188 protein-coding genes and 1 tRNA gene (2 of these 189 running past the window's edge) are annotated in these 230,686 nt (G+C 32.5%); 85 read left to right on the plus strand and 104 right to left on the minus strand.

What is annotated here, in order from left to right; translation table 11 throughout:
- The 3 genes from RF683_RS08580 to RF683_RS08590 form a co-directional block, all read right to left on the minus strand.
- Nucleotides 1-113, minus strand: partial view of a bifunctional nuclease family protein gene (locus RF683_RS08580; protein WP_309531887.1) — the 5' end (the start) only. 529 nt of this gene lie to the left of the window's left edge; the window shows 113 of its 642 coding nt (coding positions 1-113); it begins with the start codon at nt 111-113; the stop codon falls past the left edge of the window.
- 127 nt (nt 114-240) lie between these two features.
- The gene (locus RF683_RS08585; RefSeq protein WP_309531888.1) at nt 241-1,209 is read right to left on the minus strand and encodes an electron transfer flavoprotein subunit alpha/FixB family protein; all 969 of its coding nucleotides are present in this window, start codon (nt 1,207-1,209) and stop codon (nt 241-243) included.
- A gap of 70 nt (nt 1,210-1,279) precedes the next feature.
- Entirely contained in the window at nt 1,280-2,026 is a 747-nt protein-coding gene (locus tag RF683_RS08590; RefSeq protein WP_309531889.1) for an electron transfer flavoprotein subunit beta/FixA family protein, read from the minus strand.
- A gap of 263 nt (nt 2,027-2,289) precedes the next feature.
- Between RF683_RS08590 and RF683_RS08595 the strand changes: the two genes are divergently transcribed.
- The 10 genes from RF683_RS08595 (at nt 2,290) to RF683_RS08640 (ending at nt 16,336) form a co-directional block, all read left to right on the plus strand.
- On the plus strand, nt 2,290-3,267 hold the full coding sequence (locus RF683_RS08595; RefSeq protein WP_309531890.1) for a pyruvate dehydrogenase complex E1 component subunit beta: 978 nt from the start codon (nt 2,290-2,292) through the stop codon (nt 3,265-3,267).
- 96 nt (nt 3,268-3,363) lie between these two features.
- Complete coding sequence (locus RF683_RS08600; RefSeq protein ID WP_309533165.1) at nt 3,364-5,820, plus strand: DUF5686 family protein; 2,457 nt, start codon at nt 3,364-3,366, stop codon at nt 5,818-5,820.
- A 50-nt stretch (nt 5,821-5,870) separates the two neighbouring features.
- On the plus strand, nt 5,871-6,461 hold the full coding sequence (locus tag RF683_RS08605) for a DNA-3-methyladenine glycosylase family protein (RefSeq protein ID WP_309531891.1): 591 nt from the start codon (nt 5,871-5,873) through the stop codon (nt 6,459-6,461).
- Nucleotides 6,462-6,615: 154 nt separating this feature from the next.
- Nucleotides 6,616-7,146 (plus strand): inorganic diphosphatase, encoded by a 531-nt coding sequence (locus RF683_RS08610; protein ID WP_309531892.1) that lies wholly within the window; start codon nt 6,616-6,618, stop codon nt 7,144-7,146.
- A 98-nt stretch (nt 7,147-7,244) separates the two neighbouring features.
- Nucleotides 7,245-9,830 carry a sodium-translocating pyrophosphatase gene (locus RF683_RS08615; protein WP_309531893.1) on the plus strand — a complete coding sequence of 862 codons (2,586 nt, stop codon included), beginning with the start codon at nt 7,245-7,247 and terminating at the stop codon, nt 9,828-9,830.
- A gap of 92 nt (nt 9,831-9,922) precedes the next feature.
- Nucleotides 9,923-11,503: a beta-N-acetylhexosaminidase gene (locus RF683_RS08620; protein WP_309531894.1), complete on the plus strand. Its 1,581-nt coding sequence runs from the start codon at nt 9,923-9,925 to the stop codon at nt 11,501-11,503.
- 6 nt (nt 11,504-11,509) lie between these two features.
- Nucleotides 11,510-12,508, plus strand: coding sequence for an isoaspartyl peptidase/L-asparaginase family protein (locus tag RF683_RS08625; RefSeq protein WP_309531895.1), 999 nt, complete (start codon nt 11,510-11,512; stop codon nt 12,506-12,508).
- A gap of 3 nt (nt 12,509-12,511) precedes the next feature.
- Nucleotides 12,512-13,039 (plus strand): hypothetical protein, encoded by a 528-nt coding sequence (locus RF683_RS08630; RefSeq protein ID WP_309531896.1) that lies wholly within the window; start codon nt 12,512-12,514, stop codon nt 13,037-13,039.
- A 2-nt stretch (nt 13,040-13,041) separates the two neighbouring features.
- Nucleotides 13,042-13,713: a copper homeostasis protein CutC gene (locus RF683_RS08635; RefSeq protein WP_309531897.1), complete on the plus strand. Its 672-nt coding sequence runs from the start codon at nt 13,042-13,044 to the stop codon at nt 13,711-13,713.
- A gap of 151 nt (nt 13,714-13,864) precedes the next feature.
- On the plus strand, nt 13,865-16,336 hold the full coding sequence (locus RF683_RS08640) for a beta-mannosidase (protein WP_309531898.1): 2,472 nt from the start codon (nt 13,865-13,867) through the stop codon (nt 16,334-16,336).
- A gap of 37 nt (nt 16,337-16,373) precedes the next feature.
- On the opposite strand, the gene RF683_RS08645 is transcribed toward RF683_RS08640, so the two are convergent.
- Both RF683_RS08645 and RF683_RS08650 read right to left on the minus strand, forming a co-directional pair.
- Complete coding sequence (locus RF683_RS08645) at nt 16,374-16,988, minus strand: deoxynucleoside kinase (RefSeq protein WP_309531899.1); 615 nt, start codon at nt 16,986-16,988, stop codon at nt 16,374-16,376.
- The gene (locus RF683_RS08650; protein ID WP_309531900.1) at nt 16,989-17,756 is read right to left on the minus strand and encodes a hypothetical protein; all 768 of its coding nucleotides are present in this window, start codon (nt 17,754-17,756) and stop codon (nt 16,989-16,991) included.
- Nucleotides 17,757-17,842: 86 nt separating this feature from the next.
- Here RF683_RS08650 and RF683_RS08655 point away from each other — a divergent pair, with 86 nt between their 5' ends.
- A complete protein-coding gene (locus tag RF683_RS08655) occupies nt 17,843-18,763 on the plus strand; it encodes a GLPGLI family protein (RefSeq protein ID WP_309531901.1) in 921 nt (306 codons plus the stop codon).
- 46 nt (nt 18,764-18,809) lie between these two features.
- Nucleotides 18,810-21,569: a carboxypeptidase regulatory-like domain-containing protein gene (locus tag RF683_RS08660; protein ID WP_309531902.1), complete on the plus strand. Its 2,760-nt coding sequence runs from the start codon at nt 18,810-18,812 to the stop codon at nt 21,567-21,569.
- A gap of 37 nt (nt 21,570-21,606) precedes the next feature.
- On the opposite strand, the gene RF683_RS08665 is transcribed toward RF683_RS08660, so the two are convergent.
- Nucleotides 21,607-22,857 (minus strand): ABC transporter permease, encoded by a 1,251-nt coding sequence (locus tag RF683_RS08665; protein ID WP_309531903.1) that lies wholly within the window; start codon nt 22,855-22,857, stop codon nt 21,607-21,609.
- Between the two features lie 179 nt (nt 22,858-23,036).
- On the opposite strand from RF683_RS08665, the gene purH reads away from it, so the two are divergent.
- The 6 genes from purH to rodA all read left to right on the plus strand — a co-directional run bounded on the left by purH (nt 23,037) and on the right by rodA (nt 30,283).
- Nucleotides 23,037-24,563 (plus strand): bifunctional phosphoribosylaminoimidazolecarboxamide formyltransferase/IMP cyclohydrolase, encoded by a 1,527-nt coding sequence (gene purH / locus RF683_RS08670; RefSeq protein ID WP_309531904.1) that lies wholly within the window; start codon nt 23,037-23,039, stop codon nt 24,561-24,563.
- Nucleotides 24,564-24,705: 142 nt separating this feature from the next.
- Nucleotides 24,706-25,734, plus strand: a complete 1,029-nt coding sequence (locus RF683_RS08675; protein WP_298660670.1) for a rod shape-determining protein — start codon at nt 24,706-24,708, stop codon at nt 25,732-25,734.
- A gap of 10 nt (nt 25,735-25,744) precedes the next feature.
- On the plus strand, nt 25,745-26,578 hold the full coding sequence (gene mreC / locus RF683_RS08680; protein ID WP_298660672.1) for a rod shape-determining protein MreC: 834 nt from the start codon (nt 25,745-25,747) through the stop codon (nt 26,576-26,578).
- Between the two features lie 2 nt (nt 26,579-26,580).
- Nucleotides 26,581-27,087, plus strand: a complete 507-nt coding sequence (locus RF683_RS08685) for a rod shape-determining protein MreD (protein ID WP_309531905.1) — start codon at nt 26,581-26,583, stop codon at nt 27,085-27,087.
- A 1-nt stretch (nt 27,088) separates the two neighbouring features.
- A complete protein-coding gene (mrdA, locus tag RF683_RS08690; RefSeq protein WP_309531906.1) occupies nt 27,089-29,023 on the plus strand; it encodes a penicillin-binding protein 2 in 1,935 nt (644 codons plus the stop codon).
- Nucleotides 29,024-29,026: 3 nt separating this feature from the next.
- Nucleotides 29,027-30,283 (plus strand): rod shape-determining protein RodA, encoded by a 1,257-nt coding sequence (gene rodA / locus RF683_RS08695; protein ID WP_309531907.1) that lies wholly within the window; start codon nt 29,027-29,029, stop codon nt 30,281-30,283.
- A 79-nt stretch (nt 30,284-30,362) separates the two neighbouring features.
- On the opposite strand, the gene RF683_RS08700 is transcribed toward rodA, so the two are convergent.
- Nucleotides 30,363-32,537: a carboxy terminal-processing peptidase gene (locus RF683_RS08700; protein ID WP_309531908.1), complete on the minus strand. Its 2,175-nt coding sequence runs from the start codon at nt 32,535-32,537 to the stop codon at nt 30,363-30,365.
- A 132-nt stretch (nt 32,538-32,669) separates the two neighbouring features.
- Between RF683_RS08700 and surE the strand changes: the two genes are divergently transcribed.
- On the plus strand, nt 32,670-33,431 hold the full coding sequence (gene surE / locus RF683_RS08705; protein ID WP_309531909.1) for a 5'/3'-nucleotidase SurE: 762 nt from the start codon (nt 32,670-32,672) through the stop codon (nt 33,429-33,431).
- Here surE and RF683_RS08710 read toward each other — a convergent pair.
- Nucleotides 33,426-34,460 (minus strand): LacI family DNA-binding transcriptional regulator, encoded by a 1,035-nt coding sequence (locus tag RF683_RS08710; RefSeq protein ID WP_309531910.1) that lies wholly within the window; start codon nt 34,458-34,460, stop codon nt 33,426-33,428. The two genes, surE and RF683_RS08710, sit on opposite strands and share 6 nt — an antisense overlap.
- 149 nt (nt 34,461-34,609) lie before the next feature.
- Here RF683_RS08710 and rplM point away from each other — a divergent pair, with 149 nt between their 5' ends.
- The 5 genes from rplM (at nt 34,610) to RF683_RS08735 (ending at nt 38,269) form a co-directional block, all read left to right on the plus strand.
- Nucleotides 34,610-35,065, plus strand: a complete 456-nt coding sequence (gene rplM / locus RF683_RS08715; RefSeq protein WP_309531911.1) for a 50S ribosomal protein L13 — start codon at nt 34,610-34,612, stop codon at nt 35,063-35,065.
- Nucleotides 35,065-35,451 carry a 30S ribosomal protein S9 gene (gene rpsI / locus RF683_RS08720; RefSeq protein ID WP_298658998.1) on the plus strand — a complete coding sequence of 129 codons (387 nt, stop codon included), beginning with the start codon at nt 35,065-35,067 and terminating at the stop codon, nt 35,449-35,451. The genes rplM and rpsI overlap by 1 nt, the downstream gene beginning before the upstream one ends.
- Nucleotides 35,452-35,581: 130 nt before the next feature.
- Complete coding sequence (gene rpsB, locus RF683_RS08725) at nt 35,582-36,340, plus strand: 30S ribosomal protein S2 (protein WP_298659001.1); 759 nt, start codon at nt 35,582-35,584, stop codon at nt 36,338-36,340.
- A 148-nt stretch (nt 36,341-36,488) separates the two neighbouring features.
- Nucleotides 36,489-37,310 (plus strand): translation elongation factor Ts, encoded by an 822-nt coding sequence (gene tsf, locus RF683_RS08730; RefSeq protein ID WP_309531912.1) that lies wholly within the window; start codon nt 36,489-36,491, stop codon nt 37,308-37,310.
- Between the two features lie 62 nt (nt 37,311-37,372).
- Nucleotides 37,373-38,269 (plus strand): DMT family transporter, encoded by an 897-nt coding sequence (locus RF683_RS08735; protein ID WP_309531913.1) that lies wholly within the window; start codon nt 37,373-37,375, stop codon nt 38,267-38,269.
- Between the two features lie 49 nt (nt 38,270-38,318).
- On the opposite strand, the gene RF683_RS08740 is transcribed toward RF683_RS08735, so the two are convergent.
- Nucleotides 38,319-40,379: an insulinase family protein gene (locus RF683_RS08740; protein WP_309531914.1), complete on the minus strand. Its 2,061-nt coding sequence runs from the start codon at nt 40,377-40,379 to the stop codon at nt 38,319-38,321.
- A 10-nt stretch (nt 40,380-40,389) separates the two neighbouring features.
- On the minus strand, nt 40,390-41,715 hold the full coding sequence (locus RF683_RS08745; protein WP_309531915.1) for a M16 family metallopeptidase: 1,326 nt from the start codon (nt 41,713-41,715) through the stop codon (nt 40,390-40,392).
- Nucleotides 41,716-41,892: 177 nt separating this feature from the next.
- Between RF683_RS08745 and rplU the strand changes: the two genes are divergently transcribed.
- Both rplU and rpmA read left to right on the plus strand, forming a co-directional pair.
- Complete coding sequence (gene rplU, locus RF683_RS08750) at nt 41,893-42,312, plus strand: 50S ribosomal protein L21 (RefSeq protein WP_309531916.1); 420 nt, start codon at nt 41,893-41,895, stop codon at nt 42,310-42,312.
- 18 nt (nt 42,313-42,330) lie between these two features.
- On the plus strand, nt 42,331-42,591 hold the full coding sequence (gene rpmA, locus RF683_RS08755) for a 50S ribosomal protein L27 (protein WP_023573269.1): 261 nt from the start codon (nt 42,331-42,333) through the stop codon (nt 42,589-42,591).
- Between the two features lie 192 nt (nt 42,592-42,783).
- Here rpmA and ahcY read toward each other — a convergent pair whose 3' ends face one another.
- The gene (gene ahcY / locus RF683_RS08760) at nt 42,784-44,100 is read right to left on the minus strand and encodes an adenosylhomocysteinase (protein ID WP_309531917.1); all 1,317 of its coding nucleotides are present in this window, start codon (nt 44,098-44,100) and stop codon (nt 42,784-42,786) included.
- 160 nt (nt 44,101-44,260) lie between these two features.
- Here ahcY and RF683_RS08765 point away from each other — a divergent pair, with 160 nt between their 5' ends.
- The 5 genes from RF683_RS08765 to RF683_RS08785 all read left to right on the plus strand — a co-directional run bounded on the left by RF683_RS08765 (nt 44,261) and on the right by RF683_RS08785 (nt 49,892).
- Nucleotides 44,261-44,929, plus strand: coding sequence for a 4'-phosphopantetheinyl transferase family protein (locus RF683_RS08765; RefSeq protein WP_309531918.1), 669 nt, complete (start codon nt 44,261-44,263; stop codon nt 44,927-44,929).
- 4 nt (nt 44,930-44,933) lie between these two features.
- Complete coding sequence (gene pnuC, locus RF683_RS08770) at nt 44,934-45,545, plus strand: nicotinamide riboside transporter PnuC (RefSeq protein WP_309531919.1); 612 nt, start codon at nt 44,934-44,936, stop codon at nt 45,543-45,545.
- Complete coding sequence (locus tag RF683_RS08775; RefSeq protein WP_309531920.1) at nt 45,515-47,053, plus strand: DUF4301 family protein; 1,539 nt, start codon at nt 45,515-45,517, stop codon at nt 47,051-47,053. Before pnuC ends, RF683_RS08775 begins: the two co-directional genes overlap by 31 nt.
- A 2-nt stretch (nt 47,054-47,055) precedes the next feature.
- Complete coding sequence (arfB, locus tag RF683_RS08780) at nt 47,056-47,457, plus strand: alternative ribosome rescue aminoacyl-tRNA hydrolase ArfB (protein WP_309531921.1); 402 nt, start codon at nt 47,056-47,058, stop codon at nt 47,455-47,457.
- Between the two features lie 245 nt (nt 47,458-47,702).
- Nucleotides 47,703-49,892: a TonB-dependent receptor gene (locus RF683_RS08785; RefSeq protein ID WP_309531922.1), complete on the plus strand. Its 2,190-nt coding sequence runs from the start codon at nt 47,703-47,705 to the stop codon at nt 49,890-49,892.
- A 6-nt stretch (nt 49,893-49,898) separates the two neighbouring features.
- Here RF683_RS08785 and RF683_RS08790 read toward each other — a convergent pair whose 3' ends face one another.
- Nucleotides 49,899-50,327: a Rieske (2Fe-2S) protein gene (locus tag RF683_RS08790; RefSeq protein ID WP_309531923.1), complete on the minus strand. Its 429-nt coding sequence runs from the start codon at nt 50,325-50,327 to the stop codon at nt 49,899-49,901.
- A gap of 150 nt (nt 50,328-50,477) precedes the next feature.
- On the opposite strand from RF683_RS08790, the gene greA reads away from it, so the two are divergent.
- The 3 genes from greA to RF683_RS08805 are packed head-to-tail and all read left to right on the plus strand — an operon-like array spanning nt 50,478 to nt 52,289.
- Complete coding sequence (greA, locus tag RF683_RS08795; RefSeq protein ID WP_288983240.1) at nt 50,478-50,954, plus strand: transcription elongation factor GreA; 477 nt, start codon at nt 50,478-50,480, stop codon at nt 50,952-50,954.
- Between the two features lie 3 nt (nt 50,955-50,957).
- Complete coding sequence (locus tag RF683_RS08800) at nt 50,958-51,347, plus strand: HIT family protein (protein WP_309531924.1); 390 nt, start codon at nt 50,958-50,960, stop codon at nt 51,345-51,347.
- 42 nt (nt 51,348-51,389) lie between these two features.
- Nucleotides 51,390-52,289 (plus strand): hypothetical protein, encoded by a 900-nt coding sequence (locus RF683_RS08805; protein WP_309531925.1) that lies wholly within the window; start codon nt 51,390-51,392, stop codon nt 52,287-52,289.
- A gap of 1 nt (nt 52,290) precedes the next feature.
- Here RF683_RS08805 and RF683_RS08810 read toward each other — a convergent pair whose 3' ends face one another.
- Complete coding sequence (locus RF683_RS08810; protein WP_309531926.1) at nt 52,291-53,439, minus strand: sensor histidine kinase; 1,149 nt, start codon at nt 53,437-53,439, stop codon at nt 52,291-52,293.
- Between the two features lie 125 nt (nt 53,440-53,564).
- Here RF683_RS08810 and RF683_RS08815 point away from each other — a divergent pair, with 125 nt between their 5' ends.
- The 4 genes from RF683_RS08815 to RF683_RS08830 all read left to right on the plus strand — a co-directional run bounded on the left by RF683_RS08815 (nt 53,565) and on the right by RF683_RS08830 (nt 56,298).
- Nucleotides 53,565-54,440 carry a flavin reductase family protein gene (locus RF683_RS08815; protein WP_309531927.1) on the plus strand — a complete coding sequence of 292 codons (876 nt, stop codon included), beginning with the start codon at nt 53,565-53,567 and terminating at the stop codon, nt 54,438-54,440.
- 11 nt (nt 54,441-54,451) lie between these two features.
- On the plus strand, nt 54,452-54,841 hold the full coding sequence (locus RF683_RS08820; RefSeq protein WP_309531928.1) for a DUF3127 domain-containing protein: 390 nt from the start codon (nt 54,452-54,454) through the stop codon (nt 54,839-54,841).
- A gap of 93 nt (nt 54,842-54,934) precedes the next feature.
- Nucleotides 54,935-55,570, plus strand: coding sequence for a leucyl/phenylalanyl-tRNA--protein transferase (gene aat, locus RF683_RS08825; RefSeq protein ID WP_309531929.1), 636 nt, complete (start codon nt 54,935-54,937; stop codon nt 55,568-55,570).
- 11 nt (nt 55,571-55,581) lie between these two features.
- Nucleotides 55,582-56,298 carry a DUF2490 domain-containing protein gene (locus RF683_RS08830; protein ID WP_309531930.1) on the plus strand — a complete coding sequence of 239 codons (717 nt, stop codon included), beginning with the start codon at nt 55,582-55,584 and terminating at the stop codon, nt 56,296-56,298.
- 1 nt (nt 56,299) lies between these two features.
- Here the strand turns inward: RF683_RS08830 and RF683_RS08835 are convergent, their stop codons facing one another.
- From RF683_RS08835 to mutY, 7 genes are all read right to left on the minus strand, one after another.
- Nucleotides 56,300-56,512, minus strand: a complete 213-nt coding sequence (locus RF683_RS08835) for a VF530 family protein (protein WP_309531931.1) — start codon at nt 56,510-56,512, stop codon at nt 56,300-56,302.
- Between the two features lie 26 nt (nt 56,513-56,538).
- Nucleotides 56,539-57,096 (minus strand): DNA-3-methyladenine glycosylase I, encoded by a 558-nt coding sequence (locus tag RF683_RS08840; protein WP_309531932.1) that lies wholly within the window; start codon nt 57,094-57,096, stop codon nt 56,539-56,541.
- A complete protein-coding gene (locus RF683_RS08845; protein ID WP_309531933.1) occupies nt 57,089-57,739 on the minus strand; it encodes a queuosine precursor transporter in 651 nt (216 codons plus the stop codon). The genes RF683_RS08840 and RF683_RS08845 overlap by 8 nt, the downstream gene beginning before the upstream one ends.
- A 4-nt stretch (nt 57,740-57,743) precedes the next feature.
- Nucleotides 57,744-61,502: a TraB/GumN family protein gene (locus tag RF683_RS08850; protein WP_309531934.1), complete on the minus strand. Its 3,759-nt coding sequence runs from the start codon at nt 61,500-61,502 to the stop codon at nt 57,744-57,746.
- A 101-nt stretch (nt 61,503-61,603) separates the two neighbouring features.
- Nucleotides 61,604-62,155, minus strand: a complete 552-nt coding sequence (gldD, locus tag RF683_RS08855; protein ID WP_309531935.1) for a gliding motility lipoprotein GldD — start codon at nt 62,153-62,155, stop codon at nt 61,604-61,606.
- Between the two features lie 106 nt (nt 62,156-62,261).
- Nucleotides 62,262-62,699, minus strand: a complete 438-nt coding sequence (locus RF683_RS08860; protein ID WP_309531936.1) for a single-stranded DNA-binding protein — start codon at nt 62,697-62,699, stop codon at nt 62,262-62,264.
- Nucleotides 62,700-62,735: 36 nt separating this feature from the next.
- Nucleotides 62,736-63,773 carry an A/G-specific adenine glycosylase gene (gene mutY / locus RF683_RS08865; RefSeq protein ID WP_309531937.1) on the minus strand — a complete coding sequence of 346 codons (1,038 nt, stop codon included), beginning with the start codon at nt 63,771-63,773 and terminating at the stop codon, nt 62,736-62,738.
- A 134-nt stretch (nt 63,774-63,907) separates the two neighbouring features.
- Between mutY and RF683_RS08870 the strand changes: the two genes are divergently transcribed.
- Entirely contained in the window at nt 63,908-64,201 is a 294-nt protein-coding gene (locus RF683_RS08870) for an HU family DNA-binding protein (RefSeq protein ID WP_250582214.1), read from the plus strand.
- 302 nt (nt 64,202-64,503) lie between these two features.
- Entirely contained in the window at nt 64,504-66,054 is a 1,551-nt protein-coding gene (locus RF683_RS08875) for an Rne/Rng family ribonuclease (protein ID WP_309531938.1), read from the plus strand.
- Between the two features lie 36 nt (nt 66,055-66,090).
- On the opposite strand, the gene RF683_RS08880 is transcribed toward RF683_RS08875, so the two are convergent.
- The 3 genes from RF683_RS08880 to RF683_RS08890 form a co-directional block, all read right to left on the minus strand.
- A complete protein-coding gene (locus tag RF683_RS08880) occupies nt 66,091-66,843 on the minus strand; it encodes a hypothetical protein (protein ID WP_309531939.1) in 753 nt (250 codons plus the stop codon).
- 138 nt (nt 66,844-66,981) lie between these two features.
- Entirely contained in the window at nt 66,982-67,743 is a 762-nt protein-coding gene (locus RF683_RS08885) for an SIMPL domain-containing protein (protein ID WP_298658644.1), read from the minus strand.
- A 59-nt stretch (nt 67,744-67,802) separates the two neighbouring features.
- Nucleotides 67,803-68,243, minus strand: coding sequence for a nucleoside deaminase (locus RF683_RS08890; protein ID WP_309531940.1), 441 nt, complete (start codon nt 68,241-68,243; stop codon nt 67,803-67,805).
- A 57-nt stretch (nt 68,244-68,300) separates the two neighbouring features.
- Between RF683_RS08890 and RF683_RS08895 the strand changes: the two genes are divergently transcribed.
- Nucleotides 68,301-70,076, plus strand: a complete 1,776-nt coding sequence (locus RF683_RS08895) for a 1-deoxy-D-xylulose-5-phosphate synthase (RefSeq protein WP_309531941.1) — start codon at nt 68,301-68,303, stop codon at nt 70,074-70,076.
- A complete protein-coding gene (locus tag RF683_RS08900) occupies nt 70,069-71,016 on the plus strand; it encodes a DUF3078 domain-containing protein (RefSeq protein ID WP_309531942.1) in 948 nt (315 codons plus the stop codon). The genes RF683_RS08895 and RF683_RS08900 overlap by 8 nt, the downstream gene beginning before the upstream one ends.
- Nucleotides 71,017-71,018: 2 nt before the next feature.
- Here RF683_RS08900 and RF683_RS08905 read toward each other — a convergent pair whose 3' ends face one another.
- Nucleotides 71,019-71,813 carry a DUF2797 domain-containing protein gene (locus RF683_RS08905; RefSeq protein ID WP_309531943.1) on the minus strand — a complete coding sequence of 265 codons (795 nt, stop codon included), beginning with the start codon at nt 71,811-71,813 and terminating at the stop codon, nt 71,019-71,021.
- Between the two features lie 61 nt (nt 71,814-71,874).
- Here RF683_RS08905 and RF683_RS08910 point away from each other — a divergent pair, with 61 nt between their 5' ends.
- A complete protein-coding gene (locus RF683_RS08910) occupies nt 71,875-73,386 on the plus strand; it encodes a GH3 auxin-responsive promoter family protein (RefSeq protein ID WP_309531944.1) in 1,512 nt (503 codons plus the stop codon).
- A gap of 80 nt (nt 73,387-73,466) precedes the next feature.
- Here RF683_RS08910 and clpX read toward each other — a convergent pair whose 3' ends face one another.
- From clpX to RF683_RS08950, 8 genes are all read right to left on the minus strand, one after another.
- Nucleotides 73,467-74,699, minus strand: a complete 1,233-nt coding sequence (gene clpX / locus RF683_RS08915; protein ID WP_309531945.1) for an ATP-dependent Clp protease ATP-binding subunit ClpX — start codon at nt 74,697-74,699, stop codon at nt 73,467-73,469.
- 82 nt (nt 74,700-74,781) lie between these two features.
- Nucleotides 74,782-75,483 (minus strand): ATP-dependent Clp endopeptidase proteolytic subunit ClpP, encoded by a 702-nt coding sequence (gene clpP / locus RF683_RS08920; protein ID WP_309531946.1) that lies wholly within the window; start codon nt 75,481-75,483, stop codon nt 74,782-74,784.
- 166 nt (nt 75,484-75,649) lie between these two features.
- Nucleotides 75,650-76,981 carry a trigger factor gene (gene tig / locus RF683_RS08925; RefSeq protein WP_309531947.1) on the minus strand — a complete coding sequence of 444 codons (1,332 nt, stop codon included), beginning with the start codon at nt 76,979-76,981 and terminating at the stop codon, nt 75,650-75,652.
- Between the two features lie 246 nt (nt 76,982-77,227).
- Entirely contained in the window at nt 77,228-77,566 is a 339-nt protein-coding gene (locus RF683_RS08930) for a phage holin family protein (protein WP_309531948.1), read from the minus strand.
- A gap of 136 nt (nt 77,567-77,702) precedes the next feature.
- Nucleotides 77,703-79,283, minus strand: coding sequence for a G-D-S-L family lipolytic protein (locus RF683_RS08935; RefSeq protein ID WP_309531949.1), 1,581 nt, complete (start codon nt 79,281-79,283; stop codon nt 77,703-77,705).
- A 17-nt stretch (nt 79,284-79,300) separates the two neighbouring features.
- Nucleotides 79,301-80,545, minus strand: a complete 1,245-nt coding sequence (locus RF683_RS08940) for an OmpP1/FadL family transporter (RefSeq protein ID WP_298658615.1) — start codon at nt 80,543-80,545, stop codon at nt 79,301-79,303.
- A gap of 105 nt (nt 80,546-80,650) precedes the next feature.
- Complete coding sequence (locus RF683_RS08945) at nt 80,651-81,415, minus strand: alpha/beta fold hydrolase (RefSeq protein ID WP_309531950.1); 765 nt, start codon at nt 81,413-81,415, stop codon at nt 80,651-80,653.
- A 5-nt stretch (nt 81,416-81,420) separates the two neighbouring features.
- Nucleotides 81,421-82,134 (minus strand): pyridoxine 5'-phosphate synthase, encoded by a 714-nt coding sequence (locus tag RF683_RS08950; protein ID WP_309531951.1) that lies wholly within the window; start codon nt 82,132-82,134, stop codon nt 81,421-81,423.
- 91 nt (nt 82,135-82,225) lie between these two features.
- On the opposite strand from RF683_RS08950, the gene RF683_RS08955 reads away from it, so the two are divergent.
- From RF683_RS08955 to murI, 8 genes are all read left to right on the plus strand, one after another.
- Nucleotides 82,226-82,885 carry a CBS domain-containing protein gene (locus RF683_RS08955; protein ID WP_309531952.1) on the plus strand — a complete coding sequence of 220 codons (660 nt, stop codon included), beginning with the start codon at nt 82,226-82,228 and terminating at the stop codon, nt 82,883-82,885.
- 18 nt (nt 82,886-82,903) lie between these two features.
- Nucleotides 82,904-83,788: an NAD kinase gene (locus RF683_RS08960; protein WP_309531953.1), complete on the plus strand. Its 885-nt coding sequence runs from the start codon at nt 82,904-82,906 to the stop codon at nt 83,786-83,788.
- Between the two features lie 109 nt (nt 83,789-83,897).
- Nucleotides 83,898-84,581, plus strand: a complete 684-nt coding sequence (gene porG, locus RF683_RS08965) for a type IX secretion system protein PorG (protein ID WP_309531954.1) — start codon at nt 83,898-83,900, stop codon at nt 84,579-84,581.
- Nucleotides 84,582-84,585: 4 nt separating this feature from the next.
- Nucleotides 84,586-85,326 carry an isoprenyl transferase gene (locus tag RF683_RS08970; protein ID WP_309531955.1) on the plus strand — a complete coding sequence of 247 codons (741 nt, stop codon included), beginning with the start codon at nt 84,586-84,588 and terminating at the stop codon, nt 85,324-85,326.
- Between the two features lie 5 nt (nt 85,327-85,331).
- The gene (gene bamA / locus RF683_RS08975) at nt 85,332-87,956 is read left to right on the plus strand and encodes an outer membrane protein assembly factor BamA (RefSeq protein WP_309531956.1); all 2,625 of its coding nucleotides are present in this window, start codon (nt 85,332-85,334) and stop codon (nt 87,954-87,956) included.
- A 36-nt stretch (nt 87,957-87,992) separates the two neighbouring features.
- Nucleotides 87,993-89,024 (plus strand): OmpH/Skp family outer membrane protein, encoded by a 1,032-nt coding sequence (locus RF683_RS08980; RefSeq protein ID WP_309531957.1) that lies wholly within the window; start codon nt 87,993-87,995, stop codon nt 89,022-89,024.
- A gap of 25 nt (nt 89,025-89,049) precedes the next feature.
- Nucleotides 89,050-89,562 (plus strand): OmpH/Skp family outer membrane protein, encoded by a 513-nt coding sequence (locus tag RF683_RS08985; RefSeq protein WP_298655428.1) that lies wholly within the window; start codon nt 89,050-89,052, stop codon nt 89,560-89,562.
- A 72-nt stretch (nt 89,563-89,634) separates the two neighbouring features.
- Entirely contained in the window at nt 89,635-90,417 is a 783-nt protein-coding gene (murI, locus tag RF683_RS08990) for a glutamate racemase (RefSeq protein ID WP_309531958.1), read from the plus strand.
- A gap of 113 nt (nt 90,418-90,530) precedes the next feature.
- Here murI and RF683_RS08995 read toward each other — a convergent pair whose 3' ends face one another.
- The 3 genes from RF683_RS08995 to RF683_RS09005 are packed head-to-tail and all read right to left on the minus strand — an operon-like array spanning nt 90,531 to nt 100,094.
- Nucleotides 90,531-91,046: a gamma carbonic anhydrase family protein gene (locus tag RF683_RS08995; RefSeq protein ID WP_309531959.1), complete on the minus strand. Its 516-nt coding sequence runs from the start codon at nt 91,044-91,046 to the stop codon at nt 90,531-90,533.
- Nucleotides 91,047-91,092: 46 nt separating this feature from the next.
- The gene (locus tag RF683_RS09000) at nt 91,093-92,088 is read right to left on the minus strand and encodes a PorP/SprF family type IX secretion system membrane protein (protein WP_309531960.1); all 996 of its coding nucleotides are present in this window, start codon (nt 92,086-92,088) and stop codon (nt 91,093-91,095) included.
- A 17-nt stretch (nt 92,089-92,105) separates the two neighbouring features.
- Complete coding sequence (locus RF683_RS09005; RefSeq protein ID WP_309531961.1) at nt 92,106-100,094, minus strand: choice-of-anchor L domain-containing protein; 7,989 nt, start codon at nt 100,092-100,094, stop codon at nt 92,106-92,108.
- A gap of 92 nt (nt 100,095-100,186) precedes the next feature.
- Here RF683_RS09005 and RF683_RS09010 point away from each other — a divergent pair, with 92 nt between their 5' ends.
- Nucleotides 100,187-101,083: a NifU family protein gene (locus RF683_RS09010; protein WP_309531962.1), complete on the plus strand. Its 897-nt coding sequence runs from the start codon at nt 100,187-100,189 to the stop codon at nt 101,081-101,083.
- A gap of 4 nt (nt 101,084-101,087) precedes the next feature.
- Nucleotides 101,088-101,858 (plus strand): mechanosensitive ion channel family protein, encoded by a 771-nt coding sequence (locus RF683_RS09015; RefSeq protein WP_309531963.1) that lies wholly within the window; start codon nt 101,088-101,090, stop codon nt 101,856-101,858.
- Nucleotide 101,859: 1 nt separating this feature from the next.
- Here the strand turns inward: RF683_RS09015 and tsaB are convergent, their stop codons facing one another.
- From tsaB to RF683_RS09030, 3 genes are all read right to left on the minus strand, one after another.
- Nucleotides 101,860-102,519 (minus strand): tRNA (adenosine(37)-N6)-threonylcarbamoyltransferase complex dimerization subunit type 1 TsaB, encoded by a 660-nt coding sequence (tsaB, locus tag RF683_RS09020; protein WP_309531964.1) that lies wholly within the window; start codon nt 102,517-102,519, stop codon nt 101,860-101,862.
- Nucleotides 102,520-102,639: 120 nt separating this feature from the next.
- Nucleotides 102,640-103,956 (minus strand): efflux RND transporter periplasmic adaptor subunit, encoded by a 1,317-nt coding sequence (locus RF683_RS09025; RefSeq protein WP_309531965.1) that lies wholly within the window; start codon nt 103,954-103,956, stop codon nt 102,640-102,642.
- 3 nt (nt 103,957-103,959) lie between these two features.
- The gene (locus tag RF683_RS09030; protein WP_309531966.1) at nt 103,960-105,327 is read right to left on the minus strand and encodes a TolC family protein; all 1,368 of its coding nucleotides are present in this window, start codon (nt 105,325-105,327) and stop codon (nt 103,960-103,962) included.
- A gap of 121 nt (nt 105,328-105,448) precedes the next feature.
- Between RF683_RS09030 and RF683_RS09035 the strand changes: the two genes are divergently transcribed.
- Entirely contained in the window at nt 105,449-106,843 is a 1,395-nt protein-coding gene (locus RF683_RS09035) for a DUF4403 family protein (RefSeq protein WP_309531967.1), read from the plus strand.
- A gap of 1 nt (nt 106,844) precedes the next feature.
- Here the strand turns inward: RF683_RS09035 and RF683_RS09040 are convergent, their stop codons facing one another.
- The 19 genes from RF683_RS09040 to RF683_RS09130 all read right to left on the minus strand — a co-directional run bounded on the left by RF683_RS09040 (nt 106,845) and on the right by RF683_RS09130 (nt 130,308).
- The gene (locus RF683_RS09040; RefSeq protein ID WP_309531968.1) at nt 106,845-106,997 is read right to left on the minus strand and encodes a hypothetical protein; all 153 of its coding nucleotides are present in this window, start codon (nt 106,995-106,997) and stop codon (nt 106,845-106,847) included.
- 109 nt (nt 106,998-107,106) lie between these two features.
- Nucleotides 107,107-107,688, minus strand: coding sequence for a DUF420 domain-containing protein (locus RF683_RS09045; protein WP_309531969.1), 582 nt, complete (start codon nt 107,686-107,688; stop codon nt 107,107-107,109).
- Nucleotides 107,689-107,691: 3 nt separating this feature from the next.
- Nucleotides 107,692-108,321: an SCO family protein gene (locus RF683_RS09050; RefSeq protein WP_309531970.1), complete on the minus strand. Its 630-nt coding sequence runs from the start codon at nt 108,319-108,321 to the stop codon at nt 107,692-107,694.
- Between the two features lie 12 nt (nt 108,322-108,333).
- Nucleotides 108,334-109,035, minus strand: a complete 702-nt coding sequence (locus RF683_RS09055) for a hypothetical protein (RefSeq protein WP_309531971.1) — start codon at nt 109,033-109,035, stop codon at nt 108,334-108,336.
- A 76-nt stretch (nt 109,036-109,111) separates the two neighbouring features.
- Nucleotides 109,112-109,462, minus strand: coding sequence for a cytochrome C oxidase subunit IV family protein (locus tag RF683_RS09060; RefSeq protein WP_298657029.1), 351 nt, complete (start codon nt 109,460-109,462; stop codon nt 109,112-109,114).
- A 21-nt stretch (nt 109,463-109,483) separates the two neighbouring features.
- Nucleotides 109,484-110,455 (minus strand): cytochrome c oxidase subunit 3, encoded by a 972-nt coding sequence (locus RF683_RS09065; protein WP_309531972.1) that lies wholly within the window; start codon nt 110,453-110,455, stop codon nt 109,484-109,486.
- A 44-nt stretch (nt 110,456-110,499) separates the two neighbouring features.
- A complete protein-coding gene (locus tag RF683_RS09070) occupies nt 110,500-111,081 on the minus strand; it encodes a cytochrome c oxidase subunit 3 (RefSeq protein ID WP_298657033.1) in 582 nt (193 codons plus the stop codon).
- A gap of 1 nt (nt 111,082) precedes the next feature.
- Nucleotides 111,083-111,973 carry a heme o synthase gene (cyoE, locus tag RF683_RS09075; RefSeq protein ID WP_309531973.1) on the minus strand — a complete coding sequence of 297 codons (891 nt, stop codon included), beginning with the start codon at nt 111,971-111,973 and terminating at the stop codon, nt 111,083-111,085.
- A gap of 69 nt (nt 111,974-112,042) precedes the next feature.
- Complete coding sequence (gene deoC, locus RF683_RS09080) at nt 112,043-112,786, minus strand: deoxyribose-phosphate aldolase (RefSeq protein ID WP_309531974.1); 744 nt, start codon at nt 112,784-112,786, stop codon at nt 112,043-112,045.
- A gap of 68 nt (nt 112,787-112,854) precedes the next feature.
- Complete coding sequence (locus RF683_RS09085) at nt 112,855-113,250, minus strand: VanZ family protein (RefSeq protein WP_309531975.1); 396 nt, start codon at nt 113,248-113,250, stop codon at nt 112,855-112,857.
- Nucleotides 113,219-113,599: a glycine cleavage system protein GcvH gene (gcvH, locus tag RF683_RS09090; RefSeq protein ID WP_309531976.1), complete on the minus strand. Its 381-nt coding sequence runs from the start codon at nt 113,597-113,599 to the stop codon at nt 113,219-113,221. The genes RF683_RS09085 and gcvH overlap by 32 nt, the downstream gene beginning before the upstream one ends.
- Before the next feature lie 102 nt (nt 113,600-113,701).
- Nucleotides 113,702-120,838 carry a T9SS outer membrane translocon Sov/SprA gene (gene sov, locus RF683_RS09095; protein ID WP_456305791.1) on the minus strand — a complete coding sequence of 2,379 codons (7,137 nt, stop codon included), beginning with the start codon at nt 120,836-120,838 and terminating at the stop codon, nt 113,702-113,704.
- Nucleotides 120,839-120,861: 23 nt separating this feature from the next.
- Nucleotides 120,862-121,443, minus strand: coding sequence for a Holliday junction branch migration protein RuvA (gene ruvA / locus RF683_RS09100; protein WP_309531977.1), 582 nt, complete (start codon nt 121,441-121,443; stop codon nt 120,862-120,864).
- Between the two features lie 5 nt (nt 121,444-121,448).
- Entirely contained in the window at nt 121,449-123,737 is a 2,289-nt protein-coding gene (locus tag RF683_RS09105) for an NADP-dependent malic enzyme (protein WP_309531978.1), read from the minus strand.
- Between the two features lie 81 nt (nt 123,738-123,818).
- The gene (locus RF683_RS09110; RefSeq protein ID WP_309531979.1) at nt 123,819-124,745 is read right to left on the minus strand and encodes a carbohydrate kinase family protein; all 927 of its coding nucleotides are present in this window, start codon (nt 124,743-124,745) and stop codon (nt 123,819-123,821) included.
- A 15-nt stretch (nt 124,746-124,760) separates the two neighbouring features.
- Nucleotides 124,761-125,933 carry a glucosidase family protein gene (locus RF683_RS09115; protein WP_309531980.1) on the minus strand — a complete coding sequence of 391 codons (1,173 nt, stop codon included), beginning with the start codon at nt 125,931-125,933 and terminating at the stop codon, nt 124,761-124,763.
- Nucleotides 125,911-127,242, minus strand: coding sequence for an MFS transporter (locus tag RF683_RS09120; RefSeq protein ID WP_309531981.1), 1,332 nt, complete (start codon nt 127,240-127,242; stop codon nt 125,911-125,913). The genes RF683_RS09115 and RF683_RS09120 overlap by 23 nt, the downstream gene beginning before the upstream one ends.
- On the minus strand, nt 127,226-127,588 hold the full coding sequence (locus RF683_RS09125) for a glutaredoxin family protein (protein WP_309531982.1): 363 nt from the start codon (nt 127,586-127,588) through the stop codon (nt 127,226-127,228). Before RF683_RS09125 ends, RF683_RS09120 begins: the two co-directional genes overlap by 17 nt.
- Before the next feature lie 80 nt (nt 127,589-127,668).
- Nucleotides 127,669-130,308 carry a TonB-dependent receptor gene (locus tag RF683_RS09130; protein ID WP_309531983.1) on the minus strand — a complete coding sequence of 880 codons (2,640 nt, stop codon included), beginning with the start codon at nt 130,306-130,308 and terminating at the stop codon, nt 127,669-127,671.
- Nucleotides 130,309-130,462: 154 nt separating this feature from the next.
- Here RF683_RS09130 and RF683_RS09135 point away from each other — a divergent pair, with 154 nt between their 5' ends.
- A complete protein-coding gene (locus RF683_RS09135) occupies nt 130,463-131,479 on the plus strand; it encodes a LacI family DNA-binding transcriptional regulator (RefSeq protein WP_309531984.1) in 1,017 nt (338 codons plus the stop codon).
- On the opposite strand, the gene queG is transcribed toward RF683_RS09135, so the two are convergent.
- The 3 genes from queG to ruvB all read right to left on the minus strand — a co-directional run bounded on the left by queG (nt 131,472) and on the right by ruvB (nt 133,902).
- A complete protein-coding gene (gene queG / locus RF683_RS09140; RefSeq protein WP_408733700.1) occupies nt 131,472-132,401 on the minus strand; it encodes a tRNA epoxyqueuosine(34) reductase QueG in 930 nt (309 codons plus the stop codon). The genes RF683_RS09135 and queG overlap by 8 nt on opposite strands.
- A gap of 48 nt (nt 132,402-132,449) precedes the next feature.
- Nucleotides 132,450-132,809 carry a four helix bundle protein gene (locus RF683_RS09145; protein ID WP_309531985.1) on the minus strand — a complete coding sequence of 120 codons (360 nt, stop codon included), beginning with the start codon at nt 132,807-132,809 and terminating at the stop codon, nt 132,450-132,452.
- Nucleotides 132,810-132,879: 70 nt separating this feature from the next.
- Entirely contained in the window at nt 132,880-133,902 is a 1,023-nt protein-coding gene (ruvB, locus tag RF683_RS09150) for a Holliday junction branch migration DNA helicase RuvB (protein ID WP_309531986.1), read from the minus strand.
- A 240-nt stretch (nt 133,903-134,142) separates the two neighbouring features.
- Here ruvB and RF683_RS09155 point away from each other — a divergent pair, with 240 nt between their 5' ends.
- The 3 genes from RF683_RS09155 to mgtE are packed head-to-tail and all read left to right on the plus strand — an operon-like array spanning nt 134,143 to nt 136,603.
- Complete coding sequence (locus RF683_RS09155; RefSeq protein WP_309531987.1) at nt 134,143-134,469, plus strand: DUF4286 family protein; 327 nt, start codon at nt 134,143-134,145, stop codon at nt 134,467-134,469.
- Between the two features lie 15 nt (nt 134,470-134,484).
- Nucleotides 134,485-135,261, plus strand: coding sequence for a 16S rRNA (adenine(1518)-N(6)/adenine(1519)-N(6))-dimethyltransferase RsmA (gene rsmA, locus RF683_RS09160; protein WP_309531988.1), 777 nt, complete (start codon nt 134,485-134,487; stop codon nt 135,259-135,261).
- Nucleotides 135,251-136,603 carry a magnesium transporter gene (mgtE, locus tag RF683_RS09165; protein ID WP_309531989.1) on the plus strand — a complete coding sequence of 451 codons (1,353 nt, stop codon included), beginning with the start codon at nt 135,251-135,253 and terminating at the stop codon, nt 136,601-136,603. The genes rsmA and mgtE overlap by 11 nt, the downstream gene beginning before the upstream one ends.
- Before the next feature lie 319 nt (nt 136,604-136,922).
- On the opposite strand, the gene RF683_RS09170 is transcribed toward mgtE, so the two are convergent.
- The 8 genes from RF683_RS09170 to RF683_RS09205 are packed head-to-tail and all read right to left on the minus strand — an operon-like array spanning nt 136,923 to nt 148,379.
- On the minus strand, nt 136,923-138,689 hold the full coding sequence (locus tag RF683_RS09170; RefSeq protein ID WP_309531990.1) for a cytochrome c oxidase subunit I: 1,767 nt from the start codon (nt 138,687-138,689) through the stop codon (nt 136,923-136,925).
- Nucleotides 138,690-138,720: 31 nt separating this feature from the next.
- Nucleotides 138,721-139,869, minus strand: a complete 1,149-nt coding sequence (locus RF683_RS09175) for a cytochrome c oxidase subunit II (RefSeq protein ID WP_309531991.1) — start codon at nt 139,867-139,869, stop codon at nt 138,721-138,723.
- Between the two features lie 20 nt (nt 139,870-139,889).
- Nucleotides 139,890-141,395 (minus strand): quinol:cytochrome C oxidoreductase, encoded by a 1,506-nt coding sequence (locus tag RF683_RS09180; protein ID WP_309533168.1) that lies wholly within the window; start codon nt 141,393-141,395, stop codon nt 139,890-139,892.
- Nucleotides 141,396-141,420: 25 nt separating this feature from the next.
- Nucleotides 141,421-141,969, minus strand: coding sequence for a c-type cytochrome (locus tag RF683_RS09185; RefSeq protein WP_298659668.1), 549 nt, complete (start codon nt 141,967-141,969; stop codon nt 141,421-141,423).
- 7 nt (nt 141,970-141,976) lie between these two features.
- A complete protein-coding gene (locus tag RF683_RS09190; protein ID WP_309531992.1) occupies nt 141,977-142,498 on the minus strand; it encodes a DUF3341 domain-containing protein in 522 nt (173 codons plus the stop codon).
- An 11-nt stretch (nt 142,499-142,509) separates the two neighbouring features.
- Nucleotides 142,510-143,916: an NrfD/PsrC family molybdoenzyme membrane anchor subunit gene (nrfD, locus tag RF683_RS09195; protein WP_298659708.1), complete on the minus strand. Its 1,407-nt coding sequence runs from the start codon at nt 143,914-143,916 to the stop codon at nt 142,510-142,512.
- Nucleotides 143,917-143,938: 22 nt separating this feature from the next.
- Nucleotides 143,939-147,010: a TAT-variant-translocated molybdopterin oxidoreductase gene (locus RF683_RS09200; protein WP_309531993.1), complete on the minus strand. Its 3,072-nt coding sequence runs from the start codon at nt 147,008-147,010 to the stop codon at nt 143,939-143,941.
- A gap of 31 nt (nt 147,011-147,041) precedes the next feature.
- Nucleotides 147,042-148,379 (minus strand): c-type cytochrome, encoded by a 1,338-nt coding sequence (locus RF683_RS09205; protein ID WP_309531994.1) that lies wholly within the window; start codon nt 148,377-148,379, stop codon nt 147,042-147,044.
- Between the two features lie 218 nt (nt 148,380-148,597).
- Between RF683_RS09205 and RF683_RS09210 the strand changes: the two genes are divergently transcribed.
- Both RF683_RS09210 and RF683_RS09215 read left to right on the plus strand, forming a co-directional pair.
- Nucleotides 148,598-148,990, plus strand: coding sequence for an SPOR domain-containing protein (locus RF683_RS09210; RefSeq protein ID WP_309531995.1), 393 nt, complete (start codon nt 148,598-148,600; stop codon nt 148,988-148,990).
- A gap of 31 nt (nt 148,991-149,021) precedes the next feature.
- Complete coding sequence (locus tag RF683_RS09215; RefSeq protein WP_309531996.1) at nt 149,022-151,217, plus strand: TonB-dependent receptor plug domain-containing protein; 2,196 nt, start codon at nt 149,022-149,024, stop codon at nt 151,215-151,217.
- 70 nt (nt 151,218-151,287) lie between these two features.
- Here RF683_RS09215 and RF683_RS09220 read toward each other — a convergent pair whose 3' ends face one another.
- The 12 genes from RF683_RS09220 to rimP all read right to left on the minus strand — a co-directional run bounded on the left by RF683_RS09220 (nt 151,288) and on the right by rimP (nt 165,807).
- Nucleotides 151,288-152,034 carry a maleate cis-trans isomerase family protein gene (locus tag RF683_RS09220; RefSeq protein ID WP_309531997.1) on the minus strand — a complete coding sequence of 249 codons (747 nt, stop codon included), beginning with the start codon at nt 152,032-152,034 and terminating at the stop codon, nt 151,288-151,290.
- 54 nt (nt 152,035-152,088) lie between these two features.
- On the minus strand, nt 152,089-152,673 hold the full coding sequence (locus RF683_RS09225) for a hypothetical protein (protein WP_309531998.1): 585 nt from the start codon (nt 152,671-152,673) through the stop codon (nt 152,089-152,091).
- Nucleotides 152,674-152,887: 214 nt separating this feature from the next.
- Nucleotides 152,888-153,796, minus strand: coding sequence for a fumarylacetoacetate hydrolase family protein (locus tag RF683_RS09230; RefSeq protein ID WP_309531999.1), 909 nt, complete (start codon nt 153,794-153,796; stop codon nt 152,888-152,890).
- A gap of 72 nt (nt 153,797-153,868) precedes the next feature.
- Entirely contained in the window at nt 153,869-154,981 is a 1,113-nt protein-coding gene (locus RF683_RS09235) for a cupin domain-containing protein (RefSeq protein WP_309532000.1), read from the minus strand.
- Between the two features lie 50 nt (nt 154,982-155,031).
- A complete protein-coding gene (locus tag RF683_RS09240; protein ID WP_309532001.1) occupies nt 155,032-156,012 on the minus strand; it encodes a carbon-nitrogen hydrolase family protein in 981 nt (326 codons plus the stop codon).
- A 61-nt stretch (nt 156,013-156,073) separates the two neighbouring features.
- Entirely contained in the window at nt 156,074-156,490 is a 417-nt protein-coding gene (locus RF683_RS09245; RefSeq protein WP_309532003.1) for an acyl-CoA thioesterase, read from the minus strand.
- A 41-nt stretch (nt 156,491-156,531) separates the two neighbouring features.
- Nucleotides 156,532-158,112 carry an AMP-binding protein gene (locus RF683_RS09250; protein WP_309532004.1) on the minus strand — a complete coding sequence of 527 codons (1,581 nt, stop codon included), beginning with the start codon at nt 158,110-158,112 and terminating at the stop codon, nt 156,532-156,534.
- A gap of 6 nt (nt 158,113-158,118) precedes the next feature.
- A complete protein-coding gene (locus tag RF683_RS09255; protein WP_309532005.1) occupies nt 158,119-160,410 on the minus strand; it encodes an oxidoreductase in 2,292 nt (763 codons plus the stop codon).
- Nucleotides 160,411-160,450: 40 nt separating this feature from the next.
- Nucleotides 160,451-161,053: a flavin reductase family protein gene (locus RF683_RS09260; RefSeq protein ID WP_309532006.1), complete on the minus strand. Its 603-nt coding sequence runs from the start codon at nt 161,051-161,053 to the stop codon at nt 160,451-160,453.
- 152 nt (nt 161,054-161,205) lie between these two features.
- On the minus strand, nt 161,206-164,004 hold the full coding sequence (gene infB, locus RF683_RS09265; protein ID WP_309532007.1) for a translation initiation factor IF-2: 2,799 nt from the start codon (nt 164,002-164,004) through the stop codon (nt 161,206-161,208).
- A gap of 82 nt (nt 164,005-164,086) precedes the next feature.
- Nucleotides 164,087-165,328, minus strand: coding sequence for a transcription termination factor NusA (gene nusA / locus RF683_RS09270; RefSeq protein WP_298659634.1), 1,242 nt, complete (start codon nt 165,326-165,328; stop codon nt 164,087-164,089).
- An 11-nt stretch (nt 165,329-165,339) separates the two neighbouring features.
- Nucleotides 165,340-165,807, minus strand: coding sequence for a ribosome assembly cofactor RimP (gene rimP / locus RF683_RS09275; RefSeq protein WP_309533169.1), 468 nt, complete (start codon nt 165,805-165,807; stop codon nt 165,340-165,342).
- Between the two features lie 183 nt (nt 165,808-165,990).
- Between rimP and RF683_RS09280 the strand changes: the two genes are divergently transcribed.
- Nucleotides 165,991-166,815 carry a universal stress protein gene (locus RF683_RS09280; RefSeq protein ID WP_309532008.1) on the plus strand — a complete coding sequence of 275 codons (825 nt, stop codon included), beginning with the start codon at nt 165,991-165,993 and terminating at the stop codon, nt 166,813-166,815.
- 47 nt (nt 166,816-166,862) lie between these two features.
- Here the strand turns inward: RF683_RS09280 and RF683_RS09285 are convergent.
- Nucleotides 166,863-166,933: transfer RNA gene (locus RF683_RS09285), tRNA-Gln, on the minus strand.
- Nucleotides 166,934-167,072: 139 nt separating this feature from the next.
- Between RF683_RS09285 and RF683_RS09290 the strand changes: the two genes are divergently transcribed.
- A complete protein-coding gene (locus RF683_RS09290) occupies nt 167,073-170,300 on the plus strand; it encodes a glycosyltransferase family 117 protein (RefSeq protein WP_309532009.1) in 3,228 nt (1,075 codons plus the stop codon).
- A 108-nt stretch (nt 170,301-170,408) separates the two neighbouring features.
- On the opposite strand, the gene RF683_RS09295 is transcribed toward RF683_RS09290, so the two are convergent.
- Both RF683_RS09295 and RF683_RS09300 read right to left on the minus strand, forming a co-directional pair.
- The gene (locus RF683_RS09295) at nt 170,409-170,708 is read right to left on the minus strand and encodes a thioredoxin family protein (protein WP_298659628.1); all 300 of its coding nucleotides are present in this window, start codon (nt 170,706-170,708) and stop codon (nt 170,409-170,411) included.
- Nucleotides 170,709-170,783: 75 nt separating this feature from the next.
- Nucleotides 170,784-172,010 carry a metallophosphoesterase gene (locus RF683_RS09300; protein ID WP_309532010.1) on the minus strand — a complete coding sequence of 409 codons (1,227 nt, stop codon included), beginning with the start codon at nt 172,008-172,010 and terminating at the stop codon, nt 170,784-170,786.
- 118 nt (nt 172,011-172,128) lie between these two features.
- On the opposite strand from RF683_RS09300, the gene RF683_RS09305 reads away from it, so the two are divergent.
- The 6 genes from RF683_RS09305 to RF683_RS09330 all read left to right on the plus strand — a co-directional run bounded on the left by RF683_RS09305 (nt 172,129) and on the right by RF683_RS09330 (nt 181,212).
- Nucleotides 172,129-172,647: a hypothetical protein gene (locus tag RF683_RS09305; RefSeq protein WP_309532011.1), complete on the plus strand. Its 519-nt coding sequence runs from the start codon at nt 172,129-172,131 to the stop codon at nt 172,645-172,647.
- Nucleotides 172,648-172,812: 165 nt separating this feature from the next.
- Nucleotides 172,813-175,671, plus strand: coding sequence for a DNA polymerase I (gene polA, locus RF683_RS09310; RefSeq protein WP_309532012.1), 2,859 nt, complete (start codon nt 172,813-172,815; stop codon nt 175,669-175,671).
- 90 nt (nt 175,672-175,761) lie between these two features.
- Nucleotides 175,762-176,496: a nicotinamide mononucleotide transporter family protein gene (locus RF683_RS09315; RefSeq protein ID WP_309532013.1), complete on the plus strand. Its 735-nt coding sequence runs from the start codon at nt 175,762-175,764 to the stop codon at nt 176,494-176,496.
- 17 nt (nt 176,497-176,513) lie between these two features.
- Complete coding sequence (locus tag RF683_RS09320; RefSeq protein WP_309532014.1) at nt 176,514-177,827, plus strand: serine hydrolase domain-containing protein; 1,314 nt, start codon at nt 176,514-176,516, stop codon at nt 177,825-177,827.
- 3 nt (nt 177,828-177,830) lie between these two features.
- Nucleotides 177,831-178,946 carry a lipid-A-disaccharide synthase gene (gene lpxB, locus RF683_RS09325; RefSeq protein ID WP_309532015.1) on the plus strand — a complete coding sequence of 372 codons (1,116 nt, stop codon included), beginning with the start codon at nt 177,831-177,833 and terminating at the stop codon, nt 178,944-178,946.
- Nucleotides 178,947-179,199: 253 nt separating this feature from the next.
- A complete protein-coding gene (locus RF683_RS09330) occupies nt 179,200-181,212 on the plus strand; it encodes a ComEC/Rec2 family competence protein (RefSeq protein ID WP_309532016.1) in 2,013 nt (670 codons plus the stop codon).
- A gap of 2 nt (nt 181,213-181,214) precedes the next feature.
- Here RF683_RS09330 and RF683_RS09335 read toward each other — a convergent pair whose 3' ends face one another.
- The 5 genes from RF683_RS09335 to RF683_RS09355 all read right to left on the minus strand — a co-directional run bounded on the left by RF683_RS09335 (nt 181,215) and on the right by RF683_RS09355 (nt 188,889).
- Nucleotides 181,215-181,682, minus strand: coding sequence for a thioredoxin family protein (locus RF683_RS09335; RefSeq protein WP_309532017.1), 468 nt, complete (start codon nt 181,680-181,682; stop codon nt 181,215-181,217).
- Between the two features lie 40 nt (nt 181,683-181,722).
- The gene (locus tag RF683_RS09340; RefSeq protein WP_309532018.1) at nt 181,723-183,234 is read right to left on the minus strand and encodes a peptide MFS transporter; all 1,512 of its coding nucleotides are present in this window, start codon (nt 183,232-183,234) and stop codon (nt 181,723-181,725) included.
- Entirely contained in the window at nt 183,234-184,892 is a 1,659-nt protein-coding gene (locus tag RF683_RS09345) for a peptide MFS transporter (RefSeq protein WP_309532019.1), read from the minus strand. Before RF683_RS09345 ends, RF683_RS09340 begins: the two co-directional genes overlap by 1 nt.
- An 80-nt stretch (nt 184,893-184,972) precedes the next feature.
- Nucleotides 184,973-186,688, minus strand: coding sequence for a peptide MFS transporter (locus RF683_RS09350; protein WP_309532020.1), 1,716 nt, complete (start codon nt 186,686-186,688; stop codon nt 184,973-184,975).
- Between the two features lie 29 nt (nt 186,689-186,717).
- Nucleotides 186,718-188,889, minus strand: a complete 2,172-nt coding sequence (locus tag RF683_RS09355) for a S9 family peptidase (RefSeq protein ID WP_309532021.1) — start codon at nt 188,887-188,889, stop codon at nt 186,718-186,720.
- A gap of 150 nt (nt 188,890-189,039) precedes the next feature.
- On the opposite strand from RF683_RS09355, the gene RF683_RS09360 reads away from it, so the two are divergent.
- Both RF683_RS09360 and RF683_RS09365 read left to right on the plus strand, forming a co-directional pair.
- Complete coding sequence (locus RF683_RS09360) at nt 189,040-190,359, plus strand: hydroxymethylglutaryl-CoA reductase, degradative (protein ID WP_309532022.1); 1,320 nt, start codon at nt 189,040-189,042, stop codon at nt 190,357-190,359.
- Nucleotides 190,360-191,310 carry a GYDIA family GHMP kinase gene (locus RF683_RS09365; protein ID WP_309532023.1) on the plus strand — a complete coding sequence of 317 codons (951 nt, stop codon included), beginning with the start codon at nt 190,360-190,362 and terminating at the stop codon, nt 191,308-191,310.
- 7 nt (nt 191,311-191,317) lie between these two features.
- Here the strand turns inward: RF683_RS09365 and RF683_RS09370 are convergent, their stop codons facing one another.
- Both RF683_RS09370 and RF683_RS09375 read right to left on the minus strand, forming a co-directional pair.
- A complete protein-coding gene (locus tag RF683_RS09370) occupies nt 191,318-191,698 on the minus strand; it encodes a DUF1573 domain-containing protein (protein ID WP_309532024.1) in 381 nt (126 codons plus the stop codon).
- Nucleotides 191,688-192,233, minus strand: a complete 546-nt coding sequence (locus RF683_RS09375; protein ID WP_309532025.1) for a TlpA family protein disulfide reductase — start codon at nt 192,231-192,233, stop codon at nt 191,688-191,690. Before RF683_RS09375 ends, RF683_RS09370 begins: the two co-directional genes overlap by 11 nt.
- 420 nt (nt 192,234-192,653) lie before the next feature.
- Between RF683_RS09375 and RF683_RS09380 the strand changes: the two genes are divergently transcribed.
- Nucleotides 192,654-196,064, plus strand: a complete 3,411-nt coding sequence (locus RF683_RS09380) for a hypothetical protein (RefSeq protein ID WP_309532026.1) — start codon at nt 192,654-192,656, stop codon at nt 196,062-196,064.
- Here RF683_RS09380 and RF683_RS09385 read toward each other — a convergent pair.
- Together RF683_RS09385 and RF683_RS09390 are read right to left on the minus strand one after the other, a co-directional pair.
- The gene (locus RF683_RS09385) at nt 196,061-197,800 is read right to left on the minus strand and encodes a DUF6029 family protein (RefSeq protein ID WP_309532027.1); all 1,740 of its coding nucleotides are present in this window, start codon (nt 197,798-197,800) and stop codon (nt 196,061-196,063) included. The two genes, RF683_RS09380 and RF683_RS09385, sit on opposite strands and share 4 nt — an antisense overlap.
- Before the next feature lie 108 nt (nt 197,801-197,908).
- Entirely contained in the window at nt 197,909-198,391 is a 483-nt protein-coding gene (locus RF683_RS09390) for a TlpA family protein disulfide reductase (RefSeq protein ID WP_309532028.1), read from the minus strand.
- A 101-nt stretch (nt 198,392-198,492) separates the two neighbouring features.
- Between RF683_RS09390 and RF683_RS09395 the strand changes: the two genes are divergently transcribed.
- The 3 genes from RF683_RS09395 to RF683_RS09405 all read left to right on the plus strand — a co-directional run bounded on the left by RF683_RS09395 (nt 198,493) and on the right by RF683_RS09405 (nt 203,621).
- Nucleotides 198,493-199,323: an Omp28-related outer membrane protein gene (locus tag RF683_RS09395; protein ID WP_309532029.1), complete on the plus strand. Its 831-nt coding sequence runs from the start codon at nt 198,493-198,495 to the stop codon at nt 199,321-199,323.
- An 88-nt stretch (nt 199,324-199,411) separates the two neighbouring features.
- A complete protein-coding gene (locus tag RF683_RS09400) occupies nt 199,412-202,873 on the plus strand; it encodes a T9SS type B sorting domain-containing protein (protein ID WP_309532030.1) in 3,462 nt (1,153 codons plus the stop codon).
- A 1-nt stretch (nt 202,874) separates the two neighbouring features.
- A complete protein-coding gene (locus RF683_RS09405; protein WP_309532031.1) occupies nt 202,875-203,621 on the plus strand; it encodes an enoyl-CoA hydratase/isomerase family protein in 747 nt (248 codons plus the stop codon).
- A gap of 3 nt (nt 203,622-203,624) precedes the next feature.
- On the opposite strand, the gene RF683_RS09410 is transcribed toward RF683_RS09405, so the two are convergent.
- Nucleotides 203,625-204,227, minus strand: coding sequence for a 2OG-Fe(II) oxygenase (locus RF683_RS09410; RefSeq protein WP_309532032.1), 603 nt, complete (start codon nt 204,225-204,227; stop codon nt 203,625-203,627).
- 76 nt (nt 204,228-204,303) lie between these two features.
- Between RF683_RS09410 and RF683_RS09415 the strand changes: the two genes are divergently transcribed.
- Together RF683_RS09415 and RF683_RS09420 are read left to right on the plus strand one after the other, a co-directional pair.
- On the plus strand, nt 204,304-204,756 hold the full coding sequence (locus tag RF683_RS09415) for a 6-pyruvoyl trahydropterin synthase family protein (RefSeq protein WP_309532033.1): 453 nt from the start codon (nt 204,304-204,306) through the stop codon (nt 204,754-204,756).
- A 22-nt stretch (nt 204,757-204,778) separates the two neighbouring features.
- The gene (locus tag RF683_RS09420) at nt 204,779-205,528 is read left to right on the plus strand and encodes a UDP-2,3-diacylglucosamine diphosphatase (RefSeq protein ID WP_408733701.1); all 750 of its coding nucleotides are present in this window, start codon (nt 204,779-204,781) and stop codon (nt 205,526-205,528) included.
- A gap of 137 nt (nt 205,529-205,665) precedes the next feature.
- On the opposite strand, the gene RF683_RS09425 is transcribed toward RF683_RS09420, so the two are convergent.
- The 5 genes from RF683_RS09425 to RF683_RS09445 form a co-directional block, all read right to left on the minus strand.
- A complete protein-coding gene (locus RF683_RS09425; protein ID WP_309532035.1) occupies nt 205,666-206,907 on the minus strand; it encodes an MFS transporter in 1,242 nt (413 codons plus the stop codon).
- Between the two features lie 348 nt (nt 206,908-207,255).
- A complete protein-coding gene (gene recJ, locus RF683_RS09430; protein WP_309532036.1) occupies nt 207,256-208,950 on the minus strand; it encodes a single-stranded-DNA-specific exonuclease RecJ in 1,695 nt (564 codons plus the stop codon).
- Between the two features lie 198 nt (nt 208,951-209,148).
- Nucleotides 209,149-209,463, minus strand: a complete 315-nt coding sequence (locus tag RF683_RS09435) for a HopJ type III effector protein (protein WP_309532037.1) — start codon at nt 209,461-209,463, stop codon at nt 209,149-209,151.
- A gap of 11 nt (nt 209,464-209,474) precedes the next feature.
- Nucleotides 209,475-210,152, minus strand: coding sequence for a 16S rRNA (cytidine(1402)-2'-O)-methyltransferase (gene rsmI, locus RF683_RS09440; protein WP_309532038.1), 678 nt, complete (start codon nt 210,150-210,152; stop codon nt 209,475-209,477).
- Between the two features lie 49 nt (nt 210,153-210,201).
- The gene (locus RF683_RS09445) at nt 210,202-211,116 is read right to left on the minus strand and encodes a hypothetical protein (RefSeq protein ID WP_309532039.1); all 915 of its coding nucleotides are present in this window, start codon (nt 211,114-211,116) and stop codon (nt 210,202-210,204) included.
- 195 nt (nt 211,117-211,311) lie between these two features.
- On the opposite strand from RF683_RS09445, the gene RF683_RS09450 reads away from it, so the two are divergent.
- From RF683_RS09450 to mscL, 3 genes are read left to right on the plus strand one after another with little or no spacing between them, the layout of a single operon-like run.
- On the plus strand, nt 211,312-211,905 hold the full coding sequence (locus tag RF683_RS09450) for a thymidine kinase (RefSeq protein ID WP_309532040.1): 594 nt from the start codon (nt 211,312-211,314) through the stop codon (nt 211,903-211,905).
- The gene (locus RF683_RS09455; RefSeq protein ID WP_309532041.1) at nt 211,905-214,346 is read left to right on the plus strand and encodes a bifunctional UDP-N-acetylmuramoyl-tripeptide:D-alanyl-D-alanine ligase/alanine racemase; all 2,442 of its coding nucleotides are present in this window, start codon (nt 211,905-211,907) and stop codon (nt 214,344-214,346) included. Before RF683_RS09450 ends, RF683_RS09455 begins: the two co-directional genes overlap by 1 nt.
- 44 nt (nt 214,347-214,390) lie before the next feature.
- Complete coding sequence (gene mscL / locus RF683_RS09460) at nt 214,391-214,762, plus strand: large conductance mechanosensitive channel protein MscL (protein ID WP_309532043.1); 372 nt, start codon at nt 214,391-214,393, stop codon at nt 214,760-214,762.
- A 56-nt stretch (nt 214,763-214,818) separates the two neighbouring features.
- On the opposite strand, the gene RF683_RS09465 is transcribed toward mscL, so the two are convergent.
- The 4 genes from RF683_RS09465 to RF683_RS09480 all read right to left on the minus strand — a co-directional run bounded on the left by RF683_RS09465 (nt 214,819) and on the right by RF683_RS09480 (nt 221,456).
- Entirely contained in the window at nt 214,819-218,280 is a 3,462-nt protein-coding gene (locus RF683_RS09465) for an efflux RND transporter permease subunit (protein ID WP_309532044.1), read from the minus strand.
- A gap of 81 nt (nt 218,281-218,361) precedes the next feature.
- Nucleotides 218,362-219,486 (minus strand): efflux RND transporter periplasmic adaptor subunit, encoded by a 1,125-nt coding sequence (locus RF683_RS09470; RefSeq protein WP_309532046.1) that lies wholly within the window; start codon nt 219,484-219,486, stop codon nt 218,362-218,364.
- Between the two features lie 18 nt (nt 219,487-219,504).
- Nucleotides 219,505-220,845, minus strand: a complete 1,341-nt coding sequence (locus RF683_RS09475; protein ID WP_309532047.1) for a TolC family protein — start codon at nt 220,843-220,845, stop codon at nt 219,505-219,507.
- Nucleotides 220,846-220,853: 8 nt separating this feature from the next.
- Nucleotides 220,854-221,456 (minus strand): TetR/AcrR family transcriptional regulator, encoded by a 603-nt coding sequence (locus tag RF683_RS09480; RefSeq protein ID WP_309532048.1) that lies wholly within the window; start codon nt 221,454-221,456, stop codon nt 220,854-220,856.
- A gap of 141 nt (nt 221,457-221,597) precedes the next feature.
- Between RF683_RS09480 and RF683_RS09485 the strand changes: the two genes are divergently transcribed.
- Together RF683_RS09485 and RF683_RS09490 are read left to right on the plus strand one after the other, a co-directional pair.
- Entirely contained in the window at nt 221,598-222,572 is a 975-nt protein-coding gene (locus tag RF683_RS09485) for a polyprenyl synthetase family protein (RefSeq protein WP_309532049.1), read from the plus strand.
- Nucleotides 222,573-222,633: 61 nt separating this feature from the next.
- A complete protein-coding gene (locus tag RF683_RS09490; RefSeq protein ID WP_309532050.1) occupies nt 222,634-222,987 on the plus strand; it encodes a hypothetical protein in 354 nt (117 codons plus the stop codon).
- Here RF683_RS09490 and RF683_RS09495 read toward each other — a convergent pair.
- On the minus strand, nt 222,984-223,520 hold the full coding sequence (locus tag RF683_RS09495; protein ID WP_309532051.1) for a hypothetical protein: 537 nt from the start codon (nt 223,518-223,520) through the stop codon (nt 222,984-222,986). The genes RF683_RS09490 and RF683_RS09495 overlap by 4 nt on opposite strands.
- A 119-nt stretch (nt 223,521-223,639) precedes the next feature.
- Here RF683_RS09495 and RF683_RS09500 point away from each other — a divergent pair, with 119 nt between their 5' ends.
- From RF683_RS09500 to RF683_RS09515, 4 genes are all read left to right on the plus strand, one after another.
- On the plus strand, nt 223,640-226,387 hold the full coding sequence (locus RF683_RS09500; RefSeq protein WP_309532052.1) for a 2-oxoglutarate dehydrogenase E1 component: 2,748 nt from the start codon (nt 223,640-223,642) through the stop codon (nt 226,385-226,387).
- A gap of 57 nt (nt 226,388-226,444) precedes the next feature.
- Nucleotides 226,445-227,662, plus strand: a complete 1,218-nt coding sequence (odhB, locus tag RF683_RS09505) for a 2-oxoglutarate dehydrogenase complex dihydrolipoyllysine-residue succinyltransferase (RefSeq protein ID WP_309532053.1) — start codon at nt 226,445-226,447, stop codon at nt 227,660-227,662.
- A 68-nt stretch (nt 227,663-227,730) separates the two neighbouring features.
- The gene (locus tag RF683_RS09510; RefSeq protein WP_309532054.1) at nt 227,731-228,102 is read left to right on the plus strand and encodes a DUF983 domain-containing protein; all 372 of its coding nucleotides are present in this window, start codon (nt 227,731-227,733) and stop codon (nt 228,100-228,102) included.
- A 168-nt stretch (nt 228,103-228,270) separates the two neighbouring features.
- Nucleotides 228,271-229,494, plus strand: coding sequence for a TCR/Tet family MFS transporter (locus tag RF683_RS09515; protein WP_309532055.1), 1,224 nt, complete (start codon nt 228,271-228,273; stop codon nt 229,492-229,494).
- A gap of 37 nt (nt 229,495-229,531) precedes the next feature.
- Here RF683_RS09515 and RF683_RS09520 read toward each other — a convergent pair whose 3' ends face one another.
- On the minus strand, nt 229,532-230,686 hold the 3' portion of the coding sequence (locus RF683_RS09520; RefSeq protein WP_309532056.1) for an alpha-amylase family glycosyl hydrolase. Its footprint extends 240 nt past the window's final position; 1,155 of the gene's 1,395 nt are visible here — the last part of the coding sequence; its start codon lies beyond the right edge, outside the window; the stop codon is at nt 229,532-229,534.

The following is a 230,686-nucleotide window of genomic DNA, read 5'->3' on the forward strand; positions in this document are numbered from 1 at the left end:
ATAACAATGGGTAATTTTCTATCGCCATCTACTTCATTAAGCAGTAAAGCATAGGCACCATTTTGGGTTTGGCTATACGATATTCCTTTAATTGTTAGCTTAACTAAACTCATTTTATCTTAAATCATTATTCAAAAAAGTGTACTAATGTACAAAAAATGCACTAAAAAAAGGGCTATCTAAACAAAGCTATTACTAACTTAATTTAGATAGCCCTTTGTGGGCACAATATATAAAAAATTATGCGTTGTTTGCTTTGAATATTTTTAATTTTTCAATCAATTTTGGCACAACATCAAAAGCATCGCCTACTACCCCATAATCAGCCACTTTAAAGAAAGGTGCTTCTGGATCAGTGTTAATAACTACTTTCACTTTCGATGAATTAATCCCAGCAATATGTTGAATGGCTCCCGAAATTCCTACTGCAATATATAAGTTTGCAGCTACTGGTTTTCCTGTTTGACCTACGTGTTCGCTATGTGGTCTCCAACCAATATCTGAAACTGGTTTTGAACATGCAGTTGCTGCACCTAAAACAGAAGCTAATTCTTCTATCATTCCCCAATTTTCTGGGCCTTTTAATCCTCTACCTGCAGAAACAACTATTTCGGCATCGGCAATGGTTACTTTTCCTGTTGATTTTTCAGCATTTGTCACTTTTACACCAAAATCTGCATCAGAAAATGTTGGTGTGAAAGCTTCTTCTGTTAACGAAACCGGAACTTCTACTAATCCAAACGAATTTTTGGAAAGACCTAATACTTTTACATCTGTAGTCATTTCAGTAATTGAAAAGGCTTTATTTGAAAAAGCATTTCTTTTTACTTGGAAAGGTGAAGTGTTTTCTGGTAATGCAATCACGTTTGAAGCAAAACCTGCATCTAAACCTACAGCTACTAAAGGAGCAATATGTAAACTATCTGTAGTTGAAGCAAAAACGATAACTTTTGCGTTTTCCTTTGTTGCTATTTGTTTTATAACATCTGCATAGGCTCTTGCATGAAAAGTATTCAAGTCTGAATTTGTAACATTCACCACTTTACTAACACCAAAAGTTGCTAATGAAGAAACATCTGAAGCGTTTATTGTAACAGCCGTAACAGTTGTTTCTAGTGAGTCTGCTACTTTTTTTGCATAAGAAGCAATTTCAAAAGATGTTTTTTTGAATTTTCCTTCGTTTGATTCTGTATATATTAAAACTGACATGTTTTTATAAGTTTATGTGTTGAAAAATTTTATCGTTATGTGTTTAGAAACTGAAACTTAAAGCTGAATACTAAATAACCTTCGCTTCGTTGTGCAACAAGTTTACTAATTCGTCTAAATTATCTGCGCTAACTAATTTCACAGCAGATTTTGCCGCTGGTTTTTCAAATTTAACTGATTTTGTAGCTGCACTTGTAGCTACAGGTTCTACAATTTGTAAAACTTTAGTTCTTGCAGTCATGATTCCTCTCATATTTGGAATGCGTAAATCTTTCTCTTCTACTAAGCCTTTTTTTCCAGCAATAACTAGCGGAAATGCCACAGAAGCTGTTTCTTTTCCACCGTCAATTTCTCTAATTGTTGTAGCGGAACTTCCAGCAACTTCTAAACCGATACATGCATTCACAAAATTACATCCAAGTAATCCTGCTAACATCCCTGGTACCATTCCACCATTATAATCAATAGATTCTGTTCCTGCAATGATTAAGTCATATCCGCCTTGTTTCACTACATTTTCTAATTCTTTAGCCACTTGTAAACCATCTATCGCTGTTGCATTTACTCGGATAGCTTCATCAGCGCCAATAGCTAATGCTTTTCTTAATGTAGCTTCAGCATCTGTTCCTCCTACATTAACAACAGTTACATGTGCACCTTGTTGTTCTTTTAAAAGTACGGCTTTAGTTAATCCAAATTCGTCATTTGGATTGATTACATATTGAACGCCATTCGTATCAAATTCTGTGTCATTATTCACAAAATTAATCTTTGAAGTAGTATCAGGTACGTGACTGATGCAAACTAATATTTTCATTATTCTATCTATTTTTTATTGATGCTACGAAATTACAAAAAAATGTTTTAACTAAAACTATGCGTGCATAATAAATATGAATTTTATAAAAATAAGCTCTTAATTCTGATTAAAATCAAAAAAGTATAGCGTAAAAAATAGATTTACTAAAAAGTTATCAAAGAAAACGTTTTAGTAAAAATACCACAAAAAAACTATCGGAACTTCATTTACTCATTAAAAAATTATTATTTTTGCCTTTGATTAATAGGAAAAACATCAAAATGAGAACAATACAATTTAGAGAAGCAGTTTGTGAAGCGATGAGCGAAGAAATGCGTCGTGACGAATCGGTATATTTAATGGGTGAAGAAGTTGCTGAATATAATGGTGCTTACAAAGCATCAAAAGGGATGTTAGACGAATTTGGACCAAAGAGAGTTATTGATACGCCTATTGCCGAATTAGGTTTTGCAGGTATTGCAGTGGGTTCTGCCATGAATGGTTGCCGACCAATTGTAGAGTTTATGACGTTTAACTTTTCGCTGGTAGGTATTGACCAAATTATCAATAATGCCGCTAAAATGAGACAAATGTCTGCAGGGCAGTTTCCTATGCCAATGGTATTTAGAGGCCCTACAGCTTCTGCAGGACAATTAGGCGCAACACATTCGCAAGCATTTGAAAATTGGTTTGCTAATACCCCTGGATTAAAAGTAGTTGTTCCTTCAACACCTTATGATGCAAAAGGCCTATTGAAAGCTGCTATTAGAGATAATGATCCTGTAATTTTTATGGAATCAGAACAAATGTATGGAGACAAAGGAGAAGTGCCAGATGGAGAATACATTATTCCACTAGGAGTTGCAGATATTAAACGTGAAGGTACAGACGTTACTATTGTTTCTTTTGGTAAAATCATAAAAGAAGCATTAACTGCTGCTGAAACTTTAGCAACAGAAGGAATCTCTTGCGAAATTATTGATTTACGCACAGTTAGACCTATGGACTACGATTGTATTATTAACTCCGTTAAAAAAACAAATAGATTAGTCGTTTTAGAAGAAGCTTGGCCATTTGCCTCTGTAGCTTCAGAAATTACGTATATGGTTCAAGAAAGAGCATTTGATTATTTAGACGCTCCTGTACAACGAATTACTACAGCGGACACACCTGCGCCTTATTCACCAACATTATTAAAAGAATGGTTACCAAATAGTGAAGATGTAATCAAAGCTGTTAAAAAAGTTTTATACAAATAAAAAAAATAATTTTTAGTATACCTTTGAAACTTCATCTATCTAGGTGAAGTTTTTTTTTAAAACCCAATAACTGTGAATAAAATACTTGCCCTACTAATGTTATTCTCAACCCTAACCTTTTCCCAAACCAAGGTTAGCGGAGTTGTAATTGACGAAAAAAACAATCCTATTTCCTATTCAACTATTGCCTTTAAAAATTCAGCCGAAGGGGTAATGACTGATGAAAATGGTAAATTTTATTTAGAATCAAAGAAAAATTATTCCATTATTGTAATTTCAAATTTAGGATACAAATCCAAAGAAATCACATTGACAGGCATTCATAATTATGATTTAAAAATTACACTTGCTACAGATAACGAAATAGAAGAAGTGAAAATCTATTCTGGCAAAACATCAAAGAAAAATAATCCGGCAATTGATATACTGCGAAAAATTTGGGAACGAAAAAAGAAAAATGGGTTGCGTCAATTTGACCAATACCATTATGAAAAATATGAAAAAATAGAGTTTGACATCAATTCTATTGACAGTACATTTATGAAAAATAAAGTATTTAAAGGTATGGAATTTATCTTTAAACACGTGGATACGTCTGGAATAACAGGAAAAAACTATTTGCCTATTTTTATTAATGAAACCATTAGTGAAGTGTATAGCGATAATGTTAACAAAAAAGATAAAGAAATTTTAAAAGCGAATAAATATTCCGGTTTTGGTAACGCAAATAATGATGGTGTAAATGCCTTTTTAAAAGATTTATATGCAGAATATGATATTTACAATAATTACTTAAAATTCTTTGATAAAGATTTTGTGAGTCCCTTGTCGCGGACTGGTATTCAAGTATACAACTATGTATTAGCAGATAGTACTTTTATAGATAAAAAATGGTGCTACAATATTGTATATTATCCTAGACGAAAAAACGAACTTACTTTTAAAGGTGATTTTTGGGTAAATGATTCCACCTTTGCTATTAAAAGCATCAACTTAGAAGCAAGTAAAAGTGCAAATATTAACTGGGTTAGAGATATTTATATTGAGCAAGAATTTGATGTTTTAAATGATTCGGTATTTTTATTAAAACGGGACCACATGATGACTGATTTTGCTTTGACAAAAAAAGAAAAATCCAGTGGTATGTATGGTAAACGAACTACTCTCTTTAAAAATCATGACTTCAATACTAAAAAGGATGAAAAATTTTATAGAGAAACGGTAAATGAATTTGATAAAGAAGTATATACTAAATCCGAAGAGTATTGGAACGAAAATAGATTTGAAAGCCTCAATTCGAACGAAAAAGGCATTTACCAGATGCTCGACACTTTAAAAACGGTACCCAAATTTAAGCGTTTTTATAATTTAGTATCTATTTTAGGAAGTGGCTATGTTCAAGTAAAGAATTTTGATATTGGTCCGCTTTTTTCAACTATTGGTTTTAATGATGTGGAAGGTTATCGCATTCGATTAGGCGGTCGAACTTATTTTGGACCAAATGATCAATGGCGTGTACAAGGTTACACCGCCTATGGATTTAAAGACCAAAAATTTAAATATGGAATTCTTGGAAAATACATGTTTAATAAAAAAAATAGATTTATCGTTTCTCTCGGAAACCGAAGAGATGTAGAGCAAATGGGCGTAAGTTTAACCACTTCTAATGATGTTTTAGGAAGAAGTTTTGCTTCATCTTCTTATTTTTCTTCTGGTATTAACGACAAATTAACGCATGTGAATTTAACAACGCTTGGATTTGAAATTGAACCTGTTAAGAATTTAGTTTTCCAAAGTACTTTATCCTACCGCACACTAGAATCTGCATCGTCAACTTTTAAATTAGACTATTTTGCCGATGCCAATCGAACAATTACCGCTAACAAAGTGCGTCAATCTGAGATTAATTTCATGATTGACTATACACCTAATCGAAAAATGGTAGGCTATGGTGTAGATAGAATTGAAGTAGATTTAAATTATCCGCGCTTTTTTGTTAACTATTCACAAGGGCTAAAAGGCGTTCTAGATAGTGATTTTAGCTATTCTAAACTACAATTATTTTATCGTCAACCTTTATTAATTGGAGGTTTTGGAAGATTATTTACCACAATAGAGGTAGGAAAAACATTTGGCACTGTTCCATTAGGATTGATGGGAATCATTCCTGGAAATCAATCCTATTTTATTATTGATAACACGTATAACCTACTCAATTATTACGACTTTGTTGCAGATCAATACTCTTCATTACATATTGAACATAATTTTAATGGTCGTTTATTTTCAAGAGTTCCCATGTTGCGAAAATTAAATTGGAGAGAAATAATAGGTTTCAAAGCTGTTTATGGGTCAATTTCATCCGAAAACAAAGCTATTAACGCTTCAGGGTTAAATTACATTGCTCCTGTTGATGGGTATTTCGAATACCATGCGGGAATAGGAAATATTTTTAAAGTAGCTCGAATTGATTGCGCATGGCGAGGAAGTTATTTTGACTTACCGGATGCTAGAAAATTTACTATCCGCCTAGGTTTTGGATTCTATTTTTAATTTTAAAACTTCATAATTCAAAATTCGTTAATCGAAATTCTTTGTTTTTTATGATTCATGATTTATCAAAAATACTCCAACTCGAACCTAAGTTTCAAGAAATAATTGACACCTACGGAAATCCAACAATAACTATTCGTGCATCGGGTTTTATTGCGCTTTCTCAATTAATATTGGAACAACAAGTTTCCATTGCTTCTGCAAAAGCTTGTTATGACAAAATTGAAAATTATTTAAATGGTTTCACACCACAATTAATACTCCAAACTTCTGATGAAGAACTGAAAGCATGTGGCGTATCCCGTCAAAAAATAAGTTATATCAAAAATTTAGCCCGTTCTATAGAAAAAAATAAAATTGACTTAGAAAGTTTCCATTCTAAAACTGAAACAGAAGTTTATAATGAATTAATTCAATTGAAAGGAATTGGAAAATGGACCGCTCAAGTGTATTTAATGTTCTGTTTACAAAAGAAAGACGTTTTTCCAATTGGAGATATCGCCGTACAACACACCATGCGAGAACTATTTCAAACCGAATCTTTAGAAGAAATGGAACTTCATGCTACTAATTGGAAACCTTATCGTTCCTTAGCAACCTATTTGTTATGGCATCATTATTTAAAGAAACGCAATCGTTAACTTTTCGACATTCCAAATTTCATAATTTTTATGCAATTTTTTTATCGTTAATGTATTTTTTTATGTACTAAATCAAGAATATAGAAAAACTTCAAACTCCCAACTTTCAACTCCTAACTTTTCCCTAAATTTGCACCTGAAAAAACAAATAATAATGACAGCAGATAAAGTAGAAACATTTGATGTTTTGGTAGAAATTTCTAGAGGAAGCCGAAACAAATATGAATATGATTTTGATTTAAAAAGAATGCGTTTTGACAGAATGTTATTTTCGTCAATGATGTATCCAGCAGATTATGGATTTATTCCTGAAACGTTAGCGCTAGATGGCGACCCACTAGATGTTTTGGTTTTAGTAACTAAACCTACATTTCCAGGATGTGTAATTGAAGTAAAACCAATTGGGGTATTTCACATGGCAGATGATAAAGGACCAGATGAAAAGGTAATTTGTGTGCCTGTTTCAGATCCTATTTGGAACAAATTAAATGACTTATCAGACGTAAATCCTCATTTGTTAAAAGAAATTGAACATTTTTTTGAAGTATATAAAGACTTAGAAAACAAACAAGTTGATGTACACGGTTGGGGTGACGTAAAAGAAGCAAGAGAAATTTTAAGACAATGTGTTGAACGTTTTAACAACATAGAAAACAAACCTGAAGGACTATTTAGTATAAAATAAATTTCAAATAAATTCACTAAAAAAGGCAATTATCTTTAGGATAATTGCCTTTTTTATTTAAATTTGTTCAAATTAAAAACTAAATTAACTATTTAATTATGAATACAATTATGATTTATGTGCCAATAATTATGGCAGTTCTTGGACTTTTGTTCATGGCAATTAAAAGATCTTGGGTGCTAAAACAAGACGCCGGAGACGGTAAAATGAAAGAGATTTCAGATTACATTTATGAAGGTGCTTTAGCATTCTTAAAAGCAGAATACAAATTATTAACTTTCTTCGTAATTGGAGCAAGTTTAATACTAGCAGGAATTTCTTTTGTAGTTCCTACTACACATATTTTAATTGTTGTTGCATTCATTTTTGGTGCTATTTTTTCTGCTTATGCAGGAAATATTGGAATGAAAATCGCTACTAAAACCAACGTAAGAACAACACAAGCTGCACGTTCTAGTTTGCCACAAGCCTTAAAAGTTTCTTTTGGCGGTGGAACGGTAATGGGGCTTGGAGTTGCTGGTTTAGCAGTTTTAGGATTAACCGCATTTTTCATTATCTTTTTCCATTATTTTATGAATGGAGTATGGGAATCTACAATGATAAATGGTGTAGAAAAATCTCCTACTGAGTTAATGACCATAGTTCTTGAAACATTAGCAGGTTTCTCTCTAGGAGCTGAATCTATTGCATTATTTGCTCGTGTGGGTGGTGGTATTTATACCAAAGCTGCCGATGTAGGTGCTGATTTAGTTGGTAAAGTAGAAGCAGGAATCCCAGAAGACGATCCTCGCAATCCAGCTACTATTGCTGATAATGTGGGAGATAACGTAGGTGACGTAGCAGGTATGGGAGCGGATTTATTCGGTTCGTATGTAGCAACGGTTTTAGCGGCTATGGTGTTAGGAAATTATGTAATTAAAGATATGGGAGGTAAAATTGATGATGCTTTTGGTGGTATCGGACCAATTTTATTACCAATGGCCATTGCAGGTTTTGGAATTTTATTCTCTATCATTGGAACCATGTTGGTAAAAATTTCAAGTGATGATGCTAAAGAAGCACAAGTTCAAGGTGCGTTAAACAAAGGAAATTGGGTTTCAATTATATTAACAGCTATTTCTTGTTATTTCTTAGTTGACTATTTACTACCAGCCAAAATGCAAATGGAATTTTATGGAGAAGGCTTAATTGCTGTTTCTTCTATGCGTGTTTTCTTTGCAACACTAGTTGGTTTAGTAGTTGGTGGAGTTATTTCATCAGTAACAGAATATTATACAGGATTAGGAACAAAACCAGTATTGGCAATTGTACAAAAATCATCTACAGGTGCGGGAACTAACGTAATCGCTGGTTTAGCTACAGGTATGATATCTACTTTCCCAACCGTTTTATTATTCGCAGCAGCAATTTGGGCTTCGTATGCTTTTGCAGGTTTTTATGGTGTAGCTTTAGCCGCTTCTGCAATGATGGCAACAACAGCTATGCAATTAGCAATCGATGCATTCGGACCTATTTCTGATAACGCAGGAGGAATTGCTGAAATGAGTGAATTACCAAAAGAAGTTCGTACTCGTACAGATATTTTAGATTCAGTTGGAAATACAACAGCTGCAACAGGTAAAGGTTTTGCAATCGCTTCTGCTGCGTTAACATCGTTAGCTTTATTTGCTGCTTATGTTACGTTTACAGGTATTGATGGTATTAATATCTTCAAAGCGCCAGTATTAGCAATGTTATTCGTTGGAGGTATGATTCCAGTAGTGTTCTCTGCATTAGCAATGAATTCTGTTGGAAAAGCTGCAATGGATATGGTATATGAAGTACGTCGTCAGTTCAAAGAAATTCCAGGAATTATGGAAGGAACGGGCAAACCAGAATATGGTAAATGTGTGGAAATTTCAACTAAAGCTGCGTTACGCGAAATGATGTTACCAGGTATTTTAACGATTGGTTTCCCAATTGCAATTGTTCTTTTAGGAAAATTAGTATATGCTGATGATAATCAATTAATCGCTGAAATGTTAGGTGGTTATATGGCTGGAGTTACGGTTTCAGGTGTACTGTGGGCGGTATTCCAAAACAATGCTGGTGGAGCTTGGGACAACGCTAAAAAATCATTCGAAGCAGGTGTTGAAATCAATGGAGAAATGACATACAAAGGGTCTGATGCGCATAAAGCAGCTGTAACTGGAGATACTGTTGGAGATCCATTCAAAGATACTTCTGGTCCATCAATGAATATTTTAATCAAATTAACGTGTTTAATTGGATTGGTAATCGCACCTATATTAGGAGGTCATGCTGAAGGAACCAAAAAAGAAATAAAATGTACCGTTATTGAAATGCATGGAAAATGTACTTCAGACATGGGAAAATGCGACATGACAAAATGCGCTACAATGACAAAAGATGAATGTGCAAAAATGTGTGATTCATTAGGCTGTTCTGCTGAAGAAAAAGCAATGTGTATGGCTCATTATGATGCGAATGGTAAATTCATTGGAAAAGAAGAAGAAAAATCATGTTGTTCAAAAGATTCAGACAAAAATGTAAAAGTTGAAATTAAAAATGTAAACGGAAAAGCAAAAGCCACAGTAACTACATCTGAAAAAGGCAATGTAAATGTTCAAATTTTTGAAGGATCACTAGACGAAGTAAAAGCTAAAGTAGAAGGATTGAAATAGTTTTCTACATCAATTATAATAAAAGCCTCAGAAATGAGGCTTTTTTTTATGTAATTTATTTGTATATTTATCCTGTACATAAATAAATACACATGAAAATAATCTATTCGTTTCTATTATTTTTTCTATTCTCATTGAGCTTTTCTCAAACAGATATTGCAATTATTCCAAAACCGCAAGACGTATTTTTAAAAAAATCTAGTTTTTATATTACTCCCAAAACATGCATTCAAGCTGATGCAAATTCCTTTGAAGCAAGTTATCTTAAAGAAGCTATAAAAACACAAACCGAATTAAATTTAAACATCAATTCAACAAATAGCTCAAAATCCATTCAGCTAGTATTAGAAGTGCCCAATTCTAGTAATTTCAATAAAGAACACTATGAATTAGTTGTTTCCAATTCAAAAATTACCATTTCGGCTTTTACTAATCAAGGTCTTTTTTATGGCATTCAAACGCTATTGCAACTTATTCCATTTGAAAAAAAGAACAAAATTGCCGTTCCAGGTTTAAAAATAATCGATACACCCATGTATGCTTGGCGTGGCATGCATCTTGATGTTTGCAGACACTACTTCCCTATCACGTTTATCAAAAAATACATTGATTATTTAGCGCATTATAAAATGAATACCTTTCATTGGCATTTAACCGAAGATCAAGGTTGGCGCATCGAAATTAAAAAATATCCCAAGCTAACAGAGATTGGCGCATGGCGAAATGGCTCCATGACAGGAAAATACAGCGACCAAAAATTTGATGACATAAAATATGGAGGCTATTACACCCAAGAAGAAATTAAAGAAGTAGTCGCTTACGCATCACAACGACACATAACAATTATTCCTGAAATTGAGATGCCTGGACATTCACTTGCTGCATTGGCTGCTTATCCCGAATTATCTTGTACGGGTGGAACCTTTGAAGTAGGAAAAAAATGGGGCGTTTTCGATGATGTATATTGCCCTAAAGAAGAAACTTTTACGTTTTTAGAAAATGTGCTGTCCGAAGTAATGGCTTTATTTCCTTCTGAATACATTCATATTGGTGGTGATGAATGCCCAAAAACAAGATGGAAATCCTGTTCGCATTGTCAAAAACTAATGCAAGAAAAAGGATTGAAAGACGAGCATGAATTACAGAGTTATTTTATCCAACGAATCGAAAAATTTGTAAATAGTAAAGGTCGAAAAATTATTGGTTGGGATGAGATTCTAGAAGGCGGATTAGCACCAAATGCAGCTGTTATGAGCTGGCGCGGAACCGAAGGTGGAATTGCAGCTGCCAAACAAAAACATTTTGTAGTGATGACACCCGGCTCACATTGTTACTTTGATCATTACCAAGGAAAAGCAGAAAACGAACCATTAGCCATTGGTGGATTTACATCTTTGGAAAAAGTATATAATTTTAATCCTATGCCTGACGAACTCAATGCAGAAGAAAGAAAGTATATTTTAGGTGCACAAGCAAATGTTTGGACAGAATACATTATTACTACAGAACAAGTTGAATATATGATTATGCCAAGAATGTCCGCGCTGGCTGAAGTTTTATGGGGAACCGCAAAACCAGAAAATTATCTTGATTTTAAAACCCGTTTACAAGCACAAGAAAATTGGCTAAAAAACAACAACATCAATTATAGAAAAACTTCTTTCACAGAATAAAATAACATGACTAATAGACGAAATTTTTTAAAGAAAACCGCTTTAGCCACGGCTGGATTGGCGCTTGCAAGTTTCAAAAACGCGACTGAAACGGCTGAAAATAAAATTGAATTAAAACCTTCACAAAAACCAATTGTTCTTTCTACATGGAATTTTGGAATTAAAGCAAACGAAGCCGCATGGGAAATTTTAAGCAAAAATGGACGTGCTTTAGATGCCGTAGAAGCGGGTGTAAAAATTCCAGAAGGCGATCCAAATGAACGCAGCGTAGGTTATGGCGGCCGTCCTGATAGAGATGGTAAGGTAACACTTGATGCTTGTATTATGGACGAATTTTCAAATATTGGCTCAGTAGCTTGTTTGGAACACATCAAACACCCTATTTCTGTCGCCCGTGCGGTTATGGAAAAAACACCACACGTGATGCTGGTCGGAAAAGGAGCATTACAATTTGCCCTTTTACAAGGATTTAAAAAAGAAAATTTATTAATTGAAGAATCCGAAAAAGAATGGAAAGATTGGTTAAAAACCAGCCAATACAAACCCATTGCAAATATCGAAAACCACGACACCATCGGAATGATTGCTTTAGATGCAAATGGAAATTTATCAGGTGCGTGTACAACCAGCGGCATGGCATTTAAAATGCACGGTCGTGTAGGCGATTCTCCAATTATTGGTGCGGGGTTATACGTAGATAATGAAATTGGTGCTGCAACTGCAACAGGGCACGGCGAGGAAGTCATTCGAATTACAGGATGCCATTTGGTGGTAGAATTAATGCGACAAGGTTTGTCTCCTCAAAAAGCTTGTGAAGAAGCGGTAATGCGAATTGTAAAACTAACTAAAAATCGAGGCAAAGAATTAAAAGACATTCAAGTTGGATTTATTGCTTTGAATAAAAAAGGAGAATATGGCTCCTATTGTATACAAGGCGGTTTCAATTATGCCGTTCATGATGCAACTGGAAATAAATTAATAGATGCTAATTACTTTTTGAAATAATTTATGAAACTACTTTTTTTAATGTTTGGCTTGATTTTTTTTAGTTGTGAAATTAAAAACAAAGAGATTATTACTGAAACTAATAAGTTAGAAGAAACGTCAGAAGAGAAACAGAGTTTCTATGTAGGTGATATTAATAACGATAAAGTTCAAGATACGGCATTCGTAAATTTCAATCAACAAAACGAATATAGTGATATGATAATTAGTTTTTCAAATAGTATTCCTGAAATAGAATTGGGACAAAGTTTTGGTGTATTTATCAAAAAAACTGAAGATTTGAATTTTGATGGAGCCAATGAAATCATTATTTTTTCAAGAACACACGAAGGTTGGTGGAATTATATTTCCGTTTGGTCTTTTCATAATAATAAATGGAAAGAACTTAAAAAAACAATGGGATTTGTTTCAGATCATAAGGATTTTGAAAATAGAATTGTAAAAGATAAAAATCAATATTATTTAATTGGTGAGGATAAATGGAATGAAGATGAAAATGGTAATTTTAAAAAAGTGAAAATAAAAATCTAGTAATGAAGCATATAGAAATCGCTTGTTTCAATCTCGAATCTGCATTACTAGCTCAAAAAGCGGGTGCCGATAGAGTCGAATTGTGTGCTAATATTTCAGATGATGGAACTACACCGTCAACCGAAATTATTCAACAAGCTCGAAAAAATCTAACTATCGATTTATATATAATGATTCGTCCTAGAGGCGGGAATTTCGTTTACTCAAAAGCAGAATTAGAGCATATGAAATTGGAAATCGAAACTATCAAGAAACTTGGCATTAACGGATTTGTTTTTGGGATTTTGAATAAAGATAAAACTATTAATATCGAACAAAATAAAGCTTTAGTTGAATTGGCAAAACCATTTCCATGTACTTTTCACAGAGCTTTTGATGCTGTTGCTAAGTATGAACAAGCTTTGGAAGATGTTATTACTTGCGGATTTTCAACACTATTAACTTCAGGTACATTTTCTAATGTTATGGAAGGAAAAGAAGTCTTGAAAAAATTAGTTAAACAAGCAAAAAATCGCATCGAAATTATGCCAGGTGGCGGCTTGCGTTCAACCAATATTTCAGAATTGAATCAAACCGTCAATGCAAATTGGTATCATTCATCTGCTATAACCGATGGAACAGAAATTGCAAATTCGAATGAAATTATCGAACTGAAGAATAAACTGCAATCTTAAATTAACTTATGTGCCTTATATGTTTAAAAAATAAAATTCAAAAATCGTTCATTAAAAGAGATTCCTAGCGGAATGACAAATTTAGGGGTAAAAAAACTTTTATTAACTTCTTTAATTTGACGCTTTCAATTTCATAACTTATATGACTTTTATGTTTAAAAAAATATTCTTGTTTTTGATTATAGTTTGTTGTTCGGTTTCAGCACAGACTTCCTATCGCAATTTGTCGACTGAAAACTGGACATTCAATAAGCAAAACGAAACAAAAAAACATAAGGCAACTATTCCCGGTACCGTTCACACCGATTTATATGAAAATCAATTAATTCCTGATCCATTTTACGGAGCCAATGAAAAACAATTGCAATGGATTGAAAATGAAAATTGGGAATACGAATCCACTTTTTCATTATCTGAAAAAGAAATTTCCAATGAAAATATCGAATTAGAATTTGATGGTTTAGACACTTATGCTACTATTTATATTAATGGGAAACTGATTTTAGAAGCGAATAATATGTTTCGAAAATGGACAATTTCAGCGAAAAATCATCTTAAAAAAGGAAAAAATCATTTAAAAATTGTATTTCTATCAGCCGTTCAAAAAGGAAAAGTAGAAGCTTCAAAACTACCTTATACGTTACCTGAAAAAGAACGTGTTTTTGTAAGAAAAGCACAATATCAATTTGGATGGGATTGGGGTCCACGATTTGTAACCGCTGGCATTTGGAAAAAAGTACAATTGAAATTTTGGAATTCAGCCAAAATTGAAAATATAAAATACCGCCAGGTTGAGCTGAATAACCAAAATGCCCTTTTAGAATTTACAACTGAAATTTGTGTTTCGGAAGTAAAAACAATTCAACTAAAAATTAATGAAAAATTAGAAACATTTCATCTTAAAAAAGGAACGAATAAAGTAAAAATGCATTATGAAATTTCGAACCCAAAACGCTGGTGGTGTAATGGTTTAGGGTTTCCACATCAATATGAATTTCATTTTTCATTGGAACAAAGTCGAAAAATCATAGATAACAAAGAACTTAAAATAGGTTTACGAACCATTGAATTAGTGCAAGATAAAGATGAATTTGGCACAAGCTTTTATTTCAAATTAAACGGCAAACCAGTTTTTATGAAAGGGGCAAATTATATTCCGCCAGACAGTTTTTTGCCAAACCAAACATCAACAAATTATCAGCAACTCATTCAAAACGCGAGAAAAGCCAATATGAATATGATTCGTGTTTGGGGCGGTGGCGTGTATGCCGATGACGAATTTTACGATGCTTGTGATGCCAATGGAATTTTAGTTTGGCAAGATTTTATGTTTGCTTGCGCGATGTATCCGGGTGATGAAAAATTTATAGAAAACATAAAACAAGAAGTCATAGACAATGTAAATCGTTTACAAAACCATCCAAGTATTGCACTTTGGTGCGGCAATAATGAGAATGATGAAGGGTGGCACAATTGGGGTTGGCAAAAACAATTTAATTATTCAAAAGCCGATTCGACTCAAATTTGGAACGATTACAAAAAAGTATTTCATGAAATGATTCCACAAACATTAGATAGTCTTTTATCCAAAGAAAAAAATCTGTATTGGCCTTCTTCACCTTCAATTGGTTGGGGTAGAAAAGAAAGTTTAACACAAGGCGATTCGCATTATTGGGGCGTTTGGTGGGGCAAAGAACCGTTTGAAATGTATGAGAAAAAAGTAGGACGATTTATGAGCGAATATGGATTTCAAAGTATGCCAAATTTAGAAACGTTTCAAAAAGTAATTGCTAAAGAAGATTTTAATTTTACTTCAAAAGCGTTTAAAAATCATCAAAAACATCCTACTGGTTTTGAAACAATTACAGAATACATGACCCGAGATTTTCCTGTGCCAACTTCTATGGAAAAATACAATTATGTTTCGCAATTACTACAAGCTCATGGAATGAAAATCGCAATTGAAGCGCACCGATTAGCGAAACCCTATTGCATGGGATCTTTATATTGGCAATTAAACGATTGTTGGCCTGTGACTTCATGGAGTACTTTGGATTATTACGGCAATTGGAAAGCGGCGCATTACCAAGTCAAAGAAAGTTTTGCTCCGATATTTTTAGCGGTAACAGAAAATGAGAATGGATTTTCCATAATAGGAAGTAACGATAATCTAGAAGCAATATCTGGAACTTTAGCTGCTAAATTGATTGATTTTTCTGGAAAAGAACTTTGGACTGCTTCAAAAGAATGTACTTTGGACGTAGAAAAAAATACAACTTGTATGCAGATTTCGAATGTTGATTTGCCAAAATTCAAAAAAGAAAAAACGGTATTAGCTTTAGCATTTACGAGTAATCATAAAAAAACCGTTGCGTATCATTATTTTGTAAAACCTAAAGAGTTACAACTTGAAAAACCAACTATTGAAATTAATATTGTAGGCGAAACACTTATCGAACTTAAAACAAATACACTTGCAAAAAATGTGTATTTAGAAGCAAATAGTGCTTTTTTTGAAGAAAACTATTTTGATTTAGTGCCCGGAATTCCAAAAATCATTAAGACGCAAAAACCAACTCAAGAAACTAAGATATTTTCTTTATTTGATGCCATGAATGAATAAAGCATAAAAAACGCCTCAATTGAGGCGTTTAAATTTTTTAAAATAATCCGTGTATTTCAGCGTCAATTTTTTGAATAATAGTCCCCAAATCTTCGGGATTATTTAAATAATCCATATTATCTACATCAATTATGACTAATTTTCCTTTGTCATACGTTTGAATCCACGCTTCATATCTTTCATTCAATCGACTCAAATAATCAATAGAAATAGAGTTTTCATAATCTCTACCTCGTTTATGTATTTGATTGACCAAATTTGGAATTGAACTTCGTAAGTAAATCAATAAATCTGGTGGCCCTACTAAATCTTCCATTAAATCAAATAAAGATTTATAGTTTGTATAATCTCTATTTGTCATGAGTCCCATAGCGTGAAGATTGGGTGCAAAAATAAAAGCATCTTCATAAATGGTTCTATCTTGAATAGTATTTTTTCCTGATTTTCTCATATCTAAAATTTGTCTAAATCGACTATTCAAGAAAAATATTTGTAAGTTGAAACTCCATCGTTCCATTTGGTGATAAAAATCATCTAAATACGGATTATCTTCCACATCTTCAAAATGAGCTTCCCATTTAAAATGTTTAGATAATAATTTTGTTAAAGTCGTTTTTCCGGCACCAATGTTTCCTGCAATCGCTATATGCATTTATTGAGTTTTTAATTTATAGTTTGTTAGTAATGAGTTTGTAAAAATAGCTAAAATTCCATTTTGATAGAAAATTTTTTTAATCATTTTTTTCGTACTACCTAAAGCAAATACTTGTCCCTTCTTTGCAAGTAACACATATAACTGCTCATTTTTGGTAAAAAACAGCTCTTTTTCTGTGATAAAAATAGTAGCAGCAGCATCTTCTACTTCTCCTAAATAAATTATTTTTCCAAATTTATCTATTTGAAACCATTCATTATTTTGATTTACCCAAACTAAAAAATTATAATTTGAATAGATATATTTAATGGGCGATGTCATTACGGGAGAAATCCACCGTATGGTAGCTGTTGAAAAATTATAGAGTCCCATTTTTTGCGTTAGACTATCTAAAAACCAACATTCGTTTTGAGAAGCAGGCTTAACAAAATCAACCACTATATCTTTAAATAGTATTGTTTGGATTTCATTAAATTGATTGTCTAACACAACAATTTTGTTTGTGTTTTTAAAAAATAAAAGGGTATGTAATGCATTAAAACATTCTACTTGTGAAAGCTTACCTCCTAAGTTTGAAGTATATAAAAATGTATTTGTTGGGGTTACTTTATAAATCGTATTTTGAGTTGAAAAATACTTATTTTGCACTGCATCTTGCCCCCAATATTCATCAAAATCTACCGTAACACTATCTTGCAAAATTAGCTGAAAAGATTGCGCTTGAAGCATCAGAGAAAAACAACAAAAAATTAAATATTTAATCATATAAACAATATTAACACAAAAATAACAAAAATGAGTGTAACTATTTCATTATTTTATAGTCTAACAAGCAAAAAACACCATTTAGTATGAAAAAAATAGTTTTCGTTATTTTAAGCTTAACAGGTTTTACCGCCTTAGCACAAAAAGACTTTCAAGGTATGGCAGTGTATGAATCTAAAACTTCAACCGCTGAATTTGCTAAAAACTTTGAAGGAAATAAAGATATTACTCCAGAAATGAAAACTCAAATTATGGAAAGAATGAAAAAAGCATTCGAAAAAACGTTCATTTTAAATTTTGATAAATCGGCGTCTATTTATAAAGAAGAAGAAAAATTAGATGCTCCAGGCCAAGGAGGGGGTATGCGCATGATGACCTCTATGATGGGTGGCGGTGGCACGTATTACAAAAATGTAAAAGAAAAAACATATACGGTAGACAAAGAAGTTTTTGGAAAAGAGTTTTTAATTAAAGATTCTTTGCCAAAATATGAATGGGTATTGTCTCAAGAAACAAAAAAAATTGGTGATTATACTTGTTTTAAAGCAACGGCAATAACACAACCTAGCAAAACTGATTTCAGAAACTTTAGAAGAAAAGAAGAAAAAAAAGACGAAGAAAAAACTGAAACTACTAGTAAAGAAGGTGAAACAAAAACAGATACTGAAAAAGTTAAAAAAACAAATTTTTTAGACGAAGTTAATTTACCAAAAGAAATTACTATTACGGCTTGGTATTGTCCTGAAATCCCAATTAATCAAGGACCTGAAGGCTATTGGGGGTTACCTGGATTAATTATGGAAGTAAATGATGGAAAAACGAATATTCTTTGCTCTAAACTAGCACTTAACATCAAAGAAAAAGTAGAAATTAAAGCCCCAACAAGTGGCGATAAAGTAACTCAAAAAGAATTTGACGACACCATACTAAAAAAAATGGAAGAGTTTAGAGAAATGGGTGGCGGTCCTGGTGGAAGAGGTAGTATGCAATTTAGAATGGGGAGATAAATTAAATAATAAAAGTCGCTTTAGGGCGACTTAAATTTGAAGTAACATGAAAAAACTTATACTGATATTTGCCTTTATCTTTTCAGGAGTAGTAAGCGCACAAAATATTAAACTAGAAGGAACAGTAAAAGATGCGTCTGGTGCTGTAATAGAAACAGCAAACGTAATGGCTATCAATCAAACTACAAAAGCCATGGACGCCTATAACATTACAAATGACAAAGGTAAATTTTCATTAAATCTAAAGCCAAATACCGAATATCTTATAAAAGCAGGATACATTGGTTATGCTCCTTTTGAGAAAAAAATTACAACGGCAAACCAAAACATTTCACTTGAAATAGCTTTGAAAGAAAACAATGAAATTGAAGCTGTTGAAATTGTAAAAGAAATGCCTGTAACCATTAAAGGTGATACCATAATTTATAATTCAGATTCGTTCACTAATGGAACAGAAAAAAAATTAGAAGACGTTTTAAAGAAGCTGCCGGGTGTTGAAGTTAACAAAGACGGAGAAATTGAAGTTGAGGGCAAAAAAGTACAGAAAGTCATGGTTGAAGGAAAAGACTTTTTCGATGGAGACACTAAAATTGCCACAAAAAATATCCCTGCAGATGCTTTAGATAAAATTCAAGTACTTAGGAATTATAATGAAGTTTCTAATTTGAAAGGTCTTGAAAATAATGAAGAAAATGTAGCGATAAATATTAAACTAAAAGCGGGTAAAAAGAATTTTTGGTTTGGAGATGTAACTGCTGGCGGAGGTTTTAGCAACAAATTAGATCGTCATATATTTAACCCCAAATTATTCTTTTATAGCCCAAAATACAGTGTAAACGTTATTGGTAACCTTAATAATATTGGAGAATTACCTTTAACCATGCAAGATTATTTCAAATTTACTGGCGGGTTTAAAAATATGACTCGTAAAAGCGGAAGTACTTTTAATGTTTCTTCAAATGATTTAGGGATCATGGGAATGCGAAATAATCGTGCTAAAGAAATAGATGCAAAGTTTGGCGCTGCTAACTTCAGTTATAATCCTTCAAAAGCATGGACAATTAGTGGATTTGGAATTTATTCCTACAACAAAACAAATTTGCTTACTGAAAACATTTACAATCGTGTAGATCAATTCAATGGCACACCCACTACAGTTACTGAAAACAAAACAGATAAATCCTTACAAAGCACCGATTTAGGTTTGTTCAAAATAAGTTCTAGTTATGTCCCTTCAACAAAAGTTCATTTTGATTATGATGCTTTGATAAAAACTTCTAATCAACTGGAAAATCAAAGTACAGTTTCAAGTTTACAAGGCGATATTTATACGGTGAAAAAACAAAAACCGTTAGCAATAAATCAAAATTTGAATTACTATTACACACTTAATGATAAAAATGTTTTCTCTTTTGAAATGCAAAATTTATTTCAAGAAGAAGACCCACTTTATCAGGCTAATCTAGCAAAGTTGAATGGACAAGGAATTCCCGTTTTTTCTATTTTTCAACAATTAAATGGATACAATACAAGCCAAACACGAAATGATGGCAATCAAAACAGACTTGTTAAAACAAATAAAACAGATACTAAATTAGATTATTATTACATGGTTACCCCAAAAAGCAACATTAATGTGACTTTAGGAAACACCTATTCGTATCAAAATTTTAATTCTTCAATTTATCAAATTTTAGATAACGGAACAACCAATAATCTTACTGCTCCGGAAAACAACAACCAAGTTACGTATAAATTTAATGATGTATTTTTAGGCTTACACTATAAATTTATGACCGGAAAATTTACATTTAATCCTGGTTTTACTATTCATCAATTTAACACAGCTGACACTCAACTTAACTCATCTCACAAAATGAGTTTCAATAGATTTTTACCAGATGTATATGCACTTTGGCAAATTAAAAAATCACAAACACTTACATACAACTATTCCATGAGTAATAGTTTTACAGATATTAATAAATTAGCTCAAGGCTATGTGTTTTCTAATTATAATAGCTTGTTTAGTGGAAATAGATTTTTAGAAAATTCATTATCTCACGTGCATTCTTTACGTTTCTTTAAATATAGTATGTTTAATTTTGAAAATATTTTCGCCAATTTAACCTATACTAAACAAGTTAATACAATAACCAATAAAGCATTATTAACTGGTGTAAATCAAGTATCTTCTTCTGTGAATATGCCTTCAAATTTTCCAAATGAATCTTTATCTGGTTTTGGAAGTTATGGGCGTTCATTTTTAAGATATTTCAAAGCAGATGTTAATGCGCAACTTTCTTGGGCAAAAAATAACAATATTCGTATCTTACCAGATAATGATACTGATCCAACTAACAATCCTGCTCAATATCAAACAACAAAATCTTTTACACAAAATTATGGTTTCAGTTTTTCTACAAATCTTAAAAACTTACCTAATTTAGAATTCAATTATGACTATACTATTAATGATTTTCAAAGTCAAGTTTATTATGTAGATAATCCTTCTATTACCTTAGAGTATTATTTTTTAGATGCTTTCTCTTTTACATCTGAATATAGTTTTTACCATAATAGAAATAAAGCAAAAACAGTTAATACAGAATATGATTTTCTTACCGCTTCGTTAAGCTATAAAAAGAAAGACAGTAAATTTGAATATAAAATCAATGCTACAAATTTATTAAATACAACAAGTATTAATGACAGTAGTTTCAATGCTCTGGGGGGTTCTACAAACTTCTCGAGTTATTACGTACAGCCACGTTATTTAATATTTAGTCTAAAATATAATTTATAAAAAAAGCGGGGTTTTAAAACTCCGCTTTTTTATTATTTTACATTCCCGTTCGTATAGCTTCTACCGGGTCTAATCTTGAGGCAGAAATAGCGGGAATAATTCCAGCAATTAACCCAATAAAGATTGCTAATCCTGACCCAATTAATACATTAGTAAAACTAAGTACAAAATCAAAATCGACGGCATACGTAAGCACTATTGCAATAAGCCAAACTAGAAACATGCCTATAATACCTCCAAATAGAGATAAAATAACAGCTTCAAACAAAAACTGAAACAATATAAATTTATTTTTTGCACCAAGTGCTTTTTGAATACCAATTAAATTTGTGCGTTCCTTTACAGAGACAAACATAATATTAGCAATTCCAAAACCTCCTACTAATAACGAAAAACCACTCAATACCCATCCCGCAACATTCATTTGTCCTGTAATATTTTCAATAAAATCAGTAAATCCAGACAACACATTAATGAAAAAATTATTAATATCATCTGGTTTCAAGCCTCTATATGAACGAAGTTTTTGTGTTAATTCAGCCTTCAATTCTTCAATATCTATCCCTTTTTCAGGTTTTATTAAAATAGCAGGCGTAAACGATTTATTGTTATCTCCATACATTTTTCGTAAAAAGTTTACCGGAAAAAACACCGCAATATCATTACTATCTCCAAAAGTGTCTTGGCCTTGTTTTTTTAATACCCCAATAACCTTAAAACGCTGTCCATATAAACGAATCTGCTTACCTATTGGATCATTTGTTTCAAACAATCCTTCGGCAACATCACTTCCAATAACAATAACCGGAACCCCCGAATTAGATTCTGATTCATTAAACAAACGTCCTTTTTCTATTGTAAAAGGTTCAATATCAAAAAATTCGTTAGTTGATGGTTTTACTCGTATTGACGTTACTATATTATCTCCATATTTAATACTTTCATTTCGAGTAAACATATTATAAGACATTTGATCAACGCCAGATAAATTTCTTTTTAAATATTGGTACTCTTCATATTTAACTTGTGGAAATTGATCTCTTTTCCATTGCTCTACATCTGTTGGGCCAAAAGAATATTTAAACAAATAAATGGTATTTTTATCCATACCGCTTATACTGCTTTCAATATTTTTTTTCATAGAATCTACCGCAGCTAAAACAGCAATAATAGAAAAAATACCTATTGTGACACCTAATAAAGACAATAAGGTTCGCAATTTATTGTTACGTAATGCATTCAATGCAAAACTCAAACTTTCTTTTAGTAATCTAATATATAATAACATAATTCATTTGGCTTACTCTATAAGTAGCTATTGTTTAAAAGTTGTTACAACTTTATAATAACTTATTCTTTGTACATTTGACTGTTTAAAATTGTATAATTACTTTTGCAGTGTAATAAACAAAACTTAACTACTAAAAAAGCAGAAACAACTAACTTTTTGCTGAAAACAACAACACAATGACAAATTTAAAAAAAATTAATGCCGCTTTAATCTCTGTATTTGACAAAACAGGATTAGAACCAATTGTAAAAGCACTTCATCAAAACAACGTAACACTTTATTCTACAGGCGGAACAGAAATTTTTATCAAAGAATTAGGTATTCCTGTTGTAGCCGTTGAAGACATTACCTCCTACCCATCTATACTAGGAGGAAGAGTGAAAACGTTGCATCCAAAAATTTTCGGTGGTATTTTAAACAGACAAGATCACGAAGGTGATGTAGCACAAATGCAAGAATTTGACATTCCTCAAATAGACTTAGTTATTGTAGATTTATATCCATTTGAAAAAACAGTGGCTTCTCAAGCTAGTGAACCCGAAATTATTGAAAAAATAGATATTGGAGGTATTTCACTAATTAGAGCTGCTGCAAAAAATTTCAAAGACACAGTTATTGTGGCTTCTGTTCAAGAATATGCTGAATTTTTGAATTTTTATACTGAAAACAATGGATTTACTTCTATAGAACAAAGACGTTTACTTGCTACAAAAGCATTTCATATTTCTTCAAATTATGACAGTGCCATTTTTACTTATTTCAATGAAGATGCAACGTATTTAAAAGTAAGCGAATCAAATGGTCAAGTTTTGCGTTATGGTGAAAACCCTCATCAAAAAGGGTTTTTCTTTGGAAACTTTGAAGCTATGTTTACCAAAATTAATGGTAAAGAACTGTCTTACAATAATTTATTAGACGTGGATGCCGCCGTAAATCTTATTAATGAATTTAAAAATGATGCGCCTACATTTGCCATTCTTAAGCACAATAATGCGTGTGGAATAGCAACACGTCAAACAATGAAAGAAGCTTATTTAGAAGCCCTAGCAGGCGATCCCACTTCAGCTTTTGGAGGCGTATTAATTGCTAATAGCAAAATTGATTACGATACGGCCGAAGAAATTAACAAGCTATTTTGTGAAGTTGTTATTGCTCCTGCTTATGATGAAGATGCAATAGAAGTATTAGAAGAAAAGAAAAACAGAATTATTTTAATACTAAACGACGTTAACTTACCAGAAAAACAAATTAGAACTTGCTTAAATGGTTTACTTGTTCAAGATAAAGACAACGTTACCGATTCGGCAGAAATTTTAAAAACCGCAACAAAAGTTGGTCCTACCGAAGAAGAGATTGAAGATTTGTTATTTGCTTCAAAAATATGCAAACACACCAAATCAAACACAATTGTTCTCGCAAAAAACAAACAGCTTTGTGCATCAGGTACAGGTCAAACTTCAAGAGTTGACGCATTGAAACAAGCCATTGAAAAAGCACAATCATTTGAATTTGATTTAACAGGCGCTGTAATGGCAAGCGATGCGTTTTTTCCATTTCCAGATTGTGTAGAAATAGCAAAAAATGCTGGAATTACAGCAGTTATTCAACCAGGAGGTTCTATCAAAGACGAATTAAGCATCAATTATTGCGATGCAAATAACATGTCAATGGTATTCACTGGAATTAGACATTTCAAGCATTAATAAACGAACAAAACAACCTGTTTTTACAAATGCATTAAGACTTTTTGTTTTAATGCATTTTTATTTTAAAATATCCCAAATAATTTTCCTATTTTTGTCTGTTGAATAATTCAATTATACACTAACCCTATTTATAAAGCATATGGGATTTTTTGATTTCATGACTGAGGACATTGCAATTGACCTTGGAACCGCAAATACGTTAATCATTCACAATGATAAAGTTGTTGTTGACAGCCCTTCTATAGTAGCTCGAGACAGAATTTCTGGTAAAATTATAGCCTTCGGAAAAGAAGCTAATTTGATGCAAGGGAAAACACACGAAAACATCAAAACAATTAGACCTTTGAAAGATGGTGTAATTGCTGATTTTGATGCATCTGAAAAAATGATTAGCATGTTTATCAAAAGTATTCCTGCTTTAAAGAAAAAATTATTTACACCAGCTTTACGAATGGTAATTTGTATTCCTTCAGGAATTACTGAAGTGGAAATGCGTGCCGTAAAAGAATCTGCTGAACGTGTAAATGGTAAGGAAGTTTATCTAATACACGAACCAATGGCAGCTGCTATCGGTATTGGGGTAGATATTATGCAACCAAAAGGAAATATGATTGTGGACATAGGTGGTGGTACTTCAGAAATTGCTGTTATTGCTTTAGGTGGTATTGTATGTGATAAATCAGTAAAAGTAGCAGGTGACGTATTTACAGATGACATTATCTACTATATGAGAACACAACACAACTTGTTTGTGGGTGAAACAACAGCTGAAAAAGTTAAAATTCAAATTGGAGCCGCTATAGAAGATTTAGACACCCCGCCAGACGATATGTCTGTTGAAGGACGTGACTTACTTACTGGTAAACCAAAACAAGTAGAAGTGTCTTATAGAGAAATCGCAAAAGCACTTGATAAATCTATCCAACGTATCGAAGATGCAATTATGGAAACGTTATCACAAACTCCTCCAGAATTAGCAGCAGATATTTACAATACTGGAATTTACTTAGCAGGCGGTGGTTCTATGCTAAGAGGCTTAGACAAACGTATTTCTCTTAAAACAGATTTACCGGTTTACATTGCTGAAGACCCGCTAAGAGCGGTAGTAAGAGGAACAGGAATGGCCTTAAAAAACCTAAACATGTATAGAAACATTTTAATTAAATAATCTTTAATTAATGCAGCAAATTATTTATTTCTTGATAAAAAACAGCTATAGATTGCTGTTTTTGCTGCTTCTAAGCATTTCATTAGTGCTTACTATACAATCGCATTCTTATCATAGAAGTGAATATATCAATTCTGCTAATTCTTTGTCCGGGTATACCTATACTCAAATTAGCAACATTAAGGAATATTTTGGACTACGTGCTAAAAACGAAGAATTAGCTCAAGAAAATGCTCGCTTAAAACAAATTCTATTCAATAAAAAGGATACGGTTTTAAATGGAAAAATTAAAGTCCCAAATATTCTTTCAGATTTCACAGTATTACAAGCGCGTGTGATTAAAAACTCTTATGATAAACAAGAAAATTTTTTAACACTTGATCGTGGTAGTTTAAAAGGTATTCATAGTGACATGGCAGTAATCAATGATCGAGGAGTTGTGGGAATTGTAGATAAGACTACAAAAAACTTTGCTACGGTAATTAGCATTTTGCACACCAACAATCCTATGAATGGAAAAATTAAAAATTCTAATCATTTTGGTTCAATCACGTGGGATGGAAAAAATGCGGGGTATGTACAACTTATCGATGTACCAAAACTAGCAACACTTAAAAAAGGGGATAGTATTGTTACGGGCGCACAATCTTATATTTTTCCAGAAAATATTCCGATTGGCAAAATTGACAAAATTTTTATAGATAAAAACACCAATAAATTTGTAATCAATGTACGTTTATTTAACGATATGACAAATCTTGGTTATGTGTACATTGTTGAGAATAAAAAGAAAAGAGAAAAAGAAATAGTAGAAGCTGCTTCTGAAAAAGGCACAACTAAATAATAATGAACAGTAATTTTATACTAAATATCATTCGTTTTTTTGTTTTGATTACACTTCAAGTAGTTGTGTTAAATCAAATCAATTTTGGTGGATGGATTAATCCGTATTTGTATGTGCTTTTTATTATTTTATACCCTATTAATTCGAATAAATTTGGTTTTATCGCTGCAAGTTTTGCCCTAGGTCTTTTGGTCGATATTTTTTCTGATAGTGGCGGTATACATGCTACAGCTTGTTTAATGCTCGCATACTTTAGACCTGTTTTTTTACGATTTGCATTTGGACTAAGTTATGAATATCAAACCATTAGAATTGCTGATAAACTAACCGTCGATCGTTTTACATTTATCATGACTTCTATTCTTTTTCACCATATTATATTGTTCACATTAGAACTATACAGATTAAGTTTATTTTTTAATATTATTTTACACACTATAGTAAGTACCCTATTTACATTTTTGATTTGTATTATTAGCATTTATTTAATTAAGTCAAATAAAAAATAAAATGAGAAAAACGTTTTTACCTACCTTAATCATTGTAGCTTCTGTTATACTCATTTTACGTCTTTTTTATTTACAAGTTATTGATGATACACTAAAAATAAAATCTGAAAATAATGCCATTAAAATAAAATATGATTTTCCTGAAAGAGGCTATATCTACGATCGTTACGGAAAATTATTAGTAGCTAATCAACCTTCTTATGATATCATGGTTGTTCCTAATGAAATTAAGCGTATAGATACGCTTGAGTTCTGTTCTATACTTGATATAACTAAGAAAGAATTTATAGAAAAAATTGAGAAAGCAAAAATCTATAGCCCCCGATTACCTTCATTATTTTTGGCACAATTGAATAAAATGGAATTTGCTGCTTTCCAAGAAAAAATTAGAAAGTATAACGGATTTTATATTCAAAAACGTTCATTACGTGAATATCAAGGAAAATTTGGCGCTAACGTCTTTGGATTTATTACACAAGTAAACGACAAAATTATTGACAAAAACCCTTATTATAAAAGTGGTGATTTAATTGGACGTCAAGGCGTAGAAGAAGCATATGAAGAAATTTTAAGAGGTCGAAAAGGGGTAAAATACATTCTAAAAGATAAACACAATAAAGAAATAGGTTCGTATAAGGAAGGTAAATTTGACACTATTTCACAACAAGGAAGTGACATCACGTTATCTATTGACGGCGCCTTACAACAATATGGCGAAGAATTAATGGTAAACAAACGAGGAGGTATTGTTGCAATAGAACCAAAAACTGGGGAAATACTAGCACTAGTAACCGCTCCTTCTTATGACCCAGCAGTATTAGTGGGAAGACAAAGGTCAAAAAATTATACTAAATTATACAATGATTCAATAGCTAAACCTTTGTTTGACAGAGGCCTATTAGCAGAATACCCACCAGGCTCACCATTTAAAATATTAACCGGATTAGTGGGGCTACAAGAAAATGTAGTTACACCAGAAACTTCATTTATGTGTCACCATGGTTTTTCATATGGTAGAGGAGCTTTTATGAAATGTCACTGCCCTGGGGGTGTAATAAAACTACACAATGGTATTTATAAGTCATGTAATGCCTATTTTGCTAATGTATATAAAAGAACTATAGAAAAATATAACAAACCAAAAGATGGTGTAGATCAATGGTATAAGCATATGAAGAGTTTTGGCTTGGGTCAATTTTTAGGTTATGATTTACCTCCAGGTAGAAAAGGACACATTCCGAGTTCAAAATTTTATGATCATTATTATCCAAATGGTGGATGGCGCTCATCTACTATTATTTCAAATTCTATTGGTCAAGGTGAAGTATTAATGACACCCATTCAATTGGCTAACATGATGGCTATCGTAGCAAATAAAGGCTATTATTACACTCCTCATGTAATTAAAAAAATCAAAGGCCACCAAATTGATTCTAAATACACCACTCGCCATTATACAACAGTAAATAGCAGACATTTTGAGCCTGTAATAAACGGATTATTCGACGTGTATAATATGGGAACAGCTGCTGGCCTGGGTGTTGAAGGACTTGAAATTTGTGGAAAAACAGGTACTGCTGAAAATTTTACCAAACTAAATGGAAAACGTGTTAAATTACAAGACCATTCTATTTTTGTTGCTTTTGCGCCCCGACATAATCCAAAAATTGCCATTGCTGTATTTGTAGAAAACGGATATTGGGGAAATCGATGGGCGGGACCTATTGCAACCCTAATGATTGAAAAATATATCAATAAAAAAATTACGCGAACTGATTTAGAAAAAAGAATGCTGGAAGGAAATTTGAATGGCGAATATGCTAAACTCTATCCAAAAAAAGGTGATTCATTTTTACCCCTATTAACGTATTCAAAACAAGATTCGCTTCGATTAAATTTGACAAAACCAAAAGATTCTGTAAAGAAAAACAAGTAGTTCATGAAAAATCAAAGTTTAAGCAATTCAATAGATTGGGTTACCCTGCTTATTTATGGCATACTAGTTATTTTTGGTTGGATGACCATTTATTCTGTTACCGTTCCAATTGATCAAGAATACACCTTTGATTTTAGTCAACATTATGGCAGACAAATGTTATTTATATTAATTGCCATACCCATCATTTTTACCATACTTTTTATTGATTCAAAACTTTTTGAACGGTTTTCATTAGTGTTTTATGGATTGGGAATTGCTTTGCTCATGGGGCTATTTGTTTTTGGTGTGACCAAAAAAGGACAAACTAACTGGTATCAATTTGGAGGATTTGGTTTTCAGCCTTCAGAATTTGTTAAAACAGCGGTAGCACTCTTATTAGCAAAATACTTAAGTGATGCACAAGTAAATTTAAGCAAAACAAAATTTCAATATATTGCATTTGCAATTATAGGCTTTCCCGTATTTTTAATTCTTTTACAACCCGATGCGGGTAGCGCCATGATTTTTTTATCCCTCATTTTTGTATTATATAGAGAAGGATTACCATCTTGGTATTTATGGAGTGCTGCAATAGCCATTATAACTTTCATTTTAGCATTACTGATAAAACCTGCTTTTCTTATTGGCTTTATTTTATTATTCATGATTATACACTATGGATTGAACAGAAAGATTACCCGTAATCCAGTTGTTTACTTACTAATTTTTATAAGTATATCTATTTTTGCTTTTTCTGTAAGTTATATGTTTGATAATGTTTTGGAACCCCATCAAAAAGATCGTATCAATGTCCTTTTAGGCAAAGAAGTAAACATGAAAAAGGAAGGATATAACCTCAACCAATCTATGATTGCTATTGGATCGGGCGGTTTTTTTGGCAAAGGTTACTTAGAAGGTACACAAACTAAAGGTGGTTTTGTACCTGAACAACATACTGATTATATTTTTACAACCGTTGGAGAAGAATGGGGTTTTTTTGGAAATATAATTGTTATTGGCTTATTTGTTGGTTTATTTCTTCGTATTTTATATTTAGCAGAACGGCAAAAAACAAAATTTAGTAGAATATACGGGTATTGTGTTGCCACATATTTGTTTACCCATTTTTTTGTGAATATAGCAATGCTCATTAGATTGTTCCCAACAGTAGGTGTTCCTCTTCCCTTTTTCTCGTATGGAGGTTCCTCATTATGGGCATTCACAATTATGCTTTTTATTTTTATAAAGCTTGATGCCAATAAAGTAAATGAATGGTAAAAGAAAATAACTTAATTAAAAAAACAAACCAAAACCCCTAACAAATTGTTAGGGGTTTTGGTTTAAATACTCACTCATCTTAATGTGAGGCAGCTATTTGTTTTGTTTTTTTCTTTTTAGTAGTTTTAACCAAAGCTTTAACATCCTTTATTGTTAAATCACTTGCTACGTGCAGTGCTTCTTCAACATAAACATCTTTAGCTAGTTCTTCATGCCATCTTTCTCTTTTTTGTTTAAGTAAATCATCTGCTTTAAAAAGTTCTTGTTCATAAGGTAATGAAGCAAAGGTTAAATTATTTTTATAATTCTGTAAGGCTTTAAATTTTTTGGTTTGTTGTTCTATATCGGCAAACTCCTTTTTGAAATCATTATAATTTAAATGGACAACATAATCTTCTTTTCTATCGTTTATCCATTTTGCATTTTCTTCTATTAACTGAAATTGAGCGTTTGCCAAAATTCTTTGTTTACTTCTTTCTATTTGAGGCGCAAATCCAGATGAAACCAATTCATATTTAGCAGGATCAATTTTATCCCAAGGCATGGCACTTTTCTCATCTTTTTCGCCTGTTTCCATAAAACTGAATCGATCTGGTAATACAATATCGCTTTTTACACCTTCTAATTGAGTAGAACCACCATTAATTCTATAGAATTTTTGCGTTGTTGCTTTTAATGCTCCTAAATCACCAAATTGATTCCCGCGAACAAATTGATTCAATTCAAACACATTTTGAACCGTACCTTTACCGTACGTTTGTTTACTTCCAATAATAATTCCCCTTCTATAATCCTGAATGGCAGCAGCGAAAATTTCTGAAGCAGAAGCTGAATAATTGTTAACCATTACAACAAGCGGACCAGACCATTGTACTTTTGGATCATTATCTGGTAATACATCTGGTGTTCTACCCGCTCCTTTAACTTGAACAACAGGACCTTTTTCAATAAACAAACCTGTCATTTTCACCACAGTTTCTAACGACCCTCCGCCATTATCTCTTAAATCCATTACAATCCCCTGAACATTCGCCTCTTTTAATCGTTCTACTTCTAAGGCTACATCTTTGAAAGCATCTCTATTTTGCTTATTTTCAAAAGAAATATAAAATTTTGGTAAATAAATAATTCCGAATTTTTTACCATCCTTCTCTACAACTGCTGATTTAGCGAAAGTTTCTTCGGTTTCCACTTCATCTCGTGTAATGGTAACTACTTTTATGCCTCCGTCTACTTTTTTAACGGTAAGTTTTACAACTGTTCCTTTCGGTCCTTTTATTTTTTTGATTACATCATCTAAACGCATACCCGAAATTTCTACAGGCTCCTCATTTCCTTGACCTACTTTTATAATTACATCACCTTGCTCTAATTGTTTACCACGCCATGCAGGTCCGCCGCTAATTAATTCAACTACTTCCACAGCATCATTTTTCTTTGATAAACGCGCTCCAATACCCTCAAATTTTCCACTCATGCTCACATCAAATTTATCTTTATCTTCTGGAGAAAAATAATAGGTATGCGGGTCAAACTGCGTAACTATAGCGTTTAAAAACACTGAAAACCAATCTTCCCTTGTTAATTCTGCAATAAAACTAAAATTATTATCTAAATTTTCTTTTGTCGTTTTTCTTGCTTCTGTTTCTAATGTTTCAAAAGATTTTGGTACATACGTAGTCTCTTTTTCTTTCTTTTCTTTTTCTAAATCTTCTTTATCTGTTATGGTAGACAACAAAGCGTACTTCAGTTGTTTTTTCCATCTTACTTCTAATTCAGCAGGCGATGCTGCAAAAGGAATTTTTTCATAATTTACGTCAAGTGTTTCGTTTTCATTAAAATTCAACGGTTTAGAAAGAATAGCAGCATACAATTTCTTAGATTCATCCATTCTTTTTAGCAAACGCGAATAGGTTAAATTGAAAAAAGTTAAATCCTTTTCTTCTAACATATCATCGATTGAAGTTTCATAGGCTTGAAATTCCTCAATATCAGCTTGTAAAAAGAAACGCTTTGTTGGGTCTAAAGACTCAATATAAGATGCATATGCTTTTTTAGAAAAATCATCATCTAGTTTAATAGGCGCATAGTGTCCTTTATCTAATACAAATGTTAATAATTCCATCAACATTTTGTCTTTATCACCATCAACCTGTTTTTTGAATGGGATAAAACCCCACAATAGTGCAGATAATACAGCAACTACTACTAAACTTTTATAATTTCTTTTCATAAATTCAATAAACTTTTCCATTAATATTTTTATAATATCGTACTAAATTAGTCAATTATTGTTCCAAAAAGTTACAACAAAACAAATTTATTATTTTTGAAGTTAATAATGAATAAAAAATAATATTTTAGCAACTAATTTAACACCTACCCTATGAAAGCAAATACAATATTAATTACAAATGATGATGGAATAGCAGCACCAGGCTTAAAAGCACTTGCTGAAGTAATGAAAGAATTGGGAGAAATTACTATTGTTGCACCCGATAGCCCACAAAGCGGAATGGGTCATGCCATTACAATTAACAACACGCTACATGTAGAACATATTACTGGATTTTTAAACACAAATCAAGCCTATACTTGTTCAGGAACACCAGTTGATTGTGTAAAAATGGCTGTACATGAAATTATGAAAAAAAAGCCAAGCATTTGTGTGTCTGGAATTAATCATGGTTCAAATTCCTCCATAAACGTTATTTATTCGGGTACTATGAGTGCAGCAGTAGAAGCGGGAATTGAAGGTGTTCCTGCGATTGGATTTTCTTTTTGTAATTATAGTTGGGAAGCTAATTTTGAACCCTTAAAAAAATATGTCAAAAAAATTACATCCGAAGTATTAAAAAACGGTTTACCTGAAGGTGTAGTATTAAATGTTAACTTTCCAAACACAGAAAAAATAAAAGGAATAAAAATTTGCCGTCAAGCGAAAGCAATTTGGGAAGAAGAATTTGACAAGCGCACTAATCCTATGGGTAAAGAATATTATTGGCTTACGGGCAAATTTGTTAATCACGACAAGGGAGAAGATACAGACGAATGGGCGCTGGCGAACGGTTATATTTCAATAGTGCCGGTGCATTTTGACTTAACCGCTTACCATGCAGTACAACAACTTAATAGTTGGGACTTATAATTTTTTCACAGAATCTCGCTTACGCAATTCCGTTTTAATTACTTCCGTAACATAAATACGTTGTGTTTCAGGATCAAATTCTTCTTCAATTCTTTTAATAAGAAGGGCTGCGGCTTTTTGACCTATTTCAGGTGCGTGTTGACTCACAGTTGATAAGGTTGGGGTTAATCTCCTTGACCATAAACCATCTGCAAAACCAATAAGCGCGACATCATTTGGCACTTGCCATCCTCTTTTAAGTACAGCCTTCATTGCTGCCACAGAGGCATGTTCATCAAGAGCAAAAATAGCATCTGGTTTTTCTTGCAATACATTTTCAAGAGACGCATCAAAATCAGATTCATTCTCGGTAAGCAACATTAAATGAGTATCTAAAATAAATCCTTTATTCATTAATGCATCCTCATAACCTTTTTCTCTTAATTTGCCTACGCTCAAGTTATGTATTGTAGAACATAAAGCTATTTTTTTTGCTCCTGTTTCAAGAAGATAATTAGTAGCATTTAAAGCCGAATCATAATCGTCAACGATAACTTTATCACATTTTAATTCGTTTGAGATACGGTCAAAAAGAACTATAGGCGTGCCTCCTCTTAGCACATCCTTTAAATGATTAATATTGTTTTCTTTTTGCGTTTCTTGTGCCAATGCTAATATAAAACCATCAATAGCACCATTGTCTAACATTTCTAGCATTTGCTTTTCCTTTTGCAAAGATTCATTAGACGTACAAGTAATTAAATTGTATCCTTTTTCATTGGCATACTGTTCAATACCTGAAAATACTTTAGCAAAAAAAGGATTTAGAATATTAGGCAAAATTACTCCTATGGTATAGGAACGTTGATTTTTTAAATTCTTAGCAATACTATTAGGCTTATAATTTTTTAATTGGGCAAATTCTTTAATTTTTCGTTTTGTTTGTTCACTAATTTCAGGGCTGTCACTCAATGCTTTAGAAACTGTTGAGGTAGAAACACCTAATGCTATGGCTAATTCTTTTAAAGTAGCTTTTGACTTCATATTCATTAATTAAGAGTTCAAAAATATAAAAAAATAGTAAACCTTTAACAATCAAGGAAAAAGAATTTTAAATAGTATTTGTAATTTTGATAAATAATTGTACTTTTGCACTCCCTTAATTGGGAATGGAATGTTTAATTAAAATTATTAGCAAAGTGAACACATTAAGCTACAAGACAATTTCAGCTAACAAAGCTACTGCAGACAAGCAGTGGATTGTTGTGGATGCTGAAGGTCATAACTTAGGTCGTTTTGCTTCAAAAGTAGCTATGCTACTTAGAGGTAAATACAAACCAAGTTATTCGCCACATGTTGACTGTGGAGATAATGTAATCGTTATCAACGCAGAAAAAATCAACCTAACTGGTAACAAGTTAGATGACAAAACGTACATCAGACACACAGGTTATCCAGGAGGACAAAGAACTTTAACAGCTAGAGTTCAACAGCAAAAAAATCCTGCTATTTTAGTAGAGAAAGCTGTAAAAGGAATGTTGCCTAAAAACAAATTAGGAGCACAATTATTCCGTAATTTAAATGTATATGTAGGTACAGAGCACAAACACGCAGCTCAAACACCTAAAACCGTTAACCTAAACGATCTTAAGTAATGGGAGTTATTCACAAAATCGGTAGAAGAAAATGTGCCGTAGCACGTGTTTATGTTACAGAAGGATCTGGAAACATTACAGTTAACAAAAGAGAATTTGCAACTTACTTCCCTACTGCAACATTACAGTATAAAGTAATGCAACCGTTAACAATGACAAACAACGAATCTAATTTCGATGTTAAAATCAATGTATATGGTGGTGGTGCAACTGGTCAAGCAGAAGCCGTGAGAATGGCTATTGCAAGAGCAATGTGCGAAGTAGAGGCTGAAAACAGAAGCATCTTAAAACCAGAAGGATTACTTACAAGAGATCCAAGAATGGTAGAGCGTAAAAAATTCGGTCAGAAGAAAGCTCGTAAGAGATTCCAATTCTCTAAACGTTAATATTTATTATTTATTAAAATTGTTGTTATTATCTCTGCAAAAAGAGGTTAGTTTAGCATCTAAATGGTTAAGACCGAAACATTCGCTACTTAATCATTGCTAAGTCAACAGAACGTAAACTATTACAAAAATGGCAAACAAAGTAGAAGTAAAAGAATTATTAGAAGCAGGTGTTCATTTTGGACACATGACTCGTAAATGGGATCCAAACATGGCTCCTTACATTTATATGGAGCGTAATGGAATTCACATTATCAATCTTTATAAAACTGCAGCAAAAATCGAAGAGGCTAACGAAGCTTTAAAGAAAATCGCTGCTTCAGGTAGAAAAGTATTATTCGTTGCTACAAAAAAACAAGCTAAAGACATCGTGGCTGAAAAAGCTGCCGCTTGTAACATGCCTTACATCACTGAAAGATGGCCAGGTGGCATGTTAACAAACTTCGTTACTATCAGAAAAGCAATTAAAAAAATGTCTTCGATTGATAGAATGAAAAAAGACGGTACTTTCAACACGTTATCTAAAAAAGAGAAATTACAAATTGAGCGTTTAAGAGCTAAGTTAGAAAAAAACTTAGGTTCAATTGCTGATATGACAAGATTACCAGCTGCGCTATTTGTAGTAGATATTAAAGCAGAACACATTGCGATTAAAGAAGCAAAGAAATTAAACATTCCAGTTTTTGCTATGGTAGATACAAACTCTGACCCACGTCAAGTAGAATTTGTTATCCCAGCTAATGACGATGCTTCAAAATCAATCGACAAAGTTTTATCTTTAGTAACTGCTTCAATTGTTGAAGGTTTATCTGATAGAAAAGCTGAAAAAGATGAGCAACCAGTAGAAGCTCCAGCTGTACAAGCTGAAGCAGCTGCTAGTGAAGAATAAAAAATATAAAAGTTCCAAAAAATAAATTCCAAATTCCAAGCACTAAATATAAACATATTAGTACATCATTTGGAATTTGGGATTTACTGATTGGAACTTCTTTTTTTACAAAACACAATACAATTATTAACTTATAAAAATAAATAAAATGTCAATCACTGCTGCTGACGTAAATAAATTAAGAACCATCACCGGTGCTGGTATGATGGATTGTAAAAAAGCACTTGTTGAAGCTGAAGGAGATTTTGATAAAGCTATCGAAATTTTAAGAAAAAAAGGTCAAAAAGTAGCTGCTAACCGTTCTGATAGAGAATCTTCTGAAGGTGCAGTTATTGCTGCTGTAAATGCTGACAGCACTGTAGGTGTTGTTGTTTCATTAAACTGCGAAACTGATTTCGTTGGTAAAAATGAAGGGTTTATTAAACTAGCAACTGATTTAGCACAACAAGCCTTAAATTATGCTGATAAAGATGCTTTCTTAGCTTCTGACTTTGGTGGAATCACTGTTAATGAAAAATTAATGGAGCAAACTGGAGTTATTGGTGAGAAAATCGAAATTGGTGCTTTCGAAAGATTAGAAGGTGCTTTCATTAATTCATACATTCATGCTGGAAACAGAATTGCTACTTTAGTAGCGCTTTCTGCTAAAGTTGCTGGTGGAGATGAAGCTGCAAGAAATGTAGCTATGCAAGCTGCCGCTATGGCTCCTATTGCCTTAGACGAAAACGGCGTAGACGCTTCAATCATTGAAAAAGAAATTGAAATCGCTAAAGATCAATTAAGAGCTGAAGGTAAACCAGAAGCAATGTTAGACAATATTGCTAAAGGGAAAATTGGACGTTTCTTTAAAGATAATACTTTAGTAAACCAAGATTACATCAAAGATAGCTCTATGAGTGTGGCTGCTTATGTTAAAACTATCGATGGTGGTTTAACAGTTACTGGATTTAAAAGAGTTGCTTTAGCATAATTTCTTTAAAATAGTATATCTTTAGACTGTCATTTTTTAGTGGCAGTCTTTTTTTTATGCCTATGGAAACAAAAAACACAAAATGGATTATTCTTTCTGTACTAGCTTTAGTCTGGGGAAGTTCTTTTATACTTATGAAGAGAGGTTTAGACGGCGGTTTAACTCCTTATCAATTAGGTGCATTTAGAATAATTTTCACCTCTCTATTTTTATTAAGTATTGGATGGAAAGAATTAAAAAACATTACAAAAGCAAAAATATTGCCTATCCTTTTTGCAGGTTTATTGGGCAATTTTTTACCAATATTCTTGTTTGCACTAGCTCAAACACAAATTAGCAGCTCCATTAGTTCTACTTTAAATTCATTTACACCATTAAACACATTGCTAATTGGAAGTCTATTTTTTGGACTTACTTTTACAAAGCGTCATGTGTTAGGAATTCTAATAGGAATTATTGGGTGTATAGTTCTTGTATATGCAGGAGCTTCAGGAAACCCTTCTAAAAATTATTGGTATGCGCTTTTAGTTTTATTTGCAACGTGGTGCTATGCTAGTAACATTAATCTAGTAAAAAAACACCTTTCAGATGTTACGCCTTTTACAATTACAGTTGGAAATTTTGCTTTTTTATTGCTTCCCGCATTATGTATACTCTATTTTACAGATTATTCATGGCAAATCACAGCGCTACCTACAAATGATTTTCCCAATTTATTTGGGAGCATTCATCCATTAATTTACGTAGCTATTCTGGGTATAATTGGCACAGGACTAGCAAATATTTATTTCTATAAACTTATACAATTATCCTCCCCTATTTTTGCATCAAATGTGACCTATCTTATTCCTGTGGTGGCTACTTTTTGGAGTGTATTAGACCACGAAGGGGTAACAACTATACAACTCTTTGGTACGCTAATTATTTTAATAGGTGTATATATAACCAATAGAAAATAAAAAAGGAGCTTTTTAAAAGCTCCTTTTTTTCAATTATTTGAATTACAAATTATTCAAAATCTTTATCTGTTACGCCTTCATTGATTTTTACATCTTGAGTAGTGAACTCAATTTCGATTCCTAAGTTTAGGATTGTTTTATAAGGAAACTTAATACCTTTAACTTCTTTATAATCTTCATAATTAGTTGTTTGTGTCATTTTTTGACCTCGTTGTTCTCTTTCTTTTGAAAAAGCAGTTCTCAAACCTGATGTAACATCGTAGAAAAATTTAGACTTACCATACAAAATTACGTAACAATCTTTTCCGTTTACTGCCTCAATACCTTCTAGCTTTAAGTTCTTATCAGTAAGCATTGCTAACTCTTGAAACGGCATTGCTTGCGATTTCATTTCAGCTAAATCATCGCCTTCAATATTTTTCTTTTGCCCTTGAGCTGTTTGATAGGCAACTTTTTCACCAACAACTTGTTTGCTAAGAGTCATGCCTCCCATTCCCATTTCGGCAGCAAAATAACCTTTATTTGAAGACTTTGTAGTCATTTCTAAATTTTGTCCCTGTATAGAACCTTTAGAAATTGTCATCAAGGTTTTTACTTCTTTCAGCTTTTTTTCACCACCAATGGCATCAATATGTTTTTTCACAACCGTTTGTGCTGTAACTCCAGCAGGAACATCTTTTTTAACAACAGGTTTATCAGTTTTAACGCCATATTTATCAAAATAAGCTATAGGCCAACTTTGTTTTTTTGCAGTAGCTTCCAAATTAGGCAATACATCTGCCGCTTTACCCACAATTACCACACGTGTATTATCTGCTAAGAAATATTTATTAGCGGCATTTTTCACGTCTTCTGCTGTAACTGCATTAATATTTTTCACATAATTTTCATAAAAATCTTCAGGTAAACTTTGCGTTTGGATATTTAAAGCATAACGTGCAATTGTAGCTGGTTTTTCAATTTGCATTACAAAATTTCCAATGTATTTTGCCTTTGCATTGCTCAATTCTTCATCAGAAACCAAATCGGTACGCATTCTTTTCAATTCATTGAAAAATTCTACTACTGCACTATCCGTTACCGCATTTCTTACAGAAGCACTAGATTTAAATTTACCTATATATTTTCCAGAATAGATTGAAGAATATGCTCCGTAAGTCCAACCGTGTTTTTCTCTTAAATTTAAGAATAATCTACCTTCACCACCGCCACCTAAAATTTGGTTAGCTATTAATGATGCAAAATATTCTTTATCTGTCATTTTAATAGTAGAAAGATTAATTAAAGAAATCTCTGATTGCACTGCATTAGGCATATCTACAAAATTAATTTGCGAATATTGTACGTCTTTTGGATTCGTATAAGTTAATGATGGAGCTGTAGCCGCTTTCCAATTATCTCCTCCAAATAGTTTTTCGATTTTCTTTTTAACCTCTTTAACCTTAACATCACCTACTACCACTAAATAAGCATTAGCTGGAACAAAATAAGTGTTGTAATTATTAATTACATCTTGTAAGGTTACATTTTTTAGTGTTTCTTCAGAAGTAAATTCACCATTATAATGCTCTTTTCCAAAAACTAGAACATTTTCTACTCTACCTGCAATAGCAGTAACACTTTTCTCATTTGATTTTAAGCCTTCAATTAATTTTGCTTTTTCTTTATCAAAATCTTCTTGAGTAAAAACAGGATTTAAAGAACCATCTGCTAACAATTCTAAAATTCTAGAAGAATATCTAGACAAACCACTTGCTGAAGCTCCTGAAGCATAGAAATCGAAATTAGCTCCAAGAAAATCAATTTCTTCGTTGAACTGTTCCTTAGACATTGTTTCGGTTACATTACCAATCATAGCCGAAACTAAATCTGTTACTCCTTTTTTTGCACCTTCTGCATATGGGGCATTGTCTAATGTTAAACTGTAAGATACTCTAGGTAACTTGTTGTTTTCAACCACCAATACTTTTAAACCATTTTTCAATGTAAATGAAACTGGCTTTTTGATATTAATTGTAGGTGCCGGACCTTGTTTAGGTTGCGGTCTATCTTGTGCTTGCATCGTCATTGTTAAAAATAAACTGGCTGCTATGTATATAAATTTTTTCATGTTTCGTAAATTATTTTTGAGCTTTTTCTTTTGCTGGTTCATAATTTAAAATCAAGCGTTGGTTAGAATTTAAAAATTTCTTAGCCACATCTCTAATTTCTTCTCTAGTTATTGAATGGTAAATTTCAATTTCTGTATTAATTAAATTAATATCTCCATATAATAAATAGTATGTTGCTAAATTTTCAGCAATTCCTTCTACGCTTGCATTGCTGCTTACATAATTATTTTCAAACTTATTTTGTAATTTTTGATAGTCATTTTCAGAAATCAATTCAGTTTGAAGTTTTTCAATTTCTTCATCAATTTCTTTTAATAATGTTTCAGAAGTCACTTCACCCATTGGCAAACTGTAAACAAAATACGTTCCATAGTCTTCTTGACTATAATTAAAAGCACCTACTTGTAATGCTAATTTTTTATCATCAACTAACTTTTTGTATAATTTTGAACTTTTTCCATCAGATAAATAAGTAGAAATCATATCTAATACTCTAGCATCTCTTGTCTTCATTGATGGTGTTCTATAGGCAGCTACAGTCATTGGAATTTGAACATTTGGATCTTCCCACTTAGCTGAAATTGGCGCTGTTATAGGCGCTTCTTCAAATTTTTGTCTAGCAACTGGTGTTCCTTTTTGTATAGAACCAAAGTATTTAGCGATCCATTCTTTGGCTTGAGTTGTTTCAAATTGTCCTGCTACTACTAAAACCGCATTGTTTGGAATATAGAATTTTTTGTTGAATGCTTGGAATTCTTCTAAAGTGGCAGCATCTAAATGTTCCATTTCTCCAATAGTAGTCCAACGATATGGATGAACTTTGAACATGTTTTGCTTTACAGCCTTGAAAAGATTCCCATAAGGCTGGTTATCAATACGTAATCTTTTTTCTTCTTTAACTACTTCATTCTGAGTATCAACACCTATTTGGTTAATTACAGGATGCATCAATCTTTCCGATTCCATCCAAATAGCTAACTCAAGATTATTTGATGGAAACACTTCGTAATAATAGGTTCTATCATCCGTTGTATTTGCATTATTATTACCTCCATTAGCAGTTACAATTTTAAACCAATCCCCTCTTGCAATGTTTTTTGTGCCTTCAAATAATAAATGTTCAAAAAAGTGCGCAAAACCAGTTCTGTTTGGTTGTTCATCCTTTGCACCCACGTGATACATCACAGATGTAACCACTACTGGAGCAGAATTGTCTTGATGTAAAACTACATGAAGACCATTCTCTAAATCATACTCTTCAAATGCTACCTTCTGCGCATTTGCAGTGCTTCCTAGCATAGCCATAGTACCTAAAGCCATTAATGTTTTTTTCATAAATATAATAATTGTTAAAAACGTTTTGTTATTAGAAGTAAAAATAACTAAAATGTTACATTTTTTACTAAAAAACTACATTTCAAAGTTAAGTATAATTAAAAAATAAAAGGAGTATTGCACATTTAATAAAAAGCTGTATATTTGCACACTTAAAAATAATTAAAACATATTGTTATGTACGCAATCGTAGAGATAGCAGGGCAACAATTCAAAGTAAGCAAAGACCAAAAGGTTTATGTTCACCGTTTAGCTTCAGAAGAAGGATCAAAAGTTACTTTTGATAAAGTTCTTTTGTTAGAAGACAATGGGAATGTAACTTTAGGCGCCCCAGCTGTAGAAGGTGCTTCAGTAGAAGCCAAAGTGTTACAACACTTAAAAGGTGATAAAGTAATTGTTTTCAAAAAGAAAAGAAGAAAAGGTTACAAAAAGAAAAATGGTCACAGACAATCATTAACTCAAATTGTTATTGAAGGTATTTCTGGCGCAACAGCTAAGAAAAAAGCGACTAAAAAAGCAGATGTTGAAGTAGAAGCAGTTACTGAAGAAGTAAAGCCTAAAGCAACAAGAGCAAAAAAACCAAAAACAGAAGAATAACATTTAAAATATAACATCATGGCTCACAAAAAAGGTGTCGGTAGTTCGAAGAATGGTAGAGAATCAGAATCGAAACGTTTAGGCGTTAAGATTTATGGTGGACAAGCTGCTATTGCTGGAAACATCATTGTTAGACAAAGAGGTTCAAAGCACAATCCAGGTGAAAATGTTTACATGGGTAAAGATCATACTTTACATGCTAAAGTGGATGGAGTTGTAAAATTCCAAAAGAAAGGTGATAACAAATCATTCGTTTCTGTAGTTCCTTTTGAAGCATAAGTAACGTAAAATTACAATCAAAAAATCTCAAATTCCAATATGGTTTTTGGGATTTTTTTTGTTTATGTAAATCATAAACAAAAATCTAAAACATAAGTGAAGCTTGATGGAAACAAAAAATCCCCAATCTTTCGAAAGGGGATTTCATATTTATAAAATCGACTAATTACTAATCACTTTTTGCTAATCATTTTAGTATCTGTAATATTCTGGTTTAAATGGACCTTGAACTTCCACCCCAATATATGCAGCTTGGTCGCTTGATAAAGTTTCTAATTCTACACCTAATTTAGCTAAGTGAAGTGCGGCAACTTTTTCATCTAAATGTTTAGGCAACATGTATACTTCATTTTTATAAGCTGCACTATTTGTCCATAACTCCAATTGTGCTAAAGTTTGATTTGTAAATGAATTAGACATCACAAAACTTGGATGACCCGTAGCACAACCTAAGTTTACTAAACGTCCTTCAGCTAAAACAATAACTTCTTTACCGTTTACAGTATAAATATCAACTTGTGGTTTCACTTCATTTTTAGTATGACCAAAATTTTCATTTAACCAAGCCATATCAATTTCGTTATCGAAGTGACCAATGTTACAAACGATAGTTTTGTCTTTCATAGCCTCAAAATGACGTCCTACTACTATGTTTTTATTACCCGTTGTTGTAATTACAATATCAGCATTCGCAATAACAGAGTCTAATTTTTTTACTTCAAATCCATCCATCGCAGCTTGTAACGCACAAATAGGATCAATTTCCGTAACTATAACAATCGACCCTGCTCCACGGAAAGAAGCTGCTGTTCCTTTTCCTACATCTCCGTACCCACAAACTACTACTCTTTTTCCTGCTAACATAACATCTGTTGCACGACGAACAGCATCTACCGCAGATTCTTTACAACCATATTTGTTATCAAATTTTGATTTTGTAACAGAATCATTCACATTGATAGCTGGCATATATAATGTTCCTGCTTTCATTCTTTCGTATAAACGGTGAACACCTGTCGTTGTCTCTTCTGATAAACCTTTAATACCCGCAACTAATTCAGTGTAGCGATCAAAAACCATATTGGTTAAATCTCCACCATCATCTAAAATCATATTTAAAGGCTGTCTATCTTTACCAAAAAACAAAGTTTGCTCAATACACCAATCAAATTCTTCTTCATTCATACCTTTCCATGCATAAACTGGAATTCCTGCTGCTGCAATAGCTGCTGCTGCATGATCTTGAGTAGAAAAAATATTACATGATGACCAAGTAACATCGGCACCAAGCGCTACTAATGTTTCAATTAAAACTGCCGTTTGAATGGTCATGTGTAAACAACCTGCTATACGAGCGCCTTTTAAGGGTTGGCTAGCTCCATATTCTGCTCTAAGAGCCATTAATCCTGGCATTTCAGCTTCTGCTAATTGAATTTCTTTTCTACCCCATTCTGCTAAAGAAATATCTTTAACTTTGTATGGTACATAAGGCATTGTTTTTGTACTCATTATACTATCTAATTTATTTTTTATATTTGAGGTGGCAAAGTTACAACATAAGTTTTTAATTTCTAAATTATATAAGAAATTTTGTGATTTGTTTAGTAGCCTAAATATTTGAAAAACAAATAACTAATAAAAACTAAAATCCTATTAATATAAATTATTCATGCCTTTATATAAAAGTATTGCAATTACACCTGAAACAACGGCTTATATTTGGAAAAATTCTGAAGATGTAGAAACGTTGTTTGATGCTGTTTCCTTAAACACTACATCCAAAATGCGTCTAGAAAAAATGAATGCTCTAGCACATAAAAAAGGATATTTAGGTGTACGTATGCTATTACAATATATTGGTTATACTGATTTTGATTTACTATATGACGCAACGGGAAAACCGTATTTAATGCCAGAAACGGGAAACGGAAAAAAAAATCATCACCCCTCACCTAAACAGCCACACATCTCTATATCTCATTCTCATGAATTTTCTTGTATTTGCCTCAGTAATGAACCAGTAGGCATTGATTTAGAGCTAAAGAAGTCTAAAATTATACAAATCGCCCCTAGATTTATGGACACTAAACATTTGGAAGGGTTATCTGAAAAGGAACAAATAGAAAAAGCATCGGTTATTTGGGGAATAAAAGAGAGCATTTTTAAAATAAAAAGCGAAAAAGGAATTAGTTTTCCTAATCATATTTTTGAAGAAGATTTTGAACTATCGCAAGGTTATTGTAACGCAACTCTAAATTTTAACAACCAAAAAGAACTTTTCAAAATTCATTTTTATAACCTAGAAGACTATATCTTTGTGTGTGCTTTAAATTACTAGTTTCGTGATTGATTTTTTCATAAACCAATATAAAAATGCTCTTCAATGGCAAATAGTATGCGAATTTATCGCATTCTTTTTTGGCATTCTAAGTGTTGTATTTGCAAAGAAAAAAAATTACTGGGTATACCCTACCGGACTTATATCTACAATTATAACGGTGTATTTATTATATAAAGCAAGTTATTTTGGCGACATGACTATTAATATATATTATTCAATCATGAGTGTGTATGGCTGGTATAAATGGACTGCATCAACCAAAAATGCTACTTTAAAAATTAGCAGAACAACTAAACGAGAGAAAATTATTGGTTTAGGATTATTCATTTTTACCATGTTTCTTACCTATTTTGTGTATGTTTTTTTCAACTATACACTTAAAATTCCTAATTATATTGATATTTTTACATCCGGAATCTTTTTTACAGCCATGTGGTACATGGCTTTAAAAAAAATTGAGAATTGGATACTGTGGATTATTGGCGATTGTATTGCCGTTCCTTTATTTGCTTATAGAGGACTAGGCATGTTAGCCTTACAGTATTTGATTTTTACCATCTTGGCAATTTTAGCATATTTAGAATGGAAAAAATATTTAGCGAAGCAGACTTAGAATATATCTTATCAAAAGGGTATGACCTTGAAAAAATAAAGCAACAACTTCATTTTTTTCAACAAGGTGTATCTAAAATTAATTTAGTGAAGTCAGCTACCATAGGAGATGGAATATGGCAACTTAACGAAGAAGAAAAAACTTCGTTTAGCCACTATTTTGACACACATAAACTAAATTATTCTATTGAAAAATTTGTTCCAGCATCGGGTGCAGCGACAAGGATGTTTGAATTTTTAAGTGCTTTTTTAAATCATTTTAACCCCGATACAGATACCGTTACCAGTTATATCAACAAATTTGGAGACCAAAATTTAAATGTATTTATTGTAGGCATACGCAACTTTCCTTTCCATTCGCTTTTAAAAGAAAAGACAAAAGAAATTTTTGCTGATTATGCTTCTTTCTCCAGAGATCAAAAAATACATGCTATTATTTATACACTTCTCCATAAAAACGGACTTGATTATGCTTCAAAACCTAAAGGAATTTTACCTTTTCATTTTAAATCGAATCAAATTGTAACACCTATTGAAGAACACATAGTAGAAGCAAACCATCTAAAAAACGGAAGTGAAAAAGCAACTATACACTTTACCATTTCTAAAGAATTTCAAGCCGATTTTGAAGCCATAACTTCAAAATATGACACTATTAATATTCAGTTTTCTTATCAAAATGAAAAAAGCGACACTATTGCGGTAGATAAAAACAACATGCCTTTCAGACTAAAAAATAATACGTTGTTATTTAGACCCGCAGGACACGGCGCATTAATTGAAAATTTGAATGCCATAAATGCAGACTTAATTTTTATTAGAAACATAGACAATGTTTCTCATTCCGAACTAGACACCATAGTTAGTAATCAAAAAATATTAGGCGGTGTTTTACTAACTATACAACATCAAGTTTTTGACTATTTAAACATATTAGATGATGAAATAGTGTCTGCAGAATTAATTGCAGAAATTAAAAATTTTGTTGAAACCAAGTTATCTTTCACTTTGCCTGAAGAATTTGAAATGTTTCAAAACACATACCAACAAGCTTATTTAATTAAAATATTAAACCGGCCTATTCGTGTTTGTGGTATGGTAAAGAATGAAGGCGAACCAGGCGGGGGACCTTTTTGGGTTAAAGATGATAAAGGTCGAATTACGTTACAAATTGTAGAAACTTCACAAATCGATTTACTCAATGAACATCAAAAAAACATTGTGAATAGTGCCACGCACTTCAATCCGGTAGATTTAGTTTGTGCTGTAAAAGATTTTAAGGGTAATAAATTTAACCTTAACGAGTTTATTGATCAGGAGGCAGTAATAATTACTCAAAAAACAAAATCAGGCCAACCTATTAAAGCTCTTGAATTACCTGGACTTTGGAATGGAGCCATGGCAAAATGGGCCACTATTTTTGTAGAAGTTCCTTTAGCTACTTTTAATCCAGTTAAAAATGTAAATGATTTACTTAAACCCGCTCACCAACCCATTTCTGAACTATAAAGATGAATAAAGAAGTTATTTTAACTGAAATTTCTTTTAAAGCAGTTAGAAGCAGTGGTGCAGGTGGACAAAACGTAAATAAAGTAGCCACTAAAGTCATTTTAACCTTTCTAATCTTTAAATCCAAAGGCTTAACTGAAGATGAAATTACTTTACTTCAAACGAAACTACAAACAAAAATTTCTCAAGAAGGCGTATTTCAACTAGCATGCGACGAAGACCGAAGCCAACTTAAAAATAAAGAATTGGCAATTAAACGCTTTTTTGATGTTTTGAAAAAAGCACTACAAAAACCAAAAGAACGAAAAGCAACTAAAATTCCAAGAGCTGTTAAAGAAAAACGATTAACCGCTAAAAAAGAAATAAGCGCTCTAAAACAAAATAGAAAAAAACCAAACATTTAACATCTGTACTTGTAAATTTAATAGAAAGAATATTATCTTTGCCCTGTCTCAAAGGGGTGCCAAGATTCTTTCAAAACGAACGAATTGAAGCTGAGATTATACCCATAGAACCTGGGCAGGTAATGCTGCCAAGGAAAAAACCGAGAAACCAACACAACTGCATTCCAAACGGAGTGGAGGAATCTCAAAAACTTTAATTATTAACAAAGAATAATTACCCCTTTTATTCGTATAAAAATTTACGAATGAAAACTTTATTCAAATTAAGCAAAAAGCAAAAAGCAAAGAGTGTAAACACTTTTTTTGGCAAACTTTTACCCACTGTATGTTTCTTATTACCCATTACCTTATTTTCGCAAGAAACACAAAAAGACACCGTAAAATCAATTGAAGAAGTATTGATTACTTCTGTAAGAGCCAAAGACAAAAACCCAATCCCATTTACTAACGTTAAAAAAGAAGCTATCGCTCCACGAAATTTAGGGCAAGACATTCCTATACTGTTAAATTACCTTCCGTCTGTTGTTACAACAACAGATGCGGGCGCTGGAATAGGCTATACCTACATGAGAGTTAGAGGCTCCGATGGTTCTCGAATTAATGTTACACTGAATGGAATTCCATTTAATGACAGTGAAAGTCATGGTACTTTTTTTGTTAATTTACCTGATTTTGCTTCCTCGTTAGAAAGCATGCAATTACAACGTGGCGTAGGAACTTCTACCAGTGGTGCAGGAGCTTTTGGAGCCAGTTTAAATTTACAAACCAAATTACTTCAACCAAAAGCTTATGCAGAAATTTCAAATTCAATAGGTAGTTTTGGAACAAGAAAACATACTTTGAATTTTGGAACGGGACTGCACAACCATTTAGAAATGAATGCTCGAATTTCAAATATTGCATCTAAGGGCTATATAGACAGAGCCTCTAGCAATTTATTTGGCTATTTTTTCAATGTGAATTATAGTACCGAAAAAACATTAATCAAAGCGATTGCTTTTGGAGGAAAAGAAAAAACATATCAAGCGTGGTATGGCATTGAAGATGAAGAAAAATTGAAAAATGACCGTACGTTCAATCCTGCAGGTATGTACTTTGACACCAATGGAAACATGCAGTTTTACGATAATGAAACCGACAATTATTGGCAAAATCATTTTCAATTACATTGGAATCAAAAATACAATTCAAATTGGCAATCAAATATAGCGTTGCATTATACATTAGGAAAAGGATATTTTGAACAATATAAAGAAGATCAAGATTTTATAGATTATAATTTACCTAATTTTAACGGAAATACCACAACCGATTTGGTAAGAAAAAGATGGCTGGATAATGCTTTTTTCGGAATAACCTTTGCTGCTACATACAAAAACAAATCTACTGATTTTATTGTAGGAGGTGCTGCTAACAGATATCAAGGTAAACATTTTGGAGAAGTAATTTGGACACAATACTATATACCTATATCAAATCGATATTACAACAATTTTGGAAATAAAGATGATGTCAATTTTTATTCAAAATTAGCACAACAAATAGGAAAAGTAAATGTTTTTGTTGACTTACAATATCGAATGGTCTTTTACCAAGCAAATAGCACTAAATTTAATGATGTAAATGATGTATTTAGATTCTTTAATCCAAAGGCGGGCGCCACATACCAATTAAACACTAATCATGCACTATATGCTTATTTTGGCATGGCAAATAAAGAGCCTAGAAGAGATGATTATGAAAATGGTAGTGCAAAACCCGAGCATTTACAAGATTATGAATTGGGCTGGAAATATGCGCAAAAGAGAATAAAAATTAATCTTAATGGTTTTTACATGAAATATAAAAATCAATTAGTAATGACAGGAGCATTAAATGATGTAGGCTCTCCTATTTTTACAAATAGTGGAAAAAGTTACCGTATAGGCATAGAGCTTGAGTCTGTTGTGCAACTAAGTAAAACGTTAAGTACAATGCCAAATATTACTTTAAGTCAAAATAAAAACCAAGATTTTTATTTTCAACGAAATGGAGTGTTAGAAAACTTAGGTAATACAACCATTGCATTTTCACCGAGTATAATTATTGGTAATGCATTTACTTATAAACGCGCTCAAAACATGCAATTCAGTTTGCTTTCTAAATATGTAGGGAAACAATATATGGGAAATATTGATGCTAAAAAGTCTATTTTAAGCGCTTATTTCATTAATGACATAAATGCTTCATATGAATTAAAAATCAACAAAAACATTAAGTCCATTGTTTTTTCAGGCTTATTAAACAACATATTTAATGTAAAATATGAATCAAATGGATATTTTTACACTTATGATGACACATGGAGTGGACCTACTACACAAACCATTGAAGGTGCTGGTTTTTACCCGCAGGCAGGAATTAATTTTCTAATAGGTATGAATATTAAATTCTAAAATTTACTAATTAAAAACTCTAAATGAAGTGGCATCAATCATTTGAACTCTATACGTTTTCATAGGATATTGTTTTCCAGCGGCCAAGCCAGTAAACATGCTATAGTTAGCATTATCACAAGCACAAACGGCATTAATACCGCTAATTGTCATGGTAGAACAATCTGTTAAGGACTGATTGGGACAGGCTGCATCATATGCTAAATAATTTCCGCTACCTGCATTAAAAACAATTAAACCTCTAATTCCTGCACCAGCAGTATTTATGTAAACACCATTTGAAGGATATAATAATGTAGCATATTGTGGAAGATTCATATTGATAACGATATCAAACGAATAATTAGGCAAATAAGGATTGTTATTCGTGCGGTTATCCTTATCACATGATGAAAAAGAAAAAATGAAAAGTAACACTAGTGAAAAATATTTCATTGTTTTTTAAGTTTTTATTGAAAATCAAATTTAATTTTTATATTTGACAAACTAAAAAAACTAAACGAAAAATATTTAAATAAATTGTATCTTTGTAGAAAGGAATCCCATTTTAGTGGGATTTTTTCTATTTTATAAATTAATGACGTTATGAGTACAGTATCTTATTACACAGCCGAAGGATTAAAAAAATTAAAAGACGAATTAGATCATTTAAAATCTGTAGAGCGTCCAAAAGCCTCACAAGCTATTGCTGAAGCAAGAGACAAAGGTGATTTATCTGAAAACGCAGAATATGACGCGGCAAAAGAAGCACAAGGTCTATTGGAAATGAAAATTTCTAAAATGGAAGAATTGGTAGCAAATGCACGTATTATTGACGAATCTACCCTAGATGTCTCTAAAGCATTAGTGCTTTCTACCGTGAAAATAAAAAATCAACAAAACGGAATGGAACTAAAATATACATTAGTTGCAGAAAGTGAAGCTGATTTAAAAACAGGAAAAATTTCGGTAACTTCTCCTATTGGAAAAGGGCTTTTAGGCAAAAAAGTGGGTGAAATTGCAGAAATTAGTGTCCCAAACGGCAAATTAAGCTTTGAAATTTTAGAAATCACGAGAGACTAAATTATGTCAAGCATTTTTACCAAAATAGTTAATGGAGAAATTCCTTGTTATAAAATTGCTGAAGACGAAAATTATTTAGCTTTTTTAGATGTAAATCCAAATGCGAAAGGACATACTTTATGCATACCAAAACAAGAAATTAATAAAATTTTTGATATGGAAGAAGACCATTATTTAGGCTTAATGGCTTTTTCTAGAACAGTTGCTAAAGCAATAGAAAAAACCATTGATTGCAAACGAATCGGTGTAGCTGTAGTAGGCTTAGAAGTTCCTCACGTACACGTACATTTAATTCCTCTACAAGACATGGACGATATGCGTTTTCAACGAAAAACAAGCCTAAGCCAAGAAGAATTTAATAATTTGGCAACTGCAATTGCGGCTAACCTATAAAACATACTACCACAATCAATAGATTGTGGTTTTTTTAAACTTATGCGCTATACTATTTTTATCCTTTTTTGTGGTTTTTTTTGTTTTTCACAAGAAGAAGAACCAAGCAGTGAAAATTATTTTTGGTCCTATGAGTACTACTTACCTCAAAAAGGCATAATTGCGGCAAAAAAATGTTTTATACGGGCTGAATCGTCAACAAAGAGCACAATACTTGACACTTTAAAAATAGGTGATTCCATAAAAATTATTGACCAATCAAAAAATAAGTTAACGTTAAACAACTTAAACCTTCCTTGGCTTTCCGTTGAATACTATAAAAAAGGTGTGTTAAAAAAAGGCTTTCTTTGGAAAGGCTTTGTCGCAATTGGCAACACGAGTTTTAAAAATCTCCAGTTTATAACTTGTTTATCAAATAAATTTAAGAAAAAAATTACTGATAATGGTTATACTTATGACCAAACCAATTTCGTGTTTACAATAAAAACCTGTGACCAAAATTTTACTATACTTTCTGAAAAAACGTTTAGTCATACAGTGGGAGAAAATTATACATTTACAAATACCGCAATAGACCATTGGGGATTAAAAAACATTTCATGCATATACAGAATCGCTTTTAATGGGGAAGCTTGTGGCATACCAACAGAATACAGCTATTTTTATTGGAATGGGGAAAAGTTAGAGTTTCTAATTGAAAAATATGATGTAGGTGATGCTAATGCTTATTATCATACGGAAGAATTTATTTTTCCTAAAGAAAAAGGAGGATTACCAGATACTATTATTAAAAAGATAAAAGATGCGGAAAATATCGACGAGTCATTGGAAACTTCAACCTTTAAAGTAGAAGAAATAATAGAATATTACTCTTGGAATGGTAGTAAAATTAAACTACTTAAAAAAGTAAAGAAAAAACCTTATTTTACAAAATACGAATAAGCTATGCCTTACTAAAAACAAGTTGCATCGTAGTTCCTTTACCAAGTTCAGAGTGTACAACCCTAATTTTTCCTTTATGATATTCCTGAACAATTCGTTTAGTTAAGGACAAACCTAAACCCCATCCTCTCTTTTTTGAGGTATAACCAGGTTCAAATATTTTTTTAAATTTATGTTTTGGAATGCCACTACCTGTATCAATAACTGTAATATAAACCTGTTTATCTCCTTCCACAATTTCAATAGATAGTTTTCCCTTTCCTTTCATAGCATTAATAGCATTTTTTACTAAATTTTCTATTGTCCAGCTATGTAAAACAGGATTAATTGCCACAAAAACAGGAATATTCGGTGCTTTAAATTCAAAAATAACTTGTTTAGAACTTCTGGCTTGTAAATACTCAAAAGAACTTTTCGTATCCGAAATAATATCTACTACTTCGAGTTTTGGTTCAGAGCCAATTTTTGAAAATCGATCTGTTATGGTTTGTAATCGAACCACATCTTTTTCAATCTCTTGAAGTGTAGATTGTGGAATGTTTTCTATTTTTAATAATTCTAACCATCCCATCAAAGAAGAAAGAGGTGTACCAATTTGATGTGCTGTTTCCTTTGCCATTCCTGCCCATAGTTTATTTTGAGTCGCTATTTTTGTGGCGCGATAAAAATTATACACCACACCTCCAAATAAAAATGCAACTAAAACTAAAGCTATAGGGTAATATTTTAATGTATTAAGAAGAGGAGAATCGCCATAATACAACCAATAATAATTATTTCCAGACCAATTTACTTTTATCGGTTTGTTTTGAGTTTTTATTCGTTCAAAATAGGATTTAATTTTAGCAGCATCTTTTACAATTAAACTGTCAATATTTTTAGTATTAATTACTTTGAACTCTTTATCAGTTAAAATTAACGGAATGGTTTTATTGTTTTCAATAATATAAGAGGGCAATTGAATGTCTGAATCTAAATTGGCATTCATTAAACTTTTTTGTGCGTTAGCCCATAACTCCATTTTGTTTCGCTCTTCTTCTTTAAATATTTGAAAAAACACATAGGTATTCCAAAGAATCAATGTAGCGATTAAAAAAGAGGAAATAATAATAACCCAACGTGTAATATTTCTTTTTTCAGAAAATTGCATGCATTCTATTTTGAGTAAAAATAATAAAAAGAGTATTGCCAAAAGTGATTCATAACTAGTTTTTTTATTTTTTTTACAAAGTCCATTAAAAAGAATTGAATTATATTTGTACAAACTAAATATCTATGTTGAGTATTGACCCAAAACAAATAGCACCTGCTAAACTACAAGGTTATCTACAAAGTGCCATAGCACCAAGACCTATAGCATTTGCAAGTACTTTAGATGAATATGGAAACCCAAATTTGTCTCCTTTTAGTTTTTTTAATGTATTTAGTTCAAATCCTCCTATCTTAATTTTTTCACCCGCTAGAAGAGTCAGAGATAATTCTATAAAACACACCTTAATTAATGCACAAGACACTAAAGAAGTGGTAATTAATGTGGTAAACTATGACATTGTACAGCAAATGTCTTTATCAAGTACAGAATATCCGGGAGGGATTAATGAATTTGAAAAAGCGGGGTTAACCATGCTGCCTTCTGACCTAGTTAAACCATACAGAGTTGCAGAAAGTCCCGTGCAATTTGAATGTAAAATTAATGAAATCATTCCTCTAGGTGACCAAGGTGGCGCTGGAAATTTAGTAATTTGTGAAGTGGTAAAAATGCACATTCATGAAGAAATATTAGACGATACAGGAACAATAGACCCTTTTAAAATTGATTTAGTTTCAAGATTAGGTGGAAATTGGTACGGAAGAGCCAATCAAGGTCTGTTTGAAGTGGAAAAACCTTTAACCACCTTAGGGATTGGAGTAGATCAAATTCCAGATTTCATTAAAGAAAGTGGTTATTTTGACGGTAATGACTTAGGTAAATTAGGGAATATAGAAAAAATACCAACTGACGAAGAAATTGCTATATTTGTAAAAGAAAATTTTGAAGTCAAAGCAGTATTAAGTGCAGACGATTTGCACACAAAATTTCAAAAAGCAAAAGAATATGTAGATAATGGAAAAGCACTTGATGCTTGGAAATTGTTATTAGCACAAAAATAAAAAATAATAGTATGGAAGTAATTGGTAAAATTAAAGTAATTAACCCTGTACAAGAGGTTAGTGCATCATTTAAAAAGAGAGAATTAGTTGTAACAACAGAAGAACAATATCCTCAACATATTTTAGTTGAGTTTACTCAAGCAAAAGTAGATGATTTGAATAGCTACCAAGTTGGCGAACAAGTAAAAGTTTCTATCAACTTAAGAGGTAGAGAATGGGTAAATCCACAAGGAGAAACTAAATATTTCAACTCTATTCAAGGTTGGAGAATTGAAAGAATGACAGCCAGTACTCAGCAAGAACAAGCTATGAGCACGGAAATGCCACCTATACCAGCTGCAGATGCTTTTGAGCCTGCAACTACTTTTAACGAAAACGAACACGACGATTTACCTTTCTAAAAGTTAGAAGTCAGAATTTAGAAGTCAGAAGTTATATAATTTCTGGCTTTTTCTTTTTCTAAATTGTAGTAACTGAATTCTAAATTTAAAATAATGTATTTTTTAACCAAAGAGCTTTATTTTCCTCCCATTACTGAAACTTCCAGTGAAGGTGTTCTTGCAATTGGTGGCGATCTATCTGCAGAACGGTTGATTTTAGCTTACAAAAATGGAATTTTTCCTTGGTTTAATGAAGACGAACCTATCTTATGGTGGTGTCCAGAAGAGCGTATGGTATTATTTTTTGAAGATTTAAAAATTTCAAAAAGCATGCGTAATGTTTTGAATCAAAACAAATTTAAAGTAACCTTTAATACCGCTTTCAACGAAGTAATTACGAGTTGTCAAAAAACAGCAAGAAAAGGACAAAACGACACTTGGATTACCGAAGAAATGGTAGAAGCCTATTGCAAGCTAAATAAATTAGGGGTAGCAAAAAGTGTAGAAGTTTGGCAAAATGATGAATTAGTGGGTGGCTTATATGGTGTAGATTTAGGAGATGTTTTTTGTGGAGAAAGTATGTTTTCAAAAGTTGCTAATGCGAGTAAAGTAGCCTTTATTCATTTAGCGAAGCAATTAGAAAAAGCAAATTATAAACTCCTCGATTGCCAAGTATATAATGATCATTTAGCTAGTTTAGGCTGTGTGGAAATTGACAGAGAAGATTTTATCAAAATACTTACATTATAATTTATTTAATTATGAAAAAAATTCTCCTCATTAGTATTATCCTAAATTTCAATATTAGCTTCAGTCAAAATTTAAAATTTTACGGCTTTTTACCAATACTTAATCAAACTGGGAAAATTAATAAAAAAACAAACTACAACCTTTTTATTTCTACTACCCTTGATTCATTTAATCAAAATATAAATGGAATTGAATATCCTGCAACTGATTTACAATTTTATTTGCAACCAAGCATTATTTATATTTTTTCTCCTAAGATAAACTATAGTTTAAGTTACACATATCAACGAAACAATCCTTTTAATGAGAATTATTTTAATGAACATCGTATTTGGGAACAAATAGCATTTTTATATAACATAGCAAATAGTCGTCTTTCAAACAGATTAAGATTAGAAGAAAGATTTATTGAAAATAAAATTAACAATAGTTATCCATTTTCAACTCGATTAAGGTATCAAATAGGTTTCAATACACCTTTTAAGAACAAGGATTTTTATTTGAATACATATAATGAATTTTATTTTAGTTTGACTGGAGCAAAGAACGCTACTTATAGTGAAAATTGGGCATATATAGGATGTGGATACAAAATAGGAAAAACAAGTCAACTAGAAGTTGGATATTTAAATCAAATTGCCGTTAGAAATAAACAAAAAGATTTACGCTTCTTAAATCTTTTACAAATAATGTGGATTACCAATTTTAATTTTAAAAAAAATAACTAAATTAATCTTCGAAATATTTTAAACTCTTTATATACAAATCTTCTACTTTTTTTCTTGCCCAAGGTGTTTTTCGTAAAAAAGTTAAACTTGATTTTATAGACGGATTACTCTTAAAACAATTGATAGGAATTAATTCTGACAAGGTATCAAAACCAAAATAGGCTACTAGTTGCTCTACGATATGTTGTAATGTTTTTCCGTGTAATGGATCCATCTTATAAATTAGTTTGGGTATTAATATCAATTTCTAGTCCAACAATCTTCTACATGATCATTAACCATTCCAGTGGCTTGCATGTGTGCATAAACTACCGTAGAACCTACAAATTTGAATCCTCTTTTTTTCAAATCCTTACTTAGCCTATCTGAAATTTCGGTTGTGGCAGGAACATCTTTTAAAGTAGCTGGCTTACTATCTATTGGTTTACCATCGACAAAAGCCCAAATATAAGTCGAAAAACTACCAAATTCTTCCTGTACTTTTATAAATGCTTGCGCATTAGTAACTGCGGCTTTAATTTTCAATTTATTTCTAATTATTCCTGCGTCTTCACATAGTGTTTGAATTTGTGCATCTGTAAACTGGGCTACTTTTTGAACATCAAAATTTTTAAAGGCTTTTCTAAAATTTTCTCTTTTTGCTAAAACCGTGTACCAACTTAAACCCGCCTGAAACGTTTCTAAAATTAAAAATTCAAAAATAGTAGCATCATCATATACGGGTTTACCCCATTCCTTATCATGATAATTTCTATACAAATCATCTTTTTCGCACCAAGCACATCGCAATTTACTCATTGTTATGAATGTATTTTTCAATTAAATAATGACCTAAATAAATTAATGGAGTGAGTAAAACCGCAATAATTAATTTAAATGCATATCCTGTAAATGAAAACTCAATATATTGTGAAGTAGTCCAAATTCCGGGTAAATAAAACGCAATTCCTCCTACCACAAAGGAATCAATTAATTGAGACAATACGGTAGAACCTGTACTGCGCAGCCAAAGCATTTTATTACCTGTTCTTTCTTTAAAAAAATTAAAAAAGGTAACATCTAAAAATTGAGCAACTAAAAAAGCTGTAATGGAACCTATAATAATTAAATTACTTTGACCAAAAACTTGTTTAAAAGCATCATTAGAAACAGGGCTTATTCCTTTCGCTTCGGGAATTTTCATAGCAAAATAAAGAATAATAAAACAGTATGAAATGAGCCCTGCAGTTATGATACTTAATCTTTTTACGCCTTGTTTACCAAAATATTCATTAATTAAATCGGTAACAATAAAAACAATAGGCCAAGGTAAAATTCCCATGCTCAAAACGAAGGGGCCAACTTGAATAAGTTTTCCTCCTATTAATTCTGCAGTAACCGCATTAGTAATAAAAATACCTGCTAGAATTACATATACTATTTCTTTTCTTGTTCGTAGCATTTACTTAATATTCGTCTTCCTCATAGTATTGTTCTTCATCATAAGCTTGATTTTCTTGCTTTTTAGAAAAATTTACACGAAGATGATTTTCATTCAAGGATTTATCAATTAACATTTTATAATTTTCGGCAATTTCTTTTTCTTCTAAAATACGTCGAGAATCTAGTTTTTTAAACATTTTTAAATTTAACCTACCTTGCTCTTCAACAAAGGCAATTCCAGAAATATTTTCCGCATTTTGCGCATAAGAATCCTCTTCAATGTTAATATTTTTGTAGAAGAAATATACGAGTTTTTTGTCCTTATATTGCACTTCTTTCTTTTCTAATAGTACAATTGAATCTTTATTTTTTTCAATGTCTTCATAGTAATCAATTGCTGCTTTTACAATTGTATCTTGAGAAAATTTGTCTAGAATATCAAACTGCTTATTATGATAAAGCATTTGAAAGGCGTTATATCTTGTTTTAGGATTGTCAATTAATTGTTGAACCTTCACGCGTTCTAACTTGTTATTTTTAACTAATTCTCTTTCTGCTAGTGCAATGTTTAATTGATCTATCTTTAAATTTTCAGCTTTTGTATATAATTGAGCTACTTCTTTATCATTTTTAAAAGAATAAAGTATATCTAAATAATTGTTTAATTCCTCAATAGGTGCTTCTGCATCATAATTATATGCGTCTTCATCTTTAGCATCTTGTTTGTTTTTCCAACTAGAAAGTCTTTTTAACTCCAATTTTGCATTTGTAACCAACATCTTTTTATATGACTTGATTTTTTTAGGATGCACTTTGTCAGAATTAAGTAAGGCTGTTACAAAATTAACTACTGGTTCGTGATATTCTTTTATACTGTAATATTCTAAAATATCTGGATAAAGAACATATGCATTTTCTAAATCCCAATTAAACAGATTAAATAATCCCGAAATCACATAGCCACTTTCAGAAATTGGCAAATCATAATCTAACAATTCGGCAATTTTTAAATAACCTTCTTTGCTTTCTTGGTAAGTTAAAGCGCGTAAAATAGCGAATTGAACCTGAGTTGTAACATCTTGTTTTTTATAAGCTTGTTCTAAAAAAGGAATAATTTCTGGTGATTTAATTGCGCCTATTTTTTCATAAATTTCTTCCATCAATCCTACCTCATCGTTTTTAAAATCAAATTTTTCTAAGATCTCTTTCAACTTCGGAAAATCTTCTTTTTCGATAGTTAAATTATCAAAGGATTTTATGGCTGAATTTCTAATGCTATCATGTTCACTAAACAAATCTTCCTCAAAGAAGCGCAATTTGTTTTCAAACAATGTTCTTGAAGGTACGCTGTCATTCACTTTAAATGAACTGTATATTTTTTCAATAAAAGTATCATCATTTTTATAATCTTTATCTACCAACGTTTTAAGCACATAGGTTTCTCCTTTCTTCATGACTACTTTATACTTAATAGCTTGTGTAGATTTAGGTTTAGTGGCCATTACTTCGTATACATAATAATCTTTTTCAGGTTGGGCAGTTATTTTTTCATTTGTTAATACTAATTTCTCATCTGTCACTAAACCTAATTTTTTTTCCCACTCAGAAGAAGCATAATCTGTTGGGTCAAATTTATCTCCTTTTTTCTTATCGTCCGAAATTCCTACTGAACTAAAACTACCTGCTGAAACATCGTCAATTGCAACCGCAGTGGTATCAACCGCAGCATTTGTGGTAACAATATCATTATAATTTTCTGATTCAAAATCAGTGGCTAAATTTTCTCTTAAGTTAGCATATAATGAATCGATTACTTTATAACTTTCATATTTATGTGAAGCATAGTAATTCAACTCAACTTCCGTTTTATTTGGCGAAAAGAATTCAAATGTTTTTGATTTTGGCTCAAAATGATTTTTCTTTTTATCGTCATAATCATATCTATTTTTACGTTCAAATTTAAAATCTAAGTATTCATTCTCTTTCTTAGGCACTTCAACCGTAAAAAAGGCTGTTGTATCTTTAAAGACTTTGTAAGGCACATCAGCTACTTTTGGTTTAATTTCGAAAGAAGTAAAAAACTGTTCAGCTTTCTTTTTTGAAGCATTTATTGTTCCCAATAAATAATATTTATTTCCTTTTAATTTTGATTTTAAATGGATTTCTTTGTCTTCTTGCTTAGACTGAGAAATAAACTCAAATTGTTTTTTATCAAAATAGGTTTGGGTTGAATCTAAATCATGTTGTAAGTAGTATTCATAATGCATTCTTTTTAATTCAAACTCAGAATCTTCTAGATTAGAATTATCCATTAATGATTTTTCAACAACAAAATAAGTAGCTTTTTCTTGTTCGTCATAGCCATAATACTCCACATCTGTAAGTTGTTTATTGTCTTTTTTATTTCCTATGGAAATAGCATACGTAGGCATTTCTACTTGGAAACCTCCTTTATATGGTGTAAAAAGTTCTGTATCTTGTTTATATAACTTCAATTTAATATTGTTGTATACCTCATCTTCATATTTTCTAACATAATCTCCTTCTCCACCCATAATTATGGCTATAATTTCAAGCGGTGTTATGTAGTATCTGTAGTGTTGTGCTTTACTTGTTTTAGTAATACTTTTTATATCATAAACGAAATAATTTTTTTCCTGATATGCTTTTTTCTCTAAAATTTCTCCTGGTATATTTTCAAAAAACAAACTATCTAAGGTTTTATGATTAAATTGTTTATCTTTTTTATTAATAAAATCTTTAAGCAACATGCGTTTTACATTAATAAATCCGCCATTTGCCAAATCTGGTGATTCTAAGTTTTCTCCATTTTCAAGAACTAACGGATACAACGGTAAAGTCACCATACCATCTGATGTTGATCTTACTTCAAACGTTGGTTTTACAAAATAATCTTCAATTTGTTTTTTAATTTTTTTCCCTTTTTCTGTATAGTCACTAAAGATTGGTTTTACGGTATATCCCTTTTTACGTAACAATTCAATCATACCATTTTTACCAGGTAAATGAGCTGCACCTACAGCACTAAACAAACTACCTGTTTTCATAATAGAATCCATGCTTTTTACCATTCCAATATTTCGGTCATATAACATGGCTTTGTTATATACTTTTGGGGTACCAAGGGTATTTAATGTATCGATTAAATCTAGATCTTTTTCTCTGTATGCATCTGTTAAAACGTCATTATAGGAACGCTTTTTTAAAATTTTCAACAAAAGTTGTTTATTTTTATCTACTTCTTTCATATCCATTTCAGATTCAGCCTTCATGATAGAAAAAGTAGTAGTCTTTACATTTTCAAGTCCTAGTGTTTTTTTACCATATTTTTTACCAGTACGGTAAATAAACATATCTAAATACGTTTCTTCTTGGTATTCTTGATTTGCCTCGTTTGTTCTAGATAGCAAACTAATTAAGTTATAATTTGAACCTCTAAATAATGGATACAAATTATCTTTTTTTAGTGGTTGTGTATAAAATCTTGAATAAAATGAACCATATTGATACACACCTTGATAAAAACTAAATAAGTCATATAACTCTGACCATGTATTTGGTTCGCTTTCATTAGCAATAAAATCAACGCCCATTAATTTTTCAAAAAAAGCGTCTGACAAATGATAGGATACTTTTTCACTTACATGCATGGTTCCATACATATAGGAATTTTTAGTTAATCCATTTCCTGAGATTTCCCAAAATAAACTTTGGTATTTTTTTTCTTGTGCAAATAAAGAAACTGTCACGAAAGACAGCATAAAAAGAATCTTTTTCAACGCTACTATTTTTTTGAAATTATTTTCCCAAATATATAGAATTGAAAAAGATATTTTGGTGTGTTTTTAAAAAATATTTTAGCTTATTTCCATTTTAAACTTTCCATGATTTGTTTCATGTCATTTTTAATGTAATCTGCTGCAGGAAGAATAGAGTCAAAATTAGGTTTTGCATAAAAATACAAACTTGCTGTAATAAAATTTTTTGTGCTGTCTGTAGCATAAAACTGGGCATTTGTAGCCGCATTACCTCCTACTTGATAAAACATACCATACACTTTATCTTTAGAATTAACAAAAGGTTGTTCTGCTATATCATTTGCTTTTATAGCATGCTCATAGGTTAGTTTTTGAGCATCCATCAATAATTTATCTAAATTTCCATTTACTGGCTTATAAGTCATAAAAATAGTTGCCTTCATTTTTGGGTAATGAATTTCTAAACCACAATTAGAAACTTCTTTAATAGAAACTTGTGTATTTTTATCAAATGCAAATGCACATTTGGAAGAAAATAGTTCATATTTAGCAGGCGCATATTCTAATCGTAATTGCCCCTTAGGTTTTGGTGTAACAGCATCTTTACATGAAAAAAATGCAACAACCAAACACAAATAAAAACAAGGTTTATTCATAATTCTATTTTAAAAAAACAAATTTAAGGCTTATTCTAGAACAAAAAAAAGAATAGTTACCTAATCTAGCATAACTATTCTTCGTTACTTTTATTGTTTTTAAGCATTAAAATGGCAAATCTTTTCCAGACTCATTACCTAAAGAATCAAAATCAACTTCTTTAGATGCTGGAGGAGTTGTAGCTGGTTTTGTTAAATCAGCCTCTTTTTTAGTATTCAAAAATGTAAATTCGGTTACTTGAATTTCAGTAGTGTATTTTGTAGTACCATCTTCGGCTTGCCATTGACGAGATTTTATTCTACCTTCAATATAAATTTTATCTCCTTTAGATAAATATTTCTCACACAATTCTGCAGCCTTATTTCTTACTACAATATTGTGCCATTCTGTTGATGTTATTTTTTCACCAGTAGATTTATTAATATAAACCTCATTTGTTGCTAATGGAAATCTTCCAATGCAGTTTGTTGCATCAAAATAATGCATTTTTACTTCATCACCAAGATGACCAATTAAAATAACCTTATTTAGTGTTCCGTTCATGGCTTATACTTTTTATCAAATTTATAAATTATTTATCTAACTTACAACCTTTTCTAAGAAATTATGAAGTACAATAGGAAACGGATAGGTTTTCAAGTCTTGTACCGAGACTGTTTTATCGGTTTTACTTGTTAGTTGCAGCTTAAAAAATTTAACATGAAGTTCTTGGTGAGATAATTTATGTACGACGTCATAACCCGAAAAATAAGTGACCACATCCCTCTCAGTTAGTTTCCATTTTTTACCAATTAAATGAATGGCTTCATTTTCATTTATGGGGGCTTCTGTTTCAATTAATGGCAATTGATATAAATTTTTCCATATATCTTTATGCACCCTTTTTTCGATTAAAATTGCATCGTTTTCATCTTGTGCCAATATATAATTGAAATAGCGTTTTTTAATTTGTGTTTTTTTAGATTTCACAGGCAATTCAGACACTTTTTTATTTTTCAACGCAACACAACGATCATTAAAAACACAGTTTGTACAATCAGGATTCTTTGGCACACATTGCAACGCACCAAATTCCATCATAGCTTGATTAAAAAGTGCTGGGTGACTTTTATCCATCAAACTTTCGGCTAATTCTTGAAAATATTTTTTACTCGAATTTTGTGCAATATCAAGTGTGACATCAAAAATGCGAGCCAAGATTCTAAATACATTCCCATCCACTACAGCCACAGGTTCATTTGAAGAAAAAGAAGCGATTGCGGCAGCTGTATAACTACCAATTCCTTTTAACTTTAGTAGCTCATTATAAGTTTGCGGAAAAGAGGCCTTATAATCTGAAACCACGATTTTTGCAGTATGATGTAAATTTCTAGCACGGGAATAATAGCCTAAACCCTGCCAAAGTCTAAGTATTTTTTGTTCATCAGCTTGTGCTAAATGATTAACTGTTGGAAAATTTTCTTCAAAAGCAAGATAATAAGGTAAGCCTTGATTCACTCTGGTCTGTTGTAAAATAATTTCAGAAAGCCAAATTTTATAAGCATCCTGCGTGTTTCGCCAAGGTAAATCCCTTTTATTTTGGTTATACCAATTAATTATTGTGGTTGAAAAATCCATATCAAAATTTAGATTTACAAAAATAATTCATTTATGTGGTTAAATTTTAATTCATTATGCTTGAATTTATCTTTTTTTAATTTGTATATTTGCACTCTCAAAAAAAATACACATAAATATTAATACGAAGAAAAATGACGAAAGCAGACATCGTAGCGAAAATTTCTGAAAAATTAGGACTTGAAAAAGGAGACGTTCAAGCAACCGTAGAATCATTCATGGAAGAAGTTAAAAACTCATTAGAAAGTGGTGATAATGTTTACTTAAGAGGTTTTGGAAGTTTTATTATTAAAACTAGAGCTGAGAAAACAGGAAGAAACATTTCTAAAAATACTACAATTAAAATTCCTGCTCATAACATTCCTGCTTTTAAACCAGCAAAAGTGTTTGTAGAAAGCGTAAAAGAAAAAACAGAAGTTACAGTATAACATTATTATTAATTAAAAAAACTACACATTATGCCAAGTGGTAAAAAAAGAAAAAGACATAAGGTAGCTACTCACAAACGTAAAAAAAGAGCGAGAGCTAACCGTCATAAGAAGAAAAAGTAGTTTAAAACTACTTTTCTTTTTTTAAAGAAAAACGTTCATTGAAAACGGAAAATTTTACTACTAAATAGCTATATTTCTATAGTATGTCTGTTAGTATAAAATTTATCCTTCGGGTTTATACCTGTAAAAATGTTTAATCCATCTATTCGCCTTAGCGAATGGATAAAAAAATATACTGCATGAACAAAGAATTAATTATCAGATCAAGTTCAGATGCTGTAGATTTTGCCTTATTAAAGGATGGAAAACTAATTGAACTTCACCAGGAAAAAGAAAAGATTGAAGGCAACACACAATTTCAAGTAGGCGATATTTTTATTGCTAAAATTAGAAAACCAGTTGCTGGACTGAATGCTGCTTTTGTAAATTTAGGGCACGAAAAAGATGCCTTTTTACATTATCATGACTTAGGACCAAATCTATCTTCACTGATGAAATTCATCAAACTTGTAAGCACAGGTAAAGCAAAAGATTATTCACTCAAAAATTTCCCTTTCGAACCAGAAATAGATAAAGATGGTATTATCACTGATATATTAAGTGCTAATCAATCTGTTTTAGTTCAAATTGTTAAAGAACCTATCTCAACTAAAGGACCAAGAATAAGTTCTGAGATTTCTTTAGCAGGTAGGTACGTTGTTTTAGTTCCTTTTTCCGATCGCGTTTCAATTTCGCAAAAAATTAACGATAGAGAAGAAAAAGACCGATTAAAAAAATTAGTGCAAACTATTAAACCAAAGGGATTTGGGGTTATTGTAAGAACAGTAGCCGAAGGCAAAAAAGTAGCTGAAATTGAAAAAGATCTAGAAAACTTATTAGACCGCTGGTCTAGTATGTGCAAAAGGTTACAAACAGCTCATCATCCTTCAAAAGTACTTGGCGAACTCACAAAAGCATCTTCCATATTACGAGATGTTTTTAACGATACGTTTACCAGTGTTCAAGTAGATGATGAAGACTTGTTTTTACAAACGAAGGAGTATTTGCAAGAGATAGCTCCGGATAAAGTGTCTATCGTAAAACACTATCAGTCAAAAGAACTGCCTCTTTTTGAGAAATATCATATCGAAAGGCAAATAAAAACCTCTTTTGGTAAAACAGTTTCTATGAGCAAAGGTGCTTATTTGATTATTGAACACACAGAAGCCTTACACGTTATTGATGTAAACTCTGGCAACCGATCAAACAAGGCATTAAGCCAAGAAGATACTGCTTTAGAAGTTAATTTAATTGCTGCTGCTGAAGTAGCAAGACAATTACGTCTAAGAGATATGGGAGGAATTATTGTTGTAGATTTCATTGATATGCAAAATCCAGACAACAGAAAAGTACTTTATGATTTCTTAAAAGAAGAAATGAGTGACGATAAGGCCAAGCATAAAATCTTGCCTCCTAGTAAATTTGGACTCATCCAAATCACTAGACAAAGAGTTAGACCAGAAGTTAATATTAGTACAAGAGAAGACGATCCAAATGAAAACGGACAAGTTGAAGCTCCTATTTTAATTATTGACCGCATTGAAGCTAACCTTGAAAGTATTATTAAAGACCATAAAAAGGTTGTCTTGAACACGCACCCTTTTGTGGCAGCTTACCTTACAAAAGGTTTTCCATCAATACGTTCAAAATGGTTTTTTGAACATAAAAAATGGGTGAAAATTATACCTCGTGATGCTTACACGTATTTAGAATATCATTTCTTTGATAAAGAAGGAAATGAAATTGAATAAAACTAAAAACCGCCTTTCTATTGATTGGCGGTTTTTTTATTCTCTATCGAAAAAATTTTCCCATAAATCATATAGTCTTTTATTTTTTTCGTTGTATGTTTTCTTAAACATTAAAACCAAAGTATCTTTATCCTGAGTTGGATTTTCATAGTATCGAATCCATTCTTTACCATTACTCATTTCAGAAGTATTCTTTAACTGTTTTTCAACACTTTTTACAGGAATTAATTTATTACCCTTCCATTTATAAATTGTTTGAATACTAGTCATATACCAACTTCCAAAATATTGATAGATTACTAAATTCCTATGTGCATTATAACTCAATTCTGAAGAAAATAAACTAATTGATTTGATACATTGATTTGATAAAGCATCATATTTATAAATTGTCTGTTCTCTATTACCATTCATATTAGGATGTCCAAGAATTAATATTTCTGAATCTTCATCCTTATTAAAATTTTCAAAACTAAAGGATAAAACATCGCTATCAAAAACATCCGATTTTAGTTTCTGCCATGTTTCATTTTCATATTTATAAAAATAAATATGCTGTTTATCCCAAGTGCCATTGATATCTAAAGCAAAAACATCATTTTTATTGATAAACTTTCCAATTACCACAACTCTACTTGAATCTGATTCAATAACGGAATCTAAAGGAAAAATAAGTTCATCTTTGCCTAAATTTGAAATTTTTGTTTTATATGTATTCAACAAACTATCCATATTTAGTTTGGCATGAAAAGCAGTTGGTTTAACAACAATTTCTTCAATAGTTTCCATTCGATTATCATCTTTACTTTGACAATTTTTCGAAGAACATGCATAAAAAAATACAATTACAAAAATTAAAATTATTCTCTTAAAACTTAAATTTTTCATTTATTTCTATAAACTAATTACTTAAAACTGAGCACTAATTTATTCTAATTCATATTCTAACCTAACGGTAATTCTTGCAGATTTATTTTTACTATACGTATCGAAATTGCCTCCATACGAATCTTCTTCAGTAGAGCCTTGACCCGTAATTTGGAATACACCCATGCTTGCCGATTTTAATTTTCCTAAATCGCCATCTGCTGACGTTACAATTTTTTCGGCACGTTCTTTAGCGTCTTTAGACGCTTTTTGTATTAAGCTATGTTTTAAACTGGGTAAATCTGAATAGGTATATTGAATAGAATTTGAACTTAATTCAATCCCCGAGTTAATTAACTCAGAGGTTTTACTAGACACATCTTCTATACGTTTCATTAAATTCGGATTCTTTTTAGCCGAGAATGTGATCGTTTGTGACGCTTCATAGCCATCAAAAACTTGTTCGTATTTTGTACCATAATCACTATCCCCTGTCTCAATTCTTACTTCTCTAAATCGTTTGTTAAACTGTACTGCACCAAAACTAAATTCTCCTTTTTTAAAACCTTTCCCTAAAAAAAAGCGTTCTACAATTTTTTGATCGGCTATCATTTTATTGTAAGCCTCTTTAATATCAAAACTTTTAGTAGTAAAACTCCCAGACCATAAAATTTCATCTGACACAAAATCTTTAGTTCCTAATCCAATTACGGAAATGGTATCTAAATTTTCATTCCTTTTTTTAAAGGCACTGCCTAATATCATGGCTGTCAGAATGATAGAACCTCCTATGATTGCCGCTTTAATTAATTTGTTGTTCATTTTTGTTCTCTTAAATGTTTAGTATTCGTATCATCACAAAACAAATGCCAGATTTGTATTTAACGTTTATTTTGAAAAAATAATTGTATAAGTGCGGCGCATTCATCTTCTAACACCCCCGAAACTACTTGTGTTTTTGGATGTAATTGCGTACCTAAGGTTGTGTAGCCTCGCCTTTCGTCTTTTGCTCCATACACGATTTTAGTAATTTGTGACCAATATAACGCTCCTGCACACATTTGACAGGGTTCTAAAGTAACATAAAGCGTACAATCTTTCAAATATTTTCCGCCTAAAAAATTGGCTGCACTTGTTATAGCCTGCATTTCAGCATGTGCTGTTACATCATGCAGTAATTCGGTTAAATTATGTGTTCTGGCAATGACTTGATTATTAACAACCACAACTGCACCAACAGGAACTTCGCCTTTAGCAAAAGCTTCTTTAGCCTCATATAAGGCTTTTTTCATAAAATAATCGTCTGTAAAAATTGTTTCCAATAGGTTTGCTTTTATTCTATCAAAAATAACAAACAATATTGTATTTTTGCCCTTGAAATGAATAATTTACTTTCCCATATTGAAAATCCTTATGATTTAAGGAAATTAGCACCTAATGAGCTTCCTCAATTAGCAGAAGAATTACGTCAATATATTATTGACATCGTTTCACAAAAAGAAGGTCACTTAGGAGCAAGTTTAGGCGTGGTGGAACTAACCATTGCCTTACACTATGTTTTTGATACACCAAATGATTGTCTTGTTTGGGATGTAGGTCACCAAGCGTATGGTCACAAAATACTCACCGAACGTAGAACACAATTTCCAACTTATAGGGAAAAAGGAGGTATTTCTGGATTTCCAAAACGAAGCGAAAGTAAATATGACACTTTTGGTGTAGGACACTCCTCAACTTCCATTTCTGCAGCCTTAGGAATGGCATTGGCCGCCCAAATAAAAGGAGAGTTTGACAAAAATCATATTGCAATAATTGGCGATGCGTCGATTGCTAGTGGAATGGCTTTTGAAGCGTTAAATCATGCTGGTGTAACGAATGCTAATGTTTTAGTAATTTTAAATGACAACAGCATGGGAATAGACCCAAGTGTTGGCGCGTTTAAAGAATACCTAACAGCTATAAAATCAGGTAAAAATCCAATAGAAAATAATGTAATTAAGTCGCTTAATTTTGATTATACTGGTCCAATTGACGGTCATGATTTAGAGGCTCTAGTGACCGAATTAAAAAGATTAAAAGAAACAAAAGGACCAAAATTTTTACATATTATAACTACAAAAGGAAAAGGATTAGCGTATGCTGAAGAAGACCAACTAACCTATCATGCACCAGGTAAATTTGACAAATTAACGGGTAAACTGATACGTGATGAAAATGAAAATCCTGCACCTAAATTTCAAGATGTTTTTGGACATACATTAGTTGAATTAGCAACAACAAATGAAAAAATAGTAGGTATTACACCTGCTATGCCTTCAGGGAGTTCCTTAAAATACATGATGGAAGCCTTTCCTGAAAGAGCTTTTGATGTAGGTATTGCCGAACAACATGCCGTAACCTTAGCTGCTGGAATGGCTGCACAAAATTTAGTAGTTTTTTGCAACATTTACTCTACATTCATGCAACGGGCATATGACCAAGTTATTCATGATGTAGCACTGCAAAATTTACCTGTGATATTTTGCCTAGACCGAGCAGGTTTTGTAGGCGAAGATGGCGCAACACACCACGGTCTTTTTGATATAGCCTATTTAAGTTGCATCCCTAATATGTTCATTTATGCACCACTAAACGAAATTGATTTACGCAATATTTTATACACTGCTTCGTTAGGATTACAACATCCTATTGCTATTCGATATCCGCGAGGGAAAGGAACAATAACAAACTGGAAACTTCCGTTTGAAAAAATTGAGATTGGTAAAATTCGCACCTTGAAAGAAGGGAAAAAATATGCTGTAATTTCAACAGGAACCATTAGTAATACTGTTGAAAACGCCTTAATAAAGAGTGATTCACCTGAAAATTTTGCGCATTATCATTTGGGCTGGATAAAACCAATAGATGAAGAACAATTGCATCATATTTTTACCAAATTTTCTATTGTAGTAACAGTAGAAGAAGGTGTATTATCAGGTGGTATGGGAAATACTATAAACACATTCGCAAGTAAAAATAACTATAAAAATAAAATTATAAATTGTGGTGTTCCCGATACATTTATTGAACACGGAACCGTAAAACAACTATTTGAAGAAGTAAAATTAGATACAGAAAGTTTTATAAAAATATTTAACAACCTAAATCATGATTAAAAAAGCGTGCTTTATTCTATTATTTTTTATTACATCACAATATACACAAGCCCAAATTGTTAAAACAGCCTTACCTGATACAACAGCATCGCGCTGGGAAAAGGTAAATAAAGTAGGGCTTGATTTTACTCAGATTGCTTTTGTAAACTGGTCTGCAGGGGGAAATAATTCCATTTCTGGATTAATAAAAGGTCATTTTATTAGAGCTTATAAATATAACAATATGAAATGGAATAACGAGTTGCTTATGCGCTATGGTCTCAATAAACAAGAAAATCAAGATGTACGAAAAACGGATGATGCTTTTCTACTTAACTCCACTATAGGGTATAGAAAAGACAGTATTTCTAATTGGTTTTATGGCGGAAAATTTACTTTTCAAACCCAATTTTCTAATGGGTATAGTTATCCAAATGTAGAAAAAGCAATATCAAAACTATTTGCCCCTGCTTATGTATTTGTAGGAATAGGAGCAGAATACGCCAGAAAAGATTTAGGCTTTACTCTTTATTTGTCTCCATTAACACAGAAAACTACTATAGTTTTAGATAAAAGACTATCAAATGAAGGTGCTTTTGGTGTTGCCAAGGCGATTTATGACACAAATGGAACGCTATTAAGAAGTGGTGGTAAATCTAGAACAGAACTTGGTACTCTTATTTCGGGTCAATTTAAAAGAGAGATTGCTAAAAATATGGTTTTAGATACACGTGCAACTTTATATACTGATTACCTAAACAAATTTGGAAATATAGATATTGATTGGTTTTCAAATATTGAAATGACCGTGAATAAATATGTAAAAGCAAATGTAGGATTACACGTAATGTATGATGACGATATTAAATCTAAAAAAGAAGAAAACGGTATTCAAGTAACGCGTGGACCAAGAATTCAATTAAAACAAATTATTGGTGTAGGTGTATTGTATACGTTTTAGTTTTAAAAAGTAATTTTCACGACATACCCTTCATACGTGCGCACATTAAAAACAGTTCCATCTTCAAAAAGCAAGTACTGCCCTTTTATACCTGTTACTTTCCCTGAAAAATTTGGTGTTTTTTCTAAATTTAAACTCGAAACTTTTACAGGATATTGCTGTACTGGATAGTTGAGTAAATAATCTTGGTCTTCTTCTAAAAAATAAGGTTTTACTTCATCTGGAAGCCAATCAACTAATTTTTGTTTTTCGGCAGATAAATCGGCAGGTGAAATTTCATTTTTTAACATTTTTTGCCAATTTGTTTTATCAGCAAAATGATGTTTAAGTGCTACTTCTGCTACTCCTGCTAAATATCTATTTGGCGTTTCTAAAACAGGTAAAGCTTCTATCGCACCTTGATCAATCCATCTGGTTGGCACTTGTGTTTTTCGAGTTACTCCCACTTTCACTTCAGAAGACAAGGCTAAATAAACCATATGCGGTTGTAACTGCACCCGCTTTTCATATTCTAAATCTCTATCTTCAATATCTAAGTGTGCTTTACTCAACTCGGGTTTCATTATCCAATCGGCAGCAGCAGGAATGGTAGAAAAACAATCGTAGCAAAATCCTTGACGAAAAATTTTCTTCGGTTTCTTGCAATGTAAGCATTGATAACCCTTGTGTTGTACTTCAATAGTTCTCCCTATAAGCTGATTGACATTTATAAAATTTGTATCAAAAATTAAATAATACTGAATGGGATGTCCCATTTCTGTTTGCATTTTTGTTAAAGTACCTTCAAATGTCGTCATTAGCCTTGCAGTTGATTGATTTTTTATTATTTTTGGTAAAGATAAAAATTCAATTGTACATATGCCATTACCTATAATAAATTCTATCGCTTCTTGGATTTTGAAGAAAAGAATTCATCAAATGGAATTATTTGTCAAATATCCGCATGAAGTACAAGAAGAATTATTATTTCAGCTAGTAAAAGCAGCCGAACAGACGGTTATTGGTAAAAAATATAGCTTTTCTGGTATTAAAAATTATTCTACATTCCAAGAGCGTGTACCCGTTTCAACCTATGAAGCCTTTGAACCTTATATTGAACAAACGCGTCAAGGCGCACAAAATATTTTTTGGAATACCCCAATTAAATACTTTGCAAAATCGAGTGGTACTACTAATGCGAAAAGCAAATTTATTCCTGTAAGTGCTGAAGCTTTAGAAAACAACCATTATAAAGCCAGTAAAGATTTATTAGCTTTATATCTTAATAATAATGAAAATTCACAGTTGTTTGTGGGTAAAAGTCTTCGTTTAGGAGGTAGCAAACAATTGTATGAAAACAACAATACCTTTTTTGGGGACCTTTCTGCTATTTTAATAGACAACATGCCTATTTGGGCCGAATTTAGTTCTACCCCAAGCAATAAAGTTTCTTTAATGAGTGATTGGGAAACAAAATTACCCGCTATTATTGAAGAATGTTTGCAAGAAAATGTTACCAGCATAGCAGGTGTTCCTAGTTGGATGATGGTTTTGTTAAACAAAGCACTAGAAACAACGGGTAAAGAAAACATACTTGATATTTGGCCAAACGTAGAAGTCTATTTTCACGGTGGCGTGAGTTTTGATCCATACCGAGCGCCTTATCAAAAATTATTCCCTAAAGAAAGTTTCAAATATTATGAAATTTACAATGCTTCTGAAGGCTTTTTTGCGCTGCAAGATTTAAATAATTCGGACGAATTACTATTGATGCTTGATTATGGAATATTTTATGAATTTATTCCAATGGATAGCTTTGGACAGGAAAACCAACGCATTATTCCGCTTCAAGAAGTAGAATTACATAAAAATTATGCGTTAGTGATTACCACTAATTCAGGATTGTGGCGATACATTATTGGCGATACGATACGTTTTACATCCTTATCCCCTTATCGTATTAAAGTTACAGGAAGAACGAAACACCATATTAATGTTTTTGGCGAGGAATTGATGGTTGAAAATACAGACAGAGCTTTAGCCAAAACGTGCCAAGAGTTAGCATGTGAAGTGATGGATTATACAGTTGCACCTATATTTATGGATAACAAACAAAAAGGTGCACATGAATGGATTATAGAATTTAAAACGGCTCCGCATGATGTAGCTGCTTTTGGTCAATTATTAGACACTAACCTTCAACAGTTAAACTCAGACTATGAGGCTAAGCGATTTAACAACATGACGTTAAACCCGCTTGTTTTAAACGTAGCACGTGAAAATCTATTCTATGATTGGCTAAAAGCAAATGATAAATTAGGCGGCCAACATAAAGTCCCTCGCTTATCTAACGACCGCAGTCACTTAGAAGAATTATTGAAATTGCAGTAAGTTTATTTTAATAAAAACCCCTATTAGCATTTTATACTAATAGGGGTTTTTATATTTTTATTTTATAATAATTTCTTTTATTACGATGCTATTTCCAATCGTTTTAATAAATTTTTAGTTAAGGCATGAGCAGCAAACTCTTGCGTTACGGTCAGTTCATTTTCACTTGAACTTGGTAATTCAAACATAGCATCTGTTAAAATAGCCTCGCATAAAGAACGTAAGCCACGGGCTCCTAATTTATACTCTAAAGCTTTTTCTACAATAAACGTTAAAGCTTTTTCTTCTACCGTTAACGCAATACCATCCATTTCAAATAATTTTTGATACTGTTTTATCAACGCATTTTTAGGTTCTGTTAAAATAGCTCGTAAAGCATTTGCATCTAACGGATCCATGTGAGATAGAACGGGTAATCTTCCAATAATTTCTGGAATTAAACCAAATTCCTTAACATCTTTTGGGATAATATATTGCAACAAATTTTCTTTATCTACTTGGTCTGCTGCAAGGGTAGAATTAAACCCGATAGCTTGTTGGTTTAACCGTTTTGAAATAATGCGTTCAATACCATCAAAGGCACCACCGGCAATAAATAAAATATTTTGCGTATTTACTTCAACAAATTTTTGATCTGGGTGTTTTCTTCCTCCTTTTGGTGGTACGTTAACAACTGAACCTTCTAATAATTTCAATAAGGCTTGCTGTACGCCTTCTCCCGAAACATCACGCGTTATTGAAGGATTATCGCTTTTACGGGCAATTTTATCAATTTCATCAATAAAAACAATTCCTCTTTCGGCTTTTGCTACATCATAATCGGCAGCTTGTAACAAACGTGTTAAAATACTTTCTACATCCTCACCTACATAACCCGCTTCAGTTAAAATAGTAGCGTCAACAATAGCTAGCGGCACATTTAACATTTTGGCAATTGTTTTTGCCACTAATGTTTTTCCTGTTCCAGTTTGTCCTACAACTAAAATATTACTCTTTTCTATTTCTACTTCATCGTTTTGTATGGGTTGCATCAAACGTTTGTAATGGTTATAGACCGCTACACTCAACACTTTTTTGGTTTGATCTTGCCCAATTACATATTCATCTAAAAAAGATTTAATTTCTTTTGGTTTACGAAGCACCAAGTCATTAAATACTTCGGAAGAACCTGTTTGTTTCAATTCTTCTAAAACTATGCCATGCGCTTGTTCAATACATCTATCACAAATATGTGCTTCTATACCTGCTATTAGTAAGTTAGTCTCGGGCTTTTTTCTGCCACAGAAGGAACATTCTAAAACTTCTTTTGCCATTTTTTTTGGGTTAAAGGTGATGGGCAATGGGTAATAGACAAACAAATCTTTTACCTATAACCCATTACCTAATACCTTTTTATTATCTTGTTAATACTTCATCAATCATTCCGTATGCTTTTGCTTCGTCAGCTTTCATCCAATAATCTCTATCACTATCATGATGTACTTTATCCATCGGTTGTCCCGAATGCTTTGAAATGATTTCGTATAATTCAGTTTTCAATTTTAAGATTTCTCTTGTCGTGATTTCTATATCCGATGCTTGTCCTTGAGCGCCTCCTAAAGGTTGGTGAATCATAACTCTACTGTGTGGCAATGCACTTCTTTTTCCCTCAGCTCCTGCACATAATAATACAGCACCCATAGAAGCTGCCATTCCTGTACAAATTGTTGCCACATCTGGCTTAATAAATTGCATCGTATCATAAATACCTAAGCCAGCATACACGCCTCCACCTGGCGAATTAATATAAATTTGAATATCTTTTGTTGCATCTACACTTGCCAAAAATAACAATTGTGCTTGAACAATATTTGCAATTTGGTCGTCAATACCTGTGCCTAAAAAAATGATTCTATCCATCATTAAACGTGAAAAAACATCTAATTGAGAAACATTCAACTGACGCTCTTCCATTATATAGGGCGTCATACCTATAGGTGTAATCTTACTTACAATTTTATCGTAATAAATGCTATTTACACCGTGATGTTTAGTCGCATATGTTTTAAATTGTTTAGCCATTTCGAGCGTAGCTCTAGGATCTCTTCCGTAATTCATAATTTTTTGTTTAAATGTTTAATCGTTTAAAAGTTTAATCAAACTTAAAACCACTACTATTTTGCAAAGTTTGTGCCTTTTATCTAATGTGACAAAATGACTTCAATAAAAAAGCGTCAAACCGTTGATTTGACGCTCAAATATACTAATTTTTTGGAATTAGTTATTATTTTAATTCGCCATACATGGCTTTAATAAAATCTTGATAATTTACTTCTTTAGATTTTGCTTTTACTTTATCTTTAAATAGATTAAGCATTTTTTCGCTCATCACTTGGTCAGAAATTCTTTTGATTTCATCTTGATTAGAAAGTACACGTGCTACTATTCCATCAATTTCTTCATCAGAAGGATTTAATTGGCCAAACTGCGCCATTTGCTTTTTAATCAATGAAGCTGTAAAATCTTTTAATTCTTCAAACTTAACTTGTAAATCATTCGCTAAGATTACTTTATTTTCTATCAATTGATAACGTAATCCTTTTTCTGAATTTGCATATTCTACTTCTGCTTGTTCTGGAGTTAATGGTGTTTCTCCAACTGTTTGAATCCATCTTTTTAAGAAATCTGATGGTAAATCAAAAGAAGTTGATTCAATTAAGAAATCTGTAACGTCATTTAAAAATTTTTGATCTGCTTGTTGTGCAAATTGCGCTTCTGCGTCTTCTTTGATTTTTGCTTTTAATTCTTCAAGAGACGTTACTACACCTTCACCAAATAATTTGTTAAATAAATCTGCTGTTAGTTCTGCTTTCTCAATAGCATCAATCGATTCAATTGTAAAAGTAACTTCAATATCTAAACCATGTGCGTCGTCATGTGCTACTTTTAAATAATCCATCAGTTTATGATCATCATCAAATAAACCTTTCGTTTTTAATGTAACTACATCGCCAATAGTTTTACCAATCAATGCTTTTGCTGCTTTTTTATCTTTAAAAACATCTAATGTAATAACTGTTGAATTGTTTATTCCTTTTTCTTCGTTAGCAAAAGTTCCTTTAATTTCATTCCCATCTGCTACTACTGTTTGAGGAATTAATTTTCCATATTGTTTTTGAATTCTCTCAACTTGTTCGTTTAACAACGCATCATCAGCAACAATTTTATATTCAACCAATTTGTTTTTCGCAGATAAATCTACGGTAAATTCTGGTGCTAAACCTAATTCAAACTCAAAAGTTAATATATCTGCGTCCCATGAAAAATCGTCGGTTTCTTTTGGTAATGGATTCCCTAAAATATCTAATTTTTCTTGAACTAAATAATCATTTAATGATTGTTGTAATAATTTATTTACTTCATCAGCCATGATTGCTTTCTCATATTGCTTTTTGATTAAGCTCATTGGCACGGCTCCTTTTCTAAATCCAGGGATTGACGCATTCTTTTTATAATCAGCTAATACTGTTTCTACTTTTTCAGCATAATCTTCTTTGCTGACAGCTACTTTTACAATAGCATTTAATGCATCTACCTGCTCTTTTGTAATATTCATTTTATTTGATTTTTGTAGTATAAAATTTGGGTGGCAAAATTATATAATTTTTACCACCCAAACAAGTTTTTAATCAATTGAATTTCATATAGATAATTAATTGTTTTTAATTGTCATATTGGCATGCCTTATCATCATAGGTGTTTATCTCACAAAAGGATACTGTTCTATTTATTTGTGTTCCATGATTATAATGGTAAGCAAACGAGTTTATGTATGGCAATTAAATTCGATAAATTATTGGTTTTAATCAACAAATATTTTATTAGATATAGATTGACCTATAGAAAGGAAAATACTAAATAAAAATGCCGTAATAAAACTTGGAACACTAAATCCATCAACAAAATAATCTGTCAATAATACCATGATGGTATTAATTACTAATAAAAATAAACCTAATGTAAAGAATGTTACTGGGATAGTAAGCAATACTAATATAGGCTTTATAAATGTATTTAGTAGCGATAGAATTACAGCAGTAGTAATTGCTGCCACAAAATTATCTACTCGTATGTGTAAAAAATAAGAAAATATGATAATCAATACAGTTGAAATTATCAGTTTTAAAATAGCGTTTTTCATATGTATATATTTATTTGTTTTTTAAAGATCATATGGTATCGTATTTTTATTTGTTAGCTTTAAAATACTACTTGCAAATATATAAAAAAGGCTGTCCGGTTTATTGGACAGCCTTATATTTATATTTATGATGTTCTTAATTTACTGGAACAATATTTATTCCTGGAAAATAAGACGGGTGATTTAAAGGTAAATTTGCATGATAATACGAATTAATTACTTTAATAATTTCATTCGCTATTACAGCATAACCTCTAGCATTTGGATGAACTCCATCTAATGAGAATAACACTTGCCCTTCAGTGGTTGAACCACTAAAATAATCCGCTGTATAGATTTGACCTGTTTCAATTCTTAACCCAGAAATTAATTGATTCATAACTGCATTCATATCTGCAACTGCTAAATGTTTAGTAGCGGCAATAGAAACAATAGCATTGTTATAGGCTGTAGTTGCAGCTGCTACTTTAGCTCTTTCATTTGCAGTTAAAACCCATTTGTTTGCCATAGGAAAAGAAACACCGTTTATGTTGATTCCCGCAGGAGCCGCTGAGTTTGTTGTACCAATAACTGATGATGCAGGTAAAACAACTAAGTCAGCAGAAGTTGTTTGGCGTGCTCTTCCGAAAACTGCGCCAAATGCTGCTGCAGTTGCTGCACCTAATTGTGGTGTTAAAGCAGCTGTAATAGCCGCACTTCTATCTGTTGCGTCAACATCAGTAATCAAAATAGGATTTGCTGCAGTCGCCGACAATGGATTAATACGGTTAGGTTCTCCATAAGCTGTAAATATTGCATCTAAAGGGCCATATAATTGTGTGTTTAACGCAGTTATATTTGCAGACCCCCCTAATGCTGATGGAGCAATTGGATTGTAAGGTACTCTTGTAAAATAAGGAATTGATGTTACACTAGGAATTGTACACACCACTCCTTTTGCGCCACCATTAGTTAAAGTGTTAATGATATTAGTATATACACTAGCAAATACAGTACTATTTGTAATATCATTAGAGCCATATGTTGCAGGATTCATATTTCCTGTTGCATTATGATCTGCAGCTGCTGTAGTTCCATTAGCTGCAGCTCCACCATTTGTAGCATAAGCTAAAACATCATTAGAACCAATCCAATTTGTAAAGAATGTTGGATTTTTTGACATAGCGTCACCTAAAACAGTTGCTGATGGCGTAGTTGCATGTCTTACAAAATAAGGATTAGCTTGACCTAAGGCTACTCCAGCTAAATTTCCATAACCTGCTGCTAATAAATGGAATGATTTTGCACCTGGCACACCCATATTATTGTATGCTTTTGCTTGTAAATTAGAAACTTCAATTGTAGGTGTTCCTACAATATTTTCTGGACGACCTTGAGAAGCATCAATTACTAATCTTGTTGTTCCTACTTGAGTTCCGCCTAAAAGCAAACCTCCTAGATTATTAACATCATCTGCATAAGATGGTTGTGTGAAGTCTCCTCCGCCTACTAATGCAAATTTTTGCGCTAATAAATTAGGATAGGAATAAGATTGACTTACTCTTGACACTGTTCCGTCCATGTAACCTGCTGTTAATGAATTTCCTACAGCTACATATCTTGAAAAATCTGCTTCTCCCGATGTATAATTGGCACCAACAGCGTTTTCAAATTCTGGCTCACAGCTAGCAAAACCTATTGCTAATGCTGATAATAATATAAATTTATTTTTTTTCATTTGTGTCAAATTTTAAATTAGAAGCTATAAGAAACACCTACACCAGGAGAAAATACAGATGATTTGTATGTTCCACCAAACGGAATAGCATTTCCATTTTCGTAATAATAATTGTATGAGTTGTTGATTTCGTCAAAATGTAGATATAAGAATGAGAAGTCAACTCCTAAATTTTTGTTTAATTTATAGGTTAAACCTCCTGTATATCCTGTAGAATTATTTCTTGGTGTTTCAGGCGCAAAATAACCATTTTGAACTGGACTTTGATCGAAATACCATCCTGCTCTAAATGTAAATTTATCATTAGCGATATATTGTGCTCCTAAACGATATGAATTAGAATCTTTGTAATTTCTTGGATTGTTTGACACATTTCCATTAGCAAAATTAACTGTTAATGCTTTATAAACACTCCATTTTGTATGGTTGTAATCAAATGCGAATAACCATTTATCTGATGCTTTATATGAAATACCTGCAGTAATTTCAGCTGGTAATGGTAAATCTGCATCAAAAGTAGTATTTGCTAATTGAGCTGTTGCAAATCCAGGAACATCATTAAATGTTGCTGCTCCACCTCTTGCTTCCATTATAATTTCAGAACGGTAATCAAATCCTAATGTAAAATCTTTTGCTGGTTTAAACATAAAACCAACATTATATCCCCAAGCTGTAATTCCTTGCGCATCTAAATTAACATCTGTTGGTTGTCCGTTATTAGAATATAATGGATTAGTAGATAGGTTTCTATCAAATTTAACCCCTCCCGTAGCAAGAATTGGTCCACCACCTATACTAAAAACATCTCCCACTTTGAAAGAAACTGTAGGCTGAACAAATATTGCTTCTAATTTGATATTATTAACTAAGTGTGCTCCCTGCCAATCTTGATTCCATTTTACTGTAGAACCATATGGTGTGTAAACTGCTAAACCTGCAGATATAAATTTATTAATTTTATAAGTAGCATACAAACTAAATGGCGTACCCATGTTATTAGTATTTGCCTGCCAGTTATACATAGAATTTTGAAATGCTGTTTTAGCAAATAAAACATTTCCACCCACAGATAAGTTGAATTTTTTATCTAAAAAAGACATCCCTGCAGGGTTAAAAAACGCTACCTCTGCACTATTTACAACTGCTACTCCGGTATGACCCATAGCTAATTGTTTTTGACCTTGCATACTCACTCTATATCCGCCAGCGAACATAGTAGCCGAAGCCAAAGTCATTAAAGATAAAGAAAATAATTTTCTCATAATTTGAATAATATTAGTTTATTTTAGTTCAATACAAGTTTCAAAATTAACATAAATTATGAATATTACAATTTTTTTAACTAAAATATTATGCGTTCATAATAATTAGCTGATAAATTTTCGTACTTCACAAAAAAAGGCTTCAGGATTTTCTGCATGAAGCCAATGACCTGAATTGGGCACCGCAACAATAGTCGCTTTAGGAAAATGATAATAAATTGTTTCAAAATCTGCATCTGTTATGTAATCTGATTTATCACCTCTTAAAAAGAGTGTTTCACCAAAAAAATGAGCATTCAAAGACAATGCTGTGCCAATTTCTTCAATTTTTTCATTGAAAACATTTAAATTAAATCTAAAACCTAGTGTGTCAGGTGTAATACGGAACAAATTTTTCAATAAAAATTGTTTTGTTCCAAAATCGGAGATGTACGTTGAAAAAATTGTTTCTACATCTCCGCGGGATGGATTTTTTGAAAAATCTACTGCATTTAAAGCAGCTAGAATTTTTTGATGATGTGGTGCATAATATTTTGGTCCAATATCTGCCACAATTAATTTTTCAACCATTTGTGGATATACTGTAGAAAATAGCATAACTACTTTACCACCCATAGAATGACCTAATAAAATGGCTTTTTCAATGTGATGAAAATCCAAATAATTTTTCACATCATGAACCATTACGTCATAATTAAATGCATCATCATGAAAACTTTTTCCATGATTTCGCATATCTAAAGCATGAACCTGAAAACCTAATGCTGCAAATTGTGTGCTTAACGTTTTCCAATTGTCTGACATTCCTAAAAAACCGTGAATAATGAGTAGTGGCATGCCCTCGCCTTCAATTCTTGAAAATAACTGCATTTGTATTACTTTAAGCGTTGTAAATACATGTTAATTACATTGTCAAACCCTAAATATAGGGATTCAGAAACAAGTGCATGGCCAATAGAAACTTCCAATAAATTAGGGATGTTTTCTTTAAAAAATTTTATATTTTCCAAACTTAAATCATGCCCGGCATTAATTCCAAGCCCCATTTCAGTTGCTTTATTTGCTGCTAAAACATACGGCTCAATTCCTTTTAGATTACCTAAACCAAACTCATGCGCAAAACTTTCAGTATACAATTCAATTCTGTCCGTACCAGTCTCTTTAGCACCTTCTATCATTTTTTCATTGGGATCAACAAAAATTGACGTTCGAATACCTTTGCTTTTAAATAGCGCAACAACATCCTTTAAATAGGATTGATGCGTAATTGTGTCCCATCCCGCATTTGACGTTAATGCGCCAATAGCATCTGGAACAAGCGTGACTTGAGTAGGCACTACTTCTAGTACTAAATCAATAAAGTTGTGTTGTGGATTTCCTTCTATGTTAAATTCTGTATAAACAATAGGTTTTAAATCTCTAGCATCTTGGTATTTTATATGGCGTTCGTCTGGTCTAGGATGAATGGTAATGCCTGCAGCACCAAATTTTTGAAGATCTGTAGCCACTTGAAGCAAATTTGGCACATTTCCGCCTCTTGAATTTCGTAACGTCGCTATTTTATTGATATTTACTGATAATTTTGTCATGCTAAGATATATTTTTTACAAAAATAATAAACTATCACAATAGGATTGCTTATTTTTTAGTTATTTTGCATGAGTATTGAAAATGTATCACATGACTAAAATTCAAGATTTTATTAATAATAAAATTGAAGCCCTACAAGCACATGAAAGTATTGTTGAGGCACGAAATATTTTTTTAGACTTTGATTATTCTCATTTTCCTATACTTGATCAAAATGTATTTATAGGATCAATTGGCAAAGAAGAAGCCGAAATTTTCCCTACTTCAGATACCATTTCCACTCATAAGTATGGCTTACATCGTTTTTTTGTAAGGGAAACGATGAATTGGTTTGATGTATTTGAAGAATTTTCTAAAAATAACAGTACAATTTTACCTGTTTTAGACGCAAACAATACATATGTAGGTTTTTATGAATTAGATGATGTACTTCATTTTCTAAATGAAACTACATTTATAAAAGAAAACGGAGGTATACTTAGTATTGAAAAAAACTCAAATGATTTTACATTTAGTCAAATTTGTCAAATTGTAGAAAGTAATCATGCTCAAATATTAGGCGTTTTTGTTTCTCAAACTACTGAAGAAACAACACAAATAACACTTAAAATTACGGAAGTAAATTTTAATGAAATTATCCAAACTTTTAGGCGTTATAATTATATCGTTTTATCTGAGCATCAAGAAGATTCTTATTTGAACAGCCTGAAAGAACGTTCAGATTATTTAGATAAATATTTAAATATTTAATTTCAGAGAGTTAAAAACATGAAAATAGCCTTATTCGGACAATACTATCAGAACAACACCCACACCATCATTGAAAAGGTTGTTGCTTATTTAATGCAACGAAATTGTACCTTATGTTTTTTTAAAGAATTTTCAGAAACTTTACAAGAAAACGGACTAAAAATAGACTCTTACACCACTTTTGAAACGTATGAGGATTTAAAAAATAATTTTGATTTTTTAATTAGTGTGGGCGGTGATGGAACTATATTAAGAGCTGCTACTTGGGTAAGAAATTTAGACATTCCAATAATAGGAATTAATGCAGGCCGTCTAGGTTTTTTAGCAACGGTTCAAGAAGAGAATATTGAAATGCTATTAACACATGTTTTTGATAAAAATTTCACTTTATCAAAGAGAACATTAGTTAGTCTTGAAACTTCACCAGGAAACAAAGACATTGAGGAAATAAATTTTGCTTTAAATGAAATTTCAATTTCACGAAAAGACACTACTTCTATGATAACCATAGAAACTACGATTAATGGCGAATATCTAAATTCATATTGGGCAGACGGATTAGTAATATCAACCCCAACAGGTTCAACGGGATATTCTTTAAGTTGTGGCGGACCCTTATTGATGCCTACAGCTACAAGCTTTGTAATTACCCCTATTGCTCCCCATAATTTGACTGCAAGACCTTTAGTTATTCCCGATGATGTAGAGATTAAACTTAAAGTTTCGGGAAGAGAAGAACAATATTTAGTCTCATTAGACTCTCGAATTACTTCTGTAACAAATGAAACTATTTTAACGATAAAAAAATCTAATTTTACAATCTCTTTGGTAGAATTTCCACAAGAAGGCTTCTTTAAAACAATTAGAAAAAAATTGCTTTGGGGAGAAGATAAAAGAAACTAACATACCATTTTTCATTTTTATACGTTATTTATTCCACTTAGAGGCTAAAAAATAGCTTATTAAGGTGGTTACTATTTCAATATTATTATATTTGCAAACTATTAAAAAAATGAAGAACGTATTATTTTATATAGCTACCCTGTTTTTGAGTTATTCATTACATGCTCAAATACATGAATTTGGTGTTTTTGCTGGCGGAAGTAATTATATAGGCGATGTTGGCCCTACAAATTATATTTCACCAAATAAATTTGCTTTTGGTTTGCTTTATAAATGGAATAAAAGCCCCCGACATTCCTACAGACTTTCTTATTATCAAGGTGAATTAATTTCGCATGATGTAGATAGCAATGCGCCAAGCAGAAATTTAAGAGGGTTTTCTATTAAAAATTCTATAAAAGAGTTTTCTGCTGGTGTTGAATTTAATTTTTTGGATTTTGATTTACACAATACAAAAGATATTTTTACACCATATATTTATACAGGAATAACAACCTTTATTTATGACGAACTATTTATAATAAACAAAGAAAGTAAAGTAGATTACAAACACTATGCTTTTGCAATACCCATGACAGTGGGTATAAAAACAAGATTAGCGCGAAAACTAATTTTAGGAGCAGAGGTTGGAGCTAGATATACTTTTACAGATAATTTAGATGGGAGCAATCCAAAAAATAAGAATTTCGAAAATTTAAAATTTGGAAATTTAAACAGTAAAGATTGGTATGTGTTTAGTGGATTTACATTAACCTATACCTTTGGCGAAAACCCTTGCTTTTGTGCAGAATAAAAAAATGGAAATACATCAAGAAATAGATAAAAATAACCTTCCTACTCATTTGGCCATTATCATGGACGGCAATGGCCGTTGGGCTAAGCAACAGGGTAAATTGCGTGCTTTTGGTCATGAAAATGGAACTAAAACAGTAAAAAAAACTGTTGAAGCTTGCGCAAAATTAGGTATCAAATTCTTAACCTTGTATACTTTTTCTACTGAAAACTGGAATAGACCAAAAATTGAAGTAGATATTTTAATGAAATTACTCATAAGTGCCTTAAAAAAAGAGTTAAAAACACTTCAAAACAACAATATAAAACTTAACACGATTGGAAATATTGATAATTTACCAACAGGCGTTAAAAAAGAGCTTTACGATGTAATGCAACAAACAAAAGACAACACGGCTATGACGCTGACACTTGCACTTAGTTATGGCTCAAGAGATGAAATCATAAATGCTGTTAAAAAAATAACAGAAAAAGTTAAAAATAATATAATTTCAATAGACACTATTGATGAATCAATTATAAATCAGCATCTTTACACACAAAACATGCCTGATGTAGACTTAGTAATTAGAACAAGTGGCGAGCACAGAATAAGTAATTTTTTACTTTGGCAAATTGCTTACGCCGAATTCTATTTTACAGATGTCCTTTGGCCTGATTTTAAAGAAGCGCATTTACATGAAGCTATTTTAAGCTATCAAAAAAGAGAAAGAAGATTTGGTAAAACCAGCGAACAAATTAAATAATAAACATGTTTAAGAAAAAAATAGTATTAGTATTAGCCTTTATATTTTTAAGTGCAACCGTTACAACCAAAGCCCAAGAAGCGGCATTAGAAAAAGGAAAAGAATATACCTTGGCAGGCATTGAAGTCACAGGAAAAGTTTCTTATAACGAACAGACGGTAATTACTTTTACAGGATTAGAAATTGGCAGTAAAATTAGAGTCCCAGGTGAAGAAATAAGCGGTGCAGTAAAAAAATTATGGAAATTAGGATTGTTTAACGACGTAAATTTCTTCGTGAAAAAAATTGAAGGTGAATCTATCTTTTTAGAGCTTAATTTGTATGAATTACCTAAACTTAATGATTTTAAATTTAAAGGTATTCGTAAAGGAAAAATAGAAGAATTTACTAAAGACACTGATCTTAAAAAAGGAAAAGTTGTGAATGAAAATTTACTTTCAAACACAAAAAACTACATTGAGAAAAAATTCAAAAAAGACGGATATTACAACGCTAAAGTAACTATAAATACTGTTGCAGATTCTACAGACTCAAACGTAGACATGGTTATTTTTATAGACAAAGGAGATAAAGTTAAAATTAACTCTATAGACTTTATTGGTAATTCTCAATTCACAGATAAAAAACTTAAAAAAGCTTTTAAAAATACTAAAGAAAAGAAAATTACTAGATTGTTTAAATCTTCAAAATACGTTAAAGATAAGTATAAAGAAGACTTAGAAACACTAATTGACAAATACAAAGAAAAAGGGTACCGTGATGCACGTATTATCAGTGAAAATGTCAATTATAACAAAAAAACAAATAAAATTGATATTTCTGTAAATGTAGAAGAGGGTAGAAAATATTATTTTGGTGATATTCGTTATTTAGGTAATACTGTATATTCTAATCAATCTTTAAACAGTATTGTTAGAATAAAAAAAGGAGATGTTTACAATGGGGTATTATTACAAAAAAGAATATCAGACAATTCTACACCAGACCCTGAAGACATAACTAGTTTATATCAAAATAATGGTTATTTGTTCTCAAATATCAATCCAGTAGAGGTACGAACTGAAAACGATACTATCGATTTTGAAATTAGAATTACTGAAGGTCCTTTAGCTTATTTTAATAATGTTACCGTAAAAGGAAACGACAAAACAAATGACAAAGTAATTTATAGAGAATTAAAAACAAGACCTGGGGAAAAGTGGAACAAAGAATTAGTTATTCGTACCATTCGTGAGTTAGGTCAATTAGGATTTTTTGATCCAGAAGCTATTCGTCCAGAACCAAAAAATGCCGATCCTGCAGCAGGAACTGTTGATTTAGAATGGACCGTTGTAGAAAAAGGTTCAAGTCAAGTAGAGCTGCAAGGAGGATATGGTGCTGGAGGATTTATTGGAACTCTAGGTTTGTCTTTTAATAACTTTTCGTTAAAAAACATTCTGAAGAAAGAGGCATATCGTCCTTTACCTATGGGAGACGGTCAAAAAATGTCTTTACGTTTACAAGGGAGCAGCTATTTTCAAGTATATAGTTTATCGTTTACAGAACCTTGGTTAGGTGGTAAAAAACCCATTAGTTTCTTTACATCACTTTCTTATAGTAGACAATTTTTATATAACTATGCACTAAGACAAACAACCAGAGATCAGAGTTTTAATATTTCTTCTATTACTGTCGGATATGGAAAAAGATTAACGGTACCTGATGACTATTTTTCAATTTCTAATTCTATAACTTTCCAATATTATGATTTAAATAATTATAACACTGGATTGTTTACTTTTGGAAATGGAGCCTCTAGAAATTTATCGTTTACTACTTCAATCACTAGAGACAACCGAGGGATAAATCCTATCTTCCCTACATCAGGCTCTAATATAACTTTATCTGCTAAATTCTCTTTACCCTACTCGTTGTGGAATGGTATAGATTATGCTAATTTAGGAAATCAAGCAGATTATAAACTTAGAAATACAGGCGCAGGCTATACGAATGCAAATGGACAATATGTTTATACAGGTGCATATATAGACAATGATGGTAATCCACAAAGCGATTATACTTTAGCAATTGCCGACAGAGCAAAAGTAGATCAGCAAAAATACAATTGGTTAGAATTTTATAAAATAAAATTTAGTGTAGATGCCTACAATAAATTATACAAACAACTCGTTTTAAGAACAAGAGCTGAATTTGGATTCTTGGGAGCCTATAATAGCGCAAGAGGTATAATTCCTTTTGAACGTTTTTTTGTAGGAGGTGATGGTTTAGCAAACTACTCATTAGATGGTAGAGAAGTAATTCAATTACGTGGATATCCAAATAATTCATTATCTTCGTCTGATGGTGGAACAGTGTATAATAAATTTTCAATGGAATTAAGATATCCTATTACACTAAAACAAACAGCATCAATTTATGCTCTAACATTTTTAGAAGCTGGGGCGGCATACAGTAATTTTAAAACGTTTGATCCTTTCAAAATGCAACGTTCTGCAGGTTTAGGATTAAGGGTTTTCATGCCGGCCTTTGGTTTATTAGGAATTGATTTTGCTCATGGATTTGATCCTGTTCCTGGAAGTACAATTAAAAGTGGTTGGCAAACCCATTTCATCATCGGACAACAATTTTAACATTTGGCACGATAGTTGAAATTAATTTAAATAATTATGAAGAAATATTTTGTTTTATTATTTGCTTTTCCTTTTTTCTTTGCTCAAGCACAGAAAGGGGCTAAAATTGGCTATATTGATATGGATTATATATTAGAAAAGGTGCCTGAATATGCCGAAGCAAAAAATCAATTAGAACAAAAAGCAACTACTTGGAAACAAGAAATTGAAGGAAAAAAAAACACGGTTTCTAAACTTAAAGAAACATTAGCAGCCGAAAAAGTATTGCTAACAAAAGAGTTAATAAAAGAAAAAGAAGAAGAAATTAAAACCTTAGAAACAGAACTTTTTGATTACCAACAAAAAAGATTTGGCCCACAAGGTGATTTAATTATACAAAAAGGAGCATTAATTAAGCCAATTCAAGATCAAGTGTTTAATATTGTGCAAGATTATGCGGAAAAACAAAAATATGATTTTATCTTTGACAAATCTTCAGATTTAACCATGTTGTTCACTTCTGATAGATTTGATATTAGTGACCAAATTCTTAAAGCAATAGAACGTGCTGGAAGAAAAGTAGAACTAACAAAAAAACAGCAAAAAATTCAGGACGCAAAAGATCAAAGAGAAATTGATGTAAAAGAAAATCCTGAAATTCTTGAAAAAGAAAAAACACAAGATTTAAAAAAAGAAGAACGTCAAAGAATACTAGACGAAAGGAAAGAAGCAGCTGCGGCTAAAAAGAAAGAAGCTGATGAAAAAAGAGCTGCACAATTAAAAGAAAAAGCTGAAGCACGTCAAAAAGCATTAGACGAAAAAAAAGCAAAATTAGAACCAGCACAAACTGAGAAAAAAGAAACGGCAGATCAAACTACAACTGCTTCGCAAAAAGAAGCAAGAGAAAAAATATTACAAGAGAAAAAAGAAGCTGCTGCGGCAAAAAAGAAAGAAGCAGATGAAAAAAGAGCGCAATTGTTAAAAGAAAAAGCTGAAGCTCGACAAAAAGTATTAGATGATCAAAAAGCAAAGAAAGAAGCATTAAAAAACAAAACCGAAGAAAACAAAGAAGAACCAAAGAAAAATTAAATAACCCTTATTAAATTAAATTAAAATGAAACAAGTAAAGACTCTATTATTAGCAACAGTATTATTCATAGGGACACAATTTGCTACTGCACAAACTAAAGTAGGACACATTAATGTACAAGATTTAATGACAGCAAACCCAGCTATGAAAGCAGCTGAAGCACAATTAAAAAAATTACAAGACACGTATGATGCTGAGTACAAAAAAATGGTACAAGAATATCAAACTAAATTAGCACAATATCAACAAGACGCTGAAGCAAAAACAGTTACTGACGCAGTAAATGAAACGCGTTCTCAAGAAATGCAAGATATGGGTGCTAGAATTCAAAAATACCAAGATACTGCATCAAAAGATTTACAACAAAAATCTATTGAATTACAAAAACCAATCATGGAAAAAGCACAAGCAGCAATTCAAAAAGTAGCACGTGCAAAAGGAATTCAATATGTATTAGACTCAACAACAGGAAGTGGTGTATTACTTGCTGATGGTACAGATTTATTAGTAGACGTTAAAAAAGAATTAGGTTACTAATAAAAAACTACTAACAATAAAGGAACTGCTCAATATTAAATAATATTGAGCAGTTTTTTTTATATTTGTTTTATGAATACACAACAACCTATTGGCCTTTTTGATTCCGGTGTGGGTGGTACTTCAATTTGGAAAGAAGTTCATGCCTTACTGCCCTTTGAAAGCACAGTATATCTTGCTGATAGTAAAAATGCTCCTTATGGTAAAAAATCAAAAGACGAAATCATTGCGCTCAGTAAAAAAAATACCGAATTTCTTTTAGAAGCCAATGCAAAACTTATTATTGTTGCTTGTAACACTGCAACTACAAATGCTATAAAAGTACTAAGAGAAAATTATAATATCCCTTTTATTGGTATAGAACCCGCTATAAAACCTGCAGCTCTCCATTCTAAGACACAAAAAATTGGTATTTTAGCTACTAAAGGCACGCTAACGAGTGAACTTTTTCATCAAACCGTACAAAACTATTCCCAAGTTAAAATAATAGAACAAATAGGACATGGGCTCGTTGAGTTAATCGAAAACGGAAATTTATATTCCACAGAAATGACACAATTATTGACAAGTTATGTACAACCAATGATTGATGAAAATATTGATTATTTAGTGTTAGGTTGTACACATTACCCGTACTTAATTCCTCAAATTAAAGAAATCCTTCCTAAACATATCAAAATTATTGATTCTGGCGAAGCTGTTGCCCGTCAAACAAAATACATATTAGAACAAAATCAGTTAATTCAGAAAGAACCAAATACAGCCCTTTTTCACCATTTTTTTATTAATAACCCACCTGAAGTCATGCAAAACTTACTAGGAAATAATTTTCAGGTCATTCAAAAAGATTTTTAGAAGCTACAAACAGAGTGGTATTTTTTAAACATTGGTACCAGCTGTTCACTATATTCCCGAAAAATCAGGAGATGCCGTTTCCATCTGGGCTAGTAACAAGCATTCATTTTTGTTTAATCTTCTTTAAACCAACTAGAATACATAACATAATTAGTTGCTATACGGTCTATTTCGCCAGCAAAATCACTAGTATTTAATTCTTTTACTTTCTTAGCAGGAATGCCTGCATAAATAACACCGCTTTCTACATGCGTATTCTGCGTAACCACGCTTCCAGCAGCTATAATAGAATTACTTTCAATCGTACAACCATCCATAATGATAGCCCCCATACCTACTAATACATTATCATGAATAGTACAACCATGAACAATGGCATTATGACCTATAGAAACATTATTACCAATTTGTGTAGGATGCTTTAAATAAGTACAATGAATTACTGCTCCATCTTGAATATTTACTTTATTCCCAATACTAATTGCGTTTACATCTCCTCTAATTACAGCGTTAAACCAAACACTACAAGAGCTACCGAGGCTTACTTCACCCACAATTGTAGCATTTTCAGCCACATAACAATCTTCGGGAATAAGAGGATATTTTCCTCTAACTTCTTTTATTATCATAACTAGTTGCTATAAAAAAATCCCGAAAAATCGGGATTGTTTTTTGTTAATTAACCACCGCTGGACAGTGACAGTCATATGGCTTATCTTTACAGAATAGATTTAATCCTAAGGTAATTTGATGGTAACCTGCATTATCAAATTTAACATTTCCTAATACTTTGTTGTAAGAATAGGCAAGCATAAATTGTTTGTAATTTACACCTATAAATGGTGTAACATACTGCAATTTTTGTTCAGTCACAAAACCACCATTTAAATATTGCGTACCTTCAAAACTTCTTCTATAAGACAATCCTCCCCAAATTTTTCCAAATTCTAATTGTTTATAAGCTTTTGCATTTAAGTCTATTGTCTTTTCTTTTGTTTGTTCTGTCACTTGTATCATTAATGAAGGTTCAATCATTAAACCGTCATCATCTCCAAAATTAGCGCCAACACTCCATAAATATTTTCTCAAATTATCAGACTCTATTCCAGCAGAATAAATATCCCGTCTATTTGCCATGATATTTTTAATAGTTACGTGTGTGAAAAAATCTAAATAATGATAAGAAGCTCCTACATCTAAATTAAAATAGGAATCTTTTTGAGTTATTCCACCATATACAATTGGATCAAATACAGTAAAAGCAGTTTCATCTAATCTACTCTGAATAAATGCCCCACTAATACCAAAAGATAACATATTTAAATCTACCGTTGATCTTGAAAACATTAAATGATGCGCATAAGTTAATTTAGCACCACTTTGAGAATGATAACCATTCTTATCATTAAAAGCAATAATACCTATCCCTGATTTTTCACCCACAGCTGTATTAAAACTTAAAGTTTGTAAAGCAGGAGCTTGTTCTTGCCCAGCCCATTGTTGCCTACCCGTTAATCTTAATTTTGCACAATTTGAAGCCCCCGCCATGGATGGGTGGATTAGATAATAATTATCCGTCAAATAATCTGTGTAAACAGCTATTCCTTCCTGTGCAAATGCAGCTTGTGTAATAAATAATAGCCCTAAGAATAATAATTTATTAAATTTCATAGTATTTGGGTTCTGTGTTATCTTTTTAATGAAAAATGCGCTCTAAATTGTTTTTGCTGTTGGTTTTCAGTGTAATCAACCGTGAACCAATAGTCCGTAGATGGTAAGGTTTGACCATTATACGTTCCATCCCATCCTTGACCTAATGGGTCCAACTGCTTGATTAATTTTCCATAGCGGTCAAATATATAAATTTTTGCGTTATGTTGTGCATTTAATCCAATAATATTCCACGTATCATTATACCCATCTCCATTTGGTGTAAAGTATTTCATGTAATCAATAACCAAAACATTCGTCTCTAAATACGTACAACCCTCTTCATCGCCCACGGCAACCGTATGCATTCCTGCTTCAACACCTTCAAATATATTTGAAGTCTGCCATGCTCCTCCATCTAATGCATACACTAAGGTACCTGTTCCTGGTTGAGTAACGGTTACAGTTATCGTAGCATTATTTGTAAAGGCTTCTGTTACCGTAGTGGTAAAAGCAGTAGCAGGATAAACCGGAATTACCGTAGCCGTAGCAATCGCCTGACAATTGGTAACGGTATTACGAACACGAACCTCATACACACCTGGTGCAGTAGCTACATGATTCGGACCCGAACTTGCTAATTGAACACCATCTAAATACCAATCAAACGTATACCCTGTTGGAGGAACACCTGATTCCAATAAATACGTTTGATAAACCACTCCCGTAGCTTGAATTACGCAAACATGACCATCCTCTAATGAAACTATTGGTAACGGATTAACCAACACTGTATATTCAACCATCGTCCCTTCACAACCATTTAACATCGGAGTAACAGCATACGTAACAGAACCTTGTGTTGAACCCGTAGTAGTTAATACTTGAGTAATACTTGTTCCTGTACCTGCACTCATTCCTGAAACACCTTGAGAATTAGACACAACCCAATTAAAAGTAGTGCCTGGTAAAGAAGCGGCTAAAACAATATTGGTCGATTCTCCACTACAAATTGGCAATTGGGGTAAAACTCCAAAAATCTCAGGTCTTGGATGAACCGTAACCGTAACTGTAGATGAACTTCCCACACATCCATTCTTAATCGGTGTAACTTGATAGGTTACCGTACCCGAAGCCACTGGACTTGTAGTAGTAATCACTTGATCAATACTAGCTCCTGTACCTGTAGTAGGGCCCGTAACAACAGCGCCTGTTTGATTTAAAATCATCCAGTTAAATGTTGCTCCTGCAATACTACTACTCGCATCTATATGAACCATCTCACCACTACAAATATCAGTATCCTCAATAGCTAAACTTACATTTGGAATCGGATTTACTTCTATAGCAATAGAGACAGGATCTCCATAACAATTATTTGCAAATGGCAATACAGTATACGTAACCGAACCAACATTACTATTATTAATTAAATTTAATGCCTGTGAAATACTATTTCCAGAACCCGGTAATACCGTAGTGGTATTTACATTAGATGAAGCCACATTCCAAGTAAACGTAGTACCCGGTATAGTACTGCTTAATGTAATACTTGTTGTTTCTCCATTACAATAAGTCGTATCAGCTACAAAACTAGTCACTGGTTTTGGCGCAACATTTATTTGAACTGTTATAGCTGAACCTATACAACTATTAGCAGTTGGGGTAATACTATAAATAACAAAACCATTAGTAATACCAGTAGCCGTTAATACTTGAACAATCGCATTGCCTGAACCATTCGTGGCGCCACTTACTCCTACTTGACTCGTGACTACCCAATCAAATTGTGTAGAAGCTACACTGCTGGTTAAACTTATATTTGTACTTGTTCCCGAACATATTGTTTCTCCTACCAGAGTAGCTGTAACAATAGGAATTGGATTTACTATAACGGTAGCTGAGGCACTTAATGTCTTAACACATGCCGGTGTAGTAGCACTTGTAACACTAACCAACTGATAAACAGAATTAGCAGTTAGCAATGGTGTAGTAAGAGTAACAGTACCTGTAGTAGAGGATAAAATTGCCGTTTGATTTGCTCCACCATCTATAGTATATTCTACTATAGCGCCAGGTGTTCCTGAAATAGTAACTGTACCTGTTGTATTTGCACAAATTGTACTTCCTACAATACTAGCAGTTGGCAAAGGCAATACATTTATAGTAACAGAGTTAGTTAAAGAAACCGTACATCCATTCCCTACACTTACTAATGTATAAACTGATGCATTAACAAGTGGTGGTGTAGTAACTGTAGCAGAACCTGAAGTGTTTAATGTAATGGTTTGGTTTGCTCCTGCATCAACCGTATAAGTTACTGTTGCTCCCGGGGTACCTGTAAAGGTAACCACAGAAGTAGAACCCGAACAAATGGTTGTAGGGGTTACCGAAATACTTGCCGTAGGTAATGACGTTATAGTTACTGTAGTGGTTACAGGAACGGCAGCACAGCCTGCACTGGCTGGAATCGTATAGGTAACCGTATACGTGTTGGGTGTACTTGTACTTGGCACAATAGCACCTGTTGAAGCATCTAGGGTTAATCCTGCTGGTGCAGCGCTATACGTACCACCTGTGAAGGCATTTGTACCTGTGATAGTAATAGCTTGTGAAGCCGTTAGGTTATTACAATACGGTGTGCCCGCATAACTAATACTTGCTGTAGGCAATCCTGTGATGGTTACCGTAGTGGTTACAGGAACAGCAGCACAGCCTGCACTCGCTGGTATCGTATAGGTAACCGTATACGTGTTAGGTGTACTTGTACTTGGTACAATAGCACCTGTTGTTGGATCTAATGTTAAGCCTGATGGACTAGCGCTATACGCACCACCTGTAAAGGCATTTGTACCTGTGATAGTAACCGCCTGTGAAGCTGTTAGGTTGTTACAATACGGCGTACCCACATAACTAATACTCGCCGTAGGGGCTGCAGTGATGGTTACTGTAGTGGTTACAGGAACGGCAGCACAGCCTGCACTCGCTGGAATCGTATAGGTAACTGTATACGTGTTAGGTGTACTTGTACTTGGTACAATCGCACCGGTTGAAGCATCTAAGGTTAAACCTGATGGACTAGCACTATAGGTACCACCTGTAAAGGCGTTTGTACCTGTGATAGTAACCGCCTGTGAAGCCGTTAGGTTATTACAATACGGCGTGCCTGCATAACTAATACTTGCCGTAGGTAATCCTGTGATGGTTACCGTAGTGGTTACTGGAACAGCAGCACAGCCTGCACTCGCTGGAATCGTATAGGTAACCGTATAGGTGTTGGGTGTACTTGTACTCGGTACAATAGCACCTGTTGTTGGGTCTAAGGTTAAGCCTGCTGGGCTAGCACTATACGCACCACCTGTGAAAGCATTTGTGCCTGTGATAGTAACAGCCTGTGAAGCTGTTATGTTGTTACAATACGGTGTGCCCGCATAACTAATACTTGCCGTAGGGGCGGCAGTGATCGTTACTGTAGTGGTTACAGGAACGGCAGCGCAACCTGCACTGGCTGGAATCGTATAGGTAACCGTATACGTGTTAGGTGTACTTGTACTCGGTACAATAGCACCTGTTGTTGGGTCTAGTGTTAAGCCTGATGGTGTAGCGCTATACGTACCACCTGTGAAGGCATTTGTACCTGTGATAGTAATAGCTTGTGAAGCCGTTAGGTTATTACAATACGGTGTGCCCGCATAACTAATACTTGCTGTAGGCAATCCTGTGATGGTTACCGTAGTGGTTACAGGAACAGCAGCACAGCCTGCACTCGCTGGTATCGTATAGGTAACCGTATACGTGTTAGGTGTACTTGTACTTGGTACAATAGCACCTGTTGTTGGATCTAATGTTAAGCCTGATGGACTAGCGCTATACGCACCACCTGTAAAGGCGTTTGTACCTGTGATAGTAACCGCCTGTGAAGCTGTTAGGTTGTTACAATACGGCGTACCCACATAACTAATACTCGCCGTAGGGGCTGCAGTGATGGTTACTGTAGTGGTTACAGGAACGGCAGCGCAACCTGCACTGGCTGGAATCGTATAGGTAACCGTATACGTGTTGGGTGTACTTGTACTTGGCACAATAGCACCTGTTGAAGCATCTAGGGTTAATCCTGCTGGTGCAGCGCTATACGTACCACCTGTGAAGGCATTTGTACCTGTGATAGTAATAGCTTGTGAAGCCGTTAGGTTATTACAATACGGTGTGCCCGCATAACTAATACTTGCTGTAGGCAATCCTGTGATGGTTACCGTAGTGGTTACAGGAACAGCAGCACAGCCTGCACTCGCTGGTATCGTATAGGTAACCGTATACGTGTTAGGTGTACTTGTACTTGGTACAATAGCACCTGTTGTTGGATCTAATGTTAAGCCTGATGGACTAGCGCTATACGCACCACCTGTAAAGGCATTTGTACCTGTGATAGTAACCGCCTGTGAAGCTGTTAGGTTGTTACAATACGGCGTACCCACATAACTAATACTCGCCGTAGGGGCTGCAGTGATGGTTACTGTAGTGGTTACAGGAACGGCAGCACAGCCTGCACTCGCTGGAATCGTATAGGTAACTGTATACGTGTTAGGTGTACTTGTACTTGGTACAATCGCACCGGTTGAAGCATCTAAGGTTAAACCTGATGGACTAGCACTATAGGTACCACCTGTAAAGGCGTTTGTACCTGTGATAGTAACCGCCTGTGAAGCCGTTAGGTTATTACAATACGGTGTGCCCGCATAACTAATACTTGCTGTAGGCAATCCTGTGATGGTTACCGTAGTGGTTACAGGAACAGCAGCACAGCCTGCACTCGCTGGTATCGTATAGGTAACCGTATACGTGTTAGGTGTACTTGTACTTGGTACAATAGCACCTGTTGTTGGATCTAATGTTAAGCCTGATGGACTAGCGCTATACGCACCACCTGTAAAGGCATTTGTGCCTGTGATAGTAACCGCCTGTGAAGCTGTTAGGTTATTACAATACGGTGTGCCCGCATAACTAATACTCGCCGTAGGGGCTGCAGTGATGGTTACTGTAGTGGTTACAGGAACGGCAGCACAGCCTGCACTCGCTGGAATCGTATAGGTAACTGTATACGTGTTAGGTGTACTTGTACTTGGTACAATCGCACCGGTTGAAGCATCTAAGGTTAAACCTGATGGACTAGCACTATAGGTACCACCTGTAAAGGCGTTTGTACCTGTGATAGTAACCGCCTGTGAAGCCGTTAGGTTATTACAATACGGTGTGCCCGCATAACTAATACTTGCTGTAGGCAATCCTGTGATGGTTACCGTAGTGGTTACAGGAACAGCAGCACAGCCTGCACTCGCTGGTATCGTATAGGTAACCGTATACGTGTTAGGTGTACTTGTACTTGGTACAATAGCACCTGTTGTTGGATCTAATGTTAAGCCTGATGGACTAGCGCTATACGCACCACCTGTAAAGGCATTTGTGCCTGTGATAGTAACCGCCTGTGAAGCTGTTAGGTTATTACAATACGGTGTGCCCGCATAACTAATACTCGCCGTAGGGGCGGCAGTGATCGTTACTGTAGTGGGTGTTGGTATAATAGCACATACACCTGTAGATGTAGGAACATATGTGATTGTATAGGTTCCGGCAGCACTCGTGCTTGGATTAATTGCTCCTGTTGTTGCATTAATTGACAATCCTACAGGGGTAGATGTAAATGTTGTAGCTCCAGTAGCCCCTGTTAATGTTGGCATTACAGAAGTAGTAGCACTTGTACATAATGGAGTCGTATAACTTATAGTAGAAGTCGTGGGTGAAGCAATAGTTACGGTAGTAGTAAAACTAACTGCGGCACAACTTCCACATGCTGGATAGGTTATTGTAACAGTATAGGTATTTGGTGTACTTGTACTTGGAGTGATAACTCCCGTAGTAGTATTTAGGGTTAATCCTGCTGGTGTAGATGAATATACTGGAACAGTAGACGCACATGTGCCTGTACCTGCTGTACTAATTACAAAAGTAGGTGAATAAGTAGCTACATCTGTAGTACAAAATGATGAAGGCGAATAAGACAATGTACCTGCAATTTGTGTAGAAACGGTAACTACAATATTACCCGTTAATGGTTTACTACACGAAGGGGTACCTGTAGTAGCTACACTAACCAAGGAATACGTAGTTGTACTAGCAGGAGAAACACTTACTGTGCCATTACCAGTAGTAGCATCTAACGTAACTGTCTGATTTGCTGTTCCATTATTATACGTAACTACAGCACCCGGAGTACCTGAAAAAGTTAAATTCGTAGACGAACCACTACAAATACTAGCCGTACCTGACATAGTAGCCGTAGGCAAAGGCTTAACCTGTAATTCAAAAGTAGTTGTAGAATAATTCGTTGGGTTCGAATTAGATTCCGAACGAACGTAAATAGTCTGTGGATTTACAGTATTAGTAAAAGCTGTAGCAGGAGAAATAGCTCCCGTATCGCCATTCGCAGCAGCTTGAGTTAAATGATAAGTAATAGTAAAATTAGCCGGATTATTAGAACCCAAAACCGTAGCCGTTTGGGTAGTTAAATTAAAAACAGCAAATCCATCATTACTAACGTCATCACAAACAACCATATTAGATGGCTGAACTATCGTACATGGACTCTGTTGTAATAAAAAATGAACCTCGCCTCTACAACCCGTACCATCCGTGAAATTCTCAGCACCAAAATAAATCGTTTGACCAACTGTACCAGGATAAGCAGACCATTGTGAAGAAGGAATAGGATTTGTACCAGCTAAAGCATCTGCAGCCGTTAAATAAAAACCATAATCATAATCCCCAATAGACTGACTACCCATGATAGAAGGAATATTACTGTTCAAATTATAAACCGCAGGTGAAGCACCTGTACAAATCGTTATCGGAGGAGGGGTCGTTAATGGTGGTCCAGGAAAATATGCTACCTGTATGGTGTCAGAAACAGGACAAGCCGGTCCAAAAGGATATGCTACAACCAAATAAGTTCCTGGCGTATTTGTAACAGGTTGATTAATAGTTAATGTTGGCCCTGTTTGACCAGAAATTAGAACCCCGTTGAAATACCATTCATGAAGTACACTTGCCGCTAATCCACTATTTAAAGTTGTTGATTCACCTAAGCATAATGACCAACCGTCCACTAAATCCACACCTAAATTTACTGGCGTTACATTAAAACTACCTCCTTTTAAGAAAACTCCCGAATCATATAAATTATCTCCCTTATTTCCAACAGCTAATTTTATATGGTATGTTTGACCACATTGTACAGTAGCCGAAGCAGTTAAAACAGTTGTAAATCCATCGTATTGTATCGTTGAAGTCCCCGTATATGGATTTTGACCTGTAGAAGTATTATTTATGTAATATTGGCAATTTTTACAAGCTCCATTATTAGCCGTTCCATTATTTACGTTAAAAATGGATACTTTTGAATCCCCAGTTGTAGTTGTAGGTATCAATGCAATGTTTTGAGCTCCATTAGTAAATGGACCCGAAATACCTGGACCCGAAATAAAAAATCCAAAAACATCATTTACATTTTGACTCGCGGAAAATTCAGGATATTCTTCAGACCCAAATACATATTCAAAAGAGACCGTTGTTCCTTGAGGTATAAAATCAAATTCTAAAACCGCTGAATTGTTAGTAATACTATTTAGTAAAAATAAATCTGGATCATTAGTAATTGCTGTTGCTGAAGCATTACTTAATGAAGATGAATTATTTGGACCCACAGCAACTTGAGATTTTCCCGTGGTTAATAATATTCCCTCATCAAACCCAATATTAGTAGAAGCACCATTAGTAAATTTTGCAATTTGATCTCTGGCTACCTGAGCATTCGCTATAGAACCATTATATTTAATATTAGAAACCGTAATTCCGCCACCTAATAGTACATTCTGAACTAATTGAGCAGGTGTAACAGTTGTATTGTTGACATTCAATTGTGCTTTAGACACAAAAGAAACAAAAAACAATATGAATAAAGTAATTTTTTTCATTATGATAGAACTAATGTTAACAAAATTATAAAGACCAAATATATAACTTTAGATTATTTAATGTTTGTATCTTTGCAAAAAATACTGAGAAAATGACAAAAATATCGATAAAAAACACAAATAATCCTTCCGTGGTTAAATTCGAATTAGAAAATTCTATTTCTAAAGGTAAAAATTATGAGTTTAAAAATATTGACGAAACGAAAGATTCGCCTTTAGCCAAACAACTATTCTTTTTACCATTTGTAAAAACAGTTTATATCTCTGGGAATTTTATTGCTATTGAAAAATTTTCGATAGTAGAATGGAGTGATGTACAAGATGAAGTAGCCACACAAATTGAACAATTTATCAATAATGGCGGGGAAATAGTTGTCGAGGAAAGTACTATAAAAAAGAATCCTATCACAATTTATGCAGAATCTACCCCAAACCCTAGTGTCACTAAATTTGTGGCTAATAAAATACTTACAAAAACTGCTGTAGAATGTAAAAATATTGACGAAACAAAAGCATCTCCATTAGCAAAAGATTTGTTTAGCTTTCCTTTTGTAAAAGAAGTTTTTATTGATGAAAATTATATTTCAATTACAAAATATGACATTGCTGATTGGAATGAAATTACCTTTGAATTGCGAAATTTTTTAAAACAATATTTAGAACAAACGGATCAAATTGTTGATGAAAAATTAATAGAACAAACTACAAATTTTGTTCAAAAACAAGAAGCCTTTTTTGAAAATTTAGACGTGACTTCTCAACAAATCATAAATATACTTGAAGAATATGTAAAACCGGCCGTTAAAAGTGACGGTGGTAATATTACTTTTAATTCGTATGATGAAAGTACAAACACGGTTAAAGTTACATTACAAGGAGCTTGTAGTGGCTGCCCTTCATCAACTTTCACACTAAAAAACGGAATAGAAAACATGTTACGTCAAATGTTAAACAACAATACCATTATTGTAGAAGCTTTTAACGGATAATAGTATGACACCAACAGAAATAGAAAAATATTATACTCATCTAAAAGAATTAGTGCTTGACTATACACCAAAATTAGCTATTGCATTAGTGCTTTTAATTGCCGGATTATGGTTTACCAGTTTTATTACTAAAACGGCTAAAAAAATAATGATTAAACGAAATGTGGAGATCACCTTAACAACATTTTTAGGTAATATCATTTTTTGGACCTTACGCATAATGCTGTTCATTACAGTAATTTCAAAGCTTGGTGTAGAAACATCTTCTTTTGTAGCTATTTTAGGAGCTGCGGGTATTGCTGTTGGTTTAGCCTTACAGGGTTCGCTTTCTAATTTTGCAGGTGGTATATTAATTATTTTATTTAAACCTTTTAAAGTAGGTGACACCATTGAAGTTCAAGGAGAACAAGGAAGAGTGGAAGAAATTATGATTTTTTCAACTAAAATAACAACCGCTACAAATCAAGTGGTGTATATCCCAAATGGCATTCTGTCTAATGGAAAAATTAAAAATTATTCACAACATAAAACACGTAGAACTGATATTGATATAGTTACTAGCTATAGTAGTGATGTGCGTGAAATTAAATCTAAAATTGAAGCGCTTATTGAAAATCATCCCTTAATCCTTAAAACGCCAAAATCAGAAGTATTTATAAATAATTTTACAGATACTGCCATTCATTTTTCGGTTAGAATTTGGACTCAAAATGGAAATCATCAACAAGCAAAATCTGATTTATTAGAACAAACAAAAGATCTTATAAACTTATAAATTACCTATTTAATACAAAATCTTTTAAATAAAAAGGCTCAAAGTAAGCTACATCTACAAAGTCATTTTGTTTAAATTTTTCGAAGGACAAAGCACTCATTTCTTGTGCAGATGGATAGTGTATTTCGGGATGAAAATGAAACGCCTCTGATGTAAGTATATGTTTAAATTTCATTGCGCCATCACCTATAAGATGAATGGCTTGAGGTAAATCTTGATACGAACTTTCGTCAATAACTTCGGCTGCTGTGCTTCTAATTTTAGTATAATTTGCATCAAAAATTGCTGTATAAGCTTCCATTCTTCTAGCATCAATCATAGGAATAATAATCCCTTCTTTTATTTCGATTTTTTTAGCTAATACTAAAAGTGTATCAACTGCAATCATTGGAATTGATAAGGCATAACAAAATCCTTTTGCTGCAGAAACACCAATGCGTAATCCAGTATAAGAGCCTGGTCCTTGGCTAACAGCAACAGCTTGCAAATCTTTATATTCGTAACCTGTTTCTTCAAATAAAGATGCTATAAATAGATGCAATTTTTCTGCATGTGAAAAATTTTCTTCTGCAATTTCTTTAAGGACTACCGTTTTGCCATCTTTTGCTAAAGCTACGGAACAATTTTTGGTAGCTGTTTCAATATTTACGATCAACGCCATATTTAAATCAAATTCTAATTTTAACAAAGATACAAAATTGAATAGGCTAAATTCAACTTCAATGTACACTAAAAAAAAGACACGTGTTACACGTGCCTTAATTCTACTTTAAGTATATAACTAACTTTTCGCTTTTTTGTCTTTGTCTTTCTGAGTTTCTTGACGCACTTTATCATTTGGCATCAACTCTTTGCTTACCATAGAATAAGGCCCTACAATTATTTCGTCTCCTTTTTTCAAGCCAGAAATTATTTCAATATTGGTGTCGTCCTGAATACCTGTCTTTACAACTTTTAATTTTGCCTTATCCCCTATTTTTACAAACACACACTCAAACTTTTCGTCTTTTTTAGGGGCTTTACCTTTTTCTTTAGCCTCTTCTTTTTCAAGTTCTGCAACAATGTCTTTCTTGGTTGCCGTTGTATCTTCTTTTATCACTACCGCTCCAATTGGCACGCCTAAAACATTAACACTTCGTTTAGTGATAATGTCTACAGTAGCCGTCATACCTGGTCTAAATGGTGAAAAATTTGTTGGTTTACCTGCTAATAAATCTTGATAAGATTCTTTTGATAAACGCACTTTTACTTTAAAATTAGTTACTTGGTCTGCTGTGGTAGCGCTAGTAGCCGAGTTTGAAATACTTGTTACAATACCTTCAAATTTTCGTTTTAAATAGGCATCAACTTCAACTTTTGCAGAATCTCCAATATTCACTTTAACGATATCATTTTCATTTACATCTACTTCTACTTCCATGTTGTTTAGATTAGCAATACGCATTAATTCTGTACTTGCCATCCCTTGTGTACCCATTACGCGTTCACCAAGTTCTACATCCAATTTAGAAATAGTACCATCAGCTGGTGCAAAAATTGAGGTTCTTTTTAAATTATCATTCGCTTCAGTAACATTAGCCGATGCAGATTTCATTTGATAATATGCCGATTGTTTTGCTGCTGTTGCTACTTCATAAGCAGATACAATTCGGTCCCATTCAGCTTTTGAAATTACACCTTTATCAAATAGTTTTTTATTTCTATCGTAATTTGCTTTTGCTTCTTTAACTTGCGCATCTGCTTGATTAACACCTGCTTTTGTAGTTGACAAAGAAGCAACTGTTCTATTTACTCCTGATTCATAAATATCGGGGTTTATTTTCACAAGTAAATCGCCTTTTTTAACCTGTTGTCCTTCTTTAACATTTAAAGCAATAACTTCACCCGAAACTTCAGAAGAAATTTTAACTTCTACTTCTGGTTGAATTTTTCCTGTAGCAGAAACGGTTTCTATTATTGTCATTGATTCAACTTTTGCTGTTTCTACAACTTTGCTATCATCATTGCTACCAATAACACCTTTCTTTTTAAGAACAATTAAAGTAAAGATAGCTACTAAGGCTACACTACTTAAGATTATAATTTTCTTTTTTGACATAATTTATTGTTTTTCTATTAAAGGAATTCCAAAATAAAATTCTAAAATTTTTATTCTAAAAATGTAATCATACTTTGTGCGTAATACTTCTGACTGGGCATTTACATAAGTAGTTTGTGCCTGATTGTAATCAAAGACATTCATCATACCTATTTCATACCTCTCTTTTGCATAATTCATAGCTAATTCTCTAGCCTTTAAGGTTGTTAAAGCGGCTTGATAACTTTCTTTTGCTGCTTTACAATCTGAATAAGCCGTGAATACATTTCGTTCAAGTGTTAACTCTTGTTGGCTATAAGCTAATTTACTTCTTTCAAAAGCTACTTTTGATCGTGCTACATTATTTTTTACAGCAAACCCGTTAAAAATTGGCAAACTCAATTGCACACCAAAATTTTGACCTTTATTTTTATCAAATTGTTGAAATATAGGTAATGCAGATCCTGTTATAAAATTTCCGCCAGCATCTACACCTAATACTCTATCGGCATTTGACGCTCTTGTATTGTAACCATAAAATCCTGTAAGCGAGGGCAAATAAGCACCTTTTGCAATTTGAATATCCTTTTGAGCAATATCCATGTTGGTTTTAGCAATTTTCAACTCTGTTCTATTTTCTTTTGCTTTTGCTAAAATAGACTCCGCTGTTTCATTTTCAATGACAGACAACATACCTGGAATATTATCTTCTGCAATATCAAAATTTTGAAAATCTGGTAATTGTAATAATTGTGCTAGGCTTAACTTTGATAAAAATAAAGTATTTTCAGCAGCTATTAGTCTTTGATTGATTCCTGCTAATGTAGCTTGCACATCAAGTAAATCACCTTTAGGAACATTACCCGCTTCTACTAATTCATTAGTGCGATTAAGTTGCTTTTGCGTTAACGCTTTTTGTTCTTTTTGAACTTTTAGATTTTCTTTATTAAATAAAATTTGCAAATAGGCATTCGCTACATTTAACGCAATATCTTCTTGAATTTTTGTCAATTGGTATTGAGAAGCAATTAAAGATAAATTTGCTTTTCGCAGTTGATTTATATTTTGCATTCCTTTAAACACATCAATATTTGCGTTTAAATTTGCTGCTGTAAACTGTGTCGTCTGATTTTGCAATAAACCCGTTGTAATATTTTGATTTAAACCAATATTCCAAGAGTGAGAAGACGAAATGTTAAAATTTGGCATAAAATTACCAATTGCATCTTTCTTTGCAATGTTTGTGTTTTGCAAATCTAATTCAGATTGTTTCACTGAAATATTATTAACAATGGCATAATCTACACATTCTCTCAACGTCCATTTTTTGGTTTGGGACCAAGATAATGTACTGATTAACAGAAATAAAATTACAAATTTAAAGTATTTCATTTTTATTTATTTAAATAAAGCTGCCGTATCCCTAGAACAGCATTTAGTAATAAGACCATTTTTTAAAAAAAATGTTACATAAATCAATTAAAATTTTACTTTTATACTCAAATTATTTTTTATGATAAAAAGAACTTATTTTTTAATTATAGGTTTAAGCGTTTTTTTTACGTTTTTTAACTGCGGAACAACCAAAAAAATTGAAGCCTTAAAACCAACACCTTCTAGTCAAACACCTCTTGTATATAGCAATAAAGTTTCATTGATTGCTATGCCGATGGAAGTAAGTTTAAAAGAAATAGAACGCCAATTAAATAAAAACATGCAGGGTTTAATCTATACCGACACCATTTTAAATGATGACAAAACAGAGATGAAAGTTTGGAAAACAGCCCCTATAACCTTAACTGAAAAAAACGGCACTATTGTTTCTGTTATTCCTTTGAAAATTTGGGCTAAATTTAAATACGGCACAGAATTTATGGGATTAAATGATACACGAGAAATAAATCTTAATGGAACCATTACTTTACAAAGTCAAGCAAAATTTTCTAACTGGAAATTAAATACTACTTCATCAATTGTAGATTTTGAATGGAATGAAAGTCCGAATATTGTGGTAGCTGGAAAAAACGTTCCCATTACCTATATCATCAATCCGACCTTATCTATTTTTAAAGGAAAAATTGCTAAAAAAATAGACGAAGCCATCGATAAAACGTGTGACTTTAAAGAACAAGTAGTACGTGTTTTAGAAACCATCTCAACGCCTTTTTTAGCTAGTGAAACGTATGAAACTTGGTTTAAATTAATTCCACTTGAATTATATAGTACGCAAGCCGAACTTAAAAATGATAAAATTTCGATAGATCTTGGTTTAAAATGTAATATGCAAACCATGGTAGGGACTAAACCACAAAACACGTTTGACAATTCAAAGGTTGCCTTTAAAACAGCTGGTAAAATTGCTCCGGAATTTAGCGCGTCAATAGCGGCTGTTTCGAGTTATGAAAATGCCAGTAGACTAGTAACTAAGAATTTCGCTGGACAAGAATTTGGTTCAGGTAAAAGAAAAATAACGGTGCAAAAAGTAGATTTATGGCAAAAAGACGGAAAAATGATTATAGCTTTAGAAGTTTTGGGCAGTATTTCAGGGACAATATATTTAAGCGGCATACCAAAATACAATGCTACTACAAAAGAAATTTATTTTGACGAAATGGATTATGTATTAAACACCAAAGGGATACTTACAAGAACAGCTAATTGGTTACTTCAAGGCATAATTCTCGCTAAAATAAAGGAAAATTGTAAATACTCAATACAACCTAACTTAGAAGAAGGTAAAAAAAATATGTTGCCTTATTTAGCAAATTATTCGCCAATGAAAGGCGTATTTGTTAATGGAAAAATGAATGATTTTGTTTTCGAGAAGGTTTTACTGAATGAAAATGCCATCGTTGCATTTATCACTACCACTGGGAAAATGAATATTAAAATTGATGGAATGGATTAATTTATTCCTTCTTTTTAGTCATCCTAATTTTATAAACAGCATAAGCGGCGCTGGCAACTAAAATATAAGGAATTGCCATTAAATACACTATCCCATTGTTTATCCCTTCAGCTGTCGTTTGATTGGCCTCGTTTTGTAATGAGGCTCTACACATAGCACATTGAGCTTTTGCTTCAAGTAAAAAGAAACAAGTAAAAAATAAAAACAATACGCTTACTTGTAACCGGTTATTACTTTTAACTTTTGAGCTTTGACTATAATCATTAATTTGCATAATACGGCGATATCATTAAATAGACTACTACACCTGTAACAGCAACATATAACCAAATTGGAAAGGTAATTTTAGCTAATTTTTTATGCTTATCAAACTGATTTGCTAACGCTCTTACATAAGTAAATAAAACCAAAGGAATAATAATAACAGACAAAGAAATATGTGTAAATAATATAAAATAATACACATAACGTATAGTGCCAACTCCCGTTTTTTCAGCTTCATTAAGCATACCGTCATGATTAATATCGCCAAAATAAACCGTATTTGCAGTCATGTGGTAGGCAACATACATAACTAAAAAAGCTAAAGAACAACCAATAGCTACTTTCATTAAGCCTTCATGTAAATTTCTATTTTTGTTTTTTATTGCCCACACTGCAGCAATTAATACAACTGCCGTTAAAGCATTTATTCCCGCGTAAATAGGTGGTAAAAATGTTAACGGTTCAACATCATACCCTAATTTTCTTAAATTGACGCCAAATAATAAGGCCACGGCAAGTGGAATAATTATTGATACCGCAATAATTAGTTTTTTATATTTTGTTTCAACTGTGTTTTCCATCTTTTATTCTTTTAATAATAATGTTATGTCTTCTTTAATGGCATTAATACCTGGCTGTTCTAAACCATCATAATATAATATTGGGTTACCAAAACTATCTTTTCTACATCTAATTTTTCCTTCTTTATCTACTAAGGCAAATAATCCAGAATGTTCGAATCCACCCGCTACATTTTTGTTCTTCCCTGCAAATATATTAAATCCTTTGTTAGCTAAATTCATTATATACGTATAATCACCAGTTAAAAAATTCCAGTTAGGATGTTTTACGCCTAATTTCTGTGCATGTTCTTTTAAGACGGCTGATGTATCATTTTCAGGATCAATTGTAATGGAAACCATGCCGAAATCTAAATCGCCATAAAAAGCATCTTGCAACTGCAACATGTTTTTGTTCATTTTAGGACAAATTGAAGGACATGACGCAAAGAAAAATTCCACTACATAGACTTTTCCTTCATAATCTTTATTGGTTATTTTTTTACCATTTTGATTTGTTAATTCAAACCTAGGTGCAGATCCTATTTCTACTAAATCATTTTTTTTAAAACGCTCTTTTAACTCTTTTACAGTCCAGATACCAAAGATTAGAACAATGAAGGATATGCCAATATAAGATGTCTTTTTTTTCATTTTTGGTAGAAACTATTTTTTATTTTTTTCAACTTGATTTTTAATATTATCCCTAAAATCGTCTTTTCTAGTATTATTTTTTTTCAATGCTAAACGATATTCTCGTAGCAAAATTTTCACATCATCAGACATTTCATTATGTAATTCTGCTGCGGATTTAGAGTCATAACACTCCTTGTATTCGATTTTGCCTTTTATCTTCTGTCCTTTTCTCCCTCTTAAAGTTAAATTTTTATCTAAAATGTATACAAAAGATGTACCTGAATTGATATCTAATGTGTTTTGGAAGTGAAATGAATTATAATATTTTTCTAATGCTACGGGATTAGCAAAAACAAAATGCCAATTTTGCAATTCTTTTGTAATTCTGGCAAATTCTGCTTGAATTTTAAGCACCTCTTCTTGCGTTCCTTCAGGCATTATCATAACCATTTGAAAATCTTTGAAGCCTGAATATTTATTATAAATTTTTTGATTCAAATTAAATAAATTCGCTTTTACTTCTTCTATATTACTCCCTGGAAAACCAAGAATAGTAATTTTATCTTTAAGTGTAATTTGCTCTTTATTTAAAGATTGAAAAGTCGTGGGGACATCTTGATGATTCTTAGAAATTTCAGGCAAAAACAACGAATTGTGTGTTGCTGTGGCAAAGAACATATAAGCCACAATTGGTAAAATAAACAGTACGGTTAAAACAATATATTTTTTCACTTTTCTGTATTAATTAGTTCATACAAAGGTAAAAAAAATCCCGAGTAAAACTCGGGATTTTATAGTATAATAATTCTTAGAATATCCATTTGTAATGTGAAGTTTTAAATACTTCAAAAACATAATCTCCTTCAATAAGTATTATGAAACATAAATACAGAATTAAAAAAACTAAAGGAGCAACAATTGACCATCTTAAACTCTTTTTTTCACCTTCTAAGTGCATAAAAGCCCACATAATATAATATGCTTTTACAATAGTTAAAATAATAAATATCCAGTTTAAGATATTCATGCTTAAGAATGTGTTATGGTATAAAGCATGTGGTTTAATAATACCGAAAGCTACTTCAACGGTTGTGATTACAGAAAGTAAACCAAATACCGTCCAAATTCTTTTTGTGTTTGACTCGTGTGCGTGTGCCATAATATTTTTCTTTAACTAAGATTAAACTAAATAGAAGAATGTAAATACAAACACCCATACTAAATCTACAAAGTGCCAGTACAATCCAACTTTTTCTACCATTTCATAACTACCTCTTTTCTCATATGTTCCTAATAAAACATTGAAGAAAATTAAAACATTAATCATAACTCCAGAGAATACGTGGAATCCATGGAATCCTGTAATGAAGAAGAAGAAATCTGCAAATAATTTATGACCGTACTCATTGTGTTTCAAATTAGCACCTTCAACAACCAAAGCTGCATCTTGCAATTTTTTTAAAGATTCTTCTCTTGATAATACTGTTTTATGTTTTGTTTCTTTATTTATAACTTCTGTTCTAACTAATAAGTTAGGATTTGCTTTGAAACCTTCGATTACTTCTGCCACTGAATAGTCAGAAATTGAAGATTCGCTCATGAACCATACTCCCTTATCTCTTGTTAGTTGCTCTCTTTCTTCTGGTAAAGTTGTCGCAAAATCTGCTAATGCAACTCTTTTCCCCTCTTTATCTACAAATTGAAGAATAGACCCTCCAGTTGTTTCTACAGCTCCAAACTCACCTTTGATAAAGTTTTTCCATTCCCAAGCTTGAGAGCCTAAGAACATGAAACCACCAATAATGGTTAAAAACATATAAAATGCTACTTTTGATTTTTTCATGTGATGACCTGCATCAACAGCTAACACCATAGTAACTGAAGAGAAGATTAAGACAAATGTCATTAACGCCACATAATACATTGGAGCAGCAACTCCATGTAAAAATGGGAAGTGAGTAAACACTTCATCGGCGATAGGCCAAGTCTCAATAAATTTAAATCTTGAAAATCCGTATGCTGCAATAAATCCTGAAAAGGTTAAAGCATCTGATACAATGAAGAACCACATCATCATTTTACCATAGGTTACCCCCATTGGTCCTGGTCCTCCGTCTAGTAAAGCGTGTTCATTAGTAACTGTAGCGCCCATAAATTATTTTTTGTTAAAAAGTTCCCAAATTTATTATTTTTTTTCTATTTGAAAAAATAGAAAAATAAAAACAAGTAAATCCAAATAAAATCCATAAAGTGCCAATAATACGCACTTAGCTCAATACCAAGACATTGCGAGGCATTGTATTTTTGTTTAAAATGATTATAAATTACAATTAAAAGTGAAATTATACCTCCTAATAGGTGTAGAATATGTACTAAAACAACAATATATAAAAAAGAAGTTGTTACATTACTATAGCTTCCTGTAAAAAAATACCCTTGATCAATAACTTGTTCGAATCCTTTAAATTGTAAAAAAACAAAGGTTAATCCCAAAGCCAATGTAGTTACTAACAGGCTGCTTGTTTGTTTATGGTTACCTGATTTAATAGCTTTAAGTGCAAAATGAAAGGAAATGCTACTTATTAGTAACGCGACTGTACTCCAAATAAATGCACTTGGTAATGTAAAATCTTTTAACCAATCTGGTCTTGACTTACTTACCACATAAGCACTTGTAAAACCAGCAAAAATCATTAAAATACTGACCATTCCAAAAAGCAATAATAACTTGTAGCTTCTTGCCTTTCTTTCGTAAAGTTCTTGTGCAGTTAATTCCATCTTAAATAAATTTATCTATAACATAAATAATTTGTAGCAAAGTTATGTAAGTTACACTAACTAACATCAATTTTTTTGCAGAAATTACATCTCTATTTTTATATAATTTTAGAGCATAAAATAACATCCATATTCCCAGCATAAGTACTGCCAAAACCCCTACTCCCGACAAGGTTAACCTACCTGTAAAACCAAAGACAGGTAATACTGAAGCTACAATAAGCCAAAATGTATATAAAATGATTTGTATGGCTGTTTTTGAATCTCTTTTCCCTGTTGGCAACATGAAAAATCCTGCTTTTTCATAATCATCATATAAAAACCAGCCAATAGCCCAAAAATGTGGGAATTGCCAAAAAAATTGAATTAAAAATAAGGTTCCTGCTTCTATACCAAAACTTCCAGTAGCCGCTACCCAGCCCAACATAAATGGAATAGCGCCAGGAAATGCCCCTACAAAAACTGACAACGGAGTAAGTGTTTTTAATGGCGTATATAAGCTAACGTACATGAATATAGAAATAGCTCCAAACATAGCCGTCTTTGGATTAATGCTATAAAGAATAATTAACCCAATACATGTCAATATAAACCCAAATGTTAATGCTTTATTAATTGACATTCTACCCGATGGTAAAGGTCTGTTTTTAGTTCGCTCCATTAAAGCGTCTAAGTCTTTTTCTATTACTTGATTGAAAACATTTGACGCACCCACCATACAATACCCTCCAACAGCCAAAAGCAGCAGTGTAATCCAACTAAAAGGATGATTTTGAGAAAAGCCTAATAAGTAACCCACTAAAGATGAAAAAACAACGCTAATAGCTAAACCTGCTTTTGTTATTTCTTTAAAATCAGTGAAAAATGTGGTCTTATTTTTTATTTGTTCCAAGGGAATGATTTAATGGGTGCAAAGATATAAAGAAGATTTTTCTAAATAAACTTAAACTTTATTTTTTTATTAATATCCTTCAGTACTTGTTAAACCGTCTACTATGGTTTTAGCATTAGATGTACCTATTCTTTTTACACCTAATTGAATCATTATCATGGCGTCTTCTAAATTTCTAACCCCTCCTGACGCTTTTACTGGTAAAGGGAAAGCGTTTTCGAGCATAGTAGTTATTCCTTCAATAGTAGCCCCGTTAGGTATTCCTTCGGGTGTTTTATAGAACCCCGTTGACGATTTTACAAATACTTTTTCAAAATCGCTTTCCTTAAAATGAGAAATAATTATATTTTTAATTAAGGTTGAAAGCTGAATGATTTGGTGCGTATCTAAAGCGGCTGTTTCAATTATCCATTTTACAGTTTTATGATGTTTTAATCCTAATTTCGTTCCTTGTAAAATTTCATCTTTAACCGTATTCGTATCTCCTTTTTTGAAAGCCTCAAAATTGACTACATAATCTAATTCATCCACACCATTATCAATAGCTTTTTTTGCTTCATTAAGTTTTTCATGAACAGTAGCTGTTCCTTCATGGAACCCTATAACAGTTCCCACTAAAACATGCGAATTTTGAGCAACTATAATTTCTTTAGCCGCTTGAACATATTCAGGTCGTATCATAACCAATTTAAACTTTTCGTTAATAGCTTCTTGTGTACAAGCTAACGCGATTTTTTTGTTTTCAATTTCAGATACTCCTGCTTGAAGGGCTGTTTTTAAATAGGTTGAATCTAAATAATTTCGAATATTCATAATAGACGGTACGAGTTGAATAACTATAAATTAAAAAGTTGTTTGCCAAGCACTTATAAAAATACTTTTCAAACAACTCTTTTTTGGGTAATATATTTTTTAATATAAATCAGCAGTATAGCAAGTAATGTTCCCGAAAAATTTGCTGCAATATCATATACATCAAAAGTTCTTGAAACAGTCATTTGGTCTTGTAACACTTCTATAAAAATTCCCAAGCCTAAAGATCCTAAACAAATATATGCTATTGATTTTCCATTTTTATTTTTCTTATGTAAGCTTCTGTAACTTAATAATACAAATACTAAATAAAAAACAGCATGTATAAATTTATCCTTAAAAGGAATTTTAATTTTTGGTAAATTGGAAGATTCTGTTAGACATAAATAAAAAATTAAAGCTGTCCAACCAATAGCAACTACTAAATAAAAATTACGCGCCGATAAGTGTTTTATAGTCCTCACTTGACAATAATAAATCCCATTCTGCCGAGTTAGAAACTTTAACTTTAACCATCCAACCTGCTCCATAAGGATCAGAGTTTACAGTTTCAGGATTAGATTCTAAGTCTTCATTAAACTCAATGATTTCACCAGATAATGGTAAAAACAAATCAGATACGGTTTTAACTGCTTCTACAGTACCAAAAACTTCGTCTTTTTCTAATGTTTGATCTAAAGTTTCTACTTCTACATATACAATATCACCTAATTCTCTCTGTGCAAAATCAGTAATTCCTACTGTTGCAACATCTCCTTCCAAAGAAACCCATTCGTGATCTTTTGTATACTTTAAATTTGCAGGTATGTTCATAGTGTTGAAAATATTATTTATTGAAATCATTAATAGTAAATACTATGCAAATTTATCAATAATGTTTGTGATATACAAATATATAGCTTTTTTCTTACTTTTTTAATTTCCGAAATTATATCTAATCGTTAATCCAGAACGAACATTTGTAATTGGAAAGGCTGTGGAAATAACTGCTTTAGAAAACTGATGGTCATAAAAGAAAATAGCAGTTAAATTTCTGCTGAACGAATAATCTGCAGTTAATTTAAATGTCCAAATATTTTGACCTCCGCCTAATTGATTATTGTTGTAGTCTAAATAACGTACAATAGTCATATTTTTTCTTAATGTAAAATCTGCTTTAATATTAATATCGCTCTTTATTAGACCCGAAGCATTATCTGCTAGTTTTGAATTGATGCTCACGTCTTTTATACGATAACCTATACCTACTGTATAATCGTTACCTTGCACTTCGGTAAGCAAATTATTATCAAAACTCATATTTAACGTTCTATCTTTTTTAACTTCTGCTAAAATTTTTAAGGAACTTTTTAATTCAAAATCAATTCGCATTAAAGGATTGAATTGTTCGGTTAAATTTACATTTGAAGTCAGTATTTCAGGATAAAAGTTTCCGTTACTATCAATAGGGTTTGGATTTAAATTTGTTCTAAATGCATTTACGCTATAACTCGAGCGGTATCCATGTTGAATAGAAAATCGCTTGAATTTATCTTTAAACCATTCCAACTTCATCAATCCGGTATATTTTAAAGTCCAGTTTGGTAAGGGAAAATTATAAAATAAGCCTGTACTAACTTTAGATGTATTCATACCAGAATATGCGGCAACAAAAGCTGGCAACAATACTCTTTGACTGTTTTTACCAAAACCTACAGGATATCCTTCTGTATCCACAGGATATGAAGTAGAACCGTAGTGCTGTTCCGCTAATCTTGTTGCAATAGCAAATCTATTTTCTCTGAATTGATCAAAAACTTGTGATTGATTTGCATCACTTGAACTAAAAGCAGTTTTGATTAATATAGTGGAAATATTAAAATTACCCGTACTATATGGCGAGCGGGAATTATACACTCCATTTACCACATCAAATTGTTCAGAATAATTAGTAGAATAATTACGCTCTGCATTAATATCAATTTTTAAATCGGTAAGCGGTTCCAGTTGTGCCGTATAATCTAATTTTTTGGTTTTAACTTGGGTATAATTTTGATTAAACTCAGGATAATTTGTTAAATAGCCATATTTAGCTGCTTCATACCTAACATCTGCTTGGTCTCCAAAAACAAACCCTAATGTAGGTTTAGATGTACCGAAAAATCCAAGTCCTGGCAAATAACCTGGCAACATTGTTCCTCCATTTTCAGTATAATTAGCTTGAATGTTTTTTACACTTGTTATTAATCCTATAACAAACTTAGAAAACACATTTCTATCATCTGACGGAGCTAATTTGGCAGGCGCTGGAGCTAATTTTTCACCTGGTTTTGGCGGTGTTTTTTTAGGAGGGGCGGCTTTCTGTTGCTTCTTCGCTGTAAGTCCAATATATTTATAAAACGCATCCATATTTAACGTAGCATTTATTTTATGTGAACCTGCGTTTTGTATCGTATTTCCTAATTGATAAACTGTTCCGTCTACCGTTTGAAATGTTGCAAAAGCATCCGAAGAACGTTGCCAACTAAAATCTCCGGTATAAATATAAGAAGACTTAACAAATGATAAAGCTGGGATTTTATTTATAGGCAAATCATAATTTATAGTAATTTGCTGATTATGTGTATTTGGCGTTCCAATATTCCAGTAGTCATGCCAAATATCTAAATTATCAATAGGTGTATTCGTAGCGTCAAAATAATTTCGAACAATATTTGAATTAGCAGCGGTATAATTTACTTTTAATGCTTTTGTGATTGGAAAATTAAACCCATATTGGTAATTAAAGAAATAGTTTCTTCTATACAAAGGGTCTAAGCCAATACCCTGAACATCAACTAGTCTAAATTGTTGTCTATTAAACTGTCTAATAATATTTGAACTAAAAGAAAGTGTGCTTGGTAATAAGTTAAAATTCAAATCTGCAAGCATTTTATAATACCCACTCTTTTTGAAGAATTTACTTTTCTTAAACGGTTCAAAAGCAAGTGGTTTAAATGCATAAGCATAATCAACCGCTGTTTTTTGTTGTTGATCTACTAGACTTTCTATTTGAAAATCATGGTGTTTCATTTCATTAAATGAATAAGAAAAAGTAATGTTTTCTACATCATAAAAATGCTGCTTTTTACCCTCTCCTTTTTCTTTTTTTACCCCAATGAAATTAATACTTGTTCGTTTTGTATAATCTATAGCTCTATTTGTAATTTCACTTCTTCTAGCTTCTGTAGGTGCGGCAGCTAAAATTTGGTTTAGTTCAATATCTTGATACAATGGATCATATTTAGGTGTAATAAATTGCTCTCCGACCGCATAGTTAAAAGGCAAGGTTATTTTCCATTTTTTAGGTAATAATTTTCCAACATTTAAATTAGTTACCAAATCATATTGTTTCAAATCTTCTCTGCTTCTTTCATTTGGACCTTGTTCAATGGCTCCAAAGCCTATTGTGCTCATTTTTCCTGTGGCAGAAACGGTGGCTAAATCGGCAATATTTGAATCTAAATTTGCTACCGCTGCATATCCGCCTTTGTTATCCATATCAGACATACGAAGTTCATTAAACCAAACTTCACCACGGATTGGGTCATTTGAATTTGGATTTTTTACTCCAACCATTAATGTACGTACTAAGCCGAAATTTGGATTTCCTTTTATACCTATATTCATTCTATTATTAGCAGATCCTAGTACGCTTTCATTTAAAAATCCAATGCCATTTACATCAGGTACAATGGACGGATCTCCTGCTAGTTTCAAACTTTTTAATTGGGTTAATAATGAAAGAGGTAATTCAATTTCATTTTCGGCTGGCCAAACAGCATTTGGTGAATTATCTCCAAATGAACTAAGTTTAAGCGGCATCTCTATTTGGTAAAAATTATCCGTGAAATCATTTCCTAATCTAATAAAAGCAACCATTTGATTATCTTGCAACGGTTGTGTCTCTGTGGGTGGTTGCAAAGCCTCAGCATGTAAAAACATTCTTAATTTTTTATACTGGCGCATATCTACACTTACATTTTTAAATACAGAACGAGCATCTCCTTTTTCTAACCCTCCTAAATCTGGTGAATTTGGATCTTTTTTATATACTCTTAATGATAAGGATTGCTCATTCTGATTAATAACCGTATTGTTATTATATAATTGTTCTCTAACCACTCCAGGTGGTGTTACATAATTAATTGGTGCTCTGTTTCCGTTTTCTTGAATATTAACTGCCACTACGTCAAAGCCTGTATTGTCATCTACGATTGTAGGGTCTGTGGCATCCATAGTGTTTGTGTATCTTCGCCATTCACCTCTTACTAAATCAAGTGTCCCAAATCGAAGTGTAATATCTTCGTTAAACCCAGTTAAAAACATTCTCATAAAACGAATGGTTCTAAAATCAGTTATTGGTCCTTCAATATTTGCTGCCGTTGCTTCTAAAATTGGGATTTTATATTGTATCCATCTGGCCGTTGTAGTTTGACCATTAGCCATGGTCTGCGTCGTTTCCCTAATATCTGCTACATAGTTTTGTCCAATTTGTGGATTTGGCGCAATAGGTACGTTAAACTTATAATACGCATTAATAGTGTTCATTGTATTGTCCCTATTGATGTCTTCAACGTCTGGCAATGTTGTATTTCCTCTATTAGTATCTGTAACATTTGTAGGAGAATTATTTTCTACCCCATTATAATTTTTATACCGTTGTAATACATCTCCTGTAGTATTTAAATAGTATTCATAATTATCCGCTGATGGATCAGGATTTCCTGAAAAAGCGGGGTATTTTATACGTTCTTCGCCATCATTTAAACCATTAAGACCCACGTCTTGCACCTGTCTGTTTGCTTCATTAGTATCAAAAGCATAAATTAACGATTGCGACGCTGGAACTTTTCCCCAGTTTGATGCAATTGTTGGTTGTATGCCTCCGCTTTCTGGCAATCCGTTTTCATATAATTTTCTTCCGTCTTTTAATACATCTTCACTTATTTCACCTAAATTTAATGTCAATGTCCCTGTATTTGTTGGTGTTTCTGTATCTCCTGGATTACCTACATAAGGGTCTAACATCCAAAACTGCACATACTCTACATTCGCTTGTTCAAAGTTTGTCGTATTTATAGCGCGCATAATTCCTCCCCAATTAGTTGGGGCAGCAGTAGGTGAAAACTGACCATTTGGTGCAACAGTTGGATTGTAATTATAAGGACCTCGTTCTTTCGGGTAATAGGTTAAATCTAATGTGCTGATAACATTTGTTTGTCCTTGAGCTATATTAACATTTGGAAAAAGTTCTTGGCTAAAAATGCGTCGCGTTTTATTGGAAGACAAATCATTATTATCTATACCCGCTGGAGCTTGTGTATAAAATACAGGGTCAATTGCATACCAAGATAATTTAGCTCTTTTATACCCATAATCTAGCATTCCTTCTGGAAATTCTCCTCCAAAACCTACCGGGGCACTTGCTAAAGACCATGACAAAGGTGATTTTAAATCAATATTTGATTGTGAGCCTTCAAAATCATCAATATAAGTAGTGGGTTCGCCATTAAAACTAGCCGCTTTAGGCGCATTTGGAAATAAATAAGCAAATTCACCTCTAAAGGATAAATTTGAAGGCACTTCCGTTTCTACGTTAGGCAACTTATTGGCCAAACGTGTTAAGAAAGGTAATTCTGTAGAAAAGTTTGTATTAAATCCAATAATAGTATTATTAACTGATTCTTGATTATAATCCGCTTTTTGCGTAAATGGTCTTTCACTCATTTTCAAGAATGTCCCTGCAATTAAGAATTTATCATTAAATTTATGTTCTACATTTATTCCATAAAATCTTTTTGTTTGCTGACCAAAAACAGAATTATTTTCTAACGACACTTGTATAGGAGTATTAGAAGCTAGCAAGGCAGGATCCAGTATATTTACTCTTCCCGCCTGATAATTTACGGTATAATCTACACCTTCTACTAAAGTTCTTCCGCCTGCTGTTACAACTACACTACCTTGTGGTACATTAAATGCGCCCAAAGGTATTCCGTCTCCACCAGTTGATTTAAAACTTCCTTTAAATTTAAATTTATTTTTAGCACTTTCTTGTAATGCCGCTGCTTGAGTAGATTTATATAGTGTTCTAAAAACATACTTTTCTTGATTAGAATTATAGGTCAAAGGGTTGTCATAATCCTCTGCTAAAGTGGTTAAATCTAATTTATTAAACAAATGTTTTCCAAATGGTTCAACTGTTGTAAAAATAATTCTACCATGTTGTGCGTCTACTGTTATTCCTTGATAAAAGTCGAAAAAACCATCGCCATGTGGTTGTGGATCATTCGTATAATTTAATCTATCAACATTAAGAACACGTAATAATGGCGTATTTTCTACATCTGCAGGTAATGGATCTATTCCTGATTGCGAAATGTAATTAAGCGGTGATGGATCTTGATAAAGAATATTAAACTTAAAATCTTGCTGTTGTAATTGATTTCCGCCTGGTATTTGATAAATATTTTTCATCATTAAATCCCAAACAGGTTCATTTACAGCTACTAGATTCCCTTTTAACATTTTTAAAATCAAAGCTTGGGTAGTAGGCACTCCTGCAGGATCTACTTGTGTAGATTCTACGCCATCATTTGCAAATTCACCCACTTGATATACTTCGCCTCCAACTGTATATTGATAGGCTACCGCCAATACCTCGTCATTTTGTAATCTTTGATTTAAAGATAAATACCCTAATTGTGGATGAAATGTATATTCGGTAGTAGCTAATTTTCGAGCGTTTTCTAATTTAGAGTAGTCTTGTCCTTCATTCATGCCCGAAATAGTGAATCCGGTACTTGCTGTCGCAATTTCTCTAATATTTGCATTTAAAAAATTGGAACCTATTTGACCGGGATCAAACTTATTGTTTTTATTGTCTGCAAATGAATTTGGAGGAACGTTTACAAATGTTGGAAATGCACCTAAATCTACACCAATAACTTCACTATCTGGCATCCCTATGAGTTGGGCTTCACCTAAATCTTGTAATGCAATTATGTTTCTTAAATTGTTGTCTGTTTGTGAAACACGATTTTGTCTATTTGTTATCCAAACTTCCAAACGTGTAATTTGTACACGAGAATCAATAATTGGGTAATTTCTTAATGCCTTATCATAATTATTTCTAAAATACTGTGACAAGAAGTAGTGTTTATCTGTATCATAATCTAATGCAAAAAAATCAAATTCTTGAATTGTTCCTCCGCCTTGTGAAGTTATAGATTTTGTTTGTGATTTTTGTTCTGAAAAGACTCCTGTTACCGTAGTTTTACCAAACTTAAATTGTGCTTTTACACCAAATAAACTTTGCGCACCTCGTATTAATGAATTTGACAATGGAAAACTTACATTTCCTACTTCTATTTTTTGTAAAATATCATCTTCGGTAGGGGCATAATCTAATTTTAACAGATTTTGGAAAGCAAAAGTAGATTGCGTATCATAATTAATATTAACATTCATTCGTGTTCCTACTTTTCCTTGTAATCCCATGGAAATGCGTTGATTAAAATCAAAAGCTATGTTTCTTCTATTTCGAGGTGAAAAAGAAGGATTATCTTGTTTGGTATAACGCACACCTAAGTCTACCTCAACGGTACCTGTAGGTTTTATATCTATAGAATTGCCACCAAAAATGGCTTCGAAAAATTTAGAATTTACATAATATTTAGGCAATAAATTTCGCTTAGCTTCGGCGGTTCCTTCTTTTTTACCATCTAATGCAGATGTTTTTTGTTGGAAATATTTTCTAACCGATTCTTTTAAGGCTAATTTTTCGTATTCTGCTGGAGTTAAAATCAAAGGGTAATTTATTGAAAATCCATCCACAGATTGAGTATAAATATATCTGTCTGAAACAGGATCATACGTATATCCTTCTAGAATACTCTTAGGATTAGGCAAACTAAGTTGCCCTACAGATGAACCCGTTTTGATTGTATCTTTTGGGGTATTGGGAACGTTCTGGGCAAAGGCTGTAAAACCACCCAATAATAGCGCAATTAAACTTACTAATTTTAATATATATGCAACTCTTTTTTCCAAATTTATAAGGCTTTTAAGGCTTGTTTTATTAATTCTTCAATAGATGCATCAGGTTGTGCAATAGCTATTTTTTCTATTACTTTCTCGGCATTTTTTCTCACATAACCTAAAACTTCTAATGCAGATAACGCTTCTTCTCTATTTGTATTGTATGAAGTGTCTGAAATTTCTTCAATTTGATACAATTTTATTATTTTATCTTTCAAATCTAAAATTACCCTTTGAGCTGTTTTTGCTCCAATTCCTTTTATAGATTGAATCGTCCCAACATCATTAGAAGCAATAGACTGAATGATATGCTCTGGCGCTAAAGAAGACAACATAGTACGCGCTGTACTTGCTCCAACACCCGATACAGAAAGTAATAATTTAAATAACTCTCGTTCTTTTTTATCCGCAAAACCATATAAAGAATGAGCGTCTTCCTTAATTTGTAAAAAGGTAAACAATTTACAATTTTCAGCGTCTCCTAGTTGAGAATAGGTATGTAAAGAAATATTAATGTGGTAGCCCACTCCTCCACAGTCTATAACTACGTGCGTAGGTGTTTTTTCAACTAATTTTCCTTGTATATGTGCAATCATCAGAATTAAGTTTTTTGATGTTGTTTTTTATTTTTTTCTTGTGCATCAACTACAGCAACTGCGGCCATGTTTACCATTTCTTCCACACTTGCTCCTAATTGAAAAATATGAACTGGTTTTTCTAATCCTAGCATAATTGGTCCAATAGAAACGACTTTGTCTAATTCTTTAAGCATTTTATAGGTAATATTAGCTGCGTCTAGATTAGGAAAAATCAGCGTGTTTACTTTTTTATTCGCTAATTTTGAAAATGGAAACTTACTTTTAAGCATATCAGGATTTAAAGCAAAATCGGTTTGAATTTCTCCATCAACAATTAACTCTGGATGATTATCATGTAAGTATTTAACTGCTTGTCTCACTTTAATTGGACTATCGTCTGACGAAGAACCAAAATTTGAAAACGAAATCATCGCAATAACAGGTTCAATTCCAAACATTCTAACTGTTTTTGCTGTCATTAATGCAATCTTGGCCAAATCTTCAGCGCTTGGATTAGGATTAATAGCCGTATCTGATAAAAACAAAGGACCACGCTTCGTATTCATGATGTTTGTCGTGGCAATTCTGCCTACACCTTGTTGCTTATCTATTAATTGCATTACAGGTTTAACCACATTTGGATAACTTCTAGAATAACCCGTAACTAAAGCATCTGCATCACCCGTATTTACCATCATTGAGGCAAAATAATTACGTTCACGCATCCATTTTTGAGCATCTAATAAAGATATTCCTCTTCGTTGTCTTGTTTTCCAAAAATATTGCGCATATTTTTCTCTGCGTTTGTCCTCTTCTTTTGATTTTGGATCAATAATAGGCACATCTGCATCAAAACCGATTTCTTCTTTTAATTCTTGTATGATTTCAAGATTTCCGAGTAATATTGGGAAACCAATACCTTCTTCCTGAACAATTTGAGCCGCTTTTAACACATCTAAATGATCTGCTTCAGCAAAAACTATGCGTTTAGGATCTGTTTTAGCTCGATTTGTAAGCAATTTTACAATTTTATTATCTGCCCCTAAACGCTCTAATAATTCATCGGCATATTTATCCCAATCTTGAATTTCATATTGTGCTACCCCTGATGCAATAGCCGCTTTAGCGACCGCAGGAGAAATAGTTGAAATTAACCTTGGATCAAATGGCTTAGGAATGATATAATCTCTACCAAAAATTAATTTTTTCTCTCCATAAGCAATATTTACTTGCTCTGGAACCGGCGTTTTAGCTAGTTCAGCTAATGCATGAACCGCAGCCATTTTCATGGTTTCGTTAATTTTCTTTGCTCTAACGTCTAATGCACCTCTAAAAATATATGGAAATCCTAATACATTATTAACCTGATTAGGATAATCGGAACGGCCTGTAGCCATAATTATATCCTCGCGAGTATTTATAGCTACGTTATAATCTATTTCTGGGACTGGATTAGCCATTGCAAAAACAATAGGGTCATTTGCCATGGTTAACAACATTTCTGGGGTTAAAATATTACCTACAGAAAGCCCTAAAAACACATCTGCTCCTTTGATTATTTCACTTAATGGAGCTGGATCGCATGACTTTGCATAGCGTTTTTGTAAGTCTGAAATATCTTCTCTGCATGTGGTAAGCAAACCATTTACATCAAACATGTAGACATTTTCTTCTTTGACCCCTAAAAGTGCGTATAAATTAGCACACGCCAATGCTGCCGAACCTGCACCCGAAACAACCACTTTAACCTTAGAAATGTCTTTTTGGGCTAATTCTAATGCGTTTAATAATGCCGCCGAAGAGATAATCGCTGTTCCATGTTGGTCATCGTGCATGATAGGAATATCCAGTTCTTCAACGAGTCTTCTTTCTATTTCAAAAGATTCGGGAGCTTTAATATCTTCTAAATTAATGCCTCCAAATGTAGGTGCTATATTTTTTACTGTTGCAATGAATTCTTCAATATCTTTTGTGCCTACTTCGATATCAAAAACATCAATATCAGAAAAGATTTTAAATAACAAGCCTTTACCCTCCATTACAGGTTTTGAAGCTTCTGGGCCAATGTCTCCTAATCCTAAAACAGCAGTTCCATTGGTTATTACAGCTACTAAATTCCCTTTTGCAGTATATTTATATACATTATTTACATCTTTCGCGATTTCTAAACAAGGCTCTGCCACACCAGGAGAATAAGCTAATGACAAATCTCTTTGTGTAGCATATTTTTTAGTTGGTACAACCTGAATCTTTCCAGGCGTAGGCTTTGCATGGTAAAGAAGTGCTTCTCTTCTCTTATTATTATTTTGCATATACTTACAATTCTATCAACTTACAAAGATAAAAGAAGCAATGAAATAAGAAAAGAATTAATGAAATACTTTTGGTTCAAATTAAACGACCAAATCCTCTACTGTAAAATCTTCTGGGAGTTGGCCGATACTTTGAAGTTTTATTGCGGCTAATTTTTGAGCTAGTATGATGCTCTCTTCTACTGATTTATTAGTGATTTGACCATATAAAAATCCAGTCCAAAAAGCATCTCCGGCACCTGTTGCATCTTTTATTGCATCTATAACTAATGCGGGTTGAGCATATGGCATTTTGCCTTGTTCAGAAACTACTACGCCGTCTTTTCCTTTTGTATAACAAATAATTTTTGCCCCCAATGCATGAAAATAATCAAAAATGAAGGCTTCTGATTTTTCTTCCTCAAACCATCTTAAACAATCGTCTTCACTAAGTTTAACAAATGGTTTTGTTTCTAGATAGGATGCAATTATAGCTTTAGCCTCTTCTTTGTTTGGCCAAATTTTTTCAGAATAATTAATATCAATACTTGTTTGTAAACCAAGTGCTTGTGCTTTTTTTGCTTTAATTATAATGGTTTGCTGTGCAGGATTTTTACTCAAGGCAAAACAGGTCGTATGAAAAATTTTAGCTTTACAAAGCATTTCTTCTGACAATTGCGACTCGAGAATTTGTGCATCTGCTTGTCTATAGGCAACAAAATCTGGTGTAGTTGTAGATTTGGAAACAAAAATTACAGATGTTGGATGTGTTTCGTCTTGTCTTAATGATCTACAATCAACACCCTTTTTTTGCAATTTTTCAACTATATAATTTCCTAAACCATCAGTTCCACAAGTAGCTACAAGCAATGAGTTCAAGCCCAGTTTTGATGCATTCACAGCCACATTCGTGGGAGAACCTCCTAAAAATCTATGGTAATTTTTAGTGTGCCGAATGGACTTATTTACTTCATGCCCAATAAAATCGATGAGCACTTCTCCTACACATAGTATATCTATCGTTTTCATTTTCCTTTCCTTTAATTAAAAAAATAATTCAAATTTATTCTGAATTGCCTGTTCTAAAAGTACTGTTGCAGCGGCGCTCCACGCACAAAAAGCCACACCGTTTGGTTCTTGTGTTTGTGTATTGAAATTTTCATAAAATGAAAAATCTGCTTTAGCATTGGCCTCATTTATATGAGTCAGTAATGAAGTAGCTAATGTTTTATTTTCTTTCAGCAACGATAATCCTACAAATCCATTTACCATTGGCCAAGACCCGCCATTATGAAACTCGTAAGGATAATTTCTAAATTCATATTTACAATTATCTTTTAACAAATTCCAGTCAGTATCTTGTTCAAAAATAGGAGGCCAAAACGCAGGAACCAACTTCAATTCTGTTTCTGCAGCGACTTTAATAGCGTGGTTACAAATAGCTTCCTTTGTACTTTCTTTTCCAATATCTAACAATACAAAAAGGGCATTAGCAAATGCATCATATTGTGTTTTATATCCACATGGTGAAAATGAACAAGGGAGATACGCTTCAAATTTCAAATTAGCATACGCCCGTTCGTGAAATTTTTCTTCGTTGGAATGAGGTAAAAAATTAGCTTTTATTTGCTGCGTAACACGTACTATTTTTTCTGCCAATAATTCATTTTTTTGAAAAAAAGTATAACTTCTTAATGCCCATAAACGAAGTAATTGATCATAGAGCACATACCCATCTGTTATGTATTCATCAGCCCAATTTCCAGATAAAGGCACATATACTAAATCTTTATTATTATATTCCCAAGCATTGAGTAACTGCAAACATTTTTCAATATGTATCTGGTATTTTTCAATAATCTTTATATCGTTTTTATAAATTGCTAATTGACATACGCCTATAACAAACCAAGAAACAGCATCTACACGACCTGCTAATCCGCCATAACTTATTTCGACTTTATTTTCTTTAATCCACACATTAGAAGGGATAGTACCCATTTCGTGCTGGTATGTAGCTAATGTTTCTAAAGTTGCTTCAAATGTTGCAATAAGTGATTTGTCGCCAGACGCCAATGCGGCTAATCCACAAATTACACCATCGCGAGCCCAAACGCGTTGATAATTAGACGTTGCTTCTGCACTAGCTAAAAAACCATGTGGAGTACTTACTCTTTTTAATAAATTAACTGCTTTATGATAGGTTATGGTCTGCACGTACTTGAGATTTTTTTTGATTTGATTTGATAAACAAAGTTAAAATGGCCGCAATTGCTAATAAAACACCCGCAAATACAATAGCTTGTCGGGGATCATTATGTAAAAAATGTTTTAAAATGTATCCAAAACTCAAGGTTTGAATAAACATAGGAATAACAATCATCATATTAATAATTCCCATGTAAACCCCGTACCGTTCTTTAGGTATGTTTGAAACTACCATTAAATAAGGGATTCCCATCATACTTGCCCAACCTATTCCGAAACCTGTTATTGCAGGAAATAATAAATATTTATTAGTGATATGCGGGAAAATTAAAAACCCTATTGCAGCTAACAATAAACACACAAAATGTACGTATCTAGCTGAGTACTTTTTTGCTAAATAGGCCAGTCCAAAAGCAGTTAAAAAAGTAACAATATTGTACCAGCCATTTACTAAACCTGTCCAACTAACCGCTTGTTCATATAACTTGCCATTCTGTTGCGGTGTTGTATTCCATACAGATAAAGCAATACTTTTTGAAGAATTTTGCCAATAACAAAACAAAGCATACCATTGAAATAAATAGACAAGTGCCAGCTGCCACATTACTTTTGGCATATTACGTACTGCCTTAAATATATCTAAGAAGGGTGTAAAAACATGAACTTTTTCAGCTTGCATCTGAAGTAATTCTTCATTAGAAGGGGGGATTTCTTTTGTTGTATGTGAACTCCACCAGACCGATGCAATAGAACAAACTGCACCTAAGAAAAAAGAAGCAAAAACCCATGTAGGTAATTTACCTGTGGTACCCACAAAAAGTATAGGAAAAATAAACAATGAAACGTTCGCCAAAGTTTGACCTAATCCTGTAAAAAAACTTTGTGCTTGAAAACCAGTTGCTTGTTGTTCTTCATCTAATTTATCAGCTATAAATGCTCTATAAGGTTCCATTGCGGTATTATTCCCTGCATCTAAAATCCATAACAATCCGGCAGCCATCCATAAAGAGCTACTAAATGGAAATAAAAATAAGGCGATACTACAGATTAATGCTCCAATAAAAAAATAGGGTTTTCTTCGGCCTCCCCATTTTGGCAACCATGTTTTATCACTTAAAGCACCAATAATAGGTTGAATAAGTAAACCTGTCAAAGGTCCTGCCAAATTTAGCAACGGCAACTCATCTGGACTAGCGCCTAAGAAATCATAAATAGGATTTACCGCACTTTGTTGTAAGCCAAAGCTATATTGAATACCGAAAAATCCAACATTCATATTTATTATTTGCCAAAAGCTCAATTTACTTTTTAGTATCATCTTTGAGTTTGTTTAAAAAGTCTTCAAAATTACCGTTATTTATAATAAATTGTCCTTGTTTATCTACTACTGGAATCCCTAAATTAGCTGTACTTATATTTGCTTCTTTTAATTTAGCCAACATTTCTCTTAAAGCTACAGGATCTTTATCAATATCATAAAACACAAAATTAATTGAATTATTCTTTAAAAATAATTTTGTGTCTATACAATGGTGACAAGAGTCGCTCCCATACACGACTAAAACGGTTGATTTTGGCTCAGATTTTTTTGGCTTTTCTTGAGCTATAAGTGTAGAAACTCCTACTAATAAAAACAGTGTACAAATTATTTTTTTAAGCTTCATCTTGAAAAACTTTTGAAAAACAATTCCTGTACCCAAATAAAGATACAGGAATTGCATAAATTTAAGTATGAAAATCTTTGTTAGAATCTATAAGCGATAGACAATGATGTTGTTCTACCGTTAATAGATCTTGCTCTAACAATATTGTTAGTATTTTCAGTAATACTTCCCTCTTCCACTTCTGTAATACCCATCGTATCAAACACGTTATTGATATTAAGTGTAGCAGAAAGTCCTTTTGTTAATTCAAAACTTAAGAAAGGATTTACATACGCATAGCCTGGCATAACTAATTTGTTATCATCTTGAGCGTATGATTTTGTTGTTCCAATTACAGAGAAACCAAAGTTATTTTGTTTGTTTTTACCAAATTTATACATTGGCACTACATTAAAGATAAAATCAGCTTGTCTTCTAGGTTTGTTTCCATTTAATGCAGGTGTAATCACATCGTCAGCAATTTTTGCTTTTGTATAAGTAACACTTCCATTAACAGAGAAATTATTAATTCTATAGTTTCCTTCTAACTCTAAACCATACGAATTGTATTTTCTTTGAATTTGTCTAATTCCACTTGAACCTCCACCGAAATCCCAGTTTTGTTCAGAAACACCTGCAAAGAATGCCGTAGCATAAATAGCTGATCTTTCTCCTTTTTGTTTAAATCCAAACTCTGCTTGATTTACCATATCAGCACTTAAACCTGGAACTGCTGCACCTGAATTTAATATATTTGCTCCAAATAATAAACGGTCAGCATTTGCTCTACCTCCTCTACTGAAACGTCCAAAAATAGATTGTGAGTCAGATAATAAATAATTTGCACCAAAAGAGTATGATACATATTTAAAATCATAATTGATTGGTTTTCTATTTGCATTATCAACTACAGAAACACTAGCTTCTGGACCTTGAATAGTTCCATTATTATCTACATCTAAATTTGCAGCTTGAGTAGCTCCTGCATAAGTTCCACGTGCTTTTCCAGAATCAAAACGCATACTTACATCAATGCTTAATTTGTCATTTGCTTTTAATTGTCCTGCAACATACGGTGCTGTAATGTCATACGTTGCATCATAATTTCTTTGGCAACAGTTACCCCATGCTGGCACTCCGTAAGCATATAATCCGTTAACAGAATGAGAACCCGCATTTAGTAATGCTGCATTGTCACCTTTAACTTCCATTAAATAAGAATTCCACAACCAAGACATTGAAATGTTTTGGAATGCTTTGTAGTATCCTAATGTTAAATCAAAATTGTTAAATTTCTTAGTTAATTTCATATCATTTGTAAAGTTGTTGAAATTATTAATTTCAGTATCAAATGTATGAATTCTCATTGCTAACGCACTATTGCTAAAGTTTTGGCCTGCTTGTGGACCGTTTGCATAAGTTAAATTTGGCACGCTAAAGCTAGATGCTAAAGCACCACCTGTTGCTACTTCTGCAGGGAATAAAGAAACAAATCTTCCTTTTTGGAAATTTTGTCTGAATTTATCTTCAATTTTCCAGTCATTTCCTAAATCAAAAGCCATTTCTGCTCCAAATGAAGTAGCAATAGGACGCATACCATCCGAAATTGAACTTCTTCTACGCTCACCATCAGCACCTATTGTTAAATTATCTTGGAAATAAGCACTATGAGGCGTGTCATGTAAAATGTTGAAATTTGGTAATGAACTCCATGTTGGATTAGCATTTGTTCCTGATACTTGAACTGGCATAGGTAAATAACCTATTGATTTATCATTTAGGTATTTGAAATACAATTTTACATAACCATTTTCAAAGTCTTTTGTTAAATTTGCTTTAAACTGACCTCCTAAGTTTGCTGTATATCCTGCGTTTCTTGGTCCTTCACCTTGTCTGTAAAAACCACCTACGTGAAAACGCAAGCTAGAAGATAATGGCGAACCGTATTCAAAATCTGTTCTGTTATTTCCGTAATCTAAACCAATAGATTGCATTAATGAACCTCCTTCTTTTTTACCATCTTTACTAATAAAGTTGATGATACCCGCTGGAGAGTTTGATGCTACAGTAGATGCAGAACCTCCTCTGATGGCTTCAACTCTTTGTAATGTTTGATCTGCTCTTACGAAGATATCTGCGTTACCAAATGCTACGTCACCAAACTGCATTACAGGTAAACCATCTTCATGAATTTGTAAAAATTTTGCTCCTCCTGAAGCAATTGGAATACCACGAACGGTAATATTTGCATTACCTTCACCTCCTGTAGATTCTGATTTGATACCAGGAGTAGATCTAAAAATTTCAGCTGTAGATCTTGGAGCTGCTTGTTCTATTTGCGCGCCGCTGATAGAACTTACAGAAACACTCGAGTTTAATTTTGTTTTAGCTCCAATAACTCCCGTTACTACTACTTCATCAATTGAAGCTGATTTGTCAGCTAATTTGAAAGTGGCAGTAGTAGCGCCATTAATAACTACTTTTTGTTGTAAAGTGGCATAGCCCATCATCGAAACTTTTACGGTAACCGAACCGTTTGACAAATCAGTAAGTGTAAAATCTCCATTGGATGAAGTGGAAGTCGCTTTTGAACCAACAGAAACACTTGCTCCGTTGATTGGCAACCCATTAGTATCCGTTACTTTTCCAGATAACGAACCATTTTGAGCAAACGATTGATTAAGCACAAAAAATGCTATAATAAAAAACGTTTTCTTCAAAAAATTAGTAATTTTTTTCATTTTTTAAAATTAATTGGTTAATAATTTTAGTTATAATTAAATTCGAAATTAAAATTTATTGTAGTAAAAAAATGCGAATAATTTATCGAAAACGTTTTCGAAATTACCGAAAACGTTTTCGATTCTATATTATTTTTTTTTGCATATTTGTAAAATGAAAAACATAACGCTAAAACAAATTGCGGAAACATTAGGTATATCCATAACTACGGTTTCAAAAGCCTTAAAAGGATATACCGATGTGAATGAAAACACAAGAAAGTCGGTTTTAGAATTGGCCGAACGTCTTCAATATACGCCAAATAGTTTTGCGGTAAACCTTCGCACACAAGAATCTAAAACCATTGGGCTTGTAATTCCTGAAGTGGTACACCATTTTTTTTCAAACGTAATTAGAGGCATTATTGAAGAAGCAGAAAAAAACGGGTATTTAGTTATCATTTTACAAAGTAGTGAATCTGTAGCTTCAGAAAAAAAACAGATTGAATTATTATTACAAAAACGTGTAGATGGAATTATTATCTCTCTTTCTAATGAGTCTAATAATGAGTCTTATTTTTCACAAATTATGGAACGAAAAATTCCATTGGTGCAATTTGATAAAATTTCCAAACTTATTCCTAGTTCAAAGGTTATCATTAATGATCAAAAAGCGGCCTATTCTGCCGTTTCGCATTTAATTGCAAAAGGATGTAAAAAAATTGCACATATTCGTGGGCCTGTTAATCCACAAAATGCCATTGATCGCTTTTTAGGCTATAAAAAAGCATTAGAAGATCATAACATTTCTTTTGACCCTAAATTAGTTTATACCTGCACAGATGTTACCTTTGAAGAAGGAAAAAGTTTTGCTAAACAAATTTTAGCTTCGCATCCAGATATCGATGGTATTTTTGCCATTACCGATTTAGTTGCTGTGGGTGTATTAGCCTACTTTAACGATCACAAAATTCGAGTACCCGAAGACATAAAACTTATAGGATTTAGTAATTGGTTTATGTCGCAAGTAGTTTCACCAAAATTAAGCACGGTAGATCAACCTAGTTTTGAAATGGGAAAACAGTCTTTTCACTTACTTTTAGAAGAAATAAATGCTAAGAAAGACGGTCTTTCGTTTACCCCAAAAACAATAGAATTAGACACTACAATTATTGAGCGCGAATCTACTTAGTCTTGTTTAAAAAACTAATATTTCGCGTTAAGCCTTCATATTTTGTACGTTTTACTGCCGAATTTTTAAACACTTTGGCAAATGTATCTTGGGTAAGTTCTTCCCAATCTCTTTTTGTGAAATCAAGTAATTCGGGTTTGGGATAAAATAAAGGTTCTTGATGGGGTGTAGCAAATTTATTCCAAGGACACACGTCTTGGCACACATCGCATCCAAACATCCAATCGTTAAACTTGCCTTTCATTTCTTCGGGCAAATTCTCTTTTAATTCTATTGTAAAATAAGAAATGCATTTACTGCCGTCAACGACATAAGGCGCTACAATAGCCTCCGTCGGACAAGCATCTATACAAGCCGTGCAAGTGCCACAATGATCTGTTGTGGGTGTGTCGTATTCTAATTCAAGATCTACAATTAATTCGGCAATAAAATAAAACGAACCCACTTTTTGTGTAATTAAATTGCTGTTTTTACCCACCCAGCCAAGTCCGCTTTTTACTGCCCACGCCTTATCTAAAACAGGAGCAGAATCTACAAAAACTCTCCCGTTTACTTCGCCTATTTCTTCCTTAATAAACTGGAGTAATTTTTTTAATTTTTCCTTAATAACAAAATGATAATCTTCGCCATATGCATATTTTGAAATTTTGTAACTATCAGGATTTTGTTGTTCTGAAGGATAGTAATTAAATAATAACGAAATCACGCTTTTTGCACCATCAACAAGCAATCTGGGGTCTAAGCGTTTGTCAAAATGATTTTCCATATAAGACATTTGCCCATGACGATTTTCATTGAGCCATTTTTCTAAACGCGGTGCTTCTTCTTCTAAAAATTCGGCTTTAGAAATGCCACAAGACAAAAAGCCAAGTGATAAAGCCTTTTCTTTTATTGAATTGGTATATGTGAATTTAGAATTCAGAATTTTGATGTTTGATGTTTGATGTTGGGTGTTTGTGATGGGTGAATCTTAGTTTAATTTAGCTTTAAAAGCCAACGTTTTATTCATTAATTCAAAAGAATAAAGATACAAAAAAGTAAATCTTTCTTCAGTAATGTAATTTCTGTTTTTTGCTTTATATAAACAAGTTACAACTTCGGCAATAGATCTAATTGCATAATTCAAGAATCTTTTAAACTCTTTATTTGATTGTTCGATAGAACCTTCAGAAATATTTAATGCAATTGAATCTGCCGCTCTGTTTACTTGGGAGACTAAATTAAATTGCTCAACTTTTGGAAATGTTGAAGAAGATGTATAAATTTCTTCTGCAAAATCCATTGCTAACCTCCAAATAGTTAATTTTTCAAATTTAAATTTCGTTTCCATCTAAAAATTACGCTTGTATTTAATTTTAACAACCAACACCTGACAGGAAGCATCTAACAGCTTGCAGCTCTTAAAACAATCCGCCTTGAATATTGGTATTTATTTTCCCTAAATGCTTGTATGCTTTTTCGGTTACCTCTCTGCCTCGTGGGGTGCGCATTAAGAACCCTTCTTGAATTAAAAAAGGTTCGTACACTTCTTCTAATGTTTCTCCATTTTCACCTACAGCTGTAGCTAAAGTCGTTAGCCCCACCGGACCACCTTTAAATTTATCAATAATGGTAGTTAAAATTTTATTATCCATTTCATCAAGACCGTGCGCATCTACGTGAAGTGCCTTGAGCGCATAACGTGCAATTTCGGTATCTATAGAACCATTCCCCTTAATTTGGGCAAAATCGCGCACTCTTCGCAATAGCGAATTAGCAATACGAGGTGTTCCTCTACTACGTCCTGCAATTTCGATAGCCGCCTCAAGATCTATAGGTACATTAAGAATAGACGCGCTGCGTTCTATAATAGTAGCCAATAATTCTTTGTTGTAATACTGCAACCTGCTTTGAATACCAAAACGTGCACGCATTGGTGCAGTTAATAACCCAGAACGTGTAGTAGCTCCTACAAGTGTAAACGGATTTAAATTGATTTGGACCGTACGTGCATTAGGTCCACTTTCTATCATAATGTCAATTTTATAATCTTCCATAGCGGAGTACAAATATTCTTCTACTACGGGAGATAATCTATGAATTTCATCTATAAATAAAACATCTCGAGGTTCTAAATTTGTTAACAAACCCGCCAAATCACCTGGTTTATCGAGTACAGGTCCCGAAGTAATCTTAATGCCTACTCCTAGTTCGTTTGCTAAAATAGTTGCTAAGGTAGTTTTACCTAAACCCGGAGGACCGTGAAAAAGCGCATGATCTAAGGCTTCGCCTCTAAGATTAGCGGCTTTTACAAATATTTTTAAGTTTTCAAGGACGTGTTCTTGTCCTGCAAAATCATCAAAACTAAGGGGACGTAAAGCGCGCTCAATGTCTAAATCTTGAGGAGAAAAATTAGCTTGGGTTGGATCTAAATGTTCGTTCATAAACACAAAGATAAGTAGAAGTTTACTTTTTTAACGAATTTGTAGAAAAATAACCTTTACCCGACATGCGAATTTGCAAATCCGCGCTATCCGTTACGAAACATATTCGAGCCATCGGGTTTTAAAATGTTCGTTCATAAACACAAAGATAAGTAGAAGTTTACTTTTTTAACGAATTTGTAGAAAAACAACCTCATTCTTCAAACAATAAAAATACCGTATCTTTGCTAAAAAAAGAATATGCTCATTTATAATGTAACCATCAATATAGACGACAGCGTACACGATCAATGGCTCAACTGGATGAAAACCAAGCATATTGATGACGTACTCGCTACGGGTTTATTTCACAAAGCTAAACTCATAAAAGTACTCGTTGAAGAAGAACTTGGTGGCACCACTTATTCAGTGCAGTATTTCACAGATGCTGCCGAAAAACTCAACGATTACTACACCTACCATGCCCCTCGTTTGCGTGATGAAGGTGCGCAATTATTTGGTGATAAAATGCTTGCTTTTAGAACAGAATTAGAAGTATTAGAAGAATTTTTTACCCGTAAAAACTAATTTTTTCCCAAACGTATGTCTGTAAAAGCAAAAAAACACTTAGGCCAACATTTCTTAAAAGAGGAAAGTATTGCAAAAAACATTGCCGATAGTCTTACGCTTTCTGGCTATGACACCGTTTTAGAAATTGGTCCAGGAATGGGTGTGCTAACGAAATATCTATTAGAAAAACCTGTAACTACCTATGTAATCGAAATTGATAATGAATCGGTAGACTATTTACAGACGCATTATTTGCATTTAGCAGATAAAATAATTGGACAAGATTTTTTAAAATACGACCTCAATCAAGTTTTTGGGACTAAGCCTTTTGCTATCATTGGTAACTTTCCCTATAATATTTCTACTCAAATAGTATTCAAAACTCTTGAAATGCGAAATCAAATTCCGGAATTTTCGGGTATGTTTCAAAAGGAAGTTGCTGAGCGTATTTGTTCAAAAAAAGGAAGTAAAGTTTATGGTATTTTGTCGGTATTAGCACAAGCATTTTATGATTGTGAGTACCTGTTTACTGTTCCGCCAAGCGTGTTTAACCCGCCTCCAAAAGTAGATTCGGGCGTGATGCGTATGATTAGAAAAAAAGATTTTAAGCTTGACTGTAATGACAAATTATTATTCACTGTAGTCAAAACAGCCTTTAACCAACGCAGAAAAACATTAAGAAATAGCTTAAAAAGTTTAAACTTATCGGAAAAGTTGCAAGAAGATAGTATCTTTGCACTGCGACCAGAGCAATTAGCTGTTGAAGATTTTATTCATTTAACCCAAAAAATAGCAGCCGATGGAATTTAAAATCAGTAAAGAACTTATCGAGCAAATTGAAAATTTAATTCATGAAAATCAATCTCATGAGTTAGAACAACTCTTGCATGATGTTCACTTTGCTGATATAGCCGAAATTATGAATGAGTTGGAAGAAGACAACGCCATTTATATTTTCAACTTATTAGATTCTGAAAAAACAGCCGAAATACTTCTTGAGTTAGACGAAGAAGTGCGTGAAAAAATTCTACGTAATTTATCTGCAAAAGAAATTGCCGAAGAGCTTGACGAATTAGACACTGATGACGCTGCAGATATTATTGCCGAATTGCCTCAGTCAAAAAAAGCAGAAGTAATTTCTGAATTAGAAGACGTAGAACACGCTAAAGATATTGTTGACCTTTTACGTTATGATGAAAATACTGCTGGAGGTATCATGGCTAAAGAATTGGTAAAAGTTAATGAAAATTGGAATGTCTTAACTTGCGTAAAAGAAATGCGTCAGCAAGCAGAAAATGTTACTCGTGTACACTCTATTTATGTCGTTGACGATGAAGACCGATTAAAAGGGAGATTGTCGCTAAAAGACTTACTCACAACCTCTACAAAAACACCTATAAGCCAAGTATATATAAAAAAAGTGGACTATGTAAAAGTAGATACTAAAGATGTAGAAGTAGCACGCATTATGCAAAAGTATGACTTGGAAGCCATTCCAGTTGTTGACGAATTAGGACGCTTAGTAGGACGTGTTACCATTGACGATATTATTGATGTCATCAAAGACGAAGCCGACAAAGATTACCAGTTGGCTGCGGGTATCTCACAAGACGTAGAAGCTGATGATAGTGTGCTTGAACTTACAAAAGCGCGTTTGCCTTGGCTTGTTTTGGCACTTCTTGGCGGATTTGTATCTGTGCATGTGCTAGGTTTATTTGAACCTGCTATGGAAGGACATAGAAATTTATTTTTCTTTACACCCCTTATTGCCGCTATGGCGGGTAATGTGGGTGTACAATCAAGTGCTATCGTAGTTCAAGGTCTAGCTAATAACTCGTTAACAGGCAGTCTTTGGAATCGTTTGTTAAAAGAATTTTCCTTAAGCTTATTAAACGGATCTTTATTGTCCTTAATATTGATTTTAGGAAGTCATTTTTTATTAGGCTTCGAATTAATGATAGGCATTACCGTTTCTATCGCCTTATTAACCGTAATTATTTTTGCATCGTTAATTGGCACTTTTATTCCTATTATTTTAGATAAATATGGCGTTGATCCGGCTTTAGCAACAGGACCATTTATTACTACAAGTAATGATATTTTAGGAATCTTAATTTACTTCACTATTGCTAAAGCTATTTTAGGATTTTAAGAAGCACTTGGTTCGTATACATTCGACTTATTGTCGCGCTTTCCACTTTATTTTATTGCGGCTATATCCATCCCAAAGCAATAAAGATGCCATTTCAATCGCGGCTATACTTCACATATAAAAGTGCTAAGCCGTTGAATTATTTTTGATACATCTAAAGTACGCTTTACAACAAGGAGAGTTGTTTTTATATAAGTATATTGATCTATTTTACACCTTGTAGGAACTAGTATCTAAAACAACTATACTTTTTAATATGTACAAAAAAAAGACCTTGCTATACAACAAGGCCTTTATATATTGAATGAATTATAATATCTTAGTGATGTAATTCTTCTTCTCCGTCTTTCATTGGAACATTTTGAGGAACAAAATCATCATCATGACCTGGTTTGCTATAGTCATATGCCCAACGGTGTACTTCAGGTAATTCGCCTGGCCAGTTTCCGTGCATGTGTTCTACAGGAGCAGTCCATTCAAGTGTATTCGATTTCCATGGATTTTGTACAGCTTTCTTACCATAGAACATGCTATAGAAGAAATTCCAGAAAAATACCAATTGGAATGCAGAACCTACTATAGCAAATCCAGTAATTAATACATTCACATCTGCTAATTCATCAAATAACGGGAAGGCAGAATTTGTATAATATCTTCTTGGTAAACCAGCCATTCCTATAAAGTGCATTGGGAAGAAAACACCATACGCACAAACAGCCGTTACCCAGAAATGTATATAACCTTGTGTTTTATTCATCATTCTACCAAACATTCTTGGGAACCAATGGTACACTCCAGCAAAGAAACCATATAATGCAGAAATACCCATTACTAAGTGGAAGTGAGCAACCACAAAGTACGTATCGTGTACATTAATATCAAGTGTACTGTCTCCTAAAATAATTCCTGTTAATCCTCCTGTAATGAAAGTAGAAACTAAACCAATTGAAAACAACATAGCTGGATTTAATTGTAAGTTACCTTTCCACAAGGTGGTGATATAGTTAAATGCTTTTACAGCAGAAGGAATTGCAATTAATAAGGTTGTGAAAGTAAATACAGAACCTAAAAATGGATTCATACCTGAAACGAACATGTGGTGACCCCATACAATCGTTGATAAGAATGCAATAGCAATGATAGAAGTTACCATAGCTCTATAACCAAAGATTGGTTTTCTTGCATTTGTAGCAATAATTTCTGAAGTAATACCTAATGCAGGTAATAATACGATATATACTTCAGGGTGTCCTAAGAACCAGAATAAATGTTCAAATAATACTGGTGATCCTCCTTGATAATGTAAAACTTCTCCTTTAATAAAGATATCTGATAAATAGAATGATGTACCAAAACTTCTATCAAAAATCAATAATAAAGCAGCGGACAATAATACAGGGAATGAAATAACTCCAATAATAGCTGTAACGAAGAATGCCCAAACTGTTAATGGCAATCTTGTCATAGTCATTCCTTTTGTTCTTAAGTTAATAACTGTAACAATATAATTTAATGATCCCATTAATGAAGAAGCAATAAATATAGCCATAGATACTAACCATAACGTCATACCCAAACCTGAGCCTGGAATAGCTTCTGGTAAAGCAGATAATGGTGGATAAATTGTCCAACCCGCAGAGGCAGGTCCTGATTCTACAAATAATGAAATAATCATGATAACACAAGACACAAAAAACATCCAATAAGACAACATGTTCATGAATCCTGATGCCATGTCTCTTGCGCCTACTTGCAATGGAATTAACAAGTTACTAAATGTACCTGATAATCCTGCTGTTAATACAAAGAATACCATTATGGTACCATGAATCGTAACTAATGCTAAATAAATATCATTACGCATTACACCTCCTGGTGCTAATTTTTCACCTAAAAATATTTTAAATACCTCAAATGATTCCTCTGGCCATGCAATTTGCATACGGAAGAATAACGATAAAACTATCCCTACTATCCCCATTAACAAACCAGAGATTAGGTATTGCTTAGCAATCATTTTATGGTCAATACTAAAAATATATTTAGTAATGAATGTTTCTTTATGATGACCGTGATCGTGTGACATACTATTTATATTTATTTAAATCTAAATTTTATTATTTAATAACTTGAGCCATTGTTTTTGTAGTATCTACTACTACTCCCGTTGCTGGTGCTGCAGGATCTACTTTAGGAGCAGATGCTTCTTTAACAGCTGTAGCGATTGTTTTTTGTTCTTTTAACCATTTTTTGTAATCTGCTTCAGACTCAACAATAATTTTAATTTGCATATTGTAGTGTGAAGCCCCACAAATTTTATTACATAATAATAAGTAATCAAATGTGTATGGTTCTAAAGCGGGTAATCCTTTTGCAACAAGTTCTGCGCTTTTTTTAGTTCTAATTTTATTGATTCCTGCTACTTTTTCAACAATCTTTGGATCGTTTCTCATGTCCTCAGTAGTAACCGTTGGCGTGAATGCAAATTCAGTAACCATTCCTGGCACACAATTCATTTGTGCTCTGAAGTGAGGCATATAAGCAGAGTGTAACACGTCTTGTGAACGCATTTTAAAATGCACTTTTTTACCCACAGGTAAATGTAATTCAGTAACAACTTTATCATCTTGAGCAGCAGGATCTGCCATATCAACACCTAAAGTATTTACATCTTTAATATACCTAACATTAGCCTTACCTAAAGTGTTATCTTCTCCTGAATAACGAGCTTCCCAAGAGAACTGTTTAGCGTATAATTCAATATTTATTACTTCTTCGCCTTCTTCAACATTCATTATATTGTTCCAAGTATACAATCCATAAAGAATTAAACCTGCTAAAACAATTACAGGAATAATAGTCCAAATAGCTTCTAACTTGTTGTTGTCAGCAAAATACAATGCTTTTTGACCTTCTTTTCCTCTGTATTTAAATGCAAAATAATGCAATAAAAACTGTGTAAACGTTTGCACAATAAAGATAATAACCATTGATATATACATCAAATTATCATAATCTGTACCGTGTTCTGACGCTGGTGTACCTAAAACAAATCTTCCCCACTTAACTAGAGAATAAATCGTAAAAATGTAGATAAAACCAACAAATGCAAACATTAAATATCCATTAACATTATTGTCTTTGTCTGTTGCAACTTCTGAATTTTCAGCAGCTGCTTTTTCTTGTGTTAGACTAAATATTTTAGATAATTGCCAAATCGCAACTCCTAATAAAACTACAATTATAAGTATCAATAAACTGTTCATTTGTTTATTACTTTAAAATATTAATAATGAAAATGTTTGCTTTCCTCGATATATGGATTTCCTTCTGAAACAAGAGGTGCTTTGGTAAGTGCAGTAAATACCACAAATATAAACAACCCTAAGAAGAACATTACTGAGCTGATTTCAGACACACCAATAAACCATTGATCACCTACTGTTGCAGGCATAATCATGTTATAGAAATCTAAATAGTGACCTGCTAAAATTACAACCCCAGCCATTACAATAACCCAAGTTAATCGCTTGAAATCAGCATTCATTAAAATTAATAATGGGAATAAGAAATTCATAGCTACCATGCCGAAGAAAGGTAAGTTATAATGTTCAATTCTTGTGATGAAATAAGTAACTTCCTCTGGTATATCTGAATACCAAATCAACATAAATTGTGAGAACCATAAATAGGTCCAGAAAATACTAATTCCAAACATAAATTTAGCTAAATCATGTATGTGACTTTTATTTACTTGTTCTAATAAACCTTTTGATTTAAGATATAACGTAATTAATGTAATTACCGTAATACCACTTACAAAAAAGCTAGCAAACACATACCATCCAAACAATGTACTATACCAGTGTGGATCTACTGACATAATCCAATCCCATGACATAATAGATTCTGAAACAATAAAGAAAACTAAGAAAGCCGCTGCAGCTTTGTAATTTTTCTTAAAGAAGCTTAAATCTTTTGTTTGATCTAAAGCAATTGAATTTTTTCTAGAAATATATCTATAAAGATTCCAACCCGCTAAAAAGATTACAGCTCTTATTAAGAAGAATGGAATATTTAAAAACCCTGATTTTCCTTGAATTAAATGATCTTCTTTAACAACATCTGCGTCCATCCATACAAACATATGATTGTAACCAAAATGCAGTGAAGCTAATACCAATAAAATAATAAAAATAATTGAACCAGGTAATAAATAACTAGAAACACTTTCCATTACTCTAAATACTATTGGAGACCACCCCGCTTGAGCTGCCCATTGAATAGCATAAAATGCCAATGCGCCAACAGCAATTAACATGAAGAAAATACAAGCAACATATAATGCTGACCAAGGCTTGTTTTGCAATTGGTGTTTCACATGAGCAATATGCTCTTTGTGCTCCGCATCATGGTCTACATGTATTTCTTTTGCTTTAGTAACTACCACGTCGCTATCATGATGATCTGCAACTGGAAGTACTGCAACAGCTGTAGAATCATGAGAAACTTCTGTAGAATCAGCTACTTGAGCTATTTCATGATGCATTGAATCTTTTTCTTCATGAGCAGTTACTTCATGTGTCGTAGCATGTTCTTGTGAATGAGAAGCAGATGCCGTAGCATGAGATTCATGATGTGCACCACCGTGGTGTGCTTCTTGCTCTTTTAATATATTTTCAATATCTTCATCTGTTTTAGGCGTAGTAAAGAAACCATAACCGATTCCTAAAATACCTACAACCATCAGGATAAATGAAAACGTTTTTAATCTACTTGAAAACTGGTACATATCTATTATTTTCAAAAATGTATTACTATTTTAATTCTGCTTTAAGTTTCAACACATAGTCTGCCACTTGCCATCTTTCTTCTTTTGATAATTGATTAGCATGCGAACCCATAGAATTGATTCCGTATGTAACTACGTGAAAGATACTTCCTTCAGTAATTTCTCTATCTTTATAATTAGGAACTCCGGCAAATTTTTCTCTTTTTGCTAAATTACCTTTACCATCACCTGCTTCACCGTGACAAATAGCACAGTAAATATTGAATAATTCTTTTCCTTTTTCTTCATTTTTTTGCTCAGCTGTTAATGGCGATTTTAATGAAGCTTTTGCTAAAGCATATCCTTCTGGAGTATTAGGAATTTCATAAGGTGTAAAACCTCTTTTAATTGTTCCTTCTGCTGGAATTAAACCTTCTTTGCCTCCCGGAAAAATAGCATGTTCTGAATATGTTTCATAAGAAACCGGCTCATACATATTAGGGAAGAACTGATAGTTTGGTTTTGATTTGTCAAAACATGATGTGCTTAATAAAGCTACACCAGCTAATACAATACTATTTAAAACTTTTCTCATCACTCCTCTATTTTTCAATTACTTTTACTTCGATAGCTCCTGTATTTTGGAAAAAAGAAACTAATTCTTCTTCATTACCGTGTACACCAACTTCCATTAAAAAATGATCATCAGTTGTTCTTACATCTGGATTCTCTGCTTTTTTAAATGGCCATAATTTACTTCTCATGTAAAATGTAATTACCATTAAATGGGCTGCAAAAAACACTGTACCTTCAAACATTACTGGAACAAAAGCAGGCATATTTTGGTAAAATGCAAAACTTGGTTTTCCTCCAATATCTTGTGGCCAATCTAAAATCATTACATAGTTTAATAAATTTGCATAAATAATTAAACCTGTTATTCCATATAAAAAGGCACATATTGCTAATCTAGTAGAAGCTAAACCCATTGCTTTGTCTAGTCCATGTACTGGAAATGGTGTATATACTTCTTCAATGTGATGATGAGCTGCTTTCGTTTTCTTAACTGCATCTAACAAAACATCATCGTCATTATATATCGCGTGTATAACTTTATTACTCATAATCTTAAATATTAATGATGATCGTGACCTGGTTTACTATCTCCTCTTTCTCTCTTGAAATTATCTCCAGAAGACTTTAAGATTGTTTTTACTTCTGCTTGAGCAATTACAGGGAAACTTCTAGAATATAATAAGAATAATACAAAGAAGAAACCAATTGTTCCAATGTAGATTCCAGCATCAACAAATGTTGGTTGGAACATCGTCCAAGAAGATGGTAAATAATCTCTATGTAAAGAGGTAACAATGATTACAAATCGTTCAAACCACATTCCTATATTTACCACAATAGAAATAATGAATGAAAATGCAATACTTGTTCTTAATTTTTTAGACCACATGAACTGAGGTGAGAATACGTTACAAGTCATCATTAACCAATATGACCACCAGTAAGGCCCTGTAGCTCTATTCAAGAAAGCATATTGTTCATACTCTACTCCTGAATACCAAGCTACAAATAACTCAGTAATATATGCACAACCTACTATTGAACCTGTAATCATGATTACAATATTCATTAATTCGATATGTTGAACCGTAATATAATCTTCTAAATTAGACACTTTTCTCATGATGATTAACAAGGTGTTTACCATAGCAAATCCTGAGAAAATAGCTCCAGCTACGAAATATGGAGGCAAAATTGTAGTATGCCAACCCGGGATAACTGAAGTTGCGAAGTCAAATGATACAATAGTGTGAACAGAAAGTACAAGTGGCGTAGCTAAACCTGCTAACACTAATGAAACTTCTTCAAAACGTTGCCAATCTTTAGCTCTGCCACTCCATCCAAAAGAAAGGATAGAATATACTCTCTTAGTAAATGGAGTAACGGCTCTATCTCTTAACATTGCAAAATCTGGTAATAAACCTGTCCACCAGAAAACCAATGAAACAGATAAATAAGTAGAAATTGCAAATACGTCCCATAATAATGGTGAGTTAAAGTTTACCCATAATGATCCAAATTGATTTGGAATTGGTAATACCCAATACCCTAACCATGGACGTCCCATGTGAATAATTGGGAATAAACCCGCTTGTACTACTGAGAAAATAGTCATGGCTTCAGCAGAACGGTTAATAGCCATTCTCCATTTTTGACGGAATAATAATAATACCGCTGAGATAAGTGTTCCGGCGTGACCAATACCAACCCACCAAACGAAGTTAGTAATATCCCAAGCCCAACCAATTGTTTTATTTAATCCCCATGTTCCAATTCCGGTAGAAATGGTATAAACCATACATCCTAATCCCCAAAGGAATGCAGCTAATGCAATAGTAAATACTGTCCACCATAGTTTATTAGCTCTTCCTTCTACAGGTCTAGCAACATCAACTGTTATATCGTGATAACTTTTATCACCAATAACAAGAGGCTTTCTAATGGGTGCTTCGTAATGAGACATAATCCTTTATATTGTATTTCTGTTATTAAATTTCTTTATCGTTTCTTACTTTCACGTGGTAGAACACATTTGGTTTTGTTCCAATATGCTCTAACAAATGATATGATCTATCAGATTCAGCTAATTTTGCCACATCAGAAGTAGCATCATTAACGTCCCCAAAAATCATAGCTCCTGATGTACATGCTGCAGAACATGCTGTTGCAAATTCATTAGTTTCAACTGCTCTACCTTCTTTTTTAGCTTTCAAGATGGTTGCTTGAGTCATTTGAATACACATAGAACATTTTTCCATTACCCCACGAGAACGTACATTCACATCTGGATTTAACACCATACGACCTAAATCGTCATTCATGTGGTAATTAAATTCATCATTCTTATTGTATAAGAACCAGTTAAAACGACGTACTTTATATGGACAGTTGTTAGCGCAATAACGTGTTCCAACACATCTGTTGTAAGCCATATGATTTTGACCTTGACGAGAGTGTGATGTAGCTGCTACTGGACAAACTGTTTCACATGGTGCATGATTACAATGTTGACACATTACAGGTTGGAAAGCAACTTGTGGATTTTCTGAAGGATCTTCCATACTTGTGAAAGTAGAAATAGAGCTCATTAATCCGTCTGCTGATTCTTTTTTATCAATATCACCTGCAAAAGTTTCCTCTGAAGAATAATATCTATCAATACGTAACCAATGCATATCACGGCTTCTTCTAACTTCAGATTTACCAACAACTGGTACATTATTTTCAGCATGACATGCAATTACACACGCCCCACATCCTGTACAAGCATTTAAATCTATTGATAAATTAAAATGGTGCCCTGTTGAACGATCAAAAGAAGTCCATAAATCAACCTTAGATGCAGGCGTTTCTTTATGATCTAATGAAACAACTGGTTTTGGGTTATATAATTCAACCTCACCCGAGTCATTTGCTTTATTGAATACAGATAAAGTAGTATCCTTGATGATATCTCCTCTACCCATTAATGTTTTTTGTAATTGAACACAAGCAAATTCGTGTTCTCCATCTGCCAAAGTAACTGTTGCAGATTGATTTGCATTACAATTAGCATATACTGTGTAAGCATTAACACCTACTTGCATTTCTTCTTTTAATGCTTCTTTTTTACCATATCCTAAAGATAAACCGATAGTCCCTACAGCTTGACCTGGTTGAATAACTACTGGCACTTTTTCCAAAGTAGCGTTTCCTACTTTTATTGAAGTATAACTTCCGTTTAGTCCTCCATTTGCAACATTCCAGTTTTTCAACCCTAACTTTTCAGCATCAGCCTTAGAAACAGTAACATAGTTATCCCAAGATACTCTTGTAATAGGATCTGGAAACTCTTGTAACCATGGGTTATTAGCTTGCTGCCCATCACCCATGCCTACTTTAGTATATAATACTAAATCTAAACCTGTTGATTTTGCATTTGCTAATTTAGTAGCCGAAGCAGCATAATTTGCGCCTTGTGTAGCTACTGAACCTGCACCAAGAACAGTGAAACCATCATGTACTGCTTGATTCCATGATTTTCCTCCTAATAACGCTGGAGCAAATCCTTTTAAGAAATCATAATACGTTGTTGGATTATCTGTCCAAGTTAATAATGCTTCTTGGAATTGTTTTGTATCAAATAAAGGTCTGATGGTTGGTTGCATCAAACTATAATTAGAACGTGTTATCATAACATCGCCCCAAGATTCTAAATAATGTGTAGCAGCAGCAGCTATTGTTGAAATTTTAGCTGTTTCGTCCTCTTTAGTAGAAAACGCAACTGATACTTTTACTTTACCTAATCCTGCAACAAACTCTTTTGCATTTGGTAAAGTATATACTGGATTTACACCACTCATAATTAATATATGAACTTTACCAGCATTCATATCTGCTACTAACTGATTCACAGCTTTTGCATCTCCTTTTCTAACTAATTTAGCATCTGTTGGATTAAATGCTTGTGATTGCAATGCATTGTTAATGGCTAAAACCAATAATTGAGCATCTAAATCATCTAAGCCTGTTACCACAACTCCTTTAGAAGCAGAAGCTTTTAGTTGTTGAGCTGCTTTTTCAACATCAGCATCATATTTTGCTAATTTTCCAACAGCTACATTTGAACCTGTAACCGCATTGTATAATTTTACTAAAGCTTTCTTTTGGTCTGCAATAGTTAATGGAATTCTTTTATCAGCACTTGCACCCGCTAAAGACATATTTGCCTCAATTTGGATGTGCTTAGACATTTTCCCGTTTTTAGGAACACGTCCTTTTGCATAGCCTGCATCAAAACCTCCTCCTTGCCAATCTCCTAAGAAATCTGCACCTACAGATACAATTGTATCAGCTTTTGAGAAATCATAATTAGCTAATGCTCTGAAACCATATACTGTTTGAAAGGCATCTAAAGCATTTGTTTCAGAAACCGCATCATACACTACATGTTTTGCATTTGTATATTTTGCCGTTAAATCACCAATTAATTTATCAGTTGAAGGACTTGACATCGTATTGGTTAAAACCACAACAGCTCCACCATTCGCTTTTGCTTCTGATAAACTTGCTTTTACTTTAGTATGAACTTCATTCCAAGATGATTCTTTTCCTGCAATTTTTGGACCTTTAAGTCTTAAATTGTCATATAAAGACAATACGGAAGCATGCACTCTTGCATTTGCTCCAGAAACCGCACCTTGTAATTTGTTATTCTCTACTTTTATTGGACGACCTTCACGTGTTTTGATTAAAATATTTGCAAAATCAAACCCATCAGCAATAGTTGTAGCATAATAATCTGCTACACCAGGGATAATTTCTTCTGGTTGAACTACATAAGGAATTGATTTAATTACAGGTCCTTCACAAGCAGCTAATGAAGCAGCAGCTGTACTGAATCCTACATATTTTAAAAAGTCACGACGTGAAGTAGATGAATTGGTTAGATTCTCTTTATCACCTAAAAATTCATCAACTGGAATTTGTTCAACAAATTCGTTGTTTTTTAGCGTCTCAACAATAGAACTGTTTTCATTTAGTTCTTCAACACTTTTCCAGTATTTTTTGTTTGATGCCATTGTATATAGATATTAGCTTCTTAAATTAATATTAATAGTGACATTTACCACATTCCAAACCACCCATGTCAGCAGCAGTTAACTTAGATTTGCCATATTTCTTCGACAATTCTGCGTGGATTTTTTCGTAATAACCATTCTCTTCAACTTTCACATTTGTTTCTCTGTGACAGTTAATACACCAACCCATAGTTAACGGTTGATCTTGTTTCATGATTTCGAAAGTTTCTACTTTACCGTGACATTTTTGACATTCAATACCACCAACAGTTACGTGTTGTGAGTGATTGAAATAAACAAAGTCTGGTAAATTATGAATTCTAACCCATTTTACTGGTTTCGTTTTTCCTGTATATTTTTGTGTAGCTGGATCCCAACCTACAGCATCATATAATTTTTTGATTTCGCCAGTATAGAATTCTTTTGAATAATCAACATAAGTCGAATCTTTATCTCCTTGGAATTCAGAGATGTTTTTATGGCAATTCATACACACATTTAATGAAGGAATACCTGCGTTTTTAGAAACTCTTGCAGAAGAGTGGCAGTACTTACAATCAATACCGTTATCTCCAGCATGAATTTTATGTGAATAATGAATTGGCTGAATTGGCTCATAGCCTTGGTCTACACCTATTTGCATGAAATAACCATACATATAGTAAGCAGAAACCAATAAGAATAAAATAGCAGACACTAAAACCAAGAATTGATTTTGAGCAAATGCTTTCCATAATGGTAGTGATTTTGGTTTTTCTTCAAACTCAATACCTTTAGCAGCTATTACATTTCTTAATAATTTATTAACCGTAATTAACATGAAGATTAAAACTGCTAGCACTAAAACTAATGCCCCTAAGATAACTGTATTTGAAAAACCTCCATCTGTTTCGCTTCCGCCAACCTCTGTCCCTGGAGTTTTTGCAACAGCAGGCTCCTCTTTCGGTTGCATAGTGTACGCGATAATATTATCAATATCAGCATTTGACAATTGAGGAAAAGCCGTCATGGCTACTTTGTTGAATTCTTCATAAACCTTAACAGCTTTTGCATCTCCAGATTTAATCAAATCAGCACTATTATGAATCCATTTGTACAACCATTCTTTGTCATACTTGTCACCAACACCTCGCAAGGCAGGACCAGTCATTTTTTGATCTAACTTATGACAAGCCGCACAATTGGTATTAAACAATTCTTTTCCTTTTGCAGGATCTCCGGCTCCAGCTGCTGGAGCTGCTGTTGCATCCGGAGCAGGTGCCGGAGCAGCTGCTGGTTCTTGTGCACTTACAGCAAAAGCGAACACAAATGTTAACGCTAACGAGAAGAAAGTTTTTGAAAACGATTTAGGGTTACCCACCTTTTTCATATTAAAATTGATTACTAACTAATTTGGTATGATTTTCGCAATTCAAACGACTGCATTCATTTAATCACACTTTTTTTAAAACTCGGACAAAAATACAACATTAGAATAATTATCAAAACCTTAAATTTATCTTAAAATGTAATTTATTTTAATTCTAAATAAGAATAAATCATTTATTTTAAAACTTAATTATATTTTTGTAGCAAATAGCATTCATTATGAAGACATTAAAAAATAACGTTCAATTTTTACTCGTTTTAACAACTATACTAATTTGGCAAAATATTTTTTCTATGAAGCGTTTATTTTCGTTTCAACAAGACCCAAAAGTAGAACAATTATTAGCCGAAAAACGAAAAGCAAATGCTGCTATAACGATAAATGATAAATATAAAATTCAAATTTTCTTTGGCTCTATTGAAGACTCTAAAAAAAATCTAACACAATTCAAAAAGGAGTTTAAAGACACTGATGGCACTATTGTTTTTAGTAACCCCTCCTATAAAGTTTGGGTGGGAAGTTATAAATCAAAAATAGAGGCGGAAAAAGCGTTAATTGGCATAAAAAAGAAATTTCCTTCAGCTTTATTAATTAACCCAAATAAAAAGTAATTCCTATTTTACTTCACGTAAATCTTACCCTATGACTAAAAATTATTTTTTGACAATTTTGCTTACATTTTTTTGTTTACAATTCTCTTTTTCTCAAAAATCTAAAGACAGTATTAAAATTCAAAATATTGAAGAGATAAAAATCAACTCTACAAAAATTAGCATTAACAAACAGCAACATCCATCGCAAATTGAAGTTATTTCTAAAGCTAAAATTGAATTTCAAAATTTTCAAACTACAGCGGACGCATTAGGAAATTCAGGTGCTTTATTTATTCAAAAATCACAACAAGGCGGTGGAAGCCCTGTAATTAGAGGGTTTGAATCGAGTAGAGTTTTATTACTTGTTGACGGCATTAGAATGAACAATCTTATTTTTAGAGCAGGTCATTTACAAAATGTCATTACTGTTGACGAAAATTTTCTTGAAAATATTCTTATTCAATACGGCCCAACCTCAACTTTATATGGTAGCGATGCTTTAGGTGGTTCGGTAAATATGTTGACAAAAAACACGCTTTTCAATACTAATCTATCAGGTTCAATTAGTTCGAGATTTTCTTCTGCAAATACAGAAAAATCATCTTATTTTGACTTAGGATATGGCGGAAAAAACTGGACTTCATTTACTGCTTTTTCATTCAATGATTTTGGCGACATAAAAATGGGTAAAAAGAAAAACCAACATGGCGATTTTTTTGGCGAAAGACCATACTATGTCTCAACAATTAATGGAGTCGATACTATCATTACAAATGACAATAAATATATTCAAGTAAATTCTGGCTATAAACAATATAATTTCATGCAAAAATTGAATTATAAAACAGCTGCTGGATTTTTGCATACCTTAAATTTTCAATATTCAACAAGTTCAAACATTCCAAGATATGACAGGCTAACTGATCCTTCCTCTTCTACTGTTCTAAAAAGTGCCGAATGGTATTATGGGCCTCAAAAAAGAGTACTAGGAATTTATAGTATTGAAAAAGAAAACGTATTTACAAATACTGATATGAAAATTGATTTGAGTTATCAAAATGTGAAAGAAAGCAGAGTGAACAGAAATTTTGGGAACTATAACTTGCAAAACAGAATTGAAAAAGTAGCTGTATATTCTTTAGCCACAAATTTTGAAACTAAATTAAAAAACGGGAATTTATATTATGGTCTAGAAACTTATTATGACAATTTAAAATCAACGGCCTTTAAAAACAATATTAACACAGGAACTGAAACCTCTTTAGATACCAGATATCCAAATGGGAAAAACCATATGATGCGTTCAGATATCTATTTTTCTTATACGTCAAAAAGATACCAAAAAACCAACTGGAGTGCTGGAGCGCGTCTAGGTTATACAAGTTTAAAAAGCACAATTTCAGATAATACTTTTTTCCCCTTACCTTTTTCGGAAATAAAACAAAACAATATTACCTATAGCGGAAATGTAGGGCTTGTGCATAATGCATCTAAAAATATTATATTAAAAACAAATTTAAGCTCTGGTTTTAGAGTACCAAATATTGATGATTTAGCAAAAATATTTGAATCTGGTGGTGGAAAAATAATTGTGCCTAATAACAATTTAGCTCCAGAAAAAACAATTACAACTGATTTAGGATTTGTACTAAAAACAGAATCGAATCGCCACTTACTTGAAGGTACTTATTTTTATACAAAAATGTATGACGCCATTGTAACTGATAAATTTACCTATGAAGGCAATAATGCAATCATTTATAACAATACTTTAAGTGAAGTATATGCAAATCAAAACAAAGGAAAAGCCTATGTTACCGGGTTTAACTTAACTTTTAAATCCGCACTAACTTCATCGTTAACATTTGATGGAAGTTATTCGTATACGTTAGGAAGAGTAATAGAAACAACAAATAGACCTTTGGACCATATTCCGCCTTATTTTGGCCGAATTGGTTTAAATTATTCTCGCGAATGGGGAATGGTAGAAGCCTATCTCCTATTTAATGGTAAAAAAGAAATCGCAGATTACAGCACTAGTGGAGAAGACAATCCTCAATATGCTCCTTCTACTGGTATGCCGGCATGGGAAACCTATAATATAAAAGCATCTTCAAAAGAAATTTATGGCTTTAAATTTTATGCAGGGGTCGAAAATATTTTAGATACGCAATACCGCACATTCGCTTCTGGTATTAATGCCCCTGGAAGAAACATATATGGTGGAGCAAAATATAGTTTTTAAACATCCTATATGAAAACAAAATGCGTTCTGATTTATATTCAGAACGCATTTTTTTATGATGTTAATTGCATTAATATTTTCCACTTAATAATTCTCCTCCAATAGGTGATTTGGCTTCAATTCCTATTTTTTTCATCATTTCATACGTAGTACAAACCGCTGCTGATGTTACTGGAATTCCAGATTCGGCTTGAATTAAATCGATAGCTTCTAACGATGGCATTTGCACACAAGCTGAAGCAACTAAAACATCTACATCTGTCAAATCCAATTGCTTGTAGATTTCCAATAAATTCATTGGGTTTTGAGCGGCTACTTCCAAATTATCTGGAATTTCTAAAGCAATACTTTGTTTTACTTTGATACCTTGATTTTCGATATAATCCACCACCATATCGGTTAATGGTCGCATATAGGGCGTAATAATCGAAATTTGTTTCGCACCCAAAACCTTTAATCCGTTAATTAATGCACCTGCAGAAGTTACAATAGGTGTTGGAAAATCATTAGCCACAGTTTCTTGGTGTAAATTTACTTCCGACACACAATGATAACCGCGTCCCATACTCATAATCGCTACCAAACAGGCATAACCCATCACATCTACGTGAGCATCTGACAATTCTTGCGCACATTTTAAACTCATCGCGTCCATGGCTTCCAATTCTTCTTTGGTTACTTTTTTCATACGCATTCTACTGCTATGAAAGGTAAAGCGTTCTGGTAAAATGGTTTCTCGTGAACGAAAAATGGCTGGTATTTCGGTTTCCATCGTTACATTCGATGATGGAACTATTTGTCCTATTTTGTATTTCATTTTAATGTTTATTTAACGCAAAGACGCTAAGGTTTTCGCAAGGTTCGCAAAGTATTATAAATTCATTGATTTCAAATTCATATCTTGTCTATAACATTTGATATTTAAATCTTTATTTTTAAAATTATAATTATCAATATTACTAAATTCAATAATCATACCTCCACCATAAATTAAATAAGTTTCATTATTTTTAAATGATTTTTCTAAATCACTAATATTTCGAAGAATACGTTTTAATGACTTACCTGAATCTTCATTCTCTATTAAAGAATTATTATTCATATTAATTATTTTATAATGTTTTCTTAATTCATTTTTACTAACAATAAAATCCCATTGTAAAACATTTAAAAAAGTCTCATTATAAATTTTCCAAAAATTCATTTTTTTAAAATTCAATATCTTAATCATATTCAAGAATTCTTTTTTAAAAGTTGAATTTACTTTTGGAATTTGTTTTAAAATAGAATCGTTTTTAAAATCCCAATAGTCTCTGTGTATAGAAGAAAATAAAGGGATTGCGTAATAATGATTTTTTTTATTTTTAAAAACTAAAATTTTATTTTGATCTTCATCACCTTCAAACTCAATTAAATTAATTTCAATGCTATCATTTTCAATTGAAATTTTCCTCATAGAAACTTCTTTGATATTCTTATTTGAAGAGTACACTAAAGTTGGGAATCTTGATTTAATGTCTTTAATTGCATCTTTCGAAGTATTAAAATATTCATAATTTTCATTACAACTAAATAAAAATTGGGATAATAAAATTGATAAGACTAAATTAAAAATAGTTTTTATTTTGAACATATTGTTGAATTAATTTCTTTTTAACTGAATACTTTTATTATATTTCTTTAATCGTATTCACAATTGTTCCAATGCCTTCCACTGTGGCTTCTACCACATCTCCGTCATGCATCCATTCTTGTGGGTCACGACCTGCGCCAACACCTGCTGGAGTTCCGGTTGCAATGATGTCGCCTGCTTCTAAGGTAAATACGATGCTTAAATCTTCAATCAAATCATTGATATTGAAAAGCATAAATCTGGTATTCGAATTTTGTTTTTCAACGCCATTTACTTTTAACGATAAATTCAAATTATGTGGATTTTCAATTTCGTCTTTTGTAACCAAATAAGGGCCCATTGGAGCAAACGTATCTTGCCCTTTAGATACAATCCATTGTCCTTCACGACGACAATCACGAGCAGAAATATCATTAATTACGGTGTAACCAAACACATAATCCATCGCGTTTTCTTTGGCTACATATTTTCCTTTTTTAGAGATAACAACCGCCAATTCACATTCCCAATCCAATTGTGAAGTCAACTTCGTGTTTTTAATGATTTCGGTATTGGTAGCCGTAACCGTTGTCGGTGGTTTTGAAAAGATAATTGGTTTTGTTGGAAGTTTTCCAGTTGTATCTAATGTACGAGCACTTTCAGCTACGTGTTCGGTGTAATTTAACCCAATTCCGATAATGTTTTTTCTTGGTTTTTCGATAGGTGCTAAAATCGTAACTTCGTTCATTTCATAAGCGATTTCTTCGAAGAAATTTTCTGGTGTTTCCGAAATTAATTCGCTTATTTCAGCAATAATTTCAAATCCCATATCAATTAAATCCAACATATCATTAGGTAATGGAAAATTAGAAATTTCGCCAAAATCTTCCATATCAATAACTTGATTGTTATGAATAAAGCCCAAACGTGGCTCGGTATCTTGTGTTTTGTAGGTAAGTAGTTTCATGTTTTTTTATGTTTCAAATTTGCTAAGTTACAATGTAGCAAAGTATTTTATAGATTTTTGAATTTGATATTGTTATTGAACTTGTTGATGTCCATTATTTTCTTCCAATTCTCTTGATTGAAAAAGCCCTAAACTTTCAATTACAGGTAAATCGTTGAATTGAAATAAGCAAGCATCTTCAGTTTCGGATAAATTGTGGTGTTCGTGCCAAGCCCAACTCGGAACACAGAAAATATCTCTTTCCTTCCAATCGAAACGTTGGCCATTGATAATAGAAAATCCTTTTCCTTTCGCACATTGATATACGAACGAACCCGTATGCTTGTGTGCTTTTCCTTTGAAACCTGCTGGTAATAATTGCATCGCGGCTCCCATAGCTTGCATCACATGTCCGCCTGTTAACGGATTAGAATATTGCATAAAAATGCCATCAAACGGATTAACATCATTTACTTTTTGAGCCTCTAATAAAGCAGGATATACATTTTTCCAAGAATATTTGAATAAGGGCGAATAGGGTTTGTCCCACGTTTTGTCAGCTGGAATTAATCCGGCACAACCGTATGTTATTGGTGAATAATTTAGGGGTTTTACTAAAGGCTGTTTACCATCATAAACCGCGTAATCATTAGCTTCCAATGCGTTTACCAACGGAATATCCAATCCATCTTGCCAAATACACGTTTTTCCGCCTTCTTCCACACCGTGTTCGTGCCAAGTGGAATTTGGGGTGATGACAAAATCATTCACTTCCAACATAATTTTATTACCATCTACAACGGTATAGCCTTTTTCGCCTTCCATAATGAAGCGTAATGCCGATGCCTTATGACGGTGCGCCGAAGTGCTTTCGCCTGGACGCGTAACTTGAATTCCAGTGTACAACCAACCCACGGCTGCTGAAACATCTTTACGTTTGTCGTTTACCAAATAAACCACACGACGACCTGCTTGTTCTGGTGTTACTAATTCGGATGATTTTAAAACTAAATCGCGTAAATCATCATATTTCCATAGCATTGGAACAGATGACGAACGCGGTTCCCAAGGTTCGATGTCATTGGCTACTGTCCATAAAGCGCCTGCGCCTAAAGCTTCAAGTTCTTTGTAATAGGCAACTAATTCGGGTGAATCTTGTACTCTTGCACGACCGATTTGGTCATCTGAAAAGTTATTTTCTTCCATTTTGTTTTTTATTTAAATTGATGACTTCGAGTACCTCAGTCAACAATTATTTATCTCTTATTAAAGTCTTCGTGATTATCAATAAATTTAATATTCCGGGTGGGAGCGGTATTTACTCGTAAATCGAAAATATCAAATCGGTTGTAATGTCCTAAAATATCGTGCATTTGTTTCGGTTGAATGCACTTTTCTAAGTCAATTTCAGCATATACTATTCCTTCTTCATCAATTAAAGGTGTACCGATTACTGCTCCGTTAGGACCAATAAATCCAGAGAATGCTGAACTTTTTCTATCTAATAATTCATCTACATTCGGCACATCGGCACGTAAGACGTCTTTGATTTCTTGAGAAACCGTTGAGCACGAAACAATCGTAAATAATTTTCCTTCAAAAGAATGCGCAGCGGCACGAATTTTAATCGCTTCAGCCATATCATAATCGGGTGGCGCTACGGGTAACGAAATATAATTGGCAATATGTATCAATTCGCCTTGCGAAAGTAGTGTAAAACGTGCCAAAGTATTGGTGTTTTCGCCACACGCCAAAGTTCCGATTGGACCTATTTCGGTATCATATACTTTCAACGAAGAACCATCACCAGAAGTCCAAGTCAGTTTTTCTGCCCAAGTTGGCACTAACTTTCTATGTTTTCCGATGATAACGCCTTTATTATCAATGATTAAATTGGTATTGTAAATTTCGCCATAGCTTTTGCCTCGTTCGTTGATTCCCATCACGATATGCATATCATTTTCTTTAGCAGCCAGGCATAATTTCTTGATTTCAGGTCCAGAAATATCCACCGAATTTTTATATAATTCTTCGTACCACTTGCTTCCTTGAACAGGCGTCATAATCCAATTCCAATAGGGATATCCCGAAATGAATACTTCAGGAAAAGCAATTAATTTTGCCTGATTGTTTGCTGCTTCTTTAATAAAAGAAATGGCTTTATCTACCGTTTTTTCTACATTTAGAAATACTGGTGACGTTTGAACGGTAGCTGCTTTAAATTTTTTGAATTCCATAGTTATTTAATTACGAATTGAAAATTACTAATTATGAATTGAAATGAGACTAAATCGTAATTCATAATTGGTAATTCATAATTTTATTCTTCATTTCTTCTGAAAAAGGTTCGGCTTTGATGCCGTTTCTTTCTGGGTTGAACGCTACATTTACTAAGGTAACTTCTCCTTCTAAAACTATAGTATTGCTTTCGTTTTCAAACTCAAATCCACAAATTATTGAAGAGTTTTTTAACTCTTTTACCCAAAGTTTTTTAGTTAAGATCTCACCCAAACGTGCAGCGTTTTTGAATTGAATTTTTAAATCAACTGTTGGAATACCGTTTGTTTCGTGCATTTTTGAAAAAGGTCGATCTAAGGCTTCTTCAAACCAATCTTCCACTAAACCGTTGAGCATTTCTAAAAATCTCGGATAGAAAACTATTCCGGCATAATCTATATGTTGAAAACGAACTTTTTCTTGTTTTATAAATTGCATATTTCTGTTATTTTAAACACTAATTACAAAATTAGTACTAATTATTTTAACTTAAATCGTTGAATTTTTCCTGTTTCAGTTTTTGGCAAACTTGTAACAAAGTTAATTACTCTTGGATATTTATACGGCGCTGCTGTGCTTTTAAACCAATTTTGAATCTGAATTTTTAATGCTTCATCTGCCATTTCTTGTTCTTTTAAAACAATATGCGCACAAACCAACATCCCTCGTTCTTCATCGGGTAAACCCACAACGGCACATTCTAAAATAGCTTTATGTGTTAAAAGTACGGATTCTACTTCAATTGCCGCTATATTATATCCTGAAGAAATAATCATATCATCGCCACGAGCCACAAAATGAAAATACCCTTCTTCATCTTGTCGGAAAATATCACCTGTAATGTTCCAGCCATTTTCAACGTATTCGCGTTGTTTTTCTTCTCGATTCAAATATTTACAACCTGTAATTCCTCGAACCGCCAATCTTCCAGCTTCATTTCTTGGTAATTCGTTGCCTTGTTGGTCAATAATTTTAGCTTCGTAACCTGTGATTGCCTTTCCTGTGGCACCAGGTTTCATATTCTCTTCATTGGATGAAATAAAAATATGCAACATTTCAGTAGCGCCAATTCCATCAATAATTTTTAGTCCTGTAGTATCGTACCAATCTTGCCAAACTTTCAACGGTAACGTTTCACCTGCAGAAACGCATTTTCGTAAACTCGAAATATCGTACTCTTGAATTTTAGTGGTAATCATTCGCCAAGCAGTTGGAGCTGTGAAACAAATCGTAATTTTATAATCTTGAATGGCTTGTAACAACACGTCTGGACTTGGTTTTTCAATTAAAAAAGTGGAAGCACCAAAGTACATCGGAAACAACACCAAACCACCTAAGCCAAAAGTAAAACCAATTGGCGGACTTCCAATAAATATATCATTTTCAGTAGGTTGCAACGAATAATTTGGAAATGCTTCACAAATATTTAGAATATCTTTATGATAATGCGCCGTCATTTTTGGTAAACCTGTGGTACCTGAAGTAAATCCAATTAAAGCTACATCATTTGAATTTGAAGGATAATTGTCAAATATTTTAGGTTTACTTTCTATTAACTTTTCTAAATCAGAATTTCTGTAAAAACATATGTGTTTTAGAAAATCAGAAGTTATTAAATTCATTTCTTCGGCTAAATCGCTATCACAAAAGGCGTGAGAAATTTCAGCACAATCAATAATAGTGGTTATTTCTTTAGCACGTAATAATGGCATGGTTGCTACGACAATTCCGCCTGCTTTTAAAACCGCAAACCAACAAGCTACCATCATTGGGTTATTCGCCGAACGCAACAACACTCGATTTCCCGATTGTAAACCTAAATCTTCGACTAAAACATGTGCAATTTGATTGGCTTTTTCATACAAATCTTGATACGTCCAAGTTTCCTCAAAGGTTCGAATACAAACAGCATTTCCTCTACCTTCTTTGATGTGATTGCCAAGTAATTTTTCTACGCAATTCAATAGTTCAGGTTGTTGGAATTGCGGTAAATCCAAAAAGGTATATTCTGGTTGTAATTCCAGTTTAGGTAAATTTATTTGAGCAAAATTATCCTTCATTATTTATTACTTCTTATTACTTTTCGGTTTCAATGCTTTTTTCATGCCTTCCATTTGTTTTCGCTCTGAAGCTTTTAATGGATACAAATGTGAAATGCCCATTTTATAGGAATTTGGAATATCTGTTGCGCGAAATTGTTCGTACGCTTGCGCATTTCGTACAAAATTAGCATCCAATAATAAAGGTCTTCCAAGTGCTACTAAATCGGCTCTTCCGTTTAAAATAATCGTATTAATTTGGTCTATATCTTGAATGTAACCAGCTGTTATTGTTGGAATATGAACCGTATTTCGAACTGCATCTGAGAAAGGCGTTTGCCACATTCTGCCGGTTTGTGGTTTTTGATGTGACACGGTGTTACCTGTAGAAACATTGATGATATCAGCACCTGCTTTTTTAAACGCTTCTGAAATTACCAAAACATCTTGCTCTGAAATTCCGTTTTCAGCCCAATCGGTTGCAGATATACGAACAGAAATTGGCTTTTCTTTTGGAAATACTTCTCGAATGGCTGTAAAAACTTCTATTGGATATTTTAATCGCTTTTCAACGCTTCCACCAAACTCATCGGTGCGAATATTAGTCAATGGAGATAAGAAAGAGGCCAATAAAAATCCGTGATGCGCTTGTAATTCAATCATATCAAAACCAGCTTCGTTAGCATTTTTAGCAGCTTTTACAAATTGATTTTTAACCAATTGCATATCTTCCAACGTCATTTCTTTTGGACAATCCGAATTTTCATTAAACGGAATAGCAGAAGCCGAAAGCAACTCCCATTTATTACCCTGAAATTGGTCTTCCCAAGGAATTTTTGAACAGCCTTTTCTTCCTGAATGCCCCAATTGAATTCCGATTTTGGTTTGGGTATATTGGTGAATAAAATCAGTAATTCGTTTCCAAGCGTTTACTTGATTTTCGGTGTAAATTCCAGCGCATCCTTCAGTAATTCTTCCAGTATCAGAAACAGCGGTCATTTCGGTAAAAATTAATCCTAAACCACCTACAGCTCTAGATGTATAATGCTGAAAATGCCAATCATTTACCAATCCGTTTTCGGCTACATATTGCCCCATTGACGACATTACAATACGATTTTGTAATTCTAAATTTCGTAATTTGAAAGTCGTAAAGGCAGGAGATTCTGAAACAAGTTCAGAATGACAATTATCGGTAAATTCATTTAAAACCTTATCTGTAAATGAACTATCTCTTAAGCGTAAGTTTTCATACGTTACTTTTTTAGAACGCGTCATACAACCAAAAGCAAATTGCTGAAATGTATGTTGCATGTGACGATCCATATTTTCAAACCAATCCAATGAAACGATGGCGGCATACTGAATCATTTCAACCGTATTTCTTCGGGTTTTATCGTACTGTGCAAAAGCGGCTTGAACATTAGTTGGATGAGCAATAACCGCATCTGATAATCCAATAGCACTATCCATCGCTAATTTTGTTCCTGAACCAATAGAATAATGGGCTGTAGCTTTGGCATCACCTAATAAAACAATGTTATTATGGTACCAATTTTCATTCGTTACATGCGGAAACTGGCGCCAGTGTGATTTATTTGAAATTAGTGGGTGACCATCTAATTCATCTTTGAAGATTTCGGCAATTTTTGCCATCGTATCGGCTTCATTGGTTACTTCAAAACCGTGTTTTTGCCAAGTTTCATCGCTACATTCAAAAATCCAAGTACTCATACCTTCTTCGTATTGATACGAATGCGCCACAATGGTTCCATGAGGCGTACTTCTGAAAAAATAAGTAAAAGCATCTAACGGTTTTGTAGAACCTAACCATACAAATCGGTTTTTCTTTAACTCGATTTTTGTTCCAAATTCTTGTTGATATTGTGTACGAATAGCACTTCCAATTCCGTCTGTTGCCAGAATAATATCAGAGTCTGCAAATTGAGACAAATCCTCTACGTTTTGTTCGAAATGCAAGTTTACACCTTCTTCCACACAACGTTGTTGAAGTAATTGCAAAAGGGTTTTTCTTGAACAACCGCAAAAACCATTTCCTGCAATAGTTACGGATTCGCCATCTCTCGCAATTATAATATCATCCCAGTAGGCAAATTTACTTCGTATTAATTCATACGATTTCATATCGCGTTTTAGAAATTCGCCCAAGGTTTCATCTGAAAACACTACACCGAAACCAAAACTATCATCGGGCTTATTACGTTCGTAAATGTCAATTTGGCAATGCGGCATTGCTTTCTTGGTTAATATCGAAAAGTAAAGTCCGCCTGGACCACCACCTATAACTGTTATTTTCATATTTTAATGGATAATTAACAATGGATAATTGATAATTAAATTATCTTTTAATAGAGAATATTTCTCCTAATTTACTGTAATTAGAACCTGCTAAACGCGCGACAGGTTTGTATTTTTCTACATTTATTTTATGATTTTCCATCAAAATTGAATCGTCAATATGCATCGTAATTATTTTTCCAATGATAATACACGCGCCCCCATTTTGATGCTTTTCGATAAAATAATGATGTACCATTTCGCATTCAAAATGCACCAAACTTTCTTTTACTCGTTTTGGTTTGATGTAAACGGATTCTATTGGTGTTACGTTTGCCAATTCAAATTCATTTACATCAGCTGCTACAGATTGCGAAGTAGTATTCATTTGTTCAACCACATCTTCCGTAACTAAATTGACTACAAATTGCTGATTGGCAAGAATATTATTCAACGTGTCTTTATTTTTATTTCCTGTTCGAACCGTTGAAAACATAATATGAGGCGGGTCTTCGCTAACGACATTAAAAAACGAAAACGGAGCTAAATTATCAATTCCATTTTCATCGATTGTGGCTACCCAAGCGATAGGTCTTGGAATGACTGTTCCTGTCAATAATTTATATAAAGCCGAAGATTCGGTGTTTTGAATGTCGAATTGCATGTTTCTTTTATTATAATCCTCTCAAAAATAAGAGAAAAAAAGGATAAGAAACTAATTTAATCGCGGATTTTATTTCGTTTTTATTAAAATTTTTGGAAGTCTGTTAGGTTTATAGCAAAAAAAATCCCAAGAATTAAACTCGGGATTAGTTATTATTTTAATTTTTTCTTTACTTCGACTTCGTGGAAACTTTCAATAATATCGTATTCCTTAATATCATTGTATCCTTTAATTTGCATACCGCAATCGTACCCTTTAGATACTTCTTTTACATCGTCTTTGAAACGTTTTAAAGCGACTAATTCTCCTGTAAAAATAACAACACCTTCTCTAATTAGTCGGATTCTGTTGCTACGTATTACTTTTCCATCTGTAACCATACATCCAGCAATTGTACCAACTTTAGAAACTTTAAACAATTCTCTAATTTCGGCAGTACCTGTAATTTCTTCTTTTAATTCTGGAGAAAGCATACCTTCCATTGCATCTTTTAAGTCATCAATAGCTGCATAAATAATAGAATAATTACGGATATCAATTTCTTCTTTTTCAGCTAATGCTTTTGCATTTCCAGCAGGGCGAACATTAAATCCAATAATAATGGCATCTGAAGCAGACGCTAATAATACGTCAGATTCTGTAATTGCTCCAACTCCTTTATGTATAATATTAATTTGAATTTCTTCCGTTGATAATTTAGAGAATGAATCAGATAATGCTTCTACTGAACCGTCCACATCTCCTTTAAGAATTATGTTTAATTCTTTAAACTGACCTAAAGCAATACGACGTCCAATTTCTGAAAGGGTAATATGTTTTTGTGTACGAACGGATTGTTCACGCATTAATTGTGTGCGTTTTGCGGCAATTTGTTTTGCTTCTCTTTCGTCTTCATATACATTAAACTTATCTCCTGCTGTTGGTGCTCCATCTAATCCAAGGATAGATACTGGTGTTGAAGGACCTGCTTCTTTTACAGTATGTCCTCTTTCGTCAAACATGGCACGGATTTTACCATGGTTTTTACCAGCTAAAAGGTAATCTCCAATTTTAAGTGTCCCTGCTTGTACCAAGATAGTAGAAACATATCCGCGTCCTTTATCTAGCTGAGCTTCTACTACTGTTCCTTGTGCCGGTTTATTTGGATTTGCTTTTAATTCTAATATTTCGGCCTCTAATAATACTTTTTCTAAAAGTTCTGTAACTCCCATTCCCATTTTAGCAGAGATGTCATGAGATTGATATTTTCCACCCCATTCTTCCACTAAAAGGTTCATTGAAGCTAATTTTTCTTTGATTTTATCAGGATTTGCAGTTTGTTTATCTACTTTATTTATAGCAAATATCATAGGAACTCCAGCTGCTTGGGCATGACTAATTGCTTCTTTTGTTTGAGGCATGATATCATCGTCTGCAGCAATTACAATAATAGCGATATCTGTAACTTGGGCTCCACGTGCACGCATGGCTGTAAAGGCTTCGTGACCTGGTGTGTCTAAAAATGTAATTTTTTGACCTGCTTCTAAAGTTACACTATACGCGCCAATATGTTGTGTAATTCCTCCTGATTCTCCAGCAATTACATTTGCTTTTCTAATGTAATCTAACAAAGATGTTTTTCCGTGATCTACGTGTCCCATAACAGTTACGATTGGTGCACGATGTGTTAAATCTTCTGGATTATCTTCTATCACTTCGATATTTTCTTCAATATCTGTTGTAATAAATTGTACTTCATACCCAAATTCATCTGCAACAATAGTTAGTGTTTCTGCATCTAAACGCTGATTCATGGTAACCATTATGCCTAAAGACATACATGTTCCAATTACTTTTGTAATAGGCACATCCATCATAGTAGCAATTTCTCCAACCGTAACAAACTCGGTTACTTTTAAGATTTTGCTTTCTAATTCTTGTTGTAATTGTTCGTCTTCTGAACGTTGACGATGCGTATCTCTTTTATCTCTTCTATATTTAGCAGCTTTAGATTTATTACCTTTTCCTTGTAATCTTTCTAATGTCTCCTTAATTTGATTTTTAACTTCTTCTTCCGTAGGCTCAACTTTAGCTACAACTGGTTTTGGTCCTCCTTTTTTAAATCTATCATTTCCTCCTGCAAATGGTTTTCTTTGACCTCCTTGTTGTGTATTATTAGTAGCGCCTCCAGTATTTGGACCTGTGGGTTTTGTAATTCTTTTGCGTTTACTTTTGTTGTTATTCGCTCCAGCTTGATTTGCATTACCCGCCCCAGCAGGCTTACCATCTTTTTTAGGTTCTTCTTTTTTCTTTTTAGGCTTATTAAATTGAGATAAATCAATTGTTTGACCTGTAAAAGTAGCTCCTGAAAGTTTTTGATATTGGGTTTTTATTGTTTCATCAATTGGTGCACCCTCTTCTTGGGCAGTAGTTGTTTCTTTTTTCTTTTCTACTGAAGCTGGTGCCGAAACTTTTTTCGATTCAGTTTCTGTTTTTGGTTTTTCAGAAGGAGTTTCTGCTTTTACTTCTCCTGTTATGACGGTATTTTCAACAACTTTAGCTACAGGTTTTTCCGAAACATTTTTTTGTTCAGCAACTTCTCCTTTTTTTGGATTTAGCTCAATTTTACCAAGTGTTTTTGGACCTGTTACAGTGGCTTTTGCTTTAATAATTTCTTGTTTCTGTCTTTCATCTTCAGCGCGACGTTTTTCTTCGAGGTCTTTTTCGATTTCACGTTTAAGAGCTTCTTTCTCTTTTTTCTTTTCCTCACCTACTTCTTTAGAGGCTACTTTGTTCCCCTTATCAGCCGAAAAAGTACTGCATAAAACGTCATACTCCAATTGAGATATTTTTGCATTAGGACTGTGCTCAATAGTGTGCCCCTTGTCCTTAAGTGTTTCCACTGCTCTATCCAATGAAATATTAAATTCTTTTAAGACTTTATTAATTCGTATTGCTCTTTCTTCAGACATATATTGTATTTTGCTAAAATTTAGTTGTTGTGTTGTCTTTATTTCCTCAAAGGTAATTATTTATTCTGTTTTTTTTAAGAATTTAGCCTTCAAGCTCTTCTTTTAACACTCTAATTACATCTAAAATTGTTTCTTCTTCAAGATCTGTTCTTCTAACCAAATCATCTACATCTTGATCTAAAATACTTCTTGCAGTATCTAAACCAATTTTTTCAAATTCTTCAATGATCCACTCTTCAATTTCGTCTGTAAATTCTCTTAATTCTACATCATCCTCCTCTTCTACAATTCCTTCGCGAATGACATCTAATTCATAACCTGTTAACTGACTCGCTAATTTTATGTTTTGACCATTACGTCCGATTGCTTTTGAAACTTCTTCAATTTTCAAGAATACTTCTGCTTTTTTGTTTTCTTCATCAATTTTTACAGAGGAAACTTTTGCAGGACTTAATGCTCTTGTTATGTATAATTGTGTGTTGTTTGTGTAATTAATTACGTCGATATTTTCATTTCCTAACTCGCGAACTATACCGTGAATACGTGAGCCTTTCATACCCACACAAGCACCCACAGGGTCAATTCTATCGTCATAAGAATCTACGGCTACTTTTGCTTTTTCACCTGGAATTCTAACTACTTTTTTTACTGTGATTAATCCGTCGAAAACTTCTGGAATTTCTTGTTCAAATAATTTTTCTAAGAAATCTGGAGCAGTTCTTGACATAATTATTTGAGGCTTATTTCCTTTTAATTCTACACTTTCAATAATTCCACGAACATTTTCACCTTTTTTAAAGAAATCATTTGGAATTTGTTTGTCTTTTGGTAAAACAATTTCATTTCCATCGTCGTCCATTAATACTACCATTTTTGGTCGCACATGATGCACCTCAGCGGTATAAATATCTCCTATTAAATCTTTAAATTGTTTGTAAAGATTTGTATTATCATGCTCATGAATTTTTGAAATTAAATTTTGGCGTAAAGCTAAAATAGCTCTTCTTCCTAAGTCAATTAATTTCACTTCTTCTGAAACATCTTCACCTACTTCAAAATCTGGCTCAATTTTTCTTGCTTCTGACAATGAAATTTCGGAATTTTCGTCTTCCACTTCTCCATCTGCAACAACGACTCTATTTCTCCAAATTTCCATATCTCCTTTATCAGGGTTTATGATAATGTCAAAATTTTCATCTGAACCATATTTTTTCTTCAAAGCATTTCTAAACACATCTTCTAGAATTGCCATAAGGGTAACTCTATCTATAAGTTTATCGTCCTTAAACTCTGAAAATGATTCAATTAATGCAATATTCTCCATGATACGCTATATTAAAATGATATTAGTACTATTGATTCTTTTATTTCTCCATATGGTAAACGTACTGTTTTCTCAACTGTTTCTTTTCCTTTACCAATTTTTTTTGGCTCTCTTGCTTTCCAAGAAAAAGTAGCCGCTTCGTCATCTGCATCTGTCAAAAGCGCTTCAATTTCTTCATTTGAAATTGTTTTAACCTTTAACTTCCTTCCTATATTTTTTTTATATTGTCTTACAAATTTTAATGGACTAGACACTCCCGCTGAAGCCACTTCTAAAGAAAAATCCAATTCTTCTTTATCTAATTCTTGTTCAACCGCTCTACTGATTGTAATGCAATCTTGAAGATTAACACCACTGTCTCCATCAAGCGTAATAATGATTTTATTATTCTCAGAAACAGATAGTTCAATTAAAAATAACTGCTCATAATCTGCAAGCACAGCGTCTAATATGTTTTTTACTTTGTCTTTCAATGTAATTTCTATAAAAAGAGGCACGCAATGCGTGCCTCATTATTTGTTTGATTACTAAATAACTGCGCAAATATAAACATTTTTTTTTAAAATGGAACAAAATATGATTTTTTAAGATTTTTAAACAATTGTTAAAATAATTTTTGTAACTTTATAGTGTAGAAATTTACAAATCAAAATTAAATACTAATGAAAACTATTTTAGTCCCTACAGATTTTTCAAAACATGCCGAATATGCTTTAAAAGTAGCTGCTCAAATCGCAAAAAAAAATAACGGAAAAATTATTATCTTACACATGTTAGAGTTGTCAACATCTGGAAATGATGCTTTGTCAACCGCACATGACATACCAGAATTAATGTTTTTCAAGAATGCCGCTGTAAATAAATTAGAAGAATTGCAAGAATCTTCTTATTTGAATGGTATTGATGTTTCAAGTGTTGTCCAATTTCATATGGCCTTTACAGGTATTATTGAAAATGCCGAAAAGCATCATGTAGATTTAATTGTTATGGGTTCGCATGGCGCAAGTGGTTTCCAAGAAATGTTTATTGGATCTAATGCTGAAAAAGTGGTTAGAAACTCAACAATACCTACACTCGTAATCAAAAAAGAAGAAGAAACATTCAAAGCAGATAGTTTAGTATTTGCCTCTGATTTTTCCGATGAAATTAAAAAACCTTTTGCAAAAGTTATTGAATTTGCGAAGAGTTTTAACTCACATATTAAATTGGTTAACATTTCAACGCCAAATAATTTTTCGCCTTCAAGAGTTGCAGAAAAAAGAATGCAAGAATTTATTGCCGAATTTGATTTCCAAAACTATTCTACACACATTTATAATGATTTAAATGTAGAGAAAGGAATTTTACATTTTGCCAAAGATTCGAATTCTGATATAATAGGTATGTGTACACATGGAAGAAAAGGATTAGCGCATTTTTTCAATGGAAGCATCTCTGAAGATTTAGTAAACCACTCTAAAAGACCTGTTATTACATTCAAAATATAAACTGAAAGTTATAAACTAAAAAATCCCGCTTTTGGCGGGATTTTTTGTTGGTCCACAAGGACTCGAACCTTGAATGACGGTACCAAAAACCGGAGTGTTACCATTACACCATGGACCAATTATTTTGTAATTGCGAGTGCAAATGTAACACATATTTTATTTCCTGCAAATTTTTATTTAAAAATTTTTTTAAGAAAAAATTAATTGGTATTCTGTACAATAAATAGTTTCTTTGTAGTGTTAAAACAGAGTTTATTATGATGTCATTTAATTACAATAAGTGGAATACAATATTAGGTTGGACAGCATTTACCGTTGCATTAATTACCTATACTTTAACCGTAGAACCTACAATGAGTTTTTGGGATTGCGGAGAATATATAGCCACTGCTGCCAAACTTGAAGTAGGACACCCTCCTGGTGCACCTTTATTTCAAATGATAGGTGCTTTTTTTGCTATGTTTGCCGCTAGTAAAGAACACATTGCACTGATGGTTAACATGACTTCTGTATTTTCGAGTGCCTTTACTATTTTATTTATGTATTGGTCATTAACAAAAATCATCAAAAAAATTGCTACACATAAAACAGAATGGAATGATAATATAGGTAAAATAACTTTAGGCGCATCCTTAATAGCTGCTCTTTCTTATACCTTTACAGATAGTTTTTGGTACAACGCTTCTGAAGCCGAAGTATATGCTATGGCATCTTTATTCATTGCCATTTTATTTTGGCTAGGCTTAAAATGGGAAGAAAACATAGAAAACGAACGAGGCAATAAGTGGTTAATCTTAATTTCACTAGTCATTGGCCTTTCATTTGGGGTTCATTTCATGGCTCTTTTAACTATTCCGTCAATTGGGCTGTTATACTACTTTAAAAAACACAAAAACATTACCGTAAAGGGTTTTATTATTGCAAACGTTGTAATTGTTGCTATTCTATTATTCATTTTTAAATTATTATTACCTTACACATTGGCCTTTTTTGCAAAAACAGAGATTTTCATGGTAAACAAAATTGGATTACCTTTTAACTCTGGAACTATTTTTGCTTTTTTACTAATTATTGGTTTTTTCTATTTTGGCTTAAATTATACTAAGAAAAAAGGACTCACTTCATACAACACCTTATTGCTTTGTACTTTATTTGTACTTATAGGATTTTCAACTTGGATTATGCTGCCTATTAGAGCAAATTCGAACATTAATATTAATGAAAACAAACCAAGTGATGCTGCTGAAGTATTAGCCTACTACAACAGAGAACAATATGGCGAACAAAAACTATTTTATGGTTCTCAATATTCGGTTATGTTTTCTGGATTAGACAAAGAAAATCCATATCAAGACGATAAGCCTAATTATGAAAGAGATTCCAAAACAGGTAAATATATTATTACGAATAATTTTAAGAATGCTAAACAAAATTATGACGGAGCACACAACACCATTTTACCAAGAATGTGGAGTGAAGAGCATGCTAAAAATTATATGATATTTACTAAACCTCTTGAGTTTAGAATTGACCCAGAAGCTTTTGTTGATGAAGAAACAGGGGAAATGAATGAAGAACAAATGGGGCAAATGACCGAAATTGCATCTGATTTTAGAAAAGCTTATAGTGAAAAAAAGGTGGACTTAGACGGCTATCTGGAGTTTTTAAAAACGTATGGTGATTATTTGATTGTAGAAAAACCGACAATTTCAGATAATCTTCAGTTTATGTTTGAATATCAATTTGGCTACATGTATTTCCGTTATTTAATGTGGAATTTTGTAGGAAGACAAAATGATTTACAAGGTAACTATGAAAGTTTGGAAGGAAATTGGCTGAGTGGAATTCCATTTGTTGACAACTGGCTACTAGACAATCAAAATGAACTGACTAGTGATATGAAAAATAATAAAGGAAGAAACACCTATTTCTTTTTACCATTAATTTTAGGCCTAATTGGAATGTATTTTCATGCAAAACACGAATGGAAATCGTTTTATGTTTTGCTTGTATTATTCTTATTCACAGGATTAGCCTTAAAAATTTATTTGAACGAAAGACCTTTTGAACCAAGAGAACGAGATTATGCTCTAGTAGGTTCGTTCTATGTATTTGCTATGTGGATAGGTGTAGGCGTGTATGCTATTTATCAATATGTATTGAAGTATATTTCGCCAAGAGTTGCTCTACCGGCCGTATTAGCCGCAACACTTCTTGCTTCTCCAATTTTGTTAGCTTCAGAAAATTGGGATGATCATGATCGTTCTGGAAAATATACAGCTGTAGCTATGGCAAAAGCATATCTCGATTCTTGTGATAAAAATGCTATTTTATTTACAATTGGAGACAATGACACTTTCCCTCTATGGTATTTACAAGAAATTGAAGGATATAGAACAGATGTTAGAATTGTAAACACTAGCTTGTTAGCAACAGACTGGTATATAGATGAAATGAAAATGAAGTCAAATGCATCTGAACCTTTACCTATTTCTTTTGAACATAGTGATTATGTAGGAGACAAACGTAATTATTCACTATTTATTGAAAAAACAAAAGATACTATTGATTTAAATTTAATGTTAGATTTCTTAAAGGATGATCGATCTAAAAGAGAAATGAATAATGGTCAATTTGTACATTATTACCCAAGTGACAATATTAAAGTAAAAGTTGACAAGAACACTATTATTAAAAACAAAGTTGTTTCTTCAAAATACTACAAAGACATTGTACCAGAAATTAAAATGAGATTAAAAGGTGGGGCATTATATAAAAACAGATTAATGATGCTGGACATTTTCAATCAAAATAACTGGAAACGTCCTATTTACTTCTCTCCAGGAAGTTTTGGTGCTGATGACTATATTTGGATGAAAGAATACCTGCAATTAGACGGCATGGTCTATAAACTAGTACCTATAAAAACTCCTATTAATGAAGAAAACCCTTATGAGTTAGGTTACATCGATTCTGACAAAATGTATAACAATGTAATGCGTTGGGAATGGGGTAATTCGGGTAGTTCAAAGATTTATCACGACCCAGAAACTCGTAAAAATGCGCTTTCTTACAGAGGCAACCTATCTCGATTAATGGAAGTGTTAATTGAAGAAAAGAAATTTGACAAAGCGCAAAAAATCATCAATATAGCGATGAAGAATTTGCCTATTGATTATTTTGAATACTATACTACAGTAGAACCATTTGCTGAAGGCTATTACAAAATGGGCAAAACAGCCGAGGCAAGAAATATATTAAATCAATTGATTAAAAAGCGTCAAGAAAAAATCAAATTCTTTAAATCGCAAAGCGAAAAACAAAAAATATTCTATAAAATGGATATTTACAGAGAAATTGAATTGTACAGATCTTTGTTGATGTTAGCTAAAGAAAATAATGATATTGAATATTACAATCAAGAGCGCATAAAGTTTAATAGTTATAACGAATTGATGGGCAACTATAAACGTGAAAACGAATAATAAAAAAGGGCTGCTTTATAAAGCAGCCCTTTTTTTATAAATAAACAATAAAACATTCAGCTACAACACAATGTGGTAGCCATAATTTATTGAATCTATACGATTATATTAAGAAGATTGTTCTTGAATAAGTGTAATTAAAGTATTGGCATCAAACTCACCACTTTGCCTCCATACCATTTGACCGTTTTTATAGATCATAAAAGTAGGTAACCCTTTAATTCTTAATGCTTCGGCTAATTCCTTATTCTTGTCCACATCAATTTTAATGACTCTTGCTTTGTCTCCCATTGCCGCAGCAACGTGACGAATTGTTTCATTCATTGATATAGACTGCTCGTGCCATTCTGTAAAAAAATCAATTAATACAGGTACTTGAGCATCGATAAGTTCTCCAAATTTTGACATAAATTGAAGTATTTAATGAACAAATGTATATAAATTTTTATATAATTTGAGTACAAAGGTATATTTTTTACTAATTTATACCGTTTTTTTAGATTTTTTTAACTCAATTACAGTAATTTCTGGCATTATTCCTACTCTTCCTGGGTAAGCATGAAAGCCAAAACCTCTATTTACATAAATATATTTTCCTGTATTTTCATATAATCCTGCCCATTGTTTGTAAATATATTGAACCGGACTCCACTTAAATATACCCGGAATCTCAATTCCGAATTGTAAACCATGGGTATGACCTGACAATGTCAAGTGATAATGATTGGGGTCGTTTTTTACTTCATATTCCCAATGACTAGGATCATGACTCATTAATATTTTAAAATCTGAAGGCTGTAATCCTGCCGAAGCTTTCTTTAAATCTCCCGCTTTTTTAAATTTTACCCCCCAATTTTCAACACCTACTAAAGCTAATTCACTCGTTCCTTTTTTAATTTTTACATGCTCATTCATTAACAATTTGAAATCAATTTGACGATGTAAATCTTTAATTTCTTCAAAATTCTTAGCTTTTTCTTCTTCAGAATTCCATTGAATGTATTCTCCGTAATCATGATTACCTAAAACCGAATATTTTCCTAAAACAGGCTGATGGATGTTCTTGAAAATCGCTATCCAAGGATGCATTTCTTTTGCATGTGTATTTACTATATCACCAGTAAACAAAACCAAATCTGATTGTTGTGCATTAATTAAATCAATAGCATACTTAATTTTTTCGGCATTATCAAAACTACCACTATGAATATCTGAAATTTGTGTGAGGGTTGTACCATCAAAATCTGCTGGTAAATCATCAAAAAATAAGGTTTGTTTGATTACTTTGAAATTATATTTACCAATGGTCATCCCATATAACAAGGAAAAAAAAGGTATAGCTGCAATTCCTAAAGCTATTTTACTCACAAACGTTCGTCTAGAATGTAAAAAAGACCCTGAATTTTCATCAACAAAATAATTTACGGCTCCTTCAAAAACTCTAAAAACGTCTTCTGTTACTAAAATTAACGTAACCAATATTTTTGGAATATAAACCAATAAAAACAGACCAATAGTAAACAAAGTAAATTTGGTTTGTCCAACGCTTCTATCAAATGATGAAAATGCAAAAAGTAAATATAAAATGAATAAAATAGAAATAATGATATAAAACAACATAATCCACTTATTTCTAGACAGTGTTTTTACGACCTGATAGGAATAAATTTCGATAAGGATTAACAATATAATGGGAATGATACCTCGCATAATTTTATTTTTATGCAAAGTAAATCATTATTTAATTTAGAAATATAAACTTAAGTTAATATTTTGTTTTGTTTAAACTATTTTATTATTTTTGTTTTGTACTAAATTTCGTCGTTTTATGAAAAAAATATTGTTAATTTGTTTACTTACAGGATTATTTAGCTTTGCGCAAGACGTGTATCAATACAAATCGGGTGGAAGAATTTTTGAAAATGAAAGAAAATTACATCGAGATGATATTGAAAATTATTTTGGTCACAGAAAGGACATCATGAAAGAATACAATGCAGGAAAAACCAAAAAAACGGTAGGAAATATTCTTTTTTATAGTGGAACAACTATTTTTTTATGTAAATTTTTTTCAGAATCACTTTTTCCTAAAAAACCAACTTTTGTCCAAACATTTTATGGCCCTCAAAGTGTTTCAGATTTACCAAAAAACAACACACTTTTATATGTTGGAGGTGCAATGGCAATAATAGCCATTCCCATAAAAATAGGCTATTCAAAAAGAATAAAAAACGCGGTTCATTTAATGAATCAAGAATTACTAAATCAAAAGAAAGAACAATCTTATAATATCGAATATAATATTATTGGAAATTCAAATGGAGTTGGTATAAAAATGACATTTTAATTATTTGCTTATTTAAAATTAGAAAAAAGTGGCATTAAGCCACTTTTTTTGTGTTCTATCTTTGCTTTAAAAATTTAATATCTTAAATGAACTAAATAATATTTAGAGTACTCCTTATTTTTAATCAAAGAATTGTATTTTTACATCTTCATACATTCAAAACACATGTCACAAAAAAGATTATTTCTACTCGATGCGTATGCCTTAATTTTTAGAGGATATTATGCTTTTATAAAAAATCCACGAATCAACTCAAAAGGAATGGATACTTCTGCCATTATAGGGTTCATGAACTCATTAATGGATGTCATAAAAAGAGAAAAACCAGATCATTTAGCCGTTGCATTTGATAAAGGAGGAAGTAACTATCGTTTAGAAATGTTTACCGACTATAAAGCAAATCGTGATGAGACACCTGAAGCGATAAAAATTGCAGTGCCTTACATTCAAGAACTGCTTAAAGCAATGCATATTCCCATTATTGAAAAAGCAGGTTTTGAAGCTGATGATTTAATTGGCACGCTTGCAAAACAAGCAGAAAAACAAGGATACAAAGTTTTTATGGTAACGCCCGATAAAGATTTTGGACAACTGGTGTCCGAAAACATTTTCATGTATCGCCCAGCAAGAATGGGTAACGATATTGAAATTTGGGGTGTTGAAGAAGTAAAAGCAAAATTTGAGATAGAACACCCGCTGCAAGTGATTGATTTTTTAGGCATGATGGGTGATGCTGTGGATAATATACCGGGATTACCAGGTGTAGGTGAAAAAACTGCAAAAAAATTATTAGCTGAATTTGGTTCGATGGAAAATCTATTAGCCAATACAGACAAACTAAAAGGAGCGCTTAAAGAAAAAATTGAAGCCAATAAAGAAAAAGGTATTTTGTCAAAAAAACTAGCTACTATATTGCTCGATTGTCCAGTAACCTTTGACGAAGTAGATTATGAATTGTCTAAACCTGATGTTGAAAAAACAGATGTTCTTTTTCAAGAATTGGAATTCCGTCAAATGAAAGCGCAATTTGATAAATTATTTGGTACGGGGAAAGAATATGACGAAATTGATAATTCGGCACTAACATCAACAAATATTGAAGAGGAAAAAATAAAGAAAGTTGCTCCAAAAAAAACAAATGAAAGTCAAATGGATTTGTTCGGATTTTCTGAAGACGAATCTAATGAAAATAGCGCTAATTCCTACTATGCAACTTTAGAAAATACAACTCATTTTTACCAAATTGTACAAGGTGAAATGCCTACTCAACTATTTGTTCAAAATTTGCTACAACAACAATCTGTTTGTTTTGACACAGAAACAACAGGCTTAGATGCGCTAAATGCCACATTAGTAGGTATGTCTTTTTCTTGGGAAAAAGGAAAAGGTTATTATGTGCCTTTTCCCGAAAATCAAGAAGAAACATTGATTTTACTTCAAAAATTTAAACCTTTTTTTGAAAGTGAGTCAATTGAAAAAATTGGACAAAATATCAAATATGATTTAAAGGTTTTACACAACTATGGTATCGTGGTAAAAGGTCCTCTTTTTGACACGATGATAGCGCATTATTTGATTAATCCAGACATGCGACACAATATGGATGTTTTAGCAGAAACCTATTTAAAGTATTCTCCAAAATCAATAGAAACATTAATTGGTAAAAAAGGTAAAGGGCAAAAATCAATGCGAGATGTGTCACTAGAAGACATCAAAGAATATGCCGCTGAAGATGCAGATGTTACCTTGCAATTAAAGGAACATTTTCAACCTATTTTAGAAAAAGTGGGGACAAAAAAATTATTTGACAAAATTGAAATCCCATTAGTGCAAGTGTTAGCAGATATGGAACAAGAAGGCGTTCAACTCGATGTCTCTTTTTTACAAGCATTATCTACTGAGATGCAAATTGAAATTTCAAATTTAGAACAAAAAATATACGAAACAGCGGGTGAAAAATTTAATTTAGCTTCACCAAAACAACTTGGAGATATTTTATTTGACAAATTAAAAATTGGCGGCACAAAACAGAAAAAAACAAAAACAGGTCAATATGCAACGGGCGAAGAAGTGTTAAGTTATTTAGTTAACGAACACCAAATTGTAAAAGATATTTTAGAATGGCGTCAATTAATTAAACTGAAAAGTACTTATGTAGACGCTTTGCCAAATCAGGTTAATCCAAAAACAAATAGAGTGCATACAGATTATATGCAAGCTGTTGCTGCTACAGGCCGCTTGAGTTCTAATAATCCTAATTTGCAAAACATTCCGATTCGTTCAGAAAGAGGAAGACAGATTAGAAAAGCATTTGTTGCAAGAGACGAAAATTATGTATTGCTTTCTGCCGATTATTCCCAAATTGAATTGCGCATTATTGCAGCTCTTTCAGGCGAAGAAAATATGATAAAAGCATTTCAAAACAATGAAGATATTCACAGAAGTACCGCCGCAAAAGTATTTAATGTGCCATTAGAAGACGTAACAACAGCACAAAGAAGTCATGCAAAAACAGTGAATTTTGGTATTATTTATGGTGTTTCTGCTTTTGGTTTAAGTAATCAAACTAATTTATCCCGTAAAGAAAGTGCAGATTTGATTGAGGCCTATTATCAAACCTACCCAAAGTTAAAAGCTTACATGGCTAATCAAGTAAATTTTGCTAGAGAAAATGGCTATGTAGAAACTATTTCTGGCAGAAGACGTTATTTAAAAGACATTAATTCGGCTAATGCTATTGTAAAAGGTGGTGCGGAGCGAAATGCAGTCAACGCACCTATTCAAGGAAGTGCGGCAGATATTATTAAAATAGCAATGATTCATATTCATCAAAAATTAAGTGCTGAAAAATGGCAATCAAAAATGTTATTACAAGTACATGATGAACTCGTTTTTGATGCGCATATTACCGAATTAGAGCAATTAAAAACTATGATAAAACATGAAATGGAAAATGCGTTTAAACTAGATGTTCCACTTGAAGTTGAAATAGGAATAGGAAAAAATTGGTTAGAAGCACATTAGTGAAAAACTTCCTTTTTGGGTAAAAAAAAGCAACAATGTTAATATATTTAATTATTTATATATATTTGACGACCAGAAATAACTATTATAATGTCAATATTATCAAAAAATAAAATTGAACAAATCAAAGCAGTTACAAACAGCCAATATTTAGATATCATTGGGCTAATTGTAGTGCTTGCAGGTTCGTTTTCATTAGGTTATCATACTACGGAAGTACCTATTACAATATATGACTCTACTTATCTTTTCCCCTTAGGCTCTATATCAATACTAAATGTTAGTTTTTCATTAATTGGAAATAGACTTGTAACTAAAAAGAATAATTTAGGCAATTTTATTGCCACAGTAAATACATTTATTAGTGGTTTTATAGATTATTTATTAGGAAATGTAGGAGCTATATTAACCTACCCTGTTTCTTTTATTAGTAATTACTTAGTATTTAGGGCTTGGAAAAAAAGTCAAGTTTTGCGCTCTGTAGATTTTATTTTTTACAGAAATATCATTTTAGGATTTTTACTTTCTTTTATACTAAACTACATTGCGTTTACTTTTCTTTCTTCAAAACCCATAAACTGGCAATTATTTTTTGCCATCTCCATTCCTGCAGGAATAACATTTGGAGGTACTTTTAATACGGCAAGAATGTATCCTGACAATTGGTTCATGTGGCAATTTTATAACATTACAAAAATTGTTCAGAATGTTTTACAAATGAATTGGGCTAATGTGTTTAAATATGGTTTTTACTTTATAAATGCCGTTTTAGGTTACATTACTTGGAAAGACGATAAAAAAATTATGGATAAAAACGACTATTAATTTTTTATATATAGAAAATGAAAAATTTCATTAGTGCTTTACTCTTATTCCTTTCCTCACTTGCTATTGGACAACAAGACGCACGATATGCAAAAATTGATAGCTTACTTACCTATTTGAATAAAAATAATAAATTTATGGGTGCCTTAACCATAAGAGAAGGCGATAATGTTTTTTTCAACAAAGGGTATGGTTTTGCAGATGTATCAAAAAATAGAGAAGCCTCTCGTTTAACAAAATACAAAATTGGTTCTGTCACAAAAACATTTACCGCGGTTATTGTACTACAATTAATAGAAGAAAAAAAACTTTCTCTACAAACTAAGCTGAATCGTTTTTATCCAAAAATTAAAAACGCAGAAAAAATTACGATTTCTGATTTACTTTACCAACGCACGGGGATTATCGATTATATCAATGCAGATTCTACTATGGTAAAAAAAGTATTTGAAGTAAATACTAAAAAAGATATGCTAGCGCGTATTGCTTCTTATGAGCCTTTATTTGAACCGGGAAGCAAATTTGAATATAGTAATTCTAATTATTATTTATTGGGTTGTATTATTGAAGAAGTTACTAAAAAACCCTATGCTGACAATTTAAATGAACGTATAGTTTCTAAAATAAATTTAAAAAACACCTATTATAAAGCCAGTAAAATTGAGACTTCTTTTAACGAGAGTTATTCCTATATATTTGATGGAACAAAATGGGAAGAAATACCAGAATGGGACAACAATATGGCTTTTGCTGCGGGTGCTATTACTTCTACTCCTGCAGATTTAACTCGTTTCATGAGGGCTTTATTTAAAGATGAACTTATCTCTAAAAAAAGTCTGGATGTAATGAAAACACTAAAAGATTCATATGGTATGGCTTTAGTTCAATTTCCTTTTGGTCAAAGAAAATTTTATGGCCATACAGGAGGAATTGAAAACTTTAGAGCTGTAGTAGGTTATAATCCTGAAGACGAACTTGGAATTTCATTAATTGTAAATGGAGACAATTTCAATAGAAATGAAATTATGATTGGGATATTGAGCATTTACTATAAAGTACCTTATCCTTTCCCTACGTTTGCTAAAATTGACCCCAATCAACTTGTAAAATATACAGGAAATTACAGTTCAAAAGAAATCCCATTAAAAATTGTAGTAGCTGAAAAAAATGGCGAATTAACTGCTCAAGCTACAGGACAACCTTCTTTTCCGTTGACGTATGTAAAAGATACTGTTTTTGTATTTCAAACTGCAGGGATAGAAATCACATTCACCGAAAATGGCTTTATTTTAAAACAAGGCGGTGCCAAATTTACCTATACTAAAGATTAACCTATGAGGTATTATATTATTGCAGGAGAAGCTTCGGGCGATTTGCATGGTTCAAATTTGATGAAAGCCTTATTTAAAAAAGATGCAAATGCAACGATACGATTTTGGGGCGGTGATTTAATGCAACAAACGGGAGGAACATTAGTAAAACATTATAGAGATTTAGCTTTTATGGGCTTTGCTGAAGTTATTTTAAATTTAAAAACGATTTTAAATAACATAAAAATTTGTAAAGCCGATATTCTCAAATTTAATCCAGATGTTATTATTTATATCGATTATCCTGGATTTAATATGCGAATTGCAAAATGGGCAAAGCAAAAAGGATTTCAAAATCATTATTATATTTCGCCACAAATCTGGGCATGGAAAGAAAATAGAATTCACGCCATTAAAAAAGATGTGGACCAAATGTATGTCATACTGCCTTTTGAAAAAGATTTTTACGAAAAAAAACACCATTATCCTGTTCACTTTGTAGGACATCCATTAATTGACGCCATTGCAAACAAGAACAAAATTAATTTTGACCATTTTATTGCCGAAAATCAACTAGAAAACAAACCTATTATTGCCTTGTTGCCAGGAAGTAGAAAACAGGAAATTGCTAAAATGCTTTCTATCATGCTCTCGGTTGTGAATGATTTTCCTGAATACCAATTTGTAATTGCAGGTGCACCAAGTCAAGAATTTGAATTTTACAAACAATTTTTAACCACTAAAAATGTAAAATTTATTTCTAATAAAACATACGATTTATTACAAGTTGCACAAGCTGCTTTAGTTACATCTGGAACAGCGACTTTAGAAACAGCTCTGTTTAAAATACCCCAAGTAGTGTGTTATAAAGGAAGTTGGATTTCGTACCAAATTGCAAAACGAATTATTACACTTAAATTCATTTCTCTTGTCAACTTAATCATGGATAAAGAAGTGGTTAAAGAACTTATTCAAGATGAATTGAACACGCAAAATCTAACAATAGAATTACATAAAATATTGAAAGGTACCAATCGTAATCAGATACTAAAAGAATACGATGCCCTTGAGAAAAAATTAGGCGGACAAGGCGCAAGTGAAAAAACAGCACAACTTATTGTTAATTTTGTAAAAAAATAGCTATATTAGGTTCAAATTTTTGAGCCGTGAAAACAACCTACTTTACAGAAGAAGGCTTCAACTTGGTTAGAAATTTAGTCTGTTACTCCCCTAAACTTTCTAAAAGGAAAACACAAAAAGCCTTACAACAGTTATTTAGTTTAATAACCTTAGTAACTTATACAAGTCATTATTATAGGCCGAAAAGAAATTTAATTATTACCTGAAATTCTAACCTTAAACTTGAATTCTAATTGATTACAATTTCTTTTTGATGCGATTTATAAAATTACCTATAATTCCCATACTCATCGTCTTTGTGTGTGGCATACTCGTTGAAACATATAGTTCCATGACTTCTTTTGTTGCGTTTGTGGGCGCAAGTAGTAGCATTATAATTTTATGTGTTAGTTATATTTATCATATAAAAAAACATAAAAATTCCATTTTTTTTGGCATACCTATTTATTTAGTTTTCTTTTTTTTAGGTATCGTTTCTAAAAAAGAATCGAATCAATTGGAACATGAATCACACTTTTCTAAGCAACTTACACCGTCTTCAAACCTTTTAAAAGGTTGTATAGTAGAACGTGTAAAACCATCTGCTTATTACACTAAATATGTTGTAGAAATTGAACAAACAAATGGTTATGAGACTATTGGAAAATTACTTGTTTTTGCGCCTAAAAAGAACTCACATCACCTTACAATTGGAACAAAAATTACAATTAAAGGAAAACCTATCTTTATTGAACCCGTCTATAATCCTTATCAGTTTGATTATACGAACTACTTAAATAATCAAAATATTTATCATTCGTTAGCGCTAAAAGAAAACGCTAAAATTGAACTTCAAAAAGCTAAAAATTGGAGATACTTTATATTTAAAATAAAAGAAACGTTATTAGAACAATTAAAAACTTATAAGCTAAAAGAAGATGATTACAATTTAATAGCCGCTCTAGTCTTTGGAGAACGAACCACGCTGTCAGCTGAGGTAACAAAAAATTATACCCAAACAGGGGTCATACATATTTTAGCTATCTCCGGTTTACACATTGCATTGTTTTACTCCATTATTCTAGGATTTTTAAACCCACTAAAGAAATACAAAAAAGGAAAACTTATTATTTTTTATTGCAGTTTACTTATACTATGGGGCTATGCCTTGCTTACAGGTTTATCTGCATCTATACTTCGTGCTGTAGTAGTATTTAGTTTAATTGCTTACGGAAGATTAAAAAATAGATCCATTAATATGGGGAATATTTTAGCCACCTCAGCCTTTATCATTCTACTATATAACCCTAATTATCTTTTTGATATTGGATTTCAACTAAGCTATGCCGCAGTGCTTTCTTTGGTATTCTTTCAACCTATTATTTCAAAATTATCCTATTCTAAATATATAATTCTATTAAAAACAAAGCAAATATTACTTGTGACCTTAGTAGCTCAATTGGGCGTTTTACCTTTGAGTTTATACTATTTTGGTCAATTTCCACTCCTTTTTTTGGTGACTAATTTAATTGTTATTCCGCTTTCAAGTGCACTTTTACTTATTGGATTGTGTTTAGTACCCATTAGTTTTTTACCCGATACAATTCGTATTTTTTTTGGCACCATTATATCTTTCCTAATTAAATTAATGAATGGTTTTACGGCTTGGATTTGCCAATTTGATGTGTTTATTATCAAAAATATTGCTTTTCATGAAATACTTGTCATTGCAGCTTACCTGCTTATTTGTTCTGTATATATTTTTACAATAGAAACAACTAAAACAAAATTCAAATGGGTACTGATCTGTGTTTTTATTTTTCAAATGAGTTATATCTATCTATTTTATTATACTAATCCTGAAAACGAATTTGTAATTTTCAATACGTACAAAAACTCGTTAGTGGCTTTGAAAAATAACAAAGAAGTACAATTCTTAACGAACAATAAAAAATCAACCGAACAAACCGCTACAGATTACATACGAAAAAATTTCATTCAAAAAGCCTCTTTTATACCTTTAGAAAATACGCTTTACTACAAATATAAAATTCTTTGTATAGATAGCTCGGGAGTATATAAAACCTCTATTGAACCTGAACTTGTTTTGCTCACACAATCACCTAAAATAAATTTAGACCGTCTAATTGAACAACTTCATCCTAAAGAAATAATAGCGGATGGTTCAAATTATGCATCCTACGTAAAAAAATGGAAACAAACATGTATAAAACAAAAAATCCCTTTTCATGCAACTGCCGAAAAGGGATTGTATAGTATCAGATAATTTTATTGCTTATTTTTCATAATTTGATTAGCGCTTTCTAACCAAACTGTAGGTCCACCAGCTATATATCCTTGACTGCCAAAATTATTGAGATTTACTTTATTATCGGTTGTTTTCGTTGGCGTTACAAAATAAAGTGTTGGAAATCCTCTTACTTGAAGCATTTGCATCAATTGTTGGTTTTGCGCTTTTAAATTTGCATCTTGAGGCGTATTTCTTGGAAAGTCTAATTCTACTAAAACAACATTTTCTGTTGCCCATTTAGCAAATTCCGCTGTCTTTAATACTTCTTTTTGTAAACGAATGCACCACCCGCACCAATCAGAACCGGTAAAAAACAACAATAATGGTTTTTTCTCTTTGATGGCTATATCGGCTGCCTTACTTACATCTGTATGCCATGTCAATTCTTGTGCCTGACTGCACACAGAAAACAGGATAAAAAACAATAAAAATAACGATTTTTTCATTTTCTTATTTTTGTCAAAAATACAATTTTAAATATAAATTTTATTTTACTTCTTGCATTAATTTTTTGATAAAAGGTGAAAGTGCTATTAAAACAACTCCTGCAATCAAAGCATAAAGTCCTAATTGATAATAGCCATCAGCATAGGTGTTTAATTTTTCTAAATTTGTCATGTTTTTAGAAGCACTTGCAATGTTTGCGCCTAATAAACCTGCGAAATATTGCCCATAAGCACTAGCTAAAAACCACATTCCCATAATAACAGCTTGTGTTTTTTGTGGGGATAATTTAGTCATGGCACTCATGCCAATTGGAGATAAACATAATTCACCAAATGTAATTACAAACCATCCAAATGTAAATAAATCTAAGGAAGTCTTGCCATCAGGGCCTGCTAAAAACTTGGTATAATAAAACACCCAAAATCCACCTGCTAAAAACAAAAAAGCAAGTCCAAATTTAAGTATGGTATTAGGTTCAAACTTTTTCTTTGCCATCCACAACCAAACCATACCCACTAATGCTGCAAATACAATTACAAAAAATGAATTTGCTGAATTGTTTACACCATTTGGGTCTAAAGTGATTCCTAAAACAGTATTGTTTAAATTCTCAGCTGCAAAATCGCTTAATGAACCTCCACTTTGCTCAAAAAATGCCCAAAAGACTACTGAAAATAACATAAAAATAACTGCAGCAATTAATTTTTTATTTTCTGCTATTGAGAAACCCCGCATTTCATAAGCCAGATATAGTAAAGAAAATGGGCCAATTGTATACATAAAATAATCTGTATAAACGGTATTAGAAACCATTACTATGATTATTGGAATGATTAAAATAGAACCCAAATAAGTAGCCCATTCATAAATTCTTCTTTTACCTGATTCAATATGTTGTAAAGGAGACAACCCGATGGTTCCTAGACTTTTTTGAGTTTGTGTAAACGTTAATAGACTTATTACCATAACCACAGCTGCTAATCCAAAAGCAATATTCCATTCTAAACCTTTTGGAATGATAGAAGCTAACATTTCTCTTTTTCCAACAGCAATACAAACATAACCTCCAATTAAAGCACCTAAATTAACTCCGGCATAAAATAACGAAAAACCAGCATCAGTTCTTGAATCTCCTTCTTTGTATAGTTTCCCTACCATTGAAGAAATGTTGGGTTTAAAAAAACCTGTACCAACAATGGTAAAACTTACCCCAATAAAAAACATTGATTTAGGATCGATAGCTAAAATTAAACTTCCTAGTATCATTAATAATCCGCCCCAAAAAAGGGATTTCCTGAATCCAAATATTTTATCAGCAAACAGCCCTCCAATAAAAGTGAATGCATATACCCATGCTTGCGTGGCACCATATTGAAGATTTGCAGTTTCTTTGTCCATTAGTAAATGATGAACCATATAGAAATAAAGCATTCCTCGCATGCCATAAAAACAAAAACGCTCCCACATTTCACTAAAGAATAAATACCACAACTGTTTTGGGTATTTCCCTTTAAAATTTTGAATTTGTTCTATTGATTGATTGTTTTCCATTAGTTTATACCTCTTTCTTTCATTACGGCATTCAATTTTTTTAATAACGCAAACATTAATAGTGTTGCAAATAACAACAAGCCAAAATTCACCCAAAAGAAATCTGCTTTATTATCATAGGAATCCCACATAGAAGCCAAAACTCCCGATAATTTATTACCAATAGATGTGGCTAAAAACCAGCCTCCCATCATTAATGAAGTAATATTTACTGGACTTAATTTTGAAACTACTGATAATCCCATTGGAGAAAGAAGTAATTCGCCTATAGTAATTACACCATAATTAGCAAACAACCACAATACACTTACTTTTTCTGAACCGTTATTCCCTGCTTTCACTGCCAAAACCATAACAAGTACAGACAAAGCAGAAATTAATAATCCAAAAGCAATTTTTGTAGGTGTAGAAGGTTCTTTCTTTCTACTTCTCAAAAACGTAAAAAAAGCTACTATTAATGGTGTTAAAACGATTACCCAAAACGGATTAATTGACTGGCTCAAATTTGACGCCCAAACGGATATTTTAGCACCTTCTTTGGGTAATTTTTCAGCATTGACATTTCTAAAATACAATGGATAATCGACTTCTTTTAGCACCTCTCCATTTTCTTTTTGAATTCTAAATGCATCATCATAAACGGCGACAGAATCCTTTTTATATTCTAATTCTTTTGTCAAATAAATTTTATCCGTAACTGTTTTTGAGATTCCAGTAACTTCTCTATCAGTATATTTATCTCCCCAATTATTTAATGCCGAACCATTTAATTTAAATACCGCCCAAAATAAAATTACAACCGCAAAAATTGCTAACAAAGCACCAATAGGTCGTTTTTCATCTTCTTTAGCACGGAAATACAAGCTCGAATAGAATAAGACCACGGGAATACATGCAAAAATAAACGCATCTGTACTATCTGAACCAAAAATAAACGCATCTGGGTTTGCATCCGAAGCAATACCTTTGATTAGCCAACCAATTACTCCAAAAATAACGGATGGAACCAAAATAAAAAGTACAATTTTTGAAAAAGGCATATCATGAGGCTGTACTCCTTTTTTATCTGTCTTATCGCCATAGTGTTTTGTTCCTAAAACAAAAACTAGTACGCCTATAAACATACCTACTCCTGCTACCATAAAAGCAGCTGTCCAACCAAATAAATTTTCAAATACAGCCCCAAAAAAATTACATATAAATGCGCCTACATTAATACCCATATAAAAAATATTGTAGCCTTCATCTTTTTGGTTTTTATACTTCTCTTCCGAATAGAAATTTCCTAATAACGTAGAAATATTGGGTTTAAAAAACCCATTTCCTACAATAACTAATGTCATAGCAACATATAAAATAGATTTATCATGAATTCCCATCATTAAATACCCTACTCCCATCATTAAACCACCAATAACTATTGATTTTTTATAGCCCCAATAGCGATCGGCTATTAAACCCCCAACAAAAGGTGTTAAAAAAACCAAAGCAATAAACGTTCCATATAAATCTGACGCTTCTTTTTCGGTCATTGCAAAACCTGTTTCTACATCTTTAAGGTATAAGGTAAAAATTCCAATCATTAAATAATACCCGAAACGTTCCCACATTTCAGACAAAAACAAAAAAGGCAATGCTTTAGGATGATTTTTCCACATAGTTGTTTACTTTAAAATTAAAAAAGCCAGAAACTAAATGTTTCTGGCTTGAAAGATATAAAAAATAATTTTATTTTGAGTTAGCTTAACCCATTCATCATTTTCTTTAAACGCGGAGATAATAACGCTAAAATAATGGCTGCAATACCACAAAGCACTACAAACACCATAAAGAATTCATATAAATTATGAATTTCAAAGCCTGCAAATGAAGTGTTTGCAATAGGTAATTGCTCTTTTTCAAATAATGCAAGTTGTTCGGTAGTTAGTGTAACTTTTTTATCTAAAACATCTTGAAGATTAAATCCTAATTTTTCTGCTTTTTGAAATTTATCACCTGTTGCAGGAATAATTGCCCCTAAGGAACCCGCCAAAGCATAGCCTGCCGCATTTGAGATGAAGAATACCCCATATAATAATGAAGCAAAACGTTTAGGCGCTAATTTACCCACCAATGATAAGCCTATAGGTGATAAACAAAGCTCACCCATCGTTTGGATTAAGTATAACAGCATTAACCATTTAATGGCTAATAACCCTGAGTTGCCTAAATCTTTCACATTATGTGCAATGATGAAATAACTCAACGCAATTAAAGCTAAACCTATAGCTTGTTTTAAAGGCGAAACAGGTTCTTTTCCTTTTGCTCTAAGTTTATCCCATAACAAACTAAAAGGTAAAGCTAAGGCTACAACAAACAAACCATTGAAAATTTGAACCATTGATGGTGGCATATTCCAACCAAAAATATGACGATCCGTTTGGTTATCAGCAATGAAAGTTAACGAAGACCCGGCTTGCTCAAAAGCTGCCCAGAAAAATATAATAAAAAAAGAAACAATGTAGATTACCCAAATACGTTGTCTTTCCACTTTATTTTCGGCTGAACTCATAATTAAATAAGCTAATGAAATACCGGCAGCATAGATAAACGGATAAATAATTCCTTTAATAAGTTTACCCATTTCTACAGCAGTAAAGCCAAATTCGCCTACTAAAACATATCTAAAAACAAAAAATAATGCTGCAAATATAACTACAGCAATCCCTATAGCTTTAGATGTAAACTTAGCTGTTTGTGTTTCACCTTCTTCAAAATCGTCGCCATCATTATTTTTTGGCAAACCACCAATCGGTCTTCCTTCTGGAGTTACAACATATTTATTTTTTAAAAACAAAAATAATACTGTACCTATTATCATTGCTATTGAAGCCGCTAAAAAGCCCCATTTAAAAGCATAAATATCTCTTACACCTGCTGCATCTTTTACATCACCTACGTAAGGACAAATAAATTGGCCTAAAAAAGCACCAATATTAATTCCCATATAAAAAATGGTAAAAGCAGAATCCAATTTACTTTTTTCTTGTTTTGGGTATAAACTACCCACCATTGATGAAATATTTGGTTTAAAGAAACCATTACCAAAGATGATGATGAATAAAGCAATCCACATAAATAATTTAGCACTACTAATACTAGAATCAAAAATAGATGCACTTATGAAAAGTAAAAACTGACCAATAGCCATCAAAGTACCACCAAAAAGTATACTATATCTATTACCAATATATTTATCTGAAATAAAACCTCCTAAAAGTGGCGTCAAATAACACAAGGCTAAAAAACCTCCATAAATAATGGCTGCATCGGCTTCTTTGATTAACAATGAATTTACCATAAATAAGGTTAAGATTGCTCGCATTCCATAGAAATTGAATCGCTCCCACATTTCGGTTCCAAATAACACCCATAATCCTTTTGGATGTCTTTGTTTAACAGTTGTTTCGCTCATTTTAATTATTTTTATTGGTTAGTTAGTTTTTATAATTTTTCTAAAATAAAATTTGTCATTTTAGTGTACAATTGTAATCTTGTTTTTCCACCATAAATACCATGGTTTTTATCTGGATAAATTGCCCAATCAAATTGTTTGTTAGCCTGTACTAAAGCTTCAATCATTTTCATAGAATTTTGCACATGTACATTGTCGTCTGCTGTTCCATGAACCAACAAGAAGTTGCCTTTTAATTTGCTTACATGATTAATTGGCGAATTGTTGTCATAACCACTTGCATTTTCTTGTGGCGTTTGCATATAACGCTCAGTGTAAATACTGTCATAATACCTCCAAGAGGTTACGGGTGCAACTGCAATAGCAGTTTTAAACACGTCTGCTCCTTGGAATAAACAATTAGACGCCATGAAACCTCCATAACTCCAGCCCCAAATACCAATTCTTGAAGCATCTATATAGGTATATTTTCCAAACACTTTAGCAGCATCGATTTGATCTTCTACTTCATATTTTCCAAGTTCTTTTTGCGTGCATTTTTTAAATGCAGCGCCTTTAAATCCAGTTCCTCTACCATCTACACATGCTACAATATAGCCTTTTTGAGCCAACATAAAATACCAATAATCATTAGTTCCGTTCCATGAGTTGGCTACTTGTTGAGAACCAGGTCCAGAGTATTGAAACATTAATAAAGGATATTTTTTAGAAGCATCAAAATCTTTTGGTTTAATTATCCAAGCATTTAGCTGATGTCCTTTTTCTGTAGTTAGCGCGAAAAATTCTTTGGGAGCAACGTTGTATTTAGCTAATTTAGCTTCCACCAACTCATTGGACTGAATTTTTTTAATTTCTGCACCTGTTTTGGAATCATTTAATGAAAAATAAGGTGCTGTAGTTGCACTTGAATAGGTATTAATAAAATACTGGAAATTTGGACTAAATGTAGCATTATTAGTTCCTGTTTTTTGGCTTAATCGCGCTTTTCCTTTTCCGTCTAATTTTATAGCATAAACATCTCTATTTATAGAACCATTTTCAACAGATTGATAATAAATCATTTTGCTTTTTTCGTCAAATCCATAATAGGCCGTTACTTCCCAATTGCCTTTAGTAATTTGTTTCTTCAACTTACCTGTTGCATCATATAAATAAATATGATTAAACCCGTCTTTTTCTGAAGTCCAAATAAAACTGTTATCTTTTAAAAACGTTAAATTATCTGTTACATCAACATAAGCAGTATCTTTTTCATTGAGAACAATTTTTGTTGTACCCGTGGTTGTATCTATAAAATGAAGATCTAAATTGTTTTGATGACGATTCATCACTTGAGCACTTAATGTGTTAGCCTCGCTAGTCCATTTAATTCTAGGAATATAAAAATCTTGATAATTTCCTAAATTGATTTGTTGTGTTTTTGCTAATTTCACATCATAAATATGTAAAGAAACATCAGCGTTTTTTTCACCTGCTTTTGGGTATTTGAATACACTTTGTGTAGGGTATAATCCTTCATTGTATAAATCCATTGAAAATTCGGGTACTTGTGATTCATCAAAACGAATGAAGGCTAATTTTGTACCGTCAGCATTCCAGTCAAATGCTTTTACAAAAGCAAATTCTTCTTCATAAACCCAATCTGTAATTCCATTAATAATTGCGTTTCTTTTTCCGTCTGTTGTAATTTGAGTATGTTTAGTAGTTGCTAAATCACATACATATAAATTATTTTCAAAAGCATACGCTACCTTAGTGCCATCGGGTGAAAAGGTAGGTTCTTGGATAGCTTTATCTGAAAACTGAGTTAATTTCTTCGTTGCAATATCATACAAGTAATAAATAGCAGTAAACGAATGTCTAAAAATAGGACTTGTATTTGTAGCTAAAAGCATTTTTTGTTCTTTAGCATCAAACGTATAACTATCAATACCTTCGAGTTCTTTATGATTTTTTGTATCAATCAACGTAGCTACTTTATTTAATGTGGCGTAATCATACAGATCTATTTGCATGCTTTTTGTTGCTCTATCAAAATTTAAAACAGTATACTGATTGGTATTTTTCATGGCTTGTAATTCATCCATGCCTTTTGTTCTAAAAGCACCTCCCCAAATTTCTTCAAGGGTCAATTTTTGTTGTGCTACTACTGATAATGAGGTAAATACTACTAAGAATAGATATTTAATTGCTGATTTCATGATATTTATTTAAAAAAACATCCAATTTTAAGGAAAATTTATCAATTGGCAATGAAAAATATACGTTTTGTGATTTTTTAGTATTAATTGATTTTATTAAAACGACTTGTCAATACTATTTTTTACCTTTGTCTTTCAATATAGATACATATGCAAAAGGAAATTAGTTTTTCTAAGTTAACCAAAGAAGATAAAATCAACTGGATTACATCTACTTATTTTTCAAATCCAGATGAAGCAAAAAGGGTGCTAAAACAATATTGGAACAACGAAGAAGCACTACAAAAACTTCACGATGAATTTATTGAAAATACGCTAACTAATTATTATCTGCCATTGGGTGTTGCTCCTAATTTTTCCATTAATGGAAAAAATTACACACTACCAATGGCGATAGAGGAAAGTTCAGTTGTAGCAGCGGCGAGTAAAGCGGCAAAATTTTGGAATGCTCGAGGCGGATTTAAAGCTACTGTATTAGGTACTGAAAAAATTGGGCAAGTACATTTTATCTATAAAGGAGACAAAAGTAAATTGCAAAATTATTTTAATTTTATAAAACCCGCTTTGTTTTCTGATACAGCTAACATTACAAAAAATATGCAAAAACGAGGTGGCGGAATCAAATCGCTTACCTTGGTTGATAAAACTGCTGAACTAGAAAATTACTATCAAATTCATGCAACTTTTGAAACAAAAGATAGTATGGGAGCTAATTTTATTAATTCCTGTTTAGAACAATTTGCCAAAACATTTAAATCTAATGCCACAGCATATAGCCCTTTTTCTCCACTAGAAAGTGACATTTTAATTGTGATGAGCATTTTGAGTAATTTTGTGCCAGATTGTGTTGTAAGAGCCGAAGTATCCTGTCCTGTTTCAGAATTGAATGAAGATAAAAATATATCGCCCGAATTATTTGCAGAAAAATTTGTTACTGCTGTAAAAATTGCCGAAATTGAACCTTACAGAGCCGTTACGCACAATAAAGGTATAATGAATGGTGTTGATGCTGTTGTATTGGCTACCGGAAATGATTTTAGAGCTGTAGAAGCAGGTGTTCATGCGTATGCAAGTAAAAATGGAACGTATAGCAGTTTATCTCATGCAAAAATTGAAAACGGCATCTTTACTTTTTGGTTAGATATTCCTTTAGCATTAGGAACAGTTGGCGGCTTAACGAGTCTGCATCCATTAGTTAAATTTTCTTTAGAAATGCTTGGAAACCCTTCTGCAGAAGAATTAATGAAAATTGTTGCCGTTGCTGGATTAGCTCAAAATTTTGCTGCCCTTCGTTCATTAACCACTTCGGGTATTCAACAAGGGCATATGAAAATGCATTTGAATAACATTTTGAATCAACACCAAGCTACGAAAGAAGAAAAAGAAAAAGTTATGGCCTATTTTGCAGATCAAACTGTATCACATAATTTAGTAGTTGATTATTTAGAACGTTTAAGAGCTAGCAAATAAATGCTAAAAGTAAACAAACAGCAAACGCTCATGGACTTTGATGACAAACAAACTTTTTATTCTAACGGAAAACTATTAATCACTGGTGAATATCTAGTATTAAACGGCGCTTTGGCTTTGGCTTTGCCTACAAAATTTGGGCAATATTTACATGTTTCCTCTATAAAAGAACAGATAATTATTTGGAAGAGTTATGATGCAGACGGAAGTTGTTGGTTTGAAACCAGTCTTACTTTTAATGATATTGTAGCAAAAAGAAAATTTGAAGAAGATGCCATAAAAAAAACCTTAGTTGAAATTTTACACTACGCATACAAACAAAATCCAACTTTTCTTGAAAAAACTGGTTTTGAAATAAAAACAACACTTACGTTTCCAAGAAATTGGGGATTAGGAACTTCCTCCACTTTAATTAACAATATTGCTCAATGGTTACAAATCGACCCCTTTACCTTATTACGAGAAAGTTTTGGCGGGAGTGGATATGACATTGCTTGTGCGCAAAACAACATGGGCTTACTTTATCAATTAGTAGAAGAAAAACCAAGTGTTAAACCCTTTATATTTCGTCCTATTTTTACTAAAAATATCTTTTTTGTTTACCTAAACCGAAAACAAAATAGTCGTCATGCTATTCAAAATTTCATAAATAAGCAGACTTTTTTGGAACAAGAAACAAAAGCTGTTTCAACTATTTCGGAAGAACTTACACAACACATTTCATTTGAACGCTTTTGTTATTTACTTGAAAAACACGAAGTTTTATTAAGTACAATTTTAGAATTACCTACGACAAAAGAACGCTTATTTGCAGACTTTAATGGGGTAATAAAAAGTTTAGGCGCATGGGGTGGCGACTTTATTTTAGTAGCTTCAAAAGAGAATCCAACAATTTATTTTAAGGAAAAAGGTTATCATACGATTTTAAACTACAACGAAATGATACGTTAAAAATATCCTAGTCAACAACATTACCTTTAAGATATAATACCGTAAAAACAGGATTTGTATTTGACTCCACTACTATTGAATTTTTAATTTTTCCAATTTTCTCCTTAGATGCAACAAACTTAACTTTTAATTCAACTTTATCATTAGGATTAATAATTGAATCGCTTAATTTTGCCACCGTACAACCACACGATGTCTTTATATTTTTTATTATCAAATTTGTAGTTGATATATTTTTAATTTTAAAAACTTTACTAACGCTTTCATTCGAGTGAATTGTACCAAAATTAATTTCTTTTTGTACTTCAATAATAGCGCTTTCTTCTACTTCTTTACATGATAGAAGTAAAACTAAACCCAACATTAAACTTAGAATTTTATTTCTCATTTTGGACTAAATCATAAATATTGTTATACGTTTCTACCCTACTTGTATTCAAACTTCCAAAATATTTTATTTTTCCATCTTTGGAAACAATCATATAATGTGGAAATGTATTAAATTTTAATTGCTTTAAAATCTCTTTAGATGCAAAAAAATTTTTAAACCCATATTTTTTAACCAATTTGTGCCCCATCATTCTATTTGGCTTTGAATCATCTACATTAACTGAAAAAACTTCAACTTCCTTATCGTTCTTATAATAATTATAAACTTTTTGAAATTCTGGAAATGCTTCGATACAATAACCACAGGAATTTGACCAGAGATCGATTATCAATATTTTATTGCAATTATTGACGTTTTTTACTTTACCCTCAATATCTTCAATTTTTAATATTGGTAACTTAGAACCAACTATTTCATATTCATGTAATTTTGAAAAATAATAATTGTTTATATTTCTAAAATTAAGGCTTAGTATAACATATAGTACAACATAAGTAATTGTAATACTTTTTTTATTTTTAAATATGTACAATAGTATAGCGAAAATAGATGAAATTGTATAAATTAAAACTAATTGTATTCCTATAAAACCAGAATTGCTAACAAAAAAAGAATTTATACCTAATCCAAAAAATATAATTGAAAAAATAAAAATAAAAATCCATCCATAAAATTTGAATGGATTTTTAGTAAGTAAATAATAACTCAATGCAAAGTTTACGATGCCAACAATGTAAAACCTAAATTCAAATTTAAGTAATCCTATTGCAAGATTAAAAAGAAACGAAACAAAACAAATTGTTAAAAATATTTTTTTACTCATAAGTAACATTAAGATTTAATACTTTTTTTAACAAATGTAATTGTATAATTTAAACAATCATATTGCACAAAGATGTGTATACAAAAAACCTTTTTTCTTCGTTTATATATTTATGCCTATTTTTGAAACATGTATAAATATGTAGTCGCTTTTTTTCTTTTTTGTTTTAGTATTTCTACTAGTTATAGTCAGGAAAAAACGGCTACACGAAAAACAAAAAAACTACTTTATACTTCAAAAGAAATTTTGGTGGACTCCTTACCTATTTTTAGTCCCTCTTTAAAAATTTATACTTCAAAAAAACAAGTTGTTGATAGCTCCTATTATTTTTTTGACACAGCAAAAAACACGCTCTTGTTTAAGAAACCGATTCAGGACACACTAGAAATAACCTATTTTAATTTGCCCGATTTCTTAACGAAAACGTATACAATTTATGATGACAAAAAAATTGTTCCCAATGAAGCTGGAAAATTACTCACATTAGAAGAAAAAAAACCAATTAAAAGCACACCTCTCTTTAATGGTTTACAAACAAATGGTAGCATTTCAAGAGCTGTGACTGTTGGAAATAATCAAAACACGGTATTAAATTCTAATTTAGATTTACAAATTTCTGGAAAACTATCCAATGATGTAACACTAAGAGCCTCTATACAAGACAGTAATATTCCATTACAAGAAGGAGGTTATTCGCAAAAATTAGATGAGTTTGATCAAATTTTCATTGAATTAGCAGCTAAAAATTGGGGTATTAGAGCAGGTGATTTATTCTTAGAAAACAGACAAAGTTCGTTTTTAAATTTTAACAAAAAGGTACAGGGCCTCAATGCTAAATTCAGTTGGGGCAACACACAACAACAAACCACAGCAAACCTTGCAGCTGCATTAGTAAGAGGACAGTATGCTAAAAGTAATTTTATTGGCCAAGAAGGTAATCAAGGACCTTATAAACTTAGGGGTACAAATGGCGAATTGTATGTACTTGTAATATCTGGCTCTGAAAGAGTGTATGTTAATGGAATACTTTTAGAACGAGGTGAAAATAAAGATTATATCATCGATTACAATGCAGGCGAAATTATTTTTAATGCTACAAAACCCATTACTTCAGAAATGCGAATTATTGTAGAATACCAATATTCTGATAGAAATTTTACTCGTTTTTTAACTTATGGTGGCCTACAACATGAAAGAAATGCTTTTAAAATTGGCTCCTATATATACACAGAAAGTGATGTTAAAAATCAGCCTTTACAACAATCCTTATCGCAGGAACAAATTCAGGTTTTGCAAAATGCTGGCGATGACGCTTCTCTAATGAATGCCCCTTCTGCCTATATAGATAGTTATTCTGAAAACAAAATATTGTATCGCAAAACAACGGTTGGAAGTACCGAAGTATTTCAATTTTCTACAGATGCCACACAAACGTTGTATAATGTAAAGTTTTCATTTGTAGGTGCTAACCAAGGAAATTATGTGTTGATAAGTACCAATGCTATTGGAAAAATTTATGAATATGTGACGCCTATATCTGGCGTTCCTCAAGGAAATTATGAACCCATCATTCGATTAATTGCTCCAACTAAACTACAAATTGCTACAATTATGAGTAGCTACAATCCTTCTGAAAAAACTAATATTGAAGCAGAAGTAGCTACAAGTACATATGACAAAAATTTATACTCATCAATAAACGATTCTGACAACAAAGGTATTGCAGGAAAATTTAAAGTTAAACAACGATTATTTTCAAAAAATTGTATTATAGATGCGTTTACGTCATTGTATTATGTTCAACAAAATTTTAAACCTATAGAACGCCTTTACAATATTGAATTTGCAAGAGATTGGAACATTTTAAATCCTATGGGGAACCAATTACTACTTAATGGAGGCGTTGATTTTAGTTCACACACAACTAGAAAATGGTTACTGAAAGGTAATTATAATTTTGAAAAATTGATGTACACCCAAACCTTTTCAGGGAATAAACATAATTTTCAAACTATTATCAAAAAAAGCGGTTTTGTTTTTCAAACTAACGGAAGTGCGATGAAAAGTAGCAGTAATTTAAATGAAACTAATTTTGTAAGAAACCAAACCACATCCAAATACCATTGGAAAAAAAATTATATTGGTGGAAACTTCAGATATGAATACAATAAAGATTTTAATAGTGCCACTCAAAATTTAACAACCCATACACAACGTTTTTCAGAATTTGGAAATTTTATTGGAAGAGGGGATTCGACCAAAATTTTTACCGAAGTAGGTTACTTGATTAGAACGAATGATAGTTTAAAAAACAATGCTTTAGAACGTGTTAATCAATCATTTTCAACCTATTTAAATGCACAATTATTTAAAACAGATACAAGAAGCTTGCGTGTATTTTTAAATTATAGAAATTTAAAATTTACAAATGGCACAAAAAACCAACCTTCGTTCAATAGTAGAATTTCTTATACAGATAGTTATTTTAAACAATTGATTCAGAACACTACTTTTTACGAAACTTCATCAGGAACCATTGCGCAACAAGAATTTACCTATTTAGAAGTCGATGCGGGCCGTGGCATTTACATGTGGAATGATTATAACGGAAATGGCATTCAAGAATTACAAGAATTTGAAATTGCTACTTTCCCTGATTTAGCCAAATACGTGAAACTATTTTTACCCAATCAGGTATTTGTCAATACGTTTCAAAACCGTTTAAGTCAATCTCTTTCTTTTAATGGTGCCGTTTGGCAAAATGCCTCAGGGATTAAAAAATTAGCTTCAAAATTTTATAACCAAATGGCTTTTATTGTTGATAAGAAAGTGAAGCGTATAGGCAATGCTTTTGAATGGAATCCATTTACATATAATGAAAACGAACTAATTGGATTGAATCAATCGTTTAGAAATAGCTTATTTTATAACAAAGGTAAGCAACGACATGCCGTTACCTACAATTACACCTCAAACGCTGTAAAAAACTTATTAAACTTTAGCAACCAAAAAAATCATTTACGCGCACATCAAATCCAATATGCACATTTAGTAAAAAAATTCTGGTTGTTACAATTTATTGCTGGAAGTGGAAATTCAGAAAGCAAGTCGGATAACTATGCGAGTAGAAATTTTGAACTCCACACATTAGATTGGCAACCCAAAGTAAGTTTTTTATTTTCAAAAAATGCAAGTTGGGAAATATTTTATAAAAATAGTACAAAAAACAATACTATTGGAAACTTAGAATCCTTAAAGCAACAACAATTTGGAACACATTTTATTTGGAATAGTTCAAAAGGCCTCACAAGTAATGGAAGTATTATATATTACAATAACGATTTTAAGGGGAATGCTACATCTCCCGTTGGATTTCAGCTATTAGAAGGATTACAGGCAGGAAAAAATACAACTTGGCAAGTAAGTTTACAAAAAAGCATGACACAATATTTAGATATATCAATAAACTACCAAGGAAGAAAAGCAACGAATAGCCCTGCTATACATACAGGAACTATTCAATTGCGCGCGTTTTTTTAGAACGTTGTACTTATTTGAATACCTAATCCCGTACTTGGTGGAACAAATCTACACACACCACCTGCACAAACTAATCCACCTCGTTGTCTTCCATAATTCAATGCAATTCTAGTGCTCCCTTTTTTATATGCTGTTCCAAAATTATAAAAATGAATATCAAATAAATCTATTTCGCTTATTGTATGCGTATTCGAATCAAACCCATAATTAAACATGTCTGTGGCAAAGAAAGACCATTTTTCGTTATGGTTATATTCTAAAGAACCTCCTAACCAATTTTTTCTATCTGCATCAGCCCACATATGTTCTGCTGCTATTGTAAACGATTTTGCCCGAGGCAATACAACAGTTGCTTCAGCAAACAGAATGTTTGATTTTACTAATGATTTTTGAAAAATGCCTCTTATATATTGATCGTTATAATATTGATTGATATAGGTAATATTTCCTTTTACTTTTGAGCTCAATTTTTTAGTTATTTCGATACTATAATCTGAAAAATACTTTTGACTTGATCCTAATATATTCGTATTATAATTAGGTGCATATTCGCCATTAGAATTATAATAGGCATACGTTCCTTTTAAATTATACCAAGAAGATGCATTAACTGCTAATTTAGTTCCATACTTGCCACCAAGTGGGGATCCTTTTTTAAACTCGTAAAATAAGTCTATTTGTCCGCCTATTTCTCCAAATTTTTGTATTTGCTCATCATATTGCATAGCGGTTTTACCTTGCGCTTGGTACACATAAATGTTAGCTAAATTAGAATGATGTTGTTTTGTTAAACTAGGAATATAGTTCATTAATTTATCATTATAATTTAAACTTGTATTTTCTGGCGAATAAACTTCTAATTGACGCTCTGAAAGGAAAAACATATTCTCTATTCGTCTCAAATTAGCATCCAGGCCAAATCCTTTTTGTGAATAACCTAAATTTACTAAAAAAGCATTACCTGGTTTTACAAAATTATAATTAAGATTATTCCCTTGTAGAATCGCGTCTTTAGATTTTAAATCATGCTCAACATTTACATAAAAATTATTTTTTTCAAAACCGATTCTATTTGAGACTACTGCTGTGTTTTCACTAAAATTTGTAATCCCAGCTGGTAATTTATCATTTCTATTTACGTAACTAAATCCATAATTTAATTCGAAAGAAGTGAAGTCAAATAATTGAGCTACATTCATTTCTGCATTAAAACCAATGGTAGTGCCTTTAGTAACTTCAAATCCAGAACGTTGTTTTCCATATAAAGCGGTTAACGTTATAGATTCGAATGGTTTGTAAATAATTCTTCCTCCTCGAAGCGCATTATTTATACCCAAGGAACGATCTTCCCAACTCCTTAAAGCTAAACCGCTCCCAAATTGCTCATAAAAATGACCTATATTAATTTCTAATTTTGTTGATTTATACCGTGCATAATATGTTCCGAAATTAGTTTTAGAAAATTTAGGATTATAATTTAATAACGCTTCATTTGTATAAGATTCTACTTGAGTGCCAATAGTAAATTTACCATAATTCAAATTGAGCAATAAATAATTATTTGATCGTAGCGGAATCGAGTTGTGTTGAATACCTCTATTTACATCATTTGTATACCATTGTCCATTTCCTTCATAACTTCCAGATAATTTTAATTTTGATTTTATAGTATCTTTATCTTGTGCATGTAATGCTATACCAAATAGAAATGTTGTTAAAATGAGATATTTTTTCATATGTAAATATTTATTGTTTTTTTAAGGTCATATGGTATCGCTTTATTTTCATTGGTGTTTGTTTGCACAAACTTTTTGTTAATAGCGATTTCATAGATAAATTTTTTGTTACTTCAATTTCAATAATTCTTCTAATAATTGTCCTTCGCTTCCAGGCGCATGACCATTTTGTGTGAATACTATTTCACCATTTTTAACAATAATTAAATAGGGCACATTCGCTATACCTAAACTTCTTTTAAACTCTTGATTCGTATCTAAAAGAACTTCATACTCCCATGCTTTACCATTTACTAATGGCTTAACACGTTTTGTGGTTCTTGAATCATCTACAGAAACGGCTATGATTTGAACGTTTGATTTTGTTTGCCACTCTTCATAAACATCATTTATTGCATCTAATTCTTGAATGCATGGCGCACACCAAGTTGCCCAAAACGAAAAAACATATAATTTATCTTTTTCATTAAAATTGTTGGTGGTCGAAACAGATGTTCCTTCAATATTTTTAAGAGAAACGTTTGGGAGTTTTTTTTGTGACCATCCTATGACACAGAAAAACAAAAAGATAACTACTATATTTTTTTTCATTGTTCAAATTATTAATTTCATACAAATAAACCATTTTTTTTGTTTTATATGAAATAATTGACGTTATTTGTGATACAAACTACTAAAAAACAATCATTATTATGAAAAAACTTACTACATCAGCATTATTATTAGCTGCAATTTTATTAACTTCATGTGGCGGAAGCGATGACAATTCTGGAGGAAATGGAAACGGTGGTGGATCAACTCCTGTTACTCCCATAGCTGGAAAATTTACAAAAAATGTTTTAATTGAAGATTTTACAGGTACATGGTGTGGTTATTGTCCTCGTGTTGCTTATGGAATAGAAAAGGTATTAGAGCAAAATATTACAGCTGTACCGGTTGCTATTCATAGAGGTAATGACCCTTATAATTTTGCGGAAGGTTCAACTTTAGAATCTCAAATTAACTTAACGGGATACCCTACTGCAATGATTAACAGAACATTAGATTGGGCTTACCCAGAACCAAACAACACAATTCAAGTTAAAAATCAAACTGGACCCAATGCAGATTTAGGTATTGCTATGAATTCGACTGTAGCAAACGGAACAATAAATTTAGATGTTAAAGTTAAATTTGATGCTAACATGACTGGTTTAAAATTAGTTGTTTATGCTTTAGAAAACAATTTAATTTACAACCAAACTAACTATACTTCTTATTATGGTGGTGTTTCTACCATTCAAAATTTTGAACATGACAACGTTTTAAGAGCTAGTTTAACCAATATATTAGGTGATGCAATTACAAGTAACACAAATGATGGTGATATTTATACAAGAAATTTCACTGTTAATGTGCCTAGTAATGTTGCCAATGCATCGAATTTATCATTTGTTGCTTTTGTAATTGGAACTGATAACAAAGCAATTAATGTTAGAGCTGCTTTACCAAATGTAAATCAAACTTTTCAAGAAAATCAATAATAAAAAATATGTTAAAAAAGACGCATTAATGCGTCTTTTTTTTTTATCTAGTATTTTTAAGGTATTTTTGTTGTTCAAGATTTCTTTTATGAAAAGATTAATAACATTTGTTTTTATTATATTTTTTGCAACAGCAAATGCTCAATTGAGCAACAAACATTGGATTCCACCTTTACATTCAAGAGACGAAACGGCTATTGAAGGTCATTTTTTATATTTATCTACACCCGAGACCAATCCTTTTCAAGTTACAGTTACAACTGGAGATGGGGTGCCTGTAACAGGATCTCCATTTACAATTTCACAAAACACACCTGTGGTAGTGAATGTTGGTGTTGGCCAACCTACTAGTATGTTTTTAGACATGACAGATGTGAACATTGTAAAATCAGATAAAGGTTTAATTCTTCAAGGATCAAAGGATTTTTATGTGAGTTTTAGAATGCGAGCTGCAAATCATGCCGAAACATTAATCTCAAAAGGTCGTCCCGGTATTGGTACAAGTTTTAGATTAGGCAGTACACCTCAAGGAGGTGAAATTAGCCTTAGAAATTTCGTTTCCAGCGTAATGGCAACTGAAGATAACACAACCATTACATTATCAGATTACAATTCAAATGTTACGTTTGTTTCTGGTGCAGGCATACTAAATGATGATTCACAAACTTTTACTTTAAATGCAGGTCAAACAATTGTTTTTAGTGGATACGCCGATAATGTGAATAATCATACTGGATTTATTGGAGCGTTGCTTACCGCAACAAAACCAGTTGCAGTTAATACTGGTAATGCACACGGGGGTGTTTCAAATAATGGTTCGGACTTAACATTAGACCAAATTGTTTCTGCATCTCAAATCGGAACAGAATATATTTTTATTAGAGGTAATGGACTTGACGATATGGAAAATCCTTTACTAATTGCTAATGAAGACAATACAGATGTATTTGTTAATGGAAGCGCCACGCCCCTACAAACTCTTAATGCTGGAGATTTTTTAAGAATTCCCGCGTCTTATTACCAAGGCACAATAAATAAAAATATTTATGTAACTGCTTCTAAACCTGTTTTTGCTTATCAGCTTATTGGTGGTGCAGCTTCATATCCAACATCCGGCTTAAATTTTATTCCTCCATTAAGTTGCTTTTTTCAGAATTCTGTAAATTTACCAGCAGTAGATGCAATTGGATCAACTACATATAATAGTTCGTTAATGATTTTAACCTATTCATCGGCAACACTAACCGTGAATGGAGCAACAATTAGTGCTACTCAAGCTCAAACAGTTCTTGGAAACACGGACTGGGTTACTTATAGACTAAATGGTTATAGTGGAAATGTAAATGTAGTTTCTACAGGCCCTTTAGCGGTAGGTGTTTTTGGAGCAAGTGGTGCAGCGGGTTATGCAGGATATTATTCTGGATTTGGAAGTGCGCCACAAGATACAGACGTAGTGGTTTGTTCTTCAGCTACTAAAAATTTATTTGACGAAATAAGCGGGAATCCTGGAACAGGAGGAACATGGACTGTACCAGCAGGAGGCGCGCCTTTAAACGGGAACATATTCAACCCTGCTGTAAATATACCTGGGGAATATATTTATACGTTTACTAAAGATTGTAATGCTTCCCTCGTAACAGTAAGTGTAAAAGTCAATGTATCCGTTCAGCCTGGAAATAATCCCGGAATAAGCACAACAAAGAATACATGTATTAATGAATCAAGTTTTGACTTAATTTCACTTTTAGGAACAAATATTACGCCAGGCGGTACATGGTCTCCAGCTTTAGCAAGCGGAACAAGCATCTTTAATCCCGCAGTTGATACAAGTGGTATTTACACTTATACACTTCCAGCAACTGCTGTTTGTCCCGAATTAACAGCTTCTGTAACTGTTACGAATAATGCTTTGCCTGTTATAAATACTATTACTGACTTAGAAGAATGTGATACGAATGCAGATGGAGATGATACAAATGGACAAACCACTTTTACATTAACCAATAAAACTTCAGAAATTATAGGGTCATTAAGCAATATTATTGTTACGTACCATATTTCAAATACTGATGCAACATCTAATCTAAATCCAATAACTACATATGTGGGTGGAAATACAACTATATATGTTCGTATAACGAATAGCATAACTAATTGTTTCAATACCTCAAGCTTTTTGGCAAAAGTAACCCCAAAACCGATTGTCTTAAATGAGGTAAATTTAAAACAATGTGATGATGATACAGATGCAATAAGTACATTCAATTTAACAGAAGCTAATTCTATAATTACTTCTGGGACAAACTTAACTTTTACTTATTATGCCTTACAAGCTGATGCAATTAGCGGGACTAATGCAATTGCAAATAGCAGTAATTATATTTCAGCAAACAATGGTGTTGTTTGGACTAGAATTGTAAATGACAAAGGTTGTTTTAGAATTTCAAAAGTTAATTTATTAGTTTCCACAACACAAGTACCTAGTACTTTTAACATCGTTATGAATGAATGTGATGATTATATTAGTGCCACAGACCCAAGTGATGATGGTTATGATTATTTTAGTTTTACAAATGCAACCTCTACAATTTTAGCTTTGTTTCCTGGCAATCAAAACTTAACGGTTACATATTACACTTCACAAGCTAATGCATTAGCGGAAACAAATGCAATTACAAATCTAACCAACTTCAGAAATACAGTACCAAACCTTCAGGTTATATGGGTTCGTATAGATAGTAATTTATTTAACGATTGTGTGGGATTAGGACCATATATCTCATTAAAAGTAAATCCTTTACCTAATTTTGACCTGCCAGAAACGATGTTAGTATGTGTAAATCCTGTTACAGGAACAGGTAGTTATAGTATCAACGCTACACCTCAAACCCCAGGAGTTTATTCTTATGTTTGGACACCTACAAATCCATCACTAGATGCTTTTGGAAATCAAACCGCTTTTTTTAATGCACATCAAACAGGCACTTATTCGGTTGTTGTAACAAATACTGCTACAAACTGTATACGTCAAGATGAGATAGTAATTACCACTTCTTCTCCACCTGTATCGGTAACTGCGGTATTAATAACCCCTTTATTTAGCTCTGGTCTTTCAAGTATTCAGGCTAATGCAACAGGAGGATTTGGCGAATATGAATACAGTTTAGATGGTATAGATTGGCAAGACAGTCCAATTTTTACCAATTTAGAAAACGGGACTTATATTGTTCAAGTAAGAGATAAAGAGCATTGTGATATTCGTTTTTCAAATCCTATTCAAACTATTTCGTATCCAAATTTCTTTACACCAAATGGGGATAGTTACAATGATTTTTGGAACATAAACGGGTTAACTCCAAATTTTGAAGCCAAAATTTATATTTACGATCGCTATGGAAAATTAATAAAAAGATTGAAACCTAATGAAGTAGGCTGGGATGGAACATTCAATGGTCAGCCTTTAACTTCTACAGACTATTGGTTTAAAATTGAATACAAAGAAAATAATCAGTTCAAAGAGTTTAAATCCCATTTTTCATTAAAAAGATAATATGGAACCTTATATACATTCTGAAATAAAAAATGCTATTGGCTTTATTACATTTTTCCATCCTGCAGGAAATAGTTTCCCTAGTAAACAATTAGAAAAATTAGTAAGCACAATAAATGAGCTAGATACACATTCTGAAGTACAGATTCTTGTACTTCAAAGTGAAGGCAATACGTTTTGTGCAGGAGCTTCTTTTGATGAATTACTCCAAATTACAGATGTAACATCGGGTGAAAAATTCTTCGCAGGCTTTGCAAACGTTATCAATGCTATGCGAACTTGTTCTAAATTAATTATTGGAAAAGCACAAGGAAAAGCTGTGGGAGGTGGTGTTGGACTTTTAGCAGCATGTGATTATGTCATTGCTACTCCAGAAGCAGCAATAAAATTATCTGAATTAACTATTGGAATAGGCCCTTTTGTTATTGAACCTGCAGTGAGTAGAAAAATTGGGAAAACAGCGATGTCTGAACTAGCATTAACGGCAAATGAATGGAAAGACGCTAAGTGGGCATTTGAAAAAGGCCTCTATTCACAACTTGCTACCAAAGAAACTTTAGAGGAAGTAGCATTAACTTTAGCAACTCAATTAGCAAGTTACAATCGTGATGCGATTCGTGCTTTGAAAAACGTTTTTTGGGAAGGAACTTCACATTGGGAAACCTTATTACCCGAACGAGCAAAAATTTCTGGGGAACTTGTATTATCTAATTTTACAAAAAATGCATTAAAAGCATTCAAAAAATAAAGATTAGCTGGTTTTTAACCAACCTGTAATACTAAATCTTTCCCGCTTTACAGGCATTACTTCATGTTCCAGTTTTTGACTATCAAAAATAACAACACGCCCTTTCTCAGGATAAATGGTTATTGCTTCGTTGTCCTTATAAATTACTAATGCACCACCATATTCTGGCAACCAATTTTCATCATTTAAATAACAAACTAAAGATAATCTTCGTCGTTTATCATTTTGAAAAATATCTAAATGCCTTTTATAAAAAGTGCCTTCTGGATAAACAGCATAATGAAATTCCTTAGTAGATATTCCTAAAAAACAAGTAGCATTAAGGTACGCTACAAAATCTTGTACTTTACTAAAAAAAACAGCTGATGATGCTGTCTGATGTGCTTCATCTAACCACAAAATATAATCACCTCGAACAGCTTCAATAATTTTTTCGTCTATTTTATTACCAATAGCAGATTTTTTAAACTGTGTAGCAGCAAATGCATCATCTAAACCTTTACGAAGTGTATTAACTTCATCAGATGTAAAAAAATGATCTACAACAGCATATTCGTGTTCTAAAATTCCATCAATTATTGTTTCATAAAGATGATTACGATTCATGTTCTTTATTTTATTACAAATATAATTGATTTTTTAGCGATTATATTTATTAATTTTGTCGTTCAAAGACAATCTTATGAGTAAAATTAGAATTACTAAACAATTTAATTTTGAAACAGGCCATGCTCTTTTTGGCTATGACGGAAAATGTAAAAATGTTCACGGACATAGTTACAAATTATCTGTAACGGTAATTGGCGAACCTATTACAGACTCCTCAAATGTGAAATTTGGAATGGTAATAGACTTTGGTGATTTAAAAAAAATTGTAAAAGAAGAAATAGTAGATATCTTTGACCATGCTACAGTATTTAATCAAAATACACCTCATATTGAATTAGCAAAAGAATTAAAAGACAGAGGTCACCACGTAATTTTAGTAGATTACCAGCCTACCAGCGAGAATATGGTAATTGACTTTTCTACCAAAATCAAAAATCGTTTGCCGGATACTATAAAATTGTTTTCGCTTAAACTACAAGAAACGGAAACATCTTTTGCTGAATGGTATGCTAGTGATAATTTTTAATTACTACATTTGTTAAAAAAAGATTTTGAATCCAAAAAAAATATACTTTGCTTCCGACCAACATTTTGGTGCGCCAACTTCAGAAATTAGTTTTCCTAGAGAACAGAAATTTGTGCAATGGTTAGATGAAGTAAAAAAAGATGCTGAAGCCATTTTTTTATTAGGCGATTTATTTGATTTTTGGTTCGAATATAAAACGGTTGTTCCTAAAGGTTTTATTCGGGTTTTAGGAAAATTAGCCGAAATAAAAGATGCTGGAATTCCTATTTATTTCTTCGTTGGAAACCACGATTTATGGATGGGCGATTATTTTGAAAAAGAACTCAATATTCCTGTTTACCACGACAATAAAGAATTTACCTTTAACGGTAAAACGTTTTTAATAGGTCATGGTGACGGAAAAGGTCCTGGCGACATGGGTTACAAACGCATGAAAAAAGTATTTACCAATCCGTTTTCAAAATGGTTGTTTCGTTGGTTACATCCAGATATTGGGGTGAAATTAGCGCAATACTTGTCGATTAAAAACAAGCTTATTTCTGGTGCTGAAGATGTGAAATTTTTAGGTGAAGAAAACGAATGGCTGGTGCAATATTGCAAACGTAAATTAGAAACAAAGCATTATGATTTTTTTGTTTTTGGACACCGCCATTTACCTATGGAAATTACTTTAAATGAACAGTCAAAATACATCAACTTAGGCGATTGGATTGGCTATTTTACCTATGGCGTTTTTGATGGCGAAACATTTGAATTGAAAAAATACGAATAACAAAAGTGGTTTTGAAAACGAATTTGCGTTAGGGATGGAAGCGGCATCCTCCGATAAACAAAAACAAAAATTTATTTGTAGTTTTTGCTAATCGGAGATATAGCGTACAGCCCGACCCTTGTGGTAACGCCCGAAAATTACTTTTCTATTTGTAAATCTCTGAATTTTGGTGAAGCAACTGCAGTAGTTCCTACTACGAGTAAAGTCATAATGCCTCCAAAAACTACCGCATTTACTACTCCAAATAATTTAGAAGTTAGACCGCTTTCAAAGGCTCCTAATTCGTTTGAAGAACCCACAAAAATGGAATTTACGGATGAAACTCTTCCGCGCATATCATCGGGCGTATAAATTTGAAGAATTGTAGAACGAATGACCACAGAAAATCCATCGGTAACGCCACTTAAAAATAAAGCAATTACCGAGATCCAAAAGTTTTGGGATAATCCGAAAACGATAATACAAATTCCAAATCCGAAAACGGCTAATAGTAATTTTTTACCTGTATTTTTTTCGATGGAAAACATCGTAGAAGCCAGCATAGTTAGCAATCCACCAATAGCTGGCGCAGCTCTTAAAATTCCGAAACCTTCTGAACCTACTTGTAAAATATCTTGTGCAAAAATAGGCAATAAGGCTACGACACCGCCAAATAAAACCGCAAACATATCTAACGAAAGTGCGTTTAAAATAATTTTATTTTGAAATACAAATCTAATTCCAGCTTTTAAACTTTCCGTAATAGGTTCGCCAATTTTTTTATTTAAAATAGGTTTTTTACTGATTTGTAACAGCATAAAAATTCCTAAAAAAATAGAAATTGTCACGAAAATCATAGCATTGAAAACGCCAATTCCGCCAATTAAAAATCCAGCTAAAGCGGGACCGATTACGGCAGAAACTTGCCAAGACGAGCTGCTCCAAGTAGCCGCGTTGGTGAATTGTGTTTTTGGAACAATTAATCCTAACAAACTAAAAACAGATGGAATGATAAATGCCCGAATGATGCCACCTAAAAAAACTAAGGCATAAATGGCATATAAAAAGGGTTGTTTTCCAATGGTTTTAGCGGTTTCAGGATGAGTCAAATAACAAAATAAAATACTGATTGTTGCCGTTCCTGCAAAACATTTGAGCAGCATACTTCTTTTTTCGGATTGGTCTACAATGTGCCCGGCAAATAATGCCATAACTATAGCCGGAATTACTTCCATAAGTCCAATTAATCCTAATGACCAAGGGTCTTTGGTAATACGGTATACTTCCCATTCAATTAAGACAAATTGCATAGACCAAGCCAAGACAATGGCTAATCGCATAAGTATAAACCAACGAAATTCTGGTATTCGTAAGGCTGAAAATGGGTCTTTTTTTGTCATAGTTTTTTACCGCAAAGACGCGAATATTCTCGCAAAGGTCGCAAAAATTTTATTATTTAATATTCATTTTACTTTTTACCAAGCCCGTCATTTCGAGTGATTTTAGTAAGGAAAAACACTAATTTTTGCTTACTAAAATTGTATCGAGAACTATAGAAACGCTAGTTTTCAGTTGTTCTCGATATATTTTTTACAAAATAGCTTGGGCAATTTTATAAAAAACACTCGAAGTGACGATGTTGGAATTATTTAACACCTCAGACTTTCTACTTTTTTAATAACCATATAAGTTATGTAAGATAGTATAAGCAATTCGAATGATGTCTTTTTACTTTTCACTTTTTACTTTTAATTGGTTCTTACATCACGCAATTGCAATTGCAAACTAACCGTTCCGTTCCATTCGTTTTCTTCTAAAACATAAACGGATTCAAACGGATTTCTGTTTTTTACAACATCTATTTTAGCTCCAAGTCCAAAACCAATCGCATTAAAATTTGGCGAATTATTTTGTTTCACGAAGGCTTTTAAATGTTGCGCATCGTTACCCAATGTTTTAGCATAACCTGAATCGATAATATTTTTCGACAAAAAAACTGGTGTCATATTTTCTGGCCCAAAAGGTTCGAATTGTTTCAGCAAACGCATTAATTTCGAATTGATTTCGGACAATTCGATTTCGGTATCATAGGAAATTTCAGGAATTAATAAATCGGGATGAATGGTTTTTTTAACTTCATTTTCAAACGCATTTTTGAAATTTTCGTAATTTTCTTCTTTCAATGTCATCCCTGCAGCATACATATGTCCTCCAAATTGTTCCAAATGTTCGGCACACGCTTCTAACGCATTATACACGTCAAAATCTTTTACAGAACGTGCCGAAGCCGCTAATTTATCGCCACTTTTTGTAAATACGATAGTTGGACGATAATACTTTTCAACCAATCGAGATGCGACAATTCCGATGACTCCTTTGTGCCAATTTTCTTGATAAACAACCGTTGAAAATCGGTTTTGCTCGTTGTTTTCTTCGATTTGAAGTAACGCTTCTTTAGTAATTTGTTTGTCTAATTCTTTTCTGTCCGAATTATGTTGCTCAATTTCAGAAGCAAATTGTTCCGCTTGTTCTAAATTGTATTCGGTTAAAAGTGCCACGGCTTCGTTACCGTGTTTCACTCTTCCTGCAGCATTGATTCTTGGTGCTACGATAAAAACCACATCGGTAATGGTTAAGATTTTTTTCTTTACATTTTGAATTAAGGCTTTAATTCCTGGTCGCGGATTGGAATTAATCACTTCTAATCCAAATTTAGCTAAAACCCTATTTTCACCCGTAATTGGAACAATATCTGCAGCAATGGCAGTCGCTACCAAATCTAAATAAGGAAGCAAATCTTCAATAGTTTGGTTTCTGTTTTCGGCTAAAGCCTGAATCAATTTAAATCCGACACCGCAACCACATAATTCGTCATACGGGTAACTGCAATCAGTACGTTTTGGATCTAAAACTGCAATGGCATCTGGTAAAATATCGCCAGGTCGGTGATGGTCGCAAATGATGAAATCGATGTTTTTTGCTTTGGCATACGTTACGTGGTCAATCGATTTAATACCACAATCGAGTGCGATTATTAAAGACATATCGTTGTCTTCTGCATAGTCAATTCCGAGATATGAAATGCCGTAACCTTCGTTATATCGATCTGGAATGTATGTCGCCACATTGGGATAAAAACTTCGTAAATAACTCGAAACTAAAGAAACAGCGGTTGTCCCATCTACATCATAATCGCCAAAAACTAAAATATTTTCGTTATTGGCAATGGCTTTTTCGATACGAGAAACGGCTTTGTCCATATCTTTCATTAGATACGGATTGTGCAAATCTTCTAAAGTGGGACGGAAAAATGTTTTGGCTTGTTCGTAGGTTTCTATTCCTCTTTGAACTAATAAAGTAGCGATGATTTCATCTACTTGAAGGGCGTTTTGTAAGGCTTGTACTTTTTCTTTTTCTGGCTTTGATTTTAGATTCCAACGCATAGTTTTAAAAATTAGAATTTAGAAATTAGAATTCAGAACTTTAGTTTGAACTCTGTTATTTTGGCTTATAGTATTGAATGACAAAGGTATAAATATTTTTAATTTCAACCTCTGATTTCTTAGTTATAAGGATTAAATCCTTTGTAATCATGTAATCCGTGGCAAAAAATAATAGTTTAATTCGCTAAAATTTACTTTTTACTTGACTTGTAAAGGTTCGCCATCAAAATGAATGCTATCCCAACCGAAAATCATAAAATTCCTTATATTTTGATGGTCGGAAGCTTCTGGTGAGTTTAATACATCTTGATAGAAATCTCCGAATAACGATAACGTTTCTTCTTTGGTAAATTGCTGCAATTGAGCAAATGCAAAAATTTTACACAAACCGTTATTTTCACCAGCATTGTTTATTTGATTGCCGTTTTTGAAAGTCGTTGATGTGAACGTATAGTTTTCATCAATGAAAGCAATGGTTTCTGGGAAAGATTTTTTGTTGAGTAGATTTTTCATTTTTTAACTGATTATTTTAAACTCTTTCCCCCAACACAAACCACAATTTCCCCTTTTGCCGGTTTTGCTTCAAAGTGTTTTAAAACTTCTTCGGCAGTTCCACGTATGGTTTCTTCGTGTAATTTTGAGATTTCTCTGGAAACAGAAATGGGTCTATTGGCACCGAAATACTGAATAAATTCGGCTAAGGTTTTATTTAATTTGTGTGGCGATACATAAAAAATCATGGTGCGATATTCTTCTTGTAAAGCCAAAAAACGTGTTTGTCTTCCTTTTTTATCGGGTAAAAAGCCTTCGAAAACGAATTTATCATTCGGTAAACCGCTATTTACCAAAGCCGGTACAAAAGCTGTCGCTCCAGGTAAACAATCTACTTCAATTCCGTTTTCCACACAAGCGCGAGTTAATAAAAATCCAGGATCAGAAATGGCTGGGGTTCCTGCATCGGAAATTAATGCAATCGTTTCGCCTGCTTGAATGCGTTTCACTACGTTTTCAACTGTTTTGTGTTCGTTGTGCATGTGGTGGCTGTGCATGTGCGTGGTAATTTCAAAATGTTTGAGTAATTTTCCACTTGTTCGTGTGTCTTCGGCTAAAATTAAATCAACTTCCTTCAAAACGGCAATCGCTCTAAAAGTCATGTCTTCTAAATTGCCAATTGGCGTAGGAACTATGTATAATTTACTCATTTATTTTGGTTAGTAGTTAATCGTTTTTACAAAATTCAAATACGTTTAACTAATTAAACTTTTGTTCGACTATTTCTAAAAAACGCGTCTCAAATTCTTCTTTTCCTGCCCAATTATTATAATCTGGTTTTACAAAATCTAAAACAAATGATCTTGCTTCTTCTAAATTTGTAAAGGTGTTTAATTGTGAAAGCACTCTGTTTAAGTCATCTGTATTCCCTGCAAATAGATTTTTTTCAAATGCAATTCTATCGTTCAAAGCTAAAACTATAGCTTTTCCATGCACCACTTCTTCTTTAGTTGTTTCTTCTGTTTTTTCTTCTTCAAAAGATAGTGCTGGTGACTCCATTTCAATTTCGTTAGCAACTGAGGGTTCAACAATTTCTTGTTTCACAGGAGAAGCGGCAACCGAATTATCATCTTTTTTTACAAATTCTGTTTCTTTATAATCGTGAACTAAAATATCGTCTAAACTAATTTGTTTGGAAACGGTTGTGCCAATAATACTGGTGTCTTTTTTAGGAACTTCCTTCGCTTCATGTACTATTTCTTCAATAAGCGGCACTTCTTCTCTTTCTACTTCATTTTCAATTGGTTCCTCTTCAATTTCAAGCTTTTCTTCCAAAGGTAAACTTTGTACAGGTGCCTCTTGAATCACTTCGTTTGAAAAAAATTCTTCTTCCATTTCTTGAATATGAGCTGGAGCAGCAAATTCTACTTCGTCTACTTCATCTTCATCTACTTCAATAACACCTACAACTGTTTTTTCTAGTTTTTCTTCAAAAACAGTGTCAGGTATTTCATTTGTAACTAACTCAAAATTTTCTTCATAAAAACGCAATACGGTTAATTGTTCATACAATTTCTTTACCTCATCCTGTAATTGTGCTGTTTCTTTATAATTGTTAAGTTTTAATAAGCGATGTGCTATGCTAATTAATTCTCCTTCAATTTTTTTCTTCATAAGTTTGGTGTTTTTATAGTTATCATTTATACTGTAAATAGCTTGTTTTCAAAACATTTACTTTCACTAGTCCTTAGTTTAAGGCTGTTTTATAACTTTTTATAAAACTAGATTTAGGTATAAACGAATTTTTAATACATTTGTTTGTTTTACAAAGGTAAAATAATTTCAAATTTAAAACACGAAATATATAAAATGTTTCTCGAAAATACGGTAAATCAAGAAGAACAATTTGGTTGGATAGAAGTCATTTGTGGTTCTATGTTTTCTGGTAAAACAGAAGAATTAATTAGACGTTTAAAAAGAGCACAATTTGCTAAACAAAAAGTGGAAATTTTTAAACCCGCCATTGACACTCGTTACCACGATGAAATGGTAGTTTCTCATGACGCTAATGAAATTCGTTCTACCCCTGTTCCTGCAGCTGAGAACATTAGAATATTAGCCCAAGGATGTGATGTTGTAGGAATTGATGAGGCTCAATTTTTTGATGATGAAATTATTACTATTTGCAATGACTTAGCTAATAGTGGCATTCGTGTAATTGTAGCTGGTTTAGACATGGACTTTAAAGGAAATCCATTTGGCCCTATGCCTGCCTTAATGGCTACTGCCGAATATGTAACCAAAGTTCATGCGGTTTGTACACGAACAGGAAACTTAGCCCATTACAGTTACAGAAAAGCGGCGAGTGAAAACTTGGTTTTGCTAGGAGAAACAGAAGAATATGAACCTTTAAGCAGAGCTGCCTATTACAAAGCAATGCGTGAACAAAAAGAAGAAGAATAATGACTATTTCTACTTTTTTTATTGAAGAAACATTAAACACATCGTTTTCAAATCATGCTGAAAATGTAGAATTTGATCATATTTCAATTGATAGTCGGTCGCTACAAAATAGTGCAACTACCTTATTTTTTTGCTTAAAAGGTCAAAATCATGATGCGCATGAATTTATCGCATCTCTAATTTTCAAAGGTGTTTCTTACTTTATCGTAGAATATATTCCTGCTGAATTTGAAGATAAAGCCCATTTTTGTGTGGTGCAAGATAGTGCCAAAGCCTTACAAAAAATGGCAACAGCTTATAAAAAAGCTTTTTCAATAGAAACAATTGGAGTTACTGGTAGCAACGGAAAAACGATAGTAAAAGAATGGCTAAATTTTCTATTAAGTCCAGATTACGCAATAGTCCGAAGCCCTAAAAGTTATAATTCGCAAGTGGGAGTGCCGCTTTCTATTTTTGGGATTAATGAAAAACATAATTTAGGCATTTTTGAAGCGGGCATTTCAGAAAAAGGCGAAATGGATGCTTTAGCAACTATTATTCAGCCAAATATAGGGGTGTTTACCCATTTAGGAACAGCTCATGACGAGGGTTTTCAAAACACCGAACAAAAATTAATTGAAAAATTAAAACTTTTTAAAAATTGTAAAGTCGTTATTCTTGAAAAGAATGATTTTGTTGAAAAACATTTAAATTGTTCGTCCTTTACGTGGAGTTTTGAAAATAAAAATGCAGATGTTGTAGTGCTTTCTAAAGAAAAAAAGGAGCAAAAAACACATATTACACTAAAGTATCAAAACAACTCTTTTAGTATTTGGATCCCATTTACCGAAGAATCAGCAGTGGAAAATAGTTTAACTTGTATAGCTTCAATGCTTTATCTTGGGATTATACCAGAAGTTATTGGCTCACGTATTTCACAATTATATGCAGTTGAAATTAGACTTCAGGCAAAAAAAGGAATCAATAATTGCTTACTCATTGACGATAGCTTTTCGAGTGATTACCAGTCATTAAAAATTGCCTTGGATTTTTTAGACCAACAAAAATTACATCAAAAAAAGACAATTATACTATCAGATATTTTTCAGAGCGGCTTAGACCCAAAACAATTATACACCAATGTAATTAAGGCGTTACAAAACAGCAAAATTGATAGAATAATTGCTATAGGTGAAACCATTAGTGCTCAATTAAAAGATTTGCCAAATGTATTTTGTTTCCCTTCAACACTCGTTTTTTTACAGCAGTTTAATACCCAATCCTTTCAAAATGAAACGATACTTGTTAAAGGTGCGAGAAATTTTCATTTTGAAGAAATTATTGTGCTTCTTGAGGAGAAAAAACACGAAACCAAACTAGAAATTAATTTAGATGCACTAACGGCTAATTTAAATTATTATAAGAGCAAACTTAAACCAGAAACTAAAATTATGGTTATGGTGAAAGCGTTTGGATATGGAAGCGGTGGCTATGAAATTGCTAAACATTTAGAACATCTAAAAGTTGCTTATTTAGGGGTTGCATTTGCCGATGAAGGAATCGAATTAAGAAAAGCAGGAATTACACTTCCTATTATGGTGCTAAATCCTGAGAACAGTAGTTTTAATGCCATCATTGCTTATAATTTGGAACCTGAAATTTATTCTTTAAATGGATTAAAATCCTTTCTTGAATTAGCAAAACAAAAAAATCTACATCAATACCCAATACATATTAAAATAGATACGGGTATGCATCGTTTAGGTTTCAATACTGCAGAAATTGAGCCGTTGATTCAGTTGATACATCAAAACAATTTAGTTCAAGTAAAAAGTATATTTTCACATTTAGCCGCTAGTGATGATGTAAATGAAAAAGCGTTTACCTTAAAACAAATTGAACTTTTCTCAGACGCATATACTATTATAACAAGTGCAATTCAATACAAACCAACTCGCCATATACTAAACACTTCTGGGATTTTTAACTATGCCGAATATCAATTTGAAATGGTTCGATTAGGTATTGGTATTTATGGTTTTGGAAATTCTGAAGAGGAGTATAAACAGTTAGAAAATGTGAGTACGTTAAAAAGTATTATTTCACAAATTAGATCCATAGATGCTGGAGAAAGCATCAGTTATAACCGAAAATTTATTGCCCCTAAAAAAATGAATATCGCCACCATTCCTGTTGGCTATGCCGATGGTATAAGACGTGCTTGGGGCAATGAAAAGGGATATGTACTCATTAACCAACAAAAAGCCACTATAGTTGGTACTATTTGTATGGACATGCTTATTGTTGATGTAACAAACATTGATTGTCAAGAAAATGATGAAGTAATTGTTTTTGGTACACAACCTTCTATAGTAGAAATGGCAAAAGTCATTGGTACCATTCCATACGAAATTATTACAGGTATTTCACAGCGTGTGCCACGTGTTTTTTATAAAAATTAAGTAATTTTTTTTACTTTCGTTTCAAACATTTAATATCATTTACTATGCTCAAAGAATTTAAAGAATTTGCCATGCGTGGCAATGTAGTCGATTTAGCAGTAGGGGTTATAATCGGTGGTGCTTTTGGAAAAATTGTTAGCTCCTTTATTGAAGACGTTATTACTCCCTTAGTACTTAAGCCAGCTTTAGAAGCTGCAAACCTTACTAAAATAGAAGAATTAACCATTTTTGGAGGAGTAAAATACGGCATGTTTCTTTCTGCTATAATTAACTTTATTATCGTTGCCTTTGTTTTGTTTTTACTTATCAAAGGGATGAATGCCGCAAAGAAAAAAGAAGCTCCGGTACCTACTATACCTAAAGGTCCTTCTCAAGAAGAACTATTAACCGAAATTAGAGATTTATTGAAAAAATAAATTGTACAAAAAAGCTGTTTCTCTCGAAACAGCTTTTTTAACAAACAAAACTATGATTAAGCCATAATATCAGTTGTTTTTCTATCTCGTAGCCAATATTTTACTCGTTTCACCAAGTAAAACATTACAGGCACCATAACTAATGTTAATACCGTAGCATACGTTAATCCAAAGATAATAGTCCAAGCTAATGGTCCCCAGAAAATTACATTATCACCACCCATATATAAATGAGGATTTAATTCGGTAACTAATGAAAAGAAATCGAAGTTCAAACCTATAGCTAAGGGAATTAACCCTAACACTGCAGTTAATGCCGTTAATAAAACAGGTCTTAAACGAGATTTCCCAGATTCAATAATTATTTCTTTTATTTCTTCTAAAGATAAGTCATCATGGCTTTGTAAGTTATTATCTGCTACTTTTTTATCTAATAACAACACAAAGAAGTCCATTAATACAATACCATTTTTTACCACTATTCCCGCAAGCGAAATAATCCCCATCATAGTCATTAAGATGACGAAATCCATATTGGCAATTACATAACCATAGAAAACCCCACTAAAGCTTAATAATACAGTAAATAAGATTACCATTGTTTTTGAAACAGAGTTAAATTGAAGCACAATAATAATGGTAATCCCAGCTAATGCTAAAAACAATGCATACATCAAGAAACTTTGATTTTTACCTTGCTCTTCTTGCACTCCAGAAAACGAATAACTTATTGATTTAGGAAACTCATACGCTTTCAATTCTTCCCCAATTTGTTTGGTAATTTCATCTCCATTATAACCCGTTAACACATTAGAATAAATTGTCATGATGCGTTTTTGGTTTTTTCTTTTAATTTGGTTATATGTAGTCGTTTTTTTCGTTTCTGAAACCGCAGAAATAGGCACTTGCATCATTTGTCCATTATTTTGATTTCTGAAAGTTAAAGATTGATTGAACAATACATCTTCATTTTTACGTTGGTCATCTTGCATACGCATGGTAATGTTGTAATCGTCATCACCTTCTTTATAGGTGGAAATTTCTTGTCCATATACAGAACGACGCAAATTAAACCCTAATTGCCCTGTTGAGACACCTAAACTTCCCGCACTTACACGATCTACTTTTACTTCTAACTCGGGACTATCTTTATTTACATCCACACTTAAACGTTCAATGCCTGAAATATTTTTAGAATTGATAAACGCAATCATTTTATCTGCTTCAACTAGCATTTCTTGATAATCAGAACCTGTTAATTGAATACTTATAGGGTATCCTGCTGGCGGTCCATTCGCATCTTTTTCTACGGTAACTTTTGCTCCAGCAATTCCTTTAACTTTTGCTCTAATTTCATCTAATACATCAGACGTATTTACGCCTTGTCTAAATTTAAATTCAGAGAAATTAACCGTTACTTTTCCTTTATAAGGTGTCTCTGAAGCCGAACCAGCATCTACATTTGGGTTTCCAGCACCTACGCCTACTTGAGACACAATAGACTCTGCCAAATAATTTTTATTTGTTTTTTTATCCACATATTTATCTAAAATTGAAATCACTTGTTTTTCAACAAATAGAGTGGCTTTATTTGTCTTTTCAATATCGGTTCCTTGGGGATATTCAATATATGTGATTACCTGATTTGGAATATTATCTGGGAAAAACAAGACTTTTCTAGGGAAAATTCCTAACAACATAAAAGAGAAGAACAACATCCCAATGATAGTTACTAATGCCAACCAAGCTCTTTTACCTGTTAAAATTTTAGCTAAGAAATTTTTATACTTATCTTCCATTTTTGGGAAAAAGTTATGCTGAAAATCTTGCGTCCATTGGTATAATTTGATTTTATATAACCACATTAATCCTAATGAAATAATAGCCAAATGTCCAATTGCTTTTGCAAAAGTAGAATCAGTTAAATGTCCTAATAGCACAAATACAATTCCAACTACACTGAATATAATTGTATATAACTTGGCTGATTTATTTGAAACATTTCTATCTTCAGTATCCATAGAACCACCTGTCATAGCTGCATTGACAACCATTGCCACAAATAATGATGCGGTTAGTGTTACCGTTAAGGTTATTGGAAAATATTTCATAAATTTTCCCATTGTTCCGGGCCATAAGGCAAAAGGTAAAAATGCCATTAAGGTGGTGGCTGTAGAAGAAATTACAGGCCAAGCTATTTCACCAATACCAATTTTAGAAGCTGAAACTTTGTCCATGCCTTTTTTCATATTAGCAAATACATTATCTACAACTACAATCCCATCATCTACGAGCATACCTAATCCCATAACTAATCCAAAAAGAACCATCGTATTTAAGGTTAAACCAAAAGCATTTAATATTGTAAATGCCATCAACATTGAAAGTGGAATAGCTGCTCCTACAAACAACGAATTTCGTAATCCCATGGTAAACATTAAGACAATCATTACTAATACAATTCCAAAAATGATATGATTAGATAATTCGTCTACTTGATGCTCAACACGAGAAGATTGATCATTTGAAAGTTCAATAATTAAGTTTGATGGTAAATAAGAGGCTTTTGCTTTTTCTAACTTTTCTTTTACTTGCTCAATAGCAGAAATCATATTTTGGTTTGAACGTTTTTTTACATTCAGCATCACTACTTCCTGACCTTTTTCACGCGCATACGTTGTTTTTTCTTTTTCTTTAAAACGGATAGATGCTATATCTTTTAAGTAAACCGTCCCTCCAAATGATTTAACAATAACGTTTTCTAATTCTTTTGGGTCTTTAATTTCTCCAACAATTCTAATATTATTTCTAGAGCCTTGCGAAATTAAATTTCCACCCGACAGCGTCATATTTTCATATTTAACCGCATTTTGAATTTCATCAAATGAAACTTTTGCAGCCGTCATTTTGAATATGTCAACAGCGATTTCTACTTCTTTATCATCTACACCTAAAATATCAACTTTTTTAACTTCTGGTATTTCTTCAATATCATCTTGCAATAATTCGCCATATTTTTTTAATTGCTGTGTGGTATAATTACCCTTCAAATTGATATTCAGAATTGGCACTTCCTCCGAAATATTTAATTCGAAAACACTTGGTTCTACCTTACTTCCATTGTCTAAATTTGGCCAATCTGAATCTGCTTTTTTAATATCAACTTTGTCTTTAATTTTAGTTTTAGCCTCTTCAATTCCAACTTTATCAGCAAACTCGACAATTATCATTCCATAATCTTGAAAAGAACTTGATGTGATTTTCTCTACTCCAGAAATATTTTTAATTTCTTTTTCTAATGGTTTAATGATTAATTTTTCTACGTCTTCGGCAGAATTTCCAGGGAAAATTGAAGAAATATAAATTTTATTCTCAATTATTTCAGGAAAATCTTCACGAGGCATGGTAACATAGGCTATTACTCCTGTAATAACAATAAGTAGCGTCAAGATATACACTGTAACTCTATTATCTACAGCCCAACTTGATATTCCGAATTCTTTATTTTTGTGTGACATATATTTTAGTTTCAGGCTTCAAGTTTAAGGTTTAAGCGTTTTGTGAACAACTTGAAACCTTAAACTTGAAACAATTATATTTTAGAAATTAAGTTTCATTCCATCTGCAATACTTGTAGCTCCCTCGGTAATTATTTTATCATTTACAGCTAATCCACTTATAATTTCGGTTACATTATCTGATGATTTACCTACTTTTACTACAACTTTTTTAGCCACTGCTTTAGCACCATTTACTTGTGTAGCTACAAAAACAAACTTATTATGAGCCGCGTCTTCTTGTACTACGTTTGTAGGAACAACGATAGCATTTTTAACCGTATAATCAATAATTTTAAGTTTTGCGACTTGATTTGGTCGTAATAAATTATCTGGGTTTGGTAAACTTACCTCAATGCCAAAACTTCTGTTATTAGGATTAATAAAATTTCCTACTTGGCGTACTTTTCCTTTATACGTTTTTCCTAATGATGTTAAATATACATCTACCAATGTGCCCGGTTTTAATTTTCCGATATAGGCTTCAGGAACTGTTGTTTCAACATACATATTTGCTAAATTTACAATGCGCATTAATCCTTGTGGATTAGGAGCAACTACCTGACCTCTTTCTACAAAAACCTCATCAATTGTTCCTGAAAAAGGGGCACGAATTATCGTTTTTGCAACTTGAGCTCTCATTTGTGCTACAGCTTTTTGAGCCGATATCATTTGTGTTTGAGCTTGTAAATATTGAATCTCAGAACCAATTTTTTTATCCCAAAGATTTTTTTGTCTTTCAAAAGTTGTTTTAGCCAGTGCATATTGATTTTCAATGCTAGCTAATTGTTGTCCCATTCCTGCATCATCAATTTTTCCTAAAACTTGACCTTTTGCAACTCGTTGACCTGCTTTTACATTTAGAGTTACTAATGTGCCGCTAAATTCGGGTTGAATTAAGATATTTTCTTTTGTATCAACACTTCCTTGAATTTCTAAATAATGGTTGAAAACAGTATCTTTAAGTGTAATTAAAGAAACTAATGTTTCGGTTTCAGCAGTTTTATCTCCTGCTAAGGCAGCATTAATTTTTGTTAACTCAGCTTGAAGCTCAGTCTTTCTTTTAGTTAATTCTGTTTTATTCTTATCTTTTATCAAATCATCTGTAGATTTTTGACCACAAGACAAGACAACTAAAGCAGTTAAGGTTAAAGCTATTTTTTTCATTTGTTTATGTTTTTTTATTTAATTTATTAATTTTTCTAATATTGCTCTTTTATTTATCACATCAAGCATCGCTTGTAAAAGTTCTTGTTGTGCTGTGTATAATTGTTTTTGAGCGTCTGCAAAATCAAAACTTGTAGACAAACCTTCTCTAAATTTAATTTCTTGTTTAGCCTCAATTCGTTCAGCAAGTTTTAAATTAGCCTGTGCAATAGCATATTTTTGAATACAATACTCATAATCACTTTTTGCTTTTTGGTATTGTAATTTTAGTTTTTGAGCTGTTTCTGTTACTTGAACTTTGGCTTTTTCTAATTCAATTTTGGCTTGTTGCGTTCGGGCTGTTCGTCCAAAGCTACTAAAAACAGGCACATTTAATCCTAAACCAACATTTGAAAAATTATACCATTTTTGGCTAGAATTCATAATGTTGAATTGATTAGAAAATGTGTTGTATCCAAAATTTATTTGTGCACCAAGTGAAGGTAATGCTTTACTTTTTTCTAATTTAACTAATAACAGTTTACTTTGTTCAATATTTTTACCTATTTGAAAATCAATATTTTTTTCAACTTCAAATGTTTGTGATAATAAATTTAAATCAATGTTTTGTTGGGTTAAATCGTCTAATTTATCTGTTAGTTTCAAATCGTTTTCCAAATCAATACCTACAATTAATTTCAACATATTAAGTGCAATCTGTTTTTGTTTGGTAACATTATCTAATGCACTATTTAAAGAATTTAAGGTAATTTGTAATTGCTCTACACTTTCTTCTTCTATCAATCCGTTTTTATAAATTTGCTTGGTATCTGAAAGAATCTTTTCCAAGATTGCTTTATTTTTATTCAAAACGGAAATATTTTCTTCTGCAAATAATACATTCCCATAAGAATTGATGACAATTTCTTTTATTTCTTGGTTTGTTTTTACGATGGCATTTTCAGATATTTTTAAATACGTTTTTGCTGATTGTAACCCAACCAAATAAGAGCCGTCAAATATTAATTGATTTAAGCTTACCGATGTAATCGCATTGTGCTTTGTTCCAAATGCTATTCCAATAATTTCATCTGCTGGTGCCGCCGGATTAAACGTATTTGCTGCTACCCCTTGTTTTTGAAACTCAAACGTTTTTAAATAAGAAACCGACCCCGAAATTTGAGGCAAGCCCATAGTAGTTGTTTCCCATTTTTTCTTTTTTGCAATTTCTAAATCTTTTGAAGCATTTACAACGCTATAATTATTTTTTTGCGCATAATCAATAGCCTCTTTTAACGAAAAAGCAAATGAATTTACTCTTTCTTGTGCAAAAAGACCATAACTAATTGTCAAACAGGTTATCAAAGTTAATTTTCTCATTTTTACTATCAATTATTCTTTTTTAAATGTTTCTCTAATTCTTTTATTCCTTTTTCTGTACAAATTCCTCTTAAATGATATTCTAAATAAATCAATTGAATTTCATTTGACGAAAAAAGTTCTATATTAAAAATTTCTGTATCCTTTAAACTAGTCATGCCCGCAAAATAAAAACGAGCAATCAATGCTGTATTGATTTCTTTTCTAAAAAACCCTTGGGCTATTCCTTTTTCTAGATTTACAACAATACAATCGCCCATTTTATCAAATTGTTTTAACATCAACGTCTTATGAATTTTTGGATAATACTTCTGAAGTTGATATATAGGGGATGTACTTTCGTTTTTTAAATTTTTCATTACAAAATCCTTGATTACAAATAATTCTTCAATAGGATTATGACCTAAAGCAAAAATTGTATCAATACCACTGGAAATAGTGTCAAACAAATGCATGGTAGATTCTTCCACTAATTGGTCTTTGGTATTGTAATGCTGATAAATCGTTTTTTTTGAAATACCCATTTCTGTCGCAATATCATCCATGGTAACACTCTTGAATCCAAGTGTTAAAAACATATCAGTTGCTTTAATTAGAATTTGGTCTTTCATTTTTTAAGTATAATTTCGATGCAAATGTATGTCAGAAACTTTTAAAACAAAAATAGTTTCCAAAGTTTTTATAAAAATTTAACAATTGAATAACATTAAACAATTCTAACAAATAACTTATCTTAGCAAAAAAATATACAAATGTTAAGCTTACAACAATTTCAAGAGGTTGTTAAAAATCATTTTGAAAACACTAATTTAGATAAGGAACCAAAAAATTTATATGCACCCATATCCTACATTCTAGAATTAGGAGGTAAAAGAATTAGACCTGTTTTAACATTAATGTCAACGGCTGTTTTTGATGGTGACTATAAACAAGCGCTACCAGCAGCTACGGCAATAGAAGTTTTTCATAATTTTTCATTAATTCATGACGATATTATGGATGATGCGCCTTTGCGAAGAGGAAAACCAACCGTACATGAAAAATGGAATGTGAATACCGGAATTCTTTCGGGCGATGCTATGTTAATTTTGGCTTATCAATATTTTGAAAACTATAAGCCTGAAATTTTTCAAAAACTAGCTAAATTATTTAGTAAAACGGCCTTAGAAGTTTGTGAAGGGCAACAATATGATGTAGACTTTGAAACACGAACAAATGTTACTATTCCTGAATATTTGAAAATGATAGAATACAAAACCGCTGTTTTGCTTGGAGCTGCTATGAAAATGGGCGCTATTGTAGCGGAAACTTCGGAAGAAAATGGAAATTTAATTTATGATTTTGGGTTAAATTTAGGCATTGCCTTTCAATTGCAAGATGATTATTTAGATGCTTTTGGAAACCCAGAAACCTTCGGCAAACAAGTGGGGGGAGATATTATCGAAAATAAAAAAACGTATTTATTTTTAAAAGCAATGGAGTTTGCAACTGCAAATGATAAACAACAATTGGCACATTTATTTTCCATTCAATTAGCTGATAATGTAGAAAAAATTGAAGCTGCTAAGAAAATATTTGTAGAAAGCGGCGCAAGCGAAGCAACTAAAAAAGCGATAGCAAATTACACCTTAAAAGCTTTTGAAACTTTAGAGAAAATGGCTATTGATGGCGAAAAGAAAGCTATTTTAAAAGCCTTTGGGGAAAATTTAATGGGAAGAAACGTGTAAATTATACTCAAATTTTGAAATCCAAAAGGAGCTATAGTTTTATATTTTTTTAATAGAATTTATGGTATTTAGTCCGCCACAAAATATTGACACTTTAATTTCGCAAGCCGAAGAAGAAAACTTATACTTCAAACTAATAGAACAAGTCAATAAAGATTTTGGCTTAGCGAATGAAAATATTGATATTCCAGTCAGTATTTTGCCTTTTGAATTTAAAAATAGGATTCAAGAAAAATTACTGCATTTAATTCAAAACAAATTTAGTGAGTACTTAAATTTACTATATATTATTGATGTTTCAGAAGAAAAAATAAAAAAACTAGACGGCTCTGATATCTTTAAACTTACGGAAGATGTAACGTTTTTAATTCTAAAAAGAGAATGGCAAAAAGTATGGTTTAGAAAATATTATTAAAATTGAATTCTTACAAAAGGCATATAGGCCTGCGAATAAACATTATTGCGTTCTTTGTACAAAACATTATAACGTACACCCACAGTCACATTTTGAGATCTATAACCTGCGCCTAAGAACAAAGATGTATTCCAAAAATTTCGATTGGCTTGTGAATTAGCAGCAAAACTATTATTAACTCTAAGTTGTTCAACCTCAACAGACAATTGCATTTCTTCAAAAGCATTAAACAATCCAATAGTACTTACTCCATAAATCGCCGAAGAAAAATAACCACTTTGTTTACTGTAACTCCCTATCAAACCACACCCCATAGCTGTTTTAGAATTAAAATTATAATAAGCGGTTGGAGCTAAAGAAACATCTGTAAAACCGCCTCCTACAGCTAATCCTAACCCACCTCCATAAGTAACATGCTTCCAAAAATTACTTTTAATCTTAGAACCACTTTCATCTTGAGCAGTTAAAATTGAAAAATTCAGAATTAAAACCCCAAAAAAAAATGATTTTGATAACTTTAAGCATTTTTTCATATCCTTTTTAAACAATTTACAATTTAGTGCATAAAAGTATAAAATTCTTTGAAAGATTAGCAGAAAAGTTTATACTTTTGCATTAATTTTTTAACCCCAAAGATTGATACATCAATATCATGGATAGGTTTTCATTTTTAAACGCAGCACACACAGCATACTTTGCTGAACTATACGATCAATATTTACAAAATCCAGATAGCATAGAGCCTAGCTGGAGAAGCTTTTTTCAAGGTTTTGATTTTGCAAACGAATTTGCAAACCCTACTGAAGAACTAGGCAATGTAACTATTGACAACTCTAATCTTTCTGAGAAAATAGAGAAAGAGATACGAGTTATTCAACTTATTGAAGCATATAGAACAAACGGACATTTGTTTTCAAAAACGAATCCTGTTAGAGATAGAAGAACATTTTCTCCTTCTTTAGCTATTGAAAATTTCCATTTGTCTTCGACAGATTTAACGACTGTGTTTCAATCTTCGACATTAGTAAATAAAACAGCAATAACATTAGGTGAACTAATTCAACTATTAGAAAAATTATTTTGCCAATCGTTGGCTTTTGAATACAAATACATTCGTGATCCAAAAGCAACTCAATGGATTGAATCAAAAATAAACGCTATGACTGACGAAGTTTCGTCAGAAAGAAAAAAAATAATTCTTGAAAAACTTAACGAAGCCGTTTCTTTTGAAAATTTTTTACATACAAAATATGTTGGACAAAAACGCTTTTCTTTAGAAGGAAACGAAGCAGTAGTTCCTGCTTTTGATTTACTTATTGAAGATGCAGCACAAGTAGGCGTTGAACAAGTTGTACTGGGTATGGCGCACAGAGGGCGTTTAAATATTCTAGCAAATGTATTTGATAAACCTACAAAAAATATCTTCAGTGAATTTGATGGAAAAGATTATGCAGATGAAGATCATTTTGATGGAGATGTAAAATACCACCTTGGAATTACAACTCACAAAACCACTAGAGCAGGAAAAGCAATAAATATTAACTTAGTTCCAAATCCATCTCATTTAGAAACAGTAGGTGCCGTAGTTGAAGGTATTACACGTTCTAAACAAGATAGATTATACACAAACGAACCTAAGAAAGTATTGCCTATAATTGTACACGGTGATGCGGCCGTTGCAGGACAAGGTTTAGTTTATGAAGTAGCGCAAATGGTAAATCTTGATGGGTATAAAACACAAGGAACCATTCACGTAGTAATCAATAACCAAGTTGGGTTTACTACTAACTATACAGATTCTAGATCAGCAACTTATTGTACAGATATTGCAAAACTAACTGCATCTCCAGTAATACATGTAAATGCTGATGATGCAGAAGCAGTTGTAAAGGCATTAACATTTGCTTTAGAATACCGCATGGAGTTTGGATTAGATGTGTATATAGATGTATTGGGCTATAGAAAATATGGTCATAATGAAGGCGATGAACCTCGTTTTACACAACCAAAATTATACAAAACGCTAGCTAAACATAAAAACGTTAGAGATATTTATGGTGCTAAATTAGCCGAACAAGGTGTTATTGCATCAACTTATGTTAAAGAAATCGAAGAAGCATATAAAGCAAAATTAGATGAAAATCTAAATGCCTCAAGAGCGGAAGAACTAACAGTAATTACACCATTTATGCAAGATGAATGGGTTGGTTTTAACAAAGCTAACAGAACTAAAATGTTAGAAAAAATCAACACCGCTGTAGATAAAAAAATATTAACTGACATTGCAAAAGTAGTTACTGAATTGCCTACCGATAAAAAATTTATTAGTAAAATACAAAAACTAATCAACGACAGAAAAGTAATGTATTTTGATACAAATAAGTTAGACTGGGCTATGGGCGAAATGTTAGCGTATGGCTCTTTGCTAACGGAAGGCTATAATGTGCGTATTTCAGGGCAAGATGTAGAAAGAGGAACTTTTTCTCATCGTCATGCGGTTGTAAAAGTAGACGAATCTGAAGAAGAAGTTGTATTACTAGATCATATTCCAAACAAAAAAGGAAACTTTAATGCTTTCAACTCATTATTATCAGAATATGGTGTGGTAGGTTTTGATTATGGATATGCGTTAGCATCGCCAAAAACACTAACCATTTGGGAAGCACAATTTGGAGATTTTTCAAATGGCGCTCAAATTATGATTGATCAATACATTTCTGCCGCGGAAGACAAATGGAACAGTCAAAACGGATTGGTTTTCTTAATGCCTCATGGATATGAAAATCAAGGAGCAGAACATTCTTCAGCACGTATGGAACGTTATTTACAACTATGCTCACAACAAAATATGTTTGTTGCAGATTGTACAACCCCTGCAAATTTCTTCCACTTATTGAGAAGACAAATGCTAACGGATTACAGAAAACCATTGATGGTATTTACACCAAAAAGTTTATTGCGTCACCCAGAAGCAATTTCTGGAGTAGAAGAATTTGCATCTGGCACATTCCAAGAAGTAATTGATGATGTACATGTACATGCTGCAGATGTAAAAACAGTAGTATTCTGTACAGGTAAATTTTATTATGATTTAAAAGCAGAAAGAGAGAGCTTAGGGAGAAACGATGTAGCTTTAGTTCGTATTGAACAATTATTCCCTTTAGCAATAGATCAATTACAGGCAGTCATTGCTAAATATTCAAATACCAATGATTATGTTTGGGCACAAGAAGAACCAAAAAATATGGGCGCTTATGGTTACATGCTAATGAATTTTGATTTAGTAAAATTAAGACTAGCCTCATCACCAGCTTATAGTGCTCCTGCTGCTGGTAGCTATACGCGTTCTAAAAAACGTCATGCGGCTACTATTGCTAAAGTATTTGATAAAAATTTATAAAAAATAAATCGTATTTTTGAAATAACATATAACAACACTTTATAAAATTATATACCGATGATTTTAGAAATGAAAGTCCCTTCACCAGGGGAATCAATAAAAGAAGTAGAAATTGCTACTTGGTTAGTAAAAGATGGAGATTATGTAGAAAAAGACCAGGCAATTGCTGAGGTTGATTCAGATAAAGCAACACTTGAATTACCAGCTGAAATGAGCGGAATTATTACGCTTAAAGCGGAAGAAGGTGACACTGTGGCTGTAGGTGCTGTAGTTTGTTTAATTGATACAGATGCTTCTAAACCAGAAGGCGGTGCAAGCGCTCCAGCAACCGAGGCACCAAAAGCTGAAACTAAAAAAGAAGATGCGCCAAAAACAACACCTGTGCAAGAAACTACTTATGCAACGGGTTCAGCTTCTCCTGCAGCAAAGAAAATATTAGCCGAGAAAAACATTCAGCCTTCTGATGTTGTAGGAACAGGTAAAGGAGGTAGAATCACAACTGAAGATGCGGCTAATGCTGTACCATCTATGGGAACACCTACAGGAGGCTCTCGTGGTTCTGAACGAACAAAACTTTCTATGTTGCGTAGAAAAGTAGCTGAACGTTTAGTAGCCGCTAAAAACGAAACTGCCATGTTAACTACTTTTAATGAAGTTGATATGACGGCTATCTATACGTTACGCGAGCAATATAAAGATGAGTTTAAAACAAAACATGGTTTAGGATTAGGGTTTATGTCATTTTTCACTAAAGCGGTAACTAGAGCTTTGCAATTGTACCCAGATGTAAATTCAATGATTGATGGTCAAGAGAAAATATCTTATGACTTCTGTGACATTTCAGTTGCAGTTTCTGGACCAAAAGGGCTTATGGTACCTGTAGTTAGAAATGCCGAATTATTATCATTCCGTGGCGTAGAAGCAGAAATTAAAAGACTAGCTATACGAGCTCGTGACGGGCAAATTACTGTTGATGAAATGACGGGCGGTACATTTACTATTTCTAATGGTGGTGTATTTGGTAGTATGTTGTCTACACCAATTATCAATCCTCCACAATCAGGAATTTTAGGTATGCACAATGTGGTAGAGCGAGCTATTGTTAAAAATGGACAAATCGTAATTGCTCCTGTTATGTATGTTGCCTTATCTTATGATCATAGAATTATTGATGGTCGTGAATCAGTTGGATTCTTAGTCGCTGTTAAAGAAGCATTAGAAAATCCAACGGAACTATTAATGGATAACAATCCTAAAAAGGCATTAGAACTGTAATTTCAGACCTTTTTAAAATAAACTTAAAACCCGATTACATTTCTAATCGGGTTTTTAAATATAAAAATATGACCTCTTACATAGCCCTATTAAAAAATATTTTAAATGAAAAATGTCCAAAATGTGAGCAAGGAAAAGTATTTGCTACATCAGGAAATTTACTCTTATTGCGGATTCCAAAAATGCATGAAAACTGCTCAACTTGCAACCATAAATTTGAAAAAGAACCAGGCTATTTTTTTGGATCTATGTTTGTAAGCTATGCGCTTGCAGTAGGAGAAATGATTGTTTTATTTTTACTGCTGAATTTGTTTGTTTCAAGCTATATAACTATTATAATTCTTATTGGAATAGCGTCATTAATAGTAAGTACTTTTAATTTTAGATGTTCAAGAATGATATGGATATATATTTTTGATGGAATGAATAGAAAATTATAAAATACATAACCCTCATTTACAGGAAATATTTTTGTTTATTTGTAAGATGACAATTGCCATAAACAAAATCGTTTGTATGCAAACGCCAATGAAGATAGGCGACCCGAAACGAAGTTGAACCGGCAAAGCATACCATATGACCAATAAAAAACTAATAAATATCTACATATGAAAAAGAACCCAAAACAAGCTGCGATAGGATTTATATTTATTACCATGTTAATTGATATTACAGGATGGGGGATTATAATTCCTGTAATTCCAAAATTGATAAAAGAACTGATTCATGGTGATATTAGTGAAGCGGCAAAAATTGGAGGTTGGTTAACATTTGCCTATGCATTTACGCAATTTATTTTTGCACCACTAATTGGTAATTTAAGTGATAAATATGGGAGAAGGCCTATCATTTTAATTTCGCTATTTGCTTTTTCTATGGACTACTTGTTGTTGGCTTTTGCACCTACAATCACTTGGTTATTTGTAGGAAGAATTATAGCTGGTTTAACAGGGGCAAGTATTACAACTGCTTCAGCTTATATTGCAGATGTGAGTACACCCGAAAATCGAGCAAAAAACTTTGGAATGATTGGTGCCGCTTTTGGCTTAGGCTTCATTATTGGGCCAGTAATTGGTGGTTTACTAGGGCAATATGGCGCTCGAGTACCATTTTATGCTGCTGCTGTATTGTGTTTACTCAACTTTTTATATGGTTTTTTCATTTTACCTGAATCATTAGATAAAGAAAACCGAAGAGCTTTTGATATTAAAAGAGCTAATCCAATTGGCGCTTTATTACATGTAAAAAAATACCCTAAATTAATTGGTCTTGTTTTCGCTATATTTTTATTATATGTAGCATCTCATGCTGTTCATAGCAATTGGAGTTTCTTTACTATGTATCGCTTTAATTGGGATGAAAAAATGGTTGGTATTTCCTTAGGAGTAATTGGTTTATTAGTAGGGATTGTTCAAGGTGGATTAATCAGATGGATTAACCCTAAATTAGGAAATGAAAAAAGCATCTATATAGGCATGGCTTTATACACGATTGGTATGTTTTTGTTTGCCACAGCAACAGAAAGTTGGATGATGTTTGTTTTTCTTATTCCTTATTGTTTAGGCGGAATTGCTGGACCTGCAATGCAAGCCGTTATTTCCGAACAAGTTCCTTCAAATGAACAAGGCGAAATACAAGGGACATTATCGAGCTTAATGAGCGCCTCGGCTATTATTGGCCCTCCAATGATGTCTACTGTTTTTTATTTTTTTACACACAATGATGCTCCTTTTTTATTTCCCGGAGCCCCTTTTGTGTTAGGAGGTATTTTAATGTTTGTGAGCACTATTATTGCGTATTTTTCTTTTCGTAAAAAACAAAATGCTGTTTAAGTTACCTTAAACAGCATTTAAAAAAATATAGCTTATATTATTCTAAAATTAAATATTGCCAAGCTTGTAAACCAATAGGCGCATCGGTTCTAAATTGAATTTTATTTCCCGACATATATTCGGTAAAATCACCTTTTAGTTGAATTTTTGTTTCAATCGTTTGATTCGATAAATTGGCAATGAAAATTACTTTTTTACCGTCTTTTTCACGTTCAAAGGCTAAAATTTTATCATCATTGGCGGTTGGAATTCTTTTGTATGATGCAGCATTTTTACCTCCGTTTAAAGCAATATTATCTCGTTTTAATCGCCCTAATTTTTTGTAAATAGACATCATTTTCCCTTCTGTATGATCAAACTGATCTTTTTCAAAAAATTTCAAACGCTTATTTAAATCATATTCTTGACCATTATAAATCAATGGCATACCTGGCATGGTGAATGACAAAGCTGCAAAAACCTCAACAGCATTTCCTAATCTTTCATATTCTGTTCCGTTCCATGAATTTTCATCATGATTTGAAGTAAAAACCATATAAACATCATCTTTCTCATTTGATGTTAATACTTTTTGCATATAAGCATCAAAGTCTTTTACTGTGTTTTCGCCTTTGTAAATTTTATTAAAAATATGATGAACCGTCCAGCCGTATTGCATATCAAAAGCATCTTGCATTAAATCGGGTTGCTCTGCTTCCATTAACATAAAGACAGGCTTAATTTTGTTTAACTCTTTTGCCGTATTATCCCAAAAATCTCTTGGCACTTCCATAGCTACATCACAACGGTACCCATCAATATTATGTTTTTCAATCCAATATTTCATGTCTTCTAACATTGCTTTTCTCATGTTTGGATTATCATAATTTAAATCCGCAACGTCTGTCCAATCAAATGGAGAAACCATATTTCCTTTTTTATCGCGCGTATAATAATCATTATGCTCCGTTACCCAAGCATGATCCCAAGCTGTGTGATTTGGTACCCAATCCAAAATAACATAGATGCCATTTTCGTGGGCTGTTTTAACTAATTTATCAAAATCTGCTTTTGTTCCATAATTAGGCGTCACACTTCTATAATCTTTTACAGCATAATGACTTCCATAATATTTAGCTTTTTCATTTTCCGGTATTTGTTCAATTGAAACATTCCCATACGCTTTTCTATTCTTCATTCCCACTTCATGGAT

The organism is Flavobacterium sp. 20NA77.7 (assembly GCF_031326205.1).
In the GTDB taxonomy this organism is placed as follows: Bacteria; Bacteroidota; Bacteroidia; order Flavobacteriales; family Flavobacteriaceae; genus Flavobacterium; species Flavobacterium nakdongensis.

Bases quoted from the DNA above. Each gene is read 5' to 3' on its own strand.
- RF683_RS08745 (WP_309531915.1), bottom strand. From the start codon at position 41,715: ATGAAAAAAACATTAATGGCTTTAGGTACTATGGCTATGCTAGGAAGC.
- RF683_RS08860 (WP_309531936.1), bottom strand. From the start codon at position 62,699: ATGAACGGAACACTAAATAAGGTTATTTTAATTGGTCATCTTGGTGAT.
- mscL (WP_309532043.1), top strand. From the start codon at position 214,391: ATGCTCAAAGAATTTAAAGAATTTGCCATGCGTGGCAATGTAGTCGAT.
- rsmA (WP_309531988.1), top strand. From the start codon at position 134,485: ATGTCTGTAAAAGCAAAAAAACACTTAGGCCAACATTTCTTAAAAGAG.
- RF683_RS08845 (WP_309531933.1), bottom strand. From the start codon at position 57,739: ATGCTACGAACAAGAAAAGAAATAGTATATGTAATTCTAGCAGGTATT.
- RF683_RS09410 (WP_309532032.1), bottom strand. From the start codon at position 204,227: ATGAATCGTAATCATCTTTATGAAACAATAATTGATGGAATTTTAGAA.
- RF683_RS08600 (WP_309533165.1), top strand. From the start codon at position 3,364: ATGTTATTCTCAACCCTAACCTTTTCCCAAACCAAGGTTAGCGGAGTT.
- gldD (WP_309531935.1), bottom strand. From the start codon at position 62,155: ATGAATAAACCTTGTTTTTATTTGTGTTTGGTTGTTGCATTTTTTTCA.
- RF683_RS08910 (WP_309531944.1), top strand. From the start codon at position 71,875: ATGCCATTACCTATAATAAATTCTATCGCTTCTTGGATTTTGAAGAAA.
- RF683_RS08905 (WP_309531943.1), bottom strand. From the start codon at position 71,813: ATGACGACATTTGAAGGTACTTTAACAAAAATGCAAACAGAAATGGGA.
- RF683_RS09235 (WP_309532000.1), bottom strand. From the start codon at position 154,981: ATGGAAGAAAATAACTTTTCAGATGACCAAATCGGTCGTGCAAGAGTA.
- lpxB (WP_309532015.1), top strand. From the start codon at position 177,831: ATGAGGTATTATATTATTGCAGGAGAAGCTTCGGGCGATTTGCATGGT.
- RF683_RS08655 (WP_309531901.1), top strand. From the start codon at position 17,843: ATGAAAAAAATAGTTTTCGTTATTTTAAGCTTAACAGGTTTTACCGCC.
- RF683_RS09345 (WP_309532019.1), bottom strand. From the start codon at position 184,892: ATGTGGAAAAATCATCCTAAAGCATTGCCTTTTTTGTTTTTGTCTGAA.
- RF683_RS08785 (WP_309531922.1), top strand. From the start codon at position 47,703: ATGAAAACTTTATTCAAATTAAGCAAAAAGCAAAAAGCAAAGAGTGTA.
- clpX (WP_309531945.1), bottom strand. From the start codon at position 74,699: ATGGCAAAAGAAGTTTTAGAATGTTCCTTCTGTGGCAGAAAAAAGCCC.
- RF683_RS08870 (WP_250582214.1), top strand. From the start codon at position 63,908: ATGACGAAAGCAGACATCGTAGCGAAAATTTCTGAAAAATTAGGACTT.
- RF683_RS08645 (WP_309531899.1), bottom strand. From the start codon at position 16,988: ATGCATATAGCGATTGCAGGAAACATTGGTGCCGGAAAAACGACTTTA.
- RF683_RS08640 (WP_309531898.1), top strand. From the start codon at position 13,865: ATGTTTAAAAAAATATTCTTGTTTTTGATTATAGTTTGTTGTTCGGTT.
- RF683_RS09065 (WP_309531972.1), bottom strand. From the start codon at position 110,455: ATGGGCGCTACAGTTACTAATGAACACGCTTTACTAGACGGAGGACCA.
- tsf (WP_309531912.1), top strand. From the start codon at position 36,489: ATGTCAATCACTGCTGCTGACGTAAATAAATTAAGAACCATCACCGGT.
- infB (WP_309532007.1), bottom strand. From the start codon at position 164,004: ATGTCTGAAGAAAGAGCAATACGAATTAATAAAGTCTTAAAAGAATTT.
- RF683_RS08615 (WP_309531893.1), top strand. From the start codon at position 7,245: ATGAATACAATTATGATTTATGTGCCAATAATTATGGCAGTTCTTGGA.
- bamA (WP_309531956.1), top strand. From the start codon at position 85,332: ATGTTTAAGAAAAAAATAGTATTAGTATTAGCCTTTATATTTTTAAGT.
- RF683_RS09260 (WP_309532006.1), bottom strand. From the start codon at position 161,053: ATGCAATTCGACATTCAAAACACCGAATCTTCGGCTTTATATAAATTA.
- RF683_RS08815 (WP_309531927.1), top strand. From the start codon at position 53,565: ATGTTGAGTATTGACCCAAAACAAATAGCACCTGCTAAACTACAAGGT.
- RF683_RS09145 (WP_309531985.1), bottom strand. From the start codon at position 132,809: ATGGAAACGAAATTTAAATTTGAAAAATTAACTATTTGGAGGTTAGCA.
- RF683_RS08995 (WP_309531959.1), bottom strand. From the start codon at position 91,046: ATGATAATAAAAGAAGTTAGAGGAAAATATCCTCTTATTCCCGAAGAT.
- rsmI (WP_309532038.1), bottom strand. From the start codon at position 210,152: ATGAGTAAATTATACATAGTTCCTACGCCAATTGGCAATTTAGAAGAC.
- RF683_RS08585 (WP_309531888.1), bottom strand. From the start codon at position 1,209: ATGTCAGTTTTAATATATACAGAATCAAACGAAGGAAAATTCAAAAAA.
- porG (WP_309531954.1), top strand. From the start codon at position 83,898: ATGAAGAACGTATTATTTTATATAGCTACCCTGTTTTTGAGTTATTCA.
- RF683_RS08935 (WP_309531949.1), bottom strand. From the start codon at position 79,283: ATGAAAAAAAATAAATTTATATTATTATCAGCATTAGCAATAGGTTTT.
- RF683_RS08930 (WP_309531948.1), bottom strand. From the start codon at position 77,566: ATGAAAAACGCTATTTTAAAACTGATAATTTCAACTGTATTGATTATC.
- RF683_RS09070 (WP_298657033.1), bottom strand. From the start codon at position 111,081: ATGGAATTAACTGCACAAGAACTTTACGAAAGAAAGGCAAGAAGCTAC.
- RF683_RS09185 (WP_298659668.1), bottom strand. From the start codon at position 141,969: ATGAGAAAAGTTTTAAATAGTATTGTATTAGCTGGTGTAGCTTTATTA.
- RF683_RS09320 (WP_309532014.1), top strand. From the start codon at position 176,514: ATGAAAAATTTCATTAGTGCTTTACTCTTATTCCTTTCCTCACTTGCT.
- RF683_RS08805 (WP_309531925.1), top strand. From the start codon at position 51,390: ATGCGCTATACTATTTTTATCCTTTTTTGTGGTTTTTTTTGTTTTTCA.
- RF683_RS08945 (WP_309531950.1), bottom strand. From the start codon at position 81,415: ATGCAGTTATTTTCAAGAATTGAAGGCGAGGGCATGCCACTACTCATT.
- RF683_RS08700 (WP_309531908.1), bottom strand. From the start codon at position 32,537: ATGGAAAAGTTTATTGAATTTATGAAAAGAAATTATAAAAGTTTAGTA.
- RF683_RS08940 (WP_298658615.1), bottom strand. From the start codon at position 80,545: ATGAGAAAATTATTTTCTTTATCTTTAATGACTTTGGCTTCGGCTACT.
- RF683_RS09210 (WP_309531995.1), top strand. From the start codon at position 148,598: ATGAAGACATTAAAAAATAACGTTCAATTTTTACTCGTTTTAACAACT.
- RF683_RS09415 (WP_309532033.1), top strand. From the start codon at position 204,304: ATGAGTAAAATTAGAATTACTAAACAATTTAATTTTGAAACAGGCCAT.
- RF683_RS08675 (WP_298660670.1), top strand. From the start codon at position 24,706: ATGGGATTTTTTGATTTCATGACTGAGGACATTGCAATTGACCTTGGA.
- RF683_RS08710 (WP_309531910.1), bottom strand. From the start codon at position 34,460: ATGAATATGAAGTCAAAAGCTACTTTAAAAGAATTAGCCATAGCATTA.
- RF683_RS08810 (WP_309531926.1), bottom strand. From the start codon at position 53,439: ATGCAATTTTCTGAAAAAAGAAATATTACACGTTGGGTTATTATTATT.
- RF683_RS09230 (WP_309531999.1), bottom strand. From the start codon at position 153,796: ATGAAACTACTTACCTACAAAACACAAGATACCGAGCCACGTTTGGGC.
- clpP (WP_309531946.1), bottom strand. From the start codon at position 75,483: ATGAATTACGGAAGAGATCCTAGAGCTACGCTCGAAATGGCTAAACAA.
- RF683_RS08960 (WP_309531953.1), top strand. From the start codon at position 82,904: ATGAAAATAGCCTTATTCGGACAATACTATCAGAACAACACCCACACC.
- RF683_RS08595 (WP_309531890.1), top strand. From the start codon at position 2,290: ATGAGAACAATACAATTTAGAGAAGCAGTTTGTGAAGCGATGAGCGAA.
- RF683_RS08610 (WP_309531892.1), top strand. From the start codon at position 6,616: ATGACAGCAGATAAAGTAGAAACATTTGATGTTTTGGTAGAAATTTCT.
- mutY (WP_309531937.1), bottom strand. From the start codon at position 63,773: ATGGATTTTTCAACCACAATAATTAATTGGTATAACCAAAATAAAAGG.
- RF683_RS09330 (WP_309532016.1), top strand. From the start codon at position 179,200: ATGCGATTTATAAAATTACCTATAATTCCCATACTCATCGTCTTTGTG.
- RF683_RS09305 (WP_309532011.1), top strand. From the start codon at position 172,129: ATGAAAAAAATATTGTTAATTTGTTTACTTACAGGATTATTTAGCTTT.
- rpsI (WP_298658998.1), top strand. From the start codon at position 35,065: ATGGGAGTTATTCACAAAATCGGTAGAAGAAAATGTGCCGTAGCACGT.
- RF683_RS09385 (WP_309532027.1), bottom strand. From the start codon at position 197,800: ATGAAAAAATATCTCATTTTAACAACATTTCTATTTGGTATAGCATTA.
- RF683_RS09205 (WP_309531994.1), bottom strand. From the start codon at position 148,379: ATGAAAAAGGTGGGTAACCCTAAATCGTTTTCAAAAACTTTCTTCTCG.
- RF683_RS09000 (WP_309531960.1), bottom strand. From the start codon at position 92,088: ATGAAATTTAATAAATTATTATTCTTAGGGCTATTATTTATTACACAA.
- RF683_RS09005 (WP_309531961.1), bottom strand. From the start codon at position 100,094: ATGAAAAAAATTACTTTATTCATATTGTTTTTTGTTTCTTTTGTGTCT.
- RF683_RS09240 (WP_309532001.1), bottom strand. From the start codon at position 156,012: ATGGAATTCAAAAAATTTAAAGCAGCTACCGTTCAAACGTCACCAGTA.
- RF683_RS08850 (WP_309531934.1), bottom strand. From the start codon at position 61,502: ATGCTGTCTTTCGTGACAGTTTCTTTATTTGCACAAGAAAAAAAATAC.
- RF683_RS09465 (WP_309532044.1), bottom strand. From the start codon at position 218,280: ATGTCACACAAAAATAAAGAATTCGGAATATCAAGTTGGGCTGTAGAT.
- RF683_RS09495 (WP_309532051.1), bottom strand. From the start codon at position 223,520: ATGAAAAAATGCTTAAAGTTATCAAAATCATTTTTTTTTGGGGTTTTA.
- RF683_RS09300 (WP_309532010.1), bottom strand. From the start codon at position 172,010: ATGCGAGGTATCATTCCCATTATATTGTTAATCCTTATCGAAATTTAT.
- RF683_RS08650 (WP_309531900.1), bottom strand. From the start codon at position 17,756: ATGATTAAATATTTAATTTTTTGTTGTTTTTCTCTGATGCTTCAAGCG.
- RF683_RS08880 (WP_309531939.1), bottom strand. From the start codon at position 66,843: ATGGAAACTATTGAAGAAATTGTTGTTAAACCAACTGCTTTTCATGCC.
- RF683_RS09190 (WP_309531992.1), bottom strand. From the start codon at position 142,498: ATGAGTAATAAAGTTATACACGCGATATATAATGACGATGATGTTTTG.
- tsaB (WP_309531964.1), bottom strand. From the start codon at position 102,519: ATGGCGTTGATCGTAAATATTGAAACAGCTACCAAAAATTGTTCCGTA.
- murI (WP_309531958.1), top strand. From the start codon at position 89,635: ATGAATACACAACAACCTATTGGCCTTTTTGATTCCGGTGTGGGTGGT.
- deoC (WP_309531974.1), bottom strand. From the start codon at position 112,786: ATGAATATTCGAAATTATTTAGATTCAACCTATTTAAAAACAGCCCTT.
- RF683_RS09315 (WP_309532013.1), top strand. From the start codon at position 175,762: ATGTCAATATTATCAAAAAATAAAATTGAACAAATCAAAGCAGTTACA.
- RF683_RS09125 (WP_309531982.1), bottom strand. From the start codon at position 127,588: ATGAAGCTTAAAAAAATAATTTGTACACTGTTTTTATTAGTAGGAGTT.
- RF683_RS09425 (WP_309532035.1), bottom strand. From the start codon at position 206,907: ATGACAAAAAAAGACCCATTTTCAGCCTTACGAATACCAGAATTTCGT.
- RF683_RS09280 (WP_309532008.1), top strand. From the start codon at position 165,991: ATGAAAACTATTTTAGTCCCTACAGATTTTTCAAAACATGCCGAATAT.
- RF683_RS09250 (WP_309532004.1), bottom strand. From the start codon at position 158,112: ATGAAGGATAATTTTGCTCAAATAAATTTACCTAAACTGGAATTACAA.
- RF683_RS09390 (WP_309532028.1), bottom strand. From the start codon at position 198,391: ATGAAAAAAAATATAGTAGTTATCTTTTTGTTTTTCTGTGTCATAGGA.
- RF683_RS08835 (WP_309531931.1), bottom strand. From the start codon at position 56,512: ATGGATCCATTACACGGAAAAACATTACAACATATCGTAGAGCAACTA.
- RF683_RS08665 (WP_309531903.1), bottom strand. From the start codon at position 22,857: ATGTTATTATATATTAGATTACTAAAAGAAAGTTTGAGTTTTGCATTG.
- RF683_RS09220 (WP_309531997.1), bottom strand. From the start codon at position 152,034: ATGAAATACAAAATAGGACAAATAGTTCCATCATCGAATGTAACGATG.
- recJ (WP_309532036.1), bottom strand. From the start codon at position 208,950: ATGCGTTGGAATCTAAAATCAAAGCCAGAAAAAGAAAAAGTACAAGCC.
- rpmA (WP_023573269.1), top strand. From the start codon at position 42,331: ATGGCTCACAAAAAAGGTGTCGGTAGTTCGAAGAATGGTAGAGAATCA.
- rplU (WP_309531916.1), top strand. From the start codon at position 41,893: ATGTACGCAATCGTAGAGATAGCAGGGCAACAATTCAAAGTAAGCAAA.
- RF683_RS08765 (WP_309531918.1), top strand. From the start codon at position 44,261: ATGCCTTTATATAAAAGTATTGCAATTACACCTGAAACAACGGCTTAT.
- RF683_RS08830 (WP_309531930.1), top strand. From the start codon at position 55,582: ATGAAAAAAATTCTCCTCATTAGTATTATCCTAAATTTCAATATTAGC.
- RF683_RS09355 (WP_309532021.1), bottom strand. From the start codon at position 188,889: ATGAAATCAGCAATTAAATATCTATTCTTAGTAGTATTTACCTCATTA.
- RF683_RS09290 (WP_309532009.1), top strand. From the start codon at position 167,073: ATGATGTCATTTAATTACAATAAGTGGAATACAATATTAGGTTGGACA.
- RF683_RS09200 (WP_309531993.1), bottom strand. From the start codon at position 147,010: ATGGCATCAAACAAAAAATACTGGAAAAGTGTTGAAGAACTAAATGAA.
- RF683_RS09485 (WP_309532049.1), top strand. From the start codon at position 221,598: ATGTTAAGCTTACAACAATTTCAAGAGGTTGTTAAAAATCATTTTGAA.
- RF683_RS08820 (WP_309531928.1), top strand. From the start codon at position 54,452: ATGGAAGTAATTGGTAAAATTAAAGTAATTAACCCTGTACAAGAGGTT.
- RF683_RS09130 (WP_309531983.1), bottom strand. From the start codon at position 130,308: ATGAAAAAAATTACTAATTTTTTGAAGAAAACGTTTTTTATTATAGCA.
- RF683_RS09035 (WP_309531967.1), top strand. From the start codon at position 105,449: ATGATAAAAAGAACTTATTTTTTAATTATAGGTTTAAGCGTTTTTTTT.
- RF683_RS08800 (WP_309531924.1), top strand. From the start codon at position 50,958: ATGTCAAGCATTTTTACCAAAATAGTTAATGGAGAAATTCCTTGTTAT.
- RF683_RS09060 (WP_298657029.1), bottom strand. From the start codon at position 109,462: ATGGCACACGCACACGAGTCAAACACAAAAAGAATTTGGACGGTATTT.
- RF683_RS08885 (WP_298658644.1), bottom strand. From the start codon at position 67,743: ATGAACAACAAATTAATTAAAGCGGCAATCATAGGAGGTTCTATCATT.
- RF683_RS08625 (WP_309531895.1), top strand. From the start codon at position 11,510: ATGACTAATAGACGAAATTTTTTAAAGAAAACCGCTTTAGCCACGGCT.
- RF683_RS08685 (WP_309531905.1), top strand. From the start codon at position 26,581: ATGAACAGTAATTTTATACTAAATATCATTCGTTTTTTTGTTTTGATT.
- RF683_RS08955 (WP_309531952.1), top strand. From the start codon at position 82,226: ATGACTAAAATTCAAGATTTTATTAATAATAAAATTGAAGCCCTACAA.
- aat (WP_309531929.1), top strand. From the start codon at position 54,935: ATGTATTTTTTAACCAAAGAGCTTTATTTTCCTCCCATTACTGAAACT.
- RF683_RS08970 (WP_309531955.1), top strand. From the start codon at position 84,586: ATGGAAATACATCAAGAAATAGATAAAAATAACCTTCCTACTCATTTG.
- RF683_RS08590 (WP_309531889.1), bottom strand. From the start codon at position 2,026: ATGAAAATATTAGTTTGCATCAGTCACGTACCTGATACTACTTCAAAG.
- mreC (WP_298660672.1), top strand. From the start codon at position 25,745: ATGCAGCAAATTATTTATTTCTTGATAAAAAACAGCTATAGATTGCTG.
- RF683_RS08985 (WP_298655428.1), top strand. From the start codon at position 89,050: ATGAAACAAGTAAAGACTCTATTATTAGCAACAGTATTATTCATAGGG.
- RF683_RS08605 (WP_309531891.1), top strand. From the start codon at position 5,871: ATGATTCATGATTTATCAAAAATACTCCAACTCGAACCTAAGTTTCAA.
- RF683_RS09170 (WP_309531990.1), bottom strand. From the start codon at position 138,689: ATGTCACACGATCACGGTCATCATAAAGAAACATTCATTACTAAATAT.
- RF683_RS09445 (WP_309532039.1), bottom strand. From the start codon at position 211,116: ATGAAGAAAAAAATTGAAGGAGAATTAATTAGCATAGCACATCGCTTA.
- RF683_RS09045 (WP_309531969.1), bottom strand. From the start codon at position 107,688: ATGGAAAACACAGTTGAAACAAAATATAAAAAACTAATTATTGCGGTA.
- rodA (WP_309531907.1), top strand. From the start codon at position 29,027: ATGAAAAATCAAAGTTTAAGCAATTCAATAGATTGGGTTACCCTGCTT.
- RF683_RS09510 (WP_309532054.1), top strand. From the start codon at position 227,731: ATGACCTCTTACATAGCCCTATTAAAAAATATTTTAAATGAAAAATGT.
- RF683_RS09370 (WP_309532024.1), bottom strand. From the start codon at position 191,698: ATGAGAAATAAAATTCTAAGTTTAATGTTGGGTTTAGTTTTACTTCTA.
- mgtE (WP_309531989.1), top strand. From the start codon at position 135,251: ATGGAATTTAAAATCAGTAAAGAACTTATCGAGCAAATTGAAAATTTA.
- RF683_RS09015 (WP_309531963.1), top strand. From the start codon at position 101,088: ATGACACCAACAGAAATAGAAAAATATTATACTCATCTAAAAGAATTA.
- greA (WP_288983240.1), top strand. From the start codon at position 50,478: ATGAGTACAGTATCTTATTACACAGCCGAAGGATTAAAAAAATTAAAA.
- RF683_RS08735 (WP_309531913.1), top strand. From the start codon at position 37,373: ATGGAAACAAAAAACACAAAATGGATTATTCTTTCTGTACTAGCTTTA.
- RF683_RS09025 (WP_309531965.1), bottom strand. From the start codon at position 103,956: ATGTCAAAAAAGAAAATTATAATCTTAAGTAGTGTAGCCTTAGTAGCT.
- RF683_RS08840 (WP_309531932.1), bottom strand. From the start codon at position 57,096: ATGAGTAAATTGCGATGTGCTTGGTGCGAAAAAGATGATTTGTATAGA.
- RF683_RS08895 (WP_309531941.1), top strand. From the start codon at position 68,301: ATGAATAATTTACTTTCCCATATTGAAAATCCTTATGATTTAAGGAAA.
- odhB (WP_309532053.1), top strand. From the start codon at position 226,445: ATGATTTTAGAAATGAAAGTCCCTTCACCAGGGGAATCAATAAAAGAA.
- purH (WP_309531904.1), top strand. From the start codon at position 23,037: ATGACAAATTTAAAAAAAATTAATGCCGCTTTAATCTCTGTATTTGAC.
- RF683_RS08875 (WP_309531938.1), top strand. From the start codon at position 64,504: ATGAACAAAGAATTAATTATCAGATCAAGTTCAGATGCTGTAGATTTT.
- polA (WP_309532012.1), top strand. From the start codon at position 172,813: ATGTCACAAAAAAGATTATTTCTACTCGATGCGTATGCCTTAATTTTT.
- RF683_RS09405 (WP_309532031.1), top strand. From the start codon at position 202,875: ATGGAACCTTATATACATTCTGAAATAAAAAATGCTATTGGCTTTATT.
- ruvB (WP_309531986.1), bottom strand. From the start codon at position 133,902: ATGAACGAACATTTAGATCCAACCCAAGCTAATTTTTCTCCTCAAGAT.
- RF683_RS09350 (WP_309532020.1), bottom strand. From the start codon at position 186,688: ATGAGCGAAACAACTGTTAAACAAAGACATCCAAAAGGATTATGGGTG.
- RF683_RS09365 (WP_309532023.1), top strand. From the start codon at position 190,360: ATGCTAAAAGTAAACAAACAGCAAACGCTCATGGACTTTGATGACAAA.
- RF683_RS08660 (WP_309531902.1), top strand. From the start codon at position 18,810: ATGAAAAAACTTATACTGATATTTGCCTTTATCTTTTCAGGAGTAGTA.
- RF683_RS08630 (WP_309531896.1), top strand. From the start codon at position 12,512: ATGAAACTACTTTTTTTAATGTTTGGCTTGATTTTTTTTAGTTGTGAA.
- RF683_RS09030 (WP_309531966.1), bottom strand. From the start codon at position 105,327: ATGAAATACTTTAAATTTGTAATTTTATTTCTGTTAATCAGTACATTA.
- RF683_RS09480 (WP_309532048.1), bottom strand. From the start codon at position 221,456: ATGAAAGACCAAATTCTAATTAAAGCAACTGATATGTTTTTAACACTT.
- RF683_RS08950 (WP_309531951.1), bottom strand. From the start codon at position 82,134: ATGACAAAATTATCAGTAAATATCAATAAAATAGCGACGTTACGAAAT.
- RF683_RS09255 (WP_309532005.1), bottom strand. From the start codon at position 160,410: ATGAAAATAACAGTTATAGGTGGTGGTCCAGGCGGACTTTACTTTTCG.
- ahcY (WP_309531917.1), bottom strand. From the start codon at position 44,100: ATGAGTACAAAAACAATGCCTTATGTACCATACAAAGTTAAAGATATT.
- RF683_RS09490 (WP_309532050.1), top strand. From the start codon at position 222,634: ATGGTATTTAGTCCGCCACAAAATATTGACACTTTAATTTCGCAAGCC.
- RF683_RS09360 (WP_309532022.1), top strand. From the start codon at position 189,040: ATGCAAAAGGAAATTAGTTTTTCTAAGTTAACCAAAGAAGATAAAATC.
- RF683_RS08980 (WP_309531957.1), top strand. From the start codon at position 87,993: ATGAAGAAATATTTTGTTTTATTATTTGCTTTTCCTTTTTTCTTTGCT.
- RF683_RS09400 (WP_309532030.1), top strand. From the start codon at position 199,412: ATGAAAAGATTAATAACATTTGTTTTTATTATATTTTTTGCAACAGCA.
- RF683_RS09175 (WP_309531991.1), bottom strand. From the start codon at position 139,869: ATGAACAGTTTATTGATACTTATAATTGTAGTTTTATTAGGAGTTGCG.
- RF683_RS08635 (WP_309531897.1), top strand. From the start codon at position 13,042: ATGAAGCATATAGAAATCGCTTGTTTCAATCTCGAATCTGCATTACTA.
- mrdA (WP_309531906.1), top strand. From the start codon at position 27,089: ATGAGAAAAACGTTTTTACCTACCTTAATCATTGTAGCTTCTGTTATA.
- RF683_RS09380 (WP_309532026.1), top strand. From the start codon at position 192,654: ATGTATAAATATGTAGTCGCTTTTTTTCTTTTTTGTTTTAGTATTTCT.
- RF683_RS08900 (WP_309531942.1), top strand. From the start codon at position 70,069: ATGATTAAAAAAGCGTGCTTTATTCTATTATTTTTTATTACATCACAA.
- RF683_RS09225 (WP_309531998.1), bottom strand. From the start codon at position 152,673: ATGAGGAAAATTTCAATTGAAAATGATAGCATTGAAATTAATTTAATT.
- RF683_RS09500 (WP_309532052.1), top strand. From the start codon at position 223,640: ATGGATAGGTTTTCATTTTTAAACGCAGCACACACAGCATACTTTGCT.
- rpsB (WP_298659001.1), top strand. From the start codon at position 35,582: ATGGCAAACAAAGTAGAAGTAAAAGAATTATTAGAAGCAGGTGTTCAT.
- RF683_RS09295 (WP_298659628.1), bottom strand. From the start codon at position 170,708: ATGTCAAAATTTGGAGAACTTATCGATGCTCAAGTACCTGTATTAATT.
- RF683_RS08740 (WP_309531914.1), bottom strand. From the start codon at position 40,379: ATGAAAAAATTTATATACATAGCAGCCAGTTTATTTTTAACAATGACG.
- RF683_RS09450 (WP_309532040.1), top strand. From the start codon at position 211,312: ATGTTTCTCGAAAATACGGTAAATCAAGAAGAACAATTTGGTTGGATA.
- gcvH (WP_309531976.1), bottom strand. From the start codon at position 113,599: ATGAACATACCTGCAAATTTAAAGTATACAAAAGATCACGAATGGGTT.
- RF683_RS09110 (WP_309531979.1), bottom strand. From the start codon at position 124,745: ATGAAAACGATAGATATACTATGTGTAGGAGAAGTGCTCATCGATTTT.
- arfB (WP_309531921.1), top strand. From the start codon at position 47,056: ATGAATAAAGAAGTTATTTTAACTGAAATTTCTTTTAAAGCAGTTAGA.
- RF683_RS09105 (WP_309531978.1), bottom strand. From the start codon at position 123,737: ATGCAAAATAATAATAAGAGAAGAGAAGCACTTCTTTACCATGCAAAG.
- nusA (WP_298659634.1), bottom strand. From the start codon at position 165,328: ATGGAGAATATTGCATTAATTGAATCATTTTCAGAGTTTAAGGACGAT.
- RF683_RS08620 (WP_309531894.1), top strand. From the start codon at position 9,923: ATGAAAATAATCTATTCGTTTCTATTATTTTTTCTATTCTCATTGAGC.
- RF683_RS09475 (WP_309532047.1), bottom strand. From the start codon at position 220,845: ATGAGAAAATTAACTTTGATAACCTGTTTGACAATTAGTTATGGTCTT.
- ruvA (WP_309531977.1), bottom strand. From the start codon at position 121,443: ATGATTGCACATATACAAGGAAAATTAGTTGAAAAAACACCTACGCAC.
- RF683_RS09245 (WP_309532003.1), bottom strand. From the start codon at position 156,490: ATGCAATTTATAAAACAAGAAAAAGTTCGTTTTCAACATATAGATTAT.
- RF683_RS08775 (WP_309531920.1), top strand. From the start codon at position 45,515: ATGGAAAAAATATTTAGCGAAGCAGACTTAGAATATATCTTATCAAAA.
- RF683_RS09215 (WP_309531996.1), top strand. From the start codon at position 149,022: ATGACTAAAAATTATTTTTTGACAATTTTGCTTACATTTTTTTGTTTA.
- surE (WP_309531909.1), top strand. From the start codon at position 32,670: ATGAAAGCAAATACAATATTAATTACAAATGATGATGGAATAGCAGCA.
- RF683_RS09395 (WP_309532029.1), top strand. From the start codon at position 198,493: ATGAAAAAACTTACTACATCAGCATTATTATTAGCTGCAATTTTATTA.
- RF683_RS09335 (WP_309532017.1), bottom strand. From the start codon at position 181,682: ATGAAAAAATCGTTATTTTTATTGTTTTTTATCCTGTTTTCTGTGTGC.
- RF683_RS09340 (WP_309532018.1), bottom strand. From the start codon at position 183,234: ATGGAAAACAATCAATCAATAGAACAAATTCAAAATTTTAAAGGGAAA.
- RF683_RS09135 (WP_309531984.1), top strand. From the start codon at position 130,463: ATGAAAAACATAACGCTAAAACAAATTGCGGAAACATTAGGTATATCC.
- RF683_RS09040 (WP_309531968.1), bottom strand. From the start codon at position 106,997: ATGTGTAGAGCCTCATTACAAAACGAGGCCAATCAAACGACAGCTGAA.
- RF683_RS09050 (WP_309531970.1), bottom strand. From the start codon at position 108,321: ATGAAAAAAAAGACATCTTATATTGGCATATCCTTCATTGTTCTAATC.
- tig (WP_309531947.1), bottom strand. From the start codon at position 76,981: ATGAATATTACAAAAGAGCAGGTAGATGCATTAAATGCTATTGTAAAA.
- RF683_RS08790 (WP_309531923.1), bottom strand. From the start codon at position 50,327: ATGAAATATTTTTCACTAGTGTTACTTTTCATTTTTTCTTTTTCATCA.
- RF683_RS09180 (WP_309533168.1), bottom strand. From the start codon at position 141,395: ATGTACCAGTTTTCAAGTAGATTAAAAACGTTTTCATTTATCCTGATG.
- RF683_RS09435 (WP_309532037.1), bottom strand. From the start codon at position 209,463: ATGAAAAATCTACTCAACAAAAAATCTTTCCCAGAAACCATTGCTTTC.
- RF683_RS09470 (WP_309532046.1), bottom strand. From the start codon at position 219,486: ATGAAAAAAATAGCTTTAACCTTAACTGCTTTAGTTGTCTTGTCTTGT.
- RF683_RS09010 (WP_309531962.1), top strand. From the start codon at position 100,187: ATGACAAAAATATCGATAAAAAACACAAATAATCCTTCCGTGGTTAAA.
- RF683_RS09515 (WP_309532055.1), top strand. From the start codon at position 228,271: ATGAAAAAGAACCCAAAACAAGCTGCGATAGGATTTATATTTATTACC.
- RF683_RS09455 (WP_309532041.1), top strand. From the start codon at position 211,905: ATGACTATTTCTACTTTTTTTATTGAAGAAACATTAAACACATCGTTT.
- RF683_RS09120 (WP_309531981.1), bottom strand. From the start codon at position 127,242: ATGATACTAAAAAGTAAATTGAGCTTTTGGCAAATAATAAATATGAAT.
- RF683_RS09155 (WP_309531987.1), top strand. From the start codon at position 134,143: ATGCTCATTTATAATGTAACCATCAATATAGACGACAGCGTACACGAT.